The organism is Saccharothrix sp. NBAS 001 (assembly GCF_056640475.1).
In genome coordinates this window covers 9,262,390-9,489,214 of the sequence record NZ_CM153251.1, presented here as the reverse complement: position 1 = coordinate 9,489,214, position 226,825 = coordinate 9,262,390, and the positions used below count along the sequence as shown (strand labels likewise).

Genomic DNA, 226,825 nt, shown 5'->3' with positions numbered 1-226,825 from the left:
GTTCGCCGTTCGCCCCGGCGACCATTCCCGACCATTGTTCTCCGATTTCACCCCAAAGAGTGAGAGAGGCCGGGCGCGGGGCCGGCGGGCCGGTCGCCGCCGGGTCGACCCCGCTCCCGCCGGAGGCGATCTTGAACCCCGCCGACCTGCGGGCACCGTCCGCAACAGTGCGGACCCGGACCTCCGAACGTCATGCCAGGTGACGAGGCCACGCATTCGACCGTTCAGCCGCAGTGGCTAGCCCTCGCAGCGGAGTGGAAGACTTCCGTACTGAGCCGTTCGAGTGACGGTCTCGTTTGCTGACGGAGCGAGACGCACCATCACCGAACGCAGTCGCACGACCGCCGTGTAACACGGATGCCGTAGCGGCGACTAACCGACGGCAACCATCACGGCGGGGAGGTTCGGCACAAGGGGTGAATTGCGGCCGTTTGGAGTAGTGGTCGACGGAAAACTTTCACTTGTCGAGATGACTCCACTCGCCGTAGTCCATTAGTGTGGGTTTCAGGTAGCGTGACGCCCGGACCCGCATCGCTGGACCACGAAACAATTCACGTTGCCGGGCGTTCTGGGGGGCCAGCAGCGGACGTCACCGGCAACCGGGACCAGAGGAACGAGCGAAACAATGTCATCGAGCTTCTTAACCACCTACCAGACAAGGTGCCGATGACCCGATGAGAGCCATTCCGCCGCTGCCGAACAGTAACCCAGGACCCACCCCGGACGCCGGCTCCGAGCAGCACCGCGCCGGACTCCGGAGGGCCCTGGCCGGAACACGAGACCATCGGGCACCGCTCCTCACGGTGGAGCGGCGATGTTGACCAGCACGACGCAGCGTCCGGCCATCCGGCGCAGCTAGGTCGACCGCCGCCACGCAACGAACCCACGACGCCGTCCTACACCGGCCACTCGTGGATCACTTTCACGCACCGTTGGGGAGCTCCATGGAGACGCGTCAGCTTTTGGCGTTCACAACTGTGGTTCAAACGGGCAGTTTCACCAAGGCAGCCGCCACGCTGAATTGCTCGCAACCCACCATAACCACTCGGATCAAGGCACTCGAAGAGACCCTTGGGGTGCCGTTGTTCCGCCGCCTGCCGCGCGGGATCCAGATGACCTCCGCCGGGGTCGAACTCCTGCCTTTCGCGCGCAACATCATCACGTTGACGGACAAGGCGCGGAAAGCCATAACGATGAACGGGGAGCCGCACGGCAAACTGGTCATCGGCAGTGCCCAAAGCCTTACCGACTACCGCCTGTTACCACTGATCGAGTACATGTGCTGGCGCTACCCGAGCGTCCAGATCTCGCTGCACTCGCGCAACACGCAGACGAACCTGTCATCGGTGCGCGAGGGACGGCTGGACTGCGCGTTCTTCATCGGCTCCGTCGAGCCCCGCGAGGGGCTGGAGACGACCGTGCTGTGCCCGGAGCCGCTGGTCATGGTCGCCGGGCCGACGCACGCGCTGACGCGGCGCTCCGTGATCACCGAGGATGAGCTGCGCGGGAGCACCCTCATCCGGGCGGAGAACGGGGCGAGCTACTACGAGCAGTTCGAGCAGGCCCTCGGCCTCCAGGAAGCGGAGACGAGGTCGCCGGTGCTGGCGCTGGATTCGATCGACGCCGCCAAGCGCGCGGTCGCCTCGGGGTTGGGGATCAGCCTGGTACCCGAGGTGACGGTCGCCGCGGAGTTGGCCGACGGACGGCTGTGCCGCCTGCCCTGGGTCCCGCCGTTCCGGGTGTACACCCAGTTCGCGTGGCGCCAGGACAACTCCACCAACCCGTCGGTGACGGCGCTGGTGTCGGCTGCGGCACAGGTGGTGAGCGAGCAGGTGGCAACACCGGCCTGACACCTGGGGACCGCCGTTCTTGAGCGCCCGATGGCGCGGGTGTGCTCAAGAACGGCACGCACCGTCAGGCCGGAACCCCTCGCGGTACCCAGGTCTTCCCCCTGGGACCGCGCGGCACCGCCCCCTGCTCCCGCACGACCGTGCCCGAAGACGAGATCGACTCCAGAACGCCAGAGACCCCACCCTCCCGAAGGAGGACAGGGCCCCTGACCTGGTCGGGGCGACAGGATTTGAACCTGCGACCCCCCGCTCCCAAAGCGGGTGCGCTACCAAACTGCGCCACGCCCCGGTCACCAACACCCTATCGCGACAGGCTAAGCTGTTCCCGCGCCCACCCCGTGGACGCGATGCGGGTGTAGCTCAATGGTAGAGCCCCAGCCTTCCAAGCTGGTCATGCGGGTTCGATTCCCGTCACCCGCTCTCTGACTCCTTCGCAGGTAGCCGCCTCGCCGTCCGTCCCAAGTGGACGATCCGATCACCCTTCTTGATCTTCCGTGCCATCCCGCGTGCAATAGGCGTGCCGTTCACGGCCTTGAGGTCGACTTGGTAGGCCCCGCATCGTGGTCGGCCACTCGGACACGTAGACCGAGGACCACCGCAGCGCGGGCCACCAACTTCCACCTGGTTGTGTGCACGCTGCGGCTTGACGTGCACACCGAACGTTCCACTACCCTGAACACGACCGGAACCCCCGTCCACGAAACATGGAAGACCGGTCAGCGAATCGCAGGGGGCAGACCAAAGCCCGCCAAGACTGTTGGCCTGTCCCCTGCGATCACACAGGCCCAACGGCTGTCGGCTGGTACGGCCGACAGGAGTGGTGACGGCTGTAAGACTCTGGGGCCATGGGGTTGAGGGAACCTTCACGGGCTGAGGTTGGACGGCAGTTCGAGCGGCTGTTGAGTGGCGTCGTCAGCCGGGATGAGGTTGATCGGTGGGCGGGGCGGTACTTCGCTGAGGACGTCGACGTGGCGGATCCGGTCGTGTGGACGGCGCTTGGGCGGTTGCACGGGATCGATCTGGTCGACGGGCCCGGCGGGACGTACTTGCACGACCTCGGCCAGGTCGGCGAGTGGCTCACGGAACTGCGCAGCGGCGGCGAGGTGCGGTAGCTGCCTGTGCCGACGTGCCCCGACCTCAGGGGTTAGAAGAAGTGTTCGTAGCACTGCTCGCCGGCGAAGCGGTGCTTGGCGTGTTCGTTCATGCGGTGGGCGTAGGTCGGGTCGTCGAAGAAGTCCAGGTACGTGTCGAACTCGTGTTGGATCAGGTCCGCTTCGTTGGCCACGTAGACGTCGAAGCCCGGGTACATGAGGCCGGCGAACGGCATGTCGTCCACGTCCAGGGCCAGGACCGGGTACTCGCCGATCGAGTCCGGAGCGCCTACGGCCAGGACCCGCCTGGAGTCGGAACCTCCCGGTAGCAGGAAGCACTCCTCGAACCGGGGCGTGATCGAGGTGAAGCACTGGCCCCAGAACTCGCCCAGGGTGTCGGACGCCAGGCGGTCCAGGGGGCGTGGGGTCAGGGTGCCGTCCTCGGCGAACCAGCCGTGGCGCTCGAACAGGCTCGTGTCGTAGGCCAGCCACGTGCGCAGGCTCGGGGACAGTGGTCTGCCCGAGGGGAACGTCAGGGTGGCCAGTCTGTCCTCGGGCATGGGTTTGGGGGTTCCGCCCGTCACCCACGGGACGTTCATGAAGTCGTACATCGACCTGCCCGGGTCGCGTCGCACGGACTCGATCGCCCGTTCCGTCAGCGCTACGCCGTGTGCCTCTTCGATCATGCGCGCAAGTTAGCACCGGGGACCGACAATTCCGGGCGCTCGACGAAGCGGGAGGGGGCGCCGGAGGTGTCTACTGTGGAGGGTGGGGGTCGGGAGGTGGCGGACGTCGTTCGCGAACGTCCGGAGGTCCCCGCCCGGCGGGAGTTGCTGGCGGATGGTCGACGTCCACGGGGTCGGGCGTTCGTGTTCACGTGCTCGGCTCCCACGTGAACGCCACGTGCCGGCCCTCGTGGGTGGCGGTCAGGACCAGGTCGCGGTTCGGCGGTCTCCACGCACAGCGCCGACGAACCGTCGCCATGCGGGTCGACGTGGTTTCAGGACCGGGTCCACGGGCGGTTGTGGTCGGTCGGGGTCACACCGGATTCCGGGGTGTAGGTGCAGGTGTCGGGCATGGTCACACGTCCGGGTGGTTCGGCGGGGGCGTGGGGCGTTTGGCTTTTAGGTTAGGCCCCATGATCACGGTTCTCGCTCAGGACACCGCCGACTCGACCAGTGTGACGATCGCGGTGTTCCTGCTGTTCACCTCGTTGCTCCTGGTGGCGCTCTGGGTGGCGGCCTTCGTCTCCGTCATGCGCCAGGACCGGCTCACCGGGGGCGGGAAGTTCCTCTGGATCGTGGTGATCATCGGGTTCCCCTTCCTCGGCAGCCTGGGCTGGTTCATCTTCGGGCGCAACGCCCGGTTGGTGAAAGCCGTCCCCGTCTAGGGTCCCGGCCCATGGGAGTCGTCCGGTCCGTCCTGCTGTTCGTGCTCGCCGCCGTCGCCGAGATCGGTGGTGCTTGGCTGGTCTGGCAAGGCGTCCGCGAGCAGCGCGGGTGGTGGTGGGTCGGGTTGGGGGTCGTCGCCCTCGGCGCTTACGGGTTCGTCGCGACGCTCCAGCCCGACGCGAACTTCGGGCGCATCCTCGCCGCGTACGGCGGGGTGTTCGTCGCGGGCTCGCTGGCGTGGGGCGTGGTGTTCGACGGGTTCCGGCCCGACCGGTGGGACCTGGTGGGCGCGGCGGTGTGCCTGGTCGGCGTCGTGGTGATCATGTACGCGCCTCGGTGAGCGCGAAGTGGTCGGCGACCTCGTCGGCCACCTGCTCGGCGGTCCTCGTGCCGTCGACCTCGATCACCCTGATGCCGAGGGCCTCCGCCCGGCGGACGGCGTCCTCGGCCACCAGGAAGTCCCGGGCCAGCCGGTTGCTCTGGGCCCGCGCCGGGTCGCTGACCTGGTGGACCATCGCCGCCGCGCGGGGCAGCGCGGTCAGCTGGTGGCGGCGGAACTCCCTCGTCGGCACCATCACGACCACGTGGTGCGGGGCTCGGGCGATCGGCGCGACCAGTTCGGGGCGCAGGCCCCAGCCCTCGGCGACGATCGGCTGGCCGGACACCAGCGCCCGCAGGTCGTCCAGCGCCCACTCGAAGCGCTGCGGGAAGCGGGCCAGCGCGTCGGCGGCCATCTGCTCAGGGGTCGTCCGGACCCACGCCGTCTCGGGGTCCGGCAGTTCCACGCCGTTGGCCTTGCGGCGGTCGTTGTGGCCGCGGGCGTCGTGGTAGTCGTAGTGGTAGGCGGTCAGTCCATAACGGACGGCCAGCAGGTCGGCGACCGTCGACTTGCCCGCCCACTGGCCGCCGGTGATCCATCTGGTCTCCGCCAAGGTGCCGAACGGGTCCCACGTCACAGATCATGGAACCATGCGACTGGATCAGATCGTGGTGGATTGCCGGCAGCCGGCCGCGTTGGCGCGGTTCTGGGCGGCGTTGCTGGGCGGCACGGCGGTGGACCGGGCGCTCGGGTGGTCGCACGTCGAACCGCCGGGGTGGCCGCGGATCTCGTTCCAGCCCGTTCCCGAGGACAAGACGGTGAAGAACCGGCTGCACCTCGACGTGGCGGTGGACGACATCCGCGCGGCCGTGGGGGTGGCGGTCGGCCTCGGAGCCACTGCGCGCGGTGGGATCGTGACCGACGAGCAGGGCAGCTTTCAGGTTGTCCACGACCCGGAGGGCAACGAGTTCTGCTTCGTGTCGGGCACCGTGCGAGAGCCGTGAGGCGTAAGGAAAGTGGTGCGGGGTCAGCGGCCGTAAGAGGTGACGGCGCGCCAGAGGGCTTCGCCGAAGCGGACGGCCAGCAGGACCATGAGGAAGCCGATGGTGAAGGTCACCAGGCATCTCAGGAGAACCCGGAACTTCATACGCGCCATCGCCACAGTGTGCGCCCTACGATGCGGTTGTGACCGACGATTGTCTCTTCTGCCGCATCGTTGCGGGCTCTGTGCCGGCGCGGGTCGCGCACGAGACGGACACCGTGCTCGCCTTCCACGACATCAACCCCCAGGCACCCACGCACGTCCTGGTCATCCCCAAGGACCACCACCGCGCGGTGGGCGACCTCGACCCGGTCACGGCGGGCGCGGTGCTCCAGGCGGCGCACCACGTGGCGAAGGCCGAGGGCCTGGCCGACGACGGCTACCGGCTGGTCTTCAACACCGGTCGTGACGGCGGGCAGACCGTCTTCCACGTGCACTGCCACGTGCTCGGCGGGCGTTCGATGACCTGGCCGCCCGGCTAGCCCCATCCCGGCGACGCCTAACGGGTCGCTGCGGCGACGGCGGCGCGCAAGGCGTGCACGACTGCTTCGTCGCCTTCCACCGACAGTTCCGACAACGGCGCACGGCCCCAGAGCCACAGGTCCACCGCCGACGCCGACCCGGTCACGACCGCCGCCGGGTCGGCGAGCGGGCAGAAGTCGACCACCCGGTCGTGCAGCGCCACGGTCCACTCCCGACCCGGCACGCGCAGCGCCACGGCCCGGCCGCCGGTGGTCGCGGCGGGCGGGAGGTGGCAGCCGAGCCACAGGTCCAGCACCTCGTCGATGCCGTCCGCCGCGAGCGCCGGGTCCAGCGGCGCGGCCAGGCCCGCCGCGGCCTGCGCGTCCACCCGGTGCACGGCGGTCTCGTGCGCCATCCGCCGCAGCCAGAACCCGATCGTGCGGTCCCACGGGCACCAGGTGGCGGCCGGTCGCGCGGCCCGCGCCGGGTCCAGCACGGCGATCAGCGACGCCGCGCCGATCCGGTACCAGTCGACCGGGTCCGCGCCGCCGGGCGACCGGGGCCACTCGGTCGGCCGGCTGCCCCGCGTCACCCACCGGGTGACCAGGCGGTGCACCGAGCCGACGTGGCCGACCAGCTCCGCCACGGTCCGGCCGGGGCAGCCGGGCACCGGCCGGTCCCCCGGCACGAGGTCCGCCGCGACGGCCAGGGCCGCCGCCTCGGCCCGCAGGGCGATGCCGAGCGTCTGCGCGTCCACCGGCGAAGCATCGCCGAGCCCGCCGGTCCGGCGACACCCCTAAAACGAATCGCGCGCGGGCCGCCGGCGGCGTATGACGGGGGCATGCCGCTCACCCTTCGCTCTCTCCGCGACGACGAACTCCGCCCGTTCCAGCTGATGATCGACCAGTCGTTCCTGTCCGACACCAAGGACGAGGAGCTCGAACGCTGGCGCGGCATGTTCGAGGCCGAACGCCACCTCGGGGTGTTCGACGGCGACGAGCTGATCGGCGGCGGTGGCATCCAGACCCGGGACATGACCCTGCCCGGCAACCGCCCGCAGCCCGTCGCGGCGGTCACGTCGGTGGGGGTGAAACCCGGTCACCGCCGGCGCGGGGTCATGACCAGGGTGATGACCGGCCAGCTGCACGGCCTGCACGACGACCGGCGGGAGGCGTTCGCCGCGCTGTGGGCCTCCGAGTCCGGCATCTACCCGCGCTTCGGCTACGGGATGGCCGGCGAGTTCGCCCGGCTCGACGTGCCGCGCGGCGCGGCGTTCCGGGCGGGCGTGGACGTCGGCGGCGAACGCATCCGCGAGCTGCCCGTTGCCGAGGCGTTGCCGCTGGTCAAGGAGATCTACGAGCGGCTGCGGCCGACCCGGACGGGCTGGCTGAGCCGCACCGACGCGCACTGGGACCACCACCTGGCCGACCAGGAGGACGATCGCGACGGGCTCACCGCCTACCGCTACGTGCTGCACTCGCGGGGCTACGCGGTGTACCGGGTGAAGTCGGACTGGCGGGATCGCGGCCCGCGCAACGAGCTGCACGTGCGCACGCTCGCCGCCGAGACCGACCAGGCGTACGCCGCGCTCTACCGGTACCTGCTCGACCTCGACCACGTCGGCGAGCTGAAGTTCTTCACCGCCTCGGACGACCCGGTGGTGCACCTGCTGGCCGACTCGCGGCTGGCGCTGCGGGCCCGCACCGACTCGCTGTGGGTGCGCCTGGTGGACGTGGACCGGGCGTTGCCGCTGCGCCGCTACCTGTCGGAGGTCGACGTGGTGCTGGAGGTGGCCGACGAGTTCTGCCCCTGGAACGAAGGCCGCTGGCGGTTCACCGTGAAGGACGGCGAGGCGTCCGTGCGGCGGGTGGACGACGACCCGGACGTGGCGCTGGACGTGCAGGCGCTCGGCGCGGCGTTCCTGGGGGGCACGCGGCTGACGTCGCTGGCTCGCGGGCAGCGGGTGCGGGAACTCACACCGGGCACGCTGAACGGCCTGTCACATGCGTTTCTGGGCGACCAGGAGCCACACTGCCCTGAGGTGTTCTGACCGGTTCGGGAACCTGTGTCCGGGTCCGGTGCGTTCACTGGACAGCAACGCCGTCGCACTGACCGGGAGGGCCCGTGAACACCGCCATCGTGGTGCTCGTACTGATCGTCGTGGTCATCGGCGGTGTCTGGTACCTGGCCAAGACCCGCGCCGCCGCCCGGCAGAAGGCGCTGGAGGACGCCCAGGCCGACGCCCGGCGCTGGGTGGAGCGGCTGGGCGGCCAGGTGATGAACCTGACCGGCACGGACGTCGCGTCCAGCCAGGCGCTGGCCGACGCGTCCGAGCGGTTCACCGCGGCCGGGTCGCAGATGGAGCAGGCCAAGACGGTCGAGCAGTGCAAGCTGGTCACGCAGACCGCGATGGAGGGCCTGTACTACGTGCGCGCGGCGCGCACCGCGATGGGCATCGACCCCGGTCCGGAGCTGCCGGACCTGACCGGCCAGGGCCGCGCGGGGCAGGTCACCGAGGACCGCAAGGTCAGCGTCGAGGGCCACGACTACGAGGCGTCGCCGCGGCCGGGCTCGGGCACCCCGCACTACTACCCCGGTGGTGTCGTGGCGGGTCGCCCGGTGCCGCAGGGCTGGTACAGCGAGCCGTGGTGGAAGCCGGCGCTGGTCGCCGGCGCGTGGGGCGTGGGCTCGTTCCTGCTGTTCGACGCGATGTTCTCGGGCATGCACGGCGTCTCGCCGGACGCCCTGAACGCCGCCTACGCCGACGGGTACTCCGACGGCGCGGGTGCCGACGGCGGTGACGCGGGCGGTGGCGACGCGGGCGGCGACGGCGGTGGCGACTTCGGCGGCGATTACGGCGGCGGCGACTGGGGTGGCGGCGGCGACTTCGGCGGTGGCGACTTCGGGGGCGGCTTCGACTTCTGACCGACGCGCGAGAGGGGCCGTCCGGCGTCGGACGGCCCCTCTCGTCGTGTGCGGGTCAGACGGACTCGGTGCGCAGCACGGACACCGCCGCGCCACGCGCCCCGAACCACTGCTCCAGTTCCGCGCCGTCCAGCTTGAGGCCGGGGACCACCTCGGTCGGGCCGAGGATGGTGCCGGTCATGCCGGACACGGTGGTGTCGACCAGGACGGCGTCCCGGAACGACGTGGTGGTCACCGACGTGCCGGACAGGTCGGCGCGGGTGAGGTCGGCGCCGGTGAAGGACGCGTCGGTCAGGTCCGCGCGGCGCAGGTCGGCCTCGGTGAAGCGGGCGTTCATGGCGTCCGCGCGGGTCAGGTTCGCGCCGATCAGCTGGGCCCGCACGAAGCTCGCCCCGTGCAGCACGGCCTTGACCAGGTCGGCGTCGACCAGGTTGGCCCGGACGAACCGGGTCTCCGTGCAGTGCGCCGCCCACAGCTGCACGCCGCGCAGCACGGCGTCGGCCAGGTTGGACCGGGAGAACCAGCCCTCGACGAACGGCCCGCCGGACAGGTCGGCCCCGCGCAGGTCCAGCTCCAGCGCGTAGATCGGCTGTTCGGGGTCGTCCAGCCACGCGCGCAGCACGGCGACCGCCTCCGGCGACTCGGGCCAGCGGAGGGGCTGCCAGGGCTCACGGGTAGAAGATGATCCGGTCACCCCAACCCCTCCTCTCCACCAGCGCCTTCACGCTCGCGATGTCGGCCGCGCTCGCGTTGCGCGTGTCCAGGATGACGTTACGCCCCTTGTCGAACTGCTCCTTGACGGTGTTGTCCAGCCAGCCCTCGGTGTACCCGTCGGTGTACGGGCGGCTGTTGCGGACGTGCTCGGGCACGCTCGGCGGCCAGTCCGAGTTGACGCTCTTGACGTCCCAGTGCTGCCCGGTCTTGGGGTCGACGAAGTCGCCCTGGCCGGGCAGGAGCTTGCCGTCGGGACCGGTCGGCCGCTCGAACGGGCCGAGGCCGCGCTGCTCCAGGTCGAGCGCCACCCGCGCCTCGTCCTGCGAGCCGGGGCGGGGCTTGCCGTTGTGGTCGGGGTCCTTCTCCAGTTCCGCGAACCGCTCGTGGTTCTTCTTCTCCAGGTCCTTCAGGTGGTCGTCGAGCGCCTTCTTCTCGGCCGGGGTCAGCTCCGGGTGGGGCTCCTTCGGGTCGAGCGGGCGGCGGTTGAGCGGGTGGTCCGGGTTCGGCTCGCCCGGCGTGGGCGGCGGGTTGTTGTCGCCCGGCGGCTTGTTCGAGCCGCCACCGCCGCTGCCGTCGCCGGGCGGCGGGTTGGCACCACCGCTGGACGGGGTGGTGTCGCCGCCGGTCGGCTTGGGCGGGGGTTGGGCGTCGCCACCGCCGCCGTGCGTGCCGGAGGTGTTCGTGTTGCCGCCCGTGTCGCCGCCGTGCGTCTCCGGGGGCTTGGAGACCGGGGGCGGGGCTTCGCCGCCCTGGCGCGGCGGGGTGGTGCCGTTGTCGCCGTGCGTCTCCGGCGGTTTGGACACCGGCGGGTCGCCGCCCTGCTTGGCGGGCGTGGTGTTGCCGCCCGGGTCGCCGTGCGGCTTCACGTCGGTGTTGCCGGGCTTCTTCACCGGGTCCGGGGTCTTCGGCGACGCGCCGGGGCCGTCCGCCTTGCGCAGCGCCTTGAGGCCCCGCTTGATCAGCTCCCAGATCTCGTCCAGCCGGGACAGCAGCGGGCGCAGCTTGGCGATCGACCGCATCAGCAGGTTGAGCTTGTCGGCGATCTTCTTCACGAAGTTGGAGATGATCGCCACCGCCGCCGCGACCACGTGCGGGGTCGCGAAGCCGAGCGTGACGGCCTCCTCGGCCAGCCACTGCGGGATGCGCGCGATCAGCGTGGCCACGCACTCGGCGATGATCTCGCGGACGATCCCCCGGACCGTGCCGACCAGCACGCCGGTCACCTCGACCACGGTGCCGATCATGTCCGCGCAGCGCGAGGCGGCGGTGATGTGCTGGGACTGGGTGGTCACCGAGGCCCGGTAGGCGTCGGCGGACGCGCCGGTCCAGCCGGAGGAGCCCTGGTTGACCTCGTTCACCAGGGTCTCGTTGGCCCTGGTGACGGCCTGCGAGACGTTGCCCCACGTCTTGGCGTAGGCGGCGATCTGGTCGGCGTCGCCGGCCAGCCAGTTCAGCGCGTCCCGCAGCGGGCCGATGTGCTCGATGATCCAGGACACGCCGTAGGACACCAGCGACCCGAGCGGGTCCAGGACGAACGACAGCGCCTCCAGCCCGCCACCGGCCAGCGCCAGGCCCTGGTCGACCCAGGTGCCGTTGGCGAACGCCTGCTGGAGGTCGGCGGCGGCCTCGATCGGGCCGATGCCGGTGTAGCTCTGGGTGGAGTCCACGCGTTCGGCCACCAGCGGGTTGTTCATCTGCCGCTCCCGCTGAACGTGCGCGCGTTGCCCTGCTCGACGGTCTCGTACTCGGTCGCGGTCCGCTTGACCGTCTCGATGGTCTCGCCGACGGACCCGGCGACCTCGCTCAGCGCGTGCACGCCGGCGTTCGCGATGAACCCCATCATCGGGGGCAGCATCGTGCAGATCTTGCCGTAGGCCTCGCCGGACAGGCTGACCTGCTGCGCGGCGTCGACGGCCTGGGCGAGCTGGTCCTCGACGCCGCGCAGTCGGTCGGCGTGGCCGCGTAACTCCTCTACGAGGACCTGGTAACCCTGGTTCACGCAAACCCCCTACTCGGTGACGGAAGGACCGTCCCAGTCCTCGTCGTCCTGGACGGGCCGCCGGGCGGGCGGCGGCGTGGTCGGCCGCACCTGGTCCGCCCACGGAGGGGTGTCGGACGAAGGCTCGGGGAAACGCTGACGGTAGGACGAGACCAGCGCGTCGGCGGTTCCCGGTTCGGCCACACCGACCGCGGTGACGATCTCGGACACCCGGCCGGCGATCCGGGACTGCGCCCGGCGCATGGTGGTCATGATCGACGCGGCGAGGGTCGCTCCGGACACCTCGCGCGCCTTGTCGGAGATCTCGATGTTGCGCAACGCGCCGGACGCGCCGACGCTGAGCCGCACGAGCCCGTCCTTGGACACCTCGTCGACCGCCACCTCGGCGACCTGCCTGCTCATCTCCTGGTACTTCTCGGCTTTCGCCGCCACACCCGCCGCCCACCGGGCGATTTCCTGCTCCGTGCGGACTTCGTCGCCGCCGAACACGGGATCGGTCACCCCACGCCCCCTTCTCCTGCCGGCTGATCGTTCGCGGACCGGGTTCCGTTAGCTTGGACGGAACGGCCGGCCCGAGGTTCCCGGCGTCGCCGGGCGCCGCCCGGTCGTGCCCCGATCGTTGCCCGGGAGCCGCGGATTCCAGGTCACTCGGGCTGGCAGCCGGGGCACCAGTAGAGGTTGCGGGCGGCCAGGTCGGCCATCGCCACGGGGGTCCCGCACACCAGGCACGGCAGGCCGGTGCGCCGGTAGACGTAGACCTCGCCGCCGTGCCGGTCCTCGCGCGGGGCGCGGCCGGTGGCGGCGGGCATGTGCTCGGGGCGCACGGTGTCGATGCGGCCGACCTTCACGCCGTCGCGCATCAGCAGCACCAGGTCGGCCCACATCAGGTCCCACAGCGCGCGGTCGACCCGGTTGCCGGGCGTCAGCGGGTGCACGCCGTGCCGGAACAGGATCTCGGCCCGGTAGACGTTGCCGACGCCCGCGATGACCTCCTGGTCCATCAGCAGCACGCCGATCGACTTGCGGGACTTGGCGATCCGGGCGAACACCAGGTCCGGTCGGGCGTCCCGGCGCAGCGGGTCCGGGCCGAGCCGGCCGTGCAGCGCGGCCACCTCGACGTCGGTCAGCACCTCGCACCGGGTGGGTCCGCGCAGGTCGGTCCAGTGCGTCGGGCCGACCAGGCGCATCCGGACCTGGCCGACCGGGTCGGCGACCGGGTGCGCGAACTCGCTGAAGGTGCCGTAGAGGCCCAGGTGGACGTGCACGGTGGCGTCCGGGCCGTAGACGTGGAACAGGTGCTTGCCGTGCGCCTCCGCGCGGAGCAGCACCCGTCCGTCCACAGTGGACGAGTGGAACCGGCCCTGCGGGCTGGTGACCTCGACCGCCGTGCCCGCGTAGCGGCGCTGGTGCAGCCGGGCGAGCCGGTGCAGGGTGTGTCCCTCAGGCACCGATCGCCACCACCGGACGCAGGTGGACCCGCACGGTGAGCCGGTTGTCCTTGCGCAGCAGGCGTTCCGCGAGCGGCACGGCGCGGGCGTGGTCGTGCCGACCCAGCACGGCGCAGAGGCCGGCGAGCTGGAGCACCCGGTCGAAGTCGGGTTCGTCGGCCCGGTCCACGCCGCGCTCCACGACGGCGGCCAGCGCGTCGGCGGCCTCGGGTCGGTCGGCCGCGTAGGCGAGCTGCCAGTCGAAGAACAGCTCGTCGCCCAACCCCACCAGCGCGGTCAGCGCCCCGACCCGGGCCGGTTCGGCCTCGGTGCCCTCGGTGTGCCGCCGGCCCTCGGCGACCGCGCCGGCCAGCTCCGGGAACGTCCGGTCCCGGCCGCCCAGGTCGCGCACCACGCCCAGCCACGGCGAGCGGCGGCCGACCTCGGCGGTGGCCGCCACCACCGGGTACACCGGACCGCAGCCCCAGGACGCGAGCGCCTGCACCGCCAGGAAGCGGTGGTAGCGCTCGGTCCCGGCGGCGGTGAGCAGCGCGAGCAGCCCCGGCACCCGGTCGAGGTAGCGGGGGTCGGTCGCGGCGGCGTCGATGACCGTCTCCGGATCGGGCGCGAACGTCCCGTCCAGGTCCTCGAACAGCAGCTGCCGGATCATCAGGGCAGTTCCGGTGCCTCGCCGGTGCGCTCGTAGTCGCTCAGGATCGCGATCCGACGGGCGTGCCGGGGCTGGTCGGAGAACGGGGTGGCCAGGAACGCCTCGACGATCGCGGTCGCCTCCTCGGTGGTGTGCATCCGCGCGCCGACGCCGATCAGCTGCGCGTTGTTGTGCTCCCGCGCGAGCCGCGCGGTCTCGACGGTGTAGGCCAGCGCGGCCCGCGCGCCGGGCACCTTGTTGGCGGCGATCTGCTCGCCGTTGCCGGAGCCGCCGATCACCACGCCCAGGCTGCCCTCGTCGGCCACCACGCGGCGGGCCGCCTCGATGCAGAACGGGGGGTAGTCGTCCTCCGCGTCGTACACCGCCGGCCCGACGTCGACCACGTCGTGGCCCGCTTCGGACAGGTGCTCGGCGAGGTGGGCCTTCAGCTCGAAGCCCGCATGGTCGGATCCCAGGTAAACACGCACGTCCGGGGAGTCTGCCATCCTTGCGCGGGTGTTCGGTCAAGAGGGATACCAGCTGCGGCTGGAATGGGGTGACGAAGGCGTCGCCGCACTCGGTGGGCTGTGCGCCGTGGTGGTGGTCGTGGACGTGCTGTCGTTCAGCACGGCCGCCGACATCGTTGTCGGGCGCGGCGGGTCGGTGCGCCCGGTGCGCTGGACGGACCGGGAGCGCGCGACGCCGCCCGCCGACCCGTCGTGGACGCTGCGGCCGTCGTCGCTGGTGGAGCTGCCGGCGGGGACCGAACTGGACCTGCCCTCACCCAACGGGGCGACGTTGTGCGACCTGGCCGCGGCCACCGAGTCGCTGGTCCTGGCCGGGTGCCTGCGCAACGCCCGCGCGGTCGCCGAGGCGGCCCGCGACCTGGCCCGGGGCGGGCCGATCGGCGTGATCGCGGCGGGCGAGCGGTGGGGCGTGCACGTCAACAGCCCGCGCCACGAGCACCGGGGTCCGCTGCGGCCGGCGGTGGAGGACCTGCTGGGCGCGGGCGCGGTGCTGGCTTCGCTGCTCGGCTACGGGGCGGCGTCGGTCGAGGCGGTCGTGGCGGCGGAGGTCTTCGCCCGGTCGCCGGTGCCGGACGTGCTGGCCGGGTGCGTGTCCGGGCGGGAGCTGATCGCGGCCGGGCACGGCCCGGACGTGGCGCTCGCGTCCCAGGTGAACGTGAGCACCGCCGTGCCGCGCCTGGTGGACGGGGTGCTGCGGGCGTGATCGCCGGGGTCGACGGCACGCCCGGCGGGTGGGTGGTGGCGCTGGTGGCGTCCCGGTCGGAGGTCCGGTGGCACCGGGTCGGGTCGGCCGACGAGGTGGTCGGGTTGACCGCCGGGTGCGCCGGGGTGGGCGTGGACATGCCGCTGCGGTCGCCGGTCTCGGGCTACCGGGCGTCGGACGTGCGGGCGCGGGAACTGCTCGGCGCGGCCCGGTCCTCGATGTTCTTCGCGCCGGTCGAGGCGGTGCTGGGGTGCGCCACCTACGCCGAGGCGTGCGCGGTGTCGCGGGCGGCGCACGGCAAGGCGATCAGCAAGCAGGCGTGGCACCTCGTGCCGAAGATCCGGCAGTGGCGGCGCGACCTGCCGGCGAACGTGGTGGAGGTGCACCCGGAGACCACGTTCCGGGTGCTGGACCCGCGCGTGGTCGACTCGAAGCGGTCGGCGCGCGGGGTGGCGCAGCGGCTGATCGCGCTGCGGGCGTTCGTCGACGTGCCCGAGGTGCTGGCGGACCTGCCCGCCGGGCCGGCCGTGGACGACGTGCTCGACGCGCTGGCCGCGGCGTGGTCGGCGGACCGCTGGGCGGCCGGGCGGTCGCAGTCGCTGGGCGAACCGCCCGCGCTCATCGAGGTGTAGGGCCGTTGTGGGGTGGACCGTGCCCGGACAAACCGTTGTGGGCGCCGACCCAGGTGCCGAGTTCGACCCGGTTGGCGACCGAGACCTTGGCGAAGATGGCCGTCAGGTGGTTCTCCACGGTCGACACGGACAGGTGCAGCCGCCGGGCGATCTCGTGGTTGGGGTGCCCCTGGGAGACCAGGACGGCCACCTCGCGCTGGCGCGGCGACAGGTCGGCCGGCGCCACGTCGGCGGGTCGCGCACGCCGCACCTCGGGCCGCAAGGCCAGCGCGTACGCCTCGTCGCGGCCTGTCATCGCCATCCCCCGGTCGTAGGCGGCCTGGTAGCGGGCCGCGCCCAGCCGGGCGACGACGGTGGCGCGCGCCTTCTCCCGCTCCCGCCCGAACGGCATCAGCCCGCCGATCGCCACGCCGGTCGCGGTCTGCATCAGGACCGCCGCGCCGAGCAGTTGCGCCGCGGTCTCCAGCAGGTCGGACGCCGCGCCGTCGCGCTCCGCGACACCGGCCAGCGCCCACGCGATCGCCTCGGCCGACCAGGTGCTCCCCCACTGCTCGCGCAGCCCGATGTGGATCTCCAGGGCGGCCCGGAACCACGACACCGCCTCGGCCGGCGAGCCGTGCCGCAACGGGGCCAGGCCGCGCGCCCACAGCGCCCAGCTGATCGCCCACTCGCCGCCGGCGGCCCGCGCGTCGGCCAGGCAGTCCTCGGCCGCCGCGATCCCGGTCGCCTCGTCGCCGTGGAAACCCGCGGCCAGCGCCCAGATCAGCTTGAAGTTGCCCCGGTCGCCCCGGAACCCGGGGCCCATCACCTCGAACAGGTCCACCGCGCGGCGCAGCAGCCCGATGCACCTCGGGTCGCCCTCGACGAGCATCGCGTGCGCGCCCTCCAGCAGCACGGCCGGCGCGACGTCGTCCCGGTCGCCGACCAGCTCGCGCAGGTGCGCCAGCACGACCCCGGCCTCCCGCTGGGAGCCCTGGCACAGCATGATCCAGCCGAGCATCGCCGCCGAGCCGATCCGCTCCGGGGTCGGCCGCACCGGGGTGAGGTCGAGCAGGGTGCGCAACCAGTTCCGGAACTCGCCGAGCATGCCGAAGAAGAACTGCACCCGCAGGCGGGCCAGGTCGTGCAGCAGGGCCAGGCCCCGGCCCGCCAGTCCGGGCGCGGTGGCGCAGTGGTGCAGCGCCGCCCGGAAGTTCGGCATCTCGTCGTAGCCGCGCTGGAGCAGCGCGACCTCGTCCGGCGAGTACCAGGTGGCGGCCAGCTCGCCCGCCAAGTCGCGGAAGAACGCGCTGTGCGCGTCCCGCAGCGCCCGCTCCTCGCCCGACGCCCGCAGTCGGCGGCGGCAGTACTCGCGGACCGGGTGGAGCTGGTGGTAGCGCCCGTCGGGGCCGGTCTGCACCAGCGACCGGGCGACCAGGTCGGCCAGCAGGTCGAGCACCTCGTGCTCGTCGATCCCGTTGCCCGAGCACACCTTCTCGGCCGTGCCGAGGGCGAAGCCGCCCGCGAACACCGAGATCCGGGCCAGCAGCCGGCGCTGGCCGGGCGAGCACAGGTCGTGCGACCAGTCCAGGGTCTGCTCCAGGGTGCGGTGGTGCGGCCGGACCCGGCGGGTGCGGGTGGCCAGCAGCCGGCCGCCGTCGAGCCGGTCCACGATCTCGCGCGGCGCCATGCCGCCGCCCAGCCGCACCGCGACCAGTTCCAGCACCAGCGGCAGGCCGCTGGACCAGTCCACGAGTTCGGCCAGCGCGGCCCAGTCGTCGTCGGCGGCGGCGACCCGCCTGCCCGCCGCCTCCGCGCGGCGCAGCAGCAGGCACATCGCGTCGGACCGGGTCACGTCGTCGGCGCGCACCGACAGCGGCGGCACCGGCACGGCGTACTCGCCCGCGATGCCCAGGTGCTGCCGGCTGGTGGCCAGCACCCGCACGCCGGGCGCCTCCTCCAGCAGCACCGAGCACAGGTCGCCGACGGCGTCCCGGATCTGCTCGCAGTTGTCCAGCACCAGCAGGAGTTCCCGGCCGCGCAGGAAGTCCACCAGCACGTCCACCGGGTCGGCGCAGGACTGGTCGTTCACGCCGAGCGCCCGCACGACCTCGCGGTGCAGCTCCTCGGCGCGCGTGGTGTCGCCCAGGTGGGCCACGGCCACCTGGGCGGTGCCGGCGGGCCGGTCCCGGCGGCGCCGGGCCACCTCCAGCGCGAGCGCGGTCTTGCCCACCCCGCCCGGCCCGGCCAGCGTCACCATCCGGTTGCCGTCCAGCAGGTGCGCGGTTTCCGCGACCAGCTCCTCCCGGCCGACGAGTTCGATCACCGGCGCGGGCAGTGCCGCGCGGGCGCGTCCGGTCGTCATCGCCCCCCCAAGGCCCCCTCGCGCCTCCTGGGAGGTGCCCCCGAGAGCTTAGGGGGCCGGGCCGACCCCCGGTCCCGGTTGTGCGGAGTTCCCCGGTGTGCCGGGGGAGGCGGACCCGGCAGGCTCGTACCCGTCCCGGAGATCGGGACGACGTCGTGCGCGCGGCGGGGCTGTTCTCCCCAGCGGCGATCGACGGGCAGGACGCGGTGGTCCTCCACGGGGGTCGTGCTCGGCCCGAAGCGTGGACGCGCGGCCCGTCGGCGCTCCCGCGAGCGCGCCGACGTCAGGGGGGATGCGATCGGGGTCCCGGGCGGTACCGGCCCGCGGACCCCGGTCGGCTACCGCTGGACCGACTTGACCTCGGTGAACTCGTCGAGCCCGAACCGGCCGAACTCGCGGCCGTTGCCGGACTGCCGGTAGCCGCCGAACGGGGCCGAGGTGTTGAACGCCGCGCCGTTGATGTCCACCTGCCCGGTGCGCAGGCGCCTGGCCACGGCCAGGGCGCGTTCCGGGTCGGCGGAGAACACCGCGCCGCCGAGCCCGTAGATGGTGGAGTTGGCGATCCGCACGGCGTCGTCCTCGTCGGTGTAGGGCAGCACCGACAGCACCGGGCCGAAGATCTCCTCCTGGGCGATCGCCATGTCCGGCCGCACGTTGCCGAACACCGTCGGCGCGACGTGGAACCCGCGTTCGGTGGGCGCGTCCGGGCCGCCCAGGGCGAGCACCGCGCCCTGCTCGACACCGCGCCGGATGTGGTCGACCACCCGGTCGCGCTGCGCGGCGGACACCGCCGGGCCGAGCCGGGTGGTGGGCGCGGCCGGGTCGCCCGGCACGTACTTCGCGGCGGCGGCGACCGCGACCTCCAGCGCCTCGTCGTGCCGGTCCGCGGGCACCAGCAGCCGGGTCCACGCGCTGCACGCCTGGCCGTTGTTCATGAACGCGTTGGCCACGCCGATCTTCACCGCGCGGGCCAGGTCGGCGTCGTCGAGCACCACGTTGGCGGACTTGCCGCCCAGCTCCAGCGCGACCCGCTTGACCGTCTCGGCGGCCAGCGCGGCCACCCGCCGACCGGCGCGGGTCGACCCGGTGAACGACACCGCGTCCACCAGCGGGTGCCCGGCGAGCGCCTCGCCGACCACCGGGCCGGTGCCGTGGACCAGCTCGAACACCCCGTGCGGCACGCCCGCCGCGGCGAGCACCTCGGCCAGCAGGTCGGCGGTGAGCGGGGCGAGTTCGCTGGGCTTGAGCACGACGGTGTTGCCGGCGGCGAGCGCGGGCACGACCTTGGCGACCATCTGCTGGAGCGGGAAGTTCCACGGCGTGATCGCGCCGACCACGCCGACCGGCTCGCGCAGGATCAGCGAGTTGCCGATCTCGGCGTCGGCGAAGTAGCCCGCCTCCAGCGCGTCGGCGACCCCGCCGGCGATCCCGACCGGGTTCGGGACCTGCACCTTCGTCGCGAACGTGATGGGCGTGCCCATCTCGGTGGTCATGGTCGAGGCCAGCTCGTCCAGCCGGGCGGTGAGGCCCTCGGCGATCTTCCGGACGGTCCGCGCGCGCTCCTCGACCGGGGTCGCGGCCCAGGCCGGGAAGGCGGCGGCGGCCCTGGTGACGGCGGCGTCCACGTCGCCGGGCGTGCCCGCGCGGACCGTGCCGACGACCTCTTCGGTGGCCGGGTTGACGACCTCGATCATGACCTGACTCCCGGATGTTGTGACACTCTGAGCCGATTCCCGCCTCAGAGTGTCACATCCGGGGGCTCACGAGAAGTCGGGCTCGCTCGTCCGGGTGCGCTTGAGTTCGAAGAAGTACGGGAAGGAGGCCAGCGCCACCGCGCCGTCGAACACCTTCACCGCGTCCTCGCCGCGCGGGATCCTGGTCAGCACCGGGCCGAAGAACGCCACGCCGTCGATGTGGATGGTGGGCGTGCCGACCTCCTGGCCGACCGGGTCCATGCCGCGGTGGTGGCTGGCGCGCAGCTCTTCGTCGTACTCGGTCGAGTGCGCCGCCTCGGCCAGCGACGCGGGCAGGCCCACGTCCTCCAGCGCCAGCTTGACGACCTCGTCGTAGTCCTTGTTGCGCTCGTTGTGGATGCGCGTGCCCAACGCCGTGTAGAGGTCGCGCAGCACCTCGTCGCCGTGGTGGCGCGCGGCGGCGATGGCCACCCGGACCGGGCCCCAGGCGCGGTCGAGCAGGTTGCGGTAGCCGGCGTCGACGTCGCGGCCCTCGTTGAGCACGGAGAGGCTCATCACCCGGAAGTTCAGGTCGAGGTCGCGCTGCTTCTCCACCTCCAGGATCCACCGCGAGGTGATCCAGGCGTACGGGCAGGCCGGGTCGAAGTAGAAGTCGACCTTGGTGGTCATGGTGCGGTGCTCCTCGTGCTCAGGCGGGTCTCGGGCGGTCCGCCACTGCGGTGTCCACCCATGCCAACCACCCCGCCTCCCGGACTCTTCCCTCGGACGGAGTCCACCTAACGCCGTCTCACGTGATTGGATGCGACTGTCGTGTTCACCGACACGACACCTTCCCCGTTCCGACGAGGTCGGCGCCGAGACCACGAGGGCGCCGGCAGACGAGGTGACCAGTGGCGGCACCCAACCTGACCCGCGACCAGGCGCAGCAGCGGGCTGTGCTGCTGGAAGTCGACTCCTACCAGATCGAACTGGACCTCACCGACGGTGGCGGCAAGCCGGGCGCGGACACGTTCCGCTCCACCACCACGGTGGCCTTCCGCAGCCGGACGCCGGGCGCGTCCTCGTGGGTCGACATCGTGGCCGCCACCGTGCACCGCGCGGTGTTGAACGGGGTCGAACTCGACGTCTCCGGCTACCGCGAGGACGACGGCCTGCCGCTGACCGGCCTGGCCGAGGTGAACCAGCTCACGGTCGAGGCCGACTGCCGGTACATGAACACCGGCGAGGGCCTGCACCGGTTCGTCGACCCGGTGGACGGCGGCGTCTACCTGTACTCGCAGTTCGAGACCGCGGACGCCAAGCGCATGTTCGCCTGCTTCGACCAGCCCGACCTCAAGTCGGTGTACGACCTGACGGTGACCGCGCCGGCGGACTGGAAAGTCATCTCCAACGCCGCGATCGAGTCCACTGTGGACGGTGAGGGCGGCGCGGACAAGCACGTCTTCGCCCGCACCAAGCCGATGTCCACCTACCTGGTGGCACTGGTGGCGGGCCCCTACGCCGAGTGGCGCGACGAGTTCACCGACGGCGAGACCACCATCCCGCTGGGCATCTACTGCCGCGCGTCGCTCGCCCCGCACATGGACCACGAGCGGCTGTTCACCGAGACCAAGCAGGGCTTCGGCTTCTACCACAAGGCGTTCGGCGTCAAGTACCCGTTCGGCAAGTACGACCAGTGCTTCGTGCCGGAGTTCAACGCGGGCGCGATGGAGAACGCGGGCTGCGTCACGTTCCTGGAGGACTACGTCTTCCGCAGCCGGGTCACCCGCTACCTCTACGAGCGGCGCGCGGAGACCGTGCTGCACGAGATGGCGCACATGTGGTTCGGCGACCTGGTCACCATGCGCTGGTGGGACGACCTGTGGCTGAACGAGTCGTTCGCCACCTGGGCGTCGGTGCTGGCGCAGGCCGAGGCCACCGAGTACCGGCAGGCGTGGACGACCTTCGCCAAGATCGAGAAGTCCTGGGCGTACCGGCAGGACCAGCTGCCCTCCACGCACCCGGTCGCCTCCGACATCCCGGACCTGCAGGCCGTCGAGGTCAACTTCGACGGCATCACCTACGCCAAGGGCGCGTCGGTCCTCAAGCAGCTGGTCGCCTACGTCGGCCTGGACAACTTCCTGGCGGGCCTGCGGGTCTACTTCGCCAAGCACGCCTGGGGCAACGCCACGCTCGCCGACCTGCTCGGCGCGCTGGAGGGGGCCTCCGGCCGCGACCTGTCCTGGTGGAGCGCGCAGTGGCTGGAGACCACCGGCCTGAACCTGTTGCGCCCCAAGTACTCCGTGGACGCGGACGGCAGGTTCACCGATTTCGCGGTGCTCCAGGGCGGTGCCCGGCCGGGCGCGGGCGAGCTGCGCACCCACCGGCTGGCCATCGGCGTCTACGACTCCGGCCCGGACGGCAAGCTGGTCCGCACGCACCGCGTCGAGCTGGACGTGGCCGGCGAGCGAACCGAGGTGCCCGACCTGATCGGCGTGCCGCGCGGCAAGCTGGTGCTGGTCAACGACGACGACCTGACCTACTGCACGATGCGGCTCGACGAGCACTCGCTGGCGTCGCTGGTGGACCACATCGCCGACATCGCCGAGCCGCTGCCGCGCACGCTGTGCTGGTCGGCCGCGTGGGAGATGACCCGCGAGGCCGAGCTGAAGGCGCGCGACTTCGTCAACCTGGTGCTGGGCGGGCTGCACGCGGAGACCGAGGTCGGCGTGGTGCAGCGGCTGCTGCTCCAGGCGCAGACCGCGCTGTCGTCCTACGCGGACACGTCGTGGCGCGAGGAGGGCTGGCGGCGGTTCGTGGCCAAGACGCTGGAGCTGGCGCGGGCCGCCGAGGCGGGCTCGGACCACCAGCTGGCGTTCGTCAACGCGCTCGCGGGCTCGGTGCTCGACGCCGAGGGCGTGGCCGTGGTGCGGGGCTGGTACGAGGGCACCGACGTGCTGCCGGGCCTGGACGTGGACACCGACCTGCGCTGGCGGCTGTTGCAGGCGCTGGTCGCGCACGGCGCGGCGGGCCTGGCCGAGATCGCCGCCGAGGAGGAGCGCGACCCGACCGCGACCGGGCGTCGGCGGGCCGAGTCGGCACGGGCGCTGCGGCCGACCGTGGAGGCCAAGACCGAGGCGTGGGACCGGGCGGTGAACGACGACGAGCTGCCGAACGCGGTCAGCGAGGCGGTCGTCGCGGGCATCCAGCACCCCGGCCAGAAGGCGCTGCTCCAGCCGTTCGTGGCGCGGTACTTCGCGGACGTGGCGGACGTGTGGGACCGGCGCTCCAGCGAGCGGGCGCAGTCCATGGTGGTCGGGCTGTTCCCGTCGTGGTCGATCGCGCAGGACACCGTGACGGCGGCGGACACGTGGCTGGCGGAGGAACGCCCGCCCGCGCTGCGCCGGCTGGTGTCGGAGGGCCGGGCGGGCATCGTGCGCGCCCTGGCCGCCCAGGAGTTCGACCGGTCCTGATCGGACCGTGCCGGAGGCCGCGCTCCCCTGGTGGGGCGCGGCCTTCGCCGTGTCCGGGCGCTTCCGGTCCGGGGCTTCGGGATCGGGCGCTTCGGGATCGGGCGCTCGGGGCTTCGGGTCGTGCGGGTCCCGGTTCGGGATCGCGCGGGCGGACGACGAAGGCCGCGTCCCCCGGTCGGGGAACGCGGCCTTCGTGGACGGTGTCAGGTGCGGGGTGCGTGACCGGCCTGGTCGGTGAGCATCCGCAGGCCGCTCACCAGGCCGCCGGCCAGGTCGCCCTCCTTGAAGGAGGCCACCATGCTCATCACCGCGAGCTTCGCGCCGCGGTCGGCGAGCCGGCGGTGGGACTCCTCGCCGGTCACCACCTCGACCACGCGCTCGCCCGGCGACACGGCCAGCAGCACCGCGTGCGACGGGCGCTCGGTGGCGGCGTGCAGCTGCTCGGCCTTCGCGCGCGTCTCGGAGCCCAGTTCGCCCAGGTACACGCTGAAGTCCAGGCCGGTGGTCCGGCTGGCGAGGGTGATCGCCTCGTCCAGCGCGGCCAGCTGGACCGGTGTGAACGGCAGGGCCGGCGGGTGCGGCTGGTACATCTTCGCGGCCGACACCCGGCCGCTGTTGGTCACCGCCGCGCCCAGCGGCAGCTCGGCCGGGTGGACCGGCGCGATCTCACCAGTTGCCACGTGCGCCTCCCCTGGCGGTCGGGCCCGAGACCGGGGCGGTCTCGGCGTGGTGGTGGTCGGCGGGCAGGCCGCCGGGGTTGGCGCTCCACCACACCGGGGCGTAGCCCCATTCCTGGCCCGGGCGGTACCGCACGATGCGGGTGGCCTTCGGCCTCAGCGTCAGTAGCGTGATCACGCCGTAGATGGCCAGCGGGATCAGCGCGAAGACGAGCACGGTCTCCACGATGGTCACGGCGGTTACGGTAACCGATCCACCCCGTCACGTCCGGGCGAGGGGGCGTGCGAGCGCCGCGGCGGTCAGCACGACCACCCCGCCCGCCACCAGGTAGACCGTTCCGAGCGACGTCCCGGCGGCCAGCGGACCGGCCAGACCGGCCCCGATCGGGGACAGCCCCCACGCCAGCACGCGGTACGCGCTCGTCACCCGACCCATCAGCGGCTTGGGCGTCAGGCGCTGCCGGCGGGTCGCGGACAGCACGTTCCAGCCCGCCGACGCGAGCCCGAAGAAGAACACCGCGCCGATCGCGACGGGCAGCAGCGACACCGCGCCGAACACCGCGAACGCCACGCCCAGCAGGGCCAGCGCGCCCACCATGACCGGCCCGGCGCCCAGTCGCGGAGCCAGTCGCGGGCTCAGCCGCGCGCCGACCAGCGCGCCCAGCGCCATCACCACCACCAGCCACGGCACGAACTGCTCGGGCAGGCCGAGGACGTTGATCGAGTAGAGCGCGAGCATGGCGTTGACGCCCGCCGCGCACACCGCCGTGATGCCGACCGCGAGCACCAGGACCCGAAGCCCGGGAACCCGGAACAGCGTGCCTGCGCCTTCTGCCAATTGAGACCGCAAAGTGCCGGGAGACGGGTGTTCGTGGCGGTCCACTTCGGGCAGCCGGACGACGAAGAGCGCGGCGACGACGAAGGTCAGCGCGTCCAGCGCGAAGCACGCCGCGGGGTGCCACCAGAACAGGAGGCTGGCCGCGAGCGGGCCGGCGAGGTCCATGCCGACGGTCTCGGCGGTGACGAACCGGCCGTTGGCCTCCTCCAGGTCGTCGGGTCCGGCGAGTTCGACGAGCAGCACCTGGGAGGCGGAGTCGGCGAAGGTCTCCGCACTCGTGAGGAGGAAGCCGGCGGCGCACAGCACGGCGACGGTCGCGCTTTCCGTGAACACCGCCCAGGCGAGCAGCCCGGTGACGACCGCCCTGAACGTGTGTGCGACGGCGACCACGAGACGGGGCTTCCAGCGGTCCACCAGAACGCCTGCTGGGAGCGCTACCACCAGCCAGGGAAGGACCACCGCGACCGCCACCGCCGACGCCGCCAGGGGGCTCCTGGTGCTCACCGCGGTGTAGAGCGGGAGCGCCACGGTGCGCACGCCGTCGCCCACCAACGACGTGACCCAAGCACCTGTCAGCAGGCGGAATTGTCCGGTTCGGACACCCCTCACGCCGATCGATCTGCCCACGTGCGACGCCCCGTCTGTGATCCGGACGACCCTCGACCAGACCTCACGCTACGCACGGTGTCCATAGTTGCCGAAAGTAGTAACCGAACAGTTCTACTGTCGCAGTGAGTACACCCGTTCGGCCTTCCCCCGGAAGGAGGCGAATGGCGGCCGGTTTGGCGTCTTGTCCTCCGCCCACTCGGCTTCTAGCTTTTCACCTGTACGGGTCTTGCGCATCCCTTTCCGGATACTAATTCCCGCCCGATGAGTCTCGGAGGACACGACATGTACACCGTGAACCGCAACCAGGCCCCCGCCCTCACTCGTTCGTCGTACACCCGGATGGACGAGTCAGTTACGCCTGTTCAGCGTCCGGACGTGACCTCCAACTCGGTGCGCATCACCGCGCGTGACTCCGTTCGCATCACCTCGCTTGACTCTGTTCGGAGCATGGATCGTGACTCTGTGCGCATCACCGCGTTGCGCGATTCGGTCCGCATCACTGCCCTGGGGTCGGTCCGGATCACCGCTGCGGACTCGGTGCGCATCACCGCGCGTGACGCCGACCGTGACTCGGTGCGCATCACGGCGCTCGGCTCGGTCCGGATCACCGGGCGCGGCTCGGTCCGGATCACCGCGCGGGACTCCGTGCGCATCACGGCACGCGACTCGGTCCGGATCACAGCGCGCGATTCGGTGCGCATCACGGCTCGCGACAGCGTGCGCATCACGGCTCGCGATACGGATCGCGACTCGGTGCGCATCACCGCGCGGGACAGCGTCCGCATCACGGCATGCGAGCCCCTCCGTGACTCCGTGCGCATCACCGCACGGGATTCCGTGCGCATCACCGCTCGCGACTCGGTGCGCATCACGGCCCGCGACAGCGTCCGCATCACCGCTCGCGACTCGGTTCGGATCACCGCGCGGGACAGCGTCCGCATCACGGCATGCGAGCCCCTGCGTGACTCCGTGCGCATCACCGCACGGGACTCGGTGCGCATCACGGCCCGCGACAGCGTCCGGATCACGGCGTGCGACTCGGTTCGGATCACGGCTCGCGACAGCGTGCGCATCACGGCTCGCGATACGGATCGCGACTCGGTGCGCATCACCGCCCGCGACAGCGTGCGCATCACCGCACGGGATTCCGTGCGCATCACCGCTCGCGACTCGGTGCGCATCACGGCGCGCGACAGCGTCCGGATCACCGCGCAGGACGAGTTGGCCCTGGCCGCGTGACCTACGCCGCCGGCTCGCCCAGGTAGGGCAGCCACAGCGGGTCGGCCTCGGTGACGCCCGCCAGCAGCCGCCAGTGCGGCCCGCGCGGCGCGTTCGGCACGACCCGGAGTCGCCAGCCCAGTTCGGACAGCAGTTTGTCGGCCTTGCGGTGGTTGCACTTCGCACAGCAGGCCACGCAGTTCTGCCAGGAGTGGGGTCCGCCTCGGGAGCGCGGCACCACGTGGTCGATCGTCTCGGCGCGTCCGCCGCAGTACGCGCACCGATACCGGTCCCGGTGCATGAGACCGGCGCGGGTCAGGGGCACCCGGCCCCGGTACGGGACCCGCACGTAACTGCTCAACCTGATCACCGACGGCACCACGACCTCGGCCGTCGACGAGTGGACGACGGCACCCGCCGGGTCGCCGTGCACCACCTCCGCCTTGCCGCACACCACCAGCACGACCGCGCGCCGCAGCGGCAGCGCGGTCAAGGGCTCGAAAGTGGCGTTCAGCAGCAGGACTTTCCGTCTTCCCCAGGGCAACACCACGGGCGCCGGACCGGCCCCCTCCCCGTCGACCACAGCGTGCACGGCGTGCACAACAGGCTGTTTTTGGCCGGACGGTGCCGACGGCGCGATCCCGGTGCTCGCCAGGGCGCCGATCGGGGTGGGTTGTCGGTCTGGCACGCGACCACCTCCACCGGTTCAGGCATAGCAGACCACAGATCACCCCCAAAAATCACGCGTGATATGTGACGCGTCATGGGCCCGGGGTCAAAACTTCGGTGAACCAGCCCCTATCGGACATGGTTTTCACTTCCCGCGCTACGCTCGGCGGGGTGACGGACCCATCTCCCGCAGCCCTGCCTGCGACGATCACCTACCCCGCCGCGGAACGGCTCGACCTGGTCGAAGACCTGCACGGACACCCGGTGGCCGACCCGTACCGCTGGCTGGAGGACCCGGCCGACCCGCGCACCACCGAGTGGTCGGGCCGCCAGGACGCGCTCGCCCGTTCCTGGCTCGACGCCCTGCCCGGGCGTGGCGCGCTCGGCGAGCGGTTGACCGAGCTGATGCGCACCGGTGCCGTGGGCACGCCCGTGTGGCGCGCCGGCCGGGCGTTCTACACCCGGCGCGGACCGGAACAGGACTACCCCGTGCTCTACGTCCTCGAAGACGGCGTCGAACGGGTGTTGCTCGACGTGACCGAGCTGGACCCCACCGGGCGGACCACGCTGGACCGGTGGTCACCGTCCGTGGAGGGCGACCGGCTGGCCTACCAGGTGTCGGTGGGCGGTGACGAGCACTCCCTGCTGCACGTGCTCGACGTCACCACCGGCGAGCTGGTGGAAGGCCCGATCGACCGGTGCCGGTACTCCCCCGTCGGCTGGCTGCCGGGCGGCGAGGAGTTCTTCTACGTGCGGCGCGTCGACCCCGAACTGGTGCCCGAGGACGAACGGCAGTTCCACCGTCGCGTGTGGCGGCACCGGGTCGGCACGGACCCGGCGACGGACGTGAACGTGCACGGCGACGACCTGGACCACACCTACTACTACGGGCTGTCGGTCACCGACGACGGCCGGTGGCTGATCGTGAGCGGCGCGCCCGGCACGGTCCGCCGCGACTCCGTGTGGATCGCGGACCTGCACGGCACGGGCGAACTGCGGCCGGTGATCCTGGCCGACGCGGGCGCGCAGTGCTCGGCGTGGGTCGAGGAGGACCGCCTGTACCTGCGGACGAGCCTCGACGCGCCGCGCTTCCGGCTGTGCGTGGCCGACCCGGCCGACCCCGGCGACCCGGCGCGGTGGACGGAACTGGTACCCGAGCAGCCCGACTCGGTGCTGGACGGCGCGACCTGGTTGGACGGTGCGCTGGTGCTGCTGCGCACCCGGCACGCGGTGTCCGAACTGCACCTGCACGACCCGTCGTCGGGCGCGCACCTGGGAGAGATCCCGTTGCCGGGCACCGGATCGCTGCACGGCTGGTCCACTGTGGACAGTGCGACGCCGGTCGACCGGGACGTGCTGTGGTTCGGCTTCTCGGATTTCGTGACGCCGCTGTCGGTCTACCGGTTCTCGTTGTCCCGCAAAACGACCACGCTACACGCCGCCGCGCCCGGCACGGCCGTGCTGCCGGAGGTGACCACCCAGCAGGTCGTCTACGAGTCGGCCGACGGCACGGCGGTCCGGATGTTCGTGGTGTCCGGCGAACAGCACCCCGACCTGCCCAGGCCCGCCCTGCTGACCGGGTACGGCGGTTTCGCGGTCGGGCGCGGCCCGGGGTACAGCGCCACCGCGCTGGCGTGGGTCGAAGCGGGCGGCGTGTGGGTGCACGCGTCGCTGCGCGGCGGCGACGAGGAAGGCGAGCAGTGGCACCGGGCCGGGATGCGCGAGCACAAGCAGAACGTGTTCGACGACTTCCACGCGGCGGCCGAGCGGCTGATCGCGGACGGCTGGACCACGCCGCAGCAACTGTCGGTCATGGGCGGGTCCAACGGCGGCCTGCTCGTCGGCGCGGCGCTGACCCAGCGTCCGGAGCTGTACCGGGCCGTGGTGTGCTCGGCGCCACTGCTGGACATGGTGCGGTACGAGAACTTCCTGCTCGGGAGGCTGTGGGCGGAGGAGTACGGCAGCGCGGCGGTGCCCGGAGAACTGGCCTGGCTGCTCTCGTACTCCCCGTACCACCGCGTCCGCGCCGACGTTGAGTACCCTTCGGTGCTGTTCACGGTGTTCGAGTCGGACAGCCGCGTGGACCCCAACCACGCCCGCAAGATGTGCGCCGCGCTACAACACGCGACGGCGAGCGACCCGACGAAGCACCCCGTGTTGTTGCGCCGGGAGACCGAGGTGGGGCACGCGGGACGATCGGTGAGCCGATCGGTGGGGCTGGCCGTGGACCAGTTGACCTTCCTGGCCGGAGCGACCGGTCTGGAGTTCGCCCGGGGCGCGGACTCGTCGGAGATGGTCCGAGATGATCTGAAGATGGCCCGAGATCGCAGCGGGTCTGAGATGTGAGACGTCGAGGAGGAATGGGTCGGTGGACGTGGAGTCGACGCTGGCGGTCGATTGGTGGGTGGTCAACGGGCCGAAGATCGCCGAAGGCGCGTTGCGGATCGCGTTGACGGTGCTGATCGCCGTCGTGCTCCGGTTCCTGCTGCGACGGCTGATCGATCGGCTGACCAGGAGTTCGTCCGAGGAGCGCAAGCCCAAGCTGCTGCGGCCGCTGCGGGAACGCGCGCCCCAGGCGTTGGGCGTCCTGGTGTCGGAGCGGCGCGAGCAGCGCGCGAAGACCATCGGCTCGGTCCTCAAGTCGGTCACCACGATCGTGGTGTTCGGCATCGCGTTCATCCAGGTGCTGACCGAGCTGGGCATGGACCCCGCGCCGATCCTGACCTCGGCGGGCATCCTCGGCGTGGCGGTCGGTTTCGGTGCCCAGAACCTGGTCAAGGACTTTCTGTCCGGCATGTTCATGATGCTGGAGGACCAGTACGGGGTGGGCGACGTGGTCGACCTCGGCCCGGCGACCGGGACGGTCGAGTCGGTCGGCCTGCGCATCACGACGATCCGTGACACGAACGGCACGGTCTGGTACGTCCGCAACGGCGAGATCCTGCGAGTCGGCAACTCCTCGCAGGGTTTCGCCGTGGCGGTGGTCGACCTGCCGCTGGCGTACGGGGCGAACCTGGCGTCGGCGACGGAGGTGCTGACGTCGGCGGCGGAGGCGGCGGTGGCCGAGGAGTCGCTGGAGAAGGACGTCATCGACAAGGCGCAGGTGTTGGGCGTGGAGAAGGTGACGCCCGAGGGGATGACGATGCGCGTGACGGTGAAGGTCCGGCCTGGCCGTCAGTGGGCGGTGCAGCGCGCGTTGCGGGCGAAGTTGATGCCGGCGTTGGACGACGCGGGCATTTCGCTGAAGGCGTGACGCCGGGCGGCGTGACGGGCTCCGTGACCTGGTCTGGCGTTGTCTGGCCTGGCGTTGTCTGGCCTGGCGTTGTCTGGCCTGGCGTTGTCTGGCCTGGTCTGGCCGCTCGAAGGTCTGACGGCTCGGCGTTCGGCACTCGCCGGAGTTCGACGCTCCCGGGGTCGGCGCACGCGATTGTCGGCGGGCACTCTCAGTTTCGGTGCGTCTGATTGTCGGTGGGTGCTGGGATAATGGTGTCGGGGGCCGGAGGCCACGCCCAGGCCCGCCGGCAGGCGCTGAAACTGCTCATCCAGGCGTCGAACCCGCCCCCGCAGGAGCGGGAAACTGCGGCCGGGCTCGTGCTCGACGTCTCGGTGAACGGCCCCCGCAGGAGCGGGGAAGAACTGGGCCATTACCCACACGGCCGCTTTATCGCCGGTTCACCCCCGTGTGCGGGGAAGCAGTCAGCTTCGGCCGGGTCAGATCGGCGGCGAGCGGGTCACCCCCGCGTGCGCGGGGAAATGACGATCTTGGGATCGTATCGGCGATCCCCGTAGGCGCGGGGAGGAGTTGGCGGCTCCGCTGGTCGTGCTGTCCGTTGCGGGACCACCCCCGTGCGGGGAAGAGTGCCTTGACGACCACTCGTCCGCGACCAGCTCCTGGTCACCCTGCGTGCGCAGGGAAGTGCGCCGATGACGGGCGTACCCCTCTCCCAACGCTGGGATCACCCCCGCCTGTGCGGGGAGGAGTGCGGGCTCTTGGGTGGTCGGCTTCGCCGGGGCGGATCACCCCCGCCTGTGCGGGGAAGAGGCGTGCTGACCAGGTGTTCTGGAAGCGTTGGTCGTCGTTTTTATTCGGTCCACGCACGTTCAGTAATCCGACGTCCCGGGACGCCCAAACGAGAGCCAAAAGCGTCCTCGCCGGACGGGCGAGCCGCCAAGGATGACAAGAGAACGGGCGGGCGTCGTGTCATCCCCGTATGGCCCGGTCGGAGACAACCACCCTTGGCCAGGGTGTGCAAGCGAAGGACGTGCTTGCACACCCTGGCCAAGCGCGGTTCGCTGGCGCGCGGGCCATACGGGGATGACACGACGCGAGGCTGGGTGTGTGCGCTGCGCGCGCACGGGTGTGCGGGCGTGGCCGTGGGTGGTCTCGGTGAGTGGCAGGATGGTGGGGTGAGCAGCGCGGAGAACTTCTACGAAGCGGTGGGCGGGTACGAGACGTTTCACAAGATCGTCGCGCGGTTCTACGAGTTGGTGGCCGACGATCCGGTGCTCCGGCCCCTCTACCCCGAGGAAGACCTCGGGCCCGCCGAAGAGCGGTTCCGGTTGTTCCTCATGCAGTACTGGGGTGGGCCGCACACGTACTCCGATCAGCGTGGCCACCCTCGGCTCCGGATGCGTCACGCACCGTTCGTGATCGGTCCCATTGAGCGGGACGCGTGGTTGCGCTGCATGCGTGTCGCGGTGGACGAGGCGGACATCACGCCCGAACACCGTGACCAGCTTTGGGCGTACCTGGAGATGGCCGCGAACAGCCTCATGAACGCCTGGGTGTGATTGTTGATCACTCGAACGGGGACGGGTTCGGCGTTGCGGGTGGCAGGATGACATCTCGTGCGACGATCCTCCGACCTCCAACCAGAGATCGCCGACGACTCCGCCTGGTGGCGTGACGCCGTCTTCTACCAGGTCTACGTCAGGTCGTTCGCCGACTCTGACGGAGACGGGGTCGGCGACCTGGAGGGCATCAGGTCCCGGCTCGGCTACCTCGAACTGCTCGGTGTCGACGCGCTGTGGTTGACGCCGTTCTACACCTCGCCGATGGCCGACCACGGCTACGACGTGGCGGACCCCCGTGACGTCGACCCGCTGTTCGGCGACTTGGCCGCGTTCGACCGGCTGGTCGCGGAGGCCCACGAGCACAACATCCGCGTCACCGTCGACGTCGTCCCCAACCACACCAGTGACCGGCACGCCTGGTTCCAGGCCGCGCTGCGCTCCGCGCCGGGCAGCGCGGAGCGGGACCGGTACTTCTTCCGCGACGGGCAGGGGTACGACGGGTCCCAGCCGCCGAACAACTGGACCAGCGTGTTCGGCGGTCCGGCGTGGACGCGGGTCGCCGACGGGCAGTGGTACCTGCACCTGTTCGCGCCCGAGCAGCCCGACCTGAACTGGGACAACCCGGAGGTCCCGGCCGACCTGACCCGGACCTTGCGGTTCTGGCTGGACCGGGGTGTGGACGGCTTCCGGATCGACGTGGCGAACGGGATGGCGAAGCCTTACGGGCTGCCGAACATGGATCCGCGCGTCTTGACGCAGGGGCCGGGCGTGGTCGCGGGCGACCCCCGGTTCGACAACGACGCCGTGCACGAGGTGCACCGGCTGATCCGCAAGGTCGTCGACGAGTACCCGGGTCGCATGGCCGTGGGCGAGATCTGGGTGATGGACGACGAGCGGTTCGCCCGCTACATCCGGCCCGACGAGCTGCACCTGGGCTTCAACTTCCGGCTGGTGGAGGCCCCGTTCGACGCGGACGCGGTGCGTACGGCGATCGACCACTCGTTGGCCGCTGTCGCGCCTTACGGCACGCCTGCCACGTGGACGCTGTCCAACCACGACGTGGTGCGCCACGTGACCCGTTACGGCGGTGGTTCGCTGGGTGTGCGGCGAGCGCGCGCCATGGCGTTGGTCGAGTTGGCGCTGCCGGGGGTCGTGTACCTGTACAACGGCGAGGAGTTGGGCCTGCCGAACGTGGAGTTGCCGGATTGGGCGCTCCAGGACCCGACGTGGCTGCGTTCCGGCCACACCGAGCGCGGACGGGACGGGGCCCGCGTTCCGCTGCCCTGGGAGGGCGACACGCCGCCGTTCGGCTTCTCGGAGGGTGTGAGCACGTGGCTGCCCCAGCCGAACGAGTGGGCGGGGTTGACGGCGGAGTCCCAGTTGGAGGACCCGGAGTCGATGCTGTCGCTCTACCGGCACGCGGTGGAGCTGCGGAAGTCGCACCCGTCGATCTCGGGGGACGAGGTGGAGTGGTACGGCGCGCCGGCCGGTTGCTTCGCCTTCCGGCGGAAGGGTGGCGGGCTGATCTGCGCGCTCAACACGTCGGGTGGACCGGTGCCGTTGCCGCCGGGTGAGATCTTGCTCTCCAGCGGGCCCATGGACGGCAACCAGCTGCCCCCGGACACGGCGGTCTGGCTGGTCTGACGGGCCGGCGACTGCGCCTAACGCGCACTAGCCTGAAGCCTTATGGGCAACGAGCCCCGAACGGCCCCCTGGTGGGGGGTTGTTCGGGGCTCGGTGTGTTTGTGGCCCGGGTCCGGGTGTCGTGGTCTGACCCGGCTCGGTGGTCAGACGAGCAGCGGGAGCATCGAGTGACGGCGGCGGACCACCGCGCCGAAACGGGCGTCGATGCGCAGCCACGAGTCGGTCGCGGTCACGCGGACGTCGTCGCCGCCCAGGAAGCCCATGCCGGAGAGGGCGAACAGGCAGCGCAGGGGGACCTTCACGTCCAGGCCCGAGCCGCTGACCGTCAGCACCGTCTGGTCCAGCAGGGAGGCGGGCGGGGTGCCGTGCGGGCCGCTGTTCTCGCGGGCCACGGCCACGCCCTGCTCGGCCAGCTCGGACACCACGTCGCCGGGCAGGCGGTCGACCGGGAGCCAGCCCTCGGCGGGCGGCAGGGCGGTGCGCCACATCAGGTCGCGGGCGGGGCCCGGGTCGACGGTTTCGCTGCGGACCACGGCCAGGCCGGTCAGCAGGTCGCTGCCGGACACGGTGACGTCGGCCGGGGTCACCCGGCCGGCCACGGTGCGGGTGGCCAGGGCGTCGAACGGGGTGGCCACCCAGGCGTCCAGCAGGTCGCCGTTCGGGCGGTTGCGCAGGCGGACGACGCTCTGCGCGTCGAGCCGCACCGCGCGGGCCACGAACGCGCCCAGGTCGTCCCGCTCGGCGGGATCGGCGAGCACCAGCTCAGGCACCGTTACCTCCGGCACGCCAGCCCGCGAGGAAGTCGCGTTCGGCTTCGAGGAGACGGCGCGGGCGTCCGGCCGTCAGGTTGTAGGGCACCATCAGGGTTTCCGCGGTCGCGACCACGGGACTGCCCTCACGGCGGCCGTTGCGCACCGAGTAGTCCAACGTGAAGGAAGCCGATTTCAGCTCACGCACGGACATCTCCACCACGATCTCGTCACCGGTGAACACCAGGGGTGTCAGGTAGTCGACGGTCAGGCGGGCCACCACGACGCCGTGCGCCATGTCCGGCACGCCGTGCCGGGCGGCCTCGGTGAACAGCAGGTCTATCCGGGCCTCCTCCAGCAGGGTAACCGTGTTGGCGTGGTTGACGTGGCCGAACGCGTCCATATCCGACCAGCGCGGACGCACACCCGTGACGAACACACCCAACTTGAACGCGCCTCCTGCGGTAGCTTCCGGTGGCGTTGACCCTATCCGCGTGCTACCGCCAGGTTAAGTCGGCACCCGTACCCAGGAACCCGGCCAACCGGTCGGCCTCTTCCCGCAGGTGGTCGGGGTCGATGCGGTGGTCGGAGTCGATGCGGTGGTCGGAGTCGATGCGGTGGTCGGGATCGATGGAGTGGTCGGAGTCGATGCTGTGGTCCCGGACGAAGGGGTGGACCTCGAAGCCGGTCGGGGTCTTGCGCCAGGTGGCGACCACCTTCCCGTCCACGACCACGTGCGGGGTCAGGAAGCCGCCGCCGGTCTGGATGCGGGGGGCGAACTCCGGGTCCAGGGCGAGCGAGCGGTCCTTGTAGCCGAGCAGGTACGGGTCGAAGTGGCCGAGCATGCGGACGGTGCCGTCGGGGTCCGCGCGTTCGGCGGGGATGTCCGGGAGGTCGCGCAGCTCGCGTTTGGGCAGGCCGCTCCAGACCGCGAAGTCCGCCGCGGTGGCCGGGCCGTACGCCCGGCGGTAGCGCCGCCAGAGGTCTTCCACGGTGCCGTCCGCCCACGGCACGTCGTCGAACATCTGGTAGCGGTCGTCCAGGCCGCGGTGCAGGAAGCTGGACACGGCCGCGTACATCAGCAGGTGTGCCGGGGCCTGGGTGGTGGGGTCCAGGGGAAAGCCGACTTCGGCCAGCCGGTCGACCACCTCGGCGCGGGTGAGCGGTTCGGTCAGCACCTCGCAGAGGGCGCGGATGCCGCGTTCGCACAGCTCGTCGGTGAGGCCGAGCTGGTTGCGGCGGTTCCGGGTGGACGCGAGGACCGACGGCTTGAGCAACGGCAGGACCCAGAGGTCGTCGTAGGCGATCAGGTGCAGGGTGCCGCGCATGGCCCAGGTGCGCACGAACCGGCCCTCGAAGGACTCGACGCCTCGGGCTCGGGCGGCCAGGGCCATCGCGGGGACGTCCTGGGCCTGCAACGCGAAGGTCGCGTCGAGCAGTTCGGTGAGGTCTTCGGCCGGGTGGGAGAGGCGCTGGGCGCGCATCCGGCGGGCCAGCGCGTCGGCCGGGGCCAGGTCGGTGCTGCTCATCGGGGGCGGGCTCCGGTCGAGCCTCGGACGACCAGTTCGGGCTGGAACACGAACTCGGCGTGCGGGGCCGGGGTGCCGCCGATCTCCTCCAGCAGGGCGTGCACGGCGGCCTGGCCCATCTTGTCCACGGGCTGGCGGATGGTGGTGAGCGGCGGGTCGGCGAAGACGATCAGCGGCGAGTCGTCGAAGCCCACGACGGAGACGTCGCGCGGCACGTGCAGGCCGCGTTGGCGGGCCGCGCGGATCGCGCCGAACGCCATCAGGTCGCTGCCGCAGACCACGGCCGTGCAGCCGAGGTCGAGCAGCGCGTCGGTCGCGGCCTGGCCGCCCTCGACGGTGAACAGGGAGTGCTCGACCAGCTCGCCGGGGCGGCCGAGGGCGGTGAACGCCTCGACCATGCGCTGGGTGGGCACGAACCGGGGCGGGCCCACGGCCAGACCGATCCGCTCGTGGCCGAGTTCCAGCAGGTGGGAGACGGCCAGCCGGACGGCGGCCCGGTTGTCGACGGACACGAACGGCGCGGACACCCGGTCGGTGTGGCCGTTGACCATCACGAACGGGACGCCCCGGCCCGCGAGCTTCACGTACCGGTCCATGTCGGCGGTGGTGTCGGCGTGCAGGCCGGACACGAAGACGATCCCGGTGACCCCCCGGTCGACCAGCATCTCGGTGAGCTGGTCCTCGGTCGAGCCGCCGGGCGTCTGCGTGCAGAGCACCGGCGTGTACCCGTCACGGGTCAGGACCTGCTCGATGACCTGCGCGAACGCCGGGAAGATCGGGTTGTTCAGCTCCGGGGTGATCAGGCCGATCAGGCCGGCGCTGCGCTGTCGGAGCCGGGGCGGGCGCTCGTAGCCGAGGACGTCCATCGCGGCCACCACCGCCTGGCGGGTCGTGGGCGAGACGCCCGGCTTGCCGTTGACCACCCGGCTGACCGTCGCCTCGCTCACGCCCGCCTGGTCGGCGATGTCACTGAGCCGTGCTGTCACATCGGGTGACTTTACGGCCGGGACTCCCACACGGCCGTGTCCGCCGGCACCGTGATCGTCGTCCCGCCGGCGGGGCAGTCGCCGGAGGTGAGCAGCACGTCACCGTCCGTCGGGAGGTCGACCGCGGCGGTGCCGAGGTTGACCGTGCAGGTGAAGCCGCCGCGCCGGAACCGGAGCACGTCGGCCGGGGCCGGGAGCCACTCGACCTGGGTGCCCGCGCCGAGGTCGGGGTGGTCGCGGCGGATCCGCAGGGCGGCCCGGTACAGCTCCAGCACCGACTCCGGGTCGCCCCACTGGGCCTGGACGCTCTTCGCGCCCCAGTCGGCCGGCTGGGGCAGCCAGGGGGCGACGTCGCCGAATCCGAACGACGGGCCGTCGGCCGTCCACGGGATCGGCACGCGGCAGCCGTCGCGGCCCCGGTCGGTGTGGCCGGAGCGCTCCCACACCGGGTCCTGGAGCACGTGCTCGGGCAGGTCGAGGACTTCCGGCAGGCCCAGTTCCTCGCCCTGGTAGACGTAGGCCGAGCCGGGCAGCGCGAGCATCAGCAGCGCGGCGGCGCGGGCGCGGGCCGCGCTGCCGTAGCGGGTCGCGTGCCGCTGCACGTCGTGGTTGGACAGCACCCACGTGGTCGGGGCCTGGACCGGGGCCATGGCGGCCAGCGAGGCGTCGACGACCGAGCGCTGCGCGGCGGCGTCCCACTCGGTGGTCAGGTAGTGGAAGTTGAACGCCTGGTGCAGCTCGTCGGCGCGCAGGTAGCGGGCGGTGCGCTCGGGTCCGGGCGTCCACGCCTCGGCCACGCCGACCCGTTGGCCGGGGAACGAGTCGAGCACCTTGCGCCAGTCGCGGTAGATCTCGTGCACGCCGTCCTGGTCGAAGTACGGCAGCGCCTCGGTGCCCAGCAGCCCGATCTGGCCGGTGCGGCCGACGTCGGGCAGGCCGTCGGCCTTGACCATGCCGTGCGCGACGTCGACGCGGAACCCGTCCACGCCCAGGTCGAGCCAGAACCGCAGCACGTCCAGGAACTCCTCGCGCACCTCGGCGCGGTCCCAGTTCAGGTCGGGCTGCTCGGGGGCGAACAGGTGCAGGTACCACTGGCCGTCCGGGACGCGGGTCCACGCCGGGCCGCCGAACACCGACTCCCAGTCGTTCGGCGGCTGGTCGCCGACGCCGTCGCGGAAGTGGTAGCGGGCGCGCTCCGGGGAGCCGGGGGCGGCGGCCAGCGCCTGGCGGAACCACTCGTGCGCGGACGAGGTGTGGTTGGGCACCAGGTCGACGATCACCCGCAGCCCGAGGTCGTGCGCGTCGGCGACCAGGGCGCGGGCATCCTCCAGCGTGCCGAACAACGGGTCGACCGCGCGGTAGTCGGCGACGTCGTAGCCGCCGTCGGCCATCGGCGAGGCGTAGAAGGGGGTGATCCACACGGCGTCCACGCCGAGGTCGGCGAGGTGCGGCAGGCGGGAGCGGATGCCGGGCAGGTCGCCGACGCCGTCGCCGTCCGAGTCGGCGAACGACCGGACGTAGACCTGGTAGATGACGGCTTCGCGCCACCAGTCCTGGCTCATGGGGTGTCCGTCCTTCCGAGGGGGTGCGGACGCCATGAAATACTTTGCAAGAGTTTTCAGCAAGTCGGGCGCGCGGTGACGCCCACTACGCGCTCGGGTGATCAGTGCGCCGCCGGCACTTGCGGGTCGACGGGTGCGGCGCGGCCGATGGCCTGCCCGCAAACTTCATGGCCTGCCTGCAAACTTTTGCGGCTCAGGTCGGGGGTCGGGTCGGCGGGGCGGGAGGGGGCCGGGCCTCGTGGGAGGCCCGGCCCCCGGCTTCAGCGGATCATGCTGCGGACCTGGCGGGCGGCCACCGAGAGGGTGGCGAGGTCCAGCCGGCTCACCCGGTTGATCTCGGCGAGGGCCGCGCGGGCCCGGCCGAGGCGGGAGGCGTTCGCCTGCTCCCACGCCGCGATCTTGTCGGCGGCCGGCTCGCCCGGCTCGCCGGAGCGCAGCACGTCGATCGTGATCGAGCGCAGCGACGAGTAGAAGTCGTCGCGCAGCGCCAGCCGGGCCAGCGCGTGCCAGCGGTTGCCGCGTTCCAGACCGCTGACCGAGCTGAGCATCCGGTCCACGTCGAGGTGGTCCGACAGCGCGAAGTACAGCTCCGCGGTCTCCGGGTGCGTGCGCTCCGGGCCGATGCCGTGGTCGTCCTCGCGTTCGGCGAGTTCGGCCACCTCGGTCACGTCCAGCAGGCCGTAGGTGAACAGCAGCGCCGCGATCCGCCGCGCCAGCTCCACCGGCACCCCGGAGCCGACCAGCCGCTCGACGTGCGCGACCACCGACTCCTTCTCCCGGCCCTGCAACAGGTCCAGGGTCTTGGGCGCCAGCTCGCCCACCACGCCCGCGAACCGGCTGATGGTCGAGCCGACCGCCAGCGGCTGCGGGCGGTTGGTGAGCAGCCAGCGCGACGCGCGGTCGAGCAGGCGGCGGGTCTCCAGGACCATGTCGTCCTGCACATCGGTCGGGACCACGTTGTCCAGCGCGCGGATGTCGCGCCACAGCGCCGGCAGGTCGTAGATCGCGGTCACGATCGTGTAAGCCCGCACGGCGTCCGTGGCGGACGCGCTGATCTCCTCGGCCAGCCGGAACGCGTAGGACACGCCGCCGCCGTCCACGACCTCGTTGACCAGCACCGTGGTGATGATCTCGCGGGACAGCGGGTGGTCGCCGATCGACTCGGCGAACCGGTCGCGCAGCTCGCTGGGGAAGTAGTCGGGCAGCTTGCGGGCCATCACGTCGATGGTCGGCAGGTCGCCCGCGAGGACCTCCTCCTTGAGCGCCAGCTTCACGTGCGCGAGCAGGGTCGCCAGCTCCGGCGAGGTCAGGCCGTCGCCGGCCTTCTCCAGCGCCTTGAACTCGGCGACGCCGGGCAGCGCCTCCAGCGCCCGGTCCAGCACGCCGCGCTGCTCCAGGTCCGCGACCAGGCGGGCGTGCACCGACAGCATCGGCGCGGCGTGGGCGCGCGACACGCCCAGCACCGCGTTCTGCGAGTAGTTGTCGGCCAGCACCAGGTCGCCGACCTCGTCGGTCATCTGGCCGAGCAGCTCGTTGCGCTGGTCCTGGTCGAGCTTGCCCTCCCGGACCAGCTCGTCGAGCAGGATCTTGATGTTGACCTCGTGGTCGGAGCAGTCCACGCCCGCCGAGTTGTCCAGCGCGTCGGTGTTGACCTTGCCGCCGGTGCGGGCGAACTCGATCCGGCCGCGCTGGGTCAGCCCCAGGTTGCCGCCCTCGCCGACCACCTTGGCCCGCAGGTCCGAGCCGTTGACCCGGATCGCGTCGTTGGCCTTGTCGCCGACCTCGCCGTGCGACTCGACGCCCGCCTTCACGTAGGTGCCGATGCCGCCGTTCCACAGCAGGTCGACGGGCGCGAGCAGGATCGCCTTCATCAGCTCCTGCGGTGACAGCTTTGTCACGCCCTCGGGCAGGCCGAGGGCCTCGCGGGCCTGGTCGCTGAGCGGGATGGACTTCGCCGATCGCGCCCACACCCCGCCGCCGGCGCTGATCAGCGCGCGGTCGTAGTCGTCCCACGAGGAGCGCGGCAGCTCGAAGAGCCGCTTGCGCTCGGTGAAGGACGGCGCGGCCGTCGGGTCCGGGTCGATGAAGATGTGCCGGTGGTCGAACGCGGCCACCAGGCGGATGTGCTCGGAGAGCAGCATCCCGTTGCCGAACACGTCGCCGGACATGTCGCCGACGCCGACCACGGTGAACTCCTCGGTCTGGGTGTCGGTGCCCAGTTCCCGGAAGTGCCGCTTCACGCTCTCCCACGCGCCCTTGGCGGTGATGCCCATGGCCTTGTGGTCGTAGCCGACCGAACCGCCGGACGCGAACGCGTCGCCCAGCCAGAACCCGTAGGACTTCGAGACCTCGTTGGCGATGTCGGAGAACTGGGCGGTGCCCTTGTCCGCCGCGACCACCAGGTACGAGTCGTCGCCGTCGTGCCGGACCACCTGCGGCGCGGGCACGACCGTGCCGGAGCTGAGGTTGTCGGTCAGGTCCAGCAGGCCCGAGATGAACTGCCGGTAGCAGGCGATGCCCTCGGCCAGGAACGCCTCGCGGTCCAGGCCCGGGTCACCGGTCGGCGTCGGCGGCTTCTTGAGCACGAAGCCGCCCTTCGCGCCCACTGGCACGATCACCGCGTTCTTCACCGCCTGCGCCTTGACCAGGCCCAGGATCTCGGTGCGGAAGTCCTCACGGCGGTCGGACCAGCGCAGCCCGCCTCGGGCCACCGGCCCGAACCGCAGGTGCACGCCCTCGATCCGCGGCGAGTATACGAAGATCTCGAACCGCGGCCGAGGCTGCGGCAGGTCCGGGATCGCGCGCGGGTTCAGCTTCACGGCCAGGTACGGGCGCGGGTTGCCGTCGGCGTCGCGGACGAAGTAGTTCGTGCGCAGCGTGGCCTGCACCAGCGTGAGCAGGCTGCGCAGGATGCGGTCGGCGTCCAGGCTCGTCACGTCGTCGATCAGCGCGGTGATCTCGGCGGCCAGCACGTCGGTGCGGGCGGCGCGCTGCGCGTCGTCCAGCGCCGGGTCGAACCGGGACTCGAACAGCCGCACCAGGGCCTTGGCGACCTCGGTGTGCCCGAGGACGGCGTCCTCGATGTAGTCCTGGCTGTACGGGGTGCCCGCCTGGCGCAGGTACTTGGCGTAGGCGCGCAGCATCCCGGCCTGCTGCCAGGTCACACCGGCCTTGAGCACCAGCGTGTTGAAGCCGTCCACCTCGGCCTCGCCGCGCCACGCGGCGGCGAACGCGTCCTGGAAGCGGGTGCGCACCGCCTCCAGGTCGTCCTGGGACAGCTCGTCCAGCGTCGACTGGTCGATGCGCAGGCCGAAGTCGTAGATCCAGCACTCGGTGCCGTCGTCGCGGACCAGTTCGTAGGGCCGCTCGTCGACCACGACCACGCCCATGCGCTGGAGCATCGGCAGCACGTCGGACAACGTCAGCCGCTCGCCCGCGAGGAACAGCTTGAACCGGCGCTCGCCCGGCTCGGCGTCGCGCGGCACGTAGAACTGCATGGCCAGGTCGCCCTGGGCCAGCGCCTCGATCCGGCGGAAGTCCGCCAGGCCCTCGGCGGCGGTGAAGTCCTCCTTGTACGCCTCCGGGAACGCCGCGGCGAACCGCAGGCCCTGCTCGGAGGAGGACTCGGTGCCCAGGCCCTGGCCGTCGCCGTGGCCGTCCAGGACGGCCTCCACCATGCGGTCGTCCCACGAGCGGACCGCCTCGGCCAGCAGCTGCTGCACGTAGGTGGTGTCCGGCTCGACCTCGGCCGACCGGCTCGGGTCGGTGTGCACGGTGAAGTGCACGCGGGCCAGCGCGGACTCGCCCACGCGCGCGCTGTACTCCAGGTTCAGGCCGCCCAGCTCGGCGATCAGCACTTCCTGCATGGCCAGCCGGGACGTGGTGGTGTAGCGGTCGCGCGGCAGGTAGACCAGGCACGAGAAGAACCGGCCGTACGGGTCGCGGCGCAGGAACAGCCGCAGCCGGCGGCGTTCGGCGAGCGCGATCACGCCGGTGACGTTCTGGTAGAGCGTCTCCGCGTCGACCGAGAACAGCTCGGTGCGCGGGTAGTCCTGGATCACCTCCAGCATCCGCTGCCCCGAGTAGGAGTGCAGCGGGAAGCCGGCGCGGTGGATGACGTCGCGGACCCGGCGCTCGATGGCCGGGATGTCGAGCACGTCCTCGTGCAGGGCGGTCGTGGAGAACACGCCCAGGAACCGGTGCTCGCCGGTCACGTTGCCCTGCGCGTCGAACGTCTTGACGCCCACGTAGTACGGGTAGACCGAGCGGTGCACGCTGGACTGGGCGCTGGCCTGGGTCAGCACCAGGAGTTCCGGCGACAGGGCCTGCGCGCCCGCGTCCGGCCCGGCGGTGAGGCTGCGCGCCGCGAGGCTGTCCTGTCTGAGCACCCCCAGCCCGCTGGCCAGCACCGCGCGCAGGGCGGGTTCGCCGCCGGTCGCCGGGTCGTCGCGGACCAGCTCGTACTGGCGGTAGCCCAGGAACGTGAAGTGGTCGTTGGCCAGCCAGCGCAGCAGGCGCGCGCCGTCGTCCACCTCGGCCGCGCTCAGCGGCGGCGGCGAGGTCTGGAGGTGCTCGGCGAGCTGGAGGGCCGTGCCGGTCATCTTGCGGGTGTCCTCGACGACCTCGCGGACGTCGTTGAGGACGGTGTGCAGCTTGGTCTCCAGCTCCCGCGCCCGGTCCGGGTCGGTGAGCAGGTCGACCTCGATGTACATCCACGACTCGGCCAGCGCGTCCGGCGGCGGGTCGGCCGGGTCGGCGGTCGGCAGAACCTCGTTCAACACGCCGGTCACCGGGTCCCGGCGCACCACCACGATCGGGTGGACCACCCGCTGCACCTGCACGCCGCCCCGGGTGAGTTCGGAGGCGACCGAGTCCACCAGGTAGGGCATGTCGTCGGTGACCACCTGCACGACGGTCGCCGGACACGTCCAGCCGTCGTGCACGCGGGTCGGGTTGAGGATGCGCACCACCGGCCGGCCCGGTACCCGGGTCTCGGCGAGCTGGTAGTTCGAGCGAACCGCCCCCACCAGGTCCACCGGGTCGTCGTCGTTGACTTCCTCGGCGGGGACGTGGCGGTAGTACAGGCGGATCAGGTCGGCCAGCTCGGGGGCGTTGGCGGCGGCCCGTTCGATCAATTCGTCACGAGCTTGTTCGGGACTGGCCGTGCGGCCGGCACCGGCATCGTGGCGGGTGGCGAGCTCCGATCGGGACGGGACTCCAGTCGAGGTCATGTTCAGGCGACTCCACGCTATCCGGCACCTCTGTGTGCCGGGTCCGGCCACCACTTAACCAGACGCCCGCCACCCTGTCGGAGCAACCCGGCGGACTGAATCGAGCCACTTGCGCCGAAAGTGGAAAATTCACCGCGACACGGCTATTTTCGGCGTCCCGCGCACGTTACCTGCGGGAAACCTCATTTAAACCTCAAATCATTTCTCAGCTTTCGGGCAACGTCCACCGAGGTGCGTCGCCGGTCACCGGCCGGATGGGCGCGGTGGTCTCCGCGTCGGTTTCCGGCGGCCCCACCGCGACGATCGGAACGGTGGGTTCGGCCTCGTCGGCGAAGCCGCCGGCCCCGGCCTGGGCGGCCTCGTCCTCCCGCCGGCCCGCCTCGTAGGCGACCAGTGCCTCGGCGAGCAACTCGGCCAGGCTCAGGTCACTCTTGGGGCGACGGGACGCGCGCGTGACGCTGGGCGATTCACTGACCGGCGGCGGCTCGACCAACGGCGGCAATTCGATCGACCGCCCGCCGACGACAACGGATGTGACGAACGGCTCTTCGCCCACCGGTTGGTCGGTGGAGGGGGCGGGATCGCCGATCGTCACATCGGAGGTGGGGGTGTCGGCGTTCGGAGCAACGGGAGCCTGCACTTCGGCGGTCACGTCCGGCAGGCCCGACGACCCCTGCCCCGCCGCAACCCCGTCGCCCCGATCCGAGTCGCCCCGATCCGAGTCGCCCAGGCCCGAGTCGCCGGGAGTCCCGGTTCCGGTGGTGAAGACCTGATCGGTGGCGGGACCATCGCCCGCGAGATCATGGACGGCGAGATCACGGGCGGCGAGGTCATGGGCGGCCGGACCATCGAAGGCGGGACCGTCGAAAGCCGGGACCTGGCCGCCCGAACCGAGGCCGTACGAACCGCCGTCGAACCCGCTGCTGTCGAACGCAGTGCTGTCGAACGCAGCGCCGGTGTCATACGACCCGCTGTCGTACGAACCGGTGTCGTACGAGCCCGTGGCGTAAGTGCCCGTGGCGTAAGTGCCGGTGTCGAGCGACGCGGTCGTGGCGTTGACCGGCGTCGGGTCGGTCGGGCCGTCGTCCTCGACATCGGCGTGACCGAGGAAGCCGGACGGGATCAGCGGATTCGCGGCGACCCCCGGTCCGGTCATCTGGTCCGCAGCGGAAGCCGGGGTGGGGGGCTCGAACGGAGCCAGGACAGGTTCGGCCTCGGGGGGCGAGACGGCGGACATCCCGAGCGACGAGCGCGGCGAGTACGCCCCGGACACGTCGAACGGCCCCGGCGACGGCAGCAGCTCCGCCGGGCCCAACCGTTCCGGCGTCACGGGCGGTTCCGGCGGCGATTCGGGCAGCAGGTGGGAGGGCGACGGCTGCGAGGGCGACGGCTCGGGTTCCGGCGAGCGGTCCGGGTCCTCCGACGGGCCGGGGCTCGGCTGCGGGCTCGGGTGGGGTGACGGGTCCGGGTGGGGTGCGGGGACCGGGTCCGGGATCGGGACCGGCGGCACCTGGTCCGGCTCGGGCACGTTCGGCACCGGGTCGGGGAACGGGTCGGGGTGCGACAGCTTGAAGGGGTCCGGGAAGTCCGGTGGGTCGGGCACCCGGGCGGTGGGGATCACCGGGCCCTTCACGAACGCGGCACCCAGACCGACGGGCGGGGCGTCCTCGTCCCGGATCGCCGGCTGGACCATCGTCGGGGAGTCGAACATGTCGATCACCGTCACCTCCTCCTGGGAGGTGAACGGGACCTCGTCACGGAGCCGGGAGAAGGCTTCGTCACGGGTCCGGGAAGGCAGTTCGTCCCGCAGGCGGGACGGCGCTTCGACCCGCCACGACGACGCGTCGACCTGCGGTCCGCGCGCGGGGTCGGCGGTGTAGCCGACGTCCGGGCTGTCGCCGGAGCCCGACTCGCCGGCGGCGGTGGAGTGGCTGCTGCCGACCTGGTCGGTCGCCGCTGCCTCCGTCGCCGCCCCGCCGGTCGTCATCTCGTCGGCCGCCGGCACAGCGGCCGCGTTCGGGTCGGAAGCGTCGTGGGTGGGGTCGTCGCCGTCGTCGGGTGCGCGGCGGCGTCCGCCGGCACGCTGCGAGTCCAGCAGGCCGGCGGCCTTGAGCGTTTCGAGCACGCTGCCGCCGTCCGAGCCCTGCGGGATGACAACCTGCTCGGCGGCCTTCTCGGAGGTCTCCCCCGCGGCTTCCCGAGCCGCTCGCCGCCGCCCGCTGCGCACCGCGCCCGCTGCGGCGATCAGACCGGCTGCGGACACACTGCGTTCGCCGGAGGACGGGCGGTCGAGATCGTCGTGCGTCGACACGTCTGCCGAAGTCGTCACGGATGGTGCCGGAGTGGTCGCCGGCGCGGTTTCGGCGCGCGAAGTGCCGGGGTCGGAAGTTTCGAGCGCGGAAATGCTCGGCGGGGAGTTCGGATCGAATTCCGGGAAGCCCGTTGCGGACCCGGAGGTCGGCGACTGCGCGGACGCGCCTTGCGCGGCCAACGGCGAATCCGGGTGCACCGGCTGGAATGCCCTGGCCAACCCGCTCTCGCCCCGCGCCGAACCGGCCTGGAGCGACGACGGCAGCCCCTGCCCGATGATCGACTGCGGCGGAACCACGGGGTTCGGGGCCTGGTGGGAGGGCGGGAACACCGGCGGAGCGGACTGCACCGAACCGGACTGCACCGGACCGGACTGCGGCGGAGTCGACTGCCCCGGAGTCGACTGCGCCGGAACCGACTGGCTCTGGGCCGCCGGAGGCTGCGGAGCGGGGAAGTTCTGTTCGAGGTACGTCTGTTCGAGGTAGGACTGCTCACGCGGACGGCTGGGCAGCGGGCGGGCCTCGCCGCTCCTCGCGTGCTCCGGACGTCCGAACACCGCCGCGTCCAAGTCCGACGACTGCGGGAACGTCGACCGCCGGGCGGTCGGCTGCGCCGGTCCCGATTGTGGCAACGCCGCTTGTGGCAACGCCGCGTGTGGGGGTGCCGCGTGTGGGGGTGCCGACTGTGGCGGTGCCGCTTGCGTCGAGGGCAGTTGCATCGGGGGCAGTTGCGTCGGGGTCTGCCGGGTCGGGGTCTGCGGGGACGTCGGCGGCAACGGCGACGGCGGGTCTGCGGGGGCGGGCTGCGCCGAGGGCTGCATGGCCGCCGGGGTCGGCGAGGCCGGCGGGGTGGTGGGCTCGGGCGGTGCGGGCGGCTGTGCGGGAGCCGCGTGGGGTGCGGAGGACGGAGCCGGGTCCGGGGCCCGGCGGCGGCCCCCTGCGGACTCGGTGGGGTGTTCGGCGGGTTGGTCCGTCAGGTGGGTCGCGTGGTGGTTCGCCGGCTGCGCTGCGGTGTCGGGCGGGTGGGCGGTGTCGGCAGGGTGTGCGGTGCCTGCCGGGTGGTCCTGCGCGTGGTGCGGCGTGTGGTCGGGTGCGTGGTGCGGCGTGTGGTCCGGTGCGTGGTCCGGCGTGTCGGTTGCCGGGGGCTCAGGGGTGCGGGCCGTCGGGAGGTCCGGGGTGGGGTCTTGCGGGTGGTCGGCCGGGTCGGGGGCGAGGTGGGTTCGCCGAAGGGTTGGACCAGCCGCCAGCGGTCGGCGGCGTGGGCTCGGGCGGCGGAGATGCCTTCCACGGTCATGTCTTCGGCCGCCCGGCGGGAGCGCTTGACGCGCAGGCCCTCGGCCCGGTGGACCTGCACCGGTCGCCACTGGCGGAGTTGCTGCTTGACCTCGGGGGTCAGGTGGGGTTCCGGGGTGGGGGCGGTGCTCGGCTTCTTCTCGCGCAGCAGGGCGGCCAGCTGGTCGTGCTGGCCGGTCGGCTGGCGGTGGACGCCGGAGAACTCGGCGGCCAGCCGGGCGCGCACCGCGTAGACGGCGCGGGCCCTGCGGCGTTCGGCGGCGTGCGCGGAACGCAGGTTCGCCAGGGCCTCGGTCAGGTCGCCGGACACCTCGTGCACGTGCGCGAGCGCCAGCAGGCTCTCCGCGACCAGGGTGTCCAGCTGGTGGCGCTCGGCGTTGTCGGCCGCGTCGCGGAGCATGTCGCGGGCCTGGTCGACCCGGCCCGCGGGGAGGTGCACCCTGGTCGCCAGGGCCAGCCGCAGCCAGCCGGCGGACGCCGCCGACGGCGCGCGCACCGGGCGGTCCAGGAACGGGGTGCCGGTCTCGGACGCCTCGGCGGGCTTGCCCGCGTCCATCAGCGCGCAGACCAGTTCCACGGTGAGCCGGCCGCGGACCTGGCCGCTGTCGGACGCCTGGTCGGCGAGCTGGTCCAGCAGGTCGACGCCTTCACGGGCCGCGGCGATCGCGGCCTCCAGGTCGCCCCAGCGCCGGTGCTGTCCGGCTGCCGCCGCGCGGAGCAGCCCGCGCAGCAGGAGGGTGGTGTCGTGGTCTTGGACGGGGTCGGTCGAGTAGAGGTGGTCGGCCTCCGCCAACGCCTCGGCGAGCGCGCTGCCGCGCCCCACCGAGACCAGGCACTCGCTGGCCTGCACGAGCGCCGAGGCGCGCAGGGCGTCCGGGACGTCCTGCGCTTCGAGGACCGGGCGGACGGCGGCGAACCCGGTCAGCGGCGCGCCCACGGACCTGGCGCTGTCGGCCAGTTCCACCCGCAGGCGCCACGCCGTCTCGTGCTCGGCCTCCGCCTCGGCCGCCTTCAGGGCGTCCAGCGCCCGGTCGGCGATCTTGACGCCCCGGCCCATCCGGTTGCTCGCGAAGACCACCAGGGACTCCGCGCGCAACCGGTCGACCTCGTCACGGCGGGTGGAGGCGAGCGCGACAGCACGCTCACCCAGCACCAGAGCAAGCTCCGGTGCCCGCCAACGCAGCCGCCAGGCGGGCACGACCAGCGTGCTCACCTCGGCGTCCGCCTGCGCCTCGCCCCTCGCCGCCACGACGTCGCTGCTCAGTCTCGTGTGAGCTTGCGGTAGGTGACGCGGTGCGGCCTCGCGGCCTCCGCGCCCAGACGCTCCACCTTGTTCTTCTCGTAGCCCTCGAAGTTGCCCTCGAACCAGTACCACTGCGACGGGTTCTCGTCCGTGCCCTCCCACGCCAGGATGTGCGTGGCGACGCGGTCGAGGAACCACCGGTCGTGCGAGATGACCACGGCGCAGCCGGGGAACTGCTCCAGGGCGTTCTCCAGCGACCCGAGGGTCTCGACGTCCAGGTCGTTCGTCGGCTCGTCGAGCAGGATCAGGTTGCCGCCCTGCTTGAGGGTGAGCGCCAGGTTGAGCCGGTTGCGCTCGCCGCCGGACAGCACGCCCGCGGGCTTCTGCTGGTCCGGGCCCTTGAAGCCGAACGCGCTGACGTACGCCCGGGACGGCATCTCGACGTTGCCGACGTGGATGTAGTCGAGACCGCCGGAGACGACCTCCCACACGTTCTTCTTCGGGTCGATGCCCGCGCGGTTCTGGTCGACGTAGGACAGCTTGACCGTCTCGCCCACCTTCACCGTGCCGGCGTCCGGCTCTTCGAGGCCCACGATGGTCTTGAACAGGGTCGTCTTGCCGACGCCGTTCGGACCGATCACGCCGACGATGCCGTTGCGCGGCAGGCTGAACGACAGGTTGTCGATCAGCACCCGGTCGCCGAAGCCCTTCTTGAGCTTGTCGACCTCGACCACGACACTGCCCAGGCGCGGGCCCGGCGGGATCTGGATCTCCTCGAAGTCGAGCTTGCGGGTCTTCTCCGCCTCGGTCGCCATCTCCTCGTAGCGGTCGAGACGGGCCTTGGACTTGGCCTGGCGGGCCTTGGCACCCGACCGGACCCAGTCCAGCTCGTCCTTGAGGCGCTTCTGGAGCTTCTGGTCCTTCTTGCCCTGCACCGCGAGGCGCTCGGCCTTCTTCTCCAGGTAGGTGGAGTAGTTGCCCTCGTAGGGGTGCGCCTTGCCCCGGTCCAGCTCCAGGATCCACTCGGCGAGGTTGTCCAGGAAGTACCGGTCGTGGGTGACCGCCAGGACGGCGCCGGCGTACTGGGCCAGGTGCTGCTCCAGCCACAGGACGCTCTCCGCGTCCAGGTGGTTGGTGGGCTCGTCGAGCAGCAGCAGGTCGGGCTTGCTGAGCAGCAGCTTGCACAGGGCGACCCGGCGGCGCTCGCCGCCGGAGAGGGTCGTGACCTCGGCGTCGGGCGGGGGGCAGCGCAGGGCGTCCATCGCCTGCTCCAGCTGCGAGTCGAGGTCCCACGCGTTCGCGTGGTCCAGCTCCTCCTGGAGCTGCCCCATCTCCTCCATCAGCTCGTCGGAGTAGTCGACGGCCATCTTCTCGGCGATCTCGTTGAAGCGGTCCAGCTTCACCTTGATCTCTCCGAGACCCTCCTGAACGTTCCCCAGGACGGTCTTCTCCTCGTTGAGCGGCGGCTCCTGCTGGAGGATGCCGACCGTGTGCCCTGGCGACAGGTACGCCTCACCGTTGCCCGGCGTGTCCAGGCCGGCCATGATCTTCAGCACGCTCGACTTGCCGGCGCCGTTAGGGCCGACCACGCCGATCTTCGCACCGGGGTAGAACATGATGGTGACGTCATCGAGGATGACCTTGTCCCCGTGCGCCTTGCGCACCTTCTTCATGGTGTAGATGAACTCGGCCATGCCCGCGATCGTAGAGCGGTGCCGATCGGGCAAGTACCTCGGACGCCGGCAACGAAGGTGGCGACAACGCAGAGTTAACGCGAACGTGGGTCACCCACTCCTGTCACAGCGTGTCGGTGCCGCGCGGGCGCGGCGCTGTGACCAGCGGATCCAGCCGGATGCGTGAACTCGTTGCGGTGTCAAGCCCTCTCGCCTGTACGGGGTACCGCCTCAGCGGCTGCCCACGACCTCCCTCCTCGATGCTCGTGACGGCGACACTCGACGCGCATTCTCCGTGTCGAGCCCGCACGCCGACTCGTTTCCACCATTCATGCCCCGAACGGCCCAGGGCCACACTTCGGTTGCCCCAACTCACTCCTCTGCGTCACCGGAACTGCCGCCTTCCGTTAGGCCGGCCGCCTGGATCGCGCGGCCGAACGACTACCCCGCCCGCCGCACCGGTTGCGGTGCGACACAGTGGCCGCTGACCTGCGTCGACGCCTTGCGCGGCGCACGACGAGTGCGAGCGACCGGCCTGAGGCGACACGGGCCCGCGACACCACAGCCGGAGCCGATGGCCCCCGTGGGCCGGGTAACCGGAGCAGGCGGAGTCAACCCGGCCGCGCCCGCGAACCTTCGGGGTCACCGGCCGTCAGGGCCGTGGATCGCCGGTTCCGTGAGCCGACCGGGCTCGGGGCGAGCCCGGCGGGGGCGTGATCGTCAACCGGGGGCCTGGGACACCTCCTGGGGCTGTTCGGCGTCCGTTGGTCGGCCGGAAGCCGGGACGGCGGGCTCCGGCGGGAGGCCGGATTCTGGCGACGAGCCCGGCCGGGGCACGGCGGCGGGCCGGGGCGGGGCCGGCTGGGACGTCGGTTCGGGTGGACGGGTCCGGTTGAGGGACACGCCGGCGAAGGCGAGGGTCGGCTCGTCCTCCTTGCGGGGTGCGACGACGACCGGGCCCTCCTCGGCGCGGTCGCGGACGGGGTGGGCGGTGCAGGAGACGAGGTTGGGGCCCACGGCGGTCGCCTCGATGTCGACCGCCTGACGGGTCCGGCCGTTGTCGTCGAACTCCCTGATCCGCACCTTGCCGTGCACCACCACCGGGTCACCCCGGTTGAGCGAGGCGTGCACGTTGTCCGCCAGGTCGCGCCAGCAGGTCACCATCAGGAACATGTCCGGGCCCGAGATCCAGTCGTCGCGGTCGCGGTCGTAGCGCCGCTCCCGGCTGTGGACCCGGAACCCGGCACGGCTGAACCCCGTGCCGACCTTCGTGTGAGTGATCTTGCTCGCGACGATGCCGCAGACCGTGATCCGAGTGTCGTTGTAAGCCATCTCCGCCTCCTGGGGTTGATCTCCGGTGTCCAGGTTGCAGGGCTCGGAGCTGCGGCGAAAGGGCTGTTCCGAATCTGTGGACAGGGCGGACGAGGGTGTGGACAAGTTATGAGTGAGTCCTCACTCCTTGACATGAGTGAGGACTCACTCATACTCTGGCGGCATGCCCGAAGACTCCACCCAACGCCGCAAGCGCGCCCCGGCGATGAGCGTCGAGGACCGCCGCGAGGCGATCGTCGCCGCCGCCCTCCCACTGCTCTACAGCCACGGCGCGAACGTCACCACCAGCCAGATCGCCAAGGCCGCGGGCATCGCGGAGGGCACGGTCTTCCGGGCGTTCAAGGACAAGCAGGAGCTGATCGCGACGTGCATCCGCTCGGTGCTCGCGGTCGACGGCGAGCTGGACCTGCTCGCCGAAGCCCGCCGGGCCGAGCGGCTCGCCGACCGGCTGTCGTGGGCGATCAGCGCGGTCACGGGCTACCTGGACCGGATGTGGAAGCTCCTGGGCGTGCTGCGCGAGTCCGGCTACGACCCGCACCGCCGGGACTCCGAGCACAAGGGCCCGCCCGTCGAGATGCAGCAGCTCTCGGCGCGCATCGCGGAGCTGTTCGAACCCGACGCGCACCGGATGCGCGTCCCCCCGGAGCTGGCCGCGCGCCTGCTGCTGGGCCTGGTGTTCACCAACCGGATGCAAGGCGACGGCTTCGGCGACTCCACCGCCGACGCCGAACAACTAGTCGAGCTGTACCTGCACGGCGTACTGAGGGGAAACCAGTGAACGACCTGATGATCGTGGCGTCGGACGTCGGCAAATCGTTCGGCGCGCAGAAGGCCCTGGACGGCGTGAGCATCGCCGTGCCCAAGGGGACCGTGCTCGGCCTGCTCGGCCACAACGGCGCGGGGAAGACAACGCTGGTCAACGTGCTCACGACCATGCTGCCGCCGGACAGCGGCACCGCGACGGTCGGCGGCTTCGACGTGGTGCGCCAGGCCCACCAGGTGCGCAGCCGGATCGGACTGACCGGCCAGTTCGCCGCCGTGGACGAGGGCCTGTCCGGCCTGGACAACCTGATCCTCATCGCCCGCCTGCTCGGCGCGAGCACCCGCGAGGCGAGGGCGCGCGGCACCGAGCTGCTGGAGCTGTTCGACCTCGCCGACGCCGCCAAACGCCCTTCCCGCACGTACTCGGGAGGCATGCGGCGACGGCTCGACCTGGCCGCGAGCCTGGTCGGCCACCCCGAGGTGATCTTCCTGGACGAGCCGACCACGGGCCTGGACCCGGCGGGCCGGCTCGGCCTGTGGGAGATCGTCGAAGGGCTGGTCGGCGACGGCACGACGGTCCTGCTCACCACCCAGTACCTGGACGAGGCGGACCGGCTGGCCGACTCGATCACGGTGCTCGCCCAGGGCAAGGTGGTCGCCTCGGGCACCAGCTCCGAACTCAAGGCGCAGGTGGGCCAGCGGACCGTGACGGTCACCCTGGCCGACGCCTCCGACCTGCCCAAGGCGCAGCACGCCCTGGAACGCGCCGGCATGCAGCCCGTGCCCGCGCTGAACACGCTCACCGCGCCCGTCACGTCCTCGCGCGAGCTGGCCATCGTGGTCCGCGCGCTGGACGAGGTCGGCCTGGAGGCCACCGAGCTGGCGCTGGGCGAACCGACCCTGGACGACGTCTACCTCACCCTCGCGGCACACGCGGCCTGAGAAGGAGTTCCCCCGATGACTGCCACTCTCGCCGCGCCGCAGACGCGCTGGCGCGGAACGGATTTCCTCACGCAGGTGGGCGTGCTGACCCAGCGCTCGCTGCGCACGCTGGTCAGCGACCCGCGGATGATCGTGTTCAGCATCCTGCAACCGCTGATCATGCTCACCCTGTTCAGCCAGATCTTCTCCAGCATCGCGAACACGCCGGGCTTCCCGCCCGGGGTCTCCTACATCGACTTCCTGATGCCCGCGATCCTGGTCAACACGGCCATGCAGTCCGCGCTCCAGGCGGGCGTCGGGCTGGTCACCGACATGAAGAACGGCGTGCTGGCGCGGTTCCGCTCGCTGCCGATCCGGCTCGGGTCGGTGCTGGTCGCGCGGAGCCTGTCCGACCTGGTGCGCACCGCCGCGCAGCTGGTGCTGATGCTGCTGTTCGCGGTGACGATCTTCGGGTTCGCGCCCGCCGGCGGCGTCGCCGGGGTGGCCGGCGCGCTGGCCCTGTCCCTGGCCGTGGGTTGGGGTCTGGGCTGGATCTTCCTGGCGATCGCGAGCTGGCTGCGCAACGCCGAACTCATGCAGACCGTGGGCTTCCTGGCGATGTTCCCGCTGATGTTCGCCTCCAGCGCGTACGTGCCCGTCTCGGGCCTGCCCGGCTGGCTCCAGGCGATCGCGAACGTCAACCCGCTGACCTACGCCGTGGACGCGGCACGGGCGCTGGCCCTGTCGCACCCGGTCACCGGTGTGGTGGCCGCGTTGGGCACCAGCGCGGTGCTCGCGGTGATCGGCTGGGTGTTCGCGGTGCGCGGGTTCCGCCGCCCGCTGTAAGACGGTCGAGGGCACCTTGTGCGGACGTCGCGCCGGGCGGGTACCGCCGTCACTCCCGTTCGGACAGCTTGCGCAGCATCGCGTTGTAGGCCGCCAGGTCCGCATCGCCGTCCGAATCGGCCTTGCGGTCCGACCGGCGCGCGTCCCGATCGTCCGATCGCGCCCACTGCACCAGCAGCGCCACCATCACCACGATCAGCGGCACCTCCCCCGCCGCCCACGCGATGCCGCCGCCGAGCCGCTGGTCCTCCAGTTGCGACGTCACCCAGGGCAGCGCCAGCGCCCGGTAGAAGTTCTCGCCGATCACGGTCTGCGAACTCATCAGCACGATGCCGAAGAACGCGTGGAACGGGATGGACGCGAACAGCAACCCCAGCCGGCCCAACGGCGGCAGCCGGTTGGGGGCCGGGTCGATGCCGATCACCGGCCAGTAGAAGACGTACCCCACCAGGATGAAGTGGGCGTTCATCGCCAGGTGCGCCCAGTGGAAGTCCAACGCCCAGTCGAACAGCCCGGAGAAGTACAGGCCGTAGAACGACCCCACGAACAGCGCCAGCGCGACGAACGGGTTCGTGAGGACCTTCGTCACGGGCGAGTGGACGAACGCGAGGATCCACTCGCGTGGACCGGTCGGGTTGTCCTTGCCCGCGGGCGGCAGCGCGCGCAGCGCCAACGTGACCGGGCCGCCGAGCACGAGCAGGATCGGCGCCAGCATGGAGAGCAGCATGTGGCTCTCCATGTGGATGCTGAACATCGCGGGCGCGTACCGGCCGAGCCCGGACGACGTGGCGAACAGCACCGTGAGGCAGCCCGCGACCCACGCGACCGTGCGGCCGACGGGCCACTTGTCGCCCCTACGGCGCAACCGCAGCACACCGAGCACGTACACGACGGCCAACGCGATCGCGGCAGTGCCGAAGATCAGGTCGAACCGCCAGTCGAACAGCAGGCGCGTGATCGTGGGCGCGCCGAACAGGTCGTAGCCGATGCGCAGCTCCACCGTGCTCGGGAACGCGCGCCCCTCCGCCGGCGGTGGCGTACGGCTCAACGCGGCGGCCAGACCGATGGTGAGGAACATCAGCAGCACTTCGACGCCCGCGAGCCGCAGCAGCGAACGGCCCGACCCGGTTTCCACGACCTGCTTGACGCTCTTCTGCCGCTGGAACCAGCCGAACACGCCGAGCGCGATCAACGCGACCGTCTTACCCAGCACGAGCAGGCCGTAGTCACTGGTGAACAGCTCGCTCAACGGCAGCCGCACCCACGCGTTCACCACGCCCGAGACGGCCATCACGATCCAGCAGACCAACGCGAGCTTGGAGAACCTGGTCGTCGCCAGGTCCAGGTGCGCACCGCCGCGCCGGCCGTGCGCGAGCAGCGCGATCAGGCCGCCGACCCACAGCGCCGCCGCGATCAGGTGGTACAGCAGGCTGTTCGTGGCCACGTCGTGCGAGCCGCCGCCGGACGAGTGCCCCGTCACGGCCACCGGCACCAGCGCGAACACGGACAGGAAGAACAGCGCCGAGGTCCAGCCCCAGGACAGCACCAGCCGGCAGCCCAACGCCAGCAGCGCCACGATCACCGCGGTGACCATCCACGCCTTGGTCTGCTCCAGGATGCCCGCGACGGTGAACAGCACCGACGGGTCCAGCAGCGCCTTGACCGGCTGGCCGAGCGCGTCGGCGGCGGTGAACGGCACCGACGCCACCGCGCCGAGCGTCCACACCAGAGCCGCCCAGCCGGCCGTGCGCAGCGCGGCGTAGCCGTCGGCGGCCAGCGTCCCGCTCCGCTGCGGCGGCACCAGGAAGGCGGCCAGCAGCAGGGAGCCGATCGTCACGACGGCGGCGGACTCGGTGACCACCCGCACCACGAGCAGACCTGACGTGTCGCCACCGGTCACGGAGGCCAGTCCGGCGGCCAGCAGTGCGGCTATCGCCGTGCCGACGACCAGCAATGGGACCAGACCAGTGCGCGTGGAGCGGGCAGGGGCGTCGATGGGCACGGGGTCGAGCGTAGGCGGCACGGCAACGCGACCACCAACCGCCGGACGTGCTGTGATCGCACCGACTACCGTTGCGCTTCGTGACCAGCTCTCGCACGTGGGTCGTGCTGGCCCTCTCCGCGCTCGTCTTGACCGGGTGCAGCTACACCGTCAACGGCGACCCGTTGCCCGAGGCCGGCGTCACACCCGCGAACAGCACGACCACCCCATCGGCCGCGTCCGACGGGACGCCGAAGATCGCCAAACAACGGTCCGTGGCGGGCGTGGATCCGTGCAAGCTGCTCACGACGGACGATCTGAAGCCGGTCGGCGCGATGACCCGCGAACCCGCGCGGCGCGACGACCAGATCCAGGAGTCGTGCCAGTTCGTGTTCGACGGCGCGAGCGTCGTCACCGCGCTCTACCAGAAGTACGAGCACGTGCGGCAGCGGCAGACCAAGGGCCGTGAGGTGCTTGTGGAGGGTCACTCGTCGTGGGTGTCGTGCGACCAGGACGGCAACGCGATGGTGTGCACCACTACGACCGCCGTGAACCCCAACCGCAGCATCCTGGTCGCGATGACGTTGGTCGGCGGTAAGGGCGAGCAGATGGTCGCGACGCTGCAACCGTTGGTCAAGGCCGCGCTGAACCGGCTGCCTCCAGCCTGAGTTCACGGGCGCGCGCCCGGTCGGCCAGCCACACCGTGGGCACGATCAGAGCGATGACCAGCGCGATGACGCCCAGGGCGACGCTCAACGAGCTGGCGTGCGCGATCGCGCCCATGGCCGGCGGGCCGATCAGGAAGCCGGTGTAGGCGACGGTCGTCACCAGGCCGATCTCGCGTTCGCCGCCGGTGCCGTCGGCTCGCTTGCCCGCGTCGCCCGCCAGGTCCATCACCACCGGGAAGCAGAACGCCAGGCCGAGCCCGGCCAGCGCGAAGCCGACGAACCCGGCGGCCGGGGCCTCGACCAGCACGGTCAGCCCGATCCCGCCCGCCGCGACCACCGCGCCCGCGCCGAGCAGCCGGTACGGGCCCAGCCGGCGCTGCACCGGTTCGCCGACCAGCCGGGCGACGACCATCGCCACGGAGAAGCCCGCGTAGGCCGCGGCGGCGACGGCCTCGGTGAGGTCGCGCTCGCGGACGAAGAACAGCGTCGACCAGTCCGCCGACGCGCCCTCGGCGATCGCGGAGAGCACGGTGATGCCCGCGAGCAGCCACAGCAGCGGGCGGCGCAGCACGGAACGGTCCTCGGTGCGCTCGCGGGCCGGCTCGCCGGTCGCGCCGGGCACCGAGCGGACCACGGCGGCCATCGCCAGCGCGCCGATCACCGCGACGACCACGAGGTGCGTGCGCAGGCCCCACCCCGCCGCCGACGCGCCCGCCGCGCCCAGCGAGCCCACCAGGCCGCCGACGCTGAACCCGGCGTGGAACTGGGGCATCAGCGGGCGGTCCAGCGCGCGGGACGCGGCGACGGCGGCGACGTTCATGCCGACGTCCAGCGCCGCGCCGCAACCGCCCAGGACGAACAGGTTGAGGCCGAGGTGCAGCGGCGAGCCGGCGAGCGAGAGGGCCGGCACGGCCAGCACGGTGACGATCGCGCCGATCACGATCAGCCGGCGCGCGCCGACCGTCGCGCACAGACGGGCCGCGAACGGCGCGGTGAGCGCGAGACCGATGCTGGAGCCGAGCAGCGCCAGGCCCAGGGTCGCCTCGTTGGCGCCCACCTGTGCGGCGAGCGTCGGCATCCGGGCAGCCCAGGACAAGAACACGGCCCCGTTGAAGAGGAACACTGTGAAGACCGCGAGGCGCATGGGGAGAGTTTGACTGAAGCGCTTCAGAACATCCACCGGGTCCGCTGGTTAATCTCGTCACGTGGACCGTCCCCGCAAGCCGACCCTCGACACCGTGGCCAGCGCGGTAGGGGTGTCGCGCGCGACGGTCTCCAACGCGTACAACCGGCCCGACCAGCTGTCGGCGTCACTGCGCGAACGGATCCTGGAGACCGCGGCGTCGATCGGCTACACGGGCCCCGACCCCGTTGCGCGCAGCCTCGCCACGCGGCACAGCGCGGCCGTCGGGTTCATGCTCGCGCAGCCGCTGTCGGCGGCGTTCTCCGATCCGGCGGTGTCGATCGTGCTCGACGGGCTCGCGTCCACCGTCGACGGCCACGACCACTGCCTGGTGCTGATGCCCGGAGGAGCCGACGGCGGACCTCGGCCGTCGACCGTGGCACGGGCGCAAGCGGACGTCGTGGTGGCGTACTCACTGCCCGACGACGCACCCGCGCTGGACGTCGTAAAGGCGCGCGGACTGCCGTTGGTGGTGATCGACCAGCCTGTGCTGCCGGACACCGCACGGGTCGAGGTGGACGACATGGGCGGGGCGCGGATGGCCGCAGCGCACCTGTGGGCGCTCGGGCACCGCCGGTTCGGGGTGCTGACGTTCGGACTGGGCACGGGCTACCTCGGCGACCGGGAGGGCACGTTCCGGGTGGCCCGCGACCGCCTGGCCGGGTACCGGGACGTGGTGGGCGCGGCACCGGTGTGGGAGTGCGCCGGGAGCAACCGCACGATGGGCCGCGCGGGCGCGCGGGAACTGCTCTCCTCGACGCCCCGGCCGACGGCGCTGCTGTGCGCGTCGGACGAACTGGCGTTCGGCGCGCTCCAGGCGGCGCGTGACCTAGGTCTCCGAGTTCCGTCGCAACTGTCGGTAGTGGGCTTCGACGACGTGCCGGAGGCCGAGCACACGGAGCCCCCGCTGACTACCGTGCGTCAACCTTTGACCGAAAAAGGCCGTCGAGCAGGCGAACTGGCCCTTCGTTTGCTGGCCGGAGGCAGACCCGGCGAGCCGACGAGACTCCCCGTTTCCCTCGTCGAACGCGACTCAACCGCTCCTCTAACGTGATCCACATCACTTTTCGGCCAACTTGATCACTCTTCCGGTGCCTGGACGGAAACGGTCCACGTCTTCCGGACGATGTGTCCGGTGGGGCGGCTACGCTGCTACAGCGCGTGGTCAACAGCCCCTCCAGCCTCCGTAGCTCAGTGGAGAGAGCGAGGGACTTCTAATCCCGAGGTCGCAGGTTCGAATCCTGCCGGGGGCGCTGGCTTGAAAGCCCCCTGACCTGCAATGACAGGTCAGGGGGAATCCTGAGGTGAGTCATCGCTAGCTCACGTAGAGCCACACATGGAGCCAATCGGCGCTACACTGGCTCCATGAGCGCTGCCAAGGCTCGCAAGAAGACCAAGCAACGGGGCGAGATCCTGACCCTCCCCAGCGGCTCCCTGAAGGTGCGCGTGTACGCGGGTATCGACCCGCTGACCGGCAAGAAGAACTTCCTGACGGAGACCTTGCCGCGCACGACGCCGAACCTCGAACGCGAGGCTGAGCGGGTCCGGACCAAGCTCCTCAACCAGGTGGACGAGCGGCGGGCACCCCGCGTCCGGGCCACCGTGAACATGCTCTTCGACAAGTACGAAGAGTCCCTTGACCGGACGGTCGAGCGCACGACGGCCATCGGCTACCGCCGCAACATCAGGCTCCACATCCGCCCGCTGCTCGGGCACTTGCAGATCGGTAAGCAGCTCGACGGAGAGACGCTCGACTCGTTCGACGCGATCCTCATGCAGTGCTCGCTGCACTGCGGCGGCAAGGGCGGGTTCATCGAGCACCGGATGACCGACGACCACGAGTGCACCGACAAGTGCCGGAAGCACGAGTGCCGGGGGCTGTCGAACTCCACGATCCTCAAGATCCACTCGTGCCTGAACAGCGCGTTGGAGATGGCGCTCCGCTGGGACTGGATATCGGTCAACCCGATGGCCAAGGCGAAGCAGCCGACCGCGCCGAAACCGAAGCCGAGTCCGCCGACGCCCGAAGAGGCCGCTGCCATCGTCAACGACGCGTTCCACGACGTCTCGTGGGGCATGTTCCTCTGGTTGGCCATGGTCACGGGCGCTCGACGTGGCGAGTTGTGCGCCACTTCACTCGACAACCTCGACCTGGTCCGGCAGACGCTGTTCCTCAAGACCTCCATTGCGCAGGAGGGCGGCGAGACTTGGGAGAAGGACCTCAAGGACCACCAACAACGGCGAGTCGCGCTGGACGACGTGACGGTCCAACTCCTGAAGGCGTACCTGAAGGTCTGCGAAGACCTCGCTGCGGAGATGGGGCAGAAGCTGAGCCGGAAGGGCCGGATCTTCTCGAACGAGCCGGACCACAGCGCGTACGTCAAACCCGACTCCATGACCCAGCGCTACTCACGTATGTGCGCCCGGTTGGGGATCGTGTCGAAGTTGCACGCCCTGCGGCACTACACCGTCAGCGAGCTGATCGTGGCCGGCGTCGACGTCCGCACGATCGCCGGTCGTGTGGGCCACAGCGGCGGCGGAAGCACCACCCTGCGGGTCTATGCCGCGTGGAGTTCCGAAGCCGACCAGAGGGCTTCTCAGACCCTCACAGGCAGGATGCCGGCGGTGCCCTTGACCGTCGATGACGGCGGCAGCCCAGTATCGACGCTCGAACGCAAGATCACCGGTCCCTACCTCCAGATTGCGGCCGACTTCCGTGGGGCGATCGCGTGCGGTGCGCTCCGGCCGGGCGACCTGCTTCCCACTGTCACCGAGATCCGCGATCGCTACGGAGTCTCCGCCGGTACCGCGAACCGCGCCGTGGCCGAACTGAAGGCCGCAGGTCTGGTCACGGCCAGTCGAGGCAAGCGAGCCGTGGTGCTAGACCCCGCGCAGACGTCACAAGCGGATGCTGACGTCGTGCAGATCAGGCACCGAAGCGCCGAGAAGTAACCGCCGGTCACCCCACACCCTGAAGCCTCCGACGCTGCCGCACCGAGCCGACCTGCACAGCGAGAAGCCGCGCACGTTCGGCATGAGCTGACGCCTCTACAGATTCACCGTTGGTCGTGAGCACCTGCACCAAGTCGACTCGTAGCGCCGTCTCCGCACGAGCGAACGTCGGATCAAGCCGGTCGAGCACTCCCGTGAGCACATCGATCGCTTCGGCATCTCGTAGCCGCGCGAGAGCACTTCCCCGCCACCGAGTCAGGTGCGTGTGGTCGAAGACCAGGTACGACTCCCCCAACCCAGTAGGACACTCGTCAATCGAGCGTGCCGCGTTGTCAAACGCGCGCGCACTGCCAGCCTTGTCCCCGTGTGCGGCGAGTGCTTCGCCGTGACCAGCCATGAGCCACGAATTGAGCAGACCCGACGAGTTGTCGCGTGCGACCGCGCAGGCGTGGCCGGTCAATTCGACGGCTGAGCCGGTGTCGCCGATATCCAGCAGCACGACCGCTTGACCAGCACAGGCGTACGCCTCAAGCGCAGGCGACTCAGCAACCCAAGCCGCGCTCCGTGCCCCTTCGTAGTGTTTCCACGACTCGCCGATCAACCCTTGGTCCAAGGACTGCCAGCCGGCCAGTGTCGAGGCGTCGACCAACACCTTGGCGAGACTTGTCCGTGCTCGGTGATCAAGCATGTGGGCGAGAAGCCGCCACATCTGGTTGATCTGCTCCCGCAACTCCCCCAGCAATGTCGCCGCCCCCAGCCTCCGGTCGATGACTCGGGTGAGGTCCAGTTTTTGCTGAAGCAGCGAGATCGTCTGGTCGTCAACGGCACGGCTGGACGCCAGTCGAGTTCGCAGCTCCAACACTTCGCCAGACCACTCGGGGCGTTCCGGTTCGGAGTTCGTGACAGGCGAGAGCAACTGATCAAGAGAGACTCCGAACAGCTCTTCGAGAAGTCTCCGGGTAGAGCTGCGGACCGCTCCGAGTTCCTGCCCATCCTCCCTGCGCCCGACGATCAGTCGACGGATGTGCCGGGGGCTGAGGGTGGCGTTGATCCCCCTCTTTCGAGCAAGGTCCTCCGCCTCTTCGCTCAGCTCCTCGGCTGTCTGCCCGCGTTGCCGCAACAGCTCCCCGAGGAGTGTCCTCGATCGTTCGTGCCCCGTCCTCATCCGCAGACCTCCAACCAACGATGTCAGCGCCGATCAGTGTAGGGCCATCGAGGGCCGAATAAGTCCACACCTGGTCATTTACCTGAATTGGATCACGAGAGACGCTGACATCGGCGCAACCTCTCAACCGGGTGGTGAGGACCGTGGTTCAGGAAGCACAGGGGTTCGACTGGATGGGGATCATCCTGTTCGTGGTCTGGCTGGTGCTGCCACCGCTGTACGTCGCGGTCATCGGTCGGCACTACGTCCAGCGGTGTCAGGAAAGCGCCGAAACAGCCATGTGGACACGTGACGAGCTGCGCGAGGCGCAAGACCTGTTGAGGGACTTCGAAGAGGCCCTTGCAGCCCACCTACGGAAGCTGAACTCACGGGAGTCCCGGCCGGACAGCCACGGAAGGAAGTCATGACCACGACAACGGTGCAGAAGACCAGCGAGTCGCCATCGTTCCCAGAAGCTCAGTTCAGCGACTTGATTCGAGGGATGGTCATCGACCACGCACCTCGATTGTTCGCTGTGATACAGGAGTACGGCGTACGCGAGGACGCACGGGTCAGCGCGTGGGGCATGGCGTTCCCGGACCATGTCGAAGCAGTGTCGGCCGAAGGCACGTTCCGCATGGGCAGCGCGTCAGCCGAGAGCTTGTTGCGGATGTTCGACGCTCCAGACGTGACGACTCGCCTGATGTGGATGGACCAGGTCTGTACCGAGAACGCGGACTCGGCATGACCACTCCCCTCCAGTGCGCTCTCGATTGCGCGGACCGCGAGTGGCCTGTCATTCCTGGTGCGGCCTGGCTTGACGACAACTACGTGGATCCTGTGCTTGGTCATGAGCGGGATGCGCTGGCGTTGTGCCCGCCGGACATGGCGACGACCGATGAGGACTTGGTCAAGGCGTGGTGGCCGGTACTCCCGAGTCGGCTGACCAGGTCCGTGTTGGTCGTGACTCAGGAGAACCTTGTGGCGGTGACCGTCGATCTGGAACGCGCAGAGCGGGTCGTCAACCACAAGACGTTCCTTGCCGACCCGACCCCTGTAGTCGCCATGGCGACGTGGGAGCAACGGGAAGAGGCGACCTTCCTGCTGTCCTCCTCACGTGGGTTGTCAGGCGAGACGGTTGCCCCGGTGTGGGCGACGGTCCCGCTGCCGCCGGCTGTCGTAGAGACACGAGCAACACGGTGGTTGTGCCCCATGGACAGGTGCGAGTCGTTGATGGCTGGGGAGCAGCTCGCCTGGCTGCTGAGGTGACCTGCCCGCACCGGGAGGGGTGTCGATGTCCTGGACAGTCAGGCTGCGGGTACAGGCTTTCGAGCGCGCCGCTCTCCGTACCGAGTTCAGGTCGCAGTACGCGTTGGCGAACGCCATGCAGGTCGAGCGTTCGACGCTGATGCGGGTGCTGAACGGCGAGCTTCGACCGGGTCCGGCGTTCATCGGCGGAGCGCTGGTGGCGTTGAGCCCGATGGGCTTCGAGGAACTGTTCGAGGTAGTGCCGAAGACTCTGTGACGGGTGTCCCCGTAGGGCGCGCTCTCGGCGAGGGCGCGCCCCACGGGCGTTCAGGGACAGGTGAGACAGGCTGTCAGTCCCCGTCCCACCTGTCACAGTACAACGTTTCCCCTGGTAGAGACAGTTTCGGGCCTGTCACAGGCAGTGGGACGGGTTGGAGTGCCTGTGACGGGTCAGCGATCATCGACATCCGCGCCTTCATCCCTGCATCGAGTGACCGCGTCTCTGATCTCAGTGATCAGGTAGCCGCGTACCTGGCGGGCACCGCCTTCGGTGACGATCCGGTCGCGCTTGGGCCTGCACCCGAGGTCGCCCATCTGCAAGCCGAACGCGGTCGGCTCCACCTCCAGCGCTGCAACGAGTTCAGCAGTCGGCACGAACTCCCGCCCACCTGGTTCGAGGTCGTCTCCCAGGTAGTCCACTACAGATGCGAGGGGTTCAGGCAGCTCCATCCGTTCGGAGTCATCAGCTACAACGCCCACCACGTGTGCCACGGCCGTGTGATCAAGTCTCGGCCGAGTGTCCTCTCCGGCCGCGTGCCCGCTCAGCGTTCCCGCCGCTTCCCGGAGTGCCCGGCCCTGTTCGCAGATGGCGCGCCAGTCCTCATTGGGCATGTAGTAGGTGCGCACAGTCGTAGCCAACACGTCGGCACCTGTGTTGGTCTCGCCGTCCGGCCTGAGGATGCCGACGCCCTTGTGCGACGCTAGAAGCCGACTGCTGTCGTAGCCGCGCGTGTTCATCTGTTCGCCCAAAACGATGTTGCTGTCCCTCCAGTCCATGACGCGCAGAGCGAACCGCGATCCCAGCACCGCCCGGAGGTTGCTCGGGATGGTCTTGCTGTCCGGCCGCTGGGTCGCCAGCACGAGCACGATCCCAGCCGCCGGACCCTTGCGGGCAAGCCACGTCAGCAGCTCGCCCACGTACTCCCCCGCATTGAGGCGTTTCCCCTGCACCACCAACGGTGTCCGGTCTTCGAGAGGGACCTGTACCTCGTCAACGAAGATCGCCGTTATCGGCATGTCCAACTGGCGGTCACGGGACATGGCGGGGGTGATCTTCGACTCGGGGCACACTCGATCATCGAGATCCTGCATCCGGCGGTAGCGACCCTGTACCTCACCAACGAGTTCCACCAACCAGTCCACGAACATCTGGACGTGCTCCGACTCGTCGCCGGACATGAACCGGTGGGCTACCTGCGCAGAGGCGTACCAGTCCTTCCCGGACTTGAAATCAGCGATGTAGAGCCGCGTAAACGGGTCCAAGACGAGTCCCGCCGCTGCCAGCCTCGCCGCGAACGTCTTGCCTTGCCGTGGGATGGCCCCAACTAGCAACGATGTCCACACCAACGACAGGTTGACCGGTCGCAGACGTGCGTCCCTTCCGAACGGGACTGACTGCCACGCGTCCCACTGCTGGACGTTCAGCAGCGGCGTGCTCATTGGAGCAGTGCCGTAAGGATCATCATCCGCCACCCACAACGCGACCCGCCCCGCGTGGCCACCGTTGCCGCGAACGCGCTCCACGATGAGCTGCACCTCATCGACGGCCAAGGCGGACGCCAACGCCTCACGATTCTTGATCACGTCAGCAGCCTTACGTGTGGCCGGCAGGTCAACCGTCACCGCCCACCCGTCTCCCTGGCGCGTGGAACGCTCGACCAGGCGCAGCGACTCGTCCTTGCCGATGAGCTTCGCGTCCCTGAACGCGTCCACGAGCCCTTGCGCGTCCATCGTCCACGTCAAGGTGCGCGGTCCAGAAAGCACGGGCCGACGTCCCGGTGAACCGTCCTTGCGTCGACCGAACACGGCCAACGCCACCGCAACCGCACCTCCGCCGATCCACAGCACCTGATGCCCGTACACGAGATCAAGCACCGCGACCGCCACAGCGAGCGCGCCGCACACCACTCCGGTGACCTTCCACCGGAACAAGGTCAACGCCCGGATGTCCTGGAACTTGTCCGCCAACTTGTCGGACGCCTCCGCAGCCTCCCGGTAGTCGGCAACCCGAACCCACGACCTCCACCTACGTGCCGCGACGACCAACCCCCGTGCCACAGCCCCCAACATCCGCCATGGCGATCGCACGACAGCAGCCACTGCGTCCTTGATCGCCTGTGCGGCAATCCGACGCGACTTCAGGACAGCGGGCACGCGCGGTGAACGCAGCCACCAGCCCACCGCACGTCGCCACCAGTCCGTTCGTGAACGCTTCGGTCCGTCGTTCACGAACTCACCCTCAAGGACTGCGTTCACGAGTTCGCCGGACGGTCGTCGGACCGGTAGCGCATCACCGTTCACGGCGTTGCAGCGCCCGTTCACGACGCACTTCCACGGCCGTCGATCTGACGTGCGAGCGTGGCTGCCAACCGCGACGACAGACCCCTAGAGCAACCCGTCACCTCCCGAACCCACGCGGGCGTCACTGTGGTTTCTGGTGCCCACGCGGCCCGTGCGGTCGCCAAGTACGCGCCGAACGACGTCCGCCCCGTCGCCCTCGTGGCGGACGTCGTCGAGCTGCCACCGCCGTTCCCGACCGCCACTCCGGAACCATCCGCCGCAGCCGGTGTCGTCTGGCGCGTGTCCATGAACGCGACCGACACCGCTTCGGTCAGCTTGTCCCGTAGATCGGTGACCGCCTCCGCAGCCACGAACACCACCAGCGGCGGCACGGAGTGCAGCACGATCCCGGACAGCGAACCGGCCGCGTACGACGCCCACGTGTTCATCACGTAGGTGGCTGCCAGCGTGAACCACTTCGCCCGCCGCACCCACGGCCCCGTGCGCACCTGATACCGCGCGGTCACCTGCTCGGCGCGCAGGATCGCCAACAACACCAGAGACACGGTCGGATCGAGCAGCCACGCGGCCATCCACTGCAACGACCAGGCGGCCGAGTCCCCGGCCGCGAAACGTTGGACGGTGGTCATCGTGAAGCCGAGTCCCAACACGATCCCAACCCAGCACAACCGGTCCACCTGTGCCCGGACCCGCTCGACGCGCAAGGCCACCACGTCCGGCCGGGCCTGGTGCTGCCGCAGCAACGCCGCCGCTGCCGCTTCGCGTGCGAGTCCGTTCGCATCGTCTGCGTGGGTGGCGGGTGGCCGCCCGAAGGCGACCACCCTCCCCACACCCTTCGGGGTGTTCACCGACGACCACCCCGACGCCGTGCACCGTCCACCGCAGTCACCGTCAACGCCTTCGTCAGCGTGTAACCGGCGAACAGCGCGGGCAGCCCCAACACCACCCACAGCAGAGTGGAGTCCTGGCCGTGGGTGATCACCAACCACTGCACACCAACGATGCCCCCGGCCGCGAAGAGCACCCGACTCGTGAGCGACAACAGCCGGGCACCCGACCGTGCAGCGTCAGCGGTGGCCCGGGCGCGCCGCGAACCAGCACGCCACACCATCACCAACGTCAACAGCACGCCCAGACCGGCCAACACCTGGGTAGCCGTCAGCTCGACCGTCATGACAACGACCCCCTCTCGCCACCCATCCGACCGCGCCGCGCGAACCACACCCGGTGCAGCGCGTCGAAGTCCGCATCGGACAACCCGCTGCACACCCCTCCGCTGTACGGACCCGGCGTGCGCAGCTCTAGCTCCAGACAGGCCCGCCACACCGGGCACCCCACAGTCGAGGGCACGGCCAAGCCGTCCTGAAACACCGGGGCCGTCTCCGGACCGTAGAGCCACACGCACTCCGCGCCCAGAATCACGATCTCCAAGACCACGTCATCCGGGACCTTGGCCAGCCGATCCAAGTCGGCGGCAATCGCTTCGAACCGGTCATCGACGTTCACCACGAGGCACCTCCGGTGACTCGTGCCATCTCCCGCGCCGTACGCCGTTCAGCAGCTATGGCAGCCACGTCGACAACGCCGCCGGACTCGACGGCCCGCCGAACCATCTCTTCGACCGCACGAGCGGGGACGACGTACCGGGTGCGTACACGGACGGCCGGGAACGCGCCGTCGTTGATGGCCCGGTACAGGGTGGAACGGTCGATGCGCATCAGCCGTGCGGCCTCAGGCACCGTGTAGAACGTCGGCGAACTTTCGCCTGCGCAGTTGGTACTCATTGGTCACGCCTCCGAAAGACTGATTTCACCGGTCCGGAGCGCTGACATAAGCGGTGATTAGGCGTCAAAGACCGCTGATGTCATTCATAACCCCGTAATCGGCCTGAACTCCGCGCTAACGTCGGCGCTGAGGCGGAGCACGGAGGCGGACGTGGAAGAGGATTGGTCGGCAGTCGCGGAGGCGGTCAACGCCCGCGCGGCTGAGCTGGCGCTGAAGCAGCGGGAACTGGCGGAGAAGTCGGGCGTCTCGCTGGCGATCGTCCGAGAGATCCAGCAGGGCCGAATCCAGCGGCGTCGCAACCCGCGAACCCTCGAAGCGCTCTCGATAGCGCTCGACTGGCACCCGCAGCACTTGACGGCCGTACTGACCGGCCAGGCCCCGCCGGACGCGGACCCGACTCCCACCCACGCCGAAAACCCGGTCATCCCGCTGCTGAACACGATAATCCGAGAGATCCGCGGACTCCGTGCCCAACTCGGAACACTGACCAATCGACTCGACGAAGGACCACGTCGGAAGGAGTAGACCGCAGTACCGGTCTGGCGGTTTCGCTGTCGCTTCCATGACAACAGCAGACCGCTGGACAGGGGGTACAAATAATTGCCAGCGGCTAACCCACCAGGTGTTAGGTGGAGTTAAGTCCGCAGGTCACGGCCTCAGGGGACGGGGGAGAATGTGGCAAGGCGAAAGCGGGGAGACCCACCGCTGACGCGCCTACAGGGCGTCCGCGCGGAGTCGGGGAAGACCCAAGATCAGCTAGTTCGCTTCCTGCTCAAACGTGGTCCACAAATAGGCGTCTCAGTGGCGTCCGAGTCATCTCTGAACATCATGCTCTCCCGTTGGGAGAACGGCCACGTGGAGGTAACCGATCCGGGTTACCGCCGCCTGTTCCGGGAGTTCTACGGCAGAACAAACCAGGAACTAGGCTTTCCTTCTGACCTGCTCAACGAGAGCACCGAAGAGCTACGAGATCGCTTGGTCATTGCCCGAGGAATCGACACCGAGACACTTGACCTCTTCCAAAGCCAAGTCAACGACATTCGCCGCTCAGACAAGCGATTCGGCGCGATGGCCGTGCTGGATCAACTGAACAACCTGATCGACCAGATGGAAAAGGTCCGATCGTTCAGCGTCAGCACAGCCCACCGAGAGCGCCTAGCCGCGACACTAACCGACGCACGCACCCTAGCTGGCTGGACAGCCCTAGACCGTGGTTCGCAAACTCAAGCGTGGCAGTACCACGAGGACGCCAAGGTATCGGCACGAGAGGCGGACTCCCCCAACCTCCTGGCACACGCCGCAGCACAACAAGCCGTGATCCTTCTGGACATCGGCGAACCAGCGGCAGCAGTAGAACTCTTGGAGTACGCGCGCTACGTAGCCCGGGACCGTGCGCCATCACTCCTACAGACGTGGCTGGCCGCAGCACACGGAGAAGGACTCGCCGCCGCAGGCCGCCACGATGACGCGCTACGCGCGTTCGACACCGCGAACTCTCTCCTGCCCGAGGATCCGATCAACCCCGAGATGCCCTTCCTGCTCCTCAACGATGCCCACCTATCAAGGTGGCGTGGCAGCGCCCTGCTACGACTGGGAAACCACGACGCAATCGCCGAGCTGGAGACTGCGGCCCAACGGCTGGAGTCCTCCCCGAGGTCGGCCGTTCGTGGCCAGGTCGGAATGTTCACCGACCTGGCATTCGCGTACGCCGCCGCAGGCGATAGCCGAATGGCCGTTGAGTACGCCCACAAGGCCAAGCGTCTAGCCACCCAAATCGGCTCCGACCGCCAACGGCGACGTCTCGCAAACCTCGAACTACCCGATTCCGGCCGCGCCGGCGTTACGTGAAGCCAAGTAGAAAAGTAGAGGAACGATAGCGCCGGACCCCAGAACTTCACCACGCTTCACAAGCTCAAGCATCCGATCAATTGGAATCCACTCGATGCGGGCGGCCTCTTCAGCATCCGCAGGCTCACCGACTTTCTCAGCCCGACGCCAAATATAGGCACTAACTGGCGCATCCACCATGCCGGGCAATGGCTGGAAAGTCGCGAGGCGTTCGGGCTCGCCGATCGGCCTCCATCCAGTCTCTTCTTCAGCTTCCCGCACAGCAGTATCGACCGGGTCTTCACTTTCTTCAACAAGGCCGCCGATCAATTCGTATCCCCACTGATCGACCGCGAACCTATACCGCCAAAGCGTTAGAACTTCCTCACGATCATTTAGCAACAGAGCGACCGCTACGTGATGCAGCTTCACGACATGATGCTCGAACCGAGAACCGTCCGGCGGCTCGACATCGACCAGCTTTACCGTTACCCACTGGTTCTCGTAGATAGCCCGTTCACCGTAGGTAGACCATCGAAGTGCTTCCGGATATTCTGCCACGCCTCCATCTTACGTCGAGGCTCACGACAACCATAGCCTAGTTGGCAATACCGCAGTCGTACGTCGTTCGATACGACGGCCAGTCCACCCCTAGAGTCACCCAACGCCGCAAGAACCTAAGACGATATCCGGCCCGACCAAGTCGGCCCGATAGTAACAGAAGGTCGACCAAGGTCTTTACTCATATTCACTTCTTTGCGTCACAGGAACAGCGGTGTAAAAGCACTGTGCGGATCGATTAGAACCGCCTGCCCCGACAGTTCGAGAATTTCCCGCAGCACCTTATACCTTAACGCCGAATTTCCTACTACCAGTTAACCAAGAACCCTCTCTATCGCCTGGAGAAGGCCGCCTCACATCACCGAGACTATCGACCATTGCCTTCCCGCATCGGGTACTGAATACCTTCACAGGGAGTGAGGCATCTGTCACATGTCACAGGCATTCCACTCTTAAAGGCGCTCCCCAGCTTTTCTCGCATCTCAGCTTCACCGATAGAGAAGGATTCTATTCGAGCATCCGGATCGTTTGGCCGCTCGACGATTGACACTTCCATCAAATCAGCCTCCGTGATGACTCTGTGACAGTGAACCCCTTCGTACATACGTCCGGCGATGTGCTGACACTCGTCCGGATCTTCACCACATATCGAACACTCGCTAGCTTTTATAATATACCCGGCACTCATACCAATGCGATTATGCGCGAGCGGCACCGGACAACTCTGGAAGTAGGTGCCGTCACGCATCTCAAACTGACATCCGTCAGCGAATGAACTTCGAGCAAGTTTTCCGCATTTGTCGAGAAATTGGTGAGCAGTCTCGAACTCCGCATCAGATGATGCTTCTAGCCAATTCATGGCGCTTCTAAGAACTTTGATAGCGGCACGAAGGCGCTCGTGAGAACCCTCCTCTATTTGGCCGCAGAGTACGGCGCGCAGCACCCTTCCATAGAGCCGCTGACCTTCCCTTAGCTTTGCGGTTCCGCGATCATTCGTCACTCTTCCCGAACCTCTCCATTGCGCTCAGAACTTGGCTCCCCGGACCACTCGCCTTGAACCGCTTAGACGCGCCCCCCGGCCCCAAAACCTCGTACTCGACGTGCAATAGCGCCTTTTCTGCCTTATCTCGACGCCCGCCAAACCAATTCAAAATGACTGAAGCGACGATGTTCGCCGGAACATTGACGCCTACATCTGTTACGAATGCGAGAATGGGTAGCCAAACTTCCGCAGCGTTTAGACTTACAAGTCGACGGTCTACCTTCTCGTGCTGGTAGGAAACATCCACTCCCTGCTCACGCAACAGTTTGACGAAGTCAGTCGTCGTGGACGGGTAAGGATGCCCATCAGGGATGCTGTAGTCAGACCCACCAGGGATACCCGATCGAACCGTCACCTGAATCTCATTCATGCGTCTTCCTCTCTAGGGAGGACACGTATGCTACGCGTTAGGTTAGAGCGCGACACAGGCCGCCAGAAGCGTGCTCCAATTCAAGACGCCGCCTGCAACGGATGATCATCGTAAGATGCTCCCGATCGGCCCAATCGTGGAGCCATCTGTGGAGCCGTCTCGCCGCGAACCAAGCGATCAGTGCGACGTTTGCAACATGGCTCCACACCATACTCGCAGCTAGAAGTGCTTGCATTGATTCCCCTGAAGACTTCTAATCCCGAGGTCGCAGGTTCGAATCCTGCCGGGGGCGCTGGTTCGCAAGTCGTGGCGCTGGGTGTCGATCTCCGTCGAGATCGGCCCAGCTCTCACCCGGAAGTTTCCGATCGCGCGAGGGCCGAAACCGGCAGCGGGCGGGGTCGAGGATCGCTAGCGTCCCCGGCGTGGGACAGAACAAGCGCAGTGGCTTGGCGACGGTGATGGCGTGCGTGTTCGCGACGGCCGCCTGTACGGCAACCCCGCCGGTCACGACGACTGTCACGGTCACGCAACCGGTGACCTCCTCCACCACCACCACGACGACCACCGCTAAGACGCCGGAGGGACCGTCGATCGTCGCCAGCGGGTACGGGGCGGTGTGCGAGGGGCAGGGCTTCCCCGACACCGGGGCGTACACGGGGCCGGGACCGCACTCGATCGCGTTCTCCGTCCGCGCCTACAAAGGCACGGCTTTCGGGCCCGACGCCGCCATGACGTCCGACATCGCCGAGTTGCCCGCCGACTGGAAGTCGGCGGCGCGGACCTCGCTCCAGCTGGTCGCCTGCGTGAAGGTGCTCAGCGTCATAGAGGTGCGGGAGTGCGAGTACCGGTCGCTCGGCGGCGCGCCGGGGAGCTTCAAGAACCGCTTGTTCAACCGCGTCCTGCAGATCCAGGTGCGTGCCACCCGCACCGGCGAGCCGGTCTCCGGTGTCCTGGAGGCGACGACGGGCACGACCCTGTGCGCCGCCTCCGCCAAGCAGCCGTCGGCCGGCTCGACCGAGGCGCCCAACCAGTTCGGCACGCTGACCGACGCCGAGCGCGACGAGCTGTTCCGCGGCATCGTCACCGCGACGGTCTGAGCGTTCAGGCGTGCTTCTTGCCCGCGCGTGAGCGCTTGTCACGGACGTAGACGACGCCCGGTTTGCCGTCTCCCGGGCTGCGGCGTTCGGACTCGAACAGGGTGGTGGCGGCCATCAGGTCGCTGAGCTTTCCGTAGCCGTAGTTGCGGGAGTCGAAGTCCGGGTGCTGCTTGGTGATGATGTGGCCCACGGACGCGAGCGGGGCCCAGCCGTCGTCGTCGGAGGCGGCTTCCACGGCGTTGCCCAGCTGGTTGAGCAGCGCGTTGTCCTTCGCCAGCTGTTCGGCGGGCGTCCGCTGGGGCGGGGACAGGGCCGCGTCGGCTGCCACGACGTCGCTGTCGGGGTGGCTCAGGTTCTCGATGTAGATGAACTTGTCGCACGCGGCGACGAACGGCTTCGGGGTCTTGCGCTCGCCGAAGCCGTAGACGGTCAGGCCGGACTCGCGCAGGCGTGAGGCGAGGCGGGTGAAGTCGCTGTCGCTGGAGACGATGCAGAACCCGTCGAAACGTCCCGTGTACAGCAGGTCCATCGCGTCGATGACCATCGCGGCGTCGGTGGCGTTCTTGCCGGTGACGTACGCGAACTGCTGCACCGGCTGGATCGACTGGGCCAGCAGGCGGTCTTTCCAGCCTTTGAGGTTCGTGCCGGTCCAGTCGCCGTAGGCGCGCTTGACGTGCGCGGTGCCGTATTTGGCGACTTCGGCCAGCAACGCCTCGGCGATGGTGGGCCGCGCGTTGTCCGCGTCGATGAGCACCGCGAGCTTGGCTGCGTTCTCACTGCCCAAGACCATGCCGGTTCCTTCGTCGTCGTCGGGCCGCGCCTGTCCTCGTAAGGCCACGTCAGTCTGTTCCGCGGGCGATCCTCCCCAAGAACGGGGCCACGCCCGTTTCGCCACGCCGTGCGGCCCCGCTCCGATGTGACGGGCCGCTGCGTGCCACCCCGGCACCGGGAGCCTGGTCGCGCGGCTCTCGCACCGGGTCGGGGACCGGGCGATCCGGGGGGTGCCCGGCACGCCGCGGAACGAGCGGGGCTGGAGTGCGGGCCTCGGGTCGTGCGACCGTACGAGTCCGGTCCGTCCTCCACCAGAGGTCGGGTCGGACACCGCCGCCACCCCGGAAACGACCTTTCCAAGGAGGTGCGCCTTGTCCATCCGGTCCCTGCTACTGCCGATGGCGGCTGCACTGGCGTTGGCCACACCCGTCCCGGCCGCGGTCCCCGCCCAGGCCGAATCAGCCCAGGCCGAATCAGCGCGGGCGCCGCAGTCCACCCTGAACGGGAACGTCACCAAAGCGGGTGAACTCAAGGCCCGGAGCGAGACCCTGCGGTACGCGCCCACGGGCCGTTCCTGGCAGGTGGTCATCACCGAACCGGGCTCCAGCTACGTCAAGGTGCACTTCGCCTCGCTGAAACTCGCACCCGGCGACCGGGTGACCGTCGCCGACCCGTCCGGACGCGAAGTCCACACCTACCACGGCAACCCCACCACGACGGCGTTCCCCGGCGACTCCGCGCACACCGTGCACGGTCGCGCCGGCTTCGCCGCGATGTCCGTCGACGGCGACACCGCCGTGGTGACCTTGCACGCCGCGAAGGAGCGCGCGAACGCGGACACCCTGACCCGCCAGGGCTTCGGGGTCCACATCGACAGCTACTACCGGGGCTTCACCGAGGCCGAGACGGCTGCGGCCAACCCCGGCACGCTCAGCGTCTGCGGCGCCGACGCCCGCAAGGACGTGGTCTGCTACCAGACCAGCCACCCCACCGAGTACGCCCGGACCGGCGCGGTCGCGCGCCAGCTGCTCAACGGCCTGGGCCACTGCACGGCGTGGCGGGTGGGCAACACCAACCGGATGCTCACCAACTTCCACTGCATGGAGAGCGCGGCCGACCTGCGGGCCAGCGAGTTCCAGTTCGACTACCAGTGCTCGACCTGCGGCGGCAACAACCCGAAGCCCGGCACCAAGGTCAGCGGCCTGGAACTGGTCAAGTCCAGCCCGCTCAACAACCTGGACTACGCGTTGTTCTCGGTGAACAACTTCGACTCGATCAAGTCCTTCGGCACGCTCTACCTCGACGTGCGCGAGCCCAAGGCGGGCGAGCGCATCTACCTGCCCGGCCACGGCGACGTCAAGCCCAAGCGGCTGTCGCTGTACGAGGAGAGCGACGGCGGCGCGTACTGCAAGATCGACGTCGTGTCCTCCGGCGTGAACACCGGCTACAAGTGCGACAGCTCGGGCGGCAACTCCGGTTCGCCGGTGCTGGCCGCCTCGTCGCACAAGGTGATCGCGCTGCACCACCTCGGCGGCTGCCCGAACTGGGGGACCCGGATCTCCCTGGTGCACAACGAGATCGCGAGCCTGATCGACAACGCCGACGGCGGCCCCGGCCCCGGTCCGGGCAAGCGGTTCGAGAACGCGGCCGACTTCGCGGTGCGGGACCTGGCCACCGTCGAGTCGCCGATCACCGTCGCCGGCCTCACCGGCAACGCCCCGCCCGCGCTCAAGGTCGAGGTGAACATCAAGCACACCTACCGCGGCGACGTGCGCATCCACCTCGTCGGCCCGGACGGGACAGCGTACCTGCTCAAGGACACGTCCAACGACTCGGCGGACGACATCGTGGCCACCTACCCGGTGGACGCCGCCACGCAGGCCGCCAACGGCGTGTGGAAGCTGCGCGTGTACGACGCCTACCAGGGCGACACGGGCACGTTGGACTCGTGGGCGTTGCAGTTCTGACGTCCTGAAGGCCGGTCCGGCGTCCGCGTGGACGGGCGCCGGACCGGTTCTAGGGTTTGCGGCCCACGGCGGCCAGTCCGGCGAAGCGCTCCGGGTGGTCGTCGACGTCCTCGGGCGACGACGGCCGCCACAGCGGCAGGTGCACCACGCCGGGCTCGACCACGTCGAACCCGTCGAAGAACCGCAGCACCTGGTCGTGCGACCGCATGGTCATCGGGGTCGCGGTGCGCCGCCGGTAGAGGTCCTGGTGGCTGTCGGCCTGCACGTCCTGGCCGTCGCGGGTCGCGTGCGAGAGCACCAGGTGGCTCCCCGGCGGCACGGCGTCCCGGTACGCGGCCACGATGTCCGCCGGCCCGTCCTCGTCGGTCACGAAGTGCAGCACCGCCACCATCATCACGGCCACCGGCCGCGACAGGTCCAGCAGGTCGCGGGCCGCCGCGAGCACCGCGTCCGGCCGGCGCAGGTCCTGCTGCACCACGAAGGTCTGCTGGTCGTCGCCCAGGATCGAGCGGCTGTAGGTGACCGCGATCGGGTCGTTGTCCACGTACACGACGTGCGCGCCGGGGTCGGCGTTGCGGGCCACCTCGTGCACGTTGCCCACGGTCGGGATGCCGGAACCCAGGTCCAGGAACTGGCGCACGCCCCGCGCGGCGCAGTACTCGACCGCCCGCCGCAGGAAGGCGCGGTTCGCCTGCATGATCAGCGGCACCTCGGGCCACATCTCGACGGCCTGCCGCGCCATCTCCCGGTCGACCGCGAAGTTGTGCGCGCCGCCCAGGTAGTAGTCGTAGACCCGGGCCGCGCTCGGCCTGGTCAGATCGATGTCCGGGCGCTCCCCCATGTGCCGGCCTTCCTGCTGTTGGGACGAATTTCACTCATTTTTCCGCCGGACGTCCGGGTGCGCCCGTTCAGTCGCTTCCTGCGCTGAACGGGTGAAACGTCCGGCGACGCTGCGCGAGCCTGCCGGGTAGTGAACGCCCCGTGCGCATTCGTGCGCTCTGCCGTTCGGGCGTCCGCAGTCGTGCGTGTGGCGCGATTCAGGGTGTAATTGCACCCCCAGGGCCGTTCTCCGCGTTGTGGACCTTACGAGGGAAGGCACGCACCATGACGGGTGTACCCCCCGCGTTCGACAGCGGCAAGCCGCTGACGTGGGTGGACCTGGAGTCGATGCCCGATGACGGTCGGCGCTACGAACTCGTGGACGGGGTGCTCCTGGTGAGCCCTTCACCCCGCCCCGTGCACCAACGCGCCGTCGCCCGGCTGGTGATCGCGCTGACCGCGGTCTGCCCGCCGGACTGGGAAGTGCTGCCCGCCCCGGTCGACGTGGTGCTGGCCGACGACACCGTGTTCATCCCGGACGTCGTGGTCGGCGACCGCGCGGCGTTCACCTCCCGCGCGCTGATCGGGCCGCCGGTGCTCGCCGTCGAGGTGCACTCGCCGCGCACCCGCACGCTGGACCTGGAGCTCAAACGGGTGAAGCTGGAGCAGGCGGGCTGCCCGCACTACTGGCTGGTCGACCCGGACCTGCCGACGCTGCGCTGCCTGGCCCTTCGCGACGGCCGCTACCAGGAGGTCGCGGTGTCCGAGGGTGACGACGTGATCGCGCTGGTTGAGCCGTTCGAGGTGCGCCTGAGCGCGCTCGGGCTGGTCGGCGACAACCCGGCATAGGATGTAGACCCATACCTGCACTCCGGGGAGGGTCGTCTTGTCCGTCCGCGCCACCTGGTCCGGCCTGCGCACACTGCACAACCGGATCAACGCGAGCCTGGAGCGCGCGCTGCAACGGCAGTTCCACTTCGGGATGTCGGAGTTCACCGCGCTCGGCGCGCTGCACGAGTCGCCGGAGGGCGAACTGCGGATGCAGGAGCTGACCGAGGTGGTGGGCCTGAACCAGAGTTCGGTCTCCCGCCTGGTCGCGCGGCTGGAGCAGTCCGGCCTGACCACGCGCGAGATCTGCGAGACCGACCGGCGCGGGGTGTTCAGCTGCATCACGCCCGCCGGCCGCGAGATCTACCGCAACGCCGCCCCCTTCTACGACGAGACGCTGGCCGCGATCTTCGACGAGGTGGCCGCGGACCCCGACCTCGGGCCGCTGCTCGGGAAGGTCCGCTCGTAACCCCTGATTGTCGGACCCGACGGGTAGAATTCGAACGTCAGTTCGATACGGCGAGGGGAGCCTGTCGTGGTCGTGGAACCGGTCAGCGTCACCGCGTTGTCGTTCACCGAGTACGTGATGAGCGGCCAGCGCGGGCGGATCAGCATCGTCTCCGAGCAGCGCGAGGTGTACCTGGGCGTGGACCCGTGGGTGTGCGGGTTCTACAACCCCATGCGCGACGCGATGCGCCGCGCGGCGAACTCGACCGACCCGGAGGCGGAGCTGGAGGTCGCGGTCGAGTCGGCGAACCGCAACGGCCAGTTGCGGGCGTTCACGGAGCTGCGGGAGGGGTTCCTGCCGTGGCTGCGCGGCACCCGGGCGACCGGCGTGCCGGTGCGGGCCGCCCGGTGGACGGAGGGCGAGCTGTCCCTGCGCGTGCGGCCGCACCTGGGCCTGCGGCTGCCGGACGGCTCGACGGCGGCCGTGCTCGTCTACACCAAGGAGGCGGTGATGACGCAGGAGGCGGCGAACGTCGGGCTGCGCATCCTCCAGCAGACCACCGCCGACACCCTGCCCGGCGCGACACCGCTGCTGCTCGACGCGCGGCGCGGGCGGGCGTTCAAGATGGCCAAGCGGACCAACCTGGCCAAGCTCGACGCCCTGATCGCCGCCGAGGCCGCCGGGTACGTCGTGCACTGGCGGATGAGCGCCTGACCACCTGAGCGGCTCGCCACCTCGCCTTTTCGGGTCCGGCGGACCGGGCCGGGTTCAGCCCGCGAACCCGGCCGGGTCGTGCCGGAACCGCCCGCCGACGACCGTGGCCAGCACGCCGATGTCGCCGATCCGGGAGACCTCGCAGGTGCGCGGGTCGTCGTCCAGCACGACGAAGTCGGCCAGCCTGCCGGGCGTGAGCGAGCCCAGGTCGTCCTCGCGGCGGCACGCGTACGCGGCGTTCGCGGTGTACGCGCGCAGCGCCTCGGTCACCGTCACGGCCTCGTCCGGCCCGACGGCGAGCCCGGTGCGCGACCGTCGCTCGACCATGAACTGCACAGCCCGCAGCGGGCTCCCGTCCGCCACCGGCCGGTCCGAACTGCCCGCGAGCACCACCCCGCGGTCCAGGAACGCCCGGCCCCGGTACAGCCACGGCGCGCGCTCCGGGCCCATGATCGCCGAGTAGTCGTCGCCGTACGCCCACAGGAACGTCGGCTGCACCACCGGGATCACGCCCAGCGCCGCGATCCGGTCCAGCTGGTCGGGCCGCACCAGCCCGCAGTGCTCGATCCGGTGCCGGGCGTCCTGCCGGGGCCGCCGGCGCTGCGCCTCGGCCACCGCGTCCAGCGCGAAGTCCACCGCCCGGTCGCCGATCGCGTGCACCGCGAGCTGCCAGCCGGCGTCGTGCCCGTCCAGGATCGCGGCCCGCATCACCGCCGGGTCGTCCTGCAACTGGCCGGCGCCCGCCGTGCCGACGTACGGCTCGGTCAACGCGGCCGTCCGGGCGATCATCCCGCCGTCGGTCCACAGCTTCAACGCGCCGATCGACAGCCACTCGTCGCCCAGACCGGTGCGCAGGCCCAGCGGGAGCGCGCGCCGCACGCCGTCCTGCGCGTGCGCCCGCACGTCCCTCAGCTCGCCCGACGACACCATGAGCTGCACCCGGATCGGCAGCGGTTCCCGTTGGTACGCCGCGACTTCCAGCGGACTGCTGCCGATCAGCCCCTCGCCCACCCCCGCCTCGGCGGCGAACACGACCCCTTCGCGCAGGCACTGCTCCGCGCCCGACCGCACGTCCGACGCGATGTCGGCGATCGAGTAGGGCAGCATCATCGCCCGCACCGCCGACTGCGCCCGTTCGGCGAGGAACCCGGTCGGCTGCCCGGCCGCGTCCCGCTGCACGTCGCCCAGCGGCGGCAGGTCGGCCAGCACGTCGCTGCTCACCACGCACGCGTGCCCGGACAGGTCCTGCACGTAGACGCGCGGCCCGACCACGTCGAGGTCCCGTGCCGTGAGCGGCCGGTCGAGCACGCGGTGGTCGTACCCGGCGACCTCCAGCCACACCGAACGCGGCGCGCCGCGCAGCAGGTCCAGCACCTGGGCGACGGTCGCGCAGCCGGAGATGTCCAGCGTCCGGGACGCCCGCCCGGCCCACGCCAGGTGGTTGTGCGCGTCCACGAACCCCGGCAGCGCCACCGCGCCGCCCAGGTCCACCACGCGGCGGGCGGGCAGGTCGGCGACGTCCTCGTCCAAGCCGACGATCCGCCCGCCCCACACGCCGAGCGTGGACGCACCGGGCCGTGCCGGGTCGAGGGTCGCGAACCGGCCGCCGACCACCTTCAGGTCAAGGATCACCCCCGCAGGCTAGTTGGCGGCCCGCAGGCGGGGGCTAACCTCGCGACATGCGCAAGTGGTGGTCGGTCGGCGCGGGTGTGCTGCTCGTCGTGCTCGGTGCGGTGTGGACCGCGCAGGGGCTCGGCTACCTGGAAGGCAGCTTCATGACCGGCCAGAAGCTCTGGACCGCGATCGGCCTGGTCTGCGTCGTCGGCGGCGTGGCGCTGCTGGTGACCGCCGTGCGGCGCCGGTAGCTGCGGACCTCCGAACCCGGTTTCCGAGCCGGCTCACGCCTTCGGCACACCGGCCCGTTCGGCGAGGTGCCGGACCAGGACCCCGATCGATTTCGCCAGTTCGTCCACGAGTTCCTCGGAACGGGGTTTGCCGTGCCCCGCGCCCAGGCACCAGGACATGCTGAAGGACAGGATCGAATCGACGTCGCTGGGCCGCAGCAGGATGGCCTGCCCGACGTGCAGGGGTTCGGCGGGCCCGTTCTCGTACAGCCGGTGCCAGGTGCCGGTCCGGTGGTCGAAGGCCAGGTGGTTGATGCCGGCCGGACTCGCCAGGACGTAGTCGAACGGCACGTTCGGGCCGGGCGCCCACGGTCGTTCGGCGCGGCCGTTCATCGTGCTCCCGCTTTCGTGGTCGGTTTCGTGGTCGCTTCGGCGATCGGTTCGGTGGACACGAGTTCTCCTCACTCGGAGCGGCAGGGTTCCGCCGCCAAGGACTACCACAGAACGCGATATGAGGAGTCCTTGCAAAAGCCCCGCCGATTCCGGAAACCGTTTCGACAGCCGCCGGTCCGGGCATTCCAACAATTCGCCGCCGCCCGCCGAGGCCGCCCCGGGCCACCGCGCCGCACCCCCTCGCGACCGTGACCGACCGGACGGTCCACGGGACCCCCGAGTTAGGTTAGGGTCAGGTAACTTAGGCGAGCCTAAACCCTGGAGGAGTCCCATGCGGGTCGTCATGTTCGGCTACCAGACCTGGGGCCACCGCACGCTCCAAGCGCTGCTGGACTCCGAACACGAGGTGGTGCTGGTGGTGACCCACCCGAAGAGCGACCACGCGTACGAGCGGATCTGGAGCGACTCGGTGGCCGACCTGGCCGCCGAGCACGGCGTTGAGACGATCATCCGCAACCGGCCGGACGACGACGAGCTGTTCCAGCGGTTGAAGGAGGTCCGGCCGGACGTCATCGTGGCGACGAACTGGCGCACCTGGATCCCGCCGCACATCTTCACGCTGCCCGAGCACGGCACGTTGAACGTGCACGACTCGCTGCTGCCCGCCTACGCGGGTTTCTCACCGTTGATCTGGGCGCTGATCAACGACGAGAAGGAGGTCGGCGTGACCGCGCACATGATGGACGAGACGCTGGACGCGGGCGACATCGTGCTCCAGCGAGCCGTCCCCGTCGGCCCCCGCGACACGACCGCCGACCTGTTCCACAAGACGCTGGAGCTGTTCGGCCCGATCACCGTCGACGGCCTGGCCGAGATCGCCAAGGGCCGCACCGACTTCACCAAGCAGGACCGGACGAAGGCGAGCTTCTTCCACAAGCGCGCGGAGGAGGACCTGCGCATCGACTGGACGTGGCAGGCGGACGAACTCGACCGCCTGGTCCGCGCCCAGTGCGCCCCGTACCCGAGCGCGTTCACGTTCCACAAGGGCAAGCGCCTGGAGATCGTCGAGGCGGAGGTGTCGGAGGCCCGTTACGGCGGCACCCCCGGCCGGATCTTCTACCGCGAGGGCGACGGCGTCGCGATCGTCGCGGGCGCGGACTCCCGCCGAGGCCGCAACCACGCGCTTCTGGTGAAACGAGTCCGTACGGAGGACGGCAGCGAACTGGGCGCGACGGAGTACTTCACGCACATGGGCGGCTACCTGACCAACCGTCCTTGAACCGGTGCGTTCAACACGCCACCGTTCCTGACTCCACCACTACCGGTCCTTACTGGTACTGACCCGCCGCTACTGGCCGCCTTCGTGAGGCGCGCCCACCGTCCGACAACGGCTCTGGGCGCGCCCACTCATACCCAGAACTCCTATACTCACCACCAACACCACGTTTCCCGAGCCGCTTTCCACGCCACACGTCACACAAACCGGTGAACAACCCCGAAAAACACCGGAAAACGTACGGAAACACTGTTCCCGTTACTCGGTGAGATATGGAACCTACCCGAGCCGCCACCCTCAACCCTCAGAACCACAACCCCACTTACGTCGCACCCACCCACGCCGCACCCCGGCCAAGCCGTCCACAGCACCCAGACCCGACCTGCGCAGACCACGCCGACCACACCCACCGGCGGCCCCAGCCAACAGACCCCTGCCGCCACCAGCAGACCGCGCGTGATCACCCGCGCATGCGCCGTCGGGCACGCGCAGCCTGCCAACGCACGCACGCCGACGCACGCACGCCGACACGCGCATGGCTACACCGCAGCCGCCTGCACGCACGGCACGTGTAGCCGCCCATCGACATCCCGCCATCCGCACCCGCGCCCGCACCAACCCATGGGCATCCGCCCATCCGCGACCGCGCATCCCCGACCGCCTATGGGCGTCCGGCTATGGGCGTCCGCCCGCATGCGCCGCCTGCGCCTGTCCATCGACCCGTACCAACATCTGCGCCAGCGGGGCTGTGATGACGCGATCGCGCTGCGCTCCCGGGACCGCGCTGGCGAGGGCGAGGGCGGAGGCAGCCGATCCGTGCCAGCGAACTTGTGCCCGTGAACTCGTACTCGCGAACACGTGCTGACGAACTCGTGCCAGCTGGATCTGGGTCTGCTGGAGCTGGGTCTGCTGGAGCTGGGCCTGCTGGAGCTGGGCCTGCGAGGTCCGAGCCGGACAGAGTTGTCGCCGTGCCTTGAGTCGGAGCCCTACCCGCGTTGGAGGGCTCGTGTTCGAGTGCCCTCGTTGGAGCCGTGCGCGCAGCGGGGTTGGGCATGCTCGCAGCGAGGGCGGTCGGGCTCGCGCGGGCTTGCGTTGGCCCGTTGATCCTCCGGGCTCGGATTCGGCTGTGGGGGCGGGGTTGTCCTGATGCGTGCCACCCGGTGATCACGTCGTGATGGTGATCGCTGATCATTGGTGCCCATGAGCCGGAAGCGGACGACTACGTGGGCAAGTGTGGCGGTGTTGGTCCTGCTGCTGGCGATCGGTTATTACCTGACCCGGTACCAGGAGTCGAAGTCCCCGGTCGAGCCGACGTCGACCGGCGCGCAGCCGCCCGGTACCGCGCCCGGTGCCACGCCGGCGCAGGATCCTGGGCCGTTGTTGGCGGGGTTGAAGATCGCGGCCGAGGGCAAGATGGCCGGGTACAGCCGGGACCGGTTCCCGCATTGGAGCGGGCAGGGCAACTCGTGTGACACGCGTGAGGTCGTGTTGCAGCGGCAGGGTACGGATGTCCGGAGCGACAAGGATTGCAAGGCCACGTCGGGCACTTGGGTCAGCGTGTACGACGGCGTGACGATCACCGACGCGGGGAAGCTCGACATCGACCACACCGTGCCGTTGGCGGAGGCGTGGCGGTCCGGTGCCGACAAGTGGACCGACGAGCAGCGGCAGAAGTTCGCCAATGATCTCGGCGGGATCCAGCTGGTGGCGGTGTCGGCTACCACCAACCGGGCCAAGGGGGACCAGGATCCGGCGAAGTGGAAGCCGCCGGTCGAGGGGTACTGGTGCGTCTACGCCGCCAACTGGATCACGGTCAAGAGCACGTACGGGCTGACCATCGACCAGGCCGAGCATGACGCGTTGGCCGCGATGATCGCCGTCTGCCCGAAATAGGGAACGGTGGGGGTCTAGGGCGCTGGGTCCAGCGCGCTGCGTCAGGGGCGCAGGGTCAGGGGCGCAGGGTCAGGGGCGCAGGGTTTGGAGTTGGTCGACCAGGTCGGTGTGGACCTCGGTTCGACGGACCCACGCGGCCGAGCCGGAGCCGGCGGTGGGGGGATCGCCCAGCGGGTCGACGGCGGTCGTGACGCCGTATTCCAGGCGGTAGGCGATGAGTCCGGTGGCGGCTCGCACCCAGGGGTTGGGGTCCGGGCTGGGGATTTCGCCCAGGCCCACGCGGAACCAGACGGGGAGGCGGGTGTCGGCTGCCAGGGCCCGTTCCAGGCGTCGGGCGGCGGCGTCCCAGATCTCTTCGCGGGCCTTTTCGCCGGCCAGGACGGCTTCCTGGCGACGGGCGTCTTCGGCGGCTGCCGAGTCGGCTTCCAGGCGGGCGGCGGCGTCTTGGGCGCCTGCTTCCGCCGAGCCGATCTGCCAGTCGAGCTGGTGGACCTCGTGCTCCAGCGCGTCGCGCTCGAACCTCGGCATCCGGCCGGACGCGAGGCGGGCTCGGCCGGCGTCCCGCCGCTCCTTGAGCGCGTCGTACTCGGCCACCTCCTGGCGCAGCTCCACCCGCACCGAGTCGGCGAGCACCTCCTGCTCGGCGTCCCACGCCGCACGCAGCGCGGCGACGATGTCGCCCACTTCGCCGTCGACCAGGTCGAAGTCCTCGTCCGGGCCTGAGCCGGCACCGGCCAGGCGGCGCTCCAGGACCAGCAGTCGCCGGCTGACCCGGTCCAGTTCGGCGGTCAGCAGCTGGGTCCGGTGGACGAGGTCGGCGACGGTCGGTTCGACCGCGTCGAGCCGCTCTTTCTCCGTGGGCACGCGATCCAGCCAACCTCACGAACCACCGCCGGCGTGCCACCCGCCGGGAAAACCACGCGGACGGTCCGCAACAACCCCCGTGCAGGTCAACGCACCCTCACCCACAGTTACATAGCGTAAACACCCATCAAACGGTGTATGTCTGGTACATGTCGACATCGGTTCACGAGACGGAACGAAAGTACGAGGCCCCGACCGGCGTCGCGCTGCCGGAACTGGCCGATCTGCCGGGGGTGGCCGCCGCGGCGGGCCCCGAGGAGCAGCGGCTGGAGGCGGTCTACTACGACACCGCCGACCTGCGGCTGGCCCGCGCGGGCCTCACGTTGCGCCGGCGGGTCGGGGGCGACGACGCGGGCTGGCACTTGAAGCTGCCGGTCGCCGAGGACACCCGCGAGGAGGTGCGGTTGCCGCCCGGACGGGCCGCGAAGCACCCGCCCAAGCAGCTGGGCTCGCTGGTCCAGGTGCACGCGCGCGGTGACGCGCTGACCCCGGTCGCCCGGATCCGGACCACCCGGCAGCGCTGGCAGCTGGTGGACGAGCGCGGCAAGCTGCTGGTCGAGGTGGTCGAGGACCTGGTGTCCGCGCAGGACGTCGCGGACGAGTCGGTGGACACCTGGCGCGAGATCGAGGTGGAGCTGGGCGAGCGGGGCGACCTCGCGCTGCTGGACCACGTGGAGCGCCGGCTGGCCGAGGTGGGCATCACCCGGTCGACGTCGTCGGCCAAGCTGACCCGCCTGCTCGCGGGTCGGATCGCGCCCGGACGGCCCGCGCCCAAGCGGGGGAAGTCGGCGGGTGACGTGGTGTTGGCGTACTTGCGTGAGCAGTCGGAGGCGCTCATGCACTACGACCCGAAGGTGCGCCGTCAGGAGGAGGACGCGGTGCACCAGATGCGGGTGGCGACGCGTCGGATGCGCAGCGCGCTCCAGGCGTTCGGGAAGGTCGTGGAGCGTGATCGGACCCGTGTGCTGACCGATGAATTGAAGTGGTTGGCGGGTGTGCTGGGCGACGCGCGGGACGCGGAGGTGATGCGCGCCGGGTACGAGGCGAATGTGGCGAGGCTGGATTCCACGCTCGTGCTCGGGCCGGTGTCCGCGCTGCTCACGCGGCATTTCGCGCCGTTGGAGGCGGGTGCGCACGAGTCGGCCATGACGGCGATGAACAGCCGCAGGTACTTCGCCTTGTTGGACGCCGTGGACGCGTTGCTCGCGGATCCGCCGTTGACTGCGTTGGCGCACGGCAAGGCGAAGCAGGTGTTGCCGAAGTTCGTGGTGAAGACCTACAAGCGGTTGGCCCTTCACGCGGAGCACGCGCATGACGACGAGTCGTTGCACGAGTCGCGCAAGGCGGCCAAGCGTCTGCGGTACGCGGTGGAGACCGTGGAGCCCTTGTACGGCACGAGCGCGAAGAAGTACCGCAAGCGCCTCAAGGATCTTCAGACGTTGTTGGGCGACCACCAGGACAGCGTCGTGGCACGGCCGGTGCTGCGCGAACTCGGGGCGCAGGCGCACCGGGACGGCGAGAACGGGTTCACGTTCGGTCTGCTGTACGGGCTGGAGGAGGCGAAGGCCGCGCGGGTGGAGGAGCACTTCCCGGCCGTCTGGGCGGAACTGGGCCGGCCGAAGTTTGTCTGATTGGTCTGGACCTTGACACTCTCGGGGCACGGCTGAAACGGTGATCGAAGCCGCCGCACGGGTTATCCACACCGATCCCAGGAGGATGTCCGTGCCTCGAAGAGTGGAACCAACCAGTCGTGCCGGCCGGCGCTTGCTCGCCCCGGCGCTCGCCGCCCTGCTGCTCCTGGGCGCGGCGGGCACCGCGGTCGGCGAACCGGCAGCTCCGGAGAAACCTGTGCCCCTCAGCATCGTGCCCGCACCCGTGAAAGCCGCGCCGAAGCCGGGCGTGACCTACGCGCTCACCGGCGACACGCGCATCTACACCCAGCCCGGCTCGCGGGCCGCCAAGCAGGTCGGCGAGTACCTGGCCGGCGTGTTGCGGCCGTCCACCGGCTACCGCCTGCCGGTCGTGCCCGGCGCGTCCGGCCGCGGCATCTCGCTGCTGCTGACCGGCGCGGACCACCGGGTCGGCGAGGAGGGCTACCAGCTCGACGTGACCGGGCGCGGGGTGGTGGTCCGGGCGCGGACGGCGGCCGGCCTGTTCGCGGGCGTGCAGACGTTGCGCCAGTTGCTGCCCGCGAAGGTCGAGTCGAGGAGCAAGCAGCGCGGGCCGTGGAACGCGACGGGCGTGAGCATCCTGGACTACCCGCGCTACGAGCACCGGGGCGCGATGCTGGACGTGGCACGGCACTTCTTCTCCGTGGCCGAGGTGAAGCGCTACATCGACCAGATCGCCCAGTACAAGATCAACCGGCTGCACCTGCACCTGTCCGACGACCAGGGCTGGCGACTGGAGATCAAGAGCTGGCCGAACCTGACCGCGCACGGCGGCAGCACCGAGGTCGGCGGCGGTCCCGGCGGGTTCTACACCCAGGACCAGTACCGCGACCTGGTCGCCTACGCCGCGTCCCGGCACATCGAGGTGATCCCGGAGATCGACCTGCCGGGCCACACCAACGCCGCCCTGTCCTCCTACGCCGAGCTGAACTGCGACGGCGTCGCCCCTCCGCTCTACACGGGCATCGAGGTCGGGTTCAGCTCGTTGTGCATCGACAAGGACATCACCTACAAGTTCGTGGACGACGTGCTGCGCGAGGTCGCGGCGCTGACCCCGGGCGAGTACCTGCACATCGGCGGCGACGAGGCGCACGCGACGACGGACCCGGACTTCATCGAGTTCATGGACAAGGTCCTGCCGCTGGTGGAGAAGTACGGCAAGACCGCGTCGGGCTGGCACGAGTTCGTGAAGGCCACGCCGGGCGCGTCGGCCGTGCCGCAGTTCTGGGGCACCAAGACGGTGGCCGCCGACATGGTCGCCGCCGCCGCGCGCGGCAACCGGATCGTGCTGTCGCCGGCGACCAAGGCGTACCTGGACATGAAGTACGACGCGAACACCAAGCTCGGCCTCAATTGGGCGGGCTACACCGACGTCGAGGACGCCTACGACTGGAACCCCGGCGCGTACATCCAGGACCTGCCGGCATCGGCGGTCCGCGGCGTCGAAGCTCCACTGTGGACGGAGACGCTGACGAACTCGGCCGAGGTGGAGTTCATGGCGTTCCCACGCCTGCCCGCGATCGCCGAACTGGGCTGGTCACCGTGGAGCACGCACGACTGGGCGAAGTTCAAGGACCGCCTCGCCGCACACGCCCCCCGCTGGAAGGCGCAAGGCGTGAACTTCTACCCCTCCCCCCAGATCCCCTGGAAGTAACCCCAACCCTGGTCTGACCGCCCATCGCGGCGGGCCACAACCGACCCCCGGCTGACCGACCTCTCCCCCTGCTCTGCACCCCGCGCCACCACGCGAGGTCGCGTCGGCTTGTCGGGCCTCATTTCCCGGCGATCACGCTTTTCGATCGCCGGGAAATCAGGACCGATGAGCCGACTTCCCGGCGACCTCGCCGCCGCCTGTGAAGCAGCGGCCGTCAAACACAGCCTTGGTCTGCTGGTAGCGGTCGAGAATGGCGTTGCGGTTCCCGGTGCCGGATTCGCCGTGGCCGCCGAAGGCCGCGTGCGCCGGGTAGGCGTGGTGGTTGTTCACCCACACCTGTTCCGCCTGGATCTCACGGGCCGCGCGGTAGGCCGTGCCGCCGTCGCGGGACCACACGGCGGCGGCGCGCCCGCGCGCGGTGTCGTTGGCGGTTTTCACGGCGTCGTCGAAGTCGTCGAACCGGGACACCGACAGGACCGGCCCGAAGATCTCCTGCTGGAGCACCCGGGTCTTGTCGTCGCCTTCGAAGATCGTCGGCGTCACGTAGTACCCGCCGGACAGGTCGCCGCCGAGGTCGGCGGGTCCGCCGCCGCACACCACCCGTGCGCCTTCGGCCCGGCTGGTGTCGATGTAGGACAGGACCCGGTCCCGCCGTTCGGCGCTGACCTGCGCGCCGACCACCGTCCCGGTGTCCAGCGGGTCGCCCTGCCGCACGGTCTCGGTGCGTTCGGCGGCGTCGGCCAGGAACCGGTCGTAGGCGGCGCTCTGGATCAGCGCCCGTGACGGGCACGTGCCGATCGCGCCCTGGTCGAGGGCGAACCCGGTGAAGCCGTCCAGCGCCTTGTCGTGGAACGCGTCGTGGCGCGCGGCGACGTCGGCGAAGAAGACGGCGGTGCTCGTGCCGCCGGGTTCGACGGCGACCGGGACCAGGTTCTCGCTGGCGCACCCGAGGATCAGCCGCCCGGTGGACGCCTCGCCGGCGAACGCGAGTTTCGCGATCCGCCGGGACGACGCGAGCGGCTTGCCCGCCTCCTCCGCGGAGCCGTTGACGACGTTGACCACGCCGGGCGGCAGCAGGTCGGCGATCAGGCCCATCAGCACGTGGATCGACGCGGGGGTCTCCTCGGCGGGTTGGAGCACGACGGTGTTGCCGGCGGCGAGGGCGGGCGCGAGTTTCCAGGCGGCTGCCGTCAGCGGGAAGTTCCAGCCGACGATCTGGCCGACCACGCCCAGCGGCCCCGGCACGTGGTAGGCGACCAGGTCGTCGCCGAGCTGCGAGAAGCCGCCCTGCTGGGCCCGGATGACGCCCGCGAAGCAGCGGAAGCCCTCGACCGCGAGCGGCAGGTCCGCGGCCAGGGTCTCGCGCACCGGTTTGCCGCTCTCCCAGGTCTCGGCGACGGCCAGGACCTCCAGGTGGTCCTCGATCCGGTCGGCGATCTCGGTGAGCACGGTGGCCCGCTCGGCGGGCGGGGTGCGGCCCCAGCCGCGCGCCGCGCCGTGGGCGGCGTCCAAGGCCCGGTCGACGTCCTCGGCGGTGCCCCGGGCGACCTCGGTGAACACCTCGCCGGTGACCGGGGAGGTGTCGGCGGCGTAGCGGCCCTTGGCGGGTGGCACGTACTCGCCGCCGATGAAGTGGTCGTACCGCTCGCGGTAGGTCATCACGCTGCCCGGCCGACCCGGTGCCGCGTACCTGGTCATCTCGTCGCCTCCCGCGTCGTCGCCTTGGTCGCCGGACGACGGTAGGGGCCGGAACGTTGCAGTCACGTTGCACCCGATCGGAGCAGCGATCGGCTTGCCGCCGCGCGCGGACGCCAGTCATCCTGGTCAGCCAGGAGGTTCCGCGATGCACCCAGACCCGCGCCGGCTCGCCCGTCTGCACGAGGCGACGCTGAGCGGGACGCCGACGTCCGGCGCGCGCCCGGTGATCGTCGAGTCGTGGCGGCGGTCGCTGGCGGCGCTGGTCGACCCGGACCGCCACGAGGCGCCGGTCGTGCTGGCCCGCGACGAGGTGGTGCGGCTGCGCGGGGCGCACCCGCTGGCGGCGATGCTGCCGATGCTGCGCGAGACGCTGGTGAGCATCGCCGACGCCGCCCAGCACATCATGATCATCACCGACGCGGAGGGCCACATCCTGTGGTGCGAGGGCGCGGCGTCGGTGCTCGGCCCGGCCGAGCGGGTGCGGCTCACCGAAGGCGCGCGGTGGAGCGAGGACGCCATCGGCACCAACGCCATGGGCACCGCGCTCGCCCTCGGCCGGCCGGTGACCGTGCACTCCGCGGAGCACCTCGTGCGCACCTGCCACGGGTGGACGTGCACGGCGTCGCCGGTGCGCGACCCGGACACCGGCCGCACGCTCGGCGTGGTCGACGTGAGCGGCCCGCTGACCAGCGTGCACCCGGCGACGACCGCCCTGGTGTCGACGGCCGCGCGGCTGGTGGAGAGCCAGTTGCAGGTGCGGCAGGCGGCCCGCGACGAGCGGGTGCGCGCGGCGAACCTGGGTCGGCTGATCGGCCTGCGCGGCGAGCCGGCCGCGCTGCTCAGCCCCAGCGGACGGGTGCTGGCGGCGGCTTCGGGACTGCCCGCGACGCGGGTGGACGTGTCCGGCGGCCCGGTGCGGTTGGCGGACGGGCGCGAGGCGGTCGTGGAGCCGTTGGACGAGGGGTACCTGCTCCGCGTGCCGCGTCCGACCCGTCGAAGACCGGTGCTCTCGCTGCGGTTCCTGGGCGAGCCGACCGGGTCGCTGGACGGGCGTGCGCTGGCGTTGTCGCTGCGGCACGCGGAGCTGCTGACCGCGCTCGCCCTGCACCCGCGCGGGTCGACCGCCGAGCAGTTGGCGCTGCGGCTGTACGGGGAGCGCGGCAACCCGACGACCGTGCGGGCGGAGCTGCACCGGCTGCGCGCGCAGCTCGGTGACGTGCTGCTGACCAGGCCCTACCGGCTCTCGGCCGACGTCCGGGGCGATTTCCTGACGGCCCGCAAGGCGCTGCGGGCGGGTGACGTGCCACTGGCCGTGTCGGTGTACCGGGGCGAGCTGCTGCCCCGGTCGGACGCGCCCGTGGTGCGGGAGGAGCGCGAGGAGCTGGCGGCGGCCGTGCGGCGGGGCGTGCTGGAGCACGACGACGTCGAGGTGCTGTGGACGTTCGCGGGCGTCGTCGAGGACGCCGAGGTGCTGGAGCTGCTGGTCCGCCTGCTCCCCCGCGCCGATCCGCGCCGCGCGCTCGCCGCGACCAGGCTCGGCCGCGCGCTCGCCTGACACCGCCGCGACCGGCCCGCCTAGGCTGGTCGGCATGGGGTTCTTCGCGCCGGGGGACGTGGCGCTGCGCCGGGAAGTGCTGCACGGCCGGCCGTGGGCGGTCACGCCGACCAGGGTGGTCGAGGACGGGCCGGGGCTGCTGGCCGTGTTCACCGTGCCCGGCACCCGGTTCGGGTTCCCGCCGCACCCGTTCCCGCACCACTGGCAGGAGCTGGGCCGCACCCGCTGGGACGGCCACGGCAAGCTCCAGCTGCACCGGCCCGGCGACGCCTACTCCGTGGACCTCTACTGGCAGGGCGACGAGCGCCGGTTCGCGGGCTGGTACCTCAACCTCCAGGACCCGTTGCGCCGCACCCCGCTCGGCTTCGACACGCTCGACCACGAGCTGGACTACTGGGCCCCGGCGGAGGGCGGCTGGACCGACCGGGACCGCGAGGAGTTCGAACTCCAGGTCGCGCACGGCAAGTACACCGCCGAGCAGGGCGACGCGATCCGCCGCACCGGCAAGGAGGTCGAGGCGATGCTGGACGCCGGCACGACCTGGTGGGACCCGGCGTGGGCGGGGTTCGCCCCGGACCCGGACTGGCCGGTGCCGGAGCTGCCGGCCGGCTGGGCGGACTACCCGCTGCCGTGAAGGTCCGCCCGCTGACCCCGCCGACCCTGCTCGCCGAGCTGGTCGAGCGGATCGACGCGACGCGCGGGGCGTGGACCCGGGTCCTGCTCGACGGCGCGCCGCCGACCCGCCCGGACCGGCTCGCCGAGTCCCTGGTGGAGCCGCTCAAGGCCCGGGGGCGCCCGGTGCTGCACGTCTCGTCGGGCGACTTCCTGCGGCCCGCCTCGGTCCGGCTGGAGTTCGGCCGCACCAACCCGGACACGTTCCGCGGCGGCCGGCTGGACATCGGCGGCCTGCTGCGCGAGGTGCTGGACCCGTTGGAGCCGGGCGGCACCGGGCGGGTGCTGCCGTCGCTGTGGAACGCCGAGACCGACCGGGCCAGCCGCGCCGACTACGCGACCCTGCCCGAGGGCGGGGTGCTGCTGCTGGACGGCACGCTGCTGCTGGACAAGTGGCTGCCCGCCGAACTCGCCGTGCACCTGTGGCTGTCCGACGCCGCGCTGGCCCGCCAGACCGCGCCGGAGGACGCGTGGACGCTGCCCGCCTACGCCGGCTACGAACCCCGCGCGGATGTGATCGTGCGCTACGACCACCCCACGAGACCCGCTCTGGTGGGTAGTCTCGACTGAGGATTCCCGGGGGAGGTGGACGTGGCCAGGTTGCAGCTGCTGCTCGCGCTCTACCTGCCGGGCCTGTTCGCGCTCACCCTGCTGCACTCGCCGGCCGACCTGCTGGCGGTCGTCACGGCCGTCGCCGTGGTCCTGCTGCTGCTCTCCGCCGCGCCGACGGTGCAGAGCGCCCCCGCGTGGGTGCGGTCCCTCTCGCTGCGCGAGAAAGCCCTGAAAACGGCTTTCCTGCGGCTGCGCGACCCCGACGCCGCGGGTCGCCCCCGTCCACGAGCACCGGGACTCGGCCTGAGCGCCTGACGTCCCCCGTTCCCGCTCGTGCAAACGGAGTACCCCCGTGTTCTACGACCTGGGCTCAGCCCTGGCCGGCGTCGCCACGCCCGCCCTCGCCATCGTCGCGTTCACCGTCCTCGTCCGACTGCTCGTCCACCCGCTCAGCCGTGCCGCCGTGCGCGGCGAGAAAGCCCGCGCCGCGCTCGCCCCGCAGATGCGGGCGATCCAGGAGAAGTACGGCAAAGACCCGCGCAAGCTCCAGGAGAAGTCCCTGGAGCTGTACCGGGCCAACGGGACCTCGATGTTCGCGGGCTGCCTGCCCGCGCTCGTCCAGGCACCGTTCTTCATGGTGATGTACCGGCTGGTCAGCACGCCGAACCCGCTGCTGGACGGCACTTTGTTCGGCACCTCGCTGGGCACGCACTGGTTCGGCGCGTACGACCACAACGCGGTCTTCCTGCCGCTGTTCGCGGTGCTGGCCGGTGTCGCGTTCGCGACCTCGCGGTGGCAGGCGGCGGTGGCCGCGCGCGCCGGCGGCCCGCAGCCGCCGTTCGCGAAGGTCCTGCGGCTGCTGCCGTTCGGCACGGTGGCCATCGCCGCCGTGCTCCCGCTGGCCGCCGGGATCTACCTGCTGACCACGACTACTTGGACGCTGCTGGAGCGAGCTTTCCTGTATCGCGCAGTTCAGCTCCCGCCTCGTGCAGGAACTCCAGCACGTACCGGTAAGAGGTGAACAGGCCGCACTCGGCGTAGGAGATCGACTTGTCCCGGCAGAAGTCGCGGACCAGGTGCTGCGCGTGGCGCAGGTGCGGCCGGGGCATGTTCGGGAACAGGTGGTGCTCGATCTGGTAGTTCAGGCCACCGAGCAGGAAATCGGTGAACCAGCCGCCGGTCACGTTGCGGGACGTCAGCACCTGCTTGCGCAGGAAGTCCAACTGGTGACCGGCGGTGAGCACCGGCATGCCCTTGTGGTTGGGCGCGAACGAGCAGCCCATGTAGACGCCGAACAGGCCCTGGTGCAGGGCGATGAACGCGATCGCCTTGCCGGGCGACATGATCGTGAAGACCAGTCCGAAGTAGGCGACCACGTGCACCGCGAACAGCCCGAGTTCCAGCTGCCAGCCGCGGACCTCGCGGCGGAACGCGGCGCCGGCGCTGATCACGTGCAGGCTGAAGCCTTCGAGCAGCAGCAGCGGGAAGAACAGCCACGCCTGGTGTTTCACCACCCAGCGGAAGAAGCCGCGCTTGCGCTGCGCCTGCTCGGCGCTGAACGCGAGCACCGCGATGTCGACGTCGGGGTCCTCGTCCTCGTGGTTGGGGTTGGCGTGGTGGCGGTTGTGCTTGCCCATCCACCAGCCGAAGCCGACCCCGATCAGCAGGTTCCCCAGCACCAGGCCGATCGCGCCGTTGACCTTGTTGGTGGCGAACATCTGCCGGTGGCCCGCGTCGTGGCCGAGGAACGCGATCTGGGTGAACACGAAGGCGAGCAGCGGCGCCAGCGCCAACTGCCACCACGAGTCACCGACCACCACCATCGCGGTGACGGTCAACCCCAGTGCGGCGACGCCACCGACCAGGCACAGCACGTAGAAGCCGATCCGGCGGTCGAGCAGACCCGCCTGCTTGACCGACCTGGACAACTCCGCGAAGTCACTGCCGCGCCTGGGCGACGCATCGAGGTTCACGCGCGGAGCCTAAGGGGCGCGCGGTGACGTGCTCAGGGCAGCCTTAGTTGCAACTGGGCGAACACCCGGAGTAGAGGGTCTTGGAGGTCGAACCCGCCGACCTCGGCGGCCCGGCGGACCCGGTAGCGCAGGGTGTTCGGGTGCACGTGCAGACCGGTCGCGGCGGCCCGCACGTCGCCGAACGCGTCCAGGTACGCCAAAAGGGAACGGGCCAGTTCCGGGTCCAGCGCCGCCAGTCTCGGATCGCGGATCCGGGGGTGTTCGGCCAGCAGCGCCAACGTCTCGCTGACCAGCACCCGCGACCGCACGTCGGCCAGCGTGGCGACGTCCACGTCGAGGTCGCGCGCCATCGCGTCGAGCACCCGGTCGGCCTCGTTGCGGGACACCATCACTTCGTCCACTGTGGACACCGTCGAGCCGATCGCGCCCTGCGCCCGCAGCCCCATGTGCTTGCGCGCGGCGGCCACGATCTCCTTGGTCAGCGCCAAGAGCGGCGCGGTCGGCGGCAGGTCGGGCAGCAGCACGTAGGTGCGCCCGCCGGACTGGCTGACCAGCGCGCTGCGCCGGTAGGCCGCCGCGTGCACGGAGATCAGCCCGGTCATCTCGGTGTGCCGCAACTCGTGCTGGGTGCGGTCGGCGCTCTCCTGGCCGCGCAACGCGAACACCACCACGGCGGCGGGCTTGTCCGGGTCCGCGCCGATCTGCTCGGCGACCGACGCGGCGTCCATCCTCCCGTCCAGCAACGACGTCAGCAGGTTCTCCCGGAACGCGGCGCTGGGCTCGCGCTGCTGCACCAGGTGCAGCGCGGTCACCCGGGCCGCGCCCAGCAGCGCCCGCTCGGACTGCTCGGTCAGCGGCGTCGCCCCCTCCTGCACCCAGATCGTGCCCAGCGGCTGGCTGCCCGCGTGGATGCCGACCGCGATCCGCCGCCGGATGCCGAGTTCGGGCCGCTCCTCGATCCGCACGACCTCCTCGCCGGAGCGCAGCCGCTGGTAGACGCCCCACTCGCGGAGCATCTTCAGGTACGGCTCGGGCCCCTGGCGGCCCAGGATGGACAGCCGGCGCAGCTCGTCGACCTCGTCGGAGGAGCGGGAGTAGGCCAGCACCCGGCTCGCGGTGTCCTCGATGCTGACGATCCCGCCGGTCAGCGCGGCGATCGTCTGCGCCAGCGCGAACAGGTCGCCGAGCACCTCGCCCGCACCCGCGTCGGCGGTCAGCCGGGCGCTGCTCACCACACCCCGGACCAGTGACTCCAAGTGTTCCCAGCGCACCTCCGGGCGGACCGCGAGCAGGGCCACGCCCGCGTCCGCCGCGGCCTGGCGCAGCATCGGCGCGGGCGCGTCCACCTTGACCGCCACGGCCGCCGCGCCACCCTGTCCCGCCGCCCTGACCAGCGACAACGCCGCACGTCCGCGCGCGCCGATGACCAGTGCGAGGTCGCCGGGGCGCACGTCCGGGACGTCGTCCGGGTCGAGGATGACCACGTCGTGGACGTCGACCTCCAGACCGTGCGGGGCGACCTGGATCTCCACCAGAGGGTCACCCAGAGCGATCAGCACCTGCCGCAGGCTCACCCCTGCCCCCTTTCGGACGGCAGCCGACCGGCCGCACGTTTGTCCGCGCGAACAACGGCGGGACCGCAAGCCTAGACGCGCGGACAACGGTGTGCACGCTCGGTAGTCCTACCGTGAGACGACACAGTCTTCAGTGGTGAAGGAGCTGCTTTGTGGATGCCGTGACCAGGGTCCCCGCACCGGTGAACGAGTCCGTCCTGAACTACGCCCCCGGATCCGCGGAGCGGGCGCAGCTCCAGGCGAAGCTGGCCGAACTGGCCAAGGAGCCCACCGAACTGACCCTGACCATCGGCGGCGAGCAGCGGGTGGGCGGTGGCGAGCGCTTCGACGTCGTCCAGCCGCACAACCACCGCGCGGTGCTCGGCACGCTGCACGGCGCGACCGCGCGGGACACCCGGGACGCGATCGCCGCCGCCCAGCAGGCCGCCCCGGCGTGGCGCGCGCTGTCCTTCGACGACCGCGCGGCCATCCTGCTCAAGGCCGCCGACCTGCTGGCGGGCCCGTGGCGGCAGACGCTCAACGCGGCCACCATGCTCGGCCAGTCCAAGACCGCGATCCAGGCCGAGATCGACGCCGCCTGCGAGCTGATCGACTTCTGGCGCTTCAACGTGGCCTTCGGCCGGCAGCTCACCGCCGAGCAGCCGTCGTCCTCGCCCGGCGTGTGGAACCGCACGGACCACCGCCCGCTGGAGGGCTTCGTCTACGCGATCACGCCGTTCAACTTCACCGCCATCGCGGGCAACCTGCCCACCGCGCCCGCGCTGATGGGCAACGTGGTGCTGTGGAAGCCCTCGCCCACCCAGAGCGTCGCCGCGCACCTGACCATGCGGCTGCTCGAAGAGGCCGGCCTGCCGCCCGGCGTGATCAACCTGCTGCCCGGTGACGGCCTGGCCGTGTCCGAGGTCGCGCTGGCCCACCCGGACCTGGCCGGCATCCACTTCACCGGCTCCACCCGGACCTTCCAGCACCTGTGGGGCCAGGTCGGCGCGAACATCGCCGGCTACCGCTCCTACCCGCGCATCGTCGGCGAGACCGGCGGCAAGGACTTCGTGCTCGCGCACCCGTCCGCCGACGTCGACGTGCTGCGCACCGCGCTGGTCCGCGGCGCGTTCGAGTACCAGGGCCAGAAGTGCTCCGCCGCGTCGCGCGCCTACGTGCCGCGCTCGGTGTGGAACCGGGTCAAGGACGACTTCCTGTCCGACGTCGAGTCGCTGACCATGGGCGAGGTCACCGACCTGTCGAACTTCCTCGGCGCGGTCATCGACCGGCGCTCGTTCGACAAGCTGTCGGGCGTGCTGGAGGCCGCCAAGGGCGACCCGAAGCTGGAGGTCGCGGCCGGCGGCACGGCCGACGACTCGGACGGCTTCTTCGTGCGCCCCACCGTGATCCTGGGCTCCGACCCGTCGCACGAGGTGTTCACCACCGAGTACTTCGGCCCGGTGCTGGCCGTGCACGTGTTCGACGACGCCGACTACGACGCCGTGCTCAAGCAGATGGAGAGCGCCGCCCCGTACGGGCTCACCGGCGCGATCATCGCCCAGGACCGCGCGGCCATCGCGCACGCCCAGAACGAACTCCGGTTCGCCGCGGGCAACTTCTACGTCAACGACAAGCCGACCGGCGCGGTCGTCGGCCAGCAGCCCTTCGGCGGCGGCCGGGCGTCGGGCACCAACGACAAGGCGGGCTCGGTGCACAACCTGCTGCGCTGGGTGAGCCCCCGTTCCATCAAGGAGACCTTCGCGGCTCCGACTTCCCACCGCTACCCGCACCAGGGGTGACCATGCTCCGCTCCACACTGCTCGCCGCCTCGCGATCCGAGGCCGTGCGCGGGCTCGTCGAACGCACACCGCTGACCCGGCCGGTCGTCAAGCGCTTCATCTCCGGTGACGACGTGGACGCCGCCATCGCCACCACCGGCGAGGTGCTCGCGGACGGCCGGCTCGTCACGCTCGACCACCTCGGCGAGGACACCCGCGACGCGGCACAGGCCACCGCCACCGTCGACGCGTACCTGGAACTGTTGCGCCGCTTGCAGACCGCGGGCTACGCGGACCGGGCCGAGGTGTCGGTGAAGCTGTCCGCGGTGGGCCAGTTCCTGCCCGTGGACGGCGAGAAGATCGCCTTGGAGAACGCGCGCAGGATCTGCTCCGCCGCCGGCGTCGTGGGCACCACGGTCACACTCGACATGGAGGACCACACCACCACCGACTCGACGCTGGGCATCCTGCGCGAACTGCGGGTGGACTTCCCGTGGGTCGGCGCGGTGCTCCAGGCCTACCTCAAGCGCACCGAGCAGGACTGCCGGGACCTGGCGCACGCCGGGTCGCGGGTCCGGCTGTGCAAGGGCGCCTACCAGGAACCGGCCTCGGTCGCGTTCCAGGACAAGGCCGACGTCGACCTGTCCTACGTGCGCTGCCTGAAGGTGCTGATGGCCGGGCAGGGCTACCCGATGGTCGCCTCGCACGACCCCCGGCTGATCGCGATCGCCGCCGACCTGGCCGCGGAGCGGTCCAAGGACAGCTACGAGTTCCAGATGCTCTACGGCATCCGGCCCGACGAGCAGCGCCGGCTCGCCGCCGACGGCAACCGGATGCGGGTCTACCTGCCCTACGGCGACCAGTGGTACGGCTACTTCATGCGCCGGCTCGCCGAGCGCCCGGCCAACGTGGCGTTCTTCCTGCGCGCCGTGCTGACCAAGAGCTAGGCACCCGGCCAGTCACGGGCGACCATCGCCCGGGTCCGGGCGCGCGCGGCCTGCGGGTCGGGGTGCGCCCGGACCACCGCGTCCACCGCCTCGACGGCGAGCGCGAACCGCTCCGGCGCGGCCCGCCCGTCCCGCAGCACCAGCACCGCGTGGTGCGCCGCCGCGAGCGCCCGGTCCAGCTCCTCCCCCGCCTGCGCGCACAGCCGCGCGTAGAGGGAGAGCGTTTCGGCGTAGCGGAACTCGGCCGCCAGCTCGTCCGGCGTCCGGGTCAGCCGCCACACCAGCACGGCCTGCCGGGCGCGCGGCAGCGCTTCCGCGTCGCCGTTGTCGCGCAGCAGTTCCACCGTCCGGTGCACCGCCACCGGGTAGCCGACCGACGCGCCCCGGTGCCGTCCCACCAGGTCGCGCCACAGCTCGGCGACCCGGTCGGCGAACCCCAGCGCCGGTCCGCCGTGGCCGGTCCGCGCGAGCGCGTCGGACAGCTCCCGCCACGCCACCGCGAGCTTCCCGCCGCCCGCCGCCAGCACCCGGCGCGGCAACCGGGGCCGGGCCACCAGCTCCTCCTCCGCGATCCGCCGCGCCCGCCCCTGGTCGACGTCGAGCAGCAGGCGCGCCAGCCGCGACCGGGCGACCGCGAAGTCCACCAGGTGGCGCTGCGGGAACCGGGTCGCCAAGGGGCGCAACAGGCTCACCGCCTCCTCGGCGGCCGTGACCCGGTCCACGCCGGTCAGGTCGACCTGGTCGCAGAGCGCCGCCGCCAGGCCCGCGCCGCCCGGCTCGGCCCGCCGCCACACCCCGACCGCCTCGCGGGACGCGGCCAGCGCGTCCCGCGCCCGGCCCACCCGGTGCAGCAGCGTCCCCAGGCGCGCCAGCGCGGCGGCCAGTTCCGGCTCGAAGTCGCGCGGGTTCGCCGCCGCCAGCCGGCGCAGCACCGCGATCGACTCGCGGGCCGTCGACGCGGCCTCCTCGGGCAGCCCGAAGGTCGACAGCAGCGCGGCCACGGACGTCAGCGTGCGGGCGAACTCGGCTTCGTAGCGCGGATCCGCGTCCGCGACCTGACGCCACCGCAGCACCGCCCAGCGGGCCGCGTCACCGGCCTCGACCGGCCGGTCGGCGTCGAACAGCCGCACCGCGAGGTGGTGCGTGGCCTTCGCGAAGTCCAGCCGGAACAGCACCGGGTTCAGCCGGTGCAGCTCCTGGTAGAGCAGGGCGGCCCGGCCGACCGCGGCCAGTGCCTGCTCCCGCCGGCCCAGCGCGGCCCGCCGCAGGCCGAGCTGCTCCAGCGCGGCGGCGAGCTGCGCCGTGCACTCCTCGTCGTCGTCGGCGACCTCCCGGCACAGCGCCACGGCCTCCTCCGACGCGGCCAGCGCCTCGTCGTCGTGGCCCACCGCGATCAGCCGCAGTCCCAGGTCCCCCACCGCGTCCGCGAGCGCCGAGCGGTACTCGACCGGGTCGAGGTCGACCAGTTCCCGGTACAGCGCGACCTCCGCGCGGGCGGCCTCCAGCGCCTCCTCGCGCAGGGCGGCGAGCGCGGCCCGCGCGCCCAGCATCCCGTGCAGCTCGGCCAGTTCCGGCCGCTGCGCGAGCGGCGCGCCGGCCCGCAGCAGGGTGCGGGTGAGCACGGCGGGCAGCACGTCCCCGTGGAACCTCGGGTCGTGGAACACCTGGCGCGCAACGGCCTTCGCCGACTCCGGGCGTTCGGCCAGGACGGTCAGCGGTGCCGCGCCGACGATCGCGACGAGGTCCGGCTCGGCGGCGAACAGCCGTTCGGCGCGGCGGCGGGCGTGCGGCCAGCGCTCGGCGGCGCGCAGCAGGGTCTCCAAGGCGTCCGGGGTGCGCTCGGGCTCGATCCGGTCGTCGAGCAGGGTCACCGCCAGCACGTCCTCGGCCAGCCGGCGGGTCGCCGGGGCGACCGGGTCGGCGTCGGACAGCCAGCGCACCAGCTCCACCGGGTCGTCGGCGGGCGAGCCGTGCACCGCGGCGAGCGCGGCCAGGTGCAGGTCGTGGAAGGTGTCGGCGACCGGCGGCGGCGCGGTCGGGCGCGGCAGGTCGAGGAAGGCGGCGAACCGGTCGCACGCCGCCGCGAACGACGCGGCGTGCTCCTCCGGGCACGGCTTGAGCTCCAGGTCCGCCGCGGCGTAGTCGAGGTCGGCCGCGCGCTGGCGCAGCGCCGACCACCACCAGCCGGCGCGGCGCGCCACCACCAGCACCCGGGCCCGCCCGATCGGTTCCTGGAGCAGCCGGACCAGCTCCGGCCACGGCACCAGGTCGGCGTCGTCCACCACCCGGACCGCGTCGTCGGCGAACCGGCCCGCCAGCCGCGTCTTGCCCACCCCGGACGGGCCGTGCAGCAGCAGGAGCGCCGCCGGCGCGGCCCCGTCCCGCCACCGCGCCACCACCGCCGACTCCCCGGCCCGGCCGTGGAAGGGCACCACCTCGTGCCGGGCGTCCAGCAGCTCGCCGGGGGACAGGATCCGTTCCACGGCGCACATACTGCCCGCCATCCCCGGCCACGAATGGGTGTCCCTGGCCGAAAAAACCGCCGGCGCGCGTTCGGCGGGCGGTGACCAGGTCCGACCGGCGGCCTCGATCGAACCGGGATGTCGTACCCCCGGTGCACAATTCAGGGCGTGCTCGCGGCCCTGGTGTCACACGCGGAGAACGCCGGACAGGTCCGGCTGCTCTCCGACGCCGGCGTGCCCGAGGGCCCGGTGGTCGAGACCGCCGACCTGGCCGCGACGGTGGCCGGGCTGGAGCGTGCCCGGCCGCGCTGGCTGTGGCCCGCCACCGCCGAGGTCTACCCCGACCTGCTGGCCCGGGGCGTGCGGGTGCGGCGCTGCCTGGACCTCTACCACGTGGAGTCCCTGCTGCTGGCCCACCAGGGCAGGCACCGGGAGCCCCGGGAGCTGGGCGCGGCCGTGGCGCGGCTGCGCGGCCTGCCCGTGCCCGAGGACCACGGCCCGCGCAAGCGCGACACCCAGCCGACCCTGTTCCAGCCCGAGCGCGAGCCGCTGCCCGGCGCGGCGGACCCGCTGGCCGCCGTCGTGGCGGTGCACGCCGCGCAACAGGAGGCGGTGGCCGGGCTGCCCGGTGCCGACCGGCTGCGCCTGCTGTTCGCCGCCGAGTCCGCCAGCGCCCTGGCCGCCGCCGAGATGACCCACGCCGGGCTGCCGTGGCGGGCCGACGTGCACGAGGACCTGCTGGTGGAGCTGCTCGGCCCGCGCCCGGCGGCCGGTGCCCGGCCGGCCAGGCTGGCGGCGCTGGCGGACCGGATCACCGCCGCGTTCGGCGGGCGCGCGGTCAACCCGGACCACCCGCCGGGCATCGTGCGCGCGTTCGGGCGCGAGGGCATCGAGATCCCGTCCGCGCGGGCGTGGGTGCTCAAGGACGTGGACCACCCGGCCGTGGCGCCGCTGCTGGAGTACAAGGAACTGGCCCGGCTGTGGGTCGCGCACGGCTGGTCGTGGCTGGACCAGTGGGTGTCGGACGGGCGGTTCCGGGCGGACTACGTGGTCGGCGGCGTGGTGTCCGGCCGGTGGGCGACCCGGGGCGGGGCGGCGTTGCAGATCCCGCGCACGCTGCGCCGCGCCGTCCTGGCCGACCCGGGCTGGCGGCTCGTCGCGGCGGACGCGTCGCAGCTGGAGCCCCGGGTGCTCGCGGCGCTGTCCGGCGACCGCCGGCTGACCGAGGTGTCCGGCGACGACGACCTGTACACGAACCTGGCGGCGGACGCGTTCGACGGCGACCGGGGCCGCGCGAAGATCGCCATGCTGTCCGCGATGTACGGCGGCACCAGCGGCGAGGCCGGGCCCCTGCTGGCCGTGCTGCGCCGCCGCTTCCCGGAGGCCGTCGGCTACGTGGAGGCCGCCGCGACGGCCGGCGAGCAGGGCCGCATGGTCCGGTCGCGGCTGGGCCGCACCAGCCCGCCGCCGTCCGACGCGTGGCGCGAGACGACCGGCAGCGCCGACGAGGGCGAGGACGCCGCCCGCCAGGGCAGGCGGGCGGCCCGCGAGTGGGGCCGCTTCACCCGCAACTTCGTCGTGCAGGCCAGCGCCGCCGACTGGACCGCCGCCCTGCTGGGCGCGCTGCGCCGCCGGCTGCGGGAGTCCGCGCCCGAGGCGCACCTGGTGTTCTTCCAGCACGACGAGGTCTTGGTGCACAGCCCGGCCGAGGCCGCCGACGTGGTGTGCGCCGAGATCACCGCGGCCGGGGTCGAAGCGTCCCGGCTCGTCTTCGGCGACACCCCGGTCCGCTTCCCGATCAACGCCACCCCGGTCGCGAGCTACGCCGATGCCAAGTAGGCCGCCCGCGGTGGCGGGCTCCGGGGCCGCCGGCCCGGTTAGGCTGGAGTCCGTGCAGGTAGCCGCGATCCAGACCACCCCGGAGCCGGGGCTCGCCGCCAACGCCGCCGCCCACGCCCGGCTGATCGGCGAGGCGGGCGCGCGGGTCTGCGTGTTCCCGGAACTCTCGCTCACCGGCTACGACCTCGACCCGCGCACGGCGATCACCGAGGACGACCCGCGCTGGGCGCCGATCCGCGACGCCTGCGCCGCGCACGACGCGTACGCGCTGGTCGGCGCGCCGCTGTCCACCCCTGGCGGCACGCGCATCGCGACCGTCGTGATCGGACCGGACGGCGCGACGCTCGGCCACTACGGCAAGCGCCACCTGCACGGCCCCGAACTCGACCTGTTCACCCCCGGCGACCACCACCTGCTGCTGGAGGTCGACGGCCGGCGGCTCGGGCTCGCGGTCTGCTACGACGCCGCCGTCGCGTCGCACGCGGTCGAGGTGTCGGCCGGCGGCGCGGACGCGTACGTGGTGAGTGCCTTGTACACCAACGGTTCCGAAAGCCGGATCGCCCAGCAGATGGGCCACGCCGCGGGCTTGGGCATGTGGGCGGTCATGGCCCAGTTCTCCGGGCGCGCGGGCGGCTACGACACGTGCGGCGGCAGCGGCGTGTGGCGTCCGGGCGGCGCGGTGGACGTCCAGCTCGGCCGCGACCCCGGCATCGCCCGCGCGACCCTGACGTGAACACCTACCGGGAACGCGCCGCCGCCGGCCTGGACTGCCTCTGGGAGCGGTCGTCGGACACGACGTCGTCGGGCCGGATCGTGCCGGACGGCCGCACCGACATCATCTGGTCACCCGGCGGCGGCCTGTTCGTCGCGGGCCCGGACACCGTCGGGCACCTCACCGAACTGGGTCCCGGCGAGATGTTCGGCGTCCGGTTCGGGCCGGGCGTCGGGCCGTCCGCGCTCGGCGTCCCCGCGCACGTGCTGCGCGACCTGCGCGTGCCGCTGGCCGAGCTGTGGGGCGACGTGGCGGCGCTGGAAGACGCCCTGGCCGCCGCGGCCGACCCGTGCGCGGTGCTCGCCGACGCCGCCCGCCACCGCCTGCGCGCCGCCCCGCCCGACCCGCTGGCCGACGCCATCGCCACTTCGGTGACGGCCACGCCGGTCGCCGGGCTGGCCGACGACCTGGGCCTGAGCACCCGCCAACTGCACCGCCGCAGCCTCGACGCGTTCGGCTACGGCCCCAAGACCCTGCACCGCGTGCTGCGGTTCGACCGGGCGGTGAAGCTGGCCTGGGCGGGCGTGCCGTTCGCCGACATCGCCCACCGCACCGGCTACGCCGACCAGGCCCACCTGTCCCGCGACGTGAAGGACCTGGCCGGCGTACCCCTCGGCGAACTCGTCCGCCCGTGACCGCGCGGTCGACCCCGCCCTCACGATCTTGTGCGCGCGATCAGCCGACCCGGCCGTAGGCGCGCAAGGTCAGCAGCGCCTCGATCGTCACGATCGGCCGCCACTCGAACTCGGTGACCGGCGTCCACACCGGCCACGGGAACGTCCAGCCGCCGTCGTCCCGCCGGGCCGCTTCCAGCTCGTCCAGGTCGCGGTCGATCTCGGCGTCGCTGAACCACGCCCGCGCGATGCTGTCCGGCGTGCCCGCGTAGTGGTGCGGCTTGTGCGTCTCCCCCGCCGAGTACCCCTCGGTGCGCTGACCGTCCCCCAGGTCGACCAGCCCCTGTTCGCGCACCAGCGCGCCCAGCCGTGCCGCCGCCGCCAAGGCCCGGGAGCGGTCCGGGACGTGCTGGAGGAACTGGACGCACGCGTTGGCCTCGTACGGGTGCGACTTGTCCAACGCGTCGATCCGCCGCCAGCAGTACTCGGTGGCCCGGTCCAGCCACGGGTGCGCGATCCCGGCGTGGTGCAGTTCCGCCACCGCGAGGGCGGTCATCAGCAGATCGCTCTCCTCGGCGACCTGCCACCACGGCGCACGCGGGTGCTCCTGCGCCGTGACCAGGCAGTTCGGCACCCCGCCGTCCGGGTTGGCCACTGCGGAGAGGAACCGCGCGGCCCCGACCGCGAACCGGTCGTCGCCCACCTCGTTGCCCAGCTTGAGCGCGGTGTAGGTGTGCAGCGGCTGGCTCGACGGCCCCCGCCCGTCGGGCTCCAACGCGTGCCCGAACCCACCGTCGTCGTTCCGGTACGCCGCCACCGCCGTCAGCACGGGCTCCGCCGCACCACCGTCGAACAGGAAGGAGAACCGCCGCTGCTCCAGCACGCGGGCGTGGCGCCAGAGAAAGGACCTCGCTGCTTCGATCATGCCGCCGACCCTAGGCACGACCGCTCCCGCTGTCTTGAACGAATCGGACATCCTCCCCGGCCGGGGGAACCCGTCCGGAACCGGCGGACACGCCCGATGCGCTATGCCATCATTGATCCCCTGTTGGCGTGAGGGGAGCGCGAGCGATGTTGGACGCCGGGGGCGGTGGCGGAAAGCTGGGTTTCGTGGCCGACACGGTCGCGAAAGGCGCGGGGGGCGGCATGGGCTTTGCGCCCACACAGACACGGTTCTTCGTCGAGCCCGACGAAGCACAGCGACTCATCGACGGGTTGCGGCTGGCGTGGGAGAGGCTCACCGACACGAAGCGAACCGCCGACATGATTGTCGCCACCAGTTCTCCGGGGAACGACGCCTACAGCGATCTCGCCATCCGCACGATCCGCAAAACTGCGGGCGGTGAAGACGGCGGTTACGGCTGGGCGAATGTGAAGGCGCAGGAAGCGCTGGAGAACACGATCGCGAACATCCAGAAGGCGCTGGACGAGTACAAGGCCACGGACTCGGCAGCGGCCGACGCACTGAAGCCGAAGGACTGAATTCGTTGACTCGCACTTTCCGCGCGGTCCTGGTGGTGGGAGCGGCCGTCACGGCCCTCGCCGCCTGCACGTCGACCAACCAGGGTTCCCCGACCCCCGCGCCGGGCGCGACCTCGGGCGCCGGGGCGACCACGACGTCCGGCAAACCCTCCGGTAGCGGCTCCGACCTCGACCTGGCGAAGTACCTGACGAACCCCTGCGGCATCCTGACCCAGGCCCAGCAGGCCGAACTCAGCACGTTCCGCGAGGCGAAGCCCGACACGGCCGGCGAGCGGGGCCCGAGCTGCACCTACCAGGGGAAGGACGTGCTGGCGAATTCGACCTTCGAGATCACCTTCCTGGTCAAGGGCACCACGATCGACGATGTGATCAGCAATACGAAGACCGGTTTCCCCGTAGCCAAGCAGACCAAGATCTCCGGCCGCAGCGCAGTGTCGTTCGACAGCGCCGACGGCAAGCGGAATTGCAGCACCGCGCTCGGCACCTCGGACAAGGACGCCCTTCTCGTCCAGGGCACCATCGGCAAGAACGACAAGCTCAACGACGGAAACGCTTGTGGCACCACCGAGCGGGTGGCCACGACGATCGTCGGGAACCTGAAGGGGTAGCCGTGCCTCCTCCCGACAACGCGGACATAACCGGAGCCATCGCACTGATCCAGATGGGCGTCGGTGCGGACAAGATCTACAGCTGGTTCAAAGAAGGCAAGGGGCCCGAACAGACGACGGACGCGGTCGAACGGAACTGGGAGAAGATCAACCGCGAACACACCGACGTCGCCTACCTGATCAACAAGGCCGTACGGGACTCCGGCGCGTCCTGGGAGGGCGCGGCGGGCGACCAGGCGCGGTCCTCGACCACCCCGTTGGCGAGCTGGGCGGACGCTGCGGGAGCGAGCGCGCAGACCGCTGCCGCCTGCACCTCGACCATCAGCGACTCGTTCCGGCTGGCCCGCGACTCGGTGGACAAGCCCGTCAACGTGCCGGACAAGCCCTGGTACAACGACGGCGTCCCCTGGGACACCGACTACGACGACGCGGTCGAGGCGAATCAGAAAGTCAATTCGAAGAACGCCCAGGTGTTCAGCACCTACGGCACGTCGGCGAACAACGCGGCCGCGTCGATGCCGACCTTCCAGTCGCCCGACGAGATCGGCGCGGGCATCGACGACGGGGGCGACCCGCCGCCGATCGTGACGCCGCCGAGGTGGGAACGCGGACCGGTCGAGCCCGAGGAGAAGGGCGGCGACGACTCGTCCGGCGGTGACAAGACCAGGAAGCAGTGGGGCGAGCCGACCGTGCCGCCGCCCACCCCGCCCGGCGGCAACGACGACGGCACCACCCGCAAGTCGCTGGCCGACGTGCCGGACCGGCCGACGCTGCCGCCCGGCAACGTCGACCCGCCGCGCGTCCAGCCGCCGCCCGGCGACCCGAGGTTCCCGCCGTTCGACCCGCGGCTGCCCTACGACCCGCGCAACCCGAACGACCCCCGCAACCCGCGGAACCCGAACAACCCGAACCTCCCCCGCAACCCCAACAACCCCACCAACCCGAACCGCCCGCCGGTGCGCGTGCCCGGCGCGAACGGCCCCGGTGGGCCGGGTGGCGGACCGGGTGGCGGGCGCGGCGGGATTCCCGGCGGCGGTGGTGGTCCGGGTGGGCGGATGCCCGGCGTGCCCGGCCCGGGTGGGTTCGGGCCCGGCGGGTTCGGCCCCGGCGGCACGTCCGGCGCGGTGCCCGGTGAGCGCGGTTTCGGACCCGGCGGCAGCGGCGGCGGGTTCGGGCCGGGCGGTGCCGGTGCGGCCGGGCGCGGCGGTCCGGGCGGCGGTGCCGGGATGGGCGGTATGGGCGCGGGTGCGGGCAAGGGTCAGGGCGAGGACGACCTGGAGCACAAGTCCGCCACGTACTTGCAGGGTGCGGACGACATCTTCGACGACGGCACGATGGTGGCCCCGCCGGTCATCGGGGAGTGAGGGGCACTGTGCTGCGCACCAAGGTGACGATCCCCGTCGTCGCGCTCTACACCGCGTGGCAGGCCGAAGGTCTGCCGACGTTGCACAACGCGCTGCTGACCTCCGTCGACTTCGACGAGGACCGGGTGGCCGAGGGCGACGTGGGCGAGCTGGCCGCCCTGGCGCGGGGCGCGTGGGCGGACCTGGAGCGGCTCGGTCTCGCGCGCGGCCGGCAGGTGCACGCCGACCTGGCCAGGTCGCTGCGGCTGATCGCCGACGCGGGCACGGAGTACTACGCGTTCTTCAACCAGGACGACGGCGACACGCGCACCGCGCTCGTGGTGCGGTCCGGGGACGACGCGCTGCGCGTGGTCCTGCGGCCGGACAAGCACTTCGTGCTGGAGCCGGTCCGGGCGCACGACGCCGTGCAGTCGCTGCTGTCCGCGCTGCCGGAGGCGAAACCGGGCCGGGGCGGCGTGCTGTCGCTGCCCGAGGACGCGTTGCGGGACAAGCCGAGCCGGTCCCGGTTCGACGACGACGGCGGCGGCTTCCTCCAGGCCAGCCGGCCGACCGGGACGTACGTGGCGGAGGCGCAGAACATCCGCAGGCTGCTGGCCGAGAAGCGGACCGGCGGCGGCCAGCTCTACGCCGCCAGTCGCGACCGGACCGGCCGCAAGCAGCGCTGCGCGACCCCGTTGACGTTCTTCGACACGGTCACCGGCCGGTACGTGTCGGCGAAGTCGAAGGGCGGCGACGGGACCCCGTGGATCACCGTGCAGCCCGCCGACTTCGCCACCTTGCAGAACCGGTTGCGGCAGCTCAGCGGGGACGCAGCACCTCGCGGCTGAGTTCGGCCGGGCTGCGGTGCCCGGACAGCGCCAGGGTGAGTTCGAAGTCGGCGAGCAGGCTGCGCAGCACGTGCCGCACGCCGACCTGCCCGCCGTGCGCCAGCCCGTAGGCGAACGGCCGGCCGACGAGCACCGCCTTGGCGCCGAGGGCGAGCGCCTTCACGATGTCCGCGCCGCTGCGGATGCCGGAGTCGAACAGCACCTCGACCTGCTCCCCCACGGCGTCGGCGATCTCCGGCAGCACGTCCAGCGAGCCGACCGCGCCGTCCACCTGCCGTCCGCCGTGGTTGGACACCACGATCCCCTGGACGCCCGCGTCGACGGCCTTGCGCGCGTCGTCGGGGTGCTGGATGCCCTTGAGCACGATCGGCCCGTCCCAGTGCTCGCGCAGGAACGCCAGCTGGTCCCAGGACTTGTCGGTGCCGGTGAACAGCTGCACCCAGCGCAGGATCGCCATCGGCAGGTCGTCCTCGGGGCCGGCCGCCAACCCCGCCCGGAACGCCGGGTCGGAGAACGGGATCGCGGTGCCGACCCCGCGCAGGAACGGCAGGTAGGCCCGGTCGAGGTCGTGCGGTCGCCAGGCGAGCGTCCACGTGTCGAGGGTGACCACCAGCACCCGGTACCCGGCCGCGCGGGCGCGGTCGAGGATGCTCACGCACACGTCGGGGTCGTTGGGCCAGTAGAGCTGGAACCAGCGCGCGCCGTCCCCGGCGGCCTCGGCGACGTCCTCGATGGTGTGCGAGGAGGCCGTGGAGAGCACGAACGGCACCCCGAGTTCGGCGGCGGCCCGCGCGGTGGCCAGTTCGCCGTCCGGGTGCAGGATCGACTGGACGCCGAGCGGCGCGAGGAGCACCGGTGCCGGCGCGGCGGTGCCGAGCACGGAGGTCCCGAGGTGCCGCTGGGTGGCGTCGGTGAGCATCCGCGGCACGATCCGCCACCGGTCGAACGCCTCCCGGTTGGCCCGCGCGGTCGACCCCGCGCCGGCCGCGCCCGCGACGTACCAGTACGGACCGGGCCCGAGCCGTTCCCGGGCCGACGCCTCCAGCCCCTCCGGGTCGGTGGTGAACGGCGGCACCGCGCCCGCCAGTCCCTGCAGATAGATCTCGTTCTGGTACCCGGAGAAGCTCGTCATCCGTCCTCCACAGCGGCCGTCGGCGTCCGGATCATGCTCTGCCCGACCGGCCGCGACCGCAACCACGTCCGGCGGGTCACCCCGCCGGCGGGCCCGGTCGTCGCGGGTCGGCGTCGAGTTCGCGCAGGCGGTCCTTCTCCAGATCACGGAGGCGGGCCGCTTCGGCGAAGTCCTGCGCGTCGACCGCCTCCTCCTTGAGCCGCCTCAACTCCCGGATCCGCGGGTCGGGGTGTTCGACCTTCTCACCGTTGCGGTGCGGGGGTCTCGGCACCCGCGAAGCGGCGTCCAGGACCGCTTCCTCGGTGACGCCGCGCACGCTCGGCAACGGGTGGTGCCGCAGCAGCGCGATCAACAGGTGGTCGGTGTCGATGTGGTCGGACGCCACGGACGACGCGGTGTGCAGCACCGGGTTCAACTCGCGGGCGAGCAGCCACGTCCCCGAGCCGATGAACGGGGTGTCGTGGCCACGTCCGCCCGCCTCGTCGGTCAGCGCGTCGAGGTCGACGCCCAGCGCGGACAGCACCGTCAACGCGACGTTGCCCTCCAACGTGAGCAGCCCCAGCCACAGGTCGTTCATCCCGGCTTCCCGACGCCCGGCTTGCCGCGCGTGGGAATGCGCGTGGGCGAGCGCCCGGAACGTGTGCGCGCTGAAGCGTTCCTGCCACTCCTTCGCCACCACCACGTCGCCCTTTCTACGCGACCACCCGTGGCGACAACAGGGTCACTGACGGGGTCGGCGGCCGGAGCGCGCCCGGTGCCGACCCCGTCGAACTCAGCTCATCACGTCCTTGCGGAACAACGCCTTCGGCAGCAGCCACGTCAGCTTGTGCGAGCGCAGCACCGCCAACGGCCCGATCACGGCCAGCAGCAGCACGTACCCCGCCACGAACGGCGCGACGCGCGAATCCAACCCCGCCGTCACCGCCATCGCCGCGAGCACCAGGGAGAACTCGCCCCGGGTGAGCACCGTCAGCCCGATGTCCACCCCCTGCTGACGGTCGAACGAGTGCAGTTTCGCCGCGAACAGCCCCGCGCCCAGGTTCAGCACGATGGTCACCGCCACCGCCGCGAGCACCGGCACCACGACCCCGCCCACGGCGTTCGGGTCGATGCTCAACCCGAAGATGAAGAAGAACAGCGCTCCGAACGCATCCCGCAGCGGCAGCACCAGTTTGTGCACCCTCGGCGCGACGCCGGACCCGCCGAGCACCGCGCCGACCATGAACGCGCCGATCGCGTCGGACACGCCCAGTTCGTGCGCGACCGCCGCGCCGGTCACCGCGACGCCGACGAAGCACACCACCAGCAACTCGTCGTCGGCCGACCCGAACAGCCTGGTCACCACCCGGCCGCCCCAGCGCGCGATCGCCGCCAGGACCACCAGGAACAGGAACGCCTTGCCGAAGTCCAGCAGTGCCTGCACCCCGGACGTCCCGCCGAGCACCGGCTGCAACACCGCCAGGTACAGCGCCAGGAACACGTCCTCGATCACGATGATGCCCATCACCAGCCGCGATTCCGGGTTGCGCAGCCGTTGGGCCTCGACCAGGAGCTTGGTGACGATCGCGGACGACGAGATGCCGATCGCGCCGGCGATCACCAGCGCCTCGCGCGTCCCCCAGCCGAGGGTGAACCCGAACGCCAGCCCGCCGCCGATGTTGAGCGCCAGGTACCCGGTGCCGGCCAGGGCGAGTTTGCGCCCGCCGGCGACCAGGTCGTCCACCGAGAACTCCAGGCCGAGGTAGAACAGCAGGAACACCAGGCCGAGCCCGGCCAGCACGCCCATCTCGCCCGGGTCGTCCACCAGCGACACGCCGGGCGTGTTGGGGCCGAACAGGATGCCCGCCACCATGAACAGCGGGATGGTGGGCAGTCCGATCCGGACGCCCGCGCGTCCGATGAGGCCGGCCGCGAGGAACGCCCCGCCGACCGCGAGCAGCGCGTGCCCGGTGCTCATCGGCGGCCCTCCGCGCGCCCTTCCAAGGCGATCGCCACGGGCGCCGCCGTCAACACCGTCGAGATGGTCCCGGCCACGACGCCGACCAGCAGCGCGGTGGCGAAGTCGGCGAGCGACCCGTCACCCAGCACCAGCAGCGCGGCGAGCACGAACAACACGCCGATCCCGGTGTTCACCGTCCGCGGCACGGTTTGCAGCACCGCCGTTCCGACCACGTCCGCGTAAGGGTCTTTGCGCCGTGCCTTACGCAGTTCGCGCACCCGGTCGAACACCACCACCGAGTCGTTGACCGAGTAGCCGATGACGGTCAGCAGCGCGGCCAGGAACACGCCGTCGGCGGTCTTGCCCATCCACGCGAACACGCCGATCAGCACCACCACGTCGGTGATCAGCGCGACCACCGTGGCGAGCCCGAGCCGCCAGTCGAACCGCACCGCGAGGTAGGCGAGCTGGGCGGCGACGGCGATGGCCAGCGCGATGAGCGCGTTGCGCCGCAGCTCGGACCCGAGGCTCGGCCCGATCAGCTCGTTGCTGACCTGCTGCGCCCCGCCGGTGGCCTTGTTCACCGCTTCGGTGACGCGGGCGGCGGCGGCCTCGTCGATCGGGCCGGTCCGCACCGACACGCCGGTGTCGCCCGAGGTCGCGACGACCGCGTCGCCGAATCCGGCGGCGGACAGCTCGGCGCGCACCCTGCCCGCGTCCACGGCGGACGCGGTGTAGTCGATCATCCGGCCGCCGGTGAACTCGACGCCCAGTTCCAGGCCGCGCACGAACAGCCCGGACAGCGCCACCAGCAGCACGAACGCGGCGGTGAGCAGCCAGCGCCGGGGGCGCTTGAACAGCCGGATGCCCCGGCTGGTCAGCCACGTCCGGACCCGGCCCAGGTCGTGCAGGCCGCTCCACGTCGGCCGCCGCTCCAGCAGCGGCATGGCCAGCTGCAGCAGCACGCGGGTCAGCACCAGGGCGCTGAACAGCGACGCGAGCACGCCGATCGACAGCGTGACGCCGAACCCCTTGACCGGCCCGGTGGCCAGCCAGAACAGCAGCCCGGCCGCGAGCAGGGTGGTCACGTTCGAGTCCGCGACGGCGCTGAACGCCCCCTTGAACCCCTGGTCCACCGACCGTGGCAAACGTTTGCGGCGGGCGTACTCCTCGCGGGACCGCTCGAAGACCAGCACGTTCGCGTCGACCGCCATGCCGATCGCCAGCACGAAGCCCGCCAGGCCCGGCAAGGTCAGCGTCGCCCCGATCGCGAGCAGCGCCGCGTAGGACAGGCCCGCGTAGCCGACCAGCGCGAGCACCGCGATCAGCCCGGCCAGCCGGTAGACGAAGATCAGGAACAGGCCGGTCAGCGCGATGCCGACGATCGCCGCCCGGGTGCTGGCCTCGATGGCCTCCGCGCCCAGCGTCGGGCCGACGGTCCGCTGCTCGACCACCTCGACCGGCACCGGCAGCGCGCCGGACCGGATGACCAGCGCCAGTTCCTCGGCCTCGGCCTTGGCGAACTTGCCGGTGATCTGGGTGCTGTTGCCGATCATCCCGGTCCGGCAGGGCACGGACGGGTCGACCTGCGGCGCGGACACGATCCGGCCGTCCAGCACGAACGCGACCCGCCGCTGCGGGTCGCCGGGCGCGTGGCAGGCGGCCTCGCCGGTCACCTTCTGCCAGGTGGCGGGCGCGTCGCCCTGGAACTCGACGGTGACCTGCCACCCGGCGCCCTGCTGGTTGGGTGACGCCTGCGCGCCCTTGATGCCCTCGCCGGTCATCGCGACCGGGCCGAGCGCCACCGAATCGCCCGCCTCCCCGGTCGGCATGTCGCCCGGTCCGGTGACGGGTTGCACGGCGAGCTGCGCGGTGCGGCCGAGCACGTCGATGGCTTCGGCCGGGTCTTGCACGCCGGGCAGTTCGACGACGATCCGGTGGTCGCCGGAGCGCGCCAGGACGGGTTCGGCGACGCCGAGTTCGTCGATCCGGCGGCGCAGCACCTCCAGCGCCCGGTCGGTGTTGTCGGAAGTGGCCTCGGACGGGGTTTCCAGCACGATCTGGGTGCCGCCGCGCAGGTCGAGACCGAGGCGCGGCTGGCTGGTGAGCAGGATGAACGCGGACGCGACGAGAACTCCGAGGGACAGCAGCCCTCGGACGAGCAGTTCCCGCCGCGCTGAGGAGCGCGGCATGGCGAAGTGACCTCCGGGGTCGGGGGTGTGCGGGTGCGACTACCGGAGGGGAGCGGGAGGGGCTCGTTCGCCGAGCGGGGCCTGGCCGGTGCGCTCGGGGGTGCGGTGGGTCGGGTCGACGACGTCCTCGGCGAGGCGGGGCTCGGGCGGGACGTGCACCGGGGGCTGCACGCCGTCCAGCGGCTGGCCGAGGTGGCCCTGCTGCTGCACGGGGTGCGCGGTGACCCGGGTCGCCGTGCCGGGCAGGTGCGCGGCGTCGACGGTGGCCGAGACGGAGATCAGGTCCACCGGGTGGTGGTGGGCGGGACCGGCGACGACGAACCCGGCGATCAGCGCCAGGAGCAGCATCAGTCGCGTCACGGTTCGGCCCCCTCTCCACCCACCAGGTTAGCGGCCGCCACCCAGCACGACGACGGATCCGCCGACCAGCGCGCACAGCCACGCGATGACCAGCGGCTGCATCGAGGTCGAGCCGAGGAACAGCGCGACCGTCCAGCCGGCCAGGACCAGCGCGGACAGGCCGAACATCGTCGCGGCGGCGGCCACCTTCGGCCGGTGGCGGGGCAGCGCGAACAACGCCCGCCGCACGCCGCGCCGCGCGCGCACGAGCAACTGGAGCACGACCGCGCCCACCCCCACGACCAGCACCCCGGAGAACCACCCGAGCAGCGGGGTCGGCTTCGGCATCCCGGCGAGCAACAGCAGCAGCCCGCCCGCGACCAGCAGCACGGCCAGCCGGGACAGGGCGGGCCAGACCATGGCGTGCGCGAGGGTCAGCGCGTCACCGGAGGGCTGCGCGGGCGCGGACGCGCGCTTGCGCCGCACCGTGGCGAGGTTCACCCGCACGTCCTCGTCGGCGGGGTCGAGCCGCAACGCGCTGCGGTACGCCCACTCGGCCGTGCCCCAGTCCCGGACGCGCAGCGCGGCGTCACCGAGCACCTGGAACGCACGCGCCTCCGAGGGCGCGAGCCGAGCCGCCTCCTGCCCGACCTCGACCGCCTCGCGCTTGGTGTCCGGGGCGGCGGACAGCACTTCGGCCAGCACCACCTGGCACCGCCAGTCACCGGGCTTGCGCCGCACGCACTCCCGCGCCGCGACCACGGCCTCCGCGTGCCGCCCGAGTTCGCTCAACGCCAGCGCGGCCAGCCGCTGCGCCCACGCGTGGTCGCCGTCGAGCACGAGCGCCCGCTTGGCGGCGTCCAGGGCGTGGTCGGGCTGCCCGGCGTCCAGGTGCGCGGCGGCCAGCCGGCACCACGCCTCGGCGTGCAGCGGGTTGGCCGCCAACGCGGGTCGCAACAACTCGATGGCCCGCTGCGGAAGCCCACGGGCCGTGAGTTCCGCGGCGCGGACCACGACGGCGGCAATGGGCTCCGACATCCACACCTCCCGGACTTTCGCGGACAGTGTGACAGCGCTGTCCCATTACCCGATCAGGTGACCAGCGACGTCGGGCCGCGTCCGCAATTCCGGGGTCTCGGAACGGCGTCGATGGGGCATGCTCGCGCCGTGCGCCACGAGAACGCGATGTTCGGCGACGCCCACGGCCCGATGGCCCAGGTCGGGATCGTGCACGGGGGCGTCCACCTGCACGGCTCGCCACCGCCCCGCAACCACTACCTCCGCCAGGTCGAGCGCTTCGCCCCGCCGGAACTGGTGGACCGCGCGGAGGAACTGGCCGAACTGGCCGACTTCTGCACCTCCCCGGCGACCGCCGGCCGGTACCGGTGGTGGCGGGGCGAGGCGTGGGCGGGCAAGTCGGCGCTGCTCGGGTGGTTCGTGCTGCACCCGCCGCCCGGCGTGCACGTGGTGGCGTTCTTCATCACCGCCCGGCACGCGGCGCAGAACGACCGGACGGGATTCACCGAGAACGTGCTGGGGCAGCTCGCCGCCCTGCTCGGCGAACCGCTGCCGACCGATCTGACCGAGGCGACCCGCGAGGCCCACCTGCTGGGGCTGCTGGCCGAGGCCGCCCGGCGGTGCGCCGATCTCGGCGAGCCCCTCGTGCTCGTCGTGGACGGCCTGGACGAGGACCGGGGCGTCGACGGCACCTCCGACGCGCACAGCATCGCGGCACTGCTGCCGGTGGCTCCCCCGCACGGGATGCGCGTGATCGTGTCCGGGCGGCCCAGCCCCCGGATCCCCGGCGACGTCGTGGGCCACCACCCGTTGCGCGGCCTGGGGGTCGTCCGGCCGCTGACCCCGTCCCCGAGAGCGCAGGCGGTGCGTGACCTGATGGAACGCGACCTGCAGCGCCTCCTCACCGGCTCGCCGCTGGAACTGGACGTGCTGGGCCTGATCACCGCTGCCGGCGGTGGGCTGTCGACCCGTGACCTGGCCGAGCTGACCGGCACCTCGCAGTGGTCGGTCGACCACCTGCTGAAGACCGCCGCCGGGCGCAGCTTCGTCCGGGTGCCCGGCGGCCACCCGGACGCACCCGAGCGCCACCTGCTGGCCCACGACGAACTCCAGCGCACCGCGGCGGACATGCTCGGAGAGCGCGTCACCGAGTACCGGCGGCGGCTGCGGACCTGGGCCGACACCTACCGCGAACGGCACTGGCCGCCGGACACCCCCGAATACTTGCTGGGCGGCTTCCTGTCCCTGCTGGCCGACGACCCGGCGCGGATGGTCGGGTGCGCGACCGACGTCCACCGCCACACCCGGCTGCGGGCGGTCACCGGAGGCGACGGCACGGCGCTGGCCGAGATCACCGCCACGCTGAGCCGGCTGGGCGAGGCTCCCGAGCCGGACCTGGCCGCGATGGTCCGCCTGGCGGTCCACCGCTCACACCTGCACGGGCGCAACAGCCTGCTCCCGGCCCTGCTGCCGGCGGGATGGGCCCGGCTCGGCGAGATCGGCCGCGCACAGGCCCTGGTCGACGCCGTGCGGAACCCCGTGGACCAGGTCGAAGCGCTGGTGGCGACGGCGCGCTCGGCGCGCGCAGTCGGGCAGGAGGCCGCTGCGGACGGGCTGCTCGACCGGGCCGAGACGATCGCCTCCTCGCTGAGCCAGTTCATCGACGCGCGGGCGCTGCAGTTCGTGGCCAGGGGGTGGCTGCACGCCGGACACCACGACCGCGTAGACCAGGTCGTGGCCGCGATCCGCAGCTCGGACGAACGCCGCCAGACCTGGGCGTCCTTGTCGATCCGGGCCGCGTCGTCGGGTGACCCCGAGCGGGCGGCGGAACTGCTCGGGAAGGCTCTGCTCGGCGACGGCGACGAGGAGGCGCGGCCGGAGACCTTGTCGTTGACGGCGGTGGCGGACCCGTCCCGCTCGGCGGAACTGCTCGACCTGGCCGAGGCGAAGCTGTCGGACGGACTGCTCGGAGCGGTCCACGCGGGTGCCGTGGCGGCCGACGCCGCAGCGACCGGCGACCACGACCGCGCGCTGCGGATCGTCCGCCGCGTCCAGGACCCCGAGCGGCGCGAGCAATGGCTGGTGCGGATCATCGCCGAGATCGCCGTGCACGACGGCGACCGGGCGGAGGCGGTCTCCCGCACCACTTCGGACGCGGCCTGCCTGGGCATCCGCCTGGCGACCGCTGCGGAACACGTCACCGACCAGGCCCACGCCGCCCGGCTGATCGCCGAGGTCGAGGAGTCCGACGTGCCCGACCAGCAGCGACGCGGCGAGGTGTCGATGGCTGTGGCCCGCGCGCTGGCGAGTCACGGCGACCTCCCCCGCGCGGCCACGATCGTCCGGCAACACGCGGAGCGCGGCGTCGACCCCCTCGACGTGCTGAGCGTCGCGGCCGCCGCGCTGCGCGCCGACGACCGGGAACTGGGCGCGGAACTCCTCGTGCTCACCGAGGAGGTGGCGAGGAGGGGCCGCAGTCCGATCGACGAGCGCAACTCCGCGCACTGGATCAGGGTGTTGACCGACTTCCGCGACTTCGACCGCGCCGAAGCCTTGGCCCGGTCGCTGGGGGACCCCACCGCGCGCTCGGCCGCGTGGGCGGCCGTCGCGGAAGGGTTGCTCGCCGAAGGTCTGGTGGACCGCGCTGAACGCGCGCTCGCCGCCGTCGAGGTGGGCGCGGCCCAGCGCCGGCCACGGCTGGAACTGCTGCGGGTGGTCCTCGCTTCGGGGGCCGCCGAGCGCGCCGAGTCGATCGCCCGTGCCGCACCGGCTCCCGAACACCTGGCGGAGGCACTTACCCTGCTGGCCGGGGCGGTGCGGCGGGGCGACTTGATCGACTCGGCCCAAGAGGCCACTGCGGCGATCACCGACCCGCACGCCCGGCAGGCCGCCCTGCTGTCGCTGGTGGTCGTCGCGGCCGACGCGGGAGACCGCCCGCGCACGACCGCGCTGCTGGAGCGGGCGCGGGCGATCGACCTGGGCCCCGACGAGTTCGACGACTTCCTGCCGTCGCGAGCGGGTCGTGGTCTTCCCCTGCGCACGCTCCCGGAGAAGGTGCGGACGTTGACCGGGGTGGTGGAAGCGGTCCGGCGCATCACAGGTCTGAGCCGCGCCTTCGCCACGGACGAGTCCTCCTACGAGTTCGTGACAGCGGTCCGCCGGCAGAGGCGGGACCTGCCGCCGGACCGCCACCTGGCACGTGCCCTGATCGACGCGGACTGGCCGGAGGTCATCGGCGAACTGGTCGAGTCGCGGCCCGACACCTACCCCGTCGTCCTGGCCGAACTCGATCTGCTGGCCGGCTACCCCGGGGTGATCAGCCCGTCGTCCTGCGCTGGATGCCGGCCCGGACGGCATCCAGGCCGATCAGGTTGAACGGGCGGCCGAGGGAGCGCATCAGGGAGTTGTCGGTCGGGCGGTAGACGCCGCGCTTGTGGTAGTAGCCGCCCTGGTAGGTGCCGATCACGCCGCCGTCCGGGGACTGCTTGCCCAGGTAGGAGTACCACTTGGCGCGGCGCTGGGTCATCGTGGCGCTGGTGAGGGTGGAGACGTTGGCCTCGCGGGGCTCCGCGCCGGTGTAGAGGTCGTTCGGGTAGTCGTACTCGTCGGCCAGGCCGCCCACGGAGTGGCCCAGTTCGTGCGCCACGATCCAGGTGGCCTGCGCGTTGCCGCCGGACGCGGTGGCGACGCCGCCGCCCGCGCCGCCGTACTTGGAGGTGTTGGCCAGCGCCAGGACCTGGTCGACGGCGGGCGCGGAGCCGGCGTACTGGCGGGCTTTCGTCTCGTTCACGCAGAGCAGGCGTTCGGTGTCGCCGCACCAGAAGTACATGTCCAGCGCGGTGTCGCGGCGCACGCCCCGGGTCGGGTCGTTGTCGACGCCGGACTGCGCGGAGACGACGTTGACCTGCCAGACGTTGAACGACTGCTTGAGCGACTTGTACGGCTCGATCTGGGTCAGCTCGGCCCACCGGGCGAGCACGTGCTGGTGGTAGGTGCCCAGTTCGGCCTCGGTGTAGCCGTCGCCGACGAAGACCAGGTCGAACCGGGACGCGGACGGTCCGGTCTGCTGGATCGGCACCACGTCGGCGGCGGCCAGGGTGGGCGCGGGAGCGGACGGCGGTCGCGGGACGCGGACGCGGGAGATCGCCCCGTCCGGGGAGAAGACCTCCTTCACGACGGTCGACGCGTGTTCGGCGGCGGCCCGGGAGGCGGTGGCCGGGGAAAGGGTGGCGGGTGTGGCGGTGGCCGGGGCGGAGGGTGCGAGCAGGGCGGTCGACGCGGCGAGCGCCGCCAGGAGGGGCAGGGGTCGGGTGCGCATGACAACGGCTCCAAGGTCGGTACGGAGCCACGAGGCGGCGGTCTCGTGACCGGCGCTGCCACTATGGGCCGTCCGGGTTCACCTGCGGAAATCGCGGTTGTGATCGAAGCTTTTTATGGGCTGTCGGCCGATTGATGGCACCGGCCGGCCTCCCTACGCTCTGGTGGATGGAGCTGGAGCTTCGCCACCTGCGGACGGTGTGCGTGATCGCCGAGACCGGCAGCCTCACCAAGGCCGCGGCGGTGCTGCGGATGTCCCAGCCCGCCCTGTCGGCCCGGCTCAAGCGGCTGGAGCAGGAGGTCGGCGCGCCGCTGTTCGCCCGCCGGCCCCAGGGCATGGTGCCGACGATCGTCGGCGACTTCGTGCTGCTGCGCGCCCGCGCGATCCTGCACGGGGTGGCCGAGCTGCGCCGGGACGCGGCCCGGTACACCCGGCAGGCCACCGCCGTCGTCGCGCTCGGCGGCGTGGTCGGGTCGGTGTCGGTGGGGTTGGCCGAACGGCTCGGCGACCACCTGCCGGACCGCGAGGTGCGGCTGACCATGGAGTACTCGCCGCTGCTGCTGTGGGACCTGGTCGCGACCGGGCGGCTGGACGTCGCGACGACCGTCGACTACCCCGGCTACGAGCTGCACCCGACGCCGGCCGTGCACTGCGAGCCGATCGTGCGGGAACCGGTGTTCGTCGCGGTCGCCGCGACCGACCCGCTGGCCGGCCGCGCCGAGATCCCGTTGGCCGAGCTGGCCGACCGGACGTGGGTGATGACGCCGGCGGACGGCGCGGGCTGGCCCGACTGCTTCCACGCGGCGTGCGAGCAGGAGGGCTTCCGGCCGCGGGTCCGCTACACGACGCCGAGCAGCGATTCGATCCGCGCGCTGGTATCGGGTGGGCGGGCGGTGGCCGCGTGCCAGCCGGTGTACCTGCCCGGCGAGGACGTGGTGGTCCGGCCGATCGCCGGCAACCCGGTGTCGATGCGACACGTCCTGGTCTGCCCTCGGGAGGGGACGTTGGCCGGGTGGTTGCCGACGATCGTGCGGCTGGCCCGTGAGGCGTACTGGGCCTACGTGCGCGACCACACCTCGCACTTCGAGTTCCTGTCGGCGGGGAACGCGGTGTGACCGCCGTGCGGGGAGCCGGTCAGACGAGCGCGAGCTTGCGCACGGCGCGGTGGGCGTCCTCGCGGGACTCGTCGGCCTTGTCGCGGAACTGGGCCAGGTGCGGCACGGTGTGCGCGAGGGTCAGCTCGGCGTGGACGAACTCCAGGTGCTTGCCCACGCCGAGCTGGCCGAACACGAACCGCAGGTACGGCTCCTGGAAGTCGGCGTCGTGGCGCGGGGTGCCGGGCGCGTAGGAGCCGCCCCGGGCGGTGACGATCACGAAGCGCTTGTCGGAGAGTGCACCAAGTCCGGTCTCCTGGTCTGCGAAGAGTTCGGGCACGAGGATCCAGTCGAGCCACGCCTTGACGTTCGACGGCAGGCCGAAGTTGTACATGGGCGCGCCGATCAGCACGGTGTCCGCGCCGGTCAGCTCGGCGACCAGTTCCCGCTCGACCAGGTGCCGGTCGGCGGTCTGCCGGGCCTCGACGGCCTCGCCGTCCACGTGCGGGAGCGGTCGGGCGGCCAGGTCCCGGTAGGTGTAGCCGGCGTCCGGGCGCGCCTCCCGCCACGCGGTCGCGAAGGCGGCGGTCACCTCTCGGGAGACCGAGCCCTCGGTGCGCACGCTGGAGTCGATGTGGAGCAGCCCCGTCATGTTCCCTCCTCAGAAGTTCTTGGTTGAGAACATATGGGTCGAGTTGTTCCGAGTCAAGATGTTCTTATTCAAGAAGTAACCACTGTTCGCGTATGATCGGTGTCATGAACGCGCCCGTCGACCCCGGTTGCGTGAGCCGGTCCGACCTGAACTGGCTGCTGCACCGCGCAGCTCAGAAGCTCGGCGGGTTCGCGCAGGAGGCCGCGGCGCGGCACGGCGTCACCACCCGCGGGCAGCTCGTGCTCAGCGCGCTGATCAGCGAGGAGTTCCGTCGGTCACAGCTCGCGCTGGGACATGCGCTGGGGCTGGACAAGACGACGTTGACCGCGGAGCTGGACCGGCTGGAGCGCGCCGAGCTGATCGTGCGCAAGCCGGACCCGACCGACCGGCGGGTCCGGGTGCCGGTGATCACCGAGCAGGGGCGCGTGGTCCAGGCCGAGGTGGAGAAGCTCCACGTGCGGGTGGAGTCCGAGTTCACCGCCGGCCTGGAGCCGGCCGAGGCGCGCGTCCTGCGGGCGTTGCTGCACCGGTTGATCCTGTCCGACCACCGGCCCGACAGCGGTTCCTGCCTCTGATCCCTCCGAGGGCCGGGTGGTCGGGGTCGGGTGCGGCTGGTCGGGTGCGGGGCGTCGGCGCTCGGTTCCCGGCTGCCGTCCGCGCGGGGTGTGGTGGTCCCCGCTTCTCAGACGAGGTCCGAGAGCGTGGCGGTGCGCAGTTGGTCGGGCGACACGACGGCGTGCGCGTCGACCAGCGCTTGCAGGGCGACGCCGTCGTCCCACTGGTTGACGTTCATCGCAGCCTGGAGCCGGCCCTCGTGCAGCCAGAACGCGGTGAAGTCGCGGCCGTCGAGATCGCCCCGGACGACGAGCTGGTCGCGTTCGGCGTCGGCCAGGCCCCGGTACTCCATCCCCAGGTCGTACTGGTCGGAGAAGAAGTAGGGCGCGGCGGTGTACGGCTCGTCCAGGCCGAGCAGGGTGCCCGCGACGTGCGCGCCCTGGTCCTTGGCGTTCGCCCAGTGCTCGACGCGGACCCGGCGGTTGTAGCGCGGGTGGTCGTGGGCCGCGATGTCGCCGATCGCGCAGACGTCGGGGTGCGACGTCCGCAGCGCGCCGTCCACGGCGACGCCGCCGTCCGCGATGGCCAGGCCGGCCTTCTCGGCGAGTTCGGTGTTGGGCTTCGCGCCCACGCCGAGGACGATCAGGTCGCCGTGCTCCTCGGACCCGTCGGCCAGCCGCACGCCGCCCGGGACGAATCCGTCGACGCCGACGCCCAGCCGCCAGTGCACACCGTTGTCCCGGTGGAGGTCGTGGAACACCTTCGCCACGGCCGGTCCGAGGACCCGGCGCAGCGGCAGGTCGACGGGATCGACCACGGTGACCTCCGCGCCGTGCGACCGGGCCGCCGCGGCGACCTCGCAGCCGATCCAGCCCGCGCCGACGACGACCACGCGCGGGCGTCGGACCAGGGCGGCGCGCAGGGCCAGCGAATCCTCGACCGTGCGGAGGGTGCGCAGACCTGGGAGGTCTTGCCCGGGGACGGGGAGCGTGCGCGGAGTGGAGCCGGTCGCCAGGACCAACCGATCGTACGAATGCGTTGCTCCATCCGTGTCTACGACCACGCGGTCACCGAGGCGCAGTTCGGTGACCTCGACACCCAGCCGGAGGTCGACCGAGTGGGTTTCGTAGAAGTCCGGCTCGTGCACGCGGTTGGGCTCGTCGGCGTTCCCGAGCAGCACGTCCTTGGACAGAGCAGGCAGTTCGTAGGGCTGATGAGCCTCGCGGCCGATCAGTACCAGCTCGTCGTCGTACCCCCGTTCCCGCAACGCGCCCGCAGCCGAGGCTCCGGCGAGCCCTGATCCAATTATCACGATCCGTTGCGGTTCAGCCATTTTTCACCCTCCCAGGTGACTGGAGTGATGACTCCATGCGACGCTATCGGCAGCTCGGCACGGTCGCCCGTCGGGAGATCCCGTCATGGCACCAACCCGCGTGCGTCTCACCCCCGCGAGCGCCCGGATTGGTCCGAGCACCCGTGTCGAGACAGTTGGAGGTTCGGGGCCGTGGGTACAGGCAAGGAGTGGCAGATCTCCTGCCGCGACATCGCATCCCGTCGCCGTGACATGACCGTCTTCGTCAGCCAGGGGCATGTGGTGGTCACCGTGCCACCGGGTGAAGCCGCCGTGCTGACGCCACTGGAGGTGGGGCGGCTGCGAGCCGCCTTGCGCGATGCGGTGGTGAACGCTTCGGGCATGCCCGAGAACTGACCCGCGTGGCGGGTGCGGGTGCGTGTGTCGGTGTGTGTGCAGGTGCGGCGGGCACGAGGAGTCGGCAGGCTTCAGGGCGGGCTCGGCGTGCTTGATGGGCACTGAGTGCTTGATGGGCGCTGAGTGCTTGGCGGGCGCTGCGAGCTTGGCGGTGGGGTCGGTTGTGGGCGCGAGAGGGCTTCGCGACAGGGCTCTGCGTGCGGGCTCTGCGTTCAGCGACCTCGACTCCTCGGCTCTGAGGTTCCGTGGCTTGTGGTGGTGGGGTGGCTGCCGGTGCGTTGGGCGGCTGGTGGCTGCCGTGTGGGTCGAGCGGTGGATCGGCGCTGTGTTGTGGATCGATGCTGTGTTGCGGATCGGTGCTGTGTTGAGGTGTCGGTCTTGTTTTCGGCTTGCTGAGCGTGGGGCTTGAGGCTTACTGCGCATGAGGCTTGCCGAGCCCGGGGCTTGCGAGGCTGAAGTATGGAGCTGCCACGCTTGAGGCTTGCAGGGCTGAGGCCGTGAGGCTGCCGGGCTGAGGCGTGAGGCTTGCCGTGGTTGCCTGGCTTGAGGCGCGGGGCTTGTGGGGGTCGGCCTGGTGGTCCTGGGTGAGGGCTGCCCCAGGGGTGGGCACGCCGGGATTGTCGGTGGTGCGTGGGATAATGGTGTCGGGGGCCGGAGGCCGCGCCGGAGTGGGTTGAGGCGCTGTGACCTGCGGTTTTGCCTCGGGAGACTGAGAAAGAGTCCTCGCCGGACGGGCAGGCCATACGGGGATGACACGCAGCCGGCGGAGTGGTGTGCGCGCTGCGCGCGCTGTTGGTCGCGAGGTCTGACTGTTGTGTGGCTGCTGGTGGGCTTGGCCCGGCTGTTGTGTGGCTGTTGGTGGGCTTGGCGCGGCTGTTGTGTGGCCGTTGGTGGGTGTTGGTCGTCGCTTGGTGTCGGTCCGAATTGGCCGCCAGGTCTTCCTACTCGCGGGTAGGTAGTGTCAGTATCGGGGCTGTGAGTACCTACTTCGTCACTGGCGCTACGGGTTTCATCGGGCGGCGCCTGGTCGAGAGGCTGCTTGGGCGCGACGACTGCGAGCGGGTGTTTGTGCTGGTCAGGCCGTCGTCTGCGGATCGGGTCGTGCGGCATCCTCGGCTGTCGTTGGTGTTGGGGGACCTCACCTCCTCCCCCATCTCGGCGCCGGCGGTCGACCACGTGGTGCACCTGGGGGCGGTTTACGACTTCTCGGTCGGGCTCGACGAGCAGGCGGCTGTCAACGTCGGGGGCACCGAGCGGGTGTTGGAGTACGTGCGGCGCAGTGGGTCTCGGTTGCTTCACCACGTCTCGTCCATCGCGGTTGCCGGTGATCATCGGGGGACGTTCCGCGAAGGCGACTTCGACCTGGGTCAGGCGCTGCCTTCCGCGTACCACGTGACGAAGTTCGCCGCTGAGAAGGCGGTCCGCTCGTCCGACGTGTCCTGGCGGATCTACCGGCCGGGGGTGGTGGTCGGGGATTCCCGCACCGGGGAGATCGACAAGGTCGACGGGCCGTACTTCTTCTTTCCGGCGGTCGCCGCGCTGGGGCGGCTGCCCCGGTGGGTGCCCCTGGTGGCTCCGCGTTTCGGGGCGACGAATCTGGTTCCGGTCGATTTCGTGGTGTCGGCGTTGGAGCGGTTGATCCACGCCGACGTGCCGGACGGGAGCACGTTCCACCTGACCTCGACCCGGTCGCAGGGGCTGTCGGAGGTCTACAACGCCCTTGCCTCCTGTGTCGACGCGCCACGGGTCCGGGTGGGGTGGCCGTCTTTGCCGTTGCCGGCTGTGCCTTCCGGTTCGGTGTTGGCGGGGGTGTTGGCGGAGTTGGGGATCCCGCCCGAGGTGGTGCCGCACGTGGCGTTGCACGCGGAGTTCGACTCGACCGGTACGCGGGCTGTGACGGGGTTGGAGCCGCCGGAGTTCGACTCGTACGCGTCGGTGTTGTGGCGGTACTGGGCCGCGCACCTCGATCCGCTGCGCGCCGCACGTCGACGCGGGTTGGACGGGCGGACGGTGATGATCACCGGGGCCTCGTCGGGGATCGGGCGGGCCAGTGCGCTCGCTGTGGCGCGCAAGGGGGCCGCGTTGCTGCTCGTGGCGCGGCGCGCGGAGGAACTGGACGCGGTCGTCGGGGAGATCCGGGGGTTCGGTGGCACGGCGTTCGCCTACCCGTGCGACCTCACGGACGGCGAGGCTGTCGGGGCGTTGTTGAAGCAGGTGTTGGCCGAGCACGACGGGGTCGACATGTTGGTCAACAACGCGGGCCGCTCGATCCGGCGGTCGGTGCACCTGTCGGTCGACCGGTTGCACGATTACGAGCGGACGATGGCGTTGAACTACTTCGCGCCGCTGCGGTTGATCCTGGGGTTGTTGCCGCACATGCGCGAACGGCGTTTCGGGCACGTCGTGAACATCTCCAGCATGGGTGTCCAGATCAACACGCCCCGGTTCTCCGCCTACCTCGGGTCGAAGGCGGCGTTGGACGCGTTCAGCCGGGTGGCCGCGAGCGAGACCGTCGCGGACGGGGTCACGTTCACGTCGGTGCGGATGCCGTTGGTGCGCACGCCCATGATCGGGCCCACCTCGGCCTACGACGCGTTCCCCGCCGCCACGCCGGAACGTGCCGCGCAGTGGGTGGTGCGCGCGTTGGAACGCCGCCCGGAGGAGGTGAACCGGCCGTTCGGGGTGCTGGTCGAGTTCGCCCGCAAGGCCGCTCCCCGGACGGTGAGGTCGTTGGCGCACCTGGGTTATCGCGCCATGCCGGAGGGTGGTCGGCCCCGCACCCCGCCGTTGGCCTCGGTCGCGGCCGGGGTGACGCGGCTCGTCCTGCGGGCCGTCCGGTGAACCGGGTGGTGGGCGCGTTGCGCGCGTTGGTGACGCTGGTCCGGGCCGGGGTGGTGCGGCCGATGGGACCCGGCCGGCTGGTGGGGGTGCTGGACGCGTACCTGCGCTGGGACTTGACGATCGCGTCCGGGTTCGCGATCGGCGCGGCGCGGCATCCCGACCGCGCGGCGGTGGTCGACGACCTGGGGTCGCTGACCTATCGGGAGGTGGACCTGCGGACCACGCGGTTGGCGCACGGGTTGCGCGGTCTCGGGGTGGCGGCCGGCGGGCGGGTGGCGGTGTTGTGCCGCAACCACAGGGGTTTCGTCGAGACCGTGACGGCGTGCGTGAAGCTGGGTGCGCACGTCGTGCTGCTGAACACCGGGTTGTCCGCCGCGCAGATCGCGACCGTGTTGCGGGAGCAGGACGTCTCGGTCGTGGTGGCCGACACGGAGTTCCGGGAGTTGTTGGCCGACGCGCCGCGCAAGGTGCGGCGGGTCATGGCCTGGGTCGAGGGCACGACCAAGAGCCGGACCGTGGAGGGGTTGATCGCGGCGGCGCCGGCCACGCCGTTGGGGAAACGGCCGCCGCGCGGGCGGTTGATCGTGTTGACGTCGGGGACCACCGGGTCGCCCAAGGGGGCTCGGCGGCCCGAGCCCGCGTCGTTGACGCCGGCGGCGGCGTTGTTGTCGCGGATCCCGCTGAAGGCCGGGGACCGGTTTTCGGTGCCCGCGCCGCTGTTCCACACGTGGGGGTTGGCGGCGTTCCAGATCGGGTTGGTGCTCGGTGCGACGTTCGTGCTGCGGCGGAAGTTCGAACCCGCTTCGACGTTGGCCGACGCCCGGCGGCACGGCAGCACGGCGTTGTTCGTGGTTCCCGTCATGCTGCAACGGATTCTGGAGTCGACGGGGCGTCCGCACCTGCCGGCTCTGCGGGTGGTCGCGTCGAGCGGGTCGGCGTTGCCGCCGCCGGTCGCGCGGCGGTGCCTGAGGGAGTTCGGGCCGGTGCTCTACAACCTCTACGGCTCGACCGAGGTTTCGTGGGTGTCCATCGCGCGCCCCGACGAGCTGGAACGCCATCCGGACACGGCCGGGGTGCCGCCGCACGGGACGCGGGTCGAGATCCTGGACGAGGGCGGCCGCCCGGTGCCGACCGGGGCCACCGGGCGGATCTTCGTGGCCAACGAGATGTTGTTCGACGGCTACACCAACGGGAGCGGCAAGGAGACCCGGGACGGGCTGATGTCCACCGGGGACCTCGGGTACCGGGACGCCTCGGGGCTGCTGTTCGTGGCCGGCCGCGACGACGAGATGATCGTCTCCGGTGGCGAGAACGTCTACCCGCGCGAGGTGGAGGACCTGCTGGCCGGGCTCGCGGGCGTGCGCGAGGTGGCGGTGGTCGGCGTGCCGGACGAGCGGTTCGGGCAGCGGCTGGTCGCGTACGTGGTGTGCGAGCGGCCGGGGGCGTTGGACGCCGACGCGGTCCGCGAGCACGTGCGGGGCCACCTGGCGAAGTTCTCCGTGCCCCGTGAGGTGGTGTTCCTCGACGCGCTGCCGCGCAACGCCACCGGAAAGGTGCTCAAGCGGGAGTTGGGGTGAGTATCCTTCGGCCTTCAAGGGGGCTGGTGGACCGGATGACGATTCCCGTTCAGCGAACGGCCGATCCTCGCGCCAACGCGGTGACGAACCTGCGTGAGGCGCGGATGGCCCTGGACGAGGGCCGTCCCGGGGACGCGCTGGAGTTCGCGGAGAAGGCCGTCGCGGCGTTCTCCTGGCTGGACGACGCGGAAGGCGTGGCGCAGGGCGTGCTCGCCCAGTCGGTCGCGCTGGGCAAGCGCGGGCTGCTGCCGGGCGCGCTGGACACCATCGACCGGGTGCAGCAGATCGCGTCGGCCAACCGGCACGCGCTGCTCCAGGCGTGGTGCAGCTTCTCGCGGGCCGTGGTGGAGCTGCGGCTGGACTCGCGGGAGCGGTCGCTGCACTCGCTGGCGCGCGCGTTGGGGCTGGCCGAGCTGACCGGGGACGCCGAGCTGATCGGCTCGATCCTGTTCGAGCAGGCGAACCTGATGCGCACCCAGTACCACGAGCACTGCATGGTGCGCGCCGAGGCGACCCGGTGCAGCCCGGACGGCGAGCCGTGCGTGCGCAAGCTGCGGCGCGCCGAAGCGCTGTGCGCGCAGGTCCGGGACAAGTGGAAGAACCTCGACGAACCGGTCCGGATGGCGCGGGTCAACCTGCTGCTCGCGCACGTCCGGCTGGACCTGGGCGAGCTGGACCGGGCGCTGCGGTCGTGCCAGCGGGCCGACCAGTTGCTGGCCGGCCGGGAACGGCCGGTGCTGCGGGCCGAGCTGCTGATGGCGCGGGCCCGGGTGAACGGGGCGCGGGGGCGGCAGGCCGACCAGATCCGGCAGCTCACGCAGGCCGCCGAACTCGCCATGGGCTGCCTGGCGCGGGAAGTCGCGGTGCGGGCGCACGGCGCGTTGAGCGTCGCCCACGAGCGGGCCGGGCAGCTGGGGATCGCGCTGCACCACGCCCGCGCCCAGCTGGAGCAGTACCGGCTGTGGGAACTCCAGGAAGGCCGTGACCTGCTCCGGATGCGGGAGCACGACCTGTCGGCCCGGCTGGTCGAGCAGTTGGCGCACCACCGGTTCGAGCCGCGCCGGGAGAACACGGTGGTGCGCGGGCACCGGCACGAACCGCCGCTGCGCACGTCGTCCTCGGCCGAACAGGTGAACCGGCGGATCGCGCGGGCGCTGGCGGCGGGGCTGACCAAACGGGGTATCGAGGTGCTCCGGCGGGTGGCCGACGGGGCCAGCACGACGGCCATCGCGGAGGAGCTGGGGCTGTCGCCGAAGACGGTCCAGAACCACCTCCAGCGGATCTACCGGACCATCGGCGTCCGGGACCGCGCGGGGGCCGCGGTGTGGTGGCTCGACCTCGTCGACGATTCCACGGGTTGAGACGCGTAACCGGGCGAACGGCCCTCTCGTTGCCGCCAATGGTGGGATGTTCACGACAACCGGAACGTCCCGCTTGGGGGTTTTGCCTATCCCGATGCGACAGAACTGGGTGATGAGCCGGATGACACCTGTGTGTCATGCTCCGCTCGGACGCTTGTCCCTGCGTCCCCTGGCGAAGCGGCGGTAGTGCGATGCGGGTGGTCGGTGGGCCTCGGAGCCCGCGAGAGGTCGCCCCGTGGCGACGCGTGCCCGTCCTGCCGCACGGCTTCGCGCCGGCCCCTTCCAGCACCCGGCGGACGACCGGCGCGCGGCCGGTCCGCCGCACCGAGCAGCGTCTCCGGCTCACGCAGCCGCGGCACTCAGCCGGCCGGTCCTCGGCCGGACGGCGTCCGACGCCGCCGACGTGTCGCGCGCAGCCGAGCGCCGAACCACGCGCCGGCCCGGCCGGCCACCCGGCGACGACCCCGGTCGTCGTCCTCCTCCAGGCCGCTACCAACGAATGGAGCTTGACGATGGTTGTCAACGCGATCCGCAGGATCCTCGCCGTCGTGGCCCTCTGCGCCGGGCTCGGCGCCGTCCTGGCCGCGCCAGCGAGCGCGGACGTGCAGCGTGAAGGCACCTCGACGGAGATCTTCATGCCGCCGTACGTCGCGCCGTAGGTCACGCACTCCCGAGGCCGGGTCCGCGTCCGCGCGGGTCCGGCCTTGGGGCATTGTGGACGTCGTGAGCACCGATCAGTTGCGCCTGCGTGCGCCGCGGCACCGCGTGAGCCGCAAGTCGATCACCCTGTGGACGTTGAACGCCCTGATCGGGTGGGCGGTGCTGCTGGTGCCGCAGCTCGTGGCGCTGGTGTTCAGCCGCTCGCCGTGGCAGGTCGCGGTAGCGGTGGCCACGCTGGCCGTGGGCACCGCGCACACCCTGGTCATGCCGCGCTGGCGGTACCGGGTGCACCGCTGGGAGGCCACGCCGGAGGCGGTCTACACGCTGGCCGGCTGGCTGAACCAGGAGTGGCGGATCGCCCCGGTCTCCCGGATCCAGACCGTGGACACCAAGCGCGGGCCGTTGCAGCAGCTGCTGGGGTTGTCGACGGTGACCGTGACGACGGCGTCGGCGGCGGGCCCGGTGCACATCGAGGGCCTCGACCACGCCGACGCGGTGCGGCTGGCCGACGAGCTGACCAGCACCACGCAGGCCACGCCGGGGGACGCGACGTGACGATCGAGCCGTCCGGGGAGTTCCCCGCCGCGCCGGCGTTCGTCGAGCCGGTGGTCGACTGGCACCGGCTGGACGTGCGGATGCTGGTGGTGCGGCCGTTGAACGAGATCATCGGGCTGGTGCCGCTGTTCATCGGCCTGATCGTGCTGGGCAAGGGCGAGACCTGGCGGATCCTGGTCAGCACCGGCGTGATCGGCGCGATCGTGCTGTTCGGGCTGCTGCGCTGGATCACCACCCGGTACCGGATCACCGACGACCAGGTGGAGATCAACACCGGGCTGCTGGTGCGCAAGCGGCTGGCGGTGCCGCGCGAGCGGATCCGGACGGTCGACCTGACCGCGAAGCTCGGGCACCGGCTGTTCGGGCTGTCCGCGATCCGGGTCGGCACGGGTCAGCGCGACCAGCCGGGCGAGGACGGCCTGACGCTCGACGCGGTGTCGTCGGCGGAGGCCGAGCGGCTGCGGGTGTTGCTGCTGACGCAGGTCGTGCGCGAGACCGGGGGTGGCGCACCGGTCGCGGACGTCGTCGAGCGCGCCGGCGAGGAACTGTCCGCCTGGGACGCGCGGTGGTTGCGGTTCGCGCCGTTGACGCTGTCCGGGCTGGTCGCGGTCGGCGCGCTGTTCGGTCTGACGGCGAACTTCGCGCGGGAGCTGGAGGTGGAGGTCCTCGGGCCGCTCACCGCCGCCGCGCACTGGGTGATGGACCAACCGGTCGGGTTGACCGTGGGCCTGTTGGCGGGTGTGGTGCTGGTGATCGCCGGGTTCGGGTCGGTGGTCGTCTACGTGGTGCAGTTCTGGGGCTACCGGCTGACCCGCGAGCCCGACGACACCGTCCGGGTGCGCCGCGGCCTGCTGACCACCCGCTCGGTTTCCGTTGCCGAGCAACGACTTCGCGGCGTGGAGATCCTGGAACCGCTGCTGCTGCGGGCCGGGCGCGGCGCGCACGCGAAGACCGTGACGACGGGGTTGGGCCGCAAGGGCGAGAGCAACCTGCTGCTGCCGCCCGCGCCGATCGCCGAGGCCCACCGGGTGAGCGCGGAGGTGCTGCGGCACGCGCCGCCGCCGACGGTGACCCCGTTGCGCCGGCACCCGGCCGCGGCGTTGCGCCGCCGGATGGTGCGCGCGGTGGTGCCGCTGCTGGTGGCGGCGGCCGGGTTGGCGTTCTTCGCGCCGGCGTGGACGTGGCAGGTGGTGCTGGCGCTGGTGCCGTTCTCGGCGCTGCTGGGCTGGGACCGGTACCGCTCGCTGGGCCACGCGCTGACCGACCGGTACCTGGTGGCCCGCCGGGGTTCGGCGGTGCGGGAGACGATCGCGCTGCAACGCACCGGCATCATCGGCTGGCGGGTGTCGCGGTCGTTCTTCCAGCGCCGCGCCGGGCTGGTCACGATCTCCGCGACCACCGCGGCGGGCGACGGGGCCTACCACGTGGTGGACGTCGGCGAGGCCGACGGCCTGGCGATGGCCGACGAGGCGGTGCCGGACCTGCTGCGGCCGTTCCTGGACAGGTGAGTGGGGCACCCGTCGCCCCCGGGACCGGAAGGACCCGCGTTCACGGCGGTCACGCGGCTCCGACGCCACTTCCCCCCTCTCCGGACGCCCCACTCACCTGGTGCGCCGGACCGCCCAACGATCCGGCGCACCACGAACGTTAGGACGCCGGGGTGGAGGTACCGCTGTAGCGGCCCGGGTCGATCCCGACCTGCGGGGACGTCCCGCGATGCGAGGCGATCGGCAATACCGGCGGCAACCGGGCCGCGACGCTGACACGATTGACCCCATGCGCGACGCCCACCAGCTCTCGCGATTCGCCCGCGCGGTGCGAAGACACCGGCTGGACAACGGGATGACCCAGGCGGACCTCGCGGCGCGCTCGGGGGTGAGCGTCCGGACCATCCGCGCGGTCGAGCAGGGCCGGGCGACCCGGCCGCACGCCACGTCGTTGGCCAAGCTGGCCGAGGCGGTCGGTCTCCAGTGGCCGCCCGCCGGGCCGAGGATCGGCGTGCTGGGTCCGCTGGAGGTGGTGGCGGGCGGTCCGGTCCGGTGGGAGTCCCGCAAACCGCGGGTGCTGCTGGCGCTGCTGGCCGTGCACCCCGGGCAGCCGGTGTCGCGGGCGGAGATCGTGGACGTGCTGTGGGGCGAGGACGTGCCGCCCTCCTGGCAGAACCTGGTGCACGGCTACGTCGCGAGGGTGCGGGCCGCGCTGGACGACCCGGCGGCGGTGCGCGCGTCGCGGCACGGCTACCGGCTCGCGGTGGACGACCTGGACCTGCTGCGGTTCGACGCGCTGGTGGCGCGGGCCCGCGACGCCCGGCCGGCCGAGGCGGTCCGGCTGCTGTCCGAGGCGCTGGACCTGTGGCGCGGGCCGGTGCTGGCGGACCTGCCGGAGGCGGTGCGCGACCACCCGACCGCGCACGCGATCACCGCCCGCCGGACGTCGGCCGCGCTGGACCTCGCCGACCTCGCGCTGGACCACCAGGTGGCCGGGACGGCCGTGGACCACCTGCGGCGGCTGGTGGTCGGGGAACCGCTGCACGAGGGCCTGCACGCCCGGCTGGTGCGCGCGCTGGCGGCGGACGGCCGGCAGGCCGCCGCGCTGGAGGAGTTCGCCCGGATCCGGGCCCGGCTGGTGGACGAGCTGGGCGTCGAACCCGGCGCGGAGCTGCGCGACGCGCACGTCCGGGTGCTGCGCCGGGACCTGCCCGAACCGCCGGACCTGGTGCCCGCCCAGCTGCCGGTGGCGACCAACCACTTCACCGGCCGGCGGGCCCAGCTGCTGCGGTTGGACGGGCTGCTCGCGGGCCAGGGCGGGGCGGTCGGCATCACGGCCATCGCGGGCACGGCGGGGGTCGGCAAGACCGCGCTGGCCGTGCGGTGGGCCAACCACGTGCGGCACCGGTTCCCGGACGGCCAGCTCTACATCGACCTGCGCGGGTTCGCCGAGCACGAACCGGTCCGGCCCGCCGAGGCGCTCGGGCGGTTCCTGCGCGCGTTCGGCGTGCCGCCCGAACGGGTGCCCGCCGACCCGGACGAGGCCGCCGCGCTGTACCGCTCGACGCTGGCCGGCCGCCGGGTGCTGGTGGTGCTGGACAACGCGGCCGGCGCGGAGCAGGTCCGGCCGCTGCTGCCCAGCGGGCCGGGCAGCCTGGCCCTGATCACCAGCCGCAACCGGCTGGGCGGCATGGCCGCGCACGAAGGACTGGCGCGGCTCCCGCTGGACGTGCTGTCTGCCGAGGACGCGCGGGCGCTGCTGGAACGGGCGCTCGGCGCGGACCGCGTGGCCGCGGAGCCGGAGGCCGCGCGGGAGCTGGCCGAGCTGTGCGCGCACCTGCCGCTGGCGCTGCGGGTGGTCGCGGCGAACCTGGCCGACCAGCCGCACCGGCCGCTGGCGGGCCAGGTCGTGGAGCTGCGCGAGGGCAACCGGCTGGCCCAGCTCGGCATCGACGGCACCGAGGAGGACGCCGTGCGCACCGCGTTCGAGCTGTCCTACCGGCGGCTGGCCGAACCGCACCGCCGGCTGTTCCGGCTGCTGGGCGCCGTGCCGGGACCGAGCTTCACGGCCGACGCGGCGGCGGCCCTGCTGGACACCTACCGCGGTGACGCCCAGCGGGGCCTGCGGGTGCTCTCGTCCGCGCACCTGGTGCAGGAGCACTCCCCCGACCGGTACGGCTTCCACGACCTGCTGCGCCTCTACGCGCGCGAACTGGCCGAGGCGGAAACCGAAGCGGCCCAACGGCTGTACCGCTGGTACCTGGACCGGGCGGACGGCGCGGCGCGGGCCGCCTACCCGCACATGCTGCGCCTGCCCACCTGCATCGGCGGGACCAGGCCGTTCGCGGACCGGGAATCCGCGCTGGCGTGGCTGAACGACGAGATCGCGAACCTCGCCGCCGCCGTCGCCGACCGCCGGTTCGCCGGGGTGGCGCGGATCGCGTGCCTGCTGGCCGACGCGTTGCGCGGCTACTTCTGGCTGACCATGAAGATCACGCTCTGGGCGTCGACCGCCGAGACCGCGCTGGCCCTGGCCCGCTCGGCGGGCGACACCGGGCTGGCGGCCGCCGCGAGCCTGAGCCTGAGCAGCGCGCGGCTGCGCGGCAGCGACCAGGTCGGGGCGGCCGAGCAGAGCGCGGTCACGCTCGACCTCGCCCGCGCCGCCGGGTGGTCCGAGGGCGAGGCTGCGGCCAGCGGCACGCTCGCCTCGTCGCTCTACCACCTGGGCGACCTGGACCGGGCCACCGCGCACCTGGAGCACTCGCTGCGGCTGTCCGGTTCGGACCAGACCCGGTGCACCACCCTGGTGCTGCTGGGCAACGCGGCCTACGTCGGCGGCGACCTCGACCTGGCCGCGCGGCGCTACCAGGAGGCGGCGGACCTGTGCCTGGCCATCGGCTCGCAGTACGTGGAGGCGATGGCGACCGGCGCGATGGTGGGCGTGCTGCGGCGGCGGGGGCGCATCGCCGAGGCCCGCGAGCACGGGCTGCGGTCGCTGGCGTTCTTCCGGGAGATCGGCGACCTGGCCTCGGAGAGCCAGACCCTGGTCGTGCTGGCCAAGGTGGAGTTCGCGGCGGGCGACCCGACCAGCGCCCTGGCCACCGCCGAGGTGGCGCTGGACCTGAACCGGCGGACCGGCGAGCGCGCCGCCGAGATCGACGCGCTGAACTGCCTGGGCACGATCCGGACCGCGCTGGGCGACCACGACCGCGCCCGCGCGCTGCACGAGGAGGCGCTGGCGCTGGCGCGGCGGATCCGGGCGCCCTACCCGCAGGCCCAGTCGCTGGTCGGCCTGGGTGACGGGGAGTCGTTGCGACAGGCTTCGGCGTTGGCCGACAAGCACGGTTTCGGGTTGGTGCGGCAGGACGTTCTCGCCCGGCGGTCGGGCTTCCCGGACCGGCCGCACGAGCCGGGCGCCGATGTCGTGGCCCCGGGCGAACCCCCGGACCGCACGTTCGGCTGAACCGGACCTCAGCCGCACCCCGCACGGGCCGATCGCCGTGCCGCGATCCCGCCGGAACGGTCGCCGCCGCCCGTGCCCGGCCCGTTCCAGTCCGGCCGCCCCCGCTAGACCGCCGAACGAAACGTCGTCCGGTACGCGCTGGGCGACACGCCCACCAGCGCGCTCATCTGCTGCCGCAGCGCCGCGCCGGTCCCGAAGCCGGCGTGCCGGGCCACCTGGTCGATCCCGAGCCCGGTGGTCTCCAGCAGGTGCCGCGCCCGCTCGACCCGCTGCTGGGTGATCCACTTGCCCGGGCTGACCCCGGTCTCCTCCCGGAACCGCCGGGTGAACGTCCGCACGCTCATCCGCACGTGCCCGGCCAGCGCGCGCAGCTCCAGCGGTTCGTCCAGGTGCGCCAACGCGTACGCGCGGGCGGGCGCGGTGGACGCGTCCGGGGCGTCCGGCACCGGCCGCACGATGAACTGCGACTGCCCGCCCGGCCGCCACGCCGGCACCACGCACCGCCGCGCCGCCGCGTTGGCGATCTCCGCGCCGAGGTCGCTGCGCACCACGTGCAGGCACAGGTCGATGCCCGCGCCGACGCCGGCCGACGTGAGCACGTCGCCGTCGTCCACGAACAGCACGTCCGGGTCGAGGTCGACGGCGGGGAACAGCCGACGGAAGTTGTCGGCGTGCATCCAGTGCGTGGTCGCCTTACGTCCGTCCAACAGGCCCGCAGCGGCGAGCACGAACGCCCCCGTGCAGATCGACACCACACGCGCGCCCCGTGCCGCAGCGGCGCGCAAGGCGTCACGCACGCTGTCCTCGACCGTGCCGTCCTCCAGCACACGCGCGCCGTAGTGCACGCCGGCCACGAGCACGGTGTCCGCCTCGGCGAGCAGCTCCAACCCGTGGTCCGGGGTGATCGTGAACTGCGCCGAACTGCGCACCGGACGTGCGCCGGGCGTGCACACGCGCACCTGGTAGAAGCGCACGTCGTCGTCCGCGCGGGCGGCGTTGAAGATCTGCGACGGGGTGCCCAGGTCGAAGCCCACGACGTGGTCCAGCGCCAGCACGGCCACCAGGTGCGTCATGGCCGGATTCTTGCACATGATGGCCGTCAGGCCACTGGTCCGGGCGCGGACGATCGAGCACGCTCCTGACGTGACTCGAAGCAGATGGGCATGGGTGGTCGCGGGCGTCAGCTTCGTCGCGCTGATCGGGGCCGCCGGGTTCCGGGCGACCCCGGGCGCGCTGATCGAACCGCTCCAGGCGGAGTTCGGCTGGTCCACCGCCACGATCGGGCTGGCCGTGTCGGTGAACCTCCTGCTGTTCGGCCTCACCGCGCCGTTCGCCGCGGCGCTCATGGAGCGGTTCGGCGTGCGCAAGGTGGTGGCGTGCGCGCTGACCCTGGTCGCGATCGGCAGCGGGCTGACCGTGTTCATGACCACGAGCTGGCAGCTGGTGCTGTTCTGGGGCGTGCTGGTCGGGCTGGGCACCGGCTCGATGGCGCTGGCGTTCGTGGCGACGATCACCGGCCGGTGGTTCGTCGAGCAGCGCGGCCTGGTCACCGGCGTGCTCACGGCCGGCGGCGCGACCGGTCAGCTGGTGTTCCTGCCGGTGGTGGCGTCGCTGGCGGAGTCCTCGGGGTGGCGCTCGGCGTCGATCGTGGTGGCCGTCGCGGCGCTGGCCGTGGTGCCGCTGGTCCTGCTGTTCCTCCGCGAGTACCCCGCCGACCTGGGCGTGCCGCCGTACGGCGGGACCGAGGTCGTGCCGCGCCCGACGCCCGCCGGCGGTGCCGCCAGGCGCGCGATCACCGCGCTCACGTCGGCCGCGCGCACCGGCCCGTTCTGGTACCTGGCGGGCGGGTTCGCGATCTGCGGGGCGACCACCAACGGCCTGGTCGGCACCCACTTCATCCCGGCCGCGCACGACCACGGGATGCCCACCACCACGGCGGCGGGCCTGCTCGCGCTGGTCGGCGTGTTCGACATCGTCGGCACGATCTTCTCCGGCTGGCTGACCGACCGGGTCGACTCGCGCATCCTGCTCGCCGCCTACTACGTGCTGCGCGGCGCGTCGCTGCTCGTGCTGCCGCAGCTGTTCCACGACTCGGTGCACCCGAGCATGCTGGTGTTCATCATCTTCTACGGCCTGGACTGGGTCGCGACCGTGCCGCCGACCGTCGCCCTGTGCCGAGAGGTGTTCGGCCTGTCCGCCCCGGTCGTGTTCGGCTGGGTGTTCGCCTCGCACCAGATCGGCGCGGCGATCGCCGCCACCGCCGCCGGCCTCACCCGCGACCACTTCGGCGACTACGCGCCCGCCTGGTACGTGGCGGGGTTGCTCAGCATCGGCGCGGCGCTGCTGTCGATGAAGGTCCGCCGGTCACCGGCGCTTGCGGGAGGTCCCGAAGATCCCTCGGGTGATCTCGCGCCCCAGAGCGCTCGCGGCTGACCGGAAGAACGACTTCACCGCCGAGTTCTCCAGCACCTTGTCCACCAGACCCGGCTCCTCCCGCCGGGGCTCGGCCCGCCCCTGGTCGGCGGGCTGCTCCTCGGCGGGAGCCGGCGCGACCTTCGCGGCCAGGATCTCGTAGGCCGATTCGCGGTCCACCGTCTCCGCGTACTTGCCGTGCAGCTCCGAGGACTGCGCCGCCGTCCGGATCGCGTCCTGCCCGATCGTGTCCATAAGGGAGCGCGGCGCGCGCAGCCGGGTCCACGCGACCGGCGTCGGCGCGCCCTTCTCGCTGAGCACCGTCACGATCGCCTCGCCGATCCCCAGCGACGTCAACGCCTTGTCCAGCTGGTAGTGCGGCGTGGTCGGGTAGGTCTTCACCGTCTTCGCCAGCGCCGCCTGGTCCTCCGGCGTGAACGCGCGCAGCGCGTGCTGGATCCGCGCGCCCAACTGCGAGAGCACCTCGTTGGGCACGTCCGTGGGCAGCTGCGTGCAGAAGAACACCCCGACCCCCTTGGACCGGATCAGCTTCACGGTCTGGGTGATCTGCTCCTTGAACGCCTTGGAAGCGCCGGAGAACAGCAGGTGCGCCTCGTCGAAGAAGAACACCAGCTTCGGCCGGTCGAGGTCGCCCGCCTCGGGCAGCACCTGGAACAGCTCCGCCAGCAGCCACATCAGGAACGTCGAGAACAGCGCCGGCTTGGCCTGCAACTCGGCCAGCTCCAGCAGCGTCACCACGCCGCGCCCGTCGATCTGCCGCATCAGGTCGCGCGGGTCCAGCTCCGGCTCGCCGAAGAACGTGTCGCCGCCCTGCGCCTCCAGGTTCACCAGCGACCGCAGGATCACCCCGGCGGTGGCCGACGACACCCCGCCCAGCCCCTTGAGGTCCTCCTTGCCCTCGTCGGAGGTCAGGTGGGTGATCACCGACCGCAGGTCCTTGGTGTCCAGCAGCGCCAGGCCCCGGCTGTCCGCCCAGTGGAAGATCAGGCCCAGCGTGGACTCCTGGGTGTCGTTGAGCCCCAGCACCTTCGACAGCAGGATCGGCCCGAAGCTGGTGATCGACGCGCGCACCGGCACCGCCGCGCCGCCCGTGCCCAGCGACAGGAACTGCACCGGGCACGCCTGCGGCTGCCAGTCGTCGCCGGTCTCGGCCGCCCGCGAGGTGACCCGGTCGTCGGCCGAACCCCGTTGGGACAGACCGGACAGGTCGCCCTTCACGTCCGCCATGACCACCGGCACGCCCGCCGCCGAGAGCTGCTCCGCGACGAGCTGGAGCGTCTTGGTCTTGCCGGTGCCGGTCGCGCCCGCGACCAGCCCGTGCCGGTTCAGCATCGCCAGCGGGATCCGGACGTGCGCGCCCGGCTCGACCGCGCCGTCGACCAGCACGGCACCCAGTTCGATGGCCGCGCCCTCGGACGCGTATCCCGCCGCGATATCGGTCTGAGCCGTCATTGCGCAGAGCGTAATGAGATTGGTAGGACCCGCCACTCGAAGCGGCGGCGGTGTCCGACGATCCGACGACTAGGCTCGCGCGGGTGATGGATCGCTTGGTGTGGATCGACTGCGAGATGACCGGGCTCGACTTGGGCAAAGACGCTCTGATCGAGATCGCGGCGCTGGTGACCGACGCGGAGTTGAACGTGCTCGGCGAAGGGGTCGACGTGGTGATCCACGCCGACGACACAGCGCTCGACTCGATGCCGGAAGTCGTGATGGCGATGCACGCCAAGTCCGGGCTCACCGACGAGGTGCGGCGCTCCGCCGTGACGCTGGAGGAAGCCGAGGCTCAGGTCCTCGCCTACATCAAGCAGTGGGTCCCGGACCCGCGCACCGCGCCGCTCGCGGGCAACTCGATCGCCACCGACCGGGGGTTCATCGCCCGCGACATGCCCGAACTGGACGCCCACCTGCACTACCGGATGGTCGACGTCTCCTCGATCAAGGAGCTGTGCCGGCGCTGGTACCCGAGGATCTACTACGCGCAGCCGGAGAAGGGCCTGGCGCACCGGGCGCTGGCCGACATCCGGGAGTCCATCCGGGAACTGGCCTACTACCGGCGCACCGCGTTCGTGCCGCAGCCCGGCCCGTCGACCGAGCAGGCGCAGGCCGTGGCGAACGAACTGCTGGCCGCCGACCGGGCGAAATAGGGTCGATTTCGGGCTCGGCGGTCTGGCACTGTATGCTTCAGTCCGCCGGGTCGACCGGTCTTGGTGGGTGTAGCTCAGCTGGCAGAGCACTGGGTTGTGATCCCAGGTGTCGCGGGTTCAAGTCCCGTCACTCACCCCAAGCGAAACGCCCCCTGGCCACGTCGGTCAGGGGGCGTTTTCCGATGTCTACGGGGAGTCTCCGCCAATGAGCGCCACACTCGTCGCGAAGGACCTGGCGGCCGGGCACGGGGACCGCGTGCTGTTCTCCGGCCTGGACCTGGTCGTCGCCCCGGGCGACGTCGTCGGGCTGGTCGGCGTGAACGGCGCGGGCAAGTCCACCCTGCTGCGCACCCTCGCCGGGCTCATCCCGGCGGAGAGCGGTGTGATCCGCCTCTCCCCCGTGACGGCGACCGTCGGCCACCTGCCGCAGGAGCCCGACCGCCGCCCCGGCGAGACCGTGCGGGACTTCCTGGCCAGGCGGACCGGCGTCGCCGCCGCCCAGGCCGAACTCGACCGGGCCACCGACCTGCTCGCCGAGGGCACCGACGACGGCTACTCCGACGCGCTGGAGCGCTGGCTCGCGCTCGGCGGCGCCGACCTGCCCGAACGGGCCGCCGAGACGGCCGCCGACCTGGGCCTCACGGTCGACCTCGACCAGCCCATGACCTCGCTGTCCGGCGGTCAGGCGGCCCGCGCGGGCATGGCGTCGCTGCTGCTGAGCCGCTACGACGTGTTCCTGCTCGACGAGCCGACCAACGACCTCGACCTGGACGGCCTGGCCCGGCTGGAGGCGTTCGTGACCGGCCTGCGCGCCGGCACCGTGCTGGTCTCCCACGACCGCGAGTTCCTGGCCCGGACCGTGACCAGGGTGGTGGAACTGGACCTCGCCCAGCAGCAGGTGCGGGCCTACGGCGGTGGCTACGAGTCGTACCTGGAAGAACGGGAAATCGCGCGGCGGCACGCGCGCGAGGACTACGAGGAGTTCGCGAACACCAAGTCGTCACTCGAAGAACGCGCCCGCTCACAACGGGCGTGGATGGAGAAGGGCGTCAAGAACGCCCGGCGCAAAGCGGGCGACAACGACAAAGCGGGACGCAAGTTCCGCAGCGACGCGACCGAGAAACAAGCGTCCAAAGCGCGCCAGACGGAACGCCTCATCGAACGCCTGGAGGTGGTCGAGGAGCCCCGCAAGGAATGGGACCTGCGGATGGAAATCGCCGCCGCGCCCCGGGCCGGCGCGGTCGTGGCGGTCCTGCGCGCCGCGGTCGTGACGCGCGGCGGGTTCACCCTCGGCCCGGTGGACCTGCAGGTCGACTGGGCGGACCGGGTCGCCATCACCGGGGCCAACGGGGCGGGCAAGTCGACCCTGCTGGCCGCCCTGCTGGGTCGCGTCGACCTGGCGTCGGGCACGTCGTCGCTCGGTCCGGGCGTCGTCGTCGGCGAGATCGACCAGGCCCGCGGCCTGTTCCTGGGCGACCGGCCGCTGGTGGACGCGTTCCAGGACGCGGTGCCGGACATGGTGCCCGCCGACGTCCGGACGCTGCTGGCGAAGTTCGGCCTCAAGGCCGCGCACGTGCTGCGCACCGCCGCGTCGCTGTCGCCCGGAGAGCGCACCCGGGCCGCGCTGGCGCTGCTCCAGGCCAAGGGCGTCAACCTGCTGGTGCTCGACGAGCCGACCAACCACCTCGACCTGGCCGCGATCGAGCAGCTCGAAGCGGCGCTGGAGTCCTACCCCGGCACCCTGCTCCTGGTCACCCACGACCGGCGGATGCTCGACCACGTGAAAACGACCCGCCGCCTGGAAGTGGCGGCGGGTCGTGTCACAGACCTCTAGCTAGCGGTTGCCCTTCACCCACTGGTCCCACGGGACCTGCCAGTCGCCAAAGCCGTCCCACGCCTCCAGCGCCGGGCCACCGGAGTTGGTGACCACGACGATGTCGCCGGGCTTGGAGAGGTCGAAGACCCACTTCGCGTTCTCCGGCGAGAGGTTCAGGCAGCCGTGGCTGACGTTGCGGTTGCCCTGGTCGCCGACCGACCACGGCGCGCTGTGGAAGAAGATGCCGCTGTTGGACATCCGGGTCGCCCAGTCGACCGGCGTGACGTAGCCGCCGGCGTCGAGCGCCAGGCCGTACGTCCGGGAGTCCATGACCATGTGGTCGTGCTTCTCCATCAGCACGTAGGTGCCGGTGGGGGTCGGGTTGGCCGCGTTGCCCATCGAGGTCGGCATGGTGCGCGCGACCTGGCCGTTGATCTTGGTGACGACCTCGTGCGTGCCCCCGTCGGCCTCGTGGACGACCGCGTCGCCGATCGTGGTGTTGATCACGCGGTCCTCTTCGCCGTACACGCCGTTGCCCAGCGACTTGCCGTAGATCTTGGCGTTGATCGAGATCTTGGTGCCGGCGGCCCAGTAGCTCTGCGGACGCCAGTGCACCTGCTTCTCGTCGAACCAGTAGAACGCGCCGTCCACCTTGGGCTCGGTGGTGATGGAGATCATCGCCTCGGCGGCGGCCTTGTCGGCGATCGGCTCGTCGAAGTAGAACGCGAGCGGCTGCCCGATGCCCACGGTGGTGCCGTCCATCGGGTTGACCGAGAGGTAGGTCAACGTCCGCGGCTTCACGGTCGTGAACGTGGACGTCTTGTTGACCGGCTTACCGTCGGCGCCCTGCCCGGTGACCGCCAGCGTGTAGGTCTTCGAGTACCCCAGCACCTCGCTGCTGGTCCACTGCTTGCCGTCCGGCGAGACCTGCCCGGCCACCGCCTGACCCTCCGGGTTGGTCAACGCGACCTGGGTGATCTTCCCGTCCGTGGCGGTGGCGACCACCGGACTGCCCGGAGCCACGTCGACAGCCTGGTCGGCAGGCCCGACGCTCAACGAAACAGGTTTGGGCGGAGGCGTGGAGGAGGTTGTAGTCCCCCCACCCGCGACCCCACCCGAATCACCGGAGGCGGACCCGCCCCCGGAAGAACAGGACGCGACCAACACCGCGACCACACCGACCGCGACAGCCCCCAGCGCCCTACGCGCCCCCCGGCCGACCGTCATGCCAAGCCTCCGCTTCACTCCCCAGGACACCTGGTTCATCTCTTAGGTGTCCCCTTACAAGGTGACGCCTGGAGGGTTGACGACGTTGCCCGAGATGCTGGATCGTTACCCACGCGAAGTTCCCGCCCGGACACGGCGCACACCCGGCCTGACCAGGCGATTGGGAGCCGCGTAGGACGCTGTGCTAATGTTCTTCACGTCGGACGGAGCAACACGAAGACCGACGAGCGCCGCTAGCTCAACTGGCAGAGCAGCTGACTCTTAATCAGCGGGTTCGGGGTTCGAGTCCCTGGCGGCGCACCAAAGGCCCAGGTCATTGACCGGGGCCTTTTTGCTTGCAAGATCGCCCCCATGACTTACCCATGGTTTATGGTCTGACTCCCTAACCTCAGCGGGTCACGCCGCAGGCGACGACTCACCATCCGAAGTCGATTCCCGCGCCTCCTCCTCTCCCTTCTCCGGCGTGCCGAACGCGCATTCCAACGCCTCCGCCGCGCGCCTATCAACGGCCTTCCGACCGAGGTACACGTCCTGCGTCATCGACGGCCGGGAGTGCCCGAGCTGGTCCGCGATCAGCCGTGCCGTCAGGTTGGCCTCATCAAGGATCGTGGCCGCCGTCTTCCGGAACACGTGCGAGGTCACCCAGACGAACTCGTCGCTACCCCGAGCGTCCCGAAGATCCCGCCGGGTGTTGGACGGGTCGCGCAGCCCACCCAGCGCATCCGGGAACACCGGCCCGTCCGGGTAGTCGGTAGCCGCCCGCCGCCGAGCCAACACCTTCACCGCCCACGACGGCAGCGGCAACGTCCGCTCCCCCGCTTCGGTCTTGGTGGACTTCCGAACCAACCCAGCGGCCTTGACCCGAATGACCGTGAAGTCCACAGTCACCGTCCCGGCCTCAAGGTCGACGTCATCCCAGTAGACGGCCAGCGCCTCCCCGATCCGGACTCCGGTCGCCATCATGAACCGCGACAGGTCGGGCACGTCCTTCCTGACCGCCTTCTCGTCCGAGTCCAACAACGCGAGCCACCGCGTCCGCTCCTCCAACGTGAGCGCCCGAGGCCCCTTCTTCCGGCCGCCCTCCAGGCGTGAGGTCTCCCGAGTCGGGTTCGCGTCGAGCGCTCCGTGACGCACCGCCAAGCCGAGCACCCCGGAGACCACCGAACGCGCCGTCTTGGCAGTCGACACCCCGACCAGGTCCCTCACCGAGCCCAGGAAGGTATCGACGCGCGAAACCGTCGCCTCCCGCAGCAACAACTCCCCCAGCCCCGGCAGCACGTGACGATCCAAGATGCCCCGGTACGTCTCCGCACTCCCCGGCGAGCGCGTCCCAGAGTCGGCCGCCGCCTGAAACGCCGTGAACCACAGTTCGGCCGCCTGCTTCACCCGGCTATCCGCGGTGAGCGCTCCACCGGACGGCCCGGCCCTCTCGGTCAGCGCCTTCTTGAGATTCCGCTCCGCAGCCGCCTTGGTCTTGCCCAGCCGCTCGACCGGCCGCGTCTTGCCGTCGTAGTCGCGGAAGTACGTAGTCGCCCGCCACCCCGTGGTGGTCTCATAGCACCGGATCTTCCCGTAAGTACCGATCGGCATAGGTGGACGCCCCATCACGCCACCTCCGGGTTCTGCCGCTCAACCCAGGCCCGAACCTCCGCCGGCAGGTACCTCAGATGCTTCCCGACCCGCCGAGCCGGTGGCCCGTACCGTTTGGTGCGCCATCCGTAGAGCGTGTGGACTGGGACGCCCAGGAACGACGCCACGTCCGTGACCGTCCACAAGGGCTCAAGCAGTTCCGTCATGCTGTCTCCTCTGTGTAGTTGCGTTGACGTTGGGCGCGTAGCCGCTCGCCGAGCGCCGTAGCCAGCTCCCGTTCGGCGTCATCGGCGTAGCCCGAGCCCGCATACGCCCAGTCGTTGACGACCAGCACCGACTCCGCGTCCAGCCCAAGCCGGTCCAGCACCTCAGCGGCCCGATACGCCCGCCGGTCCTCACGTATGCGCTTGAAGGTGGTGCTGTAGTGCTTCGACTTGGTCAGGAAGTGCCCGCGAAACCCGAGCATGTGAGCCCACTTCCGCAGGTTCAGATCGGTGTAGAACCCCAGGTCACCGAGGTCCCACGCGGTCTGGATCATGCGTCGGTGATGTGAGGACACCCGCAGGTGATCAATGTCGAGCTGCGACCTGATCGGCCGATCCGGCGTGTCCCGCGCACCGGTCCCCTTGGTCGCGTACTTGGCGACGTAGCCCGCGAGCCGGGCATCACTGACCGCGCCCGCCTGGTCCTCCAGTTCCACCGCCGAAGCCGCCCGGATAGGCCGGACGTCGACCTGCTCACCCCACACGAGGTCGAGCACCACCCCGTCCGGCCGATGCGACACGACCGACACCGACCGCGCCGCCACCCGTACCGCCTGGTCCACCAGTTCCGCAGTAGCCCAGGCCGGCGCGGGGTCGGAGGACCCATCCGGCCCGTCCAAGCGGATGACAGCGTGGAAGTGCACCAAGCCACGCCGCTGGTACTCGGCGACCTTGGCGTACGAGACGCGCGCGTGGTCGCGGAACTCCCGCACGGTCAACCCCGCCCCACGAGCCAAAGCACGCCGCAGGGCGATCGTGAACCGATGCCACAGCTTCCCCGCGTGCGCCTGCCACAACACCGCGCCGACGTAGTCGTACTCGTCCGGATCGACCGCCGACCCGACACGCGGATCGTCCTGGTGGTGAAACTGCCCGCACCCCGTACACGGCCGAGCCTTCCCGCCAGCCGTCGTTGCCCGGTTGTGGACCGCGCCGAACGAGGGAGCGGTCAGCGTCGCGAACACACGCGGTTTCTCGGCAACCGCCACCGGCACGCCCTTGCTCCCACCAGACAGACCCGCCCGCATCAGGTGAAACGCGTCAGCCGCGTACCGGTCCGAGCAGGCCGAGCACACCGACGCCCGCCGATTGCCACACGGCACCATGACGTCCGCGCCGAGCTGGGCCAGGACGCGCGCCCCGTCCAGGCTCCGCAGCTCCCAGGCCCCGTTCAAGCGGATGGGCTGCGCGCACCCACCCGTAGCAGTGACCTTGTCCCGCCAGTCGCGGTAGTCGTTGCGCCGCAACCGATCCGCAATCCGCTCGTCAAGCGTGGCTACCAATAGCTCTCCTTTCACAACCTCACAGGAACGACCTCGAACAGGTCCTCGAACTGCAAAGGCGCAAGTGCCTTCAACGCCCCGCCGATGAACAACGGCCCCGGCCGCTGCGAGCCCTTGAGGACCCGCGACAAGGTCGACCGCTCAACCTCCATCGCGTTGGCCAACGCGTAGTCAGACCTGAACCCCGCGAGCTGTGCCGCCGCTTGGAACCGGCGGGTCCGGAGCGCAACCGTCGTCGCCATGTCACGCCGCCTCGACATGGCAGACACCCTGCCGACCAGCCACAACCCGCCCGAGGTGGACCAGCCGGGAGACCTCCTCGAAGGTCACCGGCTCCACCACAGATGGCACCAGCCGGAACGGCCCAACCTTCACCGCGGACTGCCCCGCCACCACCACGCCGAGTTCCACCAGGCCCACCGAGGCCGTCAACCCGAACTCCAACCCCGCACGGTTCCGCGCCGTGCCAGCCACGGTCAGGACTCGATCCGTCCGCAGGTTCCACGTGAGCGTCACGCCGTCCAGGCACACCACCCACAGCAACAACGCCGCAAGCCGATCCGGCGCGGTACCAGAGCTGAACTCGACGTGCACCGAGCCCAACCGGGCAGAGATGACCACCCGATCAGGCCGAGGCAACCCCGACGTCCGCATGAGCGACCGCAAGGTCCGGATGATGCGGTCAAGCGACCGCGAACTGTTGGAAGACAAGGAAAACCTCCATACTCAGGCAACGGCCCGCAACCCGTAGGCAGGACCGTCTTCGATGAACTCGACCAACTCGGCGATGTCCCGATCAGTCGTGTAGGCCGCACGCACTCGGCGCGGCGTACGAGAACGCGGATCAACCCGGAAGCCGATCCCCGCAGTGGCCTGGTCAGCCCCGATCTCGTCGGCAATCGCCCCACGCTCCCGGGCACCATCACCCAGCACCATGTCCGGGTGCCGTTCAGAGGTCACCCGCAGGCACACCCGATGCGGGATCAGATCCCGGATCGGCAGCACGTCCTTAGACGGCTCCTGCACGTAGACGTCAAGCACGTCATTCGTCGCCCGCCCCATCGAGGAGACGACCGCGCACGCGTTGGTGATCTCGTTCGCGTACTCGGCGTTGTAGGCCATCAGGAAGCCCACTTCGTCCAGAATCAGCCAGTCCACCGGATGTTCAGCAGACACCGGAACCGACCGCTTCCCCTTACGCTGCAAGCGCTTCTGCTTGCGCTCCATGTTGTCCACGAACCGGCCGATCAACTCGGCGCAATCCTCCGGCGTGTCGGCGTACCGCCCTTCCAAGATCGGTCGCAGCGCCACGAACTCGAACAGCTTCGGATCACACACCCAGGGCCGAACCAGCCCATCCCGGATCAACGGCGCGACAGCCCGAAGCTTGGCCATCACCACCGAGTTCTTGCCCGCCCCGGTAGCCCCCGCCGTCAGGTGATGCGTGCCGATCAACGGCTCGCGCCACTCCCCACCCAACTCGTCCTCACCCAGACACAACGACCGCAGATCCACCGCGTCAGAACGCTCAGGCATGGCCGGCGCAGGAATCACCGACGTGAACGGCTCCCGCCACTGCACGATCAACGCGACCTCACCAGGCCGCCCCTGCTCAACCGCGACCCGTTCAGCCTTGAGCGTCGAAGCCAGCTCCGGCACGACCTTGGCGAACGCCCGCAACGCCTGCCCAGGCACCAACCGCACCCGAACAACGTCCAACGACGGCGACCACGACCGGACCCTCAGCACTCGCGGCACCAGGACTTCCCCAGTCCGGTGATGCACCGATGTCAGCCCGCACGCGCCCATGAGGTTCGCCCACCGACGCCCGTCGAACGCCCCAACCCAGCGCCGCAGCCAGGCCCTCAGTACCGGGGCCGCCCACACGTCGAACGTGTCCGGATGCGCTCGATACCAAGCAGCCGTACCCGTGGCCAACCCACCAACCACACCGCCGGCCACCCAAGGCCCGAACTCGACCACCGAGACCCCAAGCCCACCAGGACCAACCACCGCCCCGGGATGCCGCACCAACCACCGCAAGGTGCGGAACTCCCACCCGACCGACCGCCGGGACCTCCCCGAAGGTTCAGCCATGAACACCTCCTTTGATCATGGCGGCGGCCGATCACCACCCAGTGACCGACCGCCGCACGACTCAACACCCACCCACACCCGCCGGTTTCAGGCATGGGTCTATCCACTGTGGAATTGACAAAGATCAGGCAGCCCAACAAAAGGGCTTAGACGAACTCCCTACGGACGCGACCAGATCAGGCCGCGCTACGCGCCGACCGCGTCACCGACTTCAACCCCGCCGCCTTGAACCACAACCCAGCCGAGGCGATCTTGCGCGGGTCCATCCGATCCGGAATCTCGTACGTGTTGACGACCGCGTTGACCAACTCCACGTACGTGCCCTCCTCGAACCCCTTCCCAGGGTCACCAGGCAAGTTGACGCGGATCTCTTCTCCCTTTCCCGCCTTCCGCCCCTCCACCGCCACAGGTTTGGCGAACAACGTCACGACGAACTGCACTGCCCCCGACACCCGATCCACGACCGGCGTCACCGTGCCGTCGTCGGCCTCCCGCACCTTCGCTACCGGCGCTTCCGTGATCATCAGCCGATAGCCGCTCAACATCACCGGCAAGTCCTGCAACGCCATCCAAGAACCTCCACCAGATCAAGGCGGCCGAACCGCCACCAGCTACACCACCAACATAACTAGTAGAGCTAGAAGTTTCACTAGGCCGATCGGGTGACTTCCAACTGAGCTAGCTGTGTCGGTACAGTCTCGCCATGGGCCTAGACGCAACCGACCCCCGCCCGGCGTACCAGCAGATCGCAGAAGACCTACGCCGCCTCATCGCGTCCGACGACATCCAGGTCGGAGACAAGCTCCCTTCCCTGGCCGAACTCCAGGTGAAGTACGGCCGAGCCGTCATGACGTTGCAGAAGGCTCTGGACCAGCTCCGCAACGAGGGACTGGTGATCTCCCGCCAAGGCGAAGGCACGATCGTCGTCAAGAAGCCCGAAGCCCATGCGGGGGACGACACGCCCTCACCGCATGAGCTTCGGGAGATGTTCCAGCAGATCAACACCGTCTTGGACGACCTCAGCAGGCGCGTTTCCGCGGTTGAGGCTGAGCTTTCCGGTCGGAAGCCAAGTGATCCTCAATCCGACTCAGGCGCGCGCTGAGTTCGTCCACCCGCCCCAGCAGTTCGGCGAGCCCAGCCCCCAGCACGCGCCGCTCCTCATCGGTCCACTCAACCTCGCCCGCCATCACGCCCCACCTCTCGACCAGTCCCGCCCCCGCCAACCGCTACACGTTGCAGGCTGCTTCCGCCCTCTCCGGCCCCAGCCGCTCCTGCGCCTCCGACAGCCACACCAGCCGAGCCGACAACACCTCGTGCTCACTGGTGAACAATGTGGGCGCGCTATCCGGCCTGCTCAAGCTCAACCGGGTCCGCTGGTCAACCGCGTAGACCTCCGCGTGGTCCTCAAACGCCATGCCCCACGCGACGACCCAGGCGTTCAACCGCTCCCCGTACTCCTGCACCACGGCGAAGATCCGTGGTGGCCCGATCGCGACCATCTGATCCACAATCACGGCGAAATCTTCCTTGCCGCACAACGGCTTCAGGCCGTCAACATCACTCACCGCTCGACGTCCTCATCACGCCCGCCAGCCGTCAACGCGTCCACCTCCGCCGGCGTGGTCCCGACCAGCGCGGCCAGGTGCTCGAAGTCCAACGGAGCGAGCTTCGTCAACGCCTCGCACCGGTTCGCGAACGCCGACGCCGAGCCAGCCAGCTCCCGCGCGAACTTGATGGCGAGCTGCGCGCCGTCCTCCCGCCCCGCGATCTGCACCGTCAGCCGGGCGTCACCGGACGAGATCACCAGAGACGGGTGTCCCTGGGCACGCTCGACCATCGCCGACTCCGTGCCCTCCTCGGGCTGGAGAAGCAAGTAAAAGGCCATCGGCCCCACCTCCACGTAGCGAACCTGGTTCTTGTTTGATCAGGTTCACGCGTACGGAAGGCCGATTCCATACCAGCAGCTATTCGGAATAATAGGCGTCCTATTAGCTCCAGGTCAGCCGCGTAACCGACGCGCTACACTCCGAAGTAGACGCAGCTAGCGCAGGGGGTGAGCGTGCCGAAGCGCCGATGCCACACGTGCAACACGTTGCTGGCCAGCGACAACCAACGCACCCAGTGCAGCAGATGCGCCGCCGCCGCAACGCTCCGTCCGCCGAACCTCCCGCCGGAGTTCTGGACGCACCCCACGCTCCGCCAGGCATTCGAAGCCCGCAACATCGGCCTACTTTTCCGCGCCTACCGCCAGGCCCAGAGCCCCAAGGTCCCGCAAACCACCCTCGCCTCCTGGTTGGACCTCACCCAAGGCCGGATCAGCGAACTAGAGCGCACACGCCGTGCCGTAACCGACCTAGAACGCCTAGAACGCTGGTGCGACGCCCTACACGTCCCACACCATCTGAGGTGGTTCACCGGCGGCACCCGCCGACTCCCCGACGCCGCCACCCTCTACGCGGCCCGCACCGTAGACCCACCCGCTCCGTACCCGCCACAACCATGGGCGCCAACCGACCAAGCCAACAACGGCTCCACCACCCAAGAGCCGGACATCGTCCACGTAGCCATCCCACGCCTACGGCGCGCTCTGGACATCCTCGACCTCCCCGACGACGGCCCAACTCGCACGCTCGCCGAACTCCAAGCCGACGTCACCACGATGAACAACCACCGCCTAGAGGCCCGCTACGGCGAGCTGGTCCGCCACCTACCGGCCCTCATCGGCGAACTCTCCCGCGCCCGCCAGCTCTTCACCACAGCCGACCGCCGCCACGTCGCGTCCCTGCTAACCCTGGCCCTACGCGCAGCAGACGGAGTGGCGTACAAGTTCCGCTACTTCGACCTGTCGGCCCGCCTGATCGACCTAGGAGCTGTTTGAGGTTCGGATCTAGGTTGGGCTCGGTGGTGTGCTGGTAGGGCTGGTAGAACACGGGTGTGGCGCGTTTTGACCTGAACGATGTCGAGTGGGCGCTGATCGAGCCGCATGTGCCGGTGGCTGCGACCGGGCCGTTGCCGCGGCGGGTGCGGGATCAGTTCAACGGGATCCTGTGGCGGTTTCGCACCGGGTCTGGTTGGCGTGACGTCCCGGAACGGTACGGGCCCTGGTCCACCGTCTACTCCCGGTTCAACGCCTGGTCCAGGGCGGGGGTGTTCCAGACGTTGATGGACGCGCTGATCGCCGAGGCCGCCTCCCGAGGGCAGGTCGGGTTGGAACTGGTCAGTGTGGACTCCACGATCGTGCGGGCGCATCACGAATCCGCCGGTCTCGCGATCGCAGGGGAGACCCTCGACGCGCTGGAACAGGCGTTGACCGAGGAAAAAGGGGCTCCGTTGCCCACACAACAGAGCGTGCTGCGGGTGATGCGCCGCGGTCCGCGCCGGCCGAGGCGGACACGCCTGCCGATCGGGACCGTGCCGCCCTTCGGCGCCGTCGGAAGGCACGGGCTGCGGCGGCCGGGCTCGGCCGGTCCCGGGGCGGGCTGAGCAGCAAGATCCACGCCGCGGTCGACGCCGCCGGGTTGCCGTTGGCGTTCGTGCTCACCCCGGGCCAGGCAGCGGACAGCCCACGGTTCCAGGTCGTGCTGGACCGGGTCCGGGTTCCCGGCCCGACCGGTCGGCCCCGCACCCGTCCGGACGCGGTGGCCGCGGACAAGGCGTACTCCTCCAAGGCCAACCGGGCCTACCTGCGCCGCCGCCGGATCACCGCGGTGATCCCGGAGAAGACCGACCAACAGGCCAACCGCAAGAACAAGGGCTCCGCCGGAGGGCGGCCCGTGGCCTTCGACCCCGAGCGCTACAAGCGGCGCAACACCGTCGAACGCTGCTTCCAGAAGATCAAGACATGGCGCGGCCTGGCCACCCGCTACGACAAGACACCACAAAGCTACGAAGCCGGACTGCACCTACGAGGAGCGATCATGTGGCTGAGGACCCTGACCCCAACCACATGATCCAAACCCCGAACAGTTCCTAATGCGCACCACGGCCCAGGAGTCAGACAACGTCCTCCTACCCGCCGCCGTCTCGTACGTGCGCACCGAAACGTTCTTCGCCAGCGGCGACCTACACACAGCCTCCCGAGCCCTAGACCAAGCCGCAGACCAGATCCCCACCCGCAACCTCAAGCAGGCAGCAACAGCCGCCGCGTTCGGCTCCCTACACATGCGAGCCGCAGTAGTAGCAGCCCGAGCAGGCAAGGCAGACGTAGCCGCCGACCACCTCCTAACGGCCCGCCACGCAGCCCACACCGCTCCCGAAGGCATCTACCAAGGCACCGCGTTCGGCCCGGCCTCGCTCCGCATCCACGAGCTGGCGGTAGCCGCCGAACTCCGCGACCCAGCAGGCATCCAACGAGCTGCAACGTGGGAGCCCCCGCCCCACCTCCCAGCCGAACGCCGCTCGCACTACTTCATCGACCTGGCGAGAGCCCAGCTAGACCTAGGCCACTACGAAGAGGCCCACATCTGCCTACAAGCAGCCCGCCAGGCCGCCCCAGAACACACCCGCTCCCACCCGCAGGTGCGCCAGGCCCTCTCCGTCCTCCTACGCACGCACCCGTCCCTAAGCTCCGGTCTCCTAGACTTGGCGGCCTGGGCAGGTGCCCGCTAAGCCGGAAACAGCAGCCCCGGCAGATCGTGCAACGAGTCGATCACCCAGTCGGCATCCCGCCGCACCAACGGATCATCGGCCCACAGGTACCCCCAAGGCCCACGCCGGATCAACGCCGTACGCAACCCAGCCGCCTTGGCGGCCACCACGTCGTTGTCCCGATGATCCCCCACGTACAACACGTCCCCAGCGGCCCCCGCAGGCGTCATCCCCACCACCCGCTCAAAGAACCCCACCGCCGGCTTGGCCACACCCCACTCTCCAGAAGTGGCAACCGCATCCACCGGCAACTCCAACTCCTGCAACAACTCCCTCACCCGAGCCGTCTGGTTACCAGCCACCCCCACCCACAACCCCAACTCCCGCAACCGAGCCAACCCACCCCGCACATCGGGGTACAGATCAACCTCTTCGATCCGCTCCCCCACCCCCGCGGCTTCCCGCAACTCCCGCTCCCGAGCAAGATCGAACCCAGGCCGGAAGTACTGGAACGTCTCAGCGTTGTCCCGCCCCGCAGCGGTCACAGCCCCCAACACCGTCGAAAACGTATGCCGAGACACCCCAACCCAGTCAGCCCAGGCACCCCACTCGCGGGAGTCATCCAGCAACGTCTCCCCCACGTCAAACACCACCGCAACGACCATGCCCTAGTCCTACGCCACCCAGCCCCGAGGCGCGACAACACCCCGCCAACACCCAGCGCTCAGGCCCACGACCACGGTGTTCAGAGTTTCTTCTCTTCTTCAAGGCGGCCCCCTCCGGGGGCCGCTGGCCGTTCGTGTCTGTTCAGGCTGTTGCGGGCAGGCTCCGGCGGTGTTGTCGGTCGCGCCAACGTGGGCCTGTCGGCCCACGGGCGCGACACGCGAGGCACCGAAGCCTGCCCGCAACAGCCGGAGGCCACGGCCAGCGACCCCCGCAGGGAACGCTGAAACCAGACCTAATTACTGTTTTGGGCGTTTGCCCGTGAAGTAGGCCGCCGCAACCGCGCCAAGCGCTGTCATGCCGGAACAGATCAGTTGGACCGTCAAAGCCCAGGTCATACTTAGCCCCTAGATGCAAAAACACCGAGCGACGACTGGCCGTCCTGTTGGCCTAGTCGTGCTCGGTGACCCGTCGCGGGGCTATGCGGAGCATCACGCTCCTAGCACCTCACCGTTCAGCTTGCTACTTCGGCTCACTAGCACCCCGAAGGGTAGTCGATCTGTCGCGTCACGCTCATCTCGACCCTGTCCAAAGCACTGGGCTTAGCGTCGGTGTTCAGTTGTGTTGGCGACAGTACAGGCCAACATGGCGGGTGTACAGCACCAAGCCGGGTGGCCGGGGGCGTGCCATCACTGCCCCCAGTCGCGAGGCTGATGTTCCAAGCGTCGTCGATACCAATGAGCACGCTTCGGGCGCGTGCCCCGGGAGGGGTTTACCTCCCAGCGCCGACCTGCGTTGTCGATCAGAAGCGCCCACTTCACCCGACAGTCGACTCCGTGAAATAGGTCAGGTTGCACTGCAGAATTAGGTGCCAGATGCGCGAAGTTGAACTCATTAGACCAGGTCTTTGTATCCTGGGGAGGTATACGCATGCGGTCAGAGAAGATCCGCAGCACCCCCGTTCCTGGCTCAATCGACCATATCGGCAGATCGGGCTTGGATTGCTCATGGTCAGTAACAAACCACCGGGTGTACGCCTCGTAGGCGACGCTAATCACCTCAACGGGCAGATCGGTTGAGTTACGTATGTAAAAATTGATCTTGCATGTTTCGACTCTGCCGTCATCAAGCGGTGACTTGCGCTCCCACTCAGCGGACGTCCAGATGCCCACTCGATCGATCTGGGCGCGTTCGCGCTCGTTTCGGTCGCGCACGAAGACCGAGAACGCGACAAAGAGTGAGCCAGCCCCAATCCAAGCTGGGACGTTGCCCCAGTCCAGTGCCATGGCCGGAACGATATCAGCACCTATGCCCCATTTCGATACACAGGATGGAACGAGCGCGTGGGCCAACACTTGATCGAGCTGGTCAGGGCGCTCGGCTGCCGCACCCGTGGACAGTTCAACGCCTTGACGGCGTCGACCGGTCCACAGGTTTGCCGACGGACGGTGATCCACAGGTCGCGGAACGACGAACAGGGCGAAGAGGTGGCCACCAGTACCCGTGTCGACATATCGAAGGACAGCATGAAATGATTCAGCTCCGCACGATGGAACTTCGACAGCAGAGTCGATTAACGCGATCGAGCCAGCGGAAAACTCAGTCCGTTATACCAAAACAGAATTCTTGCGATAAGTGTCGATATCGAAGCCTGCAACTTTACCTAAGACCATGATCAACGCCATGGCTTACCCTCAAAAAACAACCCCGATCGACCACATGCGACTGCCCGTTGCGCTCAGTACGGTCCGACATTCGCGCAGGCTGCGGGACACATCGAGAGTCGACAGCAACCGATGACGAACCTCGGCTCAAAATCAGCGGGTTCGGGGTTCGAGTCCCTGGCGGCGCACCAAAGGCCCAGGTCATTGACCGGGGCCTTTTGCTTTTGCGGCCAAAGCCCCCACTTTGGGGCGGCCCCCGCCCGATGGCTGAATCGAGTGCATCGGTCCCGGATGGACGGGTGAACGCCTTCCCACGTAGACGTCCTGAGCCATCGACGGCCGCGCATGGCCGAGGACGTCGACGTATCTGTCCCACATTGTCGAGCAACGTCGCGACCGTCCATCGGAATGTCCGGAAGGCTCTAGGCATCCTCGGCATCCTCGGCATCCTCGACGACGGCCCAACCCGCACGCTCGCCGAACTCCAAGCGACGCCACCACGATGAACCCCCACCGCCTAGAGGCCCGCTACGGCGAGCGTTCTAGTGGTCGAAGATGTCGGTGGCGGGATTCCTGGTGGGTGTCCCTGTCGGGTCGACGTACCACTCACGGCCCAGGAGCATCCCGAACGTCCACGCGGGAAGTCGCACGAGCGCGCGCATCACGGGACTCAGACGGCCGTTCCCGACCACCTGCGAACGGTGTGCCGCGAGGGCCGACTGTTTCTGCCTGGCGAACGGCCTTACGTCGATGCGGTGCGTGATGGTCGATCTGGCGCTGTAGGCGGCGGACAGGGCCTTCACGTCGTAGCGGAACGGGATGCGCAGTGCGCGCACGACCTTCACCAACCGCACAACCACCTCGCGGGGCATGGTTGCCTCCAACACGCGCACCCTGACGAGTTCTGCGGCGCGCTTGCCCACCTCGTGCACCTTCACGTGATCACGGTGCCCGTATCCGCCGTTGACGTCGTACCCGAGCAACACATCGGCACCCTCGTCCCGGAGCACCAACGCCAGCCGGATCGCCGCTTCCTCCGTCGCCACGCGCACGAACCGCCGTCGCCCCGGCGGGTCCGGGAACAGCACGGGACCGTGCCCGCTACCCGCGTACCCCAGGCACTCGACCCGGTGCACCCCCAGCAACGCGGCGCTCGCACGCAACTCGTCCATCCGCACCGACGGGCCCGCGACGCCCATGTGGTCCGTCGCCACCACGACGACGACCCGGTGCCCGTCCGCCGCAGCGCGCGCCAGGGTCCCGCCGGTCAGCAGCACCTCGTCGTCCGGATGCGCGTGGAACGCCACAACGGTTGCCATAGGCCCATTCTGGCGTCTTACAGCCCCTCGGCGAGCCCTTCCAAGACCTCGATGAACGCCCGCCGCCGCGCAGCCGGCACCGACGCCAGGAACTCGGCTTCCATGGCGCGCACGCCCGTCCGACAGGCGTCCAACACCGCGCGCCCGTCGTCGGTCAGCGCCACCACCCGGTTGCGTCGGTCCGCCGGGTCGGGTGTGCGGCTGAGCAGCCCGCGCGCCTCCAGGCGGTCGAGGATCGGGATGAGGCGGGTCTTGTCGCGCCGCACCGCTGCGGCGAGTTCGGCCTGCGTGGGCGCGGCCCCGGATTCGAGGGCGGCGAGCACCACGTAATCCCACATCTCCACGTCGTGCGCGCGCAGGATCGGCGCTTCGGCGTCGATCATCGCCCTGGCCAGCCGGGCGAACGACGCCCCGAGGTCGTGGCGCTGTCCGGTCACCCGCAGGACGATACCGCTTGACCAACGATCTACTGGAGTAGATAGTAAGCGCATGCAGACGATTCTGGACCTCCACCGCCGCTCCCTCACCGCGATCCGGCCGATCGTGGCGGGCGTCCGCCCCACCGACCTGCACCTGCCGACGCCGTGCGCCGGGTGGGACCTGAAAGCGCTGCTCGCGCACATGATCGGGCAGGACCACGGCTTCGCCGCCGCCGTGCCAGCCGATGTCGGCGAAGAGGCGTTCGCCCCACGCGAGCCCACGGCCGGCGCACACGAGGCAGGTCTCGCCGTGGTGGCCGCTGCGTTCGCCGCCGCCGACCCCGACCGGCACGTCCTGCTGGCGGAGTTCGAGGGACGGCGGTTCCCGTTGCACAACGTGATCGGCTTTCACCTGATCGACACCCTCGTGCACGGCTGGGACGTCGCCGCCACCCTCGGCGTCAAGACCGACTACGACGACGACCTCGTCGCCGCCGCGCTCGCGCAAGCCGAACTCGTCCCGGACGGCCCGATGCGCACCGCACCCGGCGCGGCGTTCGCACCGGTCCTCCCGACGGCCGCCGGATCGACCGGCTGGGACCGCGTCCTGGCGCTGCTCGGCCGCGACCCCGGCTGGACCGCCTGACCGCCGTTCCCGCCAGGTGGTCGAGCGGGGAGCCGTGCCCACCCGGTCGAGGGCGCGATCAGCCGAAGGCGAGTGCGATCCGCCGGTTGGCCAATAGCCGGGTCCGCCGCACCTCCTGCCCCACCGGCATGTCCGGATTGCGGTCCAGCCGGTGGTAGGACTTGGCCAGCAGCCAGTGCGCCGCCTCCGCGCCGATCTCGTTCAACGATCCCTGCCCACCTAGTTCGTCCCGTGCCGCCTGCACGTCCCGCGTGACGAACGCCTTACGCACCACACCGCCGGACAACTCGTCTATCAGGAACACCATCGCGTGCTCGTCCTCGAACCGGTACGTGCACACCAACGCCAGGTATCCGGCGTCGATCGACCGGTCGCAGATCCACGCGCCGCCCACCGCGAGCGCGGGGGCTTCCGGAGAGCCGTCTGCGGGGACGGCGCTCGCCGCCCACTCACGCGGACGGCCGGTCAGCATCGACGCCAGCACCCGCAGCATCCGGTCGTTGCGCCTGCTGCGCATCGACACCGCGTGCTGCACGACCCCGGCCCAGAACTCCTCGTCCGTCGCCACGTCGGCCACCGCGGCGCTCACCGCGAGTTCCGCCTCCAACGGGTCGGTCAGCTGCGGCAGCGACCGGCAGCCGTCCACGAACGCGCGTTGCGCCGGACTCAACGCCGTCCCCAGTGGACGATGCACCACCACGATCGGCCGCCGCTTGGGGCGCTGCGTCTTCCGGCTCACCGCGCGAGGCTGGCACGCCATACGCCCCGCCGGGCGCAGCGACACCGCACGACGAGGGAGAATCACCCATCGTGGACTCCCTGGGCGAGGCGATCCGACGTGCCGCCGTGAACCGCCGTGCGCCGATACCCCGCACCTCCGGCCTGACGCCGACCGAAGTGGACGGTGCCGTGCACGAAGTGCTGGACCGTGCGTTGGACAACCTGTGGGACCACGGTTGGCTGCCGACCGACGTGTACGAGATCGTCCGGCGCAACGAGGACGAGCGCGCGCTCTCGTTCGTGGTGGACGCCATCGCGCACAACACGTCCCGCTACACGTCGTTGCACCCCCGTTGGACCGAGCAGTTGACGGACATCGGCGCGACGATCTGGTGGGACCGGTCACAGCCCCACCTCGCGCAGTGGGCCGTGAGGCACATCGAGCTGCCGGATGACGCGCTGGCGGTCGTCGTGGCGCTTCTCGCGACCTTGGCGACGTTGCCCGCGCTGCCGACGATCGTCCCCCGGCCCGGCACCCCGCTGGCCGACATCACGCACCACAGCGTGGCCCCGAAGATCCTCAAGCGGGTCCGGTCGCTGCTGGCCAAGGCCGAGTCCACACCGTTCCCGGACGAGGCTGAGGCGCTGTCGGCGAAGGCGCAGGAGCTGGTCACGCGGCACGCGCTGGAGCGGATGCCGTCCGAGCAGCCCACCACGATCTCCCGCCGGGTGTGGCTGGACAAGCGGTACTTCGACGGCAAGGCGCAGGTCGTGCACGTGGTCGCGGACGCCAACCGCTGCCGCGCCGTGGTCTACGACCTGGGTTTCGTGGCGTTGGTGGGCGAGGAACTCGACCTGGAGATCGTGGAACTCCTGTCGGCGTCGCTGCTGGTACAGGCCACCCGTGCGATGGTCGCGGCCGGGGACAAGGCGCGCAAGGGCGACGAGTCCCGCAGCCTGGCGTTCCGGAAGTCGTTCCTGCTGGCCTACGCGCACCGCGTCGGCGAGCGCCTCAAGGCCGCCAACACCCCGCCCGACGACGACCGCCTGCTCCCCGTGCTGGCCGCCCGCAAACGGGCCGTGGACGACCTGTTCTCGACCCTGTTCACCAACACCACGAGCAAGTCGACCGCGATCCGGAGCGAGGCGGGCTGGGACGCGGGCCGCGCGGCGGCCGACCGGGCAGACCTCGACGTCGATCTTTGACCGTCTGACCTGCACGAACCGCAAACTGTCGGTGCCCGTCCGTAATCTCTCCGTCATGACCACGACAGCACTGGACGTCCGCAAGGTCTTCAACGTCACCCAGGAAACCCGATTCCACTTCAACGGGTGGTACAGCAAGCGCAACGGCGTGGTGGAGCACGTCATGGCGCACACCTCCGACACCGTCCTCCGGCTCGCCCCGGAGGAGGTCGTGGACGCCTGCCTCGGCACACCGGGTGCCGGCCCGCCACCGGACATCGTCGACATCCGGGAGTGGCGGCCCGAGTTCGCCTTCACCCACGTGGCCCACCACGTGGTCGAGACGCTGGGCCGATTACCCGGTTGGGAGGAGTTCCGCGAGTTCTGCGAGACCGACGACCGGACCCGGTCGATGCTGTGGACGCCCGCCCAGGAGGCGATCGCGGACGCCCGTGCCGACAAGGCGCAGGCGCGCGATGCCATGCGCCGCAAGGTCCTCGCGGACTTCACCGCGTTCCTGCGGGACATGTACGTGGTCGCCGAACTGCGCCGCAACGGCCTCGACGTGCGCGTGCACCCGCTGGCCGACGTGGTGTTCCGGGTCGACGCGTGGGTGGAGCGCCTCATCCTCAACCCGCGCGGCGGGCCGCAGCGCTCCGAAGACCTGCTGGTGCACGCGATGCCGCCGTTCTTCTTCCACGACCTGGGTTTCACCGAGTACGAGCACGTCGGCGGCGTGCCCCTGCCGACCCGCGCCGGAGTCGTCAGGGCGGTGCGGAGCCTGCGCGCGATCCTGTACCCGCGGTGAGCCATCATGGGCCGGTGGCGAAGCCGGAGACGAAGCTGGACACCACGGACGACGTCCGCGCCCGGATGAGCAGGCAGCGGTCGCGGGACACCGGGATCGAGGTCGCGCTGCGCCGCGAACTGCACCGGCTCGGCCTGCGCTACCGCGTGCACCAACGCCCGGTGCGCGCGGTCCGCCGCGAGGCCGACGTGGTGTTCGGCCCCGCGAAGGTCGCGGTGTTCGTGGACGGCTGCTTCTGGCACGGCTGCCCGACGCACGGCACGTGGCCGAAGAACAACGGCGACTTCTGGCGCACCAAGATCGAGACGAACCAGACCCGGGACGCGAACACCGACCAGCGCCTGGCCGAAGCGGGCTGGCTGGCGGTCCGCATCTGGGAGCACGAGGACCCGGCCGAGGCCGCGGGCCGCGTGCGCGAGACCGTGCTGGCCCGCCGCCCCCGCCGGGTCGCCGCCAAGACCGCCCCGACCACGCCGGACTGACCCGGCGGACCGGTACCGCCGACCGCACCGGCCGACCGCCGCGCCCGGGTCGGGTCGATCGCCGGCGCGCCGGCCCCGCCGCGACCGCGCCGTGGGCTAACCTGACCGACGTGCTGTCCATGATCGACCTGTTCGCCGGCTGTGGCGGCATGACCGCCGGGTTCGCCTCGGCGGGCGGGTACCGGCCGGTCATGGCGGTCGAGTGGGACCTGCACGCGGCGGCGACCTACGCCGCGAACTTCGGCGAGGACCACATGCTCTGGTCCGACATCGCCGCGATCCCGGACGAGCGGATCCCCGAGGTCGACCTGATCGTCGGCGGCCCGCCGTGCCAGGGCTTCTCGAACCTCGGCTCGCGCGACGTCAACGACCCGCGCAACTCGCTGTGGCGCGAGTACCTGCGGTTCGTGCGCACCGCGCGGCCGAGGGTGTTCGTGATCGAGAACGTCGACCGGTTCCTGTCCTCCACCGAGTTCGCCCTGCTCCAGGCCGAGACCGAGGGCTACGAGCTGAGTTCGGGCATCCTGCTCGCGGCCGATTTCGGCGTGCCGCAACGCAGGCGGCGCGCGATCGTGATCGGCTCCCGGATCGGCCCGATCCCGCTGCCGAAGCCCACCCACCCGCGCGGCAGCTGGCACACCGTCCGCGACGTGCTGACCGGCCTCCCGGAGCTGCCCGTGACCACCGCGCTGCCGAAGGCCACGGTGGAGTTCTTCGGCAAGACCATGCCCGGCCGCCACAAGAGCCCGGACCTGCACATCGGCCGCAACCCGACCCCGTTGTCCGTGCGGCGCTACCGGCACGTGCCCCCCGGCGGCGGCCGGTTCGACCTGCCCGACGAGCTGCTGCCCCGGTGCTGGCGGGAGAAGAAGACCGGCACCACGGACGTGATGGGCCGGATGCGCTGGGACGAGCCGTCGCTGACCATCCGCACCGAGTTCTACAAGCCCGAGAAGGGCCAGTACCTGCACCCGCAGTGGGAACCGGGCGAGGACGGCCACCGCGTCGACCGCCCGATCACCCACCTGGAGGCCGCGCGCCTGCAGAGCTTCCCGGACGACTTCGAGTGGTGCGGCACGAAGATCGAGGTGGCGCGGCAGATCGGCAACGCCGTCCCGCCCTCCCTGGCCAGGGCCATCGCCGACCACCTCAAGCCGTACCTCACGGGCAGCCGGCCGAGCACCCCCCAGTGCCCGCTCTGCCCCTGACCAAAGACCCGAAAAACACCCTCTGACCAGCAACGACAGAAATTGTCGTACCCATGCTCTAACGTCATCGCCATGACGACAACCACGTACGAAACCGAAACCAGGATCGGCCCCACCACCTACCGCCTGCGGGCGTTCGCCGATCCCGACCTGTTCGTGGAGGTGTCCGGCACGGACACCTCCGGCCTCCTGGTCGCCGAGGGCAACCTCCGCCTGCCCGCCGGCGCGGGCAGTTCCGTCGGCAAGCTCCTCGGCCAAGTCCTCGACGCCCTGGGCAAACTCGGCGCACCCCCACCCACAGGCGGTCGCCACCGCCCGGCCAACGCCAACCAACCCTGGACCCGCGACCTGGACGAAGACCTCCGCCACACCTGGCTGGCCGCCACCCCCGGCACGCCCGCCGCCGACCTCATCCGCGCCATGGCCAAGCAGCAGGAACGCTCCGCCACGTCCATCCGCTCCCGCCTGGCCAGGGTGGGCTGCGACCCGGACATAGCGGGCCGGCCCCTGAGCCCGGAGGCCGCGAACCTGCTGGGAGTTCAGGGTCGGGATCAGGGCGAGGTCAGGGGCACACCCGATTCGAGGGAGGTGGTCGGCGGGTGATGCTCGTGGGGCAGACGTAGTTCGGAGGAGGGGACCTCACGTGGAAATCACCGGCATCATCTCGGCCCTGTTCATCGGCGTGATCATCGGCGGTCTGGGACGACTGGTCGTGCCGGGCCGGCAGAAGATCTCGCTGCTGATGACCATCCTGGTCGGCATCGCCGCCGCCCTGGTCGGCACGTTCGCCGCCACGGCGCTCGGCGTGGCCGACACGGACGGCATCGACTGGATCGAACTGGCCCTCCAGGTGGGCCTGGCAGGCGTAGGCGTGACGGCCCTGGCCGGCCGCGCCAAGGTCCGCCAAGACCACTGACCTCCTCCCGAACAACCGGTCCACCGGCCGGGTAGGCGCACGCCCCACCGGGCCCCGCCCACCCGGCCCCGGCCTCAGCCTCGGCCCCACCACCTGAAACCAACGACAACAGCAACACCACCACCAGCACCGCCGACAGCCACGGCACTGAACCACCCGAAGGCCAACGCACCACCGCACGGCAACGCACCGTCACACCGGACAGCACCGCACTGCGTCATGCACGCGATCACCGGATGACACGGCACCGCATAAGGCGTGGACAGGCAACACGGGCGGCACAGCACCGGCCGTGCCGCGCCGCGCGGCGCGGCACGGCACCGACGGCACAGCACAGGCGGCTTGGCGCGGCACGGGCGGCACACCACGCGCAGCCCAGCACACGTGGCACAGCACAAACTGCACACGCGACGCGGTACGCACACCACGGCATAGGCGGCTTGGACCGACGGCTCGGCACGGCACGGCGGCCGCACGGCACCGACGGCTCGGCGCAACACGGGTGGCGCGGCACGGGTGGCGCGGCACGGCACGGGCGGCGCGGCACGGGCGGGTCGGCACAGGACCGGTGGCTCGGCGCGGCGCAACGCGGGCGGCGTGGGGCAGGCTCGGCATGAGGCGGCGCGGGTCAGGCTGCTGCCTGTCGGGCGCTGCGGCGCTGTCGGGTGCTGCTGCCTGTCGGGTGCTGCTGCCTGTCGGGTGCTGCTGCCTGTCGGGTGCTGCTGCCTGTCGGGTGCTGCTGCCTGTCGGGTGCTGCTGTCTGTCGGGCGCTGTCGGGTGCTGCGGGCTGAGTCGTGCGGCACTCGGGGTCGGCGGAACGGCGAAACGATCATCGGCCGGGCTGCGGTCGCGGAACGGCGGCCAGCGGGGCTGCAGTCGGCGAGGCGGCGGTAGTGGGCACCACCTAGAGTCCTGTGGGTGTTGGTGCTGCACGGCCTCTGCGCGGCCGACGGTCGTCCGGCGCTGTGGGCGGAGGATTCGCGGCTGCCGGCACGCGTCGAAGGTCGCTTGCCCAAGGTGGCTGTGGGTCATCCGTTCGCGGCTGCCGACACCACACTGGCGGATCTGGTCGGGGGTGTCCCCGGCTCTGTCGCGGTGCGACTTCCGTCGTACGCCTCAGGGCCTGTCGACTCTCCCGAGCTGGTGCGCGATCCGCTGGCCAAAGCGCCGTCACGGCGAGGTGTGGTGCGGTTGCGGAGCTGGTTGGTGCCGGTGGTGTGGCTCGACGGCGAGCTGCCGACCGGGCTGCCGGATTGCAGGCCGGGGGCGTCGGCGAAGTTCTTGGACGAGCTGGTGGTGTTCGCCCGGGACTTGGTCTCGCGCGGGCGGGTCCTGCCGGTGGTCGGCGACCCGGCGCGGTCGACCGCGCCGCGTGAGGGTCGGCTCGCGGTGGGACGTTGGCGGGCGTCGCTGTCCGGTGTGGACGCGTTGCGGCAGGCCGGGCTGCGGGCCGGGATGCCGCCGGCGTTCCGTGCCGCAGAAGGGGTGGACGACGCACTCCGCCTGGCCGTCGACTCCCTTGTGGACGGTGAAATCCGCCGTCGGCTCGCCCCTTCCCGATCAAGTCGGGAGATGACCGCCGCCGGAGGTCGAGGCACGGGTGGCGCCGGCGGCCGCGAAAGCACCGAAACCAACACCGAAGGGAACACGAACGGGAGCACGGACGGAAGCACTGACCGAAACCCTGACAGCAACCCTGACAGCAACCCTGACGGGGGTACGGCGGATCGGTGGTTGGGGGCGTTGGCGGGCGAGCCTGAGTTCGTGGCCGACCCGACCGATGTCGATCTCCTGCGCGCGAAAGTGGCGGGGTGGGCGGAGGATCAGATCCGGGGTGACCGGGTGCGGGCGTGTTTCCGCTTGTCCTCCCCCGAGCAGGGTGGTGCCGACGATGACGGGTGGCGGTTGGAGTTCTTGCTCCAGGCCGTTGACGAGCCCAGTGTGCTGGTGCCCGCGTTCCGCGTGTGGCGGCGTGAGGACGCCGTGTTGCGGAGGTGGGTGGATCGGCCGCAGGAGGTTTTGCTCGGTGATCTCGGGCGGGCGGCTCGGCTCTACCCGGCGCTGGACCGGGCGCTCGCCGATCGCCGGCCGGACGGGATGGAGCTGGACGTCGAGTCCGCGCACGAGTTCCTGACCCACGCGTCCCTGTTGGCGCAGGCGGGGTTCGGGGTGCTGCTGCCCTCGTGGTGGCGGGCACCGCGTCGGCTCGGGTTGACCTTGACGGCCGGTGGTCGCGGTGTCGCGGGCACGGTCGCGAAGGAGAGCGAACTCGGGCTGAAGGTCTTGGTGGACTACCGCTGGGACCTGGCGTTGGGCGACGAGCGGCTGACCGAGGCCGAACTGGCTGCACTCGCCAAGGCCAAGGCGCCGCTGGTGCGGTTGCGCGGTCAGTGGGTGCACGTCGACCGGAAGCGGCTCGCCGAGGGGTTGGCGTTCCTGGCCCGGGGTGGTGGCGGGCAGATGTCGGCCGCCCAGGTGCTGCTGCACTCGGGGCTCGGGCCGGAGGACGGGGACCTGCCGTTGCCGCTCAACGCGGTGCGCGGCGACGGGTGGCTGGGCGACCTGCTGTCCGGCGAGGTGGAACACCGGCTGGACCCGGTCGAGCCGCCGGCCGGGTTGACCGCGACGCTGCGCCCGTACCAGCTGCGCGGGCTGGCGTGGCTGGCGTTCCTGGACCGGCTCGGGTTGGGCGCTTGCCTGGCCGACGACATGGGGCTGGGCAAGACCGTCCAGCTCCTGGCGTTGGAGGCGCACAACCGGCAGCACGGGACCCGGCCGCCGACGTTGCTGATCTGCCCGATGTCCGTGGTGGGCAACTGGCAGCGGGAAGCCGCGCGGTTCACGCCGGGGCTGCGGGTCCGGGTGCACCACGGTGGCGAGCGTTCCGTGGCGGGGCTCGGGGTCGGGCACGACTTGGTGGTCACCACCTACGCCGTCGCCACCCGGGACGCCGAGGCGCTGGCCGGGATCGAGTGGGACCGGGTGGTGCTGGACGAGGCGCAGAACATCAAGAACAGCGCCACGCGGCAGTCGCGCGCGGTGCGGGCGCTGCCCGCGCGGCACCGGGTGGCGCTGACCGGGACGCCGGTGGAGAACCGGCTGGCCGAACTCTGGTCGATCATGGACTTCGTCAACCCCGGCGTGCTCGGGACGGTGAACACGTTCCGGGCGCGGTTCTCCGTGCCCGTCGAGCGCTACAACGACCAGGACGCGGCTGTGCGGCTGCGCCGGATCACCCGGCCGTTCGTGCTGCGCAGGTTGAAGACCGATCCTCGGATCATCACCGACCTGCCGGACAAGATCGAGGTCAAGCAGCTCTGCACGCTCACCGCCGAGCAGGCGACGCTCTACCAGGCCGTGCTGGACGACATGTTCGCGCGGATCGCCGAGTCCGAGGGCATCAAGCGCAAGGGTCTGGTGCTGGCGACGATGTCGCGGCTCAAGCAGGTGTGCAACCACCCGGCGCAACTGCTCGGCGACGGGTCGCGGGTCGCCGGCCGGTCGGGCAAGGTCGCGCGGCTGGAGGAGATCCTGGAGGAGGCGCTGGCCGACGGGGACAAGGCGCTGTGCTTCACCCAGTTCACCGAGTTCGGCGCGCTGGTCGTGCCGCACCTGGCCGCGCGGTTCGACACCGAGGTCTTGTTCCTGCACGGCGGCACGCCGAAGGGCGCGCGGGACGAGATGGTGCGCCGCTTCCAGTCCGAGGACGGGCCGTCGATCTTCGTGCTGTCGCTGAAGGCAGGCGGCACCGGGCTGAACCTGACGGCGGCGAACCACGTCATCCACCTGGACCGGTGGTGGAACCCGGCGGTCGAGGACCAGGCGACCGACCGGGCGTTCCGGATCGGGCAGCGCAACCACGTGCAGGTGCGCAAGTTCGTGTGCGTCGGCACGGTCGAGGAGCGGATCGACCGGATGATCGAGGAGAAGCGTGGGCTCGCGCAGCTCGTCGTCGGGGCGGGCGAGGACTGGCTGACCGGGATGTCGACCGGTGAGCTGCGCGACCTGTTCGCCCTGTCCGGCAACGCCGTCGGCGACGACCAGGCCGAGGAGGACGGCGAGTCCGACCAGCGGGCGAGCGGGTCGGGAGGGGGTGGGTCGTGAGCGACTGGCACGGTGAGCGTCCGCCGGCCGGGCGGAACCCGGCCGCGCGGCCGATCCGGGTCGAGGGCGGGTTGACGCTGCGCAGCAAGCGCGGCGACATCGCCCGGACGTGGTGGTCGCGGCGGTTCGTGGAGGTGCTGGAGTCCCTCGGCATGGGCGGCCGCCTGCAACGCGGGCGGGCGTACGCGCGGACCGGGCAGGTGATGAGCCTGTCGCTGTCCACCAGCATGGTGGTCGCGCTGGTGATGGGGTCGCGGCCGGAGCCGTACCGGGCGCGGATCGGGGTGCGGAAGTTCTCCGACGAGGACTGGCGGCGGATCGAGCACGTGCTCGCCGACCGGGCGGTGTTCGCGGCGAAGCTGCTGGCGGGCGAGATGCCGCCGGAGATCGAGGACGTGTTCGCCGGGCTCGGGCTGACGCTGTTCCCGCAGTCGCTGCGGGAGCTGTCGATGGACTGCACCTGCCCGGACTGGGAGGTGCCGTGCAAGCACCTCGCCGCCACCTGCTACCTGCTGGCCGAGTCGTTCGACACCGACCCGTTCGAGATCCTGGCGTGGCGCGGGCGCTCCCGCGAGGACCTCCTCGACCGCCTGCGGGAGCTGCGCGACCCGATCCCGCCCGACGACCGCCCGGACGACCGCCCGCCCAGGCTGGAGGACGAACTCGACACGTTCTGGGTGCGCCCGAAGGCGCCCGCCGTGCCCGAGCCGGACGAACTCCCGGCCCGCCGGCCGGACGCGATCCTCGACGAACTCCCCCCGCTGACCGTGCTCGGCCGCTCGCTCACCGACGACCTCCGCCCGCTCTACCGCAGGTTCGCGGACTGACCCCGCCACCGGCTCCGACCTGCGGCGCGACGGCCGGGTGGGAACGTCCCGGGCCGAATAAGTTACCGACTGGTAGCGTGCGGCCGGAACGAAGGGAGAACGCCGATGTTGTTCGATCCCCACGACTTCGAGGCCGCGCACCCGGACCTGGACCCGGAGAGCAGGCGACTGCTGCGGGCCACCGTCGACTGGTTCGAGGAGCGCGGCAAGCGCCGGCTCATCGCGGACGACCAGGCCCGGGTGTGGTACGCCGAGTTCCTCGACTTCGTCGCCCGCGAGAAGCTGTTCGCCACCTTCTGCACCCCGCGCGCGGAGGCCGGCGGCAACCCCGACAAGCGCTGGGACGCCGCCCGCAACGCCGCGCTGAGCGAGATCCTCGGCTTCTACGGCCTCCAGTACTGGTACGCGTGGCAGGTCACCGTCCTGGGCCTGGGCCCGATCTGGATGAGCGACAACGCCGTCGCCCGCAAGCGGGCCGCCGAGCTGCTCGACGACGGCGCGGTGTTCGCGTTCGGCCTGTCCGAGAAGGAGCACGGCGCCGACGTCTACTCCACGGACATGGTCCTCACCCCCACCGACAGCGGGTTCACCGCGAGCGGCGGCAAGTACTACATCGGCAACGGCAACGTCGCCGGCATGGTCTCCGTGTTCGGCCGGCGGGCCGACGTCGAGGGCCCGGACGGCTACGTGTTCTTCGCCGTCGACAGCCGGCACCCGAAGTTCAGGCTGGTCAAGAACATCGTGGACTCGCAGATGTTCGTCAGCGAGTTCCGCCTGGAGGACTACCCGCTGACCGCCGACGACGTCCTGCACACCGGGCAGGACGCGTTCAGCGCCGCCCTGAACACGGTGAACGTCGGGAAGTTCAACCTGTGCACGGCCTCGGTGGGCATCGCCGAGCACGCCACGTACGAGGCGATCACGCACGCCCACAACAGGATCCTGTACGGCAAGCGGGTGACGGACTTCCCGCACGTCCGGCAGAACTTCGTGGACGCGTACGCCCGCCTGGTCGCGATGAAGCTGTTCTCCGACCGGGCCGTGGACTACTTCCGCAGCGCGTCCCCGGACGACCGCCGCTACCTGCTGTTCAACCCCATCACCAAGATGAAGGTCACCAGCGAGGGTGAGCGGGTGATCGACCTGCTGTGGGACGTGATCGCGGCCAAGGGTTTCGAGAAGGACACCTACTTCGCGATGGCGGGCCGGGACATCGGCGCGCTGCCCAAGCTCGAAGGCACGGTGCACGTCAACCTGGCGCTGGTGCTCAAGTTCATGCCCGCCTACCTGTTCTCGCCCGCCGAGTACCCCGAGGTGCCGACCCGGCACGACCCGGCCGACGACGACTTCTTCTGGCGGCAGGGCCCGGCGCGCGGGCTCGGCAAGATCACCTTCCACGACTGGGAGGGGCCTTACCGCGACCACGCGCACGTCCCCAACGTGGCCCGCTTCCACGAGCAGGCCCAGGCGGTCCGGACCCTGCTGACCGAGGCCGCGCCGGACCAGGAGCAGCAGCGGGACCTGGACTTCCTGCTCAACGTCGGCCACCTGTTCACCCTGGTGGTGTATGGCCAGCTCATCCTGGAGCAGGCCGCGTCGACCGGGCTCGACCAGGACGTGCTCGACCAGGTCTTCGACGTGCTGGTCCGCGACTTCGCGGCCTACGCGGTGGCCCTGCACGGCAAGGCGTCCTCGACCGAGGCGCAGCAGGAGTGGGCGCTGGCCCAGGTCCGCAAGCCGGTCGTGGACCGCGAGCGGTTCGACCGGGTGTGGGCCCGGGTCGCCGCGCTGTCCGGCCGGTACGAGATGAACCCGTAGCCACCCCGGTCACGGCGGCACCCGTCCACCGGGTGCCGTCTTGACTGGTGGGCCGCGCCGGGTGTTTGGTCGGGCACCGGGCGAGGGAAGGGGACGCATGACGGCGTCCACGGCACTGCGGGCGCTGCGCGAGGCGATCGTGCTGGAGCACCTGGAGTCGGAGAACGAGCAGGAGTTCGCGGCGGCCGTGGCGGCGTTCGACCACCCGCGCTGCGAGATCGTGGCGACCGGCGAGGTGTTCGAGGGACCGGCGGAACTGGCCGGCTACTACGCCAGGGTCCACGCCGCGTGGCCGGACCGGCGCAACCGGCTGCTGGAGCTGCACCACGCCGACGCCGCGGTGATCGTGGAGTTGGCGCTGGACGGGGCCGACCGGCGGCCTGCCGCGCGGATGAGCGCGTTCTTCGTGTTCGACGGCGCCCGGCTGGTCGGCAAGCGGCTCTACGGCGACGCCCGCGCGCCCGCGGGACAAGAAAACGAGCCGCCACGCCCGTCACCGGGAGTGGCGGCTCGGATCTCCGAGTGAACTAGCGAACTCGGATGTTAGGTCAGAGCGGTCGGACCGTCTGCGCCTGCGGGCCCTTCTGGCCCTGGCCGATTTCGAACTCCACCCGCTGGTTCTCTTCCAGGGTGCGGTAGCCGTTGCTCTGGATCTCCGAGTAGTGCACGAACACGTCGGCGCCACCGTTGTCCGGGGAGATGAAGCCGAAGCCCTTCTCCGCGTTGAACCACTTGACGGTGCCCTGAACTGCCATCTTGCTACTTCTCCTCTAACAGGTGCCGGATCGCGCTTGCGACCACCGGGTCAGCTAGGGCGACGGCCCTTCCTGGAGGAAAGTTCGGCGCCCGCAACTCCGTTCCGCGAGCGTGGTGGAACACGAACACAGAAAGGTACGACCGAAGACAGTCAACCATGACAGACCGCCGGCAGTCGAGCGGTTGAACGCGGCGAGTCGCACCGCTACTATCCGCGACTCGACGGTCACCAAGAGTTCCAACGGCCGCGCCGAGCGCCCGAAACCCACCGGCGGCCCGGCCACCTCGCGAATCCCGGATCCGGACTCCCCTCGCAGGTCCAGACGTTGCCGGCACCCCCGACCGGACACCCCGCCGACCACCGCGCGCGCGGCCGGACGGCGGTCGCGCGCACCGGACGAACCCGCTGCTCACGCCGCAAATCCACGCTTCGGGAACCCGCTGCGCACCGACCTGGTCAGAGGTGCTACAGAGGATGGCGCAATCGCCGGCGCGGGACGGCCGCGCGGCGTGAAGATGGAGGTGTGTCGACGCTCCACCTACCCCAGTCCCGGCTGCTGTTCTTCCTCCTCGGCCTGGTCGTCACGTTCGTCCTGATCAGGATCAGCGTGCGGCTGATCCGTGCGAAGGTCCGCTGGTGGCCGGGCAACATCAAGCCGGGCGGCACGCACATCCACCACGTGGTGTTCGGCACGGTGTTCATGCTGCTCGGCGGGGTCCTCGGGCTGGCCGCCCCGGACGGCGAGCACGGGCTGCGGGTCTCCGCAGCCGCGTTGCTGGGGGTGGGCGCGGCCCTGGTGCTCGACGAGTTCGCGCTGATCCTGCACCTGCGGGACGTGTACTGGTCCAAGGACGGCAGGCTGTCCGTCGACGCGGTGTTCCTGGCCGTCGGCCTGACCGGCCTGCTCCTGCTGGGCGCGCGCCCCCTGGGCTACGACGAGCTGTACGACGAGGGCGTCGGCCTGCGCCTGGTGGTGATCCTGGTCAACCTGGCCTTCGCGATCGTGGCCCTGCTCAAGGGCAAGGTGTGGACGGGCCTGCTGGGCCTGCTGGTGCCCGTGCTGCCCGAGATCGGCGCGCTCCGCCTGGCCCGGCCAGGCTCCCCGTGGGCCCGCTGGCGCTACGGCGAGGGCTCCCGCAAACTGCGCCGCGCCTACCGCCGTGAAGCCAAGATCAGACAACCGCTGATCCGCGCGAAGATCCGCGTCCAGGAGTTCATCTCAGGCCGCCACGACGACGACTGACCCACCCACAGCCCCACCCACAGCCGTCCACAGCCCCACCTACAGCCCTCTACAGCCCCACACAGCTCCACCTACAGCCCCATCTCCAACCACCTCTCCGGCCGCGCCGTGAACAACACGAACGTCCCGGCAAGCGAGCCGAGTTCGGCCGCCGCGAACGCACGGGCGTCCTCCTCCGGCATGTACCGCCCAGCGATGGCAACCACCTGGTCAACCGACGGCGCACGATCGGTTCCCACGACCGCGCACTCCGCCGTGACGGTCTTGAACCCACCTTCGGTCTGCTGCACGCACAGGCTCACCTGCCCGGCACGCGCGATGAGCCGCGTCTTGCGCGCCTTACGCCCCTGCGTGCCCGTGAAGAACGTGACGAGCCCGCCCTCGTACGCGTAGAACACGGGCACCGTGAGCGGCGGCCTCCCGCCGTCCGACGCCACCCCCAACACCCCGACCCACGGACGCCCGAAGAACTCGTCCCGTGCCTCCACGGCCCTCTCGACTCCGCTCACACCCTCAGTCCTCGTCCTCAGTCCTCGTACTCAGTCCTCGTACTCAGTCCTCGTACTCGTCACGAACGCGCAGCCACTGCATCGTGGGCGTCTGCGGCCAGCCGTCCGGCGAGTCCTCCCACTCCTCCTGCCGCCCGTAAGGCGTCAGGTCGAGCAGGTTGAAGTCCAGCCGCAGCCGGTCCACGCCCCGCCCGGACGTGTAGTAGGTCTGGAACACCTCGTCGCCGTCCCTCAGGAACACGCTCATCCGGAACCCGCCGGCCAGCCCGATCTCCTCGTAGAACGAGGGGTCGGCCGAGTACCACGGCACGGTCCACCCGAACCGCTCCCGCACCACGTCGATCTCTTCGTGCGAGGCGCGTGACATCAGCACCAACCGGGTGTCGCGGTGGTTGAGGTGCGTCTGGTCGGCGATGTTGTCGGTGAACGACGTGCAGCCCCCGCACAGGTGGTCCTGCCCCGGCTCCAGCATGTGGTGGTAGACGACGAGCTGGCGGCGGCCGTCGAACACGTCCCGCAGCCCCACCGACGTGCCGTCCGGCGCGACGAACCGGTGGTCGGTCGACATCCGGACCATCGGCAGCCGACGACGCGCGGCGGCCAGCGCGTCCAGGGCGCGCGTGTGCGCCTTCTCCTGCACCAGCAGGTCGTCCAGGGCGGACTGCCACTCCTCCACCGAGACCACGTCCGGGCGATTCACGTCCACGCACCTCCACCTGAAGACAAGTTCCTTGAGGGAACCGTAACAGGATGAGTTCCCTCAAGGAACCCATTCGCGTAGACTTCTCCCCGTGCAGCGGACGGACTTCGGCGGGATGGCGTGCTCGATCGCACGCACCATGGACGTGATCGGCGAACCGTGGTCGCCCCTCGTCCTGCGCAACATCTACGTGGGCATCAACCGGTTCGACCAGATGCAGCAGCAGCTCGGCATCTCCCGCAAGGTGCTCGCCGAACGCCTGCGGTGGCTGGTCGAGTCCGAGGTGCTGGAGCGGCGCGAGTACGCCGCCAACCGACACGAGTACGCGCTGACCGAACGCGGCCGCGAACTGGTCGGCGTGCTCATGGTCATGGTCCGCTGGGGCGACAAGTGGCTGGCCGGCGACGCGGGCCCGCCCGTGCTCTACCGCCACCACGCGTGCGGCGGCACCACCCACGTCACCCTGACGTGCTCGGGCTGCGGCACCCCCATGAGCGCCGACGACGTCGACGTCCTCCCGGGCCCGGGAGCCGTCCCGCCCGTCAGTTGACCAGGATCCCCAGCTCCTCGCAGTCCTCGGCGATGTCGCCCGCGCACAGGTCGGCCGACTTGACGACGCTCTGCGCCACCAGCCCCCGCACCTTGTCCCGGGTGATCAGGTCCGCGCCGAGCAGCACCGACTTCACGTCCCGGCGCGACACCAGGTCACGGGTGTTGCCGGTGGCCAGGTCGTCCGCGCCGCTGATGTCGCCGCGGGCCACCGCGATCGCCAACCGCGCCGCCGCCTCCGCCTCGTCCCGGATGGGCTTGTAGATCGTCATGCACTGGTCGCCGCGCAGCACCGCGCGCAGGCCGGCCACCGTGGCGTCCTGCCCGGTCACCGGCACCCGGCCGGCGAGCCCCCGGTCCTTGAGCACCTCGATCACCGCGCCGGCCAGGGCGTCGTTGGCGGCGACCACGCCGTCCACCCGGCCCCCGTTGCCGTTGAGGATCTGCTCGAACGCGCCCTTGGCGGCCACCGGGTCCCACTTGTCGATCGCCTGGCTCTTGACCAGCTTGAGCGCGCTGGAGTCGTACTTGGGGCCGAGCTTGCGGCGCTGGCCGTCCGCGAACAGCGTGGCGTTGTTGTCCGTCGACGAGCCCTGGATCTCGATGATCTGCGCGCCCGGCTTGTTCCCCAGGCACTTGAGCAGGCCGTCCGCCTGGAGTTCACCGACGTTGAGGTTGTCGAAGGACACGTAGTAGTCGGCCGTCCCGCCGAGGCTGATCCGGTCGTAGTTGATCACCGGGATGCCCGCCGCCTTGGCCTTGCGCTCGACGGTCGCGCCGCCCTCGGTGCTCAGCGGCGTCGTCATCAGCACCTTCACGCCGCGCTGGATCATCGCGTCGGCGATGCTCGCGAACTTGGCCTCGTCGCCCTCGGCGTTCTCGATCACCGGCTCGATGCCCGCGAAGTTGAGCGAGGCGGTCAGCAGCGGCCGGTCCTGCTCCTCCCAGCGCGTGGACGACTCGCGGTCCGGCAGGATCACGCCGACCACGGGCCGCGCGCCGGACGGGGTCGGCGCCGGCGGCGCCAGGGAATCGGTCTTGCCCGCACACGAAGCCAGGAGCATGACGAGCACGGCGCAGGACGCCGCTCCGCGTAGTCTTCGCATTCGCCAACCCCTAGCACGGGCCGCCCGCCCGCTGACCGCTGAAATTCGGATTGAGCGGATTTCATCCCCCGGAACGGGGCTTCGTCAAGACGTAGCAACGACGGAGCGCCGAATGGTCCGCACCAATGGGCTTGTTGACCTTATGGGGACATCGAAGCTGCTGGCAGGCCCGTTACCAATAGTCCGGAAAGTCACGCTCCGCGCACATTCGGCTACGTTGCCGACTGGCGACGAAAGGCGTCTAACGATGTGAGGTTTTCTGTGCCAGGGTGTCGCCCGACCCAACCCTGACCGGGTGTGAGGAGACAGCGTGAGAACACGCAGAATCGTTCCGTCGGCGCTGGTGGTGGCGACCACCGCGGCTCTCCTGGCGAGCGGCACCCAGCCCGCCGCCGGGCAAGGCGAGACCGCCGACTTCACCGTCGTCGTCGAGGAAGGCGCGAACGCGGCCGCGGCCCGAGCCGCCGTCACGGCCGCGGGTGGCCAGATCACCGGCGAGAACACCGCTGTGGGCACCCTCACCGTGAAAGCACCCGCCGCCGGCTTCGTGCAGCGCGTCTCCGCCTCCGACGCGGTGCTCGGCGCGACCGCGGCGAAGCCGATCGGCGAGGCCCCCAAGGCCGGCACCGGCCCCGGCAACCGCGAGTGGAAGGTCGTGGAGCGCGAGCACCTCAGCGCGGCCACGACCCCGAACACCGCGCGCAAGGCCCCGGCCTCCCCCGCCGCCGGCCTCGACCCCCTCGACGGCGACCTGTGGGGCCTGAAACTGGTCCGCTCCGACATCGCCCGCGCCCGGCAGGCCGGTGACAAGCGGGTCTACGTCGGCATCCTGGACACCGGCGTCGACGGCACCCACCCGGACATCGCGCCGAACTTCAACCGCGAGCTGTCCCGCAACTTCACCGTCGACATCCCCGCCGACGAGACCGGCGCCGAGGTCGACGGCCCGTGCGAGTTCCGCGGCTGCGTCGACCCGGCCGACCACGACGACAACGGCCACGGCACGCACGTCGCGGGCACCATCGGCGCGGCGGCGAACGGCTTCGGCATCTCCGGCGTGGCCCCGAACGTGTCGCTGGTGAACATCCGCGGCGCACAGGACTCGGGCTTCTTCTTCCTCCAGCCGGTCCTGGACGCGATCACCTACGGCGCGGACGTCGGCCTCGACGTCATCAACATGTCGTTCTACATCGACCCGTGGTACATGAACTGCATCGACAACCCCGCCGACAGCCCCCAGGCGAGGATCGAGCAGCGCGCCACCATCACCGCCGTCCAGCGCGCCCTGAACTACGCCCACCGCAAGGGCGTGACGCTCATCGCGGCCGGCGGCAACAACCACGAAGACCTCGGCAACCCGCGCAACGACGCCGCGAGCCCCAACTACCCGGCGGGCTCGGCGTACGACCGCAAGATCGACAACAAGACGTGCATCCACCTCCCGACCGAGGGCGACCACGTCATCTCGATCTCCTCGCTCGGCCCGTCGACCCTCAAGGCCGACTACTCGAACTACGGCACCGAGCAGACCGACCTCGCCGCCCCCGGCGGCTACTTCCGCGACGGCTTCGGCACCCCCTGGTACCGGACCAACGAAAACCTGATCCGTTCGACCTACCCGCGCAACGTCGCCCTGGTCGACGGCAACATCGACGAGGCGGGCAACGTCACCCCGAAGGGCGAAGCGGCCGGCGTGGCGAAGTACTGCCAGGGCACGACCTGCGGCTACTACCAGTACCTCCAGGGCACCTCGATGGCCGCCCCGCACGCGGTCGGCGTCGCGGCCCTGGTCGTCAGCCAGTACGGCAAGAAGGACAAGGCCCACCCCGGCACCCTCACGCTGGACCCGGACAAGGTGGAAAAGGTCCTGATCAAGACCGCGACCCAACGCGCCTGCCCGGTCCCGCGCACGGTGTCGTACGAGAACGTGGGCCGCCCGGCCGAGTTCACGGCGACCTGCACCGGCGACACGAAGTTCAACGGCTTCTACGGCCACGGCATCGTGGACGCCTACGGAGCAGTAACCCGAGGCGGCAACTTCATCTAGAACCACCCACAACAACGCCCCGCCTGCCCACCAGGCGGGGCGTTGCCTTACACAGACCAAAGTGCCCCGCACACACCCAACCCCGCGTCGTGTCATCCCCGTATGGCCCGCGCGCAGCGAACCGCGCTTGAGTAGGGAGCGCAAGCACGCTTTTCGCTTGCGCTCCCTACTCAAGGGTGGTTGTCTCCGACCGGGCCGTACGGGGATGACACGACGCCCGCCCGTTCTTTTCGTCATCCTTGGCGGCTCGCCCGTCCGGCGAGGACTCTTTAAGCTCCGCGCCGACGCACACGCAACTCGCCCAGGCTCAAAACCGCAGCTCAGAGCTACGCCACGCCCGATCGGGCGTGGCCTCCGGCCCCCGACACCATTTTCTCACGCACCACCGACATTCCCCGCCACACGCCACACGCCACACGCCACACGCCACACGCCACACGCCACACGCCACACGCCACACGCCACACGCCACACGCCACACGCCACACGCCACACGCCACAACGACGGTGCCACACCGCGATACACACCGACGTCCACGACACCGTCGCTGCGGCGGGTGTTCGGCCGGAATGCCACCGCCAAACGTTCGCGAGACACGAAGAAGGGGCCGCGCACGGCGCGGCCCCTTCAGCCTCAACTCACAATCTCAACCCACGGCCCAAACCCACGGCCTCAAATCACGGCCTCAACCCACGGCCTCAACTCAGGGCAGTGCCCAGCGCTTCCCAATCCAGCACAGGCGCGGCCAAGTCGCGGATCGTTGCCAGCAGGCCCAGTCGTGCGGCCTTCAGGGCCGGGTCATCGGCCATCACCAACACGTCGTCGAAGAACGTGTTGACCGCATCGCTCAACCCACCGACACCGGCCACGAACGCCGCCACCCCGGTCACTCCCCGGGGAACGTCGCTCAACGCCTTGTGCAGAGCCAACTCCGCCGGCTCCACCAACGCCGACTCGTCGTACCCCGCCTCCACCGACCCCGGCACGATCCGCCGAACCCGCTGCAACGCCGCCACCAACTCGGCGAACCCGGCCGACCCCACCAACCCGGTCAACTCCGCCAACGCCTGATCCGCCACCGCCGGCGCATCCGCCAACAACAGCACCGCCTGCACGAACCGGTGATCGTGCCCCGCGTCCAACAACTGCTGCTCGTACCGCCGCACCGCGAACTCGCGGGCCGTCTCCAGCGCGTCAGCCGACACCCCGACCGACTCGGCACCGCCACCGGCAACACCTTCTCCGGCAACCCCTTCTCCGGCAACACCATCCCCGGAGACCACAACCCCGGCCAACTCCAACGCTCGCGACAACGTGATCTCCCGCAACTCCGGGAACGCCCGCAACACGCTCACCGCGCCGAGCGCCGCCCGCCGCAACCCGAACGGGTCCGAACTGCCGGTCGGGTTGGCCCCGATCCCGAACAACCCCGCCAACAGGTCGAACCGATCCGCCAACGACAGCAGCGCACCCGCCCGGGACGCCGGCAACGCGTCCCCGGCCGACCTCGGCAACTCCATCTCGTACAACGCCTGCGCGACCTCGGCGCTCTCCCCCGCCCGCACCGCGTACTCCCGGGCCATCACCCCGGCCAGGCTGGACAGCTCGATCACCATCTGCGACCCGAGGTCGAACTTGGCCAGCTCACCAGCCCGAGCCAACGTCACACCCCACGCGCCCGCACCGGCACCCACACCGGAACCCGCACCCGCACCGGAACCCGCGCCCTCGCCGACCACGTCGGCCAACCGCCCCGCCAACACCGCGATCCGCCGCGCCCGGTCCGCCACCGACCCCAACTTGTCGGCGAACGTCAGCTTCTCCAGCTCCGCCTTCATGTCCGTCAACGGCGTCCGCAAGTCGGCCCGCCAGAAGAACGCCGCGTCCTCGTACCGCGCCCGCAGCACGGCCTCGTTGCCCGCTCGCACCACGTCGACGTCGACATCACCGTTCGCCACCGCGACGAAGTGCGGCAACAGCTCGCCCGCCGCGTCGCGCACCGGCAGGTACCGCTGGTGCTTGCGCATCACCGTGGTCAGGATCTGCGACGGCAGTTCCAGGTACTTGGCGTCGAACGACCCGAGGATCGGCGTGGGCCGCTCCACGAGGTTCGTCACCTCGTCCAGCACCCCGTCGAAGTCGACCACGCCGAGCCCGGCGACGAGTTCCCCGGCACCGGCGACGATCGCCGCCCGGCGGTCCTCCGCCGAGACCACGATCCCGTGTGAGGCCAGGAACTCCGCATAACCGTCCGAAGTGGACACCGGCAGCACGGGCGACTGCGCCGTCCGGTGCACGCGGGTGGTGCTCCCGGAGGCCAGCGACGACACCGCGACCGGCACCGGCACGGTCCCGAGCAGCGCGAGCAGCCAGCGGATCGGCCGGGTGAACGACAGCTTCGGGTCGTTCCACCTCATGTTCTTCTCGGCCCGCAACTCCGCGACCACGGACCCGAGCAGCGGCCCGAGCACCTCGACCGCGCCGCCACCGACGACGGTCCGCACGACGGCGACGTGCTCGACCCCGTTCTCCACGACCCGGCCCAGCTCCGACACGTCGACACCCTGCCCCCGGGCGAACCCGGCGGCGGCCTTCGTCGGCTCGCCGGAGGCGTCGAACGCGGCGGACACGCGCGGCCCGCGCATGGTCTTCTCCGCGTCCGGCTCGCGCGGCGCGACGTCGGCCACCAGCACGACGATCCGCCGGGGCGTCCCGTGCACCTCGACGGCCCCGTGCGCCAGCCGGGTGCCGGCGAGCTTCTCGGTCACGGCGGTCCGCACCGCTTCGGCGGTCCGGGTCACCTCGGCCGGCGGCAACTCCTCGGTGCCGATCTCGAACAGCAGCGTCGCCGGCGCGGAGACCTCGCCGGCGGGCCCCGCCACGGCTGCGGGCAGCGGCGGGACGGTGCCCAGCGGGTGTCCCAGCTCCTCGCGCCGCCCGGCCCACAACGCCGCCACCTCGCGCGCGAGCCCCCGCATCCGGGCGAAGGCGCGCGCGCGTTCCGTGGTGCTGATCGCGCCACGGGCGTCCAGCACGTTGAACGTGTGCGAGCACTTCAGCACCAGGTTGTGCGCGGGCACCGGCAGGCGCTCGTCCAGCATCCGGCGGGCCTCGCCGGCGTACTCCTCGAACAGCCGCTTGTTGGCCTCGACGTCGGCGTCGTCCAGGTAGTAGCGGGACATCTCGTACTCGGCCTGGCCGAACGCCTCGCCGTAGGAGATGCCGGGCGCGTAGGCGATGTCCTTGAAGTGGTCCACGCCTTGCAGCGCCATCATGATGCGCTCGATGCCGTAGGTGATCTCCACCGACACCGGGTCCAGCGACATGCCGCCGGCCTGCTGGAAGTAGGTGAACTGGGTGATCTCCAGCCCGTCCAGCCACACCTCCCAGCCCAGGCCCCACGCGCCGAGCGCGGGCGAGGCCCAGTTGTCCTCGACGAACCGCACGTCGTGCGCGCGCACGTCGATGCCCAGCGCTTCGAGGCTGCCCAGGTACAGCTCCTGGGGGTCGCCCGGGTCGGGCTTGAGGATCACCTGGAACTGCGTGTGCGTCTGCAACCGGTTGGGGTTCTCGCCGTACCGGGCGTCGTCGGGGCGCACGCTCGGCTCGACGTAGGCGACCCGCCACGGCTCGGGGCCGAGCACCCGGAGCACGGTGGCCGGGTTCAGCGTGCCGGCACCGACCTCGGTGTTGTACGGCTGCACGACGATGCAGCCCCGTTCGGTCCAGTACCTGGTCAGCGCGAGCAACGCGTCCTGCATCGTGAGCACGGGTGAAGAGTCTACGAACGGGGCATCACCCCGCTCACAATCGGGCTACTTCGCTGGTCACCGTTCGTCAAGACCCGGTATCACCACGTCACGACTGGTAGCTGTGTCACGCTTTGGGCAACCCCAGAGCCAGCCGGGACGTCCACCATGGGCACAACCCCGGGAACACAGGGAGGAGCGCGAGTGGACAACCGGCCGCCGAGGCCAGGCGAGCCCGACGGGTTCCCCAGGCGACCAGTTCCCCCTCGTCGTGACGGCGGGCAGCCCTCGCGCCGTCCGGACGAGCCGCGCGGCCGTGCCGTGCCTCCCCGCCCGGACCAGCCCAGATCGGAAGGCCCCCGGCCCGGTCGCGCCCAGGGCGCCTCCCCCGAGCCCCGGCGTGCGCCACAGCAGCCTCCACGCGCCGCCCAAGACCCTCGACGCCCCGCCGCGGAGCCTCGACGTGCCGCTCAGGAGCCACGGCGCGCCGCCCAGGAGCCGCGACGCCCGGCGGACGGCGTGCGGCGTGCTCCGGAGGACGCGCGGCGCGATGCTGAAGACGTGCGACGTGCGCCACAGAACGCTCGGCGCGTCCCGCCGGACCGCGTGCCCGAGGGTGGTCGGCGCGCTCCGCAGGACGCCGATCGCACGCCGCGCCGGACCACCGAGTCGGCGCGCTCCGAACGCCGGCCGGGCGGACCGAGCGGTCCCGGCGGTCCGCCGAGGCGGCCCGCGGGCGGTCGCACCGGGCCGCCACCCGGGCGCCCGCGCAAGTCGGGGTCGGTGGTCGGCCGCACGGTGGTCGCGTTCTTCTCCGCGGCCGTGCTGATCGGCACGGGTTACGCGTGGTCGAACCTCCAGTCGTTGAAGCAGAACCTGACCACGACGGACGTGATCGGCGAGGACGGCGGCGGCGAGCGCCCCGCCGACGGGTCGATCGACATCCTGATGGTCGGCATGGACAGCCGCACCGACGCCAAGGGCAACCCGCTGCCGCAGCACATCCTGGACGAACTCCAGGCCGGCGACGAGACCGCGGGCGGCCTGAACACCGACACGCTGATCCTGCTGCACATCCCGAACGACACCGGCAAGGCGGTCGCGGTGTCGTTCCCGCGCGACGCGTACGTGAAGATCGCGGGCGGCTACGGCCGGCACAAGATCAACTCCGCGTACGGCTACGCCAAGAACGACGCGGTGGCGAGCTTGCAGAAGAAGGGCGTCACCGACCCCGCGCAGGTCGAGCAGGAGTCGAAGAAGGAAGGCGCGAAGAACCTCATCGGCACGATCGAGGACCTGACGGGCGTCACCATCGACCACTACGCGGAGATCAACCTCGTCGGGTTCTACGACATCACCAAGTCCGTGGGCGGCGTGGACGTGTGCCTGAACGAGGCCACCCAGGACGACTTCTCCGGCGCGGACTTCGCCGCCGGGCCGCAGACCATCGAGGGCCGCGCGGCGCTCGCGTTCGTCCGCCAGCGGCACGGCCTGCTGCGCGGCGACCTGGACCGGATCGTCCGCCAGCAGGTGTTCATGGCCGGCCTGGCGAAGAAGATGCTGTCCGCGGGCACCCTGTCGGACCCGGGCAAGCTGCGCGCCCTGATCGACGCGCTGACCAAGTCGATCGTGCTGGACAAGAACTGGGACGTGCTGAAGTTCGCCTCCCAGATGAAGGACCTGTCCGGCGGCAACATCCAGTTCGAGACCATCCCGACCGGCAACCCGGAGCTGGACACGCCCGAGGACGGCCAGGCGATCGAGATCAACGAGTCCGAGGTCCGGAAGTACTTCAAGAAGCTCAACGGCGACCCGAACGCGAGCACGTCCACCAGCACCGCGGTGGACCCGGCGACGGTGACCGTCGAGGTGCGCAACGCCTCGGGCACGCCGGGGCTCGCCGCGCGGGTGCTCCAGGCGCTGGTGGCGAAGAAGTACGTGGACGGCGGCGCGGCCAACGGCGATCCGACCGCGACGTCCGTGGTCCGGTTCGCCAAGGGCGGCGAAGCGGCGGCGGACGCGGTGGCGGAGGTGCTCGGCGGGTTGAAGACCGAGGAGGACGTGAACATCCCGGCGGGCCGGGTGCGGGTGATCGTGGGCAGCGACTACTCCGGTCCGGGGACCCAGAACCTGATGGGCACGCCGCTGCTGAGCCTCGACGGCGCGCACCGGCAGCCCGCGACCACGTCCGAGCAGCCGATCACGGCGGACGGGGTGCGCTGCATCAACTGATTTAGCCGCCGCTCGCCGCTCGCCCGCGCTCGTCGCCGCTCGTCGCCGCTCGGCGGCGGGCGGACGACGGGCCCGTGGCGGGTGGCGGGAGTGGCGGGCTGCGGACGAGGGGGCGTCGGGTGGGGTTCGTCGAGAGGGTCCGCCGGGTGCGGTGGCGGCGGGTGGTGCTGGTCGCCGCGTTGGCGGCGGCGGTCGGGTCGACGCCGTGGGTCTGGGTGCTGACGTCCAGCGCCCCCTACCGGCACACGGCGCAGGACGTGCCCGAAGCGCCGGTCGCGCTGGTGCTCGGCGCGGGGCTCAAGGACGGCCGGCCGACGCCGTTCCTGGCCGGCCGGCTCGACGTGGCGGCCGACCTGTACCGGCGCGGGAAGGTCAAGGTGCTGCTGGTCAGCGGCGACAACAGCCGCACGGAGTACGACGAACCGAGCGCGATGCGGACGTACCTGGTCGAGCACGGAGTGCCTGATCGGGTGATCGTCGCGGACTACGCCGGACTGGACACCTGGGACTCGTGCACGCGGGCCCGGCGGATCTTCGGCGTGCAGCGGGCCACCGTGGTGACGCAGGAGTTCCACCTGCCGCGCGCGGTGGCGCTGTGCCGCGAGGCCGGCCTGGAGGCGTTCGGCGTGGGGCACGACACGTGGGGCGCGCACACCACCACGACCGCCTACGGCTACTTCCGGGAGGCGTTCGCGAGCGGCAAGGCGATGTGGGACAGCCTCGTCGTGCGGCGGGATCCGACCTTCCTCGGCCCCCTGGAAAGCGGCGTGACCAGGGCTCTTGAGCAGTGAACAGCTACTGTGAGTACTTCTCGATTAGCCCGATCGGGTTATGTTTGGGTCGACTCGCGTAAGCGGACGGCCGGTCGCGCTTTCCATCTCCGTGGGGTCTGTCGGGCCCCCGCGAACATGGAGGATCGACGGTGCAGATCGACACAGCGGCGTACCAACGCGTGCTCGGTGATGAGCTCCGTAGCCTTCGCAAGCAGCGTGGATGGACCCGCAAGGAGCTCAACCGCCGGCTGCAAAGCGAAATCTCGCTACAGACGCTGGCCACCTATGAACTGGGCACCCGGCAGTGCTCCGTGGTCAGACTCGTGGAGATCTGCGTCGCGCTCGGCGTGCCCGCGCACCACGTGCTGGCCAGGGTGCACGACCGCGTGTTCGGCGACGCCCCCGCCGGACACCTGTCGGTCGACCTGGCCGCGGTCGTGGCCGACACCCGACCGCAACTGCTGCCGCTGCGCCGCTGGGCGCAGGGCCGGCTCAACCAGCTCTCCCCTGGCCAGGCCGCCGAGGTGCACCTCGACCTGCCGGCGCTGGAGTACATGGCGCAGCTGTGCCGGCTCAGCACCGTGGACCTGATCCGGACCCTGCGCGAGCTGGACCGGAACCGGCCGCTCTAGGAGCGGGGACGCGGCCCGGCGTCGTGGGGTGACCGCACCGGCGTTGCGAAGCGGACGCACCGGACGTCGTGAGGTGACCGCACCGGGCGTCGTGAGGTGGCCAAGCCGGACGTCGTGAGGTGACCGCACCGGACGTCGTGAGGTGACCAAACCGGCCCCGCTGGGAATTGGGTGGTGACGGGCACCGGTAGCATCGGCGACATCCCTTCTACCGACGCGGGAAGTCGCTTGCCGAACACTCCTGGTGCAGACCCTGCCCGCTTGCCGCTGCGCACCGCAGCAGCCGTGCGGCTGGGCAACATGAGCTCGAAGCTGTCGCAGAAGATGGGCCTGGGCGCGGGCGGCATGATCGGTGGCCGCGTGGCGCTCAAGCTCGACCCGCAGGCGCTGGCGCACCTGACGTCCGGCCGTTCGGTCGCCCTGGTCACGGGCACCAACGGCAAGACCACGAGCACGATGATGCTCAGCCGCGCCATGTCGTACCTCGGGCAGATCGCGACCAACCACGGTGGCGCGAACATGCCGGACGGGCACGTGACGGCGCTGTCGAAGCAGCCCGACGCCCCGTACGCGGTGCTGGAGGTGGACGAGGGGTACTTCCCCGAGGTCTGCCGGGCGTCCGCGCCGGCGGTGGCCGTGCTGCTGAACCTGTCGCGCGACCAGCTCGACCGGGTCGGCGAGGTGCGGACCATCGAGAAGTCGCTGCGCACGGCGCTGACCGGCGTGCCCGGCGTGGTCGTGGCGAACTGCGACGACATCATGGTCACGTCCGCCGCGCGCGACGCGGGCCGCGTGGTGTGGGTCTCGACCGGCACCGGCTGGCACAACGACGCGGCGTCCTGCCCGCGGTGCGGCGACCCGATCCGCTGGCAGGGCGAGCACTGGCGGTGCACCGGCTGCGACCTGGCCCGGCCCCGGCCGGACTGGATCACCGGCGACGGCTTCCTGGTCACGCCCGAGGGCACGAAGGTGCCGCTGGCGCTGCGGCTGCCGGGCAAGTTCAACCAGGCCAACGCGGTGATGGCGGTCGCGGCGGCGTTCGCGCTGGGCGTGCCCGTGGCGGAAGCCGTGGAGCGGCTGCGCGGCGTGTCGAACGTGGCCGGGCGGTACCGGACGATCCAGCGCAGCGGCCACCGGGCGCGCCTGCTGCTGTCGAAGAACCCGGCGGGGTGGAGCGAGACGCTGACCGTGGTGCGCGAGGCGGACCACCCGGCGGTGCTGGTGATCAACGCCCAGGAAGCGGACGGGCGCGACCTGTCGTGGCTGTGGGACGTGCCGTTCGAGCGGCTGCGCGGCAGGCAGGTCATCGCGTCCGGCGAACGGGCGACGGACCTGGCGGTGCGCCTGACCTACGCCGAGGTCGAGCACACCATCGTGCCGGACCCGTTGCAGGCGATCGACGCCATGCCGGCCGGGCCGGTGGAGGTCATCGCCAACTACACCGCTTTCCGGGACCTGAACGCGAGGGCTGCCCAGTGACCGTGTCGATCGCGTTGGTGCTGCCCGACCTGCTGGGCACGTATGGCGACTTCGGCAACGCGGTGGTGCTGGAGAAGCGGATGACGTGGCGCGGCATCCCGGCCGAGATCGTCACGGTGCGGTTCGGCGAGTCGGTCCCGTCGTCGTGCGACATCTACGTGGTGGGCGGCGGCGAAGACACCGCGCAGACGCTGGCCGTCCGGCACCTCCGGGAGCACCCGGGGATGCAGCGGGCGGCCGAGCGGGGCGCGGTCGTGCTCGGGGTGTGCGCCGGGATCCAGATCTTCGGCGAGTCGTTCACGCGGGCGGACCAGGTGACGCACCAGGGGTTGGGGTTGATCGACTCGACCTCGCACGCGGGTGGCAGCCGGGCCATCGGCGAGGTCGTGGCGACGCCGGCCGACGGGTTGTTCGAGGGGATGCTGACGGGGTTCGAGAACCACCAGGGGCGGACGGTGCTCGGGCCGTCGGCCCGGCCGTTGGCCCACGTGAAGGTGGGGACGGGGAACGACGGGTCGGTGGAAGGCGCAGTGCAGGGGCGGATCCTGTGCACATACCTGCACGGGCCTGTGCTGCCGCGCAACCCTCAGTTGGCCGATTTGTTGATCAAGTGGGCTACCGGGGACGAGTTGGCGCCGTTGGACCTGCCGGCGGTGGACCGGCTGCGCAGTGAGCGTGCCAAGGCTGCCGGTGTGTGACGTTGGGCGTGTGGGTTCTGCGCGTGACGCTGGTGCGGTAGCGCAGTAGCGGTCCGAACTGCGCGGCGCGCGTGGCGCGGTGCCGCGTGGGTGACGTGTGCGGTGCCGCGCGATATGCGCGTTGTGTGTCGCGGTGTGTGTGTCGCGCGGTGCAGCGCGGTGCGGTTTGTGCGCACGTGGTGCGGTGTGGTCCGCGCGGTGCGTGTGGCGTGTGGTCCGCGCGGCGCGTGTGGCGTGTGGTCCGCGCGGCGCGTGTGGCGTGTGGTCCGCGCGGCGCGTGTGGCGTGTGGTCCGCGCGGCGCGTGTGGCGTGTGGTCCGCGCGGTGCGTGTGGCGCGGCGTGATGCGGTTCGTGGCGCACATGGCGCACGTGGTGCAGTGCGGCGCTGTGTGGCGCGTGCGGTGTCGTGTGTGTGGCGCGTGCGGTGCGGTTCGTTCTAGCCGTGTGGCCCAGCGCGGCGCGGCGTGTGGTGCGGCGCGGCGTGTGGTGCGGCGCGGTGTGTGGTGCGGATGAGTGTGGGTTCTTTAGGCTGGTCGGAGCGTTCTCAGCTTCGGGCGGCCTGATTGTCGGTGGTGCGTGGGATGATCGAGACGGGGGCCGGAGGCCACGCCTGTCGAATCAGGGGGTTTCGACCTGGGTTTTGCTTGGAGCCGGTTCTTTGTCATAAAAGCGTCCTCGCCGGACGGGCAGGCCGCCAAGGATGACGGAAAAGCGGTGGGCGTCGTGTCATCCCCGTATGGCCCGGTCGAAGACAACCACCCTTGAGTTGGGAGTGCAAGCGAAAAGCGTGCTTGCACTCCCAACTCAAGCGCGGTTCGCTGGCGCGCGGGCCATACGGGGATGACACGACGCAGGTTGAGTGGTGTGTGTTTTTTATGCCGGGACGCGGTCTCGGCGTGCGCGGGTGAGGGTGTAGTCCTCTGCCTTGACCGCTTTTGTCCTCATCCAGTAGCGCCAGGTGAAGCCTGGCCAGACCGTGCGGTTTATTCCCTGGGCGTCCAGGTACCAGCTCTTGCAGCCGCCTTCGGTCCAGACGCCCTTGGTCAGTTTTTGTTGCAGTTGTTTGTTGAACTTCGCCTGTACGTCTGGGCGGACGTCGAGTTCGTCGGCGTGGTGGCGGTCGAGGAGGTCCAGGCATTGGCGGACGTAGCGGATCTGGGATTCGATCATGAAGACTACCGAGTTGTGGCCGAGGCCGGTGTTCGGGCCGAGCAGGAAGAAGAGGTTCGGGAAGCCTGAGACGGTGATTCCGTAGTAGGTCTCGATGCCCTTTTCTTTCCACAGCTTGGACAGGTCCCTGCCGTCTTTGCCCTGGATGTCGAGGTAGTCGAAGCTGTCCACGACGTGGAAGCCGGTGCCGTAGACGATCGCGTCGACCTTGTGCTCGACGCCGGCTTTGTCGATGATGCTGTTCGCCTTCACCTCGGCGATGCCGTCGGTGTTCAGGTCGACCGTGGGCTTCATGAGAGCCGGGTAGTAGTCGTTCGAGATGAGCACCCGCTTGCAGCCCATGGTGTAGTCGGGCTTCAGCTTGGCGCGCAGTTCCCGGTCCGGGACCTGGGAGCGCATGTGGCGTTTGGCGATGTTCTGCGCCAGTTCCATGATCTTCGGGTTGACCGCGAAGCCCAGGGCGCTGGATTCCCTCGTCCAGTAGACGAAATTCCGGTACAGCCGCTGGGTGACCGGGACCGCGCGGAAGAGTTTCTGCTCCCACGTGTTGATCGCCCGGTCCACCTTGGGCATGATCCACGGCGGCGTGCGCTGGAAGAGGGTCAGCTTTTCCACGTCGTCCGCGATTCGGGGCACGAATTGGATGGCCGACGCACCGGTGCCGACCACGGCGATCTTCTTGCCCTTGAGGTCGTAGGAGTGGTCCCACTCCGCCGAGTGGAAGGTCTTGCCCTTGAACTTCTCGATTCCCGGCAGGTTCGGGACGTTCGGGATGTGCAGGGCGCCGACGCCGGCGACCACGGCTTTCGCGGTGTAGGTGTCGCCGGTCGACGTCTTGACGTGCCAGACCTTGGCGTCCTCGTCCCACTTGGCGCCGTCGACCTTGGTGTTGAACCGGATGTGCTCGCGCAGCCGGTACTTGTCGGCGACCTTCTTCAGGTAGTCCCAGATCTCCGGCTGCTTCGCGAACATCCTCGACCACTTGGGGTTGAGTTCGAACGAGAACGAGTACATGTGCGACGGCACGTCGCACGCGCAGCCGGGGTACGAGTTGTCCCGCCAGGTGCCGCCCAGGTCGCCCGCCTTCTCCAGCACGACGAAGTCGCGTTCGCCCGTGCGCTTCAGCTCGATCGCCATGCCCAGGCCCGAGAAACCCGTGCCGACGACCAGGACCTTGACCTCTCGGTGCATCCCGTCCTCCAAGTCCGGCTGCATACTGCCCAGTAGGTTACTCGAAGTAAGTTACCTGCGGTAGTCTCGGCTCGTGACCACGACGGAGCCGCGCCGCAAGCGGATGCCCAAGGCGCAGCGCAAGGCGCAGATGCTCGACGTCGCCGAACGGGTCTTCGCCGAGCGGGGCTACCTGGCGGCGTCGATGGACGAGATCGCCGAGCGCGTGGGCGTGTCGAAGCCGATGCTCTACGAGTACTACGGCTCCAAGGAGGGCCTGCTCATCGGGTGCATCCACCGCGCCCGCACCGAACTCCTCGAACGCACGCAGCTCGCGATCGCGGGAGCGACCTCGGCGGAGGAGATGCTGCGGCTGGGGCTGTCGGCGTTCTTCGAGTTCATCGCCGAGCACAACCGGTCGTGGTCGTTGCTGCGCCAGGAGGCCGCCGTGACGGTGCCGTCGGCGGTGGAGGAGATCGAGGGGATCCGGCGGCAGCAGACGGACCTGATCGCGGCGGTCATCGCGAGTTTCGACAGCGACGTGGATCCGATCGAGGCGGAGGCGTTCGCGGAGATCGTGGTCGGGGCGACGGAGCGGCTGGCGCTGTGGTGTGAGCGGCGTCCGGAGGTGGGGCCGGAATTGGCCACGACCTACGTGATGGAAGTGGTGTGGAGGGGTGTGGCTGGTCGGTTGGGTGGCTGATCGGTTGAGTGGCTGATCGGTTGAGTGGCTGGTCTGTCCGGTGGGTGATCTGCTCGGTGGGTGATCTGCTCGGTGGGTGATCTGCTCGACGGATGATCTGTTTGATCGGTGAAGGCTGGTTGTCCGGGGTTGTTCCGGGGTTATTTTGGCGTTATGACACTGGGGGTTCGTCGGGCCGAGGACGTGGAACGGCTGCCGGCGGTCGGGGGTTGGTATTCGATCAGGCTGGCCGGGACCGATACGGGTGGACGGCTGGCGGTGGTCGAGTTGACGTTGGACGCGGGCGCGTTGGGGGCTGCGCCGCACGTTCACCACGGGCACGAAGAGGACTTCGTGGTGTTGGACGGGGAGATCACGTTCGACACTGCGGATGGTGGTGTGGCGATCGGGGCGGGCGGGTCGTTGGCCGTGCCGCGTGGGACGCCGCACGGGTTTCGCAACGACACCGCCGTGGCGGCCCGTTGTCTGATGGTGTTCACGCCGGCCGGGTACGAGGACTATTTCCGCGAGGTGTCGCGGATGGTGGCGACTGGACATGAACCGACTGCGGCGGAACTGGACGCATTGCGGGCTGATTTTCAGACCACGCGGTGGGAGCGGGAAGTGTGAGGGCGCGGGTGCCGGCCGGGTGTGGGGCTGACGGGGTCGGCGGGGCCTCGCGGCCTCGGTGGCGGCGCGGTCCCCGTGGTGATCATGCCGACGGGTTCGGTATTCCACAGGTCTGAGTCGCCAGTCGGCGGCTGTCGCGGAGGGACGACGGGGGGCGGGCGGCAGGTGACCCACGGGCAGTGGGGACGTCCGCGCGGGGCCGGCGGTGGCGTGGTGATCTTGGACTTGCGCGTGCAGGACGGTGAACCTGATCTTTCGCCCGTCCGAGTACACGATGCCGCCAAGATGGCCGTCACCTGGGAACTGGGGTCTTGCGACCATTTGGTGGGCATACGCCGCCGAACGAGGTCTTGGGCATTGAGGAACGTAACCCACTGCTCGTTGGTCAAACTCCGTCATACATCGGATGTTTTGGTGTTCGCAAGGCTGTCTAGGTTGAGACTGGCTGCTTCCACGGTCATGACTTTGAGGAACTCTCCCCTGTTCACGTCAGAGCTTGCATGGTGACGTGCGGCGACCTTGGGGTACGTCGGTGTACAGGTGCCGGTAGAGATAGGTAGGAGCTTTTGGTGCTCCTATGCAAGAGTTCGCCGGAGGGGACAACAGGCGAGGCGGTTCGTCACCTCTTCGAGGGACTCACGTCTCGATCACGGAGAAATGCGGGTCAGATAGGGGCTAGGACGGAGGTCATGCCATGCCCGCACAGCCCCTTACCGCGAACTACCGGCGCAACGGCGAAGACTGGGCGGTGACCGTGCGAGCCGGGGACCGGTCGCTCGACGCCACCGCGCCCGGCCTGATCGCGGCCCGCGTCCAGGCCGATCTGCTGGCCGACGAACTCACCGGAGGTCGCAACGGTCGGACCGTGGTGCATATGCTCGACGGTGACGCGTTCGCGTTCTCCGTGGTGTACCTGCACACGCGCCACGGATTGGCCGTGCCGCCGAGCCGGGCACCCGACGCGAGCACCCCTCATGACCAGGTAATCGAGGCCTGAGACCGGGCGCTCCCCGCCTAGGATGTCCGGCCAAAGGCGAACGGGAGCGCAGACATGGCCACACCGGTGTACAGCGGGGCGGCACGGACCCCGCAGCGAGGCAGACCCAGGGACGCCAGCCGCGACGACGCGTTGCGCCAGGCCGCGCTGGAGGTGATGGCGGAGGTCGGCTATCGCGCGCTGACCATGGACGCCGTCGCCGCGCGGGCGCGGGCGGGCAAGGCCACCATCTACCGACGGTGGGAGTCCAAGCTCGACCTGGTCATCGACACGTGCACGCACCTCGCGGCGGAGAACCTGGCGGAGCCGGACAGCGGGTCGCTCGCGGGCGACCTGCGGGAGTTCCTGGCGTCGTTCGCGGCCTTCCTGTCGGGTCCGATCGGCAAGGCGGCGCAGGCGCTGGTGGGCGAGCTGCCGCACGAGCCGGAGCTGGCGACGGCGTTCCGGGAGACGTTCCTGATCGCGCAGCGCGACGTGCTGCGGCGCATCCTGGAGCGCGCCGACGACCGGGGCGAGCTGCGCGAGGACGCGTCCCGCGGCATGGCCGTGGAACTCGCCGGCGCGGCCCTGATCTACCGGCTGATGCTCACCGGCGATCCGCTGGACCTGGCGTTCGTCGACCGGGTGGTCGAGCAGGTGCTACTACCCCTCGTCGCCAAGGGGCAGTAGCGCCGGTCAGCGGAACAGCTTGCGCAGCAAGGCGAACCCGACGAGCACGGCCACCGCGATCAGCGAGTACCGGATCTTGGGTTCGTCGAGCTTCGCGCGCACGCTGTCCTTGCCCGCCTCGACGAAGCGCGTGGGGTTGGCCCTCGTGCCCAGCTCGTCCAAGGTCGCGGCCAGCGCGTCACGAGCCTGCTCGATCTCGCGCTGGATGGTGTCGGGGTCGCGAGCCACAGTCTCCTCCTAGCAGCGGTCTGCAGGTAACCGTAGTTGAGGCGGGGAGCCGACGTTGACCGGCGTGGCGGTGAAGTGATCGTAACGACGTTTTCAACCGGCGGCGGGAGCTGTGCGGCGGGCCGGACCGGGCGTGGCGTCCCTGGTTCCGGCCCGTCCGGGGCTGCCGATAGGCTTGCCGGCGCGGGGCCGTAGCCCAATTGGCAGAGGCACACGGTTTAGGTCCGTGCCAGTGAGAGTTCGAGTCTCTCCGGCCCCACAACCAGCAGCGACAGACACGCACCGCGAGCCCTCTGGGGCAGATATGGGGCACAGCGCTCGCCCAGTCTGACGACAAGGCCCCCAGGCGCAACCTGCACCTGGGGGCCTCTGCGTTGCTCACTGATCCATTAGTTGATGGACCTCACACGCCCGAGGAACACCTCGAACGAGGCCCGTGGCACGTTCAGAAGCGGGCCGCGAGAGTTTTTTGAGTCCCGCAGCGCCGCGCGGTCGCCAGCCATGGCGACCTCCACGCAGTTGCCATTTTCGCCGCTGGATCGACTGGACTTGCGCCAGCGTAGGAGGAGGTCGGTCATCCCAACCCCTTTCAGTCGTTGCTCCCAAGTGCGCTGACCAGCGTATCCAGCGCAGCCCGAGTCTCCTCGGGTGATAGAGCGCACGTACTGATCTGCTCGAACAACTCCACGTGTGCCCCGACCTCTTGAGGCTTCTCGTAGTAGGTCGCCGACAGCCACGCTTCGGCGTACGCGACATCGAAACCCGGTGCCGCGTCGAACCTCAGCACGGAGAACGCGTAGCCCATGCCCCGGTACGGCCCAAACGACTTCGGCATGATCTGGATGGACACGTGCGGCTGCCGGGACATGTCGAGCAGGTGCGAAACCTGCTCGCGGGTGACGCTCTCGCCGCCCACCACGCGATCGAACATGCCCTCATCGAGCACGACCCTCAATCGCAGCGGGGCCGAACCTGTGAGCCGACGCTGACGTTCGGTTCGCAGTTCGACGGCCTGGCGAAGCTCCTCTTCGGACGCGTCCGGCTTCGACACGAGGCGGACCGCGCGCACGTAGTCGGGTATTTGCAGCAGGCCCGGAGCGAACTCCGTCTCGACGGCGAGCACCTCGGTGGCGTAGGACTCCAGCCGAATGAAGTCCTTGGCGAAGTCGGCGGCTACCTCGGCGTGGGCGACGAGCAGGCCACGCTGGTTGCTCTCACGCGCCATCCGCAGCAGCATGTCCAGCTCCGGTGACGCCACGCCGTAGGCACCCGCCAGCAGTCTCACGTTCTTCTCCAGGATCGCCTGCTCAGCGTTCTCGATCTTCGAGATGGTCGAGCGACTCAAGCCGCTGGCGCGGACGACATCGTCCTGAGTCAGTCCCGCTTCGTCTCGTAGCTCGGCGAGGCGGTACGCCAACTGGCGGCGCCGGATCGGAGGCGCGGGCTTCGGGTCGTCAGGCATGGCTCTCCTCGGATCAAGACCAGACGTCAGTCTGCCTGCCCGCGTAACCCAACGGGGAGCAGGTTCACTCGAACGGCATGTTCCTCATGCTACGTTCGTCACGCTACATTTTCGTCTGCCCGGTACTCCGGGTGGCCGAGCCCCGCTTCCGCTACTCCCAAGTGCTGGAAGCGGGGCGAGGTCCGAAGACTCAGTATCCGCCTGGGAGGGGCAGCGCCGTGGCCGTTGATTTCCAAGGGGTGAACCGGATCGAGGCGGTTGACGAGAACGGTTCTCCCACGGGTCTGCTGGTCGGATGGACAGCACAGGGTGACATGGTGGTGGCGATCGCGGCTGGCGAGGATCGCTTGGTCGCCCTCCTCGACACCGCCGGCATGGCGGAACTGCACCGCCATCTCCGCGAGGCCACTATTCAGGCGTCGCTACGAACCGACCGGCACTGACATGTTCGGCCCGCTGGACACCCGCCTGATCGTGCTGCTGGTGACGCACGCCGACGTGCTGCTGATCCTGGCCGGCATGGCGGTGTCGATCGGTCTGACGCTCGCCCTCCCCTTGTACTACGACCACCAGCGGCGCAAGGTGTTCGCGCTGATCCGGGCGGATCTCGCCGCCCGCTTCGCCGACGACCACTCCCCCGATCTGCCCGTCACGCCTCCAACCAGTGGCGGGCACTCCACACCCGGGCCAGGTACCCCCGACCCTGGCCCGGGTGTGGCAACCAAGCCGGTTCGCCGCGCCGTGTCCTACAAGGGCCGGCACCGCCGGGGCGGGGTGGCGGCGTGATGGCCGGGGAACTGTCCTTCGCGGCAGGCGACCCGTACCGGCTGCACGAACTGCGCGCACAGGGCGTGTGGCCGGTGTGGCACCTCGTGTACGACGGCATCGACACCGCCGCCATGGGCTTGATCGCCCAACGCTCGTGGCTCGGCACCGGCTGCCTGGACCACCTGCACGTCGTCGGCCCCGAGATGGCGTTCGCCCGGCGCGAGCGGGTGGTCGAGGACGACAGCGAGGCGGACACGACGACCACGTCCGAGTGGGACTGCGCGGGGCCTCTCGCCGCGGTGGTCGCGGCGCTGCTCGAACTCCCGCCGCCCGAGGCTTGAGCCGGGCGTGGCTCCCTCATGAGCACCGGGGCAACGGGTGCTCGGGCTCCTCTCCCGCTCCCCCGGGAGAGGAGCCCCTCTACTCCGCTCCCCTGAGTTCCCGGGCCGGTCTCGCGCAGGTCGGTCCGGAGGGCGCCCGTCGCGACGGGCGCGGGGTCGTCCCTCCGTGAGCAGCTGCGGAGGGCCGGCCCCACCCAGTCCCGAGTGTCGAGAGGAGACGGTGATGCAGGTGCTGCGCGAGGCGTGGGCGCGGATAGTGGCGTGGCTGCGTCGCACCGCCTACTCCCCGCCTCTGGACACAGAGGACGACGAGGACACGCGGCAGACGTGGTAACGAACCACCCAGCCTCCGCGAGATCACACCAAACGCCTACATGGAGGTAGATCGTGGACGTCGACTCGCGCGCCCTGCTCGGCTGGGCCAGCCTCGCACTGATCGTCGGCGCGCTGTTGTTCGGCCTCATCCCGACCAGCGTCACGGTCTCGGGCAGCGACAAGTCCTGCGGCGCGGCGCTGTTCCCGAGCTACGGGTCCGGGTTGTCGCTGAGCAACGACGAGATCCGTGAGAAGTGCCGGGACGCGATCGGCCCGCGCGGAAACCTCAGCCTGACCCTGCTCCTCCTCGGCGGTGGCGGGGGCCTGGCGTGGGTGGCGACCGGAGGACAGCGCGCGACCGCGGCGGCCACCGCCGCCCAGCCTCCCGCAGCCGGGTAGCCGACCGCATTTCTGCGGCTTAGTCTCACTCGCATGGCATACGTGGTGAGGCACCGCACGACCGGCACCGTCCTGACCTCGTGCCTTGACGGGCGCCGGGCCCGCGCGATCGCCGCGTCCGGAGAGCAGTGGGTCGTCCGCGAGGACCTCAACTCGCGGCACTGCTACTGGTGGGTGGGTCGCCTGCGACTCGGGCAGGCGCACCCGTACGACATGGAGGCGCGGGCCCGGTTGGACGCGGAGCGGGACCGACTGGTCGCCGAGTTCAGCCGGTAGCCGCGATCGAGAACCCCGTGTCGCCGGCCAAGAACTCCGGCGTGAACGTGGACAACTCGACGCCACCAGCCTCGAACACGTGGACCACCCGGCCGTCCGGCAGAACGTGCCAGGCCCCACCGACCAGCACCCGCCCGGTCTCCTCGTAGACCGCCGTGGCGGTGGAAAGTTCGGCGCGCAGGGCGTCTCGCTGATCGGCGCTCAGGTGGGTCCACATAAATGCGGAGTGTAGGGCGTCCATTCGAGTGACCCGGCCAGCAACCTTACAGTGGAGACTGTAAGGTTGGGTCATGGCGACGCACACCCGACCGGGCACCGGCAAACCGACCTACCGGCTGCCCGCCGAGAACCTCCACCTCGGCCCGGACGCCGAGACCGCCCGCTCCGTGTTCTGGGGACTGGTCGCCGAACGGGTCGCACGCATCAAGGGGCGTGAGGCCCCCACCGGCGTGGACCACCGGCGGCTGGCCGCCGCGCGGGCCCAGCTGTGCGACACCGAGGCCGGAGAGCTGCTGGAGGTCGCGGTGGCCCAGGCCGGGACCGTCGGCCTGCCGTGGACCAGGCAGTGGGAGGACCTCACCGCGGCGGAGCGCCGGGTCGACCGGCTCACCGTCGACTGGGACCTGGTCGTCGCGCTGCACGCGGTGCAGGCGCGTTGGGCCGAACCGCACCAGCCGGTCGGGCAGCCCGACCTGTGTCGCCACGGCGTCCCGTTCACCGCCACCTGCCCCGAATGCGAGGCCGACGCATGACCCCCGACGACTTCCCCAACGAGCACGAGGTCCGCGACACCCCCGACGACGAGTTGCTGGAGTACGTGCGCAACGGCGCGCTGTCGGAGCAGGCGGTGCGCGGCGAGGTCCACCGCCGCCACCCCACGCTGCGCTGGATCGCCTACCTGGCCGGCCGCTCCTACGACACCGACATCGACGCGGCCGGCGGCCACCCGAGCGTGATGCGGCTCCGGCTCGCCCCCAAGTCCGCGACGACCCTCGCGCTGGAGTCCGCCTACGACGCGGCCGTGGCCGTCCTGCTCGGGCAGGCCCCTCCCGAGCGCCCCACGCTCGGCCTGGCCGAGTTCGCCGCGCTTGCCGGCGTCGCCCCCGGCACGCTGACCGGCTACGTGGCCAGGGGTCAGGCACCGGGCCGGTACCGCTACAACCTCGCCACCGGGCGCGCGGAATGGGACCGCGACGTCGCGCACGCCTGGGTCAGGCACCGCGTCGGTCAGGGCGCGCGGACCGACCGCGCCCTGACCGAACCTCCCGGTCAGCACCTCGGATAGGTTGCCGCCCGGTGTTCCCCGCCCTGGTGGGGGTTCCACACCGACCTTCGGAAGGACCGCCATGAACGACCGCCGCCACGACCGACCGGTGCCCGCCCCCCGGTTCGAGACGATCCCCGCCCGGCAGCACCACCTGTTCGGGCTGCCCGGCCATTCAGTGGTGTACGACCGCTGGTACCGGATCGTGGTCCGGGTCGACGGGCGACCGCCCGCCGCCCTGCCCGACGCCGAGGCGACCGCGCTGGCCGCCCGGCTGGAGACCGACTACCGCCAAGCCGTGACCGCCGGCCGGCTGGCCGCCGACGGCACGCCGCCCGAGGGCGGGTGCGACGAGTTCATGCTGGAGGACCAGGTCGTCGCGCGCCTGCACGCCCTCGGCTGGGACACGCTGCTCAAGGGAGACTGGCCGGTCGACGCCACGCTCGCCTGCGTGGCCGGCCGGATCGCCGACCGGTTCGCCGCCGAGCGGTACGACCTGCTCGGCGACGCCCCGACCCAGACCCTCGCCGACGTCCCGGACAGCGAGTTCGACCGCGCGGCCCGCGACGTCCTCGACCACGAGGGAGCCCTGCCGCCCAAACAGTGGAACCACCTGCGGGTCACCTACAACGACGCCGACCGCCGGCTCGAACCGGTCATCGGACCGGGCGGGCTCACCCAAGCCCAGGCCCACGCCGAGGTTCTGGGCCAGCTCGACCGCGCCGGACACGCCGAACTCGCCGAGCTGTGGCGCGACGGGACCAAGGACCGCACCGTCACCGCGGACCGCGGCCGCCAGTTGTGGACGATCTACGACCACCCCGCCGGCCAGCACCCCCACCGCGCCGCCCTGATCTGGCTGGCGGACTACGCCGAACGGTTCCGCGCGGACGACGGCCGCTGACCCGACCGTCCGCCGTTCCCCGCACGGGCGGGGGTGAACGATCCGCAGTCCCCGCCTCGCGGGGTCGCGCCCACTCACCGTTGAGGACCGCAGGAGAACATCCATGCCCACGCCCCTCCCTCCGATCCCGGCCCCGGCTCGCAACGTCGCGGACCGGGAGCGCTGGAACCGGGAGTACGACGAATACCTCGCCGCACTGATCGCCGGACTGCCGACCCTGGCCGACTACCAGGCCGACCCCGCGCGGCCGATGCCGATCCCGGGCGACCGGCGGCTGGTCGGCATGCCGCTGACCTTCGTGGAGCGCCTGGTCCGGACGTGCCTCGCGGCCGGGTACTCCTCGGACCTCCCGCTCGTGCACACCGGCTGGACGTCGGGCCACTGGGGCACGACCTCCGGGCCGCTGCCCACGTACCGCCTGCCGGACCCGCACGGCGTCGGGCAGAGCGGCTGGAGCTTCGCGCTGGGCGACCTGCCGGAGCAGATCGCGATGTCCCGCCTGGGCCACGTCTACCGCGTGACCCCGACCGAGTGCGTGCGCATCGACGACCAGGACGAGGAACGCTGACCGCCCGACACGACGACGCCCCGCCACTCCGGCGGGCGTGATCACGACTACCGGACCCGCTCCCGGCCAGCAGCAGGAGTCACCCGGCAAAACGGGAAGGTCACCTGACCGGACACGCGCCCAGGTCTCCTCCGACGACAAGACGCCCCCGCCCCACCGGTCCGAAGACCGGTGGGGCGGGGGCGTGTGCCCGTGCGAGGGGAGTCTCACGGGCGTCCTGCCGGGGAGGCGGCAGGGGTCAGGTGTGCAACTCCGGGGTAAACCCGTCGTACTCCAGACGCGCTTGGATGAACCGGAACTCGCGGAGCTGCCCGGCGGTCTCCTCGAACTGGCGGGTCAGGAACGGCACCGCGTGCGGGTGGATCGTCCACGAGGTGCCCGTGAACCAGAAGAAGTGCTGGTGGACCTTGCGCGGGACGCCGGTCTGCCGCAGGACACCGGCCGCGCGCAGGGTCCGCGTGAGCAGCGGCACGGACACGACCAGGCCGTAGCGCTGCCGCATCAGGGTGGTGACCTCGTCCCAGGTGAGGGTGACCGGCTCGTCCAACGGGCGTTCGTAGCGGCCCGTCCGGCGGATCGTGGGCAGCACGTCCCGGTAGATCCAGTTCTGGAACCGCTCGACCTGGCCGCGAACAGCGTCGTCCTTGATGCGCCCCAACTGGCGTTGACCGAGAACCCGGTAGAAGCCGGGCTCCGACACGTGCCAGACGTTCTGCGGTCCGCCGGGGGTACCGTCCAGGCGGTACCCCTTCTCTTCGTCGGGGACGTTGGCCAGCATGTGGTTGGCGTGCCGGTGGCCGAGTGCGCGTGCGAGGCCCGGCGCGGCCACGGTGAACGAGTCGCCTTCCGGCAGGACCCGAAGTTCGAACTCTCCGTTGTTGAACAGCTGGATCGACATGGTTCTCCAGAGAGACGAGAGACAGGCGTGCCCGGCCAGCTGGTCTCTCAGCAACCGGCCGGGCACGACAAAGGCCCGCGACCGTCGTCGCGGGCCCGGCTTGAAGTTCGGGGTCAGCCGTTCGTGCGCTGATCCCCGAAGGTCGTGCCGGCGTAGGTCACGCGCGCGCCGGGAGCTGCGACCGGGGCGACCACGTTGGGCCGGACCAGGAGCCCGGTCAGGAGCAGTTCGACCAACACCATCGCGGTCGACTGCACCTCGGGTGCCCACGCCAGACCGAACGCCAAGGACAGGGCGATCGCGGCCTTGAATGCGCCGACCAACGCCGCCACCAGCTTCTCGCCGGCCAGCGCCCACGCGGTGACGACGCCGACGAAAGCGGCGGCGAACGCGTTGACGAGGCCCTGCTGGTCGACGGTCAACGGCAGGACGGTGGCGGAGATCAGTGCCACGGCGGCGGACACGAGGGAGAGCCAGTAGGCGGGCTCACGGCCGAAAATGCGCATGCGAGTACTCCGTGGGTTCAGGGTCAGGGGTGTCGGGCAGGGGTTACAGGTCGGTGGGTGCGGTGTCGCCGGGCAGCCACATGTGCCGGCGGTACTGGCGGGTGGCTACGTCGTCCCACGCGGTCGGGTTACCGGCGAACGCGTCGTCCAGCGCCCGGTAGGCGGACCAGACAGCGGCCTTCTCCGCCGCCCAGTAGCCGCCGATGCAGGCTGGCCAAGACTGGATCGCGTAGCCGAAGTAGCCATCCATCCGCCGCTCGACCTTGCCGATCGACGTGTTGGCGTTGGCGGCGAACTTGGCGGCGCACGCGTGGTCGATGTGGTCACCGGCCTGGAGCCCGTTCAGGTCGCCGATGCGCAGGAACGTCGGGTCGACGTACGCGATCAACTCGCGCAACATCACCGAAAACCCCGCCTTGGTGTAGGCCGGGCGACCGTCGATCGGATGGGCGACGTAGGTCGGGTCCTGCCACATCGCGTACAGGTCGCCGTTGTCGGGCCCGTTGGCCGCGTTGACGAACGTCCAGGCCAGCCGGACATGCGGCGCGGCGGTGAGCCTGTTGGTGGCCACGGTGCGTCCGGTCGGGAGGGTGAGCAGCTGGAAGTCCCAGGCGTTGGCGACCTTCGCCGCCCGCGCGTACGCGGCGCGCAACCCTTGGATCCGCCGGTCCGCGTAGTCCATGCCCGCCGGGCCCCGCGTGAGGTTCCCGGCGGTCAAGTAGACCACCCACGTCTCCTGCCCGGACTGGACGTCGGACAGGATGTCCGGGTTCATGAACAGCAGGTCGTCGTCCGGGTGGGCGACGAAGTTGACCGTCTTGTGGGTCACGACGGGGAGCCGGTGGCCGGGTCGCCGTCACGCTCCCGCCGGTCGGTCTCGTCCGCGATCGCCGACGCCAGCTTCTTGACGTCGACCGGAGCGCCGCCACCCAGGCCCGAGCCGATGCCGGACATCACCTCGGCCAACTGCGACGTCAACTCGACCAGCTTCGCCCCGTACTCGGCGTTGCTGAGAATGGTGTCGCTCTTGACGCGGAGGTCGGTGAACACTTCGTGCCGCAGACCCAGCACCGCGACCGTGCCGTTGCGGGCGTCCGCTCGGGCCGCGTCGACATCCGCCGAGGTGAACCCCCCGGTGATCAGACCCCCGTTGAGCAGGTACCGGTTGTCGTCCACCCACCGGTTGTTGTCGTGGTCGAACACGCCGACGAAGATCATGGCGTCGTCACTTCCTTCGGGGATCGGAGCGGCCTTGGATGCGGATGCCGTGTGCTGGCCCCAGTCGGGCCGCACCACGGCGTTGATGTCACAGCCGATTCCGCCCACGTTGACGGTCCCGGGGTACTGGTAGAGGTGCCTGCCCGCGAACAGCTTCACCGGTGTGCCGGACCACGCCCGGGTCTGCCAGTGCCACGCGGTCAGACCCTCGTTCGCGGCCATGGCGCACACGTCGTGCTCGCCGTACTCGCCGACCAAGTCGACGCTGCCCGCCTCGTCACGCGCGCCACGCAGGTAGTCGCGGCACGCCTGGAAGTCCGCCGCCGTCACCACGTCCCGGTCCACCGCCATGTAGATCGGCCGGTGCGTCGGGAAGCCGATCGCGTCGGCGTGGTTGCGCGCCTGCCGGTACTTCTGGCGGCCCCAGTCGTAGCCTCGGGTCCAGTCGTCGTCGAAGTGCTCGAACACCAGCGCCATGCCGAGGTCGTTGCGGAGGAAGTCGTCCAGTTCGGCTTTGCTGGTGTTCTTCGCGTAGCCGGGGAGTCCGATGTAGCGGACGGCTCCGATGTAACCGGCCCGCTTGATCGCCGCCGCGCCCGGTAGGCCGGCGGAGTAGTCGAGGACTTCGTCATCGTCGGCCATGTGTCACCTCACGCTGCTGTCGGGTCGGGGTAGAGCGGGGGCGGGTCCGGGATCTTGATGCGCTGCGCCCGCAACTGCGCGACGGCCTGCTCGTCCCACCGTTCGTGGGTGCGCAGCCGCACGTCCTGGGTCCGCTGGTTGCGCTCCAGTTCGGCGACCCGCGCGCGCAGCGTCCCGAGGTCTTGGCTGACGCCCTGGACCCACGCCGTGCTGGCGTCCTGGATGACCTTCGTCGCGTCGGCCTTGGTCTTGCGGGTTTCCGGTCGGACCTTCAGCAGCGACGCCAACGACGCCACGAGGCCGGTCACGCCCGCGAAGCCGCCGATCCATCCGGCGAGGACGTCGGGGCTCATGGCTCCCCCGCCCGGTCGACGGCTCTCAGGTCGGCGGTTATCCGGATCACCCGCCAACCCGACCCGCCCCACAGGGCGGCCATGAGCAACGCGAACGCCGTGGCACGCCACCCGGACACGCCGATCGCCCACGCCGAGTACGCGACCGCGAGCCCGGCCAGCCCGAGCAGACCGGCGCGCTCGATCTCCAGACCGAACAGGTCATCGCGTACACGGGTCCAGGCGACGCCGTAGAGGACGATCGCCGAGGCGACCATGAGCCCGGAGTAGAACAGGTAAGCGGCCCACACCGGGATGATGGTCACGCTGCTGCCGGTCACCGTGCCCAGACCGGGGATCGAGACGCCTCCCCAGATCAGGCAGACCGAGGCGAGGAACACTTCGAAGGGTTCGTCGCCGGTGCGGACCCACACGGGGTCTTGTCCATCGCGGATCACTATCACTGTCTCCGTACCCCCCGACAGGGCCGATGAGAGGAGGAATGGCGTGCGGAGTCAGCTCGCGCGGTAGCGGGTGAGCTTGAACCAACTGTCGGCGTAGAGCACGGTGTCCGACGCGGTGGCCACCAGTTGCGCCACCTGCGGAGTGACCGTGAGCAGTGCCCCGCCCGCCGCGCTGTCGGGAAGTCTGAGCCACCCGCCCAGTCGGGAGACCAGCCTCGTCCCGGTACCGGCGCCGTTGCCCGACACGCCGGTGAGCGGTCCGGTGCCGATGTTGTACGAGCCGACGATGCCGGTCGCCGCGGAGTCCAGCGAGCCGCCGTGCAGCCGGCCCACAGTGCCGGTGGGGACGTTGAGCGCGATCGCGATGTCCGCACCCGTCGCGGAGCTGTACTCCAGGAACCCGTCGATCGTGTAGAAGCCGCTACCGGACACCGGCAGGCGGAGCGAGGTGACGTCGGCGAACACGGCGGTGTTGTTGACGGTGGTGTCTCCGACGGAGAACGAGATCAGCTCGGAGTCGTCGATGTAGCGGCGGGCGTCCGAGACCTGCGATGCGCCGATCGCGGTGTCCAGGGCGGGTACGTCGACCACGGCGAGGCTGACCTCCCACACCAGCGAGGACTGCGTGGGGCTCTGCGCGACCGGCGATCCCGACGGGGTGCCGGGGAGCACGTCGTATTCGATGCGGTCGGCGCCGAAATCACAGCGCACGATCACGCGGTCCTTCCGTGCCAGGGTGGCGTGGGCGGCGGCGATCGGCAGGGTGATCTCCGCCGTGAGTTCGCCCCAGTGACCGCGGAGCCACACCTCGCCGGGCTTGACCTTGACCAACATCCCGGAGTTGTCCGCGTACACCTCGTTGGCATTGGCCACCCCTCGGATAACTCCGGAGCCCGGGGTGGACCTGCTCATCATGTAGGCCATGAACCGGCGCCACGTGGCTTCCATGGAGTTCGCTCCCGCGCCGGTGTCGAAGGGCGCGTAGGCGTGTGCCGCGACGGGCATGGTCACCTCCGTTCCAGTTTGGCGGTACGTGTCTCCAGCGACCGCAGGCGGCGGAACATGCCCAGGGCGTTGGAGGCGCTGGGCGTCCCGATCGACGGGGTGATCCGTGAAGAGTCCGGGGTGGACACGATGCGTACTTCGCGGATGAGGTCGGTGATGGTGTCGTCCACCACGGCCGCGACGCGGTCGCCCAGGGTGTAGTCGACGAGATAGGTCGAGCCGTCCAGGTCGATCGGGACGAACGACACGCTGGAGGATCCGGCCTTCTCCTGAAGTGCCTTGGCGATCTCCTGGTCGAGTTCGGTCGCGTCGGAGGTGTCGCGCCGGTCCACGAACGCCTCGATCCGCTCCGCCCAGGTGGCGATCGATGCGTTGTCGGCACCTTCGCGGATGGTCCGCGCGGTGCCTTCCCCGCCGCCGCCGACGTAGATGTAGTTCGCCTCGGGCGCGGTGATCTCGTACTCGTAGGACTCCATGTTCCCAAGATCGACGCTGAACTTGACGGTGGCGGACTTGTCGGTCGGCATCCACGGCGTGAACACCAGGCTGGTGCCGGACTGGACGACGTCGAACGCCAACCCGCCACCGGCCAGCGCGAGCCCCTCCAGGAACTCGCGGAGGTTCGTCCACCGGCCTCGACCGGTGACGCTGGTACCCACCAACGGGTCTGCGGCGAGAGTGAGCGTCCTGCGCCCGGACAGCGCCGCCGGTCCGCAGTTGACGTTGACGTAGGACAGCAGCACGGTCGATGCGGTGTTGGTGACCACGTTGTAGTCCGTGGTCGAGTAGGGCGGGGTTGCGGACGCGGGTTGGGGGTGGGTCATGCGCGCTTCGAGGCGGGACACGTCGTCCTTGCCGAAGATCGTCACCGTGTTCGTGCTGGCGTCGCGCTTGCGGCCCATCTTCTTGGCCCGGCCGGAGATCAGCGGCGCGCCGTCCTCGTCACGCACCACCTCGATGCCGAACCCGGGCTGGGTCAACATGAGGGCGGCCTCGCTCGCCACGTTCAGGTCCAGCGCCCAGTCCCCGGTCTTGTTCAGCCGCTTGACCGCGTCGAGCTTCTGGTAGTCCTCCAACAGCGCCACGCGCCTGTTGCCGGGGTCGCGGACGTGGATCGTCCACATGTCACACCCCCAGATAACGTTGCCGGTAGGCGAGGCTGACGCTGGACGCGGCAGTGGTGCCGCCCATCTCCACCGACACCGAGTTCGCCCCCGTGGCCAGAGACCAGAACGCCGACGCGGCGGACAGGTTCGGGTACCAGTTCGCGCCGCTGGAGTGCCTGACCGTCTTCGGCGTCGCCGACAGACCGCCCGGCCTGGTGTCGATCGTGACCGTGTCGCCCACCGCGAGCGTGCCGGTCGACAGCGTCAGCACCTTGCCCGTCGTGAAGTTCCTCAAGGAGATCGCACTGCCGGGCCCGACGATCGTCCACACCGGCCACGACTCGACATCGCCCGCGTTGGTCACGGTGACCGACGCGAAGATTTCGCTGCTGGACAGGCGGAGCGGGAAGAACGGGAAGAAGCTGCCCGGCGACGCGCCGACGGTCCACGGCCCGCCTATCGTGTCCGCCGGGTCCCGCCAGTACGGGTCGTGCGCCCGGAACACCACCGGCGCCCGCTGGGTGGTCGGGCCGCTGGTGTCACCCAGACTCTCGACCATCTCCAGACCGGCCTTGTAGGTGCACGGGATCTCCCGCTGGTCGCCCACCGGGGTGGTGCAGCGGACGATCCCCGGACCGCGCAACGGGTTCATCGCCCGGACCAACGCCCTCAGCGTGACGGCGAGAGCCGACGCGGACACCTCGTCCACCCACAGCGGGAGCACGAAGTCACGCGGCCCGTGCCGGACCTGACGGAGACGGGTGCCCGGCTGTCCGGGCACACCGTCCTCCTCCATCTCGACCGGCGGAGCGTGCCGGCCGTTGGCGTTCCACTCGACAGGGAGCGCCGTCTCCGTGCCGTCAGGGTCGATCCACACGACGATCTCGGACACCGGTCACCCCCCGAGCATCTCCATGCGAGCGAACTCGTCCTGAAGGGACAAGTCGCTGCGGTTGCTGACGACGGTGAGGTGATAGTGCTTCTCCACCGTCGTGGTGCCGGGCATGGCCATCGCCTTACCCGAGGTGCGATCCGCCTTGCTGAGGGCGGCCGAGTCGCTGGCGTTGTGGATGTAGCCGTCGGAGGTGGCGGTGAAGATCTCCGGCCCCTCCTCGCCCACCCAGTAGGTCTGTCCCTTCAGGACCGGGCCGCCAGATGCGCGGGCCACGAGGCCCACGGACCTGCCAGCCGCGTCGAGGGCCTGTACGTCGCCGGTCGCCTGGACGCGGATCCGGACCACGCGGCCGTCGTTGGTGGAGATGACCCGGTTGATCTCGCCCTGGGCGTTCGTCGTGTCGGCGTAGATGATGATGTGCCCGTCGGGCAGGGTCTCGACCTTGCCGCGCAGCGCGTCCACTGCTGCCATCCGGTCGCCGATGTTCGGCGTAAAGAACAGCGTCGTGACATCCTTCGGCAGCAGGCCGTACTTGTTCGCCAGGGCCTCGGCCGCCTCGCGGGTGTAGCCCATGTCGGTGCGCTGCTTGATGAAGGACTCTCGGACGTTGTTGACGAACCCCTCGACTTCTTGCTGGGTCGCCCCGTTGCGTGCCATCGCGTCCGCCGCGGCCAGCGTGTCGTCGCGCAGCGTCACCATCGTGTCCTGGAGCCGTGACCCAGCCTCGGTCGAGGTGTTCACCGACCCGTCAGCGTTGACCAGCGCGTCGCCGAACTGTCCCGCCGCTCCCGACGCGTTCTTGTACTGGTCGGCCAAGGCGCGCATCGTGTCGTTGACGCCTTGGACCGCTTCCTCGTAGTCCGCCTTGCGCCCGGTGAGCTTGTCCATGATGGTCTGCAACGCGGAGAGTCTCGCGTTGGCGTCGCCGACGTTGTCCTGCAACGTCTTGTACGCCGTTGCCAGCCTCGTCGTCGCGGCCTCCGCCGACAGGTGCGCGAGCGTCTGCTCTCCGGATGCCCTGGCCGATTCACCGATCGCCGCGGCGAGATCCTTGGCGTCCTGGACCGCTTTCGCGTTCGTGCCGGACTCGTCCTCCAGCAGGGCCAAGATCTCTTTGGCGGCGTTGGCCTTGGCGAACATCTGGTCGACGAGCTTCTGCGTGTCGGCGGCGTTCTGCTGCAACGGCACACCCTGGGCGTCGAGACGCTCCTCGTAGTCCTTCAGGTAGCCTCGCAGGTCGGCGACGGCCTTGCCCTGCCCCAGGTAAGCGTCGGTGAGGTCGGACAGATCGACGCCGATTCGCTTCGCCTTATCGATCGCGCCGGTCTCCTGGAGGTTCTTCGCCGCCACGGACCGGACATTGTCGTCGATCGCCCCCTTGCTGCTACGCAGCGCGGAGGCGAGATCCTGCGTGCGCCGCGCGGCATCTCCCTGCTTGACCCCGAACGCGGCGATCGCGGTCGTGGCGATACCCACGGCGATCCCGAACGGGCCTCCCACGAAACTCGTGAGGAGACCGAGCTTGCCCCGGATCGACCCCGCCTCGTCACCTGCGGACCGCACATCGCGCACGAACCCCTGGACTCCGGCTGCGACCCCGGAGAACACTCCGCTGATCCCGCTCAGGAGGCGGAACGCGGCAGCGACCGACACCAGGACGCCGATGAGGGTGCCGAACTCCTCCGCGATCGGTTCGACGGCGGCGAGGACCCCGCTGAGCACGTTCAGCGCGGCAGTGGCCGCGGTGAACAGCACCGGGAACCCGCCGGCGGACAGTTGTGAGATCACGCGGAACAGCTGGTCGAGGACTTGGCGGAGCCGTTCGACGCTCGGTGCCCCGTTGTTGGAGAGGTCGGCGAGCACCTTGCCCGCAAACCCCAGTGCCCCTTGGATGATGTTGCCGAGACTGCCGAGGACACGCTCGGCGCCCTGTGCCCCGCCGGAGACGTTGACAAAAAAATCTTTCACGCCGTGACCGGTGTCGATGAGCAGGCTCTCCAAGCCACGGAACACCGGCTGGCTGCTGCGGACCGCGGTAAGCAGGCCCGGCATCGAAGCTCGAACGAACCCGTCGACCCCGCGCGTCAGGGACTCGATCGCGGGAATGCTGGCGACGAACGCCTCCTGCATCGGCGCACGCAGGGAGCGGGATGTGCGGGTGAGGTCGAGGATCGCCTGCTGCAACGGGCCCTGGAGCGGTGCCGCCGCGGTGTGGGCGTCCTCGCTCACTTCCTGGAGCATCGACGTCCACGCGCCGCCGACCCGTTCCGAGGAGCCGACCAGGGCGATGCCCGCCCCGATGAACCCCGCCGTGACCAGGCCCAGCGAGCCCGCCACCGCGACACCTGCGGCGGCGCTGCCGCCGACCATGCCGGCGAGCGCGAGCTGCGAGCCTTTCCCGAACGAGTCGAGTCGCTTGTCCAGGCGCGCGACGGAGTCCCCGACCGAGTCGAGGGTCTTGCTGGCGTTGACGTCCCGACCGAAGATGTTGAAGGTCAAGTCTTTGGACGTCAACGCGAACACCTACTTCCGCTGTGCCCGGACACCGTCCACGTAGGCCCGGCCGAGTCGGTAGTCGGCGAGGTCGAGCAGGTCCATCTCGTACGGCTTGGTATTCAGGGCCGTCCAGAACCAGATTCGGTACTCGGCGACTTCCGGCGCGAGGAACCCGTCTTTCGCGCCGATCCGCTCGACGGCTTCGCGGCGGGCGGCGCGACCGGAGGGTCCGCAGGTTCCGCCTCAGGTTCGTCGTCCCAGACGATCTGGATGTCCGAGACATCCACCTCGGCCAGCTTGGCGAACGGGATGATGTGGTTGTTGCGCTGCATGGCCAGCCACAGGAACGCTCCGAGACCGAGAGCACCCCGCGTGTTGGAGGGGCTGTTGTAGCCGTTGAAATCGGCGGCGATCTCGTTGACCTTCGCCCCGGTCGCCTTCTCCAGTGCGATGGCCTCGATCACGCTGAGTCTGTCCGGGTCCCAGGGGAACTCGCCGATCCCCTCCACGATGAACTTCGCCACTCGGATTCCCCTCGCTACACGATGTGTTCCAGGTAGTCGCCCACGGTCTTGAGGGCGTTGTCGCGCGCCTGCGGGCCTTTCGCCTCGGCCGCGTCGTCGAACCAGGCGGGCGGCGCGGTCTGCGTGACCCACGGGTCGCGGCCGAACGTCGGGTGCCGCCAGCGGCCGGTGTTCAGATAGCGCGGCAGCTTGCGCTGGTCGGCGGGCATCTTGGCCTGCTGCGCCCGCAGTCGCATCGACGCGGACCGAGCCGAGGACGACACCGTGACGTTGGTCGCGCGGGCGACGGTGGCCCGCAGGCCGGATCCCCTGTGCGCCTTGAGCTTCAGCCGCTCAGAGGGTGCCTTCCTTCGGCCGAGCGCCTTGGCGGCGCGTGCGGCTCTGGCCGACGCGCCGCCGCGCCCGCCGGTGACGGCCAGCCCGCGTACGCGCTGTTGTGCGTCCTCGACCAGCGGCCGGGCCCCTTCGCGGAGCCCTTTGGCCATCTCCCGGGCGATTCCGCCCTTGCCCGCTTCACGCAGCGCCTTCGAGACGCGTTTCAACTCGTCGGTCCCGGCGATCTGGATCGTCTTGCCGGCCACCGTGACCTCCCTTGCTACGGGGTGGTGTCGGTGGTCTGGTACTCGACCTTGATGGAGTTGGTGCCGTCGTCGACGACCTTCCACGGCAGGTTCTGCGCGACGATCTCCGGACCGCCGACGTTCGGGGTCTCGCCGTCGAAACGGACGTTCATCGTGACCTTGACCTCGTACTTGTAGGTCGAGGCGATGGTTGCGCCCTGGAACAGCAGGACCACGGCGGCCTCGGTGCCGTTGACGAACCGGTTGTAGGCGGTGAGGTCTTCGAACTCGGCCTCGAACGAGCCGCTGTAGTCGCGAAGCGCGTTCTCCACGGGGGTCTTGCGCAGCGCCGAACCGAGGAAGTACCGGTCCTCCGCCAAGCCGTTGTTCCCGGTGACGGTGGCGCTCTTGATGTTCGCGGGGCTCCCGCCGATGGAGACCGAGCCGTGGATGAACGTCATCATCGACGACCCGGCGGGGTAACTGATCGACGCAAGGGCGGTGGCGGTGTCCTCGTCCTCGCCGAGGACCGACAACTTGAGCGAGGCGATGTCGCCGACAGCGCAGGCGAGTTCCCAGCTGCTGACGCGGCACCCGTGGTAGGTGAACGGCCTGACGGTGCCGCCGACGTCCGGCCGTCCGACCTGGATCGTCTGACCCACCGGGAGATCCCCGGGCGTGAAGGTGTGCAGGTACACCGTCGGTGCCGAGCCGGAGTTCGGCTGAGAGGTGACCACGCCGCCGAACATGTGCTTCCACCAACGGCCCTGGGACTTGTTGAGCAGGTCCAGGGTGATGTCGCCGGTGACGTTGCGCTTCCCGCTCGCCCACCTGTCGGACCGCGGCACCCGCGTGCCGGACCGGAGAGCGGTGGACTCCAGACGCTCGATCTCCAGCTTCAACGATTCGTCGCGGACCTCGAAGCCGCGGTCGGGCGTGACAGGCGTGCCGTAGGTGGATTCCTCGGCGGTCATCAACTGGGCGCTCAGGCCCGATGGGATCGCCATGGATCAGCCCTCCTTCTTCTCGTTGGCGGGCTTCGTCTTCGGCTTGTCCTCGTCCCAGCAGGACTGCTCGACGAGGGAAGCGCCAAGTTCGTCGGGGACGTCGACCGTGTCGCCGCGCTTCACCACGGCTCCGGTCTGGGGCAGCTCGACCGCGTCGATCGGGCCGGTGTAGGTGACACGCACGGTGACTCCTGGGTCAGCGGATGCGGGACTTGATCTGGATGTCGAGGGTGTAGACGCCGATCGCGCCGTCGTCGTCGGAGTCCGAGTCGAGGTCGATCGCGGAGACGCCGACGTAGATGATCTGGGCGGTCGGTCCGAGTTGGGCGGCGATGTCGAGGGTCGGGTCCGAGGCGATGAGGTCTTCGGCTTCCCTGCCGAGTTCGACGCAGCGCTCCTCGACCTCGTGGGGTTCCGCGCCCGGCTTGTTGACCACGACGTGCAGACGGAAGGTCAGTTCCTCGTCGCGTGGCCAGTTGCCGGTGGCGCGCATCAACGAGTAATCCTGGGTGCCTTCCACGCGACCGGCGTGGATGAGTTCGCGCTGCGGGTCGTCACCGGGGTAGTGGTAGGAGACCTGGACGCCGGTGCCAGCGAAGCGCTCGGCGAGTCGGTCGATCAGTGCGCGCTTGACCGCGACCGCGACGGTGCTGGCCATCAGCGTCGACCTCCGTGGAAGATCGAGTGGTACTGGGGGTCGAAGTCGAGCCGGCGGGACGCGGGCTGGCCGACGCCTCCGTCGGTGTCCTCGCCGGCGCGCAGCGAGTAGCGGCTGTAGATGCCGTCCACGTAGGGGATGCCGGTGCGGTAGGCGGCCGGGAGGCTGAGCCGGTAGGAGGTTCCGTCACCGGTGGTGTAGGACAGCGCGCGGTCGGGGATGCTGCTCTTGTTGACGTTGAGGGTCGACTTGAGTCGCACCAGGGCGGCGCGTCGCAGGTCCGCGGGCGGGGAGTCGAGGCCGTGCTCGTATTCGACGATCACGTTGCCGCGCCCTTCGGTCCAGAGGCGACCGTCGACCCGCTCCAGGGTCCGGTCCGAATTGGCCACGAGTGCCGCCAGCTCGGGCCCGGTGAGCGGCACGAACGTGCCGTCGGCCCGGGACGCCATCGACACGGACCTGATCGCCCGCAGGTCGTTGACGCCCGGCAGGACGAGCCCTGTCGTGCCGGTACCGTCGAGGACCGCTCGGCCGTAGCGTGGGACGAAGCTCCGGTCGCAGATTTCCTCGCACTCCACCTCGACCTCGGTCCTGGCGGTCGCGAGGTCGGCGGTCGGGTATTTGCCGGGGTCGCCCAGGGAGGTGTCCGAGTTGCGTCCCTCCTGAAGGGTGAAGAAGAACCCGCCGACGATCTCCACCGTGTCGGATTCCGTCACCGCCGTGCCAGCGATCGTCGCCGACCAGGAGACGGCGAGCAGGTTCAGTGCGGCCTGGCCGGGCAGGGGGAAGGTGTACCGGCCCTGCCCGGCCGAGGTTGCGTTGCCGGAGGCGACACTCGTGCCGCCAGCCGACGTGGCCGCGACGGTCACGGTGGTCGTGGAATCGGTGCCGATCTCGTCCACGGTGAAGGTGTGGGCGAGGGTGGCTGCGGCCGTTCTCGCGACTCGGGTGAGCGGCACGGGTCACCTCCTGTCAACCGACGCGGACGCTGCCGACGATCGCTCCGGTGGACACGAGGTGGACGCCGTTGACGCACCGCAGGCCGCCGGTGACGTTGTCCAGGGCCGAGGCGTTGGCCGCGAGTTGGAACGAGGCGACGACCGTGCCGGACGCCGAGGTGTTGTCGTAGACGGTCACCGTGTTCGTCGATCCGCTCGTGTCCCGGATGGACAGTCCCCGGTAGGTGCAGGCGGTGGAGTAGACGGTGCCGGTGCCGGTGACATTGACCGGCGTCGCCGGGGCCGTCATCAGCGCGCCTGGACGTGGACCTGCACGGTGCCGTCGGGCATGGCCAAACCGGTGCCGGTGACGAGCTTCTCCACGGTCAGCACGTCGCCTGCGGCGATGTTGAGGTCCGTCGCCGTGCCGGACAGGGTGGCGTTCTCGGAGACGAACGCCGTCGAGTTCGTTGCCGAGTAGGCGCGCTGCGCGGGCAGGGCGGTGCCGGAGCCCGCCGCGCCGCGGTTGCGCAGGGTGAGGGTGAAGTAGTTGCTGCCGTTGGCCGTAACGGCTGCGGTGGGCACCCACTTGACGGCGACGACCTTGCAGTTGAACGGAGCCACGAAAGCGGTGAACTCGTCGGCGGTGCCAGCGGTGCCCTGGCCGGCGATCGCGACGACGAAGATCCGGTCGCCGCGCAGCTCCTTGTCCTGGATTGACACTGAGAACTCCTGCGAGTGGGAAGGGAGCGCCCCCGGTCGACCCGGGGGCGCGACGGCCGATCAGCTGTTGCCGCGGTAGAAGCCCCGGTAGTCCAGGACCGCGCCGGAGTAGATGTGGCGCACCTTGTAGGTGACCTTGTCGGCGTTGAACGTGCTGCCGGTGTTCGGGTCGGACTGGGTGAACAGCTCCGGCAGCTCCTGGCCGCGGTAGAAGCCCAGTTCGAACGTCGGGCACATCGCCGGGTCGGCGACGAGGATCCACTTCGTGGTCGACGCCCAGTAGTCCACGACGATCGGCTCCAGGCCGGCGTGGATGTTCGGGGTGTCCGACGGGCCGGCCGGAGTGGCGGGGATCGCCACGGCGCTGGTGGAGAGCTGGAAGGCCAACTCCTCCAGGTCGTTGACCACGACGAGCTTCTTCGGCACCAGCGACAGGATGTTGCTGCTGTCGCCGTAGGCAGCCTGGGAGCGCATCGCCGCGCGCGCCGCGGACAGCGCCGACTGCGACAGCGTGGCGGACGCGGTGTTGCCGTGCGTGGCGTGGAACAGCGTCACGCCGTCGTAGATGGCCGGGTTGTCGTTGAGGGTGTCCCACACGAACCGGAACAGCGTCTGCGCTGCCGCCAGGCCCAGCTTGGCCGGGATCTGCTGGATGGCGCGGACGTCGTCGTTGGCGATCATCTCCATCGTGACGTCCTCCGTGCCGCCCTTCTTGGCCAGCGCGTAGGTGACTTCCTCGTCGTCCGGAGTGGTGAGGGGCTGGTAGACGCCGCCCTGGTTCACCGTCGGCAGCAGGCCGTACCCGCCGACGCGGGCGACCCGCTGGGTGCGGAAGTCGTTGACCGGCACGACACTGGACACGATCGACCGCCACGTCTGGAGTGACGGCTGGCTGTAGAGCGCCACCATGCGCCGCGTGATCGAGTCGCCCAGCGCCTGCGCCCAGGTGGTGGTGTCGGCGGACTCCGCGGCCCGCATGGCGGAGTCGTAGGCCACGATGGACTCCCGCACGATGGTGCGGTTGAGGTCTTCGCCCAGCGACTTCGGCGTGTGGCCGGTGTAGTCGATGTACGCCTCGCGGAACGACCGGTAGCCGTTGGCGTAGTCGCCGGCGAAGAACGCGTCCAGCGCCGAGAGCTTCTTCTCTCGCGTCTCCTGGGTCACCGTCGTGGAGGCGACCCGGGGGGTGAGGTCGGAACGCTCCAGGCTGGCGATCACCGACTTGAACACGGCGATCTGCGCGTCCACGTCGGCCTCGCCGATACGATCGGGGAGCGACGCGGTGATGGACTCCACCGCGGAGGACGGCAGCTCGGCGTCCTGCACCTTCTGCTTGATCATCAGCCGGCCGAGGAACGAGTCCTTCGGCTGGCCGGCCTCCGTGGTCTTCTCCGGCTGGACGGTCTCCGCCACGGGCTCGGGCGTGGAACTCGGCGTGCCTGCCCTCACAAGGCCGACCACGGCGAGTTCCTCGTCCGTGGCCTCCTTGAACGCGGCGAGCACGTCTTCGCGCTTGACAGGCACGTCAGACTCCTCTGTGCTCTCACCCTCGGACACCCTGTCCTCGGGGGTTTCGATGCCTCCCGCCACCACGCGGGTGGCCTTGCCGCCGGCGGCGGGGTGGGAGACGACGTCTGCGGAGTTCACCGAGGTGATCTCGGTGGCCTCCTGGATCTGCCGGCCGTTCTCCTGGACCGGCCTGAACTTCGCGTACACGTCGTGGCTGATGCCGACCAGCGGGCTGTCCCCGCCCTGCTCGACCGCAGCGTCCAGCGCTTCGGCGGCGTGTACCGCGGACGGCAGGAGGTGCAGGTCGGCTTCGATGCCGGACGTTCCGGCGGCCGAGTTGCGGTAGTAGCCGACGAGACCGCCGATGGTGCCCGTCCGCATCTCCTCCTCGGTGCGGTGGTGGTCGTACGCCTTCGCGCCCTCGTAGAGCGGGGCGGCGGCGCGCATCACCGCCTCGGGGTAGCGGCGGGCGTTCTTGGAGTCGCCGTAGGCGATGATCTGGACCCGGAAGACCCGGTTGCCCTGCGCGTCCGTCCCCTTCGCCTCGATGACCCGCGCACCAGGCGCCTCGACCGCCGCGCGCACCTCCGTGGCGCCGGTCTCCGCCGGAGGGGCGTCCGAGGCGGCGGGCGCGTAGGTGCGCTCGACCTCGATCTCCTCGCCCAGCTCGACCGTGTCTCCGGACAATGTCCAGGTGCACTGGTAGAGCCGGTCCCCCTCGGCCATGTAGACGACGTCGGAGTCGGAAATGTCGACGATGTACACCCAGCAGTAGGCGTCCACATCGGACTGCGGCCGGTTACGGACCGCCTTGCGGACCAGTTCGCGCAGGTCGTCGAACGACCTCTGACCGTTGATGCGGGCCTCGGTGACCGAGTTCTCGGACACGGCGATGTCCAGGCGCTTCATCGCCGCCTTCACCCGGGCCTTGACCTTCTTCCAGTCGGCCGGGCTGTAGTTGGTGGCGTTGCGGGCCTGGTTGATCCAGTCCCACGCCTTGCGCACCTGCGCTTCGGTCTTCAGCGGCAGGCGGGGCTTCTCGTCTCCCTGGAGGCCGGGATCCGCGTACTCGACACCCAGGGGTACCGTCGCCTCCGCCGTGGTCTCGGTGACGCGCAACGCGTCTCCCTTCTCGCACACGTGCCCGCACGTGGGACAGCGTTCCGATGGCACGGCGCGGAACCCGTTCCCGGCGCGGCGCTGGTTGCAGACGCCGCACGTGGGGTCGTCGCACAGTTCGTCGGGATGGGTGCCGGTCACGACGACGCCACCCGCTTGAGGTTCGTCAGGAGGACGGTGCGGGGCTTGTCCCGCTTCTCCTCGGCCTCAATCGCGCGCGCCGCACGGTCCGGGTCTCCATCCACCCAGGACAGCACTTGATCGGCGGTGCCGTCGGGCACGACGTCCTCCCCCTCGTCCCCCGGGTCGGAGTCGTCGACCGTGGGCTCGGCCGGTACGAGGACCGGCTCTGGGCCGCGTTCCCCTACCCAGTAGACCGGCTCTTCGGTGAAGAAGCCGCCGCGCGCCAGCAGGTCGTCGGGCAGTCGCCGAAACGCGCGGTTCTGCGGGCATTCGTTGACCGCGAAGATCCCGTCCGGGGTCCACAGCCTCGCCACGTTCCCGGTCAGCACGACCGAGACACTGTCGTCGTTGACGAGGTAGTGGTGCACCTCCGCGTCGGCGACGTTGAACAGGCGCGCGACATCGCCGCGTTCCATGAGACCTCCAAGGTCAGGAGTTCTTGACCGACCGCAGGTGCTTGCTCGCCGCGTCGTCCACGGCGGTGGCCACGTCGTCCGGGTTCGCGTCGGGCTTGCCGAGGTCGGCCGAGTACGGGATGCCCATGTAGTCCTCCCAGCCCTTGCGGGCCGCGACCGCCGCCGCGGCGGGAGTCATCGCGCCGATCGACACCAACTTCTCCAGGCCGGTGCTGAGGTTGAGCAGCACCTGCGCGGTGATCTGCGCGTCCGCCGCAGCCACTTCGGGGCCGGTCACGGTGACCGCCTGAGCCGCGCGGATCGTGTACTTCTCGCCGGTCTTCGGGTCCGTCGCCTCGACCGTCGGCTTGAGCCTGCTGGCCGCCACAGCCTGGTCGACCGCGTAGCGGGTCAACTCGGCGTTGTACGACAGCCACGTCTTCTGCACGCCCTGCACCCGGCGGCGAACCGGCTCGGCCATCGTCAACGAGGTGGCCCGGTTGGCGTCCTCCGGCTCTGCCAACCAGGTCTTGGCCAGACCGCTACCGCCTGCCACGAGGGTGAGCACCGACTTCGCGGCGGCCGAGTCCTCGTAGGCACCTGTCTGGACGTTCTTCGCCTCCCACGTAACGCTCTCGTTGTGGACCTCGATGGTCCCCGAGCGTGGAACGTGCTGCCCGCCGCGTGCCTGGACGAACGCGTCTACTTCCTTCTGGCCGCCCGCGACCGTGACATCCCAGACGAGGTAGCGCATCAGCGCGGTCCGATCGATCAGGTTGGACAGCACCGTGTCGTAGGAGTCGAGCCAGTCCAGCACGGGCGACAGGAAGGGCATCGACCGCTTGTCGGTGACCAGCGTCTTGTTCGGCGTCCAGAACATGACCTCGCCGGAGCGCAGGCCGGTGCCGTCGTCCACCGCCACGACCCTCTTGGTCGACCGGCCCGAGTCCGACTGGAACACGATCTCGTCCGGCCACAACGGATTGCCCCTGAACAGGGTCACATCCTGGATGATCGTCGGGTCGATCGGGGAGAACCGGGTGACCCCGGATCCCCTGCCGGTCATCAGCTCCAGGAGCGTCTCGCCGTTGAGCATCTGGTCCCGCAGCAGCAACTCCTGGATGCCCGCCAGGTTGTTGCGGGGGTCGGTCCAGAACTCGTCGACCACCGCGCGGACGTCCGGGTTGTTCACCGTGTACGAGACCCCGGAATCGCCGACGCAGAACGACGTGTAGGTGTCGATGATCGCGCGCGCCATCGGGTTGATCCGGTAGGCCGCCACGCTGTGGATCCGCGCCTTCTCCTGCGTCCACGGTGGCACCTGCCGACCGGCCGAACCCGCCGGACGCCAGCCGGGTTCGCCGGGGTCAACCGGGTCGCCGCCCCACGCGCCTCCCGCCGCGCCACTGGCCACGATCTGCGCGGGCGACGCCTCCGTCGCCCTCCGGGCGGGGACGAGCCACGATCGCATGGGTCACCCCCCGTCGGTCGCCGAGTCGGTCACGCGGTCCGGGACAACGGGGTCGGCTGGGCCACCGGCTGCTCGGCCGCGGCGTGGGTGGCCGCGACCATCGACAGCCCGACCGCAGAGACGGAGGCAGTCAGCAGCGACCACCACCAGTTCCCGGTAAGCCCGCCGACCGCCAGCGAGATTCCGATCAGACCGAACAGGCCGAGCAGATTGACGATCAAAAGGCTCGACGGCACGGGGATCCGCACGGTCACCATGAAGAACTCCTAGATGCTCAGCCGCTCCGACGGGCGGAACAGGTTGTGGTCGTGCCCAGCGGGTGCGGATCTCGCTGTGGCCGGTGGTGGCGGCGGTGGTGGCGCGGGCGGCATGGTGTCGAACGCCTCCAGCGACAGGACCCCTCCGATACCGGCGTCGATCTTGGCCCGGTCCGGACCCTTGACGAACACCCACTTCGTGCGGCCGTCGTCGTCCGCGTCCCGTACCCGCACCTTGCGGCGATGCATGGCGAGAACGTGGTCGGAGAACACCTTCGACCCGTCGTGCGAGTAGCTGCCCTCCGCGAGGGCCACGTCGAACCGGTCGCAGGCGCGGGACATCCGGGTCGGCTGGTTGGTGTCGAAGAACACCACCCGGTCCTCGCCGAACTCCTCGGCCCAGTCCTCGATCTCCGTCTGCCACTTGGCCGGGTCGCACAGCATCAAACCCACGTCCCAGTAGGCGAACGCCTCGGCGACACGACGCTTCACGTCACCGCGCGGAATCCGCCAGTGCCTCGGAGCGCCCTCCGGGCGGGACCAGATCTCGATCGGGAACTGGTGCTTCTTCCCGTCCACCAGCGCGGTGGCGATCAGCGCCGTCGTGTCGTCCGAGATGGACCCGTCGAACCCCAGCCCGATCCGTGTGCCCGCCGCAGGCTCGGGGCTCACCACGCCCTCGCCGGGGCCGAGCAGCTCCCACCGCTTGCGGTCGACCGCCTTGTGCCGGTCGTCCACGTTCCAGTTGAAGAAGAACCGGCAGGAGTCCTCCCACGGCGTCTCCGGATCCCGGATGTCCGCCACCAGCCGGTCGAGGTCGACCCACCACGCATCCCCGTACGCCACCCGCAAGGCGGCCTTCAGGGTCTCGTCGGAGTCGTCCTCCTTCACCAGCGGCGCCTCGACGGCGTCGTAGTAGACACCGGCCGCGCCCTTCTCGAACGACTTGTGCGTCCCCTCGGCCACCGACTCCTCGCCGGGCACGAACGAGTTGGTGGTCTCGTAGGTGCGGCCACCCATTTTCGCCACGTTGCGCCGGATCGTCCGCGCCAACCGGACCCCACCGTTGCGGGGAGTCCACAAGTGCGTCTCGTCCATCACCGCGTACGTCACCGGCTGGCCCTCACGGGAACCGGCCGACGCCGTCACCGGTTCCAGGCGTCCCTTGCGGTCGCGCAGATAGCAGCGCGTCAGGCCGACGTCGATGCGCAACTCGTCGGCAGCCCGGCCGTCGTTCGCGGTGAGGAAGGCGTGGAGCGCCGAGTACGTATTCTCCGTCTGGTCCTCGCTCACCGCCGCGATCTGCACCCACGGATCCGGGTCGCCCGCCCGAGTGCCCAGCGGTCGCCCCACGGGCTCGCCGTGGGCGTCCCAGCCGTCGAACACGATCGGCCCGGCCAACGCGGCGATGCCGTCCGCACCGCGCACCGGTGACTTGCCGATCCCCTTCGACCTGCGCGACGCACCGCGGCGGTAGACCATCCTCCCGGTAGTGGGGTCGACGGAGTGCCACTCCACGATGCTGCGCGCCTGGTCGTCGGTGAAGATCAAGGGCGAGCCGGAGTCCCGCGGGTTCGGCAGGTACTCCGCCCACCACTCCAGCAGCTGCCAGCCCAGCGACGGGAAGTCGCCGTCGAACTCCGGGCCCCGCCACGGCACGCTACTTCGCCACCCTCAGGTGCGAGTAGCGCGACGACCCGGCCTTCCCCTCCGTCGACGACGGGCCCTCGGGCTCGGTGACCTTCATCCGCAGGCGTGCGCGGTCTTCCGGTGTGGCACCGAACTTCGCCGAGCGCAGCCTCAGCTCGGCCGCGAACTCCCACCTGCCCTTCGACCACATCGTGTGGTGCATCAGCGCGGTGTCGAGCAGGAAGTCCCAGTCGGTGTCGAGGAACGTCTGCGCCTGGGCGCTTCCGCGCCACGTCTCCCACCACCGGCGGGTCTGTGGGTGCCACTCCTCGTCGCCGAGCACGTCCGGCAACTCGGGGCCGCGCAGCTCGTCGTCCTGGGTGATCTCCGCCGTCGGAATCGGGTCGGCGTTGCGCCGGCGACGCTTCTCGGGGTCCTTCGGGGGCAAGCCCTTCCCTGCCATGCCGATCACCACCCTCCACAGGACCCGTTCCGGGCCAGACCCGTACACAATCTTTGGAGGGTTTGCAGAGGGTCCCGTTGCCGCAGGTCACGAGGGACTTGCACCCGGGGGTACCCATACCCGCAGGTCAGAGCATGGTCAACTGCGTCTCCGCAGGTCACGACACCGGCGGCGGCGACTCCCGCGTCGACTGCGTCCGGCTACTCCCGTCCTGCTGTCCGGTCGCCGACCCTGCCGTAGTTGCATCGTGCGCACTCGGGCCGCAGCTCGGCAGTGGTCGCCGATGCCCTGCGGTCCGACCGCTTCAGCGTCCGCAGTGGGATGACGTGGCCGCCCGTCGCCGGGTTGGATGGGGTGAACGCCTCGCCGCACCGGGTGCAGTGCCCGGCGTCCGCGAGCGTCTCAGCACGGCGCACCCGGTAGGCGTGGCCGTAGCCGCGCTCGGTCGAGGTGCCGCGCGCTGCGTCGCGTGCCCGGTTGAGCGCCGAGCGGCAGGTGGCGCACCGCGTCTGCGGGGAGAGCCGGCCACAGTCGAGGCAGGGGCGGTTCACCACGCGGCCGTCACCGTGTGCCAGCAGACGTTGCGGCTTGCGCCACCTGAGCGTTGCGTTCGTCGAGCAGCCTGTCCACCCTGCGGACACCGACGGCGGCCAGGGTGGGTTCGTCGATGAGGAGGTAGTGGCGGACGCGCTGCCAGGCGGTGGTGATGTCGAGGTCGATCTGCGCGACGGTGCGGGTCATGTCCACCTCCGCGAGTGCGGACGGATTGCAGGTGGTACTCGATTCAGACGATCGGCTGGCCACTCAGTAGTCGTGCTCGCAGCCAGCGCACCCATAGTCGATGCTGTGCCCTGCTTCCGACAGGGGTTCCTCGACGGTTGCGGCCTCGCCGCTGAGCGTCCCCGACGTTGCACCCTGTCCGAGGCCGACTGGCATCTGCGACAACCGGAACGGGAGGTCGGGCGCGATGTGTCCGTGAGGTCTCATCGTCACCTCACCACCACCGTGTCGATGCTCTTGATGACCGGCGTCTCCGGGCTGGCCGCGATCCGGGCGTACACGTCGTAGGTCTGGCCCGCCGTCAGGCCGGACACCAGCAGGCGCGCGGCCCAGTAGCCGTCCGGATCGGACACCCACGACGCCGGGTCGTAGTCGCCCGGGGCGGGACGGGTGCCGGTGGGGACGACCGCGACGGTGACCGTGTACGTGGACGGGTCGGTCAAGCCGGTGTCCATGTTGCGGTAGCGGACCCTGAACCCCAGGTACTCCGCGCTGTCCCGGTCCACGTAGTGCACACCCACCGGACACCTCCGCTCAGGTGAGACGGTCAGGGCTCCACTGGGAGGTGAGACGACCAGGGGTCCAGTCGGAGGTGAGACCGAGCGGGGTCCACTGGCCGGTCAGCCGGCCTGCGGTGAACACGTCGTCCACCTGGCCGCTCCCGTCGCCGGCGGAGGCGGTCAAGGTAGAGGACGCCGTGAGTATCGCCGCGGCAACGCCCGGGACCGTGGCACCTGCCGCGAGGGTCGTTGAGGCGGCGAGCGTCGCGGCCCCCGTCGCACTCCGCTGGGCTCCGACGGTCAGAGCCGAGTCGGCGGTGATGGTCGCCGCGGCGTGCTGGTTCGCTGTGCCCGAGCCCGTCAGGGTGGTATTCGCGGCCAGCACGGCAGCGGCGGGTCTGGTGGTCGTCGCACCGGCAGTGAGCCCGGTGGACGCGGTGAGGGTGGCGTCCGGGTTGACCGTGCGGACAGCCGAGGCGGTCAGCGTGGACGTGGCGGTGAGGTTCGCTGCGCCGTCTGCTGTGCCGCCGGGGTTGGCGGTGAGCGTGGTCGACGCCGCCAGGCCGGCCGAAGTGGGCCTGGCGGCGGTGGCGTCCGCCGACAGGCTCGTGCCTGCGGTCAGTGCCGCTGCCGCCGGGGCTGTGCGGTCCGCGCCGGACGTCAGCGACGTGGCGGCGGTGAGTGTGGACCCGGCAGGGCGCGTGACGGTGGCCGCAGCGTCCAGCGTGGTGTCGACGGCCAGGGTCGCGGCACCGGGGCGGGTGGGTGTCGCGGCAGGGCTGAGCGTGGCTGTGGCGGCCAGAGTCGCTGCCGCGCCCGTGGTGACCGTCGCTGCGGCTGTGAGAGCCGTAGAGGCGGTCAGGGAGCCTGCGGCGGGCTTGTCCACCGTCCCGGCCGCGGTGAGCGTCGTGGAGGCGGTGAGAGTCGCCGCGCCGTCCTGGGTGCCGCTGCTGGCCGGGAGGAGAGCGCCGAGCCACGCGGTCTGTGCCGAGGAGCCTGCGCAGGTGCCGGTGATGCTGCCCGAGCTGCCCGCCGTGGCGAGCGGGTTGGTGGCCACCGACAGGTCGGCGGAGGTGTCGACGCGCTCGGTCCAGCCCGACGGCGGGGACCAGGCGCCGCCCGCCCAGCTCGTGCCGGCCCAGACCAGGAGCCGGTCCGCGCCGGTCGTGGTGACGCTCGCCGAGGGGGTGGTGGTGCCGTTGCTGGACCGCTGCTGCGAGTCCTGGACGTCGAACGGGTCACCCGAGGTGACGCACCCCGTGTAGCGCTGGGCGCTGGCCTCGCGGTAGACGGCGCCGGTCCAGGTGAACGTGTAGGTGCCCGAGTCGCTGCCCGTGGCCCTCTTCCAGAACACGTGCCTGGTGTGGGTGCCGGACGACGTGGTCGAGGCCGTCGACTTCTCCAGGAACCCCGATGCCGGGGTGATCGCGGCCGTGGACTCCTTGTAGATCACCACGAGGACCACGTCACCGGCGACCACACCGGACGGGACAGCGACCACGGCGGAGGTGCCCGTGCCGCCGGGGTTGTAGTAGGTGCCGGCGCTGCCGAACGCGGGAGCCGCCATCGCGACCTACCTCAGTAGTTGATGCCGATGACCTGCTTGGCGAACGCGCGCAGATCGGCCGCGGGGGACTGCGTCGCCGCACCCGAGAACACCGTGGCGAGCTTGTTCAGGTCGGTGAACGCGGACTTGAGCAGCGTCACGTCCGCCTGCGCCAGGTTGAACGGGGCAGCGGTCAGCGTCGCGTCCGGCATGGTATCCAGCCACGCCTTGGCCAACTGAGCGTCGGCGAGAGCCGCGAACACGTTGCGTGCGATCACGCCGAGCTGGACGTTGACGTCCGTACCGGTGGTGGGCTGAAGCCCTGCCATGAGTTCCCCCGAGTCGTGGTGGTGCTAGTGGTACTGGCCTACCGCCGGTCCCATCGGCAGTCCGACTTCCCGCAGCGCACGCAGGCGCCCTTGCAGACCGGTTGGGCGAGGCCCTCTTCGAGAGTGAGGCCGAGGTTGGCGAGGTGCCCGTGGTGGGGTGGACGCACCCAGTCGTGACCATGCCACAGGCACTGGAGCCATCGCCATGTTGGGTTCACGGTGAGGTCAGGACGCGGACACGACGATCGCGCCGATGGCGAAGGACAGCGTGTCGCCGGCACCTGTGGTCTTGGACGCGGTGAGCGCGCCGAACCAGGCCCGGCGCGGCGTGCCGTTCGAGTCGTAGATGTCCAGGTGGGTCACGGTGGCCGCAGGCATGGACGTGAACGTCACCGCCCCGGTGTTGCTCGTGCTGCCCGAGGAGGAGCTGCCGAACGTCACGTTCTGGCGGGCGTAGGACCCGCCGGAGACCTCTGTCCCCGCGGCGGACGCCGACGAGGCGCTAGTGGCCAGCGCGACCTTCATCGAGCCGGTGGGCGCGGTGTACGAAGCGACACCCAGCGAGGCGTCGAGGATCCTGTTCGCCTCGGCAGTTACGAGAGCGGGCATCTCAGCCTCCCTGGCCGATCAAGTGGGAACGCAGCGCGTCACCGGTGAGACCGTCCGCACCGGACAGCTGAATCGCACACACCGTGCAACTGGTCGCGATCACGTGGCAGTCCATGTGCCACCCGACCTCCACGTCACCCGGCATCGCGAGAACGTGCCTGGGGTGGTCGTCGGTCTGGGTGCAGCCGATGCAGGTCCGCATCGGCGGTGCGTCAGCGGACATCGAGGCTCTCCTCAGCAAGTAAGTGGCCACGACTCCGAGCGCCGTCTCCGCCGTCGGACTCAAGGAGTCGTGGCCGGGTACCCGCGCCGAGCAGGCGGTGCGGGAGTAGGTGGCCCGGCGTTCGCGCATACGCCGGGCGACTGGGGGCCAGCCGTGGTTAGTGGACCGTGAGGCTGGTGTTCAGTTGTGGGTACAGCAAGAAGCCCCAACCGTGTGGCTGGGGCTCGCGCGCGGGAGAGTCGAACCGACTCAACACCCGACACTAAGAATCTAGGCGTCCGGTTTCCATGAGTCAAATCGGGCCGCAGGTCAGGCCACTTGGCGCTTCCACCGGTTCACGGTGATGACTTCCAGCACCTCGCCCACCTTGAACAGCCGCTCCAGGCCGTCGTCGTCCGGGGTCCACTCGCGCACCCGGAATCCGTAGAAGTCCTGCGCGACGTCGCGGTCTCGGACGTAGGAGGTGATCCGCCCGCGCGCCCGCAGGTTGCGGATCATCGAGGTGGTCAGCCTGTGCCCCCGGCCGGTCACGAGGCCCACCAGCAGACCCAGCGGGACGTACTGGTGCTCCACGGCGTTGGCGAGTTCCTCCCGCCGCTCGTCGACGGTGGCGTGCTCGGTGCCGCAGACCCGACAGACCACGGTCCACGCGTCCTCGTGGGCGTAGAGGTCGCCGGGGCACTGCTCGCCCTCGATGTCCACGAGGCACGGGCCGACGTACTTCACCGCGGCGGAGGAGAAGTTGGCCACGCGCCACGCCGCGGCCATGTCGGAGGTCAACTCACCGTAGAGTTCGTCCACCGCCGGATGCAGGGCGATCCACGTCGGGTGCCGCATCAGCCAGCGCGCTACAGGGACGATGTCCGGTGCGACGTCGATGACCGGGACCGACCCGTCCGCGCCCCTGGGCGCGTTGTCCTCCCAAAGCGCCCGCGCCCATGAGCACAGGCGATCGCGCAGCCAGGTGCCCACCTCGATGGCCTTGAGGTCGGCTGGAATCGGCTGCTCGTCGCCGCCGTTGGAGACGTACCCGACCGAGCCGGAGCCGGTCTTGGCGCGCTTGGACAGCACCACGTTCAGCTCGTCCACCAGGGCCGCGCAGTTGCCCAACTGCCGCAGCAGATCGCCGAGGCATCCCGTGCCGGCCCTCTCGTCGCCGCACAGGAACCTGTTCGTCGCCGTGCCGCAGACGACGCACCCGACCACGATCTGTGCGGACATGCAGCCTCCCGGTCCACTGGTGATGAGGACAGCGTGACCCTTTGCGGACCATGGTTCAAGGCGGTAGGTCAGGGGCGTTCCCCGACCCAGCGATAGTCCGCCTCCGTCCAGACCATGTCTCCCGGCCACCCCTCGGGATCCTGCTTCTGGCGGGCCGATATGAGGCGGTAGACACCCACTCGCAGCGGTTCGATCGCCGCCACTTCATTGCAGATCTCTGCGGTGACCGGCGGGAGCGGCATGGCGCATCGCCGCTCGTCGGGCAAGCGGCCATTCTCCAGTTCGATGGTCTCCTTCTGGCTGTCCAGCGGCCCACCGCCGTAGTAGTGGGCGAGTACGTGAGTCCTAGACATCGTTGCCCTCCTGGTGGTCGGTGATGCCGTAGCCCTCGGCGAGGATGACGACGGACTCACACGGCCAGTCGCCCTCCACGTCGCCCGTCAGGTCGGGTGAACAACAGCAGGAGCAGACGCGGTCCCCCACCCCGTTCGTCTGCGGCGTGTGGATGGTGAGCATCTTCCTGTCCGCTGCACAGCGGCGCAGGACGGAGGTGGGGTCGTGGCCGACGATGTGGTCCACCGTCGCGCGAAGCTGGTTCCCGCTCAGCGCGAACCCTTCGCACACAGTGATGCCGTCCTCGGCCACCACCTCGTCGTACTCGGCGTTGGCGTGCCACGGACCCGGCGAGGCCGCGAGGGCCGCCCGTTCCGTCTCTTCGATCGCAACGAGTAGACGGGACACGAAGTCATTCACGGGCATGCTCCTCTCCCAAGATGGTGCGGGCGAACCGGACCGCCGGGTGACGCATCCACGCGACGCCCAACGCCGTCGGCTCCACAGACCCCGCCCCGCACTCGTCCCGATACTGGGCCACGGTCTCACGTAGCCACTCCACCAGCGGGCTGGCGGCACCACGGGGCATGGTCGCCAGCCAGAGGTCAGACGGCCCCGGTTGCTCGATGCACAGGCAGCGCGGAGCAGGGTGGCACCTGCCGCACGTGGTGGCGACACCCGTGTCGAAGTTCCACTGCGTCCTGCGCTCGACCACGGCCGCTGCTCTCTCCAGGAGAGACGAAGGGGACTCGGTCACGGCCCCTCCCCGCTGCGGTCACGGCTCGCACGGCCAGACGCGTAGACGACCACCACAACCCCGGCAGAGGACGAGAGAGCACCAAGCAGGGTGTACAGCTCGATCAGGCTCACGACGACTCCTTGGTCGGCAGCCCGCGCTCGGCGTAGCGGTGGGTCAACTTCTCGATGTTCACCTGCATGACCTCCTCCGGCTCCCGGTTGCAGTGCCGGACCACCGTGTCCCACGCCGACCACGCCGCCGCCACGAAACGCGGCAGACGATCCGCCGGAACCCAGTCGTCCGGAGCCGTCGTGCGCGCGCCGAACTCCAACACGCCCGACACCTTCGACGCGGTGGACACCAGCAGCAGCACCGCCCGACTCGTGACCGCGGCCGGCGGCCGGTCGTCCGGGCGCAGGTCGTCCGGGATCATGCCGAGCGTGTCCGCGAGACGGGCGAGGTTCCACGACACGTCGCCCAGCTCGTAGGCCAACTCCGCCCCGAACTCGCCGAAGGCGATCGTCTCCGCCACCTCGCCCACCTCTGCCATCAGGCCGTGGGCGAGAGCGTCGAGCGGGTTCTCCGGCCGGTGGTTGTCGAACTTCGCGGCCTCTCGCATGTAGGTGGAGACGTCCACGGATCAGTGCTCCTTGGTCTTGGTGCAGCAGGGGCAGGAGCCGCAGTGGCTCGCGTCGCCCCGCTCGGCTCGCCAGCAGTTCAGGCAGGTCTCCATACGGTCACCTCGGGTTCGCGCGCGGGCGTAGGTGCGGCCGGTGGTCCAGTCGGTCACGGTGTAGCGCTCCTGGCGCATGCCGCGAGCCAGACCGTCCAGGAGTCCGACATCCACGGCGGCCGGGGTGAGGAGTACACACGGCTCCTCCCACCGCCGCACCTCGCCGTCGACACGGCGGGCCGACAACAGATGCGCGGCGGCTGCGGGGACACCGGGACACGCGGTCCGCACGTCGTCCAGGGTCCACACGTGCGCGCCAGGGTCGTACCCCTCCCGCAGCCCCATCGCCACCAGCGATCCGGTGGCGCGGGGCGTGGCGGTCCAGCCACTGATCTCCGTGACCTCCCGGACGGCCTCGTCGCAGTCCCCCGCCGAGGGTGTGCCGTGGGTGCGGGACGGATCGCGGGCAAGGACGATGGAGAAGATCACGTGCTCGGACCCCGTCGCGTAGGCGGTGAGCGGAGCACTGTGGGCGGCGAGGTCCAGCATCGCCCGCACCGTGGACAGCGTGGTGGAGATCAGCGGGGTGAGTCTGACGGACCACGTGGTGTCCACGGCCGCCACGTCGGTGTAGGCGTTCACTCGCACTCCTCGTCTTCGGTCACCGGCTCGGAGTCGATGACAGTGCACAGATGCCGCTTCAGGTTGTTCGCCTCGTCACCGGCCGCCAGGCGGTCGCCGTAGTTGCCGGGATTCACGACGGTGCCCACGTAGGCGTCGCCGTTGCGGCCGGTAATGAGCGCCTCGAACCAGCGCAGCGGGGCGTAGATGCCGTCGTGCTCCCAACGCACGGTCTTGCCGATCAGGTCCATCGGGTCAGCCCTCCTCGTTCAGCTCGGCCAGCACGCTCGCGATCGACTCCGGCGGCCACGTGTACGCCCGCCCCGGCGGCAGAGAGGTAAGACCGTGACGTCCGTACACGCCCCGTCCGTACGCCGTCGGCTCCAGGTACTCGTCCACGATGCCGCACGATCTCGCGATCGCGACATGGTGCTGAAACGCG

The 226,825-nt window shown here is 70.6% G+C and carries 222 protein-coding genes, 6 tRNA genes and 1 pseudogene (1 of these 229 cut by a window edge); 106 read left to right on the top strand and 123 right to left on the bottom strand.

Features of this window, described 5'->3' with window-relative positions; translation table 11 throughout:
• The first annotated feature begins 944 nt into the window (after positions 1 to 944).
• On the top strand, positions 945 to 1,850 hold the full coding sequence (locus tag AC0HI0_RS42865; RefSeq protein WP_480929187.1) for a LysR family transcriptional regulator: 906 nt from the start codon (positions 945 to 947) through the stop codon (positions 1,848 to 1,850).
• 212 nt (positions 1,851 to 2,062) lie between these two features.
• Here AC0HI0_RS42865 and AC0HI0_RS42860 read toward each other — a convergent pair.
• Positions 2,063 to 2,139, bottom strand: a tRNA-Pro gene (locus AC0HI0_RS42860).
• Between the two features lie 60 nt (positions 2,140 to 2,199).
• Here AC0HI0_RS42860 and AC0HI0_RS42855 point away from each other — a divergent pair.
• Positions 2,200 to 2,270 (top strand) — tRNA-Gly (locus AC0HI0_RS42855).
• A gap of 548 nt (positions 2,271 to 2,818) precedes the next feature.
• Complete coding sequence (locus AC0HI0_RS42850; protein WP_480929186.1) at positions 2,819 to 2,962, top strand: hypothetical protein; 144 nt, start codon at positions 2,819 to 2,821, stop codon at positions 2,960 to 2,962.
• Positions 2,963 to 2,994: 32 nt separating this feature from the next.
• On the opposite strand, the gene AC0HI0_RS42845 is transcribed toward AC0HI0_RS42850, so the two are convergent.
• The gene (locus tag AC0HI0_RS42845) at positions 2,995 to 3,627 is read right to left on the bottom strand and encodes a hypothetical protein (protein ID WP_480929185.1); all 633 of its coding nucleotides are present in this window, start codon (positions 3,625 to 3,627) and stop codon (positions 2,995 to 2,997) included.
• Positions 3,628 to 4,079: 452 nt separating this feature from the next.
• Here AC0HI0_RS42845 and AC0HI0_RS42840 point away from each other — a divergent pair, with 452 nt between their 5' ends.
• Complete coding sequence (locus AC0HI0_RS42840) at positions 4,080 to 4,331, top strand: PLDc N-terminal domain-containing protein (RefSeq protein WP_480929184.1); 252 nt, start codon at positions 4,080 to 4,082, stop codon at positions 4,329 to 4,331.
• Positions 4,332 to 4,342: 11 nt separating this feature from the next.
• The gene (locus AC0HI0_RS42835) at positions 4,343 to 4,672 is read left to right on the top strand and encodes a YnfA family protein (RefSeq protein ID WP_480929183.1); all 330 of its coding nucleotides are present in this window, start codon (positions 4,343 to 4,345) and stop codon (positions 4,670 to 4,672) included.
• On the opposite strand, the gene AC0HI0_RS42830 is transcribed toward AC0HI0_RS42835, so the two are convergent.
• Positions 4,653 to 5,288: a hypothetical protein gene (locus AC0HI0_RS42830; RefSeq protein WP_480929182.1), complete on the bottom strand. Its 636-nt coding sequence runs from the start codon at positions 5,286 to 5,288 to the stop codon at positions 4,653 to 4,655. The genes AC0HI0_RS42835 and AC0HI0_RS42830 overlap by 20 nt on opposite strands.
• 13 nt (positions 5,289 to 5,301) lie before the next feature.
• Here AC0HI0_RS42830 and AC0HI0_RS42825 point away from each other — a divergent pair, with 13 nt between their 5' ends.
• Positions 5,302 to 5,655 carry a VOC family protein gene (locus AC0HI0_RS42825; RefSeq protein ID WP_480929181.1) on the top strand — a complete coding sequence of 118 codons (354 nt, stop codon included), beginning with the start codon at positions 5,302 to 5,304 and terminating at the stop codon, positions 5,653 to 5,655.
• Positions 5,656 to 5,678: 23 nt separating this feature from the next.
• Here AC0HI0_RS42825 and AC0HI0_RS42820 read toward each other — a convergent pair whose 3' ends face one another.
• Complete coding sequence (locus tag AC0HI0_RS42820; protein ID WP_480929180.1) at positions 5,679 to 5,807, bottom strand: hypothetical protein; 129 nt, start codon at positions 5,805 to 5,807, stop codon at positions 5,679 to 5,681.
• Between the two features lie 29 nt (positions 5,808 to 5,836).
• Here AC0HI0_RS42820 and AC0HI0_RS42815 point away from each other — a divergent pair, with 29 nt between their 5' ends.
• Positions 5,837 to 6,175 carry a histidine triad nucleotide-binding protein gene (locus AC0HI0_RS42815; protein ID WP_480929179.1) on the top strand — a complete coding sequence of 113 codons (339 nt, stop codon included), beginning with the start codon at positions 5,837 to 5,839 and terminating at the stop codon, positions 6,173 to 6,175.
• 17 nt (positions 6,176 to 6,192) lie between these two features.
• On the opposite strand, the gene AC0HI0_RS42810 is transcribed toward AC0HI0_RS42815, so the two are convergent.
• Positions 6,193 to 6,912 (bottom strand): maleylpyruvate isomerase family mycothiol-dependent enzyme, encoded by a 720-nt coding sequence (locus AC0HI0_RS42810; RefSeq protein WP_480929178.1) that lies wholly within the window; start codon positions 6,910 to 6,912, stop codon positions 6,193 to 6,195.
• An 84-nt stretch (positions 6,913 to 6,996) separates the two neighbouring features.
• Between AC0HI0_RS42810 and AC0HI0_RS42805 the strand changes: the two genes are divergently transcribed.
• Both AC0HI0_RS42805 and AC0HI0_RS42800 read left to right on the top strand, forming a co-directional pair.
• Complete coding sequence (locus AC0HI0_RS42805) at positions 6,997 to 8,205, top strand: GNAT family N-acetyltransferase (protein WP_480929177.1); 1,209 nt, start codon at positions 6,997 to 6,999, stop codon at positions 8,203 to 8,205.
• Between the two features lie 74 nt (positions 8,206 to 8,279).
• Positions 8,280 to 9,080 carry a hypothetical protein gene (locus tag AC0HI0_RS42800; protein WP_480929176.1) on the top strand — a complete coding sequence of 267 codons (801 nt, stop codon included), beginning with the start codon at positions 8,280 to 8,282 and terminating at the stop codon, positions 9,078 to 9,080.
• A gap of 55 nt (positions 9,081 to 9,135) precedes the next feature.
• On the opposite strand, the gene AC0HI0_RS42795 is transcribed toward AC0HI0_RS42800, so the two are convergent.
• From AC0HI0_RS42795 to AC0HI0_RS42765, 7 genes are all read right to left on the bottom strand, one after another.
• Positions 9,136 to 9,774, bottom strand: coding sequence for a pentapeptide repeat-containing protein (locus AC0HI0_RS42795; protein ID WP_480929175.1), 639 nt, complete (start codon positions 9,772 to 9,774; stop codon positions 9,136 to 9,138).
• Entirely contained in the window at positions 9,749 to 11,488 is a 1,740-nt protein-coding gene (locus AC0HI0_RS42790) for a hypothetical protein (protein ID WP_480929174.1), read from the bottom strand. The genes AC0HI0_RS42795 and AC0HI0_RS42790 overlap by 26 nt, the downstream gene beginning before the upstream one ends.
• Positions 11,485 to 11,793 (bottom strand): type VII secretion target, encoded by a 309-nt coding sequence (locus tag AC0HI0_RS42785; protein WP_480929173.1) that lies wholly within the window; start codon positions 11,791 to 11,793, stop codon positions 11,485 to 11,487. The genes AC0HI0_RS42790 and AC0HI0_RS42785 overlap by 4 nt, the downstream gene beginning before the upstream one ends.
• Before the next feature lie 9 nt (positions 11,794 to 11,802).
• A complete protein-coding gene (locus tag AC0HI0_RS42780) occupies positions 11,803 to 12,294 on the bottom strand; it encodes a YbaB/EbfC family nucleoid-associated protein (protein WP_480929172.1) in 492 nt (163 codons plus the stop codon).
• 143 nt (positions 12,295 to 12,437) lie between these two features.
• Positions 12,438 to 13,241 (bottom strand): Fpg/Nei family DNA glycosylase, encoded by an 804-nt coding sequence (locus tag AC0HI0_RS42775; RefSeq protein ID WP_480929171.1) that lies wholly within the window; start codon positions 13,239 to 13,241, stop codon positions 12,438 to 12,440.
• Positions 13,234 to 13,890, bottom strand: a complete 657-nt coding sequence (locus tag AC0HI0_RS42770) for a hypothetical protein (RefSeq protein WP_480929170.1) — start codon at positions 13,888 to 13,890, stop codon at positions 13,234 to 13,236. Before AC0HI0_RS42770 ends, AC0HI0_RS42775 begins: the two co-directional genes overlap by 8 nt.
• Positions 13,890 to 14,357 carry a ribose-5-phosphate isomerase gene (locus tag AC0HI0_RS42765; RefSeq protein WP_480929169.1) on the bottom strand — a complete coding sequence of 156 codons (468 nt, stop codon included), beginning with the start codon at positions 14,355 to 14,357 and terminating at the stop codon, positions 13,890 to 13,892. The genes AC0HI0_RS42770 and AC0HI0_RS42765 overlap by 1 nt, the downstream gene beginning before the upstream one ends.
• Positions 14,358 to 14,385: 28 nt before the next feature.
• Here AC0HI0_RS42765 and AC0HI0_RS42760 point away from each other — a divergent pair, with 28 nt between their 5' ends.
• Both AC0HI0_RS42760 and AC0HI0_RS42755 read left to right on the top strand, forming a co-directional pair.
• Positions 14,386 to 15,099: a 2-phosphosulfolactate phosphatase gene (locus AC0HI0_RS42760; protein WP_480929168.1), complete on the top strand. Its 714-nt coding sequence runs from the start codon at positions 14,386 to 14,388 to the stop codon at positions 15,097 to 15,099.
• Positions 15,096 to 15,731: a DUF429 domain-containing protein gene (locus AC0HI0_RS42755; RefSeq protein WP_480929167.1), complete on the top strand. Its 636-nt coding sequence runs from the start codon at positions 15,096 to 15,098 to the stop codon at positions 15,729 to 15,731. The genes AC0HI0_RS42760 and AC0HI0_RS42755 overlap by 4 nt, the downstream gene beginning before the upstream one ends.
• On the opposite strand, the gene AC0HI0_RS42750 is transcribed toward AC0HI0_RS42755, so the two are convergent.
• The 3 genes from AC0HI0_RS42750 to AC0HI0_RS42740 form a co-directional block, all read right to left on the bottom strand.
• Positions 15,718 to 18,075 carry a LuxR C-terminal-related transcriptional regulator gene (locus tag AC0HI0_RS42750; protein ID WP_480929166.1) on the bottom strand — a complete coding sequence of 786 codons (2,358 nt, stop codon included), beginning with the start codon at positions 18,073 to 18,075 and terminating at the stop codon, positions 15,718 to 15,720. The genes AC0HI0_RS42755 and AC0HI0_RS42750 overlap by 14 nt on opposite strands.
• 338 nt (positions 18,076 to 18,413) lie before the next feature.
• Positions 18,414 to 19,769, bottom strand: coding sequence for an aldehyde dehydrogenase family protein (locus AC0HI0_RS42745; RefSeq protein ID WP_480929165.1), 1,356 nt, complete (start codon positions 19,767 to 19,769; stop codon positions 18,414 to 18,416).
• 66 nt (positions 19,770 to 19,835) lie between these two features.
• Complete coding sequence (locus AC0HI0_RS42740) at positions 19,836 to 20,438, bottom strand: mycothiol-dependent nitroreductase Rv2466c family protein (RefSeq protein ID WP_480929164.1); 603 nt, start codon at positions 20,436 to 20,438, stop codon at positions 19,836 to 19,838.
• A gap of 221 nt (positions 20,439 to 20,659) precedes the next feature.
• Here AC0HI0_RS42740 and pepN point away from each other — a divergent pair, with 221 nt between their 5' ends.
• Complete coding sequence (pepN, locus tag AC0HI0_RS42735; protein ID WP_480929163.1) at positions 20,660 to 23,221, top strand: aminopeptidase N; 2,562 nt, start codon at positions 20,660 to 20,662, stop codon at positions 23,219 to 23,221.
• Between the two features lie 203 nt (positions 23,222 to 23,424).
• Here pepN and AC0HI0_RS42730 read toward each other — a convergent pair whose 3' ends face one another.
• Genes AC0HI0_RS42730 through AC0HI0_RS42720 form a run of 3 tightly spaced genes read right to left on the bottom strand, consistent with a single transcriptional unit; the run spans position 23,425 to position 25,345 of the window.
• On the bottom strand, positions 23,425 to 23,901 hold the full coding sequence (locus tag AC0HI0_RS42730) for a DUF5130 family protein (RefSeq protein ID WP_480929162.1): 477 nt from the start codon (positions 23,899 to 23,901) through the stop codon (positions 23,425 to 23,427).
• Complete coding sequence (gene ctaJ / locus AC0HI0_RS42725) at positions 23,888 to 24,133, bottom strand: aa3-type cytochrome oxidase subunit CtaJ (protein WP_480929161.1); 246 nt, start codon at positions 24,131 to 24,133, stop codon at positions 23,888 to 23,890. The genes AC0HI0_RS42730 and ctaJ overlap by 14 nt, the downstream gene beginning before the upstream one ends.
• 27 nt (positions 24,134 to 24,160) lie before the next feature.
• Positions 24,161 to 25,345: an MFS transporter gene (locus tag AC0HI0_RS42720; RefSeq protein ID WP_480929160.1), complete on the bottom strand. Its 1,185-nt coding sequence runs from the start codon at positions 25,343 to 25,345 to the stop codon at positions 24,161 to 24,163.
• A gap of 282 nt (positions 25,346 to 25,627) precedes the next feature.
• Between AC0HI0_RS42720 and AC0HI0_RS42715 the strand changes: the two genes are divergently transcribed.
• Positions 25,628 to 26,584 carry a hypothetical protein gene (locus AC0HI0_RS42715; protein WP_480929159.1) on the top strand — a complete coding sequence of 319 codons (957 nt, stop codon included), beginning with the start codon at positions 25,628 to 25,630 and terminating at the stop codon, positions 26,582 to 26,584.
• 1 nt (position 26,585) lies between these two features.
• Here AC0HI0_RS42715 and AC0HI0_RS42710 read toward each other — a convergent pair whose 3' ends face one another.
• Positions 26,586 to 27,251 carry an HNH endonuclease gene (locus tag AC0HI0_RS42710; protein WP_480929158.1) on the bottom strand — a complete coding sequence of 222 codons (666 nt, stop codon included), beginning with the start codon at positions 27,249 to 27,251 and terminating at the stop codon, positions 26,586 to 26,588.
• Positions 27,252 to 27,403: 152 nt separating this feature from the next.
• Between AC0HI0_RS42710 and AC0HI0_RS42705 the strand changes: the two genes are divergently transcribed.
• From AC0HI0_RS42705 to AC0HI0_RS42690, 4 genes are all read left to right on the top strand, one after another.
• Positions 27,404 to 29,578 (top strand): prolyl oligopeptidase family serine peptidase, encoded by a 2,175-nt coding sequence (locus AC0HI0_RS42705; RefSeq protein ID WP_480929157.1) that lies wholly within the window; start codon positions 27,404 to 27,406, stop codon positions 29,576 to 29,578.
• Positions 29,579 to 29,600: 22 nt separating this feature from the next.
• Positions 29,601 to 30,485 (top strand): mechanosensitive ion channel family protein, encoded by an 885-nt coding sequence (locus AC0HI0_RS42700; RefSeq protein WP_480929156.1) that lies wholly within the window; start codon positions 29,601 to 29,603, stop codon positions 30,483 to 30,485.
• A 1,154-nt stretch (positions 30,486 to 31,639) separates the two neighbouring features.
• Positions 31,640 to 32,023 carry a globin gene (locus tag AC0HI0_RS42695; protein ID WP_480929155.1) on the top strand — a complete coding sequence of 128 codons (384 nt, stop codon included), beginning with the start codon at positions 31,640 to 31,642 and terminating at the stop codon, positions 32,021 to 32,023.
• Positions 32,024 to 32,080: 57 nt separating this feature from the next.
• Entirely contained in the window at positions 32,081 to 33,670 is a 1,590-nt protein-coding gene (locus tag AC0HI0_RS42690; protein ID WP_480929154.1) for a glycoside hydrolase family 13 protein, read from the top strand.
• Between the two features lie 143 nt (positions 33,671 to 33,813).
• On the opposite strand, the gene AC0HI0_RS42685 is transcribed toward AC0HI0_RS42690, so the two are convergent.
• From AC0HI0_RS42685 to AC0HI0_RS42640, 10 genes are all read right to left on the bottom strand, one after another.
• Positions 33,814 to 34,440 carry a DUF8010 domain-containing protein gene (locus AC0HI0_RS42685; RefSeq protein WP_480929153.1) on the bottom strand — a complete coding sequence of 209 codons (627 nt, stop codon included), beginning with the start codon at positions 34,438 to 34,440 and terminating at the stop codon, positions 33,814 to 33,816.
• Complete coding sequence (locus AC0HI0_RS42680) at positions 34,433 to 34,864, bottom strand: acyl-CoA thioesterase (protein ID WP_015098769.1); 432 nt, start codon at positions 34,862 to 34,864, stop codon at positions 34,433 to 34,435. Before AC0HI0_RS42680 ends, AC0HI0_RS42685 begins: the two co-directional genes overlap by 8 nt.
• A gap of 52 nt (positions 34,865 to 34,916) precedes the next feature.
• Complete coding sequence (locus AC0HI0_RS42675) at positions 34,917 to 35,948, bottom strand: DNA glycosylase AlkZ-like family protein (protein ID WP_480929152.1); 1,032 nt, start codon at positions 35,946 to 35,948, stop codon at positions 34,917 to 34,919.
• Complete coding sequence (locus AC0HI0_RS42670; protein ID WP_480929151.1) at positions 35,945 to 36,934, bottom strand: LacI family DNA-binding transcriptional regulator; 990 nt, start codon at positions 36,932 to 36,934, stop codon at positions 35,945 to 35,947. The genes AC0HI0_RS42675 and AC0HI0_RS42670 overlap by 4 nt, the downstream gene beginning before the upstream one ends.
• An 11-nt stretch (positions 36,935 to 36,945) precedes the next feature.
• Complete coding sequence (locus AC0HI0_RS42665; RefSeq protein WP_480929150.1) at positions 36,946 to 38,496, bottom strand: glycoside hydrolase family 13 protein; 1,551 nt, start codon at positions 38,494 to 38,496, stop codon at positions 36,946 to 36,948.
• Between the two features lie 260 nt (positions 38,497 to 38,756).
• Positions 38,757 to 43,727, bottom strand: a complete 4,971-nt coding sequence (locus AC0HI0_RS42660; protein WP_480929149.1) for an NAD-glutamate dehydrogenase — start codon at positions 43,725 to 43,727, stop codon at positions 38,757 to 38,759.
• Positions 43,728 to 43,932: 205 nt separating this feature from the next.
• Positions 43,933 to 46,056 carry a hypothetical protein gene (locus tag AC0HI0_RS42655; RefSeq protein WP_480929148.1) on the bottom strand — a complete coding sequence of 708 codons (2,124 nt, stop codon included), beginning with the start codon at positions 46,054 to 46,056 and terminating at the stop codon, positions 43,933 to 43,935.
• Between the two features lie 953 nt (positions 46,057 to 47,009).
• Positions 47,010 to 48,578, bottom strand: coding sequence for a hypothetical protein (locus AC0HI0_RS42650; protein WP_480929147.1), 1,569 nt, complete (start codon positions 48,576 to 48,578; stop codon positions 47,010 to 47,012).
• A gap of 11 nt (positions 48,579 to 48,589) precedes the next feature.
• Positions 48,590 to 50,266, bottom strand: a complete 1,677-nt coding sequence (gene ettA / locus AC0HI0_RS42645) for an energy-dependent translational throttle protein EttA (RefSeq protein WP_480929146.1) — start codon at positions 50,264 to 50,266, stop codon at positions 48,590 to 48,592.
• A 699-nt stretch (positions 50,267 to 50,965) separates the two neighbouring features.
• A complete protein-coding gene (locus AC0HI0_RS42640; RefSeq protein ID WP_480929145.1) occupies positions 50,966 to 51,577 on the bottom strand; it encodes a single-stranded DNA-binding protein in 612 nt (203 codons plus the stop codon).
• A 163-nt stretch (positions 51,578 to 51,740) separates the two neighbouring features.
• Here AC0HI0_RS42640 and AC0HI0_RS42635 point away from each other — a divergent pair, with 163 nt between their 5' ends.
• The 3 genes from AC0HI0_RS42635 to AC0HI0_RS42625 are packed head-to-tail and all read left to right on the top strand — an operon-like array spanning position 51,741 to position 54,106.
• Positions 51,741 to 52,355 (top strand): TetR/AcrR family transcriptional regulator, encoded by a 615-nt coding sequence (locus AC0HI0_RS42635; RefSeq protein ID WP_480929144.1) that lies wholly within the window; start codon positions 51,741 to 51,743, stop codon positions 52,353 to 52,355.
• Positions 52,352 to 53,281, top strand: a complete 930-nt coding sequence (locus AC0HI0_RS42630; RefSeq protein ID WP_480929143.1) for an ATP-binding cassette domain-containing protein — start codon at positions 52,352 to 52,354, stop codon at positions 53,279 to 53,281. Before AC0HI0_RS42635 ends, AC0HI0_RS42630 begins: the two co-directional genes overlap by 4 nt.
• A gap of 15 nt (positions 53,282 to 53,296) precedes the next feature.
• Positions 53,297 to 54,106 carry an ABC transporter permease gene (locus AC0HI0_RS42625; RefSeq protein WP_480929142.1) on the top strand — a complete coding sequence of 270 codons (810 nt, stop codon included), beginning with the start codon at positions 53,297 to 53,299 and terminating at the stop codon, positions 54,104 to 54,106.
• A 49-nt stretch (positions 54,107 to 54,155) separates the two neighbouring features.
• Here AC0HI0_RS42625 and AC0HI0_RS42620 read toward each other — a convergent pair whose 3' ends face one another.
• On the bottom strand, positions 54,156 to 56,108 hold the full coding sequence (locus AC0HI0_RS42620; RefSeq protein ID WP_480929141.1) for a bifunctional copper resistance protein CopD/cytochrome c oxidase assembly protein: 1,953 nt from the start codon (positions 56,106 to 56,108) through the stop codon (positions 54,156 to 54,158).
• 80 nt (positions 56,109 to 56,188) lie between these two features.
• Between AC0HI0_RS42620 and AC0HI0_RS42615 the strand changes: the two genes are divergently transcribed.
• Positions 56,189 to 56,755 carry a DUF3558 family protein gene (locus AC0HI0_RS42615; protein WP_480929140.1) on the top strand — a complete coding sequence of 189 codons (567 nt, stop codon included), beginning with the start codon at positions 56,189 to 56,191 and terminating at the stop codon, positions 56,753 to 56,755.
• Here AC0HI0_RS42615 and AC0HI0_RS42610 read toward each other — a convergent pair.
• Positions 56,721 to 57,899, bottom strand: a complete 1,179-nt coding sequence (locus AC0HI0_RS42610) for an MFS transporter (RefSeq protein WP_480929139.1) — start codon at positions 57,897 to 57,899, stop codon at positions 56,721 to 56,723. The genes AC0HI0_RS42615 and AC0HI0_RS42610 overlap by 35 nt on opposite strands.
• 61 nt (positions 57,900 to 57,960) lie before the next feature.
• Between AC0HI0_RS42610 and AC0HI0_RS42605 the strand changes: the two genes are divergently transcribed.
• The 3 genes from AC0HI0_RS42605 to AC0HI0_RS42595 all read left to right on the top strand — a co-directional run bounded on the left by AC0HI0_RS42605 (position 57,961) and on the right by AC0HI0_RS42595 (position 60,890).
• Positions 57,961 to 58,992 carry a LacI family DNA-binding transcriptional regulator gene (locus AC0HI0_RS42605; protein ID WP_480929138.1) on the top strand — a complete coding sequence of 344 codons (1,032 nt, stop codon included), beginning with the start codon at positions 57,961 to 57,963 and terminating at the stop codon, positions 58,990 to 58,992.
• A gap of 126 nt (positions 58,993 to 59,118) precedes the next feature.
• Positions 59,119 to 59,191: transfer RNA gene (locus AC0HI0_RS42600), tRNA-Arg, on the top strand.
• Positions 59,192 to 59,303: 112 nt separating this feature from the next.
• On the top strand, positions 59,304 to 60,890 hold the full coding sequence (locus AC0HI0_RS42595; RefSeq protein WP_480929137.1) for a tyrosine-type recombinase/integrase: 1,587 nt from the start codon (positions 59,304 to 59,306) through the stop codon (positions 60,888 to 60,890).
• Positions 60,891 to 60,897: 7 nt separating this feature from the next.
• On the opposite strand, the gene AC0HI0_RS42590 is transcribed toward AC0HI0_RS42595, so the two are convergent.
• Positions 60,898 to 62,055 carry an NsdA family TPR-like regulatory protein gene (locus AC0HI0_RS42590; RefSeq protein WP_480929136.1) on the bottom strand — a complete coding sequence of 386 codons (1,158 nt, stop codon included), beginning with the start codon at positions 62,053 to 62,055 and terminating at the stop codon, positions 60,898 to 60,900.
• Positions 62,056 to 62,198: 143 nt separating this feature from the next.
• Between AC0HI0_RS42590 and AC0HI0_RS42585 the strand changes: the two genes are divergently transcribed.
• From AC0HI0_RS42585 to AC0HI0_RS42570, 4 genes are read left to right on the top strand one after another with little or no spacing between them, the layout of a single operon-like run.
• Entirely contained in the window at positions 62,199 to 62,462 is a 264-nt protein-coding gene (locus tag AC0HI0_RS42585; RefSeq protein WP_480929135.1) for a hypothetical protein, read from the top strand.
• Positions 62,459 to 62,782 carry a hypothetical protein gene (locus AC0HI0_RS42580; protein WP_480929134.1) on the top strand — a complete coding sequence of 108 codons (324 nt, stop codon included), beginning with the start codon at positions 62,459 to 62,461 and terminating at the stop codon, positions 62,780 to 62,782. The genes AC0HI0_RS42585 and AC0HI0_RS42580 overlap by 4 nt, the downstream gene beginning before the upstream one ends.
• Positions 62,779 to 63,303, top strand: a complete 525-nt coding sequence (locus tag AC0HI0_RS42575) for a bifunctional DNA primase/polymerase (RefSeq protein WP_480929133.1) — start codon at positions 62,779 to 62,781, stop codon at positions 63,301 to 63,303. The genes AC0HI0_RS42580 and AC0HI0_RS42575 overlap by 4 nt, the downstream gene beginning before the upstream one ends.
• A 25-nt stretch (positions 63,304 to 63,328) precedes the next feature.
• On the top strand, positions 63,329 to 63,559 hold the full coding sequence (locus AC0HI0_RS42570; RefSeq protein ID WP_480929132.1) for a transcriptional regulator: 231 nt from the start codon (positions 63,329 to 63,331) through the stop codon (positions 63,557 to 63,559).
• 173 nt (positions 63,560 to 63,732) lie between these two features.
• Here AC0HI0_RS42570 and AC0HI0_RS42565 read toward each other — a convergent pair whose 3' ends face one another.
• Genes AC0HI0_RS42565 through AC0HI0_RS42545 form a run of 5 tightly spaced genes read right to left on the bottom strand, consistent with a single transcriptional unit; the run spans position 63,733 to position 67,646 of the window.
• Positions 63,733 to 65,883, bottom strand: a complete 2,151-nt coding sequence (locus tag AC0HI0_RS42565; protein ID WP_480929131.1) for a cell division protein FtsK — start codon at positions 65,881 to 65,883, stop codon at positions 63,733 to 63,735.
• Positions 65,880 to 66,692: a hypothetical protein gene (locus AC0HI0_RS42560; RefSeq protein WP_480934513.1), complete on the bottom strand. Its 813-nt coding sequence runs from the start codon at positions 66,690 to 66,692 to the stop codon at positions 65,880 to 65,882. The genes AC0HI0_RS42565 and AC0HI0_RS42560 overlap by 4 nt, the downstream gene beginning before the upstream one ends.
• A gap of 14 nt (positions 66,693 to 66,706) precedes the next feature.
• Complete coding sequence (locus AC0HI0_RS42555; RefSeq protein ID WP_480929130.1) at positions 66,707 to 67,036, bottom strand: hypothetical protein; 330 nt, start codon at positions 67,034 to 67,036, stop codon at positions 66,707 to 66,709.
• Positions 67,033 to 67,368: a WhiB family transcriptional regulator gene (locus AC0HI0_RS42550; protein ID WP_480929129.1), complete on the bottom strand. Its 336-nt coding sequence runs from the start codon at positions 67,366 to 67,368 to the stop codon at positions 67,033 to 67,035. The genes AC0HI0_RS42555 and AC0HI0_RS42550 overlap by 4 nt, the downstream gene beginning before the upstream one ends.
• Entirely contained in the window at positions 67,365 to 67,646 is a 282-nt protein-coding gene (locus AC0HI0_RS42545) for a helix-turn-helix domain-containing protein (RefSeq protein ID WP_480929128.1), read from the bottom strand. The genes AC0HI0_RS42550 and AC0HI0_RS42545 overlap by 4 nt, the downstream gene beginning before the upstream one ends.
• Before the next feature lie 151 nt (positions 67,647 to 67,797).
• On the opposite strand from AC0HI0_RS42545, the gene AC0HI0_RS42540 reads away from it, so the two are divergent.
• Both AC0HI0_RS42540 and AC0HI0_RS42535 read left to right on the top strand, forming a co-directional pair.
• On the top strand, positions 67,798 to 68,172 hold the full coding sequence (locus tag AC0HI0_RS42540) for a helix-turn-helix domain-containing protein (protein WP_480929127.1): 375 nt from the start codon (positions 67,798 to 67,800) through the stop codon (positions 68,170 to 68,172).
• 276 nt (positions 68,173 to 68,448) lie between these two features.
• Positions 68,449 to 69,495 (top strand): NsdA family TPR-like regulatory protein, encoded by a 1,047-nt coding sequence (locus AC0HI0_RS42535; RefSeq protein WP_480929126.1) that lies wholly within the window; start codon positions 68,449 to 68,451, stop codon positions 69,493 to 69,495.
• On the opposite strand, the gene AC0HI0_RS42530 is transcribed toward AC0HI0_RS42535, so the two are convergent.
• The 3 genes from AC0HI0_RS42530 to AC0HI0_RS42520 form a co-directional block, all read right to left on the bottom strand.
• Positions 69,463 to 70,035: an NUDIX hydrolase gene (locus AC0HI0_RS42530; protein ID WP_480929125.1), complete on the bottom strand. Its 573-nt coding sequence runs from the start codon at positions 70,033 to 70,035 to the stop codon at positions 69,463 to 69,465. The genes AC0HI0_RS42535 and AC0HI0_RS42530 overlap by 33 nt on opposite strands.
• A 367-nt stretch (positions 70,036 to 70,402) precedes the next feature.
• Positions 70,403 to 71,035, bottom strand: a complete 633-nt coding sequence (locus AC0HI0_RS42525) for a hypothetical protein (protein ID WP_480929124.1) — start codon at positions 71,033 to 71,035, stop codon at positions 70,403 to 70,405.
• On the bottom strand, positions 71,025 to 71,447 hold the full coding sequence (locus tag AC0HI0_RS42520; RefSeq protein ID WP_480929123.1) for a hypothetical protein: 423 nt from the start codon (positions 71,445 to 71,447) through the stop codon (positions 71,025 to 71,027). The genes AC0HI0_RS42525 and AC0HI0_RS42520 overlap by 11 nt, the downstream gene beginning before the upstream one ends.
• A 533-nt stretch (positions 71,448 to 71,980) precedes the next feature.
• Between AC0HI0_RS42520 and AC0HI0_RS42515 the strand changes: the two genes are divergently transcribed.
• Positions 71,981 to 72,544 (top strand): hypothetical protein, encoded by a 564-nt coding sequence (locus AC0HI0_RS42515; RefSeq protein ID WP_480929122.1) that lies wholly within the window; start codon positions 71,981 to 71,983, stop codon positions 72,542 to 72,544.
• Positions 72,545 to 72,548: 4 nt separating this feature from the next.
• On the opposite strand, the gene AC0HI0_RS42510 is transcribed toward AC0HI0_RS42515, so the two are convergent.
• Positions 72,549 to 73,334, bottom strand: a complete 786-nt coding sequence (locus AC0HI0_RS42510) for an NYN domain-containing protein (protein WP_480929121.1) — start codon at positions 73,332 to 73,334, stop codon at positions 72,549 to 72,551.
• A 379-nt stretch (positions 73,335 to 73,713) separates the two neighbouring features.
• Here AC0HI0_RS42510 and AC0HI0_RS42505 point away from each other — a divergent pair, with 379 nt between their 5' ends.
• Positions 73,714 to 75,282 (top strand): proprotein convertase P-domain-containing protein, encoded by a 1,569-nt coding sequence (locus tag AC0HI0_RS42505; RefSeq protein WP_480929120.1) that lies wholly within the window; start codon positions 73,714 to 73,716, stop codon positions 75,280 to 75,282.
• Positions 75,283 to 75,331: 49 nt separating this feature from the next.
• Here the strand turns inward: AC0HI0_RS42505 and AC0HI0_RS42500 are convergent, their stop codons facing one another.
• Positions 75,332 to 76,123, bottom strand: a complete 792-nt coding sequence (locus AC0HI0_RS42500; protein WP_480929119.1) for an SAM-dependent methyltransferase — start codon at positions 76,121 to 76,123, stop codon at positions 75,332 to 75,334.
• Positions 76,124 to 76,386: 263 nt separating this feature from the next.
• Here AC0HI0_RS42500 and AC0HI0_RS42495 point away from each other — a divergent pair, with 263 nt between their 5' ends.
• The 3 genes from AC0HI0_RS42495 (at position 76,387) to AC0HI0_RS42485 (ending at position 78,091) form a co-directional block, all read left to right on the top strand.
• Positions 76,387 to 76,950 carry a Uma2 family endonuclease gene (locus AC0HI0_RS42495; protein WP_480929118.1) on the top strand — a complete coding sequence of 188 codons (564 nt, stop codon included), beginning with the start codon at positions 76,387 to 76,389 and terminating at the stop codon, positions 76,948 to 76,950.
• 37 nt (positions 76,951 to 76,987) lie between these two features.
• Positions 76,988 to 77,398: a MarR family winged helix-turn-helix transcriptional regulator gene (locus AC0HI0_RS42490; RefSeq protein ID WP_480929117.1), complete on the top strand. Its 411-nt coding sequence runs from the start codon at positions 76,988 to 76,990 to the stop codon at positions 77,396 to 77,398.
• 66 nt (positions 77,399 to 77,464) lie between these two features.
• Positions 77,465 to 78,091, top strand: coding sequence for a hypothetical protein (locus AC0HI0_RS42485; RefSeq protein ID WP_480929116.1), 627 nt, complete (start codon positions 77,465 to 77,467; stop codon positions 78,089 to 78,091).
• A gap of 54 nt (positions 78,092 to 78,145) precedes the next feature.
• Here the strand turns inward: AC0HI0_RS42485 and AC0HI0_RS42480 are convergent, their stop codons facing one another.
• Positions 78,146 to 79,723: an amidohydrolase gene (locus tag AC0HI0_RS42480; RefSeq protein ID WP_480929115.1), complete on the bottom strand. Its 1,578-nt coding sequence runs from the start codon at positions 79,721 to 79,723 to the stop codon at positions 78,146 to 78,148.
• A gap of 47 nt (positions 79,724 to 79,770) precedes the next feature.
• Between AC0HI0_RS42480 and AC0HI0_RS42475 the strand changes: the two genes are divergently transcribed.
• The gene (locus tag AC0HI0_RS42475; protein WP_480929114.1) at positions 79,771 to 79,956 is read left to right on the top strand and encodes a hypothetical protein; all 186 of its coding nucleotides are present in this window, start codon (positions 79,771 to 79,773) and stop codon (positions 79,954 to 79,956) included.
• Between the two features lie 33 nt (positions 79,957 to 79,989).
• Here AC0HI0_RS42475 and AC0HI0_RS42470 read toward each other — a convergent pair whose 3' ends face one another.
• The gene (locus AC0HI0_RS42470) at positions 79,990 to 80,328 is read right to left on the bottom strand and encodes a hypothetical protein (RefSeq protein ID WP_480929113.1); all 339 of its coding nucleotides are present in this window, start codon (positions 80,326 to 80,328) and stop codon (positions 79,990 to 79,992) included.
• Positions 80,329 to 80,659: 331 nt separating this feature from the next.
• Between AC0HI0_RS42470 and AC0HI0_RS42465 the strand changes: the two genes are divergently transcribed.
• Entirely contained in the window at positions 80,660 to 81,607 is a 948-nt protein-coding gene (locus AC0HI0_RS42465) for a methionyl-tRNA formyltransferase (RefSeq protein ID WP_480929112.1), read from the top strand.
• Between the two features lie 1,197 nt (positions 81,608 to 82,804).
• A complete protein-coding gene (locus AC0HI0_RS42460; RefSeq protein ID WP_480929111.1) occupies positions 82,805 to 83,497 on the top strand; it encodes an HNH endonuclease family protein in 693 nt (230 codons plus the stop codon).
• A gap of 69 nt (positions 83,498 to 83,566) precedes the next feature.
• Here AC0HI0_RS42460 and AC0HI0_RS42455 read toward each other — a convergent pair whose 3' ends face one another.
• On the bottom strand, positions 83,567 to 84,361 hold the full coding sequence (locus AC0HI0_RS42455) for a hypothetical protein (protein WP_480929110.1): 795 nt from the start codon (positions 84,359 to 84,361) through the stop codon (positions 83,567 to 83,569).
• Positions 84,362 to 84,510: 149 nt separating this feature from the next.
• Between AC0HI0_RS42455 and AC0HI0_RS42450 the strand changes: the two genes are divergently transcribed.
• On the top strand, positions 84,511 to 85,992 hold the full coding sequence (locus tag AC0HI0_RS42450; protein WP_480929109.1) for a CYTH and CHAD domain-containing protein: 1,482 nt from the start codon (positions 84,511 to 84,513) through the stop codon (positions 85,990 to 85,992).
• Between the two features lie 85 nt (positions 85,993 to 86,077).
• Positions 86,078 to 87,685: a beta-N-acetylhexosaminidase gene (locus AC0HI0_RS42445; protein WP_480929108.1), complete on the top strand. Its 1,608-nt coding sequence runs from the start codon at positions 86,078 to 86,080 to the stop codon at positions 87,683 to 87,685.
• 156 nt (positions 87,686 to 87,841) lie between these two features.
• Here the strand turns inward: AC0HI0_RS42445 and AC0HI0_RS42440 are convergent, their stop codons facing one another.
• The gene (locus tag AC0HI0_RS42440) at positions 87,842 to 89,383 is read right to left on the bottom strand and encodes an aldehyde dehydrogenase family protein (protein WP_480929107.1); all 1,542 of its coding nucleotides are present in this window, start codon (positions 89,381 to 89,383) and stop codon (positions 87,842 to 87,844) included.
• Positions 89,384 to 89,528: 145 nt separating this feature from the next.
• Between AC0HI0_RS42440 and AC0HI0_RS42435 the strand changes: the two genes are divergently transcribed.
• Genes AC0HI0_RS42435 through AC0HI0_RS42415 form a run of 5 tightly spaced genes read left to right on the top strand, consistent with a single transcriptional unit; the run spans position 89,529 to position 93,183 of the window.
• A complete protein-coding gene (locus AC0HI0_RS42435) occupies positions 89,529 to 90,938 on the top strand; it encodes a GAF domain-containing protein (RefSeq protein WP_480929106.1) in 1,410 nt (469 codons plus the stop codon).
• A 34-nt stretch (positions 90,939 to 90,972) separates the two neighbouring features.
• Complete coding sequence (locus tag AC0HI0_RS42430; RefSeq protein WP_480929105.1) at positions 90,973 to 91,572, top strand: DUF402 domain-containing protein; 600 nt, start codon at positions 90,973 to 90,975, stop codon at positions 91,570 to 91,572.
• Positions 91,569 to 92,180, top strand: coding sequence for a nucleoside/nucleotide kinase family protein (locus AC0HI0_RS42425; RefSeq protein ID WP_480929104.1), 612 nt, complete (start codon positions 91,569 to 91,571; stop codon positions 92,178 to 92,180). Before AC0HI0_RS42430 ends, AC0HI0_RS42425 begins: the two co-directional genes overlap by 4 nt.
• 21 nt (positions 92,181 to 92,201) lie before the next feature.
• Positions 92,202 to 92,477: a DUF6412 domain-containing protein gene (locus AC0HI0_RS42420; RefSeq protein WP_480929103.1), complete on the top strand. Its 276-nt coding sequence runs from the start codon at positions 92,202 to 92,204 to the stop codon at positions 92,475 to 92,477.
• 37 nt (positions 92,478 to 92,514) lie between these two features.
• Positions 92,515 to 93,183, top strand: coding sequence for a YidC/Oxa1 family membrane protein insertase (locus AC0HI0_RS42415; RefSeq protein WP_480929102.1), 669 nt, complete (start codon positions 92,515 to 92,517; stop codon positions 93,181 to 93,183).
• On the opposite strand, the gene AC0HI0_RS42410 is transcribed toward AC0HI0_RS42415, so the two are convergent.
• Together AC0HI0_RS42410 and AC0HI0_RS42405 are read right to left on the bottom strand one after the other, a co-directional pair.
• Positions 93,092 to 94,135 carry a fatty acid desaturase family protein gene (locus AC0HI0_RS42410; protein ID WP_480929101.1) on the bottom strand — a complete coding sequence of 348 codons (1,044 nt, stop codon included), beginning with the start codon at positions 94,133 to 94,135 and terminating at the stop codon, positions 93,092 to 93,094. The two genes, AC0HI0_RS42415 and AC0HI0_RS42410, sit on opposite strands and share 92 nt — an antisense overlap.
• Positions 94,136 to 94,167: 32 nt before the next feature.
• Positions 94,168 to 95,709, bottom strand: a complete 1,542-nt coding sequence (locus AC0HI0_RS42405) for a PucR family transcriptional regulator (RefSeq protein WP_480929100.1) — start codon at positions 95,707 to 95,709, stop codon at positions 94,168 to 94,170.
• 152 nt (positions 95,710 to 95,861) lie between these two features.
• Here AC0HI0_RS42405 and pruA point away from each other — a divergent pair, with 152 nt between their 5' ends.
• A complete protein-coding gene (gene pruA, locus AC0HI0_RS42400; RefSeq protein ID WP_480929099.1) occupies positions 95,862 to 97,487 on the top strand; it encodes an L-glutamate gamma-semialdehyde dehydrogenase in 1,626 nt (541 codons plus the stop codon).
• Between the two features lie 2 nt (positions 97,488 to 97,489).
• Complete coding sequence (locus tag AC0HI0_RS42395) at positions 97,490 to 98,413, top strand: proline dehydrogenase family protein (protein ID WP_480929098.1); 924 nt, start codon at positions 97,490 to 97,492, stop codon at positions 98,411 to 98,413.
• On the opposite strand, the gene AC0HI0_RS42390 is transcribed toward AC0HI0_RS42395, so the two are convergent.
• Positions 98,410 to 100,896, bottom strand: coding sequence for a hypothetical protein (locus AC0HI0_RS42390; RefSeq protein ID WP_480929097.1), 2,487 nt, complete (start codon positions 100,894 to 100,896; stop codon positions 98,410 to 98,412). The two genes, AC0HI0_RS42395 and AC0HI0_RS42390, sit on opposite strands and share 4 nt — an antisense overlap.
• A gap of 147 nt (positions 100,897 to 101,043) precedes the next feature.
• Here AC0HI0_RS42390 and AC0HI0_RS42385 point away from each other — a divergent pair, with 147 nt between their 5' ends.
• Genes AC0HI0_RS42385 through AC0HI0_RS42375 form a run of 3 tightly spaced genes read left to right on the top strand, consistent with a single transcriptional unit; the run spans position 101,044 to position 104,121 of the window.
• Positions 101,044 to 102,714 (top strand): bifunctional 3'-5' exonuclease/DNA polymerase, encoded by a 1,671-nt coding sequence (locus AC0HI0_RS42385; RefSeq protein WP_480929096.1) that lies wholly within the window; start codon positions 101,044 to 101,046, stop codon positions 102,712 to 102,714.
• 52 nt (positions 102,715 to 102,766) lie between these two features.
• Complete coding sequence (locus AC0HI0_RS42380; protein ID WP_480929095.1) at positions 102,767 to 103,447, top strand: carbon-nitrogen hydrolase family protein; 681 nt, start codon at positions 102,767 to 102,769, stop codon at positions 103,445 to 103,447.
• Positions 103,444 to 104,121, top strand: coding sequence for an AraC family transcriptional regulator (locus AC0HI0_RS42375; RefSeq protein ID WP_480929094.1), 678 nt, complete (start codon positions 103,444 to 103,446; stop codon positions 104,119 to 104,121). The genes AC0HI0_RS42380 and AC0HI0_RS42375 overlap by 4 nt, the downstream gene beginning before the upstream one ends.
• Positions 104,122 to 104,161: 40 nt before the next feature.
• Here the strand turns inward: AC0HI0_RS42375 and AC0HI0_RS42370 are convergent, their stop codons facing one another.
• On the bottom strand, positions 104,162 to 105,025 hold the full coding sequence (locus tag AC0HI0_RS42370; protein WP_480929093.1) for a hypothetical protein: 864 nt from the start codon (positions 105,023 to 105,025) through the stop codon (positions 104,162 to 104,164).
• 185 nt (positions 105,026 to 105,210) lie between these two features.
• On the opposite strand from AC0HI0_RS42370, the gene AC0HI0_RS42365 reads away from it, so the two are divergent.
• From AC0HI0_RS42365 to AC0HI0_RS42350, 4 genes are read left to right on the top strand one after another with little or no spacing between them, the layout of a single operon-like run.
• The gene (locus AC0HI0_RS42365; protein ID WP_480929092.1) at positions 105,211 to 105,582 is read left to right on the top strand and encodes a hypothetical protein; all 372 of its coding nucleotides are present in this window, start codon (positions 105,211 to 105,213) and stop codon (positions 105,580 to 105,582) included.
• Positions 105,583 to 105,587: 5 nt separating this feature from the next.
• Positions 105,588 to 106,190, top strand: coding sequence for a DUF3558 domain-containing protein (locus AC0HI0_RS42360; RefSeq protein WP_480929091.1), 603 nt, complete (start codon positions 105,588 to 105,590; stop codon positions 106,188 to 106,190).
• A gap of 2 nt (positions 106,191 to 106,192) precedes the next feature.
• Positions 106,193 to 107,554: a PPE domain-containing protein gene (locus tag AC0HI0_RS42355; RefSeq protein ID WP_480929090.1), complete on the top strand. Its 1,362-nt coding sequence runs from the start codon at positions 106,193 to 106,195 to the stop codon at positions 107,552 to 107,554.
• The gene (locus AC0HI0_RS42350; protein WP_480929089.1) at positions 107,551 to 108,381 is read left to right on the top strand and encodes an ESX secretion-associated protein EspG; all 831 of its coding nucleotides are present in this window, start codon (positions 107,551 to 107,553) and stop codon (positions 108,379 to 108,381) included. The genes AC0HI0_RS42355 and AC0HI0_RS42350 overlap by 4 nt, the downstream gene beginning before the upstream one ends.
• Here AC0HI0_RS42350 and AC0HI0_RS42345 read toward each other — a convergent pair.
• The 6 genes from AC0HI0_RS42345 to AC0HI0_RS42320 form a co-directional block, all read right to left on the bottom strand.
• Positions 108,353 to 109,513 (bottom strand): lactate 2-monooxygenase, encoded by a 1,161-nt coding sequence (locus tag AC0HI0_RS42345; RefSeq protein ID WP_480929088.1) that lies wholly within the window; start codon positions 109,511 to 109,513, stop codon positions 108,353 to 108,355. The genes AC0HI0_RS42350 and AC0HI0_RS42345 overlap by 29 nt on opposite strands.
• Positions 109,514 to 109,589: 76 nt before the next feature.
• Positions 109,590 to 110,195 carry a UvrB/UvrC motif-containing protein gene (locus AC0HI0_RS42340; protein ID WP_480929087.1) on the bottom strand — a complete coding sequence of 202 codons (606 nt, stop codon included), beginning with the start codon at positions 110,193 to 110,195 and terminating at the stop codon, positions 109,590 to 109,592.
• A gap of 90 nt (positions 110,196 to 110,285) precedes the next feature.
• Positions 110,286 to 111,470: a cation:proton antiporter gene (locus AC0HI0_RS42335; protein ID WP_480929086.1), complete on the bottom strand. Its 1,185-nt coding sequence runs from the start codon at positions 111,468 to 111,470 to the stop codon at positions 110,286 to 110,288.
• Positions 111,467 to 113,644, bottom strand: coding sequence for a protein translocase subunit SecD (secD, locus tag AC0HI0_RS42330; RefSeq protein WP_480929085.1), 2,178 nt, complete (start codon positions 113,642 to 113,644; stop codon positions 111,467 to 111,469). Before secD ends, AC0HI0_RS42335 begins: the two co-directional genes overlap by 4 nt.
• Positions 113,645 to 113,683: 39 nt before the next feature.
• Complete coding sequence (locus AC0HI0_RS42325) at positions 113,684 to 114,004, bottom strand: hypothetical protein (RefSeq protein ID WP_480929084.1); 321 nt, start codon at positions 114,002 to 114,004, stop codon at positions 113,684 to 113,686.
• A 27-nt stretch (positions 114,005 to 114,031) separates the two neighbouring features.
• Complete coding sequence (locus tag AC0HI0_RS42320; protein ID WP_480929083.1) at positions 114,032 to 115,021, bottom strand: tetratricopeptide repeat protein; 990 nt, start codon at positions 115,019 to 115,021, stop codon at positions 114,032 to 114,034.
• Between the two features lie 129 nt (positions 115,022 to 115,150).
• Here AC0HI0_RS42320 and AC0HI0_RS42315 point away from each other — a divergent pair, with 129 nt between their 5' ends.
• Positions 115,151 to 118,375, top strand: a complete 3,225-nt coding sequence (locus AC0HI0_RS42315; protein ID WP_480929082.1) for a hypothetical protein — start codon at positions 115,151 to 115,153, stop codon at positions 118,373 to 118,375.
• Here AC0HI0_RS42315 and AC0HI0_RS42310 read toward each other — a convergent pair.
• Positions 118,317 to 119,318 (bottom strand): M64 family metallopeptidase, encoded by a 1,002-nt coding sequence (locus AC0HI0_RS42310; protein ID WP_480929081.1) that lies wholly within the window; start codon positions 119,316 to 119,318, stop codon positions 118,317 to 118,319. The genes AC0HI0_RS42315 and AC0HI0_RS42310 overlap by 59 nt on opposite strands.
• Positions 119,319 to 119,485: 167 nt before the next feature.
• Between AC0HI0_RS42310 and AC0HI0_RS42305 the strand changes: the two genes are divergently transcribed.
• Positions 119,486 to 120,433 carry a LysR family transcriptional regulator gene (locus tag AC0HI0_RS42305; RefSeq protein ID WP_480929080.1) on the top strand — a complete coding sequence of 316 codons (948 nt, stop codon included), beginning with the start codon at positions 119,486 to 119,488 and terminating at the stop codon, positions 120,431 to 120,433.
• A 19-nt stretch (positions 120,434 to 120,452) separates the two neighbouring features.
• On the opposite strand, the gene AC0HI0_RS42300 is transcribed toward AC0HI0_RS42305, so the two are convergent.
• Positions 120,453 to 121,064, bottom strand: coding sequence for an FMN-dependent NADH-azoreductase (locus tag AC0HI0_RS42300; RefSeq protein WP_480929079.1), 612 nt, complete (start codon positions 121,062 to 121,064; stop codon positions 120,453 to 120,455).
• Between the two features lie 104 nt (positions 121,065 to 121,168).
• Between AC0HI0_RS42300 and AC0HI0_RS42295 the strand changes: the two genes are divergently transcribed.
• Positions 121,169 to 121,639, top strand: coding sequence for a MarR family winged helix-turn-helix transcriptional regulator (locus tag AC0HI0_RS42295; RefSeq protein WP_480929078.1), 471 nt, complete (start codon positions 121,169 to 121,171; stop codon positions 121,637 to 121,639).
• Positions 121,640 to 121,746: 107 nt separating this feature from the next.
• On the opposite strand, the gene AC0HI0_RS42290 is transcribed toward AC0HI0_RS42295, so the two are convergent.
• On the bottom strand, positions 121,747 to 122,952 hold the full coding sequence (locus tag AC0HI0_RS42290; RefSeq protein ID WP_480929077.1) for an NAD(P)/FAD-dependent oxidoreductase: 1,206 nt from the start codon (positions 122,950 to 122,952) through the stop codon (positions 121,747 to 121,749).
• 171 nt (positions 122,953 to 123,123) lie between these two features.
• Here AC0HI0_RS42290 and AC0HI0_RS42285 point away from each other — a divergent pair, with 171 nt between their 5' ends.
• The 8 genes from AC0HI0_RS42285 (at position 123,124) to AC0HI0_RS42250 (ending at position 135,271) form a co-directional block, all read left to right on the top strand.
• Complete coding sequence (locus tag AC0HI0_RS42285; protein ID WP_480929076.1) at positions 123,124 to 123,327, top strand: hypothetical protein; 204 nt, start codon at positions 123,124 to 123,126, stop codon at positions 123,325 to 123,327.
• Positions 123,328 to 124,302: 975 nt separating this feature from the next.
• Complete coding sequence (locus AC0HI0_RS42280) at positions 124,303 to 126,168, top strand: SDR family oxidoreductase (protein WP_480929075.1); 1,866 nt, start codon at positions 124,303 to 124,305, stop codon at positions 126,166 to 126,168.
• The gene (locus AC0HI0_RS42275) at positions 126,165 to 127,745 is read left to right on the top strand and encodes an AMP-binding protein (RefSeq protein WP_480929074.1); all 1,581 of its coding nucleotides are present in this window, start codon (positions 126,165 to 126,167) and stop codon (positions 127,743 to 127,745) included. The genes AC0HI0_RS42280 and AC0HI0_RS42275 overlap by 4 nt, the downstream gene beginning before the upstream one ends.
• Positions 127,746 to 127,780: 35 nt before the next feature.
• Positions 127,781 to 129,106 (top strand): helix-turn-helix transcriptional regulator, encoded by a 1,326-nt coding sequence (locus tag AC0HI0_RS42270; protein WP_480929073.1) that lies wholly within the window; start codon positions 127,781 to 127,783, stop codon positions 129,104 to 129,106.
• A gap of 512 nt (positions 129,107 to 129,618) precedes the next feature.
• Positions 129,619 to 129,765, top strand: coding sequence for a hypothetical protein (locus AC0HI0_RS42265; protein ID WP_158509349.1), 147 nt, complete (start codon positions 129,619 to 129,621; stop codon positions 129,763 to 129,765).
• A gap of 64 nt (positions 129,766 to 129,829) precedes the next feature.
• Positions 129,830 to 130,321, top strand: coding sequence for a PH domain-containing protein (locus AC0HI0_RS42260; protein ID WP_480929072.1), 492 nt, complete (start codon positions 129,830 to 129,832; stop codon positions 130,319 to 130,321).
• Positions 130,322 to 130,401: 80 nt separating this feature from the next.
• Positions 130,402 to 131,829, top strand: coding sequence for a PH domain-containing protein (locus AC0HI0_RS42255; RefSeq protein ID WP_480934512.1), 1,428 nt, complete (start codon positions 130,402 to 130,404; stop codon positions 131,827 to 131,829).
• A 268-nt stretch (positions 131,830 to 132,097) separates the two neighbouring features.
• Positions 132,098 to 135,271: a BTAD domain-containing putative transcriptional regulator gene (locus tag AC0HI0_RS42250; protein WP_480929071.1), complete on the top strand. Its 3,174-nt coding sequence runs from the start codon at positions 132,098 to 132,100 to the stop codon at positions 135,269 to 135,271.
• 104 nt (positions 135,272 to 135,375) lie between these two features.
• Here AC0HI0_RS42250 and AC0HI0_RS42245 read toward each other — a convergent pair whose 3' ends face one another.
• A complete protein-coding gene (locus tag AC0HI0_RS42245; RefSeq protein ID WP_480929070.1) occupies positions 135,376 to 136,344 on the bottom strand; it encodes a GlxA family transcriptional regulator in 969 nt (322 codons plus the stop codon).
• A gap of 19 nt (positions 136,345 to 136,363) precedes the next feature.
• Between AC0HI0_RS42245 and AC0HI0_RS42240 the strand changes: the two genes are divergently transcribed.
• Positions 136,364 to 137,704: an MFS transporter gene (locus AC0HI0_RS42240; RefSeq protein WP_480934511.1), complete on the top strand. Its 1,341-nt coding sequence runs from the start codon at positions 136,364 to 136,366 to the stop codon at positions 137,702 to 137,704.
• Here the strand turns inward: AC0HI0_RS42240 and AC0HI0_RS42235 are convergent.
• The gene (locus AC0HI0_RS42235) at positions 137,636 to 139,156 is read right to left on the bottom strand and encodes a helicase HerA-like domain-containing protein (RefSeq protein WP_480929069.1); all 1,521 of its coding nucleotides are present in this window, start codon (positions 139,154 to 139,156) and stop codon (positions 137,636 to 137,638) included. The genes AC0HI0_RS42240 and AC0HI0_RS42235 overlap by 69 nt on opposite strands.
• Positions 139,157 to 139,239: 83 nt before the next feature.
• Between AC0HI0_RS42235 and orn the strand changes: the two genes are divergently transcribed.
• The 3 genes from orn to AC0HI0_RS42220 all read left to right on the top strand — a co-directional run bounded on the left by orn (position 139,240) and on the right by AC0HI0_RS42220 (position 141,685).
• Positions 139,240 to 139,851: an oligoribonuclease gene (orn, locus tag AC0HI0_RS42230; RefSeq protein ID WP_480929068.1), complete on the top strand. Its 612-nt coding sequence runs from the start codon at positions 139,240 to 139,242 to the stop codon at positions 139,849 to 139,851.
• A 63-nt stretch (positions 139,852 to 139,914) separates the two neighbouring features.
• Positions 139,915 to 139,990, top strand: a tRNA-His gene (locus tag AC0HI0_RS42225).
• Between the two features lie 66 nt (positions 139,991 to 140,056).
• Complete coding sequence (locus AC0HI0_RS42220; protein WP_480929067.1) at positions 140,057 to 141,685, top strand: ABC-F family ATP-binding cassette domain-containing protein; 1,629 nt, start codon at positions 140,057 to 140,059, stop codon at positions 141,683 to 141,685.
• Here AC0HI0_RS42220 and AC0HI0_RS42215 read toward each other — a convergent pair whose 3' ends face one another.
• Positions 141,686 to 142,690, bottom strand: coding sequence for a L,D-transpeptidase (locus AC0HI0_RS42215; RefSeq protein WP_480929066.1), 1,005 nt, complete (start codon positions 142,688 to 142,690; stop codon positions 141,686 to 141,688).
• Positions 142,691 to 143,121: 431 nt separating this feature from the next.
• Here AC0HI0_RS42215 and AC0HI0_RS42210 point away from each other — a divergent pair.
• Positions 143,122 to 143,197 (top strand) — tRNA-Lys (locus tag AC0HI0_RS42210).
• A gap of 93 nt (positions 143,198 to 143,290) precedes the next feature.
• On the opposite strand, the gene AC0HI0_RS42205 is transcribed toward AC0HI0_RS42210, so the two are convergent.
• From AC0HI0_RS42205 to AC0HI0_RS42175, 7 genes are all read right to left on the bottom strand, one after another.
• Entirely contained in the window at positions 143,291 to 144,499 is a 1,209-nt protein-coding gene (locus tag AC0HI0_RS42205) for a tyrosine-type recombinase/integrase (protein WP_480934510.1), read from the bottom strand.
• A complete protein-coding gene (locus tag AC0HI0_RS42200) occupies positions 144,499 to 144,690 on the bottom strand; it encodes a helix-turn-helix transcriptional regulator (protein ID WP_480929065.1) in 192 nt (63 codons plus the stop codon). Before AC0HI0_RS42200 ends, AC0HI0_RS42205 begins: the two co-directional genes overlap by 1 nt.
• A complete protein-coding gene (locus AC0HI0_RS42195) occupies positions 144,687 to 146,030 on the bottom strand; it encodes a replication initiator (RefSeq protein WP_480929064.1) in 1,344 nt (447 codons plus the stop codon). The genes AC0HI0_RS42200 and AC0HI0_RS42195 overlap by 4 nt, the downstream gene beginning before the upstream one ends.
• Positions 146,031 to 146,041: 11 nt before the next feature.
• Positions 146,042 to 146,272: a hypothetical protein gene (locus tag AC0HI0_RS42190; RefSeq protein ID WP_015098679.1), complete on the bottom strand. Its 231-nt coding sequence runs from the start codon at positions 146,270 to 146,272 to the stop codon at positions 146,042 to 146,044.
• 1 nt (position 146,273) lies between these two features.
• Positions 146,274 to 146,624, bottom strand: a complete 351-nt coding sequence (locus AC0HI0_RS42185) for a hypothetical protein (RefSeq protein ID WP_480929063.1) — start codon at positions 146,622 to 146,624, stop codon at positions 146,274 to 146,276.
• 132 nt (positions 146,625 to 146,756) lie between these two features.
• Positions 146,757 to 148,127: an FtsK/SpoIIIE domain-containing protein gene (locus tag AC0HI0_RS42180; protein WP_480929062.1), complete on the bottom strand. Its 1,371-nt coding sequence runs from the start codon at positions 148,125 to 148,127 to the stop codon at positions 146,757 to 146,759.
• Between the two features lie 176 nt (positions 148,128 to 148,303).
• Complete coding sequence (locus AC0HI0_RS42175; RefSeq protein WP_480929061.1) at positions 148,304 to 148,696, bottom strand: hypothetical protein; 393 nt, start codon at positions 148,694 to 148,696, stop codon at positions 148,304 to 148,306.
• A gap of 134 nt (positions 148,697 to 148,830) precedes the next feature.
• Here AC0HI0_RS42175 and AC0HI0_RS42170 point away from each other — a divergent pair, with 134 nt between their 5' ends.
• Positions 148,831 to 149,229: a GntR family transcriptional regulator gene (locus AC0HI0_RS42170; protein ID WP_480929060.1), complete on the top strand. Its 399-nt coding sequence runs from the start codon at positions 148,831 to 148,833 to the stop codon at positions 149,227 to 149,229.
• A 124-nt stretch (positions 149,230 to 149,353) separates the two neighbouring features.
• On the opposite strand, the gene AC0HI0_RS42165 is transcribed toward AC0HI0_RS42170, so the two are convergent.
• Positions 149,354 to 149,692 carry a hypothetical protein gene (locus AC0HI0_RS42165; protein WP_480929059.1) on the bottom strand — a complete coding sequence of 113 codons (339 nt, stop codon included), beginning with the start codon at positions 149,690 to 149,692 and terminating at the stop codon, positions 149,354 to 149,356.
• A complete protein-coding gene (locus tag AC0HI0_RS42160; protein ID WP_480929058.1) occupies positions 149,689 to 150,012 on the bottom strand; it encodes a hypothetical protein in 324 nt (107 codons plus the stop codon). The genes AC0HI0_RS42165 and AC0HI0_RS42160 overlap by 4 nt, the downstream gene beginning before the upstream one ends.
• A gap of 207 nt (positions 150,013 to 150,219) precedes the next feature.
• Between AC0HI0_RS42160 and AC0HI0_RS42155 the strand changes: the two genes are divergently transcribed.
• Both AC0HI0_RS42155 and AC0HI0_RS42150 read left to right on the top strand, forming a co-directional pair.
• Positions 150,220 to 151,005: a hypothetical protein gene (locus AC0HI0_RS42155; protein WP_480929057.1), complete on the top strand. Its 786-nt coding sequence runs from the start codon at positions 150,220 to 150,222 to the stop codon at positions 151,003 to 151,005.
• A gap of 56 nt (positions 151,006 to 151,061) precedes the next feature.
• Positions 151,062 to 152,077 (top strand): annotated as a pseudogene (locus AC0HI0_RS42150) (IS5 family transposase).
• A gap of 654 nt (positions 152,078 to 152,731) precedes the next feature.
• Here the strand turns inward: AC0HI0_RS42150 and AC0HI0_RS42145 are convergent.
• From AC0HI0_RS42145 to AC0HI0_RS42130, 4 genes are all read right to left on the bottom strand, one after another.
• Entirely contained in the window at positions 152,732 to 153,379 is a 648-nt protein-coding gene (locus AC0HI0_RS42145) for an HAD family hydrolase (RefSeq protein ID WP_480929056.1), read from the bottom strand.
• Positions 153,380 to 154,066: 687 nt separating this feature from the next.
• On the bottom strand, positions 154,067 to 154,663 hold the full coding sequence (locus AC0HI0_RS42140) for a hypothetical protein (protein WP_480929055.1): 597 nt from the start codon (positions 154,661 to 154,663) through the stop codon (positions 154,067 to 154,069).
• Between the two features lie 920 nt (positions 154,664 to 155,583).
• Positions 155,584 to 156,360, bottom strand: a complete 777-nt coding sequence (locus AC0HI0_RS42135; protein ID WP_480929054.1) for a PIG-L deacetylase family protein — start codon at positions 156,358 to 156,360, stop codon at positions 155,584 to 155,586.
• 17 nt (positions 156,361 to 156,377) lie between these two features.
• Positions 156,378 to 156,797, bottom strand: coding sequence for a MarR family winged helix-turn-helix transcriptional regulator (locus tag AC0HI0_RS42130; protein WP_480929053.1), 420 nt, complete (start codon positions 156,795 to 156,797; stop codon positions 156,378 to 156,380).
• Between the two features lie 52 nt (positions 156,798 to 156,849).
• On the opposite strand from AC0HI0_RS42130, the gene AC0HI0_RS42125 reads away from it, so the two are divergent.
• The gene (locus tag AC0HI0_RS42125) at positions 156,850 to 157,425 is read left to right on the top strand and encodes a TIGR03086 family metal-binding protein (protein ID WP_480929052.1); all 576 of its coding nucleotides are present in this window, start codon (positions 156,850 to 156,852) and stop codon (positions 157,423 to 157,425) included.
• A 58-nt stretch (positions 157,426 to 157,483) separates the two neighbouring features.
• Here AC0HI0_RS42125 and AC0HI0_RS42120 read toward each other — a convergent pair whose 3' ends face one another.
• A complete protein-coding gene (locus tag AC0HI0_RS42120) occupies positions 157,484 to 158,164 on the bottom strand; it encodes a hypothetical protein (RefSeq protein ID WP_480929051.1) in 681 nt (226 codons plus the stop codon).
• A 71-nt stretch (positions 158,165 to 158,235) separates the two neighbouring features.
• On the opposite strand from AC0HI0_RS42120, the gene AC0HI0_RS42115 reads away from it, so the two are divergent.
• From AC0HI0_RS42115 to AC0HI0_RS42070, 10 genes are all read left to right on the top strand, one after another.
• A complete protein-coding gene (locus AC0HI0_RS42115) occupies positions 158,236 to 159,351 on the top strand; it encodes a DUF2786 domain-containing protein (RefSeq protein ID WP_480929050.1) in 1,116 nt (371 codons plus the stop codon).
• A 55-nt stretch (positions 159,352 to 159,406) separates the two neighbouring features.
• A complete protein-coding gene (locus tag AC0HI0_RS42110; protein WP_480929049.1) occupies positions 159,407 to 160,138 on the top strand; it encodes a hypothetical protein in 732 nt (243 codons plus the stop codon).
• A 65-nt stretch (positions 160,139 to 160,203) separates the two neighbouring features.
• Positions 160,204 to 160,620 (top strand): very short patch repair endonuclease, encoded by a 417-nt coding sequence (locus AC0HI0_RS42105; protein ID WP_480934509.1) that lies wholly within the window; start codon positions 160,204 to 160,206, stop codon positions 160,618 to 160,620.
• A 119-nt stretch (positions 160,621 to 160,739) separates the two neighbouring features.
• On the top strand, positions 160,740 to 161,828 hold the full coding sequence (locus tag AC0HI0_RS42100) for a DNA cytosine methyltransferase (RefSeq protein ID WP_480934508.1): 1,089 nt from the start codon (positions 160,740 to 160,742) through the stop codon (positions 161,826 to 161,828).
• A 72-nt stretch (positions 161,829 to 161,900) separates the two neighbouring features.
• Entirely contained in the window at positions 161,901 to 162,431 is a 531-nt protein-coding gene (locus AC0HI0_RS42095) for a hypothetical protein (RefSeq protein WP_480929048.1), read from the top strand.
• 40 nt (positions 162,432 to 162,471) lie between these two features.
• The gene (locus tag AC0HI0_RS42090) at positions 162,472 to 162,744 is read left to right on the top strand and encodes a GlsB/YeaQ/YmgE family stress response membrane protein (protein WP_480929047.1); all 273 of its coding nucleotides are present in this window, start codon (positions 162,472 to 162,474) and stop codon (positions 162,742 to 162,744) included.
• Positions 162,745 to 163,935: 1,191 nt separating this feature from the next.
• On the top strand, positions 163,936 to 166,848 hold the full coding sequence (locus AC0HI0_RS42085) for a DEAD/DEAH box helicase (protein WP_480929046.1): 2,913 nt from the start codon (positions 163,936 to 163,938) through the stop codon (positions 166,846 to 166,848).
• A complete protein-coding gene (locus tag AC0HI0_RS42080; protein ID WP_480929045.1) occupies positions 166,845 to 167,675 on the top strand; it encodes an SWIM zinc finger family protein in 831 nt (276 codons plus the stop codon). The genes AC0HI0_RS42085 and AC0HI0_RS42080 overlap by 4 nt, the downstream gene beginning before the upstream one ends.
• Positions 167,676 to 167,780: 105 nt before the next feature.
• On the top strand, positions 167,781 to 169,493 hold the full coding sequence (locus AC0HI0_RS42075) for an acyl-CoA dehydrogenase family protein (protein WP_480929044.1): 1,713 nt from the start codon (positions 167,781 to 167,783) through the stop codon (positions 169,491 to 169,493).
• Positions 169,494 to 169,590: 97 nt separating this feature from the next.
• Complete coding sequence (locus AC0HI0_RS42070) at positions 169,591 to 170,019, top strand: nuclear transport factor 2 family protein (protein WP_480929043.1); 429 nt, start codon at positions 169,591 to 169,593, stop codon at positions 170,017 to 170,019.
• Between the two features lie 22 nt (positions 170,020 to 170,041).
• On the opposite strand, the gene cspE is transcribed toward AC0HI0_RS42070, so the two are convergent.
• Positions 170,042 to 170,248, bottom strand: coding sequence for a transcription antiterminator/RNA stability regulator CspE (cspE, locus tag AC0HI0_RS42065; protein ID WP_053717138.1), 207 nt, complete (start codon positions 170,246 to 170,248; stop codon positions 170,042 to 170,044).
• A 525-nt stretch (positions 170,249 to 170,773) separates the two neighbouring features.
• Between cspE and AC0HI0_RS42060 the strand changes: the two genes are divergently transcribed.
• Complete coding sequence (locus AC0HI0_RS42060; protein WP_480929042.1) at positions 170,774 to 171,493, top strand: hypothetical protein; 720 nt, start codon at positions 170,774 to 170,776, stop codon at positions 171,491 to 171,493.
• 71 nt (positions 171,494 to 171,564) lie between these two features.
• Here the strand turns inward: AC0HI0_RS42060 and AC0HI0_RS42055 are convergent, their stop codons facing one another.
• Positions 171,565 to 171,981, bottom strand: a complete 417-nt coding sequence (locus AC0HI0_RS42055; RefSeq protein WP_480929041.1) for a pyridoxamine 5'-phosphate oxidase family protein — start codon at positions 171,979 to 171,981, stop codon at positions 171,565 to 171,567.
• Positions 171,982 to 172,045: 64 nt separating this feature from the next.
• On the bottom strand, positions 172,046 to 172,708 hold the full coding sequence (locus AC0HI0_RS42050; protein ID WP_480929040.1) for a DUF899 family protein: 663 nt from the start codon (positions 172,706 to 172,708) through the stop codon (positions 172,046 to 172,048).
• 85 nt (positions 172,709 to 172,793) lie between these two features.
• Here AC0HI0_RS42050 and AC0HI0_RS42045 point away from each other — a divergent pair, with 85 nt between their 5' ends.
• The gene (locus AC0HI0_RS42045) at positions 172,794 to 173,252 is read left to right on the top strand and encodes a winged helix-turn-helix transcriptional regulator (protein WP_480929039.1); all 459 of its coding nucleotides are present in this window, start codon (positions 172,794 to 172,796) and stop codon (positions 173,250 to 173,252) included.
• Here the strand turns inward: AC0HI0_RS42045 and AC0HI0_RS42040 are convergent.
• Positions 173,245 to 174,357, bottom strand: coding sequence for a sugar ABC transporter substrate-binding protein (locus tag AC0HI0_RS42040; protein WP_480929038.1), 1,113 nt, complete (start codon positions 174,355 to 174,357; stop codon positions 173,245 to 173,247). The genes AC0HI0_RS42045 and AC0HI0_RS42040 overlap by 8 nt on opposite strands.
• Positions 174,358 to 174,667: 310 nt before the next feature.
• On the opposite strand from AC0HI0_RS42040, the gene AC0HI0_RS42035 reads away from it, so the two are divergent.
• Positions 174,668 to 176,404 carry a S8 family serine peptidase gene (locus AC0HI0_RS42035; protein ID WP_480929037.1) on the top strand — a complete coding sequence of 579 codons (1,737 nt, stop codon included), beginning with the start codon at positions 174,668 to 174,670 and terminating at the stop codon, positions 176,402 to 176,404.
• A gap of 699 nt (positions 176,405 to 177,103) precedes the next feature.
• On the opposite strand, the gene AC0HI0_RS42030 is transcribed toward AC0HI0_RS42035, so the two are convergent.
• Positions 177,104 to 180,166: a glycine--tRNA ligase gene (locus AC0HI0_RS42030; RefSeq protein WP_480934507.1), complete on the bottom strand. Its 3,063-nt coding sequence runs from the start codon at positions 180,164 to 180,166 to the stop codon at positions 177,104 to 177,106.
• A 771-nt stretch (positions 180,167 to 180,937) separates the two neighbouring features.
• Between AC0HI0_RS42030 and AC0HI0_RS42025 the strand changes: the two genes are divergently transcribed.
• The 5 genes from AC0HI0_RS42025 (at position 180,938) to AC0HI0_RS42005 (ending at position 185,968) form a co-directional block, all read left to right on the top strand.
• Positions 180,938 to 182,386 carry an LCP family protein gene (locus AC0HI0_RS42025; protein ID WP_480929036.1) on the top strand — a complete coding sequence of 483 codons (1,449 nt, stop codon included), beginning with the start codon at positions 180,938 to 180,940 and terminating at the stop codon, positions 182,384 to 182,386.
• A 119-nt stretch (positions 182,387 to 182,505) separates the two neighbouring features.
• Positions 182,506 to 183,177, top strand: coding sequence for a SanA/YdcF family protein (locus AC0HI0_RS42020; RefSeq protein ID WP_480929035.1), 672 nt, complete (start codon positions 182,506 to 182,508; stop codon positions 183,175 to 183,177).
• 131 nt (positions 183,178 to 183,308) lie between these two features.
• Positions 183,309 to 183,791, top strand: coding sequence for a helix-turn-helix domain-containing protein (locus AC0HI0_RS42015; protein WP_480929034.1), 483 nt, complete (start codon positions 183,309 to 183,311; stop codon positions 183,789 to 183,791).
• Between the two features lie 261 nt (positions 183,792 to 184,052).
• Positions 184,053 to 185,270, top strand: coding sequence for a MurT ligase domain-containing protein (locus AC0HI0_RS42010; RefSeq protein WP_480929033.1), 1,218 nt, complete (start codon positions 184,053 to 184,055; stop codon positions 185,268 to 185,270).
• The gene (locus AC0HI0_RS42005; RefSeq protein ID WP_480929032.1) at positions 185,267 to 185,968 is read left to right on the top strand and encodes a type 1 glutamine amidotransferase; all 702 of its coding nucleotides are present in this window, start codon (positions 185,267 to 185,269) and stop codon (positions 185,966 to 185,968) included. Before AC0HI0_RS42010 ends, AC0HI0_RS42005 begins: the two co-directional genes overlap by 4 nt.
• Before the next feature lie 873 nt (positions 185,969 to 186,841).
• Here the strand turns inward: AC0HI0_RS42005 and AC0HI0_RS42000 are convergent.
• On the bottom strand, positions 186,842 to 188,329 hold the full coding sequence (locus tag AC0HI0_RS42000) for a flavin-containing monooxygenase (protein WP_480934506.1): 1,488 nt from the start codon (positions 188,327 to 188,329) through the stop codon (positions 186,842 to 186,844).
• Positions 188,330 to 188,432: 103 nt separating this feature from the next.
• Here AC0HI0_RS42000 and AC0HI0_RS41995 point away from each other — a divergent pair, with 103 nt between their 5' ends.
• The 4 genes from AC0HI0_RS41995 to AC0HI0_RS41980 all read left to right on the top strand — a co-directional run bounded on the left by AC0HI0_RS41995 (position 188,433) and on the right by AC0HI0_RS41980 (position 191,286).
• Positions 188,433 to 189,011, top strand: coding sequence for a TetR/AcrR family transcriptional regulator (locus tag AC0HI0_RS41995; RefSeq protein WP_480934505.1), 579 nt, complete (start codon positions 188,433 to 188,435; stop codon positions 189,009 to 189,011).
• A gap of 108 nt (positions 189,012 to 189,119) precedes the next feature.
• Positions 189,120 to 189,620, top strand: a complete 501-nt coding sequence (locus AC0HI0_RS41990) for a cupin domain-containing protein (protein ID WP_480929031.1) — start codon at positions 189,120 to 189,122, stop codon at positions 189,618 to 189,620.
• A 694-nt stretch (positions 189,621 to 190,314) separates the two neighbouring features.
• Positions 190,315 to 190,617, top strand: coding sequence for a hypothetical protein (locus AC0HI0_RS41985; protein WP_480929030.1), 303 nt, complete (start codon positions 190,315 to 190,317; stop codon positions 190,615 to 190,617).
• 54 nt (positions 190,618 to 190,671) lie between these two features.
• Positions 190,672 to 191,286, top strand: a complete 615-nt coding sequence (locus tag AC0HI0_RS41980; protein WP_480929029.1) for a TetR/AcrR family transcriptional regulator — start codon at positions 190,672 to 190,674, stop codon at positions 191,284 to 191,286.
• Between the two features lie 6 nt (positions 191,287 to 191,292).
• On the opposite strand, the gene AC0HI0_RS41975 is transcribed toward AC0HI0_RS41980, so the two are convergent.
• Positions 191,293 to 191,514 carry a DUF3618 domain-containing protein gene (locus tag AC0HI0_RS41975; RefSeq protein ID WP_480929028.1) on the bottom strand — a complete coding sequence of 74 codons (222 nt, stop codon included), beginning with the start codon at positions 191,512 to 191,514 and terminating at the stop codon, positions 191,293 to 191,295.
• 185 nt (positions 191,515 to 191,699) lie between these two features.
• Here AC0HI0_RS41975 and AC0HI0_RS41970 point away from each other — a divergent pair.
• A tRNA-Leu gene (locus AC0HI0_RS41970) sits at positions 191,700 to 191,773 on the top strand.
• Positions 191,774 to 191,903: 130 nt separating this feature from the next.
• On the opposite strand, the gene AC0HI0_RS41965 is transcribed toward AC0HI0_RS41970, so the two are convergent.
• Positions 191,904 to 192,092, bottom strand: coding sequence for a DUF397 domain-containing protein (locus AC0HI0_RS41965; protein WP_480929027.1), 189 nt, complete (start codon positions 192,090 to 192,092; stop codon positions 191,904 to 191,906).
• Positions 192,093 to 192,103: 11 nt separating this feature from the next.
• On the bottom strand, positions 192,104 to 192,976 hold the full coding sequence (locus tag AC0HI0_RS41960) for a helix-turn-helix domain-containing protein (RefSeq protein WP_480929026.1): 873 nt from the start codon (positions 192,974 to 192,976) through the stop codon (positions 192,104 to 192,106).
• 218 nt (positions 192,977 to 193,194) lie between these two features.
• Here AC0HI0_RS41960 and AC0HI0_RS41955 point away from each other — a divergent pair, with 218 nt between their 5' ends.
• The 5 genes from AC0HI0_RS41955 to AC0HI0_RS41935 all read left to right on the top strand — a co-directional run bounded on the left by AC0HI0_RS41955 (position 193,195) and on the right by AC0HI0_RS41935 (position 195,075).
• A complete protein-coding gene (locus AC0HI0_RS41955; protein WP_480929025.1) occupies positions 193,195 to 193,419 on the top strand; it encodes a hypothetical protein in 225 nt (74 codons plus the stop codon).
• A 1-nt stretch (position 193,420) separates the two neighbouring features.
• Positions 193,421 to 193,762, top strand: coding sequence for a hypothetical protein (locus AC0HI0_RS41950; RefSeq protein WP_480929024.1), 342 nt, complete (start codon positions 193,421 to 193,423; stop codon positions 193,760 to 193,762).
• Positions 193,762 to 194,085, top strand: coding sequence for a hypothetical protein (locus AC0HI0_RS41945; RefSeq protein ID WP_480929023.1), 324 nt, complete (start codon positions 193,762 to 193,764; stop codon positions 194,083 to 194,085). The genes AC0HI0_RS41950 and AC0HI0_RS41945 overlap by 1 nt, the downstream gene beginning before the upstream one ends.
• Positions 194,086 to 194,472: 387 nt before the next feature.
• A complete protein-coding gene (locus tag AC0HI0_RS41940) occupies positions 194,473 to 194,799 on the top strand; it encodes a hypothetical protein (RefSeq protein ID WP_480929022.1) in 327 nt (108 codons plus the stop codon).
• A gap of 33 nt (positions 194,800 to 194,832) precedes the next feature.
• The gene (locus AC0HI0_RS41935) at positions 194,833 to 195,075 is read left to right on the top strand and encodes a hypothetical protein (protein ID WP_480929021.1); all 243 of its coding nucleotides are present in this window, start codon (positions 194,833 to 194,835) and stop codon (positions 195,073 to 195,075) included.
• On the opposite strand, the gene AC0HI0_RS41930 is transcribed toward AC0HI0_RS41935, so the two are convergent.
• Positions 195,065 to 195,292 carry a hypothetical protein gene (locus tag AC0HI0_RS41930; protein WP_480929020.1) on the bottom strand — a complete coding sequence of 76 codons (228 nt, stop codon included), beginning with the start codon at positions 195,290 to 195,292 and terminating at the stop codon, positions 195,065 to 195,067. The two genes, AC0HI0_RS41935 and AC0HI0_RS41930, sit on opposite strands and share 11 nt — an antisense overlap.
• 73 nt (positions 195,293 to 195,365) lie before the next feature.
• Here AC0HI0_RS41930 and AC0HI0_RS41925 point away from each other — a divergent pair, with 73 nt between their 5' ends.
• The 4 genes from AC0HI0_RS41925 (at position 195,366) to AC0HI0_RS41910 (ending at position 197,811) form a co-directional block, all read left to right on the top strand.
• Positions 195,366 to 195,827, top strand: coding sequence for a hypothetical protein (locus tag AC0HI0_RS41925; protein ID WP_480929019.1), 462 nt, complete (start codon positions 195,366 to 195,368; stop codon positions 195,825 to 195,827).
• On the top strand, positions 195,824 to 196,360 hold the full coding sequence (locus AC0HI0_RS41920) for a hypothetical protein (protein WP_480929018.1): 537 nt from the start codon (positions 195,824 to 195,826) through the stop codon (positions 196,358 to 196,360). The genes AC0HI0_RS41925 and AC0HI0_RS41920 overlap by 4 nt, the downstream gene beginning before the upstream one ends.
• Before the next feature lie 61 nt (positions 196,361 to 196,421).
• Positions 196,422 to 197,243, top strand: coding sequence for a hypothetical protein (locus tag AC0HI0_RS41915; protein ID WP_480929017.1), 822 nt, complete (start codon positions 196,422 to 196,424; stop codon positions 197,241 to 197,243).
• Between the two features lie 103 nt (positions 197,244 to 197,346).
• Positions 197,347 to 197,811, top strand: coding sequence for a hypothetical protein (locus tag AC0HI0_RS41910; RefSeq protein WP_480929016.1), 465 nt, complete (start codon positions 197,347 to 197,349; stop codon positions 197,809 to 197,811).
• 238 nt (positions 197,812 to 198,049) lie between these two features.
• On the opposite strand, the gene AC0HI0_RS41905 is transcribed toward AC0HI0_RS41910, so the two are convergent.
• The 37 genes from AC0HI0_RS41905 to AC0HI0_RS41725 all read right to left on the bottom strand — a co-directional run.
• Positions 198,050 to 198,709 carry a BRO-N domain-containing protein gene (locus AC0HI0_RS41905; RefSeq protein WP_480929015.1) on the bottom strand — a complete coding sequence of 220 codons (660 nt, stop codon included), beginning with the start codon at positions 198,707 to 198,709 and terminating at the stop codon, positions 198,050 to 198,052.
• Between the two features lie 113 nt (positions 198,710 to 198,822).
• Positions 198,823 to 199,215 carry a hypothetical protein gene (locus tag AC0HI0_RS41900; protein WP_480929014.1) on the bottom strand — a complete coding sequence of 131 codons (393 nt, stop codon included), beginning with the start codon at positions 199,213 to 199,215 and terminating at the stop codon, positions 198,823 to 198,825.
• A 43-nt stretch (positions 199,216 to 199,258) separates the two neighbouring features.
• On the bottom strand, positions 199,259 to 200,044 hold the full coding sequence (locus tag AC0HI0_RS41895) for a PIG-L family deacetylase (protein ID WP_480929013.1): 786 nt from the start codon (positions 200,042 to 200,044) through the stop codon (positions 199,259 to 199,261).
• A complete protein-coding gene (locus AC0HI0_RS41890) occupies positions 200,041 to 201,075 on the bottom strand; it encodes a glycoside hydrolase domain-containing protein (protein WP_480929012.1) in 1,035 nt (344 codons plus the stop codon). The genes AC0HI0_RS41895 and AC0HI0_RS41890 overlap by 4 nt, the downstream gene beginning before the upstream one ends.
• An 8-nt stretch (positions 201,076 to 201,083) precedes the next feature.
• Positions 201,084 to 201,428 (bottom strand): hypothetical protein, encoded by a 345-nt coding sequence (locus tag AC0HI0_RS41885; protein WP_480929011.1) that lies wholly within the window; start codon positions 201,426 to 201,428, stop codon positions 201,084 to 201,086.
• The gene (locus AC0HI0_RS41880; protein WP_480929010.1) at positions 201,425 to 201,841 is read right to left on the bottom strand and encodes a hypothetical protein; all 417 of its coding nucleotides are present in this window, start codon (positions 201,839 to 201,841) and stop codon (positions 201,425 to 201,427) included. The genes AC0HI0_RS41885 and AC0HI0_RS41880 overlap by 4 nt, the downstream gene beginning before the upstream one ends.
• 81 nt (positions 201,842 to 201,922) lie before the next feature.
• Complete coding sequence (locus AC0HI0_RS41875; RefSeq protein WP_480929009.1) at positions 201,923 to 202,876, bottom strand: hypothetical protein; 954 nt, start codon at positions 202,874 to 202,876, stop codon at positions 201,923 to 201,925.
• A gap of 2 nt (positions 202,877 to 202,878) precedes the next feature.
• Positions 202,879 to 204,000 (bottom strand): Gp37-like protein, encoded by a 1,122-nt coding sequence (locus AC0HI0_RS41870; RefSeq protein WP_480929008.1) that lies wholly within the window; start codon positions 203,998 to 204,000, stop codon positions 202,879 to 202,881.
• Position 204,001: 1 nt separating this feature from the next.
• Positions 204,002 to 204,874: a phage distal tail protein gene (locus AC0HI0_RS41865; protein WP_480929007.1), complete on the bottom strand. Its 873-nt coding sequence runs from the start codon at positions 204,872 to 204,874 to the stop codon at positions 204,002 to 204,004.
• Positions 204,875 to 204,877: 3 nt separating this feature from the next.
• Positions 204,878 to 207,391, bottom strand: a complete 2,514-nt coding sequence (locus AC0HI0_RS41860; protein ID WP_480929006.1) for a hypothetical protein — start codon at positions 207,389 to 207,391, stop codon at positions 204,878 to 204,880.
• 101 nt (positions 207,392 to 207,492) lie between these two features.
• Positions 207,493 to 207,897, bottom strand: a complete 405-nt coding sequence (locus AC0HI0_RS41855; protein WP_480929005.1) for a hypothetical protein — start codon at positions 207,895 to 207,897, stop codon at positions 207,493 to 207,495.
• A gap of 14 nt (positions 207,898 to 207,911) precedes the next feature.
• Positions 207,912 to 208,478: a hypothetical protein gene (locus tag AC0HI0_RS41850; protein WP_480929004.1), complete on the bottom strand. Its 567-nt coding sequence runs from the start codon at positions 208,476 to 208,478 to the stop codon at positions 207,912 to 207,914.
• 14 nt (positions 208,479 to 208,492) lie between these two features.
• A complete protein-coding gene (locus AC0HI0_RS41845) occupies positions 208,493 to 209,464 on the bottom strand; it encodes a phage tail tube protein (RefSeq protein ID WP_480929003.1) in 972 nt (323 codons plus the stop codon).
• 3 nt (positions 209,465 to 209,467) lie between these two features.
• Positions 209,468 to 209,647 (bottom strand): DUF7302 family protein, encoded by a 180-nt coding sequence (locus tag AC0HI0_RS41840; protein ID WP_480929002.1) that lies wholly within the window; start codon positions 209,645 to 209,647, stop codon positions 209,468 to 209,470.
• A gap of 13 nt (positions 209,648 to 209,660) precedes the next feature.
• A complete protein-coding gene (locus tag AC0HI0_RS41835) occupies positions 209,661 to 210,122 on the bottom strand; it encodes a hypothetical protein (RefSeq protein ID WP_480929001.1) in 462 nt (153 codons plus the stop codon).
• Positions 210,122 to 211,081, bottom strand: coding sequence for a hypothetical protein (locus AC0HI0_RS41830; protein WP_480929000.1), 960 nt, complete (start codon positions 211,079 to 211,081; stop codon positions 210,122 to 210,124). Before AC0HI0_RS41830 ends, AC0HI0_RS41835 begins: the two co-directional genes overlap by 1 nt.
• A 13-nt stretch (positions 211,082 to 211,094) precedes the next feature.
• A complete protein-coding gene (locus tag AC0HI0_RS41825; RefSeq protein WP_480928999.1) occupies positions 211,095 to 211,370 on the bottom strand; it encodes a hypothetical protein in 276 nt (91 codons plus the stop codon).
• The gene (locus AC0HI0_RS41820; RefSeq protein ID WP_480928998.1) at positions 211,370 to 211,783 is read right to left on the bottom strand and encodes a hypothetical protein; all 414 of its coding nucleotides are present in this window, start codon (positions 211,781 to 211,783) and stop codon (positions 211,370 to 211,372) included. Before AC0HI0_RS41820 ends, AC0HI0_RS41825 begins: the two co-directional genes overlap by 1 nt.
• Positions 211,784 to 211,843: 60 nt before the next feature.
• Entirely contained in the window at positions 211,844 to 214,411 is a 2,568-nt protein-coding gene (locus AC0HI0_RS41815; protein WP_480928997.1) for a phage major capsid protein, read from the bottom strand.
• Positions 214,412 to 214,548: 137 nt separating this feature from the next.
• Positions 214,549 to 215,010, bottom strand: a complete 462-nt coding sequence (locus AC0HI0_RS41810; protein WP_480928996.1) for a hypothetical protein — start codon at positions 215,008 to 215,010, stop codon at positions 214,549 to 214,551.
• Between the two features lie 13 nt (positions 215,011 to 215,023).
• A complete protein-coding gene (locus AC0HI0_RS41805; RefSeq protein ID WP_480928995.1) occupies positions 215,024 to 216,460 on the bottom strand; it encodes a hypothetical protein in 1,437 nt (478 codons plus the stop codon).
• A gap of 29 nt (positions 216,461 to 216,489) precedes the next feature.
• Positions 216,490 to 216,717 carry a hypothetical protein gene (locus tag AC0HI0_RS41800; RefSeq protein WP_480928994.1) on the bottom strand — a complete coding sequence of 76 codons (228 nt, stop codon included), beginning with the start codon at positions 216,715 to 216,717 and terminating at the stop codon, positions 216,490 to 216,492.
• 9 nt (positions 216,718 to 216,726) lie between these two features.
• Positions 216,727 to 218,376 carry a hypothetical protein gene (locus AC0HI0_RS41795; RefSeq protein ID WP_480928993.1) on the bottom strand — a complete coding sequence of 550 codons (1,650 nt, stop codon included), beginning with the start codon at positions 218,374 to 218,376 and terminating at the stop codon, positions 216,727 to 216,729.
• Between the two features lies 1 nt (position 218,377).
• Complete coding sequence (locus tag AC0HI0_RS41790; protein ID WP_480928992.1) at positions 218,378 to 218,809, bottom strand: phage terminase small subunit; 432 nt, start codon at positions 218,807 to 218,809, stop codon at positions 218,378 to 218,380.
• Between the two features lie 561 nt (positions 218,810 to 219,370).
• On the bottom strand, positions 219,371 to 219,550 hold the full coding sequence (locus AC0HI0_RS41785) for a hypothetical protein (RefSeq protein ID WP_480928991.1): 180 nt from the start codon (positions 219,548 to 219,550) through the stop codon (positions 219,371 to 219,373).
• Positions 219,551 to 219,798: 248 nt separating this feature from the next.
• The gene (locus AC0HI0_RS41780; RefSeq protein WP_480928990.1) at positions 219,799 to 220,110 is read right to left on the bottom strand and encodes a hypothetical protein; all 312 of its coding nucleotides are present in this window, start codon (positions 220,108 to 220,110) and stop codon (positions 219,799 to 219,801) included.
• Positions 220,111 to 220,123: 13 nt separating this feature from the next.
• Complete coding sequence (locus AC0HI0_RS41775; protein ID WP_480928989.1) at positions 220,124 to 221,656, bottom strand: hypothetical protein; 1,533 nt, start codon at positions 221,654 to 221,656, stop codon at positions 220,124 to 220,126.
• Between the two features lie 11 nt (positions 221,657 to 221,667).
• The gene (locus AC0HI0_RS41770; protein ID WP_480928988.1) at positions 221,668 to 221,964 is read right to left on the bottom strand and encodes a hypothetical protein; all 297 of its coding nucleotides are present in this window, start codon (positions 221,962 to 221,964) and stop codon (positions 221,668 to 221,670) included.
• 225 nt (positions 221,965 to 222,189) lie between these two features.
• Positions 222,190 to 222,573, bottom strand: a complete 384-nt coding sequence (locus AC0HI0_RS41765) for a phage tail fiber protein (RefSeq protein WP_480928987.1) — start codon at positions 222,571 to 222,573, stop codon at positions 222,190 to 222,192.
• A 1-nt stretch (position 222,574) separates the two neighbouring features.
• On the bottom strand, positions 222,575 to 222,796 hold the full coding sequence (locus tag AC0HI0_RS41760) for a hypothetical protein (protein WP_480928986.1): 222 nt from the start codon (positions 222,794 to 222,796) through the stop codon (positions 222,575 to 222,577).
• Between the two features lie 309 nt (positions 222,797 to 223,105).
• A complete protein-coding gene (locus tag AC0HI0_RS41755; RefSeq protein WP_480928985.1) occupies positions 223,106 to 224,017 on the bottom strand; it encodes a hypothetical protein in 912 nt (303 codons plus the stop codon).
• Between the two features lie 68 nt (positions 224,018 to 224,085).
• A complete protein-coding gene (locus AC0HI0_RS41750) occupies positions 224,086 to 224,370 on the bottom strand; it encodes a hypothetical protein (RefSeq protein ID WP_480928984.1) in 285 nt (94 codons plus the stop codon).
• On the bottom strand, positions 224,363 to 224,770 hold the full coding sequence (locus tag AC0HI0_RS41745; RefSeq protein WP_480928983.1) for a DUF6221 family protein: 408 nt from the start codon (positions 224,768 to 224,770) through the stop codon (positions 224,363 to 224,365). The genes AC0HI0_RS41750 and AC0HI0_RS41745 overlap by 8 nt, the downstream gene beginning before the upstream one ends.
• 446 nt (positions 224,771 to 225,216) lie before the next feature.
• Entirely contained in the window at positions 225,217 to 225,726 is a 510-nt protein-coding gene (locus AC0HI0_RS41740) for a nucleoside triphosphate pyrophosphohydrolase family protein (RefSeq protein WP_480928982.1), read from the bottom strand.
• Between the two features lie 3 nt (positions 225,727 to 225,729).
• Positions 225,730 to 226,404: a hypothetical protein gene (locus AC0HI0_RS41735; protein ID WP_480928981.1), complete on the bottom strand. Its 675-nt coding sequence runs from the start codon at positions 226,402 to 226,404 to the stop codon at positions 225,730 to 225,732.
• Positions 226,401 to 226,634, bottom strand: a complete 234-nt coding sequence (locus AC0HI0_RS41730) for a hypothetical protein (protein ID WP_480928980.1) — start codon at positions 226,632 to 226,634, stop codon at positions 226,401 to 226,403. Before AC0HI0_RS41730 ends, AC0HI0_RS41735 begins: the two co-directional genes overlap by 4 nt.
• Before the next feature lie 4 nt (positions 226,635 to 226,638).
• Positions 226,639 to 226,825 carry the 3' portion of a hypothetical protein gene (locus tag AC0HI0_RS41725; RefSeq protein WP_480928979.1) on the bottom strand. It continues 116 nt past the right edge of the window, so 187 of the gene's 303 nt are visible here — the last part of the coding sequence; its start codon lies beyond the right edge, outside the window; the stop codon is at positions 226,639 to 226,641.

Coding starts and splice junctions, on each gene's coding strand:
- AC0HI0_RS42745 (WP_480929165.1), bottom strand. CDS start 19,769: ATGATCGAGGTCGTCAACCCGGCCACCGAAGAGGTCGTCGGCACGGTC.
- AC0HI0_RS42370 (WP_480929093.1), bottom strand. CDS start 105,025: ATGATCGAAGCAGCGAGGTCCTTTCTCTGGCGCCACGCCCGCGTGCTG.
- AC0HI0_RS42070 (WP_480929043.1), top strand. CDS start 169,591: ATGACGGCGTCCACGGCACTGCGGGCGCTGCGCGAGGCGATCGTGCTG.
- AC0HI0_RS42750 (WP_480929166.1), bottom strand. CDS start 18,075: ATGACGACCGGACGCGCCCGCGCGGCACTGCCCGCGCCGGTGATCGAA.
- AC0HI0_RS41885 (WP_480929011.1), bottom strand. CDS start 201,428: ATGAGCCCCGACGTCCTCGCCGGATGGATCGGCGGCTTCGCGGGCGTG.
- AC0HI0_RS42295 (WP_480929078.1), top strand. CDS start 121,169: ATGAACGCGCCCGTCGACCCCGGTTGCGTGAGCCGGTCCGACCTGAAC.
- AC0HI0_RS42635 (WP_480929144.1), top strand. CDS start 51,741: ATGCCCGAAGACTCCACCCAACGCCGCAAGCGCGCCCCGGCGATGAGC.
- AC0HI0_RS42555 (WP_480929130.1), bottom strand. CDS start 67,036: ATGACGGTCGAGCTGACGGCTACCCAGGTGTTGGCCGGTCTGGGCGTG.
- AC0HI0_RS42310 (WP_480929081.1), bottom strand. CDS start 119,318: ATGCGCACCCGACCCCTGCCCCTCCTGGCGGCGCTCGCCGCGTCGACC.
- AC0HI0_RS41785 (WP_480928991.1), bottom strand. CDS start 219,550: ATGACCCGCACCGTCGCGCAGATCGACCTCGACATCACCACCGCCTGG.
- AC0HI0_RS41800 (WP_480928994.1), bottom strand. CDS start 216,717: ATGGTGACCGTGCGGATCCCCGTGCCGTCGAGCCTTTTGATCGTCAAT.
- AC0HI0_RS41935 (WP_480929021.1), top strand. CDS start 194,833: ATGGCATACGTGGTGAGGCACCGCACGACCGGCACCGTCCTGACCTCG.
- AC0HI0_RS41755 (WP_480928985.1), bottom strand. CDS start 224,017: ATGTCCGCACAGATCGTGGTCGGGTGCGTCGTCTGCGGCACGGCGACG.
- AC0HI0_RS41730 (WP_480928980.1), bottom strand. CDS start 226,634: ATGGACCTGATCGGCAAGACCGTGCGTTGGGAGCACGACGGCATCTAC.
- AC0HI0_RS41920 (WP_480929018.1), top strand. CDS start 195,824: ATGACCCCCGACGACTTCCCCAACGAGCACGAGGTCCGCGACACCCCC.
- secD (WP_480929085.1), bottom strand. CDS start 113,644: ATGCCGCGCTCCTCAGCGCGGCGGGAACTGCTCGTCCGAGGGCTGCTG.
- AC0HI0_RS42240 (WP_480934511.1), top strand. CDS start 136,364: ATGGCCGTCAGGCCACTGGTCCGGGCGCGGACGATCGAGCACGCTCCT.
- AC0HI0_RS42505 (WP_480929120.1), top strand. CDS start 73,714: ATGGCGGCTGCACTGGCGTTGGCCACACCCGTCCCGGCCGCGGTCCCC.
- AC0HI0_RS41925 (WP_480929019.1), top strand. CDS start 195,366: ATGGCGACGCACACCCGACCGGGCACCGGCAAACCGACCTACCGGCTG.
- AC0HI0_RS42320 (WP_480929083.1), bottom strand. CDS start 115,021: ATGTCGGAGCCCATTGCCGCCGTCGTGGTCCGCGCCGCGGAACTCACG.
- AC0HI0_RS41810 (WP_480928996.1), bottom strand. CDS start 215,010: ATGGAACGCGGCGATGTCGCGCGCCTGTTCAACGTCGCCGACGCGGAG.
- AC0HI0_RS41870 (WP_480929008.1), bottom strand. CDS start 204,000: ATGTGGACGATCCACGTCCGCGACCCCGGCAACAGGCGCGTGGCGCTG.
- AC0HI0_RS42255 (WP_480934512.1), top strand. CDS start 130,402: ATGCTGGTGGTGCGGCCGTTGAACGAGATCATCGGGCTGGTGCCGCTG.
- AC0HI0_RS42590 (WP_480929136.1), bottom strand. CDS start 62,055: ATGAGGACGGGGCACGAACGATCGAGGACACTCCTCGGGGAGCTGTTG.
- AC0HI0_RS42095 (WP_480929048.1), top strand. CDS start 161,901: ATGACGACAACCACGTACGAAACCGAAACCAGGATCGGCCCCACCACC.
- AC0HI0_RS42135 (WP_480929054.1), bottom strand. CDS start 156,360: ATGGCAACCGTTGTGGCGTTCCACGCGCATCCGGACGACGAGGTGCTG.
- AC0HI0_RS42450 (WP_480929109.1), top strand. CDS start 84,511: ATGTCGACATCGGTTCACGAGACGGAACGAAAGTACGAGGCCCCGACC.
- AC0HI0_RS42805 (WP_480929177.1), top strand. CDS start 6,997: ATGCCGCTCACCCTTCGCTCTCTCCGCGACGACGAACTCCGCCCGTTC.
- AC0HI0_RS42520 (WP_480929123.1), bottom strand. CDS start 71,447: ATGAATGAGATTCAGGTGACGGTTCGATCGGGTATCCCTGGTGGGTCT.
- AC0HI0_RS42510 (WP_480929121.1), bottom strand. CDS start 73,334: ATGGTCTTGGGCAGTGAGAACGCAGCCAAGCTCGCGGTGCTCATCGAC.
- AC0HI0_RS42220 (WP_480929067.1), top strand. CDS start 140,057: ATGAGCGCCACACTCGTCGCGAAGGACCTGGCGGCCGGGCACGGGGAC.
- AC0HI0_RS42250 (WP_480929071.1), top strand. CDS start 132,098: ATGCGCGACGCCCACCAGCTCTCGCGATTCGCCCGCGCGGTGCGAAGA.
- AC0HI0_RS42235 (WP_480929069.1), bottom strand. CDS start 139,156: ATGACGGCTCAGACCGATATCGCGGCGGGATACGCGTCCGAGGGCGCG.
- AC0HI0_RS42040 (WP_480929038.1), bottom strand. CDS start 174,357: ATGCGAAGACTACGCGGAGCGGCGTCCTGCGCCGTGCTCGTCATGCTC.
- AC0HI0_RS42595 (WP_480929137.1), top strand. CDS start 59,304: ATGAGCGCTGCCAAGGCTCGCAAGAAGACCAAGCAACGGGGCGAGATC.
- AC0HI0_RS41765 (WP_480928987.1), bottom strand. CDS start 222,573: ATGCCCGCTCTCGTAACTGCCGAGGCGAACAGGATCCTCGACGCCTCG.
- AC0HI0_RS41995 (WP_480934505.1), top strand. CDS start 188,433: ATGCCCAAGGCGCAGCGCAAGGCGCAGATGCTCGACGTCGCCGAACGG.
- AC0HI0_RS42715 (WP_480929159.1), top strand. CDS start 25,628: ATGTACACCGTGAACCGCAACCAGGCCCCCGCCCTCACTCGTTCGTCG.
- AC0HI0_RS42435 (WP_480929106.1), top strand. CDS start 89,529: ATGCACCCAGACCCGCGCCGGCTCGCCCGTCTGCACGAGGCGACGCTG.
- AC0HI0_RS41980 (WP_480929029.1), top strand. CDS start 190,672: ATGGCCACACCGGTGTACAGCGGGGCGGCACGGACCCCGCAGCGAGGC.
- AC0HI0_RS42145 (WP_480929056.1), bottom strand. CDS start 153,379: ATGGTCGTTGCGGTGGTGTTTGACGTGGGGGAGACGTTGCTGGATGAC.
- AC0HI0_RS42290 (WP_480929077.1), bottom strand. CDS start 122,952: ATGGCTGAACCGCAACGGATCGTGATAATTGGATCAGGGCTCGCCGGA.
- AC0HI0_RS41965 (WP_480929027.1), bottom strand. CDS start 192,092: ATGACCGACCTCCTCCTACGCTGGCGCAAGTCCAGTCGATCCAGCGGC.
- AC0HI0_RS41950 (WP_480929024.1), top strand. CDS start 193,421: ATGTTCGGCCCGCTGGACACCCGCCTGATCGTGCTGCTGGTGACGCAC.
- AC0HI0_RS42270 (WP_480929073.1), top strand. CDS start 127,781: ATGACGATTCCCGTTCAGCGAACGGCCGATCCTCGCGCCAACGCGGTG.
- AC0HI0_RS41805 (WP_480928995.1), bottom strand. CDS start 216,460: ATGCGATCGTGGCTCGTCCCCGCCCGGAGGGCGACGGAGGCGTCGCCC.
- AC0HI0_RS42820 (WP_480929180.1), bottom strand. CDS start 5,807: ATGGCGCGTATGAAGTTCCGGGTTCTCCTGAGATGCCTGGTGACCTTC.
- AC0HI0_RS42190 (WP_015098679.1), bottom strand. CDS start 146,272: ATGGCGACGACGGTTGCGCTCCGGACCCGCCGGTTCCAAGCGGCGGCA.
- AC0HI0_RS41900 (WP_480929014.1), bottom strand. CDS start 199,215: ATGCGCATTTTCGGCCGTGAGCCCGCCTACTGGCTCTCCCTCGTGTCC.
- AC0HI0_RS42305 (WP_480929080.1), top strand. CDS start 119,486: ATGGAGCTGGAGCTTCGCCACCTGCGGACGGTGTGCGTGATCGCCGAG.
- AC0HI0_RS41760 (WP_480928986.1), bottom strand. CDS start 222,796: ATGTCCGCTGACGCACCGCCGATGCGGACCTGCATCGGCTGCACCCAG.
- AC0HI0_RS42465 (WP_480929112.1), top strand. CDS start 80,660: ATGCGGGTCGTCATGTTCGGCTACCAGACCTGGGGCCACCGCACGCTC.
- AC0HI0_RS42200 (WP_480929065.1), bottom strand. CDS start 144,690: ATGACGGAACTGCTTGAGCCCTTGTGGACGGTCACGGACGTGGCGTCG.
- AC0HI0_RS41915 (WP_480929017.1), top strand. CDS start 196,422: ATGAACGACCGCCGCCACGACCGACCGGTGCCCGCCCCCCGGTTCGAG.
- AC0HI0_RS42575 (WP_480929133.1), top strand. CDS start 62,779: ATGACCACTCCCCTCCAGTGCGCTCTCGATTGCGCGGACCGCGAGTGG.
- AC0HI0_RS41960 (WP_480929026.1), bottom strand. CDS start 192,976: ATGCCTGACGACCCGAAGCCCGCGCCTCCGATCCGGCGCCGCCAGTTG.
- AC0HI0_RS42660 (WP_480929149.1), bottom strand. CDS start 43,727: ATGACCTCGACTGGAGTCCCGTCCCGATCGGAGCTCGCCACCCGCCAC.
- AC0HI0_RS41770 (WP_480928988.1), bottom strand. CDS start 221,964: ATGGCAGGGCTTCAGCCCACCACCGGTACGGACGTCAACGTCCAGCTC.
- AC0HI0_RS41835 (WP_480929001.1), bottom strand. CDS start 210,122: ATGGCCAGCACCGTCGCGGTCGCGGTCAAGCGCGCACTGATCGACCGA.
- AC0HI0_RS42740 (WP_480929164.1), bottom strand. CDS start 20,438: ATGACCACCAAGGTCGACTTCTACTTCGACCCGGCCTGCCCGTACGCC.
- AC0HI0_RS42770 (WP_480929170.1), bottom strand. CDS start 13,890: ATGATCCGGCAGCTGCTGTTCGAGGACCTGGACGGGACGTTCGCGCCC.
- AC0HI0_RS42500 (WP_480929119.1), bottom strand. CDS start 76,123: ATGGGGGAGCGCCCGGACATCGATCTGACCAGGCCGAGCGCGGCCCGG.
- AC0HI0_RS42835 (WP_480929183.1), top strand. CDS start 4,343: ATGGGAGTCGTCCGGTCCGTCCTGCTGTTCGTGCTCGCCGCCGTCGCC.
- ettA (WP_480929146.1), bottom strand. CDS start 50,266: ATGGCCGAGTTCATCTACACCATGAAGAAGGTGCGCAAGGCGCACGGG.
- AC0HI0_RS42140 (WP_480929055.1), bottom strand. CDS start 154,663: ATGGCACTGGACTGGGGCAACGTCCCAGCTTGGATTGGGGCTGGCTCA.
- AC0HI0_RS42105 (WP_480934509.1), top strand. CDS start 160,204: ATGAGCAGGCAGCGGTCGCGGGACACCGGGATCGAGGTCGCGCTGCGC.
- AC0HI0_RS42625 (WP_480929142.1), top strand. CDS start 53,297: ATGACTGCCACTCTCGCCGCGCCGCAGACGCGCTGGCGCGGAACGGAT.
- AC0HI0_RS42460 (WP_480929111.1), top strand. CDS start 82,805: ATGAGCCGGAAGCGGACGACTACGTGGGCAAGTGTGGCGGTGTTGGTC.
- AC0HI0_RS41845 (WP_480929003.1), bottom strand. CDS start 209,464: ATGGCGATCCCATCGGGCCTGAGCGCCCAGTTGATGACCGCCGAGGAA.
- AC0HI0_RS42180 (WP_480929062.1), bottom strand. CDS start 148,127: ATGGCTGAACCTTCGGGGAGGTCCCGGCGGTCGGTCGGGTGGGAGTTC.
- AC0HI0_RS41930 (WP_480929020.1), bottom strand. CDS start 195,292: ATGTGGACCCACCTGAGCGCCGATCAGCGAGACGCCCTGCGCGCCGAA.
- AC0HI0_RS42205 (WP_480934510.1), bottom strand. CDS start 144,499: ATGGGGCGTCCACCTATGCCGATCGGTACTTACGGGAAGATCCGGTGC.
- AC0HI0_RS42395 (WP_480929098.1), top strand. CDS start 97,490: ATGCTCCGCTCCACACTGCTCGCCGCCTCGCGATCCGAGGCCGTGCGC.
- AC0HI0_RS42445 (WP_480929108.1), top strand. CDS start 86,078: ATGTCCGTGCCTCGAAGAGTGGAACCAACCAGTCGTGCCGGCCGGCGC.
- AC0HI0_RS42125 (WP_480929052.1), top strand. CDS start 156,850: ATGCAGACGATTCTGGACCTCCACCGCCGCTCCCTCACCGCGATCCGG.
- AC0HI0_RS42170 (WP_480929060.1), top strand. CDS start 148,831: ATGGGCCTAGACGCAACCGACCCCCGCCCGGCGTACCAGCAGATCGCA.
- AC0HI0_RS42440 (WP_480929107.1), bottom strand. CDS start 89,383: ATGACCAGGTACGCGGCACCGGGTCGGCCGGGCAGCGTGATGACCTAC.
- AC0HI0_RS42580 (WP_480929134.1), top strand. CDS start 62,459: ATGACCACGACAACGGTGCAGAAGACCAGCGAGTCGCCATCGTTCCCA.
- AC0HI0_RS42675 (WP_480929152.1), bottom strand. CDS start 35,948: ATGAGCAGCACCGACCTGGCCCCGGCCGACGCGCTGGCCCGCCGGATG.
- AC0HI0_RS42000 (WP_480934506.1), bottom strand. CDS start 188,329: ATGCACCGAGAGGTCAAGGTCCTGGTCGTCGGCACGGGTTTCTCGGGC.
- AC0HI0_RS41910 (WP_480929016.1), top strand. CDS start 197,347: ATGCCCACGCCCCTCCCTCCGATCCCGGCCCCGGCTCGCAACGTCGCG.
- AC0HI0_RS42570 (WP_480929132.1), top strand. CDS start 63,329: ATGTCCTGGACAGTCAGGCTGCGGGTACAGGCTTTCGAGCGCGCCGCT.
- AC0HI0_RS42245 (WP_480929070.1), bottom strand. CDS start 136,344: ATGACGCACCTGGTGGCCGTGCTGGCGCTGGACCACGTCGTGGGCTTC.
- AC0HI0_RS42265 (WP_158509349.1), top strand. CDS start 129,619: ATGGTTGTCAACGCGATCCGCAGGATCCTCGCCGTCGTGGCCCTCTGC.
- AC0HI0_RS42430 (WP_480929105.1), top strand. CDS start 90,973: ATGGGGTTCTTCGCGCCGGGGGACGTGGCGCTGCGCCGGGAAGTGCTG.
- AC0HI0_RS41985 (WP_480929030.1), top strand. CDS start 190,315: ATGCCCGCACAGCCCCTTACCGCGAACTACCGGCGCAACGGCGAAGAC.
- AC0HI0_RS41825 (WP_480928999.1), bottom strand. CDS start 211,370: ATGACGGCCCCGGCGACGCCGGTCAATGTCACCGGCACCGGCACCGTC.
- AC0HI0_RS42495 (WP_480929118.1), top strand. CDS start 76,387: ATGACGGGTGTACCCCCCGCGTTCGACAGCGGCAAGCCGCTGACGTGG.
- AC0HI0_RS42030 (WP_480934507.1), bottom strand. CDS start 180,166: ATGCAGGACGCGTTGCTCGCGCTGACCAGGTACTGGACCGAACGGGGC.
- AC0HI0_RS42610 (WP_480929139.1), bottom strand. CDS start 57,899: ATGCGCCTCGCGGTCTTCACAGTGTTCCTCTTCAACGGGGCCGTGTTC.
- AC0HI0_RS42825 (WP_480929181.1), top strand. CDS start 5,302: ATGCGACTGGATCAGATCGTGGTGGATTGCCGGCAGCCGGCCGCGTTG.
- AC0HI0_RS42110 (WP_480929049.1), top strand. CDS start 159,407: ATGACCACGACAGCACTGGACGTCCGCAAGGTCTTCAACGTCACCCAG.
- AC0HI0_RS42075 (WP_480929044.1), top strand. CDS start 167,781: ATGTTGTTCGATCCCCACGACTTCGAGGCCGCGCACCCGGACCTGGAC.
- AC0HI0_RS42840 (WP_480929184.1), top strand. CDS start 4,080: ATGATCACGGTTCTCGCTCAGGACACCGCCGACTCGACCAGTGTGACG.
- AC0HI0_RS42345 (WP_480929088.1), bottom strand. CDS start 109,513: ATGACGAGCTTCTCCGGGTACCAGAACGAGATCTATCTGCAGGGACTG.
- AC0HI0_RS42865 (WP_480929187.1), top strand. CDS start 945: ATGGAGACGCGTCAGCTTTTGGCGTTCACAACTGTGGTTCAAACGGGC.
- AC0HI0_RS41775 (WP_480928989.1), bottom strand. CDS start 221,656: ATGGCGGCTCCCGCGTTCGGCAGCGCCGGCACCTACTACAACCCCGGC.
- cspE (WP_053717138.1), bottom strand. CDS start 170,248: ATGGCAGTTCAGGGCACCGTCAAGTGGTTCAACGCGGAGAAGGGCTTC.
- AC0HI0_RS42665 (WP_480929150.1), bottom strand. CDS start 38,496: ATGAGCCAGGACTGGTGGCGCGAAGCCGTCATCTACCAGGTCTACGTC.
- AC0HI0_RS42335 (WP_480929086.1), bottom strand. CDS start 111,470: ATGAGCACCGGGCACGCGCTGCTCGCGGTCGGCGGGGCGTTCCTCGCG.
- AC0HI0_RS42845 (WP_480929185.1), bottom strand. CDS start 3,627: ATGATCGAAGAGGCACACGGCGTAGCGCTGACGGAACGGGCGATCGAG.
- AC0HI0_RS42470 (WP_480929113.1), bottom strand. CDS start 80,328: ATGAACGGCCGCGCCGAACGACCGTGGGCGCCCGGCCCGAACGTGCCG.
- AC0HI0_RS42300 (WP_480929079.1), bottom strand. CDS start 121,064: ATGACGGGGCTGCTCCACATCGACTCCAGCGTGCGCACCGAGGGCTCG.
- AC0HI0_RS41905 (WP_480929015.1), bottom strand. CDS start 198,709: ATGTCGATCCAGCTGTTCAACAACGGAGAGTTCGAACTTCGGGTCCTG.
- AC0HI0_RS42545 (WP_480929128.1), bottom strand. CDS start 67,646: ATGAGTACCAACTGCGCAGGCGAAAGTTCGCCGACGTTCTACACGGTG.
- AC0HI0_RS41945 (WP_480929023.1), top strand. CDS start 193,762: ATGGCCGGGGAACTGTCCTTCGCGGCAGGCGACCCGTACCGGCTGCAC.
- AC0HI0_RS42100 (WP_480934508.1), top strand. CDS start 160,740: ATGATCGACCTGTTCGCCGGCTGTGGCGGCATGACCGCCGGGTTCGCC.
- AC0HI0_RS41750 (WP_480928984.1), bottom strand. CDS start 224,370: ATGTCTAGGACTCACGTACTCGCCCACTACTACGGCGGTGGGCCGCTG.
- AC0HI0_RS42790 (WP_480929174.1), bottom strand. CDS start 11,488: ATGAACAACCCGCTGGTGGCCGAACGCGTGGACTCCACCCAGAGCTAC.
- AC0HI0_RS41790 (WP_480928992.1), bottom strand. CDS start 218,809: ATGGCAGGGAAGGGCTTGCCCCCGAAGGACCCCGAGAAGCGTCGCCGG.
- AC0HI0_RS41875 (WP_480929009.1), bottom strand. CDS start 202,876: ATGCCCGTCGCGGCACACGCCTACGCGCCCTTCGACACCGGCGCGGGA.
- AC0HI0_RS42160 (WP_480929058.1), bottom strand. CDS start 150,012: ATGGCCTTTTACTTGCTTCTCCAGCCCGAGGAGGGCACGGAGTCGGCG.
- AC0HI0_RS42640 (WP_480929145.1), bottom strand. CDS start 51,577: ATGGCTTACAACGACACTCGGATCACGGTCTGCGGCATCGTCGCGAGC.
- AC0HI0_RS41890 (WP_480929012.1), bottom strand. CDS start 201,075: ATGGCCGACGATGACGAAGTCCTCGACTACTCCGCCGGCCTACCGGGC.
- AC0HI0_RS42175 (WP_480929061.1), bottom strand. CDS start 148,696: ATGGCGTTGCAGGACTTGCCGGTGATGTTGAGCGGCTATCGGCTGATG.
- AC0HI0_RS42475 (WP_480929114.1), top strand. CDS start 79,771: ATGCGCAAGTGGTGGTCGGTCGGCGCGGGTGTGCTGCTCGTCGTGCTC.